This window comes from Veillonella faecalis, assembly GCF_024677885.1.
Taxonomy (GTDB): domain Bacteria; phylum Bacillota; class Negativicutes; order Veillonellales; family Veillonellaceae; genus Veillonella; species Veillonella nakazawae.
The window spans coordinates 57672-288357 of the sequence record NZ_JALBWL010000001.1 but is presented as its reverse complement, the minus strand read 5'-3'; the positions used below and the strand labels follow the sequence as shown (position 1 = coordinate 288357).

At 38.0% G+C, this 230686-nt stretch carries 203 protein-coding genes, 2 tRNA genes, 2 other RNA genes, 1 riboswitch and 1 other annotated feature (2 of these 209 only partly in view); of the genes, 18 read left to right on the top strand and 189 right to left on the bottom strand.

All coding sequences use genetic code 11. The annotated features are described in order from the left end of the window. The 13 genes from MOQ65_RS01310 to MOQ65_RS01250 all read right to left on the bottom strand — a co-directional run. Positions 1-1785 carry the start of an ESPR-type extended signal peptide-containing protein gene (locus MOQ65_RS01310; RefSeq protein ID WP_257846425.1) on the bottom strand. It extends 6255 nt beyond the left edge of the window, so only the first 1785 of its 8040 coding nucleotides appear in the window; the start codon lies at positions 1783-1785; its stop codon lies beyond the left edge, outside the window. A gap of 378 nt (positions 1786-2163) precedes the next feature. Continuing rightward, the gene (trxA, locus tag MOQ65_RS01305; RefSeq protein WP_005386226.1) at positions 2164-2484 is read right to left on the bottom strand and encodes a thioredoxin; all 321 of its coding nucleotides are present in this window, start codon (positions 2482-2484) and stop codon (positions 2164-2166) included. A 9-nt stretch (positions 2485-2493) separates the two neighbouring features. Continuing rightward, positions 2494-2868 carry a CoA-binding protein gene (locus MOQ65_RS01300; RefSeq protein ID WP_024064350.1) on the bottom strand — a complete coding sequence of 125 codons (375 nt, stop codon included), beginning with the start codon at positions 2866-2868 and terminating at the stop codon, positions 2494-2496. Positions 2869-2996: 128 nt separating this feature from the next. After that, a complete protein-coding gene (gluQRS, locus tag MOQ65_RS01295) occupies positions 2997-3962 on the bottom strand; it encodes a tRNA glutamyl-Q(34) synthetase GluQRS (RefSeq protein WP_257846424.1) in 966 nt (321 codons plus the stop codon). 117 nt (positions 3963-4079) lie between these two features. Further along, positions 4080-6989 (bottom strand): insulinase family protein, encoded by a 2910-nt coding sequence (locus tag MOQ65_RS01290; RefSeq protein WP_257846423.1) that lies wholly within the window; start codon positions 6987-6989, stop codon positions 4080-4082. 139 nt (positions 6990-7128) lie between these two features. Next, on the bottom strand, positions 7129-7446 hold the full coding sequence (locus MOQ65_RS01285) for a hypothetical protein (protein WP_005386222.1): 318 nt from the start codon (positions 7444-7446) through the stop codon (positions 7129-7131). Positions 7447-7453: 7 nt separating this feature from the next. After that, on the bottom strand, positions 7454-8683 hold the full coding sequence (locus MOQ65_RS01280) for an aspartate kinase (RefSeq protein ID WP_060924195.1): 1230 nt from the start codon (positions 8681-8683) through the stop codon (positions 7454-7456). A 220-nt stretch (positions 8684-8903) separates the two neighbouring features. Further along, the gene (locus MOQ65_RS01275) at positions 8904-9293 is read right to left on the bottom strand and encodes a class II SORL domain-containing protein (protein WP_005386220.1); all 390 of its coding nucleotides are present in this window, start codon (positions 9291-9293) and stop codon (positions 8904-8906) included. A 148-nt stretch (positions 9294-9441) separates the two neighbouring features. After that, on the bottom strand, positions 9442-9984 hold the full coding sequence (cobO, locus tag MOQ65_RS01270; protein ID WP_119207117.1) for a cob(I)yrinic acid a,c-diamide adenosyltransferase: 543 nt from the start codon (positions 9982-9984) through the stop codon (positions 9442-9444). Positions 9985-9986: 2 nt separating this feature from the next. Continuing rightward, positions 9987-11366, bottom strand: coding sequence for a cobyrinic acid a,c-diamide synthase CobB (locus tag MOQ65_RS01265; protein ID WP_257846422.1), 1380 nt, complete (start codon positions 11364-11366; stop codon positions 9987-9989). 29 nt (positions 11367-11395) lie between these two features. After that, positions 11396-12103, bottom strand: coding sequence for a precorrin-2 C(20)-methyltransferase (gene cobI, locus MOQ65_RS01260; protein WP_105085826.1), 708 nt, complete (start codon positions 12101-12103; stop codon positions 11396-11398). Positions 12104-12189: 86 nt separating this feature from the next. Continuing rightward, the gene (locus MOQ65_RS01255) at positions 12190-13044 is read right to left on the bottom strand and encodes a sirohydrochlorin cobaltochelatase (protein ID WP_257846421.1); all 855 of its coding nucleotides are present in this window, start codon (positions 13042-13044) and stop codon (positions 12190-12192) included. 207 nt (positions 13045-13251) lie between these two features. Beyond that, positions 13252-14133 carry a sirohydrochlorin cobaltochelatase gene (locus MOQ65_RS01250; RefSeq protein ID WP_257846420.1) on the bottom strand — a complete coding sequence of 294 codons (882 nt, stop codon included), beginning with the start codon at positions 14131-14133 and terminating at the stop codon, positions 13252-13254. Positions 14134-14550: 417 nt separating this feature from the next. Between MOQ65_RS01250 and MOQ65_RS01245 the strand changes: the two genes are divergently transcribed. Together MOQ65_RS01245 and MOQ65_RS01240 are read left to right on the top strand one after the other, a co-directional pair. After that, positions 14551-15540: a sirohydrochlorin cobaltochelatase gene (locus MOQ65_RS01245; protein WP_156719005.1), complete on the top strand. Its 990-nt coding sequence runs from the start codon at positions 14551-14553 to the stop codon at positions 15538-15540. 51 nt (positions 15541-15591) lie between these two features. Next, positions 15592-16533 carry an ABC transporter substrate-binding protein gene (locus MOQ65_RS01240; protein WP_005386213.1) on the top strand — a complete coding sequence of 314 codons (942 nt, stop codon included), beginning with the start codon at positions 15592-15594 and terminating at the stop codon, positions 16531-16533. A gap of 70 nt (positions 16534-16603) precedes the next feature. On the opposite strand, the gene MOQ65_RS01235 is transcribed toward MOQ65_RS01240, so the two are convergent. The 12 genes from MOQ65_RS01235 to MOQ65_RS01180 form a co-directional block, all read right to left on the bottom strand. Then, positions 16604-17386 (bottom strand): ABC transporter ATP-binding protein, encoded by a 783-nt coding sequence (locus MOQ65_RS01235; RefSeq protein WP_119207130.1) that lies wholly within the window; start codon positions 17384-17386, stop codon positions 16604-16606. Next, a complete protein-coding gene (locus MOQ65_RS01230; protein WP_257846419.1) occupies positions 17386-18381 on the bottom strand; it encodes a FecCD family ABC transporter permease in 996 nt (331 codons plus the stop codon). The genes MOQ65_RS01235 and MOQ65_RS01230 overlap by 1 nt, the downstream gene beginning before the upstream one ends. 238 nt (positions 18382-18619) lie before the next feature. Then, complete coding sequence (locus tag MOQ65_RS01225; protein WP_156719007.1) at positions 18620-19285, bottom strand: precorrin-8X methylmutase; 666 nt, start codon at positions 19283-19285, stop codon at positions 18620-18622. Next, entirely contained in the window at positions 19272-20060 is a 789-nt protein-coding gene (cobK, locus tag MOQ65_RS01220) for a precorrin-6A reductase (RefSeq protein ID WP_257846418.1), read from the bottom strand. The genes MOQ65_RS01225 and cobK overlap by 14 nt, the downstream gene beginning before the upstream one ends. Further along, the gene (gene cobJ / locus MOQ65_RS01215; protein WP_004696265.1) at positions 20057-20746 is read right to left on the bottom strand and encodes a precorrin-3B C(17)-methyltransferase; all 690 of its coding nucleotides are present in this window, start codon (positions 20744-20746) and stop codon (positions 20057-20059) included. Before cobJ ends, cobK begins: the two co-directional genes overlap by 4 nt. A 29-nt stretch (positions 20747-20775) precedes the next feature. After that, a complete protein-coding gene (locus MOQ65_RS01210; RefSeq protein ID WP_257846701.1) occupies positions 20776-21921 on the bottom strand; it encodes a cobalt-precorrin 5A hydrolase in 1146 nt (381 codons plus the stop codon). A 4-nt stretch (positions 21922-21925) separates the two neighbouring features. After that, positions 21926-22687, bottom strand: coding sequence for a precorrin-4 C(11)-methyltransferase (gene cobM / locus MOQ65_RS01205; protein WP_024064141.1), 762 nt, complete (start codon positions 22685-22687; stop codon positions 21926-21928). A gap of 1 nt (position 22688) precedes the next feature. Further along, positions 22689-23276 carry a precorrin-6Y C5,15-methyltransferase (decarboxylating) subunit CbiT gene (gene cbiT, locus MOQ65_RS01200; RefSeq protein WP_054748358.1) on the bottom strand — a complete coding sequence of 196 codons (588 nt, stop codon included), beginning with the start codon at positions 23274-23276 and terminating at the stop codon, positions 22689-22691. Further along, entirely contained in the window at positions 23273-23899 is a 627-nt protein-coding gene (gene cbiE, locus MOQ65_RS01195; RefSeq protein ID WP_009351756.1) for a precorrin-6y C5,15-methyltransferase (decarboxylating) subunit CbiE, read from the bottom strand. The genes cbiT and cbiE overlap by 4 nt, the downstream gene beginning before the upstream one ends. After that, positions 23875-24993: a cobalt-precorrin-5B (C(1))-methyltransferase CbiD gene (cbiD, locus tag MOQ65_RS01190; protein WP_257846417.1), complete on the bottom strand. Its 1119-nt coding sequence runs from the start codon at positions 24991-24993 to the stop codon at positions 23875-23877. Before cbiD ends, cbiE begins: the two co-directional genes overlap by 25 nt. A gap of 71 nt (positions 24994-25064) precedes the next feature. Beyond that, entirely contained in the window at positions 25065-25559 is a 495-nt protein-coding gene (locus MOQ65_RS01185; RefSeq protein WP_004696277.1) for a YajQ family cyclic di-GMP-binding protein, read from the bottom strand. Positions 25560-25870: 311 nt separating this feature from the next. After that, positions 25871-27487 carry a WG repeat-containing protein gene (locus tag MOQ65_RS01180; protein WP_257846416.1) on the bottom strand — a complete coding sequence of 539 codons (1617 nt, stop codon included), beginning with the start codon at positions 27485-27487 and terminating at the stop codon, positions 25871-25873. A gap of 173 nt (positions 27488-27660) precedes the next feature. On the opposite strand from MOQ65_RS01180, the gene MOQ65_RS01175 reads away from it, so the two are divergent. The 3 genes from MOQ65_RS01175 to MOQ65_RS01165 all read left to right on the top strand — a co-directional run bounded on the left by MOQ65_RS01175 (position 27661) and on the right by MOQ65_RS01165 (position 31302). After that, entirely contained in the window at positions 27661-28560 is a 900-nt protein-coding gene (locus tag MOQ65_RS01175; protein WP_257846415.1) for an RluA family pseudouridine synthase, read from the top strand. Positions 28561-28812: 252 nt separating this feature from the next. After that, positions 28813-29742, top strand: coding sequence for a class II fructose-1,6-bisphosphate aldolase (fba, locus tag MOQ65_RS01170; RefSeq protein WP_060924176.1), 930 nt, complete (start codon positions 28813-28815; stop codon positions 29740-29742). A 3-nt stretch (positions 29743-29745) separates the two neighbouring features. Then, a complete protein-coding gene (locus MOQ65_RS01165) occupies positions 29746-31302 on the top strand; it encodes a putative polysaccharide biosynthesis protein (protein WP_257846414.1) in 1557 nt (518 codons plus the stop codon). 78 nt (positions 31303-31380) lie between these two features. On the opposite strand, the gene MOQ65_RS01160 is transcribed toward MOQ65_RS01165, so the two are convergent. Further along, positions 31381-32766 carry a hypothetical protein gene (locus MOQ65_RS01160; protein ID WP_257846413.1) on the bottom strand — a complete coding sequence of 462 codons (1386 nt, stop codon included), beginning with the start codon at positions 32764-32766 and terminating at the stop codon, positions 31381-31383. Between the two features lie 123 nt (positions 32767-32889). Then, complete coding sequence (locus MOQ65_RS01155) at positions 32890-33927, bottom strand: AEC family transporter (RefSeq protein ID WP_257846412.1); 1038 nt, start codon at positions 33925-33927, stop codon at positions 32890-32892. Between the two features lie 262 nt (positions 33928-34189). Here MOQ65_RS01155 and MOQ65_RS01150 point away from each other — a divergent pair, with 262 nt between their 5' ends. Both MOQ65_RS01150 and MOQ65_RS01145 read left to right on the top strand, forming a co-directional pair. Next, positions 34190-34930, top strand: a complete 741-nt coding sequence (locus MOQ65_RS01150) for a gamma-glutamyl-gamma-aminobutyrate hydrolase family protein (RefSeq protein WP_257846411.1) — start codon at positions 34190-34192, stop codon at positions 34928-34930. 15 nt (positions 34931-34945) lie between these two features. Then, on the top strand, positions 34946-36253 hold the full coding sequence (locus MOQ65_RS01145) for an APC family permease (protein WP_257846410.1): 1308 nt from the start codon (positions 34946-34948) through the stop codon (positions 36251-36253). A gap of 417 nt (positions 36254-36670) precedes the next feature. Here MOQ65_RS01145 and MOQ65_RS01140 read toward each other — a convergent pair whose 3' ends face one another. Next, positions 36671-37510 carry a hypothetical protein gene (locus MOQ65_RS01140; protein ID WP_257846409.1) on the bottom strand — a complete coding sequence of 280 codons (840 nt, stop codon included), beginning with the start codon at positions 37508-37510 and terminating at the stop codon, positions 36671-36673. 139 nt (positions 37511-37649) lie between these two features. Between MOQ65_RS01140 and MOQ65_RS01135 the strand changes: the two genes are divergently transcribed. From MOQ65_RS01135 to MOQ65_RS01120, 4 genes are all read left to right on the top strand, one after another. Further along, positions 37650-38309, top strand: coding sequence for an HAD family hydrolase (locus MOQ65_RS01135; RefSeq protein WP_257846408.1), 660 nt, complete (start codon positions 37650-37652; stop codon positions 38307-38309). A 355-nt stretch (positions 38310-38664) separates the two neighbouring features. Further along, positions 38665-39276: an acetate uptake transporter gene (locus MOQ65_RS01130; protein ID WP_195185873.1), complete on the top strand. Its 612-nt coding sequence runs from the start codon at positions 38665-38667 to the stop codon at positions 39274-39276. A 251-nt stretch (positions 39277-39527) separates the two neighbouring features. Further along, positions 39528-40931 (top strand): YkvI family membrane protein, encoded by a 1404-nt coding sequence (locus tag MOQ65_RS01125; RefSeq protein WP_257846407.1) that lies wholly within the window; start codon positions 39528-39530, stop codon positions 40929-40931. Between the two features lie 14 nt (positions 40932-40945). Then, positions 40946-42172 (top strand): threonine/serine exporter family protein, encoded by a 1227-nt coding sequence (locus MOQ65_RS01120; protein WP_257846406.1) that lies wholly within the window; start codon positions 40946-40948, stop codon positions 42170-42172. A 124-nt stretch (positions 42173-42296) separates the two neighbouring features. On the opposite strand, the gene MOQ65_RS01115 is transcribed toward MOQ65_RS01120, so the two are convergent. Continuing rightward, positions 42297-42893, bottom strand: a complete 597-nt coding sequence (locus MOQ65_RS01115) for a hypothetical protein (RefSeq protein ID WP_257846405.1) — start codon at positions 42891-42893, stop codon at positions 42297-42299. Positions 42894-43329: 436 nt separating this feature from the next. Continuing rightward, the gene (locus MOQ65_RS01110) at positions 43330-44625 is read right to left on the bottom strand and encodes a hypothetical protein (protein WP_257846404.1); all 1296 of its coding nucleotides are present in this window, start codon (positions 44623-44625) and stop codon (positions 43330-43332) included. A 452-nt stretch (positions 44626-45077) separates the two neighbouring features. Continuing rightward, positions 45078-45165, top strand: a riboswitch (ZMP/ZTP riboswitch). 86 nt (positions 45166-45251) lie between these two features. On the opposite strand from MOQ65_RS01110, the gene MOQ65_RS01105 reads away from it, so the two are divergent. Together MOQ65_RS01105 and MOQ65_RS09685 are read left to right on the top strand one after the other, a co-directional pair. Beyond that, positions 45252-46472, top strand: a complete 1221-nt coding sequence (locus tag MOQ65_RS01105) for an L-lactate MFS transporter (protein WP_257846403.1) — start codon at positions 45252-45254, stop codon at positions 46470-46472. Between the two features lie 119 nt (positions 46473-46591). After that, on the top strand, positions 46592-46726 hold the full coding sequence (locus MOQ65_RS09685; RefSeq protein WP_257846402.1) for a hypothetical protein: 135 nt from the start codon (positions 46592-46594) through the stop codon (positions 46724-46726). Between the two features lie 252 nt (positions 46727-46978). On the opposite strand, the gene MOQ65_RS01095 is transcribed toward MOQ65_RS09685, so the two are convergent. After that, entirely contained in the window at positions 46979-48241 is a 1263-nt protein-coding gene (locus MOQ65_RS01095; protein ID WP_257846401.1) for a hypothetical protein, read from the bottom strand. A 174-nt stretch (positions 48242-48415) separates the two neighbouring features. Between MOQ65_RS01095 and MOQ65_RS09680 the strand changes: the two genes are divergently transcribed. Next, positions 48416-48550, top strand: coding sequence for a hypothetical protein (locus MOQ65_RS09680; RefSeq protein WP_257846400.1), 135 nt, complete (start codon positions 48416-48418; stop codon positions 48548-48550). 237 nt (positions 48551-48787) lie between these two features. Here MOQ65_RS09680 and MOQ65_RS01085 read toward each other — a convergent pair whose 3' ends face one another. The 8 genes from MOQ65_RS01085 to MOQ65_RS01050 all read right to left on the bottom strand — a co-directional run bounded on the left by MOQ65_RS01085 (position 48788) and on the right by MOQ65_RS01050 (position 65612). After that, complete coding sequence (locus MOQ65_RS01085) at positions 48788-52120, bottom strand: DEAD/DEAH box helicase (protein ID WP_257846399.1); 3333 nt, start codon at positions 52118-52120, stop codon at positions 48788-48790. A 994-nt stretch (positions 52121-53114) separates the two neighbouring features. Then, positions 53115-55082, bottom strand: a complete 1968-nt coding sequence (locus MOQ65_RS01080) for an ATP-binding protein (RefSeq protein WP_257846398.1) — start codon at positions 55080-55082, stop codon at positions 53115-53117. A gap of 19 nt (positions 55083-55101) precedes the next feature. Beyond that, entirely contained in the window at positions 55102-58230 is a 3129-nt protein-coding gene (locus tag MOQ65_RS01075) for a type III restriction-modification system endonuclease (protein WP_257846397.1), read from the bottom strand. A gap of 2 nt (positions 58231-58232) precedes the next feature. Next, a complete protein-coding gene (locus MOQ65_RS01070) occupies positions 58233-60119 on the bottom strand; it encodes a site-specific DNA-methyltransferase (RefSeq protein WP_257846396.1) in 1887 nt (628 codons plus the stop codon). Then, positions 60112-60732, bottom strand: a complete 621-nt coding sequence (locus tag MOQ65_RS01065) for a DUF4391 domain-containing protein (RefSeq protein WP_257846395.1) — start codon at positions 60730-60732, stop codon at positions 60112-60114. Before MOQ65_RS01065 ends, MOQ65_RS01070 begins: the two co-directional genes overlap by 8 nt. Beyond that, the gene (locus MOQ65_RS01060; RefSeq protein ID WP_257846394.1) at positions 60729-63962 is read right to left on the bottom strand and encodes a helicase-related protein; all 3234 of its coding nucleotides are present in this window, start codon (positions 63960-63962) and stop codon (positions 60729-60731) included. Before MOQ65_RS01060 ends, MOQ65_RS01065 begins: the two co-directional genes overlap by 4 nt. A 199-nt stretch (positions 63963-64161) precedes the next feature. After that, positions 64162-64347 carry an MmcQ/YjbR family DNA-binding protein gene (locus tag MOQ65_RS01055; RefSeq protein ID WP_257846393.1) on the bottom strand — a complete coding sequence of 62 codons (186 nt, stop codon included), beginning with the start codon at positions 64345-64347 and terminating at the stop codon, positions 64162-64164. 35 nt (positions 64348-64382) lie between these two features. After that, positions 64383-65612, bottom strand: coding sequence for a hypothetical protein (locus tag MOQ65_RS01050; protein WP_257846392.1), 1230 nt, complete (start codon positions 65610-65612; stop codon positions 64383-64385). A 109-nt stretch (positions 65613-65721) separates the two neighbouring features. Between MOQ65_RS01050 and MOQ65_RS01045 the strand changes: the two genes are divergently transcribed. Next, complete coding sequence (locus MOQ65_RS01045) at positions 65722-65958, top strand: hypothetical protein (protein WP_257846391.1); 237 nt, start codon at positions 65722-65724, stop codon at positions 65956-65958. A 122-nt stretch (positions 65959-66080) separates the two neighbouring features. Here the strand turns inward: MOQ65_RS01045 and MOQ65_RS01040 are convergent, their stop codons facing one another. From MOQ65_RS01040 to infC, 5 genes are all read right to left on the bottom strand, one after another. After that, positions 66081-66722 (bottom strand): PdaC/SigV domain-containing protein, encoded by a 642-nt coding sequence (locus MOQ65_RS01040; protein ID WP_257846390.1) that lies wholly within the window; start codon positions 66720-66722, stop codon positions 66081-66083. A 140-nt stretch (positions 66723-66862) separates the two neighbouring features. Beyond that, positions 66863-67414: a hypothetical protein gene (locus tag MOQ65_RS01035; RefSeq protein ID WP_257846389.1), complete on the bottom strand. Its 552-nt coding sequence runs from the start codon at positions 67412-67414 to the stop codon at positions 66863-66865. A gap of 121 nt (positions 67415-67535) precedes the next feature. Then, positions 67536-67886, bottom strand: a complete 351-nt coding sequence (gene rplT, locus MOQ65_RS01030; RefSeq protein WP_005376311.1) for a 50S ribosomal protein L20 — start codon at positions 67884-67886, stop codon at positions 67536-67538. Positions 67887-67932: 46 nt separating this feature from the next. Beyond that, on the bottom strand, positions 67933-68130 hold the full coding sequence (gene rpmI, locus MOQ65_RS01025; protein WP_004696338.1) for a 50S ribosomal protein L35: 198 nt from the start codon (positions 68128-68130) through the stop codon (positions 67933-67935). Between the two features lie 21 nt (positions 68131-68151). Continuing rightward, positions 68152-68670 carry a translation initiation factor IF-3 gene (infC, locus tag MOQ65_RS01020; RefSeq protein WP_005386139.1) on the bottom strand — a complete coding sequence of 173 codons (519 nt, stop codon included), beginning with the start codon at positions 68668-68670 and terminating at the stop codon, positions 68152-68154. A 486-nt stretch (positions 68671-69156) separates the two neighbouring features. On the opposite strand from infC, the gene MOQ65_RS01015 reads away from it, so the two are divergent. Continuing rightward, entirely contained in the window at positions 69157-70650 is a 1494-nt protein-coding gene (locus MOQ65_RS01015) for a DASS family sodium-coupled anion symporter (protein WP_257846388.1), read from the top strand. 149 nt (positions 70651-70799) lie between these two features. On the opposite strand, the gene MOQ65_RS01010 is transcribed toward MOQ65_RS01015, so the two are convergent. The 65 genes from MOQ65_RS01010 to MOQ65_RS00685 all read right to left on the bottom strand — a co-directional run bounded on the left by MOQ65_RS01010 (position 70800) and on the right by MOQ65_RS00685 (position 142769). Continuing rightward, complete coding sequence (locus MOQ65_RS01010; protein ID WP_257846387.1) at positions 70800-71357, bottom strand: MarR family winged helix-turn-helix transcriptional regulator; 558 nt, start codon at positions 71355-71357, stop codon at positions 70800-70802. A 784-nt stretch (positions 71358-72141) separates the two neighbouring features. Then, positions 72142-73347 carry an MFS transporter gene (locus tag MOQ65_RS01005; RefSeq protein WP_257846386.1) on the bottom strand — a complete coding sequence of 402 codons (1206 nt, stop codon included), beginning with the start codon at positions 73345-73347 and terminating at the stop codon, positions 72142-72144. Positions 73348-73462: 115 nt separating this feature from the next. Next, entirely contained in the window at positions 73463-75373 is a 1911-nt protein-coding gene (thrS, locus tag MOQ65_RS01000; RefSeq protein WP_105089385.1) for a threonine--tRNA ligase, read from the bottom strand. Between the two features lie 74 nt (positions 75374-75447). Beyond that, positions 75448-75680 (bottom strand) — a binding site (T-box leader). Positions 75681-75928: 248 nt separating this feature from the next. Continuing rightward, positions 75929-76918, bottom strand: coding sequence for a hypothetical protein (locus MOQ65_RS00995; RefSeq protein ID WP_257846385.1), 990 nt, complete (start codon positions 76916-76918; stop codon positions 75929-75931). Positions 76919-77034: 116 nt separating this feature from the next. Further along, on the bottom strand, positions 77035-77310 hold the full coding sequence (locus MOQ65_RS00990; RefSeq protein ID WP_257846384.1) for a DUF4911 domain-containing protein: 276 nt from the start codon (positions 77308-77310) through the stop codon (positions 77035-77037). Positions 77311-77406: 96 nt separating this feature from the next. After that, complete coding sequence (locus tag MOQ65_RS00985) at positions 77407-78648, bottom strand: peptidase U32 family protein (RefSeq protein WP_257846383.1); 1242 nt, start codon at positions 78646-78648, stop codon at positions 77407-77409. After that, positions 78648-79256 carry an O-methyltransferase gene (locus MOQ65_RS00980; protein ID WP_105094496.1) on the bottom strand — a complete coding sequence of 203 codons (609 nt, stop codon included), beginning with the start codon at positions 79254-79256 and terminating at the stop codon, positions 78648-78650. Before MOQ65_RS00980 ends, MOQ65_RS00985 begins: the two co-directional genes overlap by 1 nt. Before the next feature lie 23 nt (positions 79257-79279). Further along, the gene (gene mltG / locus MOQ65_RS00975) at positions 79280-80686 is read right to left on the bottom strand and encodes an endolytic transglycosylase MltG (RefSeq protein ID WP_257846382.1); all 1407 of its coding nucleotides are present in this window, start codon (positions 80684-80686) and stop codon (positions 79280-79282) included. A gap of 170 nt (positions 80687-80856) precedes the next feature. Further along, positions 80857-81153, bottom strand: coding sequence for a DUF1292 domain-containing protein (locus MOQ65_RS00970; RefSeq protein ID WP_005386121.1), 297 nt, complete (start codon positions 81151-81153; stop codon positions 80857-80859). A 28-nt stretch (positions 81154-81181) separates the two neighbouring features. Then, the gene (ruvX, locus tag MOQ65_RS00965; RefSeq protein ID WP_005386119.1) at positions 81182-81601 is read right to left on the bottom strand and encodes a Holliday junction resolvase RuvX; all 420 of its coding nucleotides are present in this window, start codon (positions 81599-81601) and stop codon (positions 81182-81184) included. Further along, a complete protein-coding gene (locus MOQ65_RS00960) occupies positions 81601-81861 on the bottom strand; it encodes an IreB family regulatory phosphoprotein (protein WP_009351224.1) in 261 nt (86 codons plus the stop codon). The genes ruvX and MOQ65_RS00960 overlap by 1 nt, the downstream gene beginning before the upstream one ends. 154 nt (positions 81862-82015) lie before the next feature. Beyond that, positions 82016-84631 (bottom strand): alanine--tRNA ligase, encoded by a 2616-nt coding sequence (gene alaS, locus MOQ65_RS00955; RefSeq protein WP_257846381.1) that lies wholly within the window; start codon positions 84629-84631, stop codon positions 82016-82018. A 216-nt stretch (positions 84632-84847) separates the two neighbouring features. Beyond that, a complete protein-coding gene (locus MOQ65_RS00950) occupies positions 84848-85657 on the bottom strand; it encodes a C40 family peptidase (protein ID WP_105094499.1) in 810 nt (269 codons plus the stop codon). An 83-nt stretch (positions 85658-85740) separates the two neighbouring features. After that, complete coding sequence (locus MOQ65_RS00940; RefSeq protein ID WP_257846380.1) at positions 85741-86751, bottom strand: glycosyltransferase family 2 protein; 1011 nt, start codon at positions 86749-86751, stop codon at positions 85741-85743. A 521-nt stretch (positions 86752-87272) separates the two neighbouring features. After that, a complete protein-coding gene (locus tag MOQ65_RS00935; protein WP_060923948.1) occupies positions 87273-87650 on the bottom strand; it encodes a hydrogenase expression/formation C-terminal domain-containing protein in 378 nt (125 codons plus the stop codon). Positions 87651-87697: 47 nt separating this feature from the next. Continuing rightward, entirely contained in the window at positions 87698-88276 is a 579-nt protein-coding gene (locus MOQ65_RS00930; protein ID WP_257846379.1) for a HyaD/HybD family hydrogenase maturation endopeptidase, read from the bottom strand. After that, positions 88269-89078 (bottom strand): Ni/Fe-hydrogenase, b-type cytochrome subunit, encoded by an 810-nt coding sequence (gene cybH / locus MOQ65_RS00925; RefSeq protein ID WP_119206473.1) that lies wholly within the window; start codon positions 89076-89078, stop codon positions 88269-88271. The genes MOQ65_RS00930 and cybH overlap by 8 nt, the downstream gene beginning before the upstream one ends. Positions 89079-89092: 14 nt before the next feature. Further along, positions 89093-90994: a nickel-dependent hydrogenase large subunit gene (locus MOQ65_RS00920; RefSeq protein WP_257846378.1), complete on the bottom strand. Its 1902-nt coding sequence runs from the start codon at positions 90992-90994 to the stop codon at positions 89093-89095. Next, a complete protein-coding gene (locus MOQ65_RS00915; protein WP_060923952.1) occupies positions 90994-92133 on the bottom strand; it encodes a hydrogenase small subunit in 1140 nt (379 codons plus the stop codon). The genes MOQ65_RS00920 and MOQ65_RS00915 overlap by 1 nt, the downstream gene beginning before the upstream one ends. Positions 92134-92410: 277 nt before the next feature. After that, positions 92411-92740, bottom strand: a complete 330-nt coding sequence (locus MOQ65_RS00910; protein ID WP_119206471.1) for a thioredoxin family protein — start codon at positions 92738-92740, stop codon at positions 92411-92413. A gap of 57 nt (positions 92741-92797) precedes the next feature. Then, positions 92798-93148: RNase P RNA component class A (gene rnpB, locus MOQ65_RS00905), an RNA gene on the bottom strand. A 50-nt stretch (positions 93149-93198) separates the two neighbouring features. Continuing rightward, positions 93199-94302, bottom strand: coding sequence for a Nif3-like dinuclear metal center hexameric protein (locus MOQ65_RS00900; protein ID WP_257846377.1), 1104 nt, complete (start codon positions 94300-94302; stop codon positions 93199-93201). Between the two features lie 5 nt (positions 94303-94307). Then, positions 94308-95045 carry a tRNA (adenine(22)-N(1))-methyltransferase gene (locus tag MOQ65_RS00895; RefSeq protein WP_213466875.1) on the bottom strand — a complete coding sequence of 246 codons (738 nt, stop codon included), beginning with the start codon at positions 95043-95045 and terminating at the stop codon, positions 94308-94310. A 69-nt stretch (positions 95046-95114) separates the two neighbouring features. Continuing rightward, positions 95115-95189, bottom strand: a tRNA-Ile gene (locus tag MOQ65_RS00890). A 201-nt stretch (positions 95190-95390) separates the two neighbouring features. Next, positions 95391-96554, bottom strand: a complete 1164-nt coding sequence (rpoD, locus tag MOQ65_RS00885; protein ID WP_105094509.1) for an RNA polymerase sigma factor RpoD — start codon at positions 96552-96554, stop codon at positions 95391-95393. A 23-nt stretch (positions 96555-96577) separates the two neighbouring features. After that, a complete protein-coding gene (gene dnaG / locus MOQ65_RS00880; RefSeq protein ID WP_257846376.1) occupies positions 96578-98350 on the bottom strand; it encodes a DNA primase in 1773 nt (590 codons plus the stop codon). A gap of 251 nt (positions 98351-98601) precedes the next feature. Further along, the gene (rny, locus tag MOQ65_RS00875) at positions 98602-100146 is read right to left on the bottom strand and encodes a ribonuclease Y (RefSeq protein WP_105094511.1); all 1545 of its coding nucleotides are present in this window, start codon (positions 100144-100146) and stop codon (positions 98602-98604) included. Positions 100147-100342: 196 nt separating this feature from the next. After that, positions 100343-100786 (bottom strand): regulatory protein RecX, encoded by a 444-nt coding sequence (locus MOQ65_RS00870; RefSeq protein ID WP_257846375.1) that lies wholly within the window; start codon positions 100784-100786, stop codon positions 100343-100345. 2 nt (positions 100787-100788) lie between these two features. Further along, the gene (gene recA / locus MOQ65_RS00865; RefSeq protein ID WP_105094512.1) at positions 100789-101829 is read right to left on the bottom strand and encodes a recombinase RecA; all 1041 of its coding nucleotides are present in this window, start codon (positions 101827-101829) and stop codon (positions 100789-100791) included. Between the two features lie 4 nt (positions 101830-101833). Then, positions 101834-103081, bottom strand: a complete 1248-nt coding sequence (locus MOQ65_RS00860) for a competence/damage-inducible protein A (RefSeq protein WP_257846374.1) — start codon at positions 103079-103081, stop codon at positions 101834-101836. Between the two features lie 37 nt (positions 103082-103118). After that, positions 103119-104465 carry a 30S ribosomal protein S12 methylthiotransferase RimO gene (gene rimO, locus MOQ65_RS00855; RefSeq protein WP_257846373.1) on the bottom strand — a complete coding sequence of 449 codons (1347 nt, stop codon included), beginning with the start codon at positions 104463-104465 and terminating at the stop codon, positions 103119-103121. Positions 104466-104531: 66 nt separating this feature from the next. Continuing rightward, a complete protein-coding gene (locus MOQ65_RS00850) occupies positions 104532-105569 on the bottom strand; it encodes an ABC transporter substrate-binding protein (RefSeq protein ID WP_257846372.1) in 1038 nt (345 codons plus the stop codon). A 62-nt stretch (positions 105570-105631) separates the two neighbouring features. After that, complete coding sequence (locus MOQ65_RS00845; protein WP_257846371.1) at positions 105632-107593, bottom strand: YgiQ family radical SAM protein; 1962 nt, start codon at positions 107591-107593, stop codon at positions 105632-105634. 39 nt (positions 107594-107632) lie between these two features. Next, on the bottom strand, positions 107633-108085 hold the full coding sequence (locus tag MOQ65_RS00840; RefSeq protein ID WP_005386075.1) for a helix-turn-helix domain-containing protein: 453 nt from the start codon (positions 108083-108085) through the stop codon (positions 107633-107635). Positions 108086-108133: 48 nt separating this feature from the next. Beyond that, positions 108134-110878: an FtsK/SpoIIIE family DNA translocase gene (locus MOQ65_RS00835; RefSeq protein ID WP_257846370.1), complete on the bottom strand. Its 2745-nt coding sequence runs from the start codon at positions 110876-110878 to the stop codon at positions 108134-108136. An 82-nt stretch (positions 110879-110960) separates the two neighbouring features. Further along, entirely contained in the window at positions 110961-112262 is a 1302-nt protein-coding gene (locus MOQ65_RS00830) for a replication-associated recombination protein A (protein WP_257846369.1), read from the bottom strand. Positions 112263-112351: 89 nt separating this feature from the next. After that, positions 112352-112524, bottom strand: a non-coding RNA gene (gene ssrS / locus MOQ65_RS00825) — 6S RNA. Positions 112525-112604: 80 nt separating this feature from the next. Beyond that, entirely contained in the window at positions 112605-114410 is a 1806-nt protein-coding gene (gene aspS, locus MOQ65_RS00820; RefSeq protein WP_257846368.1) for an aspartate--tRNA ligase, read from the bottom strand. A gap of 8 nt (positions 114411-114418) precedes the next feature. Next, positions 114419-115690, bottom strand: a complete 1272-nt coding sequence (gene hisS / locus MOQ65_RS00815) for a histidine--tRNA ligase (RefSeq protein WP_257846367.1) — start codon at positions 115688-115690, stop codon at positions 114419-114421. Next, complete coding sequence (gene hemZ, locus MOQ65_RS00810) at positions 115690-117117, bottom strand: coproporphyrinogen dehydrogenase HemZ (protein WP_257846366.1); 1428 nt, start codon at positions 117115-117117, stop codon at positions 115690-115692. The genes hisS and hemZ overlap by 1 nt, the downstream gene beginning before the upstream one ends. After that, the gene (locus MOQ65_RS00805; protein WP_105085886.1) at positions 117110-117601 is read right to left on the bottom strand and encodes a Fur family transcriptional regulator; all 492 of its coding nucleotides are present in this window, start codon (positions 117599-117601) and stop codon (positions 117110-117112) included. The genes hemZ and MOQ65_RS00805 overlap by 8 nt, the downstream gene beginning before the upstream one ends. Positions 117602-117641: 40 nt before the next feature. Next, a complete protein-coding gene (locus MOQ65_RS00800) occupies positions 117642-118277 on the bottom strand; it encodes an MBL fold metallo-hydrolase (protein ID WP_060923966.1) in 636 nt (211 codons plus the stop codon). Next, positions 118277-120517, bottom strand: coding sequence for a RelA/SpoT family protein (locus MOQ65_RS00795; protein ID WP_257846365.1), 2241 nt, complete (start codon positions 120515-120517; stop codon positions 118277-118279). Before MOQ65_RS00795 ends, MOQ65_RS00800 begins: the two co-directional genes overlap by 1 nt. A gap of 11 nt (positions 120518-120528) precedes the next feature. Continuing rightward, positions 120529-122511, bottom strand: coding sequence for a single-stranded-DNA-specific exonuclease RecJ (gene recJ / locus MOQ65_RS00790; protein ID WP_257846364.1), 1983 nt, complete (start codon positions 122509-122511; stop codon positions 120529-120531). A 195-nt stretch (positions 122512-122706) separates the two neighbouring features. Then, the gene (gene hydG, locus MOQ65_RS00785; RefSeq protein ID WP_060923969.1) at positions 122707-124125 is read right to left on the bottom strand and encodes a [FeFe] hydrogenase H-cluster radical SAM maturase HydG; all 1419 of its coding nucleotides are present in this window, start codon (positions 124123-124125) and stop codon (positions 122707-122709) included. A 289-nt stretch (positions 124126-124414) separates the two neighbouring features. Then, a complete protein-coding gene (locus MOQ65_RS00780; RefSeq protein ID WP_257846363.1) occupies positions 124415-125179 on the bottom strand; it encodes an ABC transporter permease in 765 nt (254 codons plus the stop codon). Further along, positions 125176-125832: an ABC transporter ATP-binding protein gene (locus MOQ65_RS00775; RefSeq protein WP_257846362.1), complete on the bottom strand. Its 657-nt coding sequence runs from the start codon at positions 125830-125832 to the stop codon at positions 125176-125178. Before MOQ65_RS00775 ends, MOQ65_RS00780 begins: the two co-directional genes overlap by 4 nt. 213 nt (positions 125833-126045) lie before the next feature. Then, entirely contained in the window at positions 126046-126330 is a 285-nt protein-coding gene (rpmA, locus tag MOQ65_RS00770; protein WP_004696430.1) for a 50S ribosomal protein L27, read from the bottom strand. 12 nt (positions 126331-126342) lie between these two features. Then, a complete protein-coding gene (locus MOQ65_RS00765) occupies positions 126343-126657 on the bottom strand; it encodes a ribosomal-processing cysteine protease Prp (RefSeq protein WP_119206461.1) in 315 nt (104 codons plus the stop codon). A 2-nt stretch (positions 126658-126659) separates the two neighbouring features. Then, positions 126660-126971, bottom strand: a complete 312-nt coding sequence (rplU, locus tag MOQ65_RS00760; protein WP_004698652.1) for a 50S ribosomal protein L21 — start codon at positions 126969-126971, stop codon at positions 126660-126662. Positions 126972-127175: 204 nt separating this feature from the next. Then, positions 127176-127751, bottom strand: coding sequence for a manganese efflux pump MntP (locus tag MOQ65_RS00755; protein WP_257846361.1), 576 nt, complete (start codon positions 127749-127751; stop codon positions 127176-127178). A 26-nt stretch (positions 127752-127777) separates the two neighbouring features. Continuing rightward, on the bottom strand, positions 127778-129205 hold the full coding sequence (locus MOQ65_RS00750; RefSeq protein ID WP_195185905.1) for an Rne/Rng family ribonuclease: 1428 nt from the start codon (positions 129203-129205) through the stop codon (positions 127778-127780). A 116-nt stretch (positions 129206-129321) separates the two neighbouring features. Beyond that, positions 129322-130017, bottom strand: a complete 696-nt coding sequence (locus MOQ65_RS00745; protein WP_060923975.1) for a TIGR03936 family radical SAM-associated protein — start codon at positions 130015-130017, stop codon at positions 129322-129324. Then, positions 129989-131872, bottom strand: coding sequence for a TIGR03960 family B12-binding radical SAM protein (locus MOQ65_RS00740; protein ID WP_257846360.1), 1884 nt, complete (start codon positions 131870-131872; stop codon positions 129989-129991). Before MOQ65_RS00740 ends, MOQ65_RS00745 begins: the two co-directional genes overlap by 29 nt. Before the next feature lie 57 nt (positions 131873-131929). Then, positions 131930-133033, bottom strand: coding sequence for a rod shape-determining protein RodA (gene rodA, locus MOQ65_RS00735; RefSeq protein ID WP_257846359.1), 1104 nt, complete (start codon positions 133031-133033; stop codon positions 131930-131932). 8 nt (positions 133034-133041) lie between these two features. Beyond that, positions 133042-133965, bottom strand: a complete 924-nt coding sequence (locus tag MOQ65_RS00730) for a P-loop NTPase (RefSeq protein ID WP_257846358.1) — start codon at positions 133963-133965, stop codon at positions 133042-133044. Position 133966: 1 nt separating this feature from the next. Then, entirely contained in the window at positions 133967-135889 is a 1923-nt protein-coding gene (gene mrdA, locus MOQ65_RS00725; RefSeq protein ID WP_257846357.1) for a penicillin-binding protein 2, read from the bottom strand. Positions 135890-135910: 21 nt separating this feature from the next. Continuing rightward, entirely contained in the window at positions 135911-136402 is a 492-nt protein-coding gene (gene mreD, locus MOQ65_RS00720; RefSeq protein ID WP_009351172.1) for a rod shape-determining protein MreD, read from the bottom strand. Next, a complete protein-coding gene (mreC, locus tag MOQ65_RS00715; protein ID WP_257846356.1) occupies positions 136399-137316 on the bottom strand; it encodes a rod shape-determining protein MreC in 918 nt (305 codons plus the stop codon). Before mreC ends, mreD begins: the two co-directional genes overlap by 4 nt. 1 nt (position 137317) lies before the next feature. Then, positions 137318-138355 (bottom strand): rod shape-determining protein, encoded by a 1038-nt coding sequence (locus MOQ65_RS00710; RefSeq protein WP_257846355.1) that lies wholly within the window; start codon positions 138353-138355, stop codon positions 137318-137320. A 286-nt stretch (positions 138356-138641) separates the two neighbouring features. Beyond that, positions 138642-139340 (bottom strand): RadC family protein, encoded by a 699-nt coding sequence (gene radC, locus MOQ65_RS00705; protein ID WP_257846354.1) that lies wholly within the window; start codon positions 139338-139340, stop codon positions 138642-138644. A 212-nt stretch (positions 139341-139552) separates the two neighbouring features. Then, positions 139553-140119 (bottom strand): Maf family protein, encoded by a 567-nt coding sequence (locus MOQ65_RS00700; RefSeq protein WP_105085903.1) that lies wholly within the window; start codon positions 140117-140119, stop codon positions 139553-139555. 102 nt (positions 140120-140221) lie between these two features. Continuing rightward, positions 140222-140845, bottom strand: coding sequence for a hypothetical protein (locus tag MOQ65_RS00695; protein WP_129823183.1), 624 nt, complete (start codon positions 140843-140845; stop codon positions 140222-140224). A 151-nt stretch (positions 140846-140996) separates the two neighbouring features. Then, positions 140997-142202 (bottom strand): acetate/propionate family kinase, encoded by a 1206-nt coding sequence (locus tag MOQ65_RS00690; RefSeq protein WP_105089434.1) that lies wholly within the window; start codon positions 142200-142202, stop codon positions 140997-140999. Between the two features lie 3 nt (positions 142203-142205). Beyond that, positions 142206-142769 (bottom strand): hypothetical protein, encoded by a 564-nt coding sequence (locus tag MOQ65_RS00685; protein ID WP_039969076.1) that lies wholly within the window; start codon positions 142767-142769, stop codon positions 142206-142208. 187 nt (positions 142770-142956) lie between these two features. Here MOQ65_RS00685 and MOQ65_RS00680 point away from each other — a divergent pair, with 187 nt between their 5' ends. Further along, a complete protein-coding gene (locus MOQ65_RS00680; RefSeq protein ID WP_257846353.1) occupies positions 142957-144150 on the top strand; it encodes a tRNA(Met) cytidine acetate ligase in 1194 nt (397 codons plus the stop codon). Positions 144151-144262: 112 nt separating this feature from the next. On the opposite strand, the gene pyrR is transcribed toward MOQ65_RS00680, so the two are convergent. The 67 genes from pyrR to thiT form a co-directional block, all read right to left on the bottom strand. Further along, a complete protein-coding gene (pyrR, locus tag MOQ65_RS00675; protein ID WP_156720047.1) occupies positions 144263-144784 on the bottom strand; it encodes a bifunctional pyr operon transcriptional regulator/uracil phosphoribosyltransferase PyrR in 522 nt (173 codons plus the stop codon). Positions 144785-144952: 168 nt separating this feature from the next. Further along, a complete protein-coding gene (locus MOQ65_RS00670) occupies positions 144953-145876 on the bottom strand; it encodes an RluA family pseudouridine synthase (protein ID WP_213466896.1) in 924 nt (307 codons plus the stop codon). Positions 145877-145939: 63 nt separating this feature from the next. Next, positions 145940-146380 (bottom strand): signal peptidase II, encoded by a 441-nt coding sequence (gene lspA / locus MOQ65_RS00665; RefSeq protein WP_213466897.1) that lies wholly within the window; start codon positions 146378-146380, stop codon positions 145940-145942. 107 nt (positions 146381-146487) lie between these two features. Continuing rightward, on the bottom strand, positions 146488-146652 hold the full coding sequence (gene fdxA / locus MOQ65_RS00660) for a 4Fe-4S ferredoxin (RefSeq protein WP_005386021.1): 165 nt from the start codon (positions 146650-146652) through the stop codon (positions 146488-146490). A gap of 490 nt (positions 146653-147142) precedes the next feature. Further along, the gene (locus MOQ65_RS00655; RefSeq protein WP_004696474.1) at positions 147143-147406 is read right to left on the bottom strand and encodes a SemiSWEET family transporter; all 264 of its coding nucleotides are present in this window, start codon (positions 147404-147406) and stop codon (positions 147143-147145) included. A 240-nt stretch (positions 147407-147646) separates the two neighbouring features. After that, entirely contained in the window at positions 147647-148945 is a 1299-nt protein-coding gene (locus MOQ65_RS00650) for an SLC13 family permease (RefSeq protein ID WP_156719028.1), read from the bottom strand. Positions 148946-148983: 38 nt separating this feature from the next. Beyond that, entirely contained in the window at positions 148984-149241 is a 258-nt protein-coding gene (locus tag MOQ65_RS00645; RefSeq protein ID WP_005377387.1) for a hypothetical protein, read from the bottom strand. A gap of 192 nt (positions 149242-149433) precedes the next feature. Next, entirely contained in the window at positions 149434-150555 is a 1122-nt protein-coding gene (gene mmdB, locus MOQ65_RS00640; RefSeq protein ID WP_105094080.1) for a methylmalonyl-CoA decarboxylase subunit beta, read from the bottom strand. 70 nt (positions 150556-150625) lie between these two features. After that, positions 150626-151021: a methylmalonyl-CoA decarboxylase subunit gamma gene (gene mmdC, locus MOQ65_RS00635; protein WP_257846352.1), complete on the bottom strand. Its 396-nt coding sequence runs from the start codon at positions 151019-151021 to the stop codon at positions 150626-150628. Between the two features lie 101 nt (positions 151022-151122). Further along, on the bottom strand, positions 151123-151290 hold the full coding sequence (gene mmdE / locus MOQ65_RS00630) for a methylmalonyl-CoA decarboxylase subunit epsilon (protein ID WP_004696483.1): 168 nt from the start codon (positions 151288-151290) through the stop codon (positions 151123-151125). 23 nt (positions 151291-151313) lie between these two features. After that, positions 151314-151658 (bottom strand): methylmalonyl-CoA decarboxylase subunit delta, encoded by a 345-nt coding sequence (gene mmdD, locus MOQ65_RS00625; RefSeq protein WP_105085913.1) that lies wholly within the window; start codon positions 151656-151658, stop codon positions 151314-151316. 73 nt (positions 151659-151731) lie between these two features. Beyond that, positions 151732-153261 carry a methylmalonyl-CoA decarboxylase subunit alpha gene (gene mmdA / locus MOQ65_RS00620; protein WP_105085914.1) on the bottom strand — a complete coding sequence of 510 codons (1530 nt, stop codon included), beginning with the start codon at positions 153259-153261 and terminating at the stop codon, positions 151732-151734. Positions 153262-153412: 151 nt separating this feature from the next. Next, a complete protein-coding gene (gene mce, locus MOQ65_RS00615) occupies positions 153413-153835 on the bottom strand; it encodes a methylmalonyl-CoA epimerase (protein WP_060923997.1) in 423 nt (140 codons plus the stop codon). Between the two features lie 51 nt (positions 153836-153886). Continuing rightward, positions 153887-154825 (bottom strand): methylmalonyl Co-A mutase-associated GTPase MeaB, encoded by a 939-nt coding sequence (gene meaB, locus MOQ65_RS00610; RefSeq protein ID WP_060923998.1) that lies wholly within the window; start codon positions 154823-154825, stop codon positions 153887-153889. 78 nt (positions 154826-154903) lie between these two features. Then, a complete protein-coding gene (locus MOQ65_RS00605) occupies positions 154904-155299 on the bottom strand; it encodes a cobalamin B12-binding domain-containing protein (RefSeq protein WP_060923999.1) in 396 nt (131 codons plus the stop codon). Positions 155300-155327: 28 nt separating this feature from the next. Next, positions 155328-156974 (bottom strand): acyl-CoA mutase large subunit family protein, encoded by a 1647-nt coding sequence (locus MOQ65_RS00600; RefSeq protein WP_005386006.1) that lies wholly within the window; start codon positions 156972-156974, stop codon positions 155328-155330. A 28-nt stretch (positions 156975-157002) separates the two neighbouring features. Continuing rightward, positions 157003-158508 (bottom strand): succinyl-CoA:acetate CoA-transferase ScpC, encoded by a 1506-nt coding sequence (gene scpC / locus MOQ65_RS00595; protein ID WP_039969068.1) that lies wholly within the window; start codon positions 158506-158508, stop codon positions 157003-157005. Between the two features lie 519 nt (positions 158509-159027). Then, on the bottom strand, positions 159028-160266 hold the full coding sequence (locus tag MOQ65_RS00590) for an O-antigen ligase family protein (protein ID WP_257846350.1): 1239 nt from the start codon (positions 160264-160266) through the stop codon (positions 159028-159030). 9 nt (positions 160267-160275) lie between these two features. Then, a complete protein-coding gene (locus MOQ65_RS00585) occupies positions 160276-161583 on the bottom strand; it encodes a bifunctional folylpolyglutamate synthase/dihydrofolate synthase (RefSeq protein ID WP_257846349.1) in 1308 nt (435 codons plus the stop codon). A 12-nt stretch (positions 161584-161595) separates the two neighbouring features. After that, positions 161596-164253, bottom strand: coding sequence for a valine--tRNA ligase (locus tag MOQ65_RS00580; RefSeq protein ID WP_257846348.1), 2658 nt, complete (start codon positions 164251-164253; stop codon positions 161596-161598). A gap of 21 nt (positions 164254-164274) precedes the next feature. Continuing rightward, positions 164275-165165, bottom strand: a complete 891-nt coding sequence (gene tatC / locus MOQ65_RS00575; RefSeq protein WP_257846347.1) for a twin-arginine translocase subunit TatC — start codon at positions 165163-165165, stop codon at positions 164275-164277. Between the two features lies 1 nt (position 165166). After that, a complete protein-coding gene (locus tag MOQ65_RS00570; protein WP_119206540.1) occupies positions 165167-166138 on the bottom strand; it encodes a polyprenyl synthetase family protein in 972 nt (323 codons plus the stop codon). Then, positions 166135-166833, bottom strand: coding sequence for a ribosome biogenesis GTP-binding protein YihA/YsxC (yihA, locus tag MOQ65_RS00565; RefSeq protein ID WP_105085920.1), 699 nt, complete (start codon positions 166831-166833; stop codon positions 166135-166137). Before yihA ends, MOQ65_RS00570 begins: the two co-directional genes overlap by 4 nt. Continuing rightward, positions 166833-169142 (bottom strand): endopeptidase La, encoded by a 2310-nt coding sequence (gene lon / locus MOQ65_RS00560; protein ID WP_105085921.1) that lies wholly within the window; start codon positions 169140-169142, stop codon positions 166833-166835. Before lon ends, yihA begins: the two co-directional genes overlap by 1 nt. Before the next feature lie 65 nt (positions 169143-169207). After that, positions 169208-170461 (bottom strand): ATP-dependent protease ATP-binding subunit ClpX, encoded by a 1254-nt coding sequence (clpX, locus tag MOQ65_RS00555; protein WP_105085922.1) that lies wholly within the window; start codon positions 170459-170461, stop codon positions 169208-169210. Positions 170462-170473: 12 nt separating this feature from the next. Next, positions 170474-171067 carry an ATP-dependent Clp endopeptidase proteolytic subunit ClpP gene (gene clpP, locus MOQ65_RS00550; RefSeq protein WP_005385987.1) on the bottom strand — a complete coding sequence of 198 codons (594 nt, stop codon included), beginning with the start codon at positions 171065-171067 and terminating at the stop codon, positions 170474-170476. 36 nt (positions 171068-171103) lie between these two features. Then, positions 171104-172408 (bottom strand): trigger factor, encoded by a 1305-nt coding sequence (gene tig, locus MOQ65_RS00545; RefSeq protein ID WP_105085923.1) that lies wholly within the window; start codon positions 172406-172408, stop codon positions 171104-171106. A 163-nt stretch (positions 172409-172571) separates the two neighbouring features. Beyond that, positions 172572-173027, bottom strand: a complete 456-nt coding sequence (locus tag MOQ65_RS00540) for a CBS domain-containing protein (RefSeq protein WP_024065467.1) — start codon at positions 173025-173027, stop codon at positions 172572-172574. Positions 173028-173132: 105 nt separating this feature from the next. Continuing rightward, positions 173133-173612, bottom strand: a complete 480-nt coding sequence (rlmH, locus tag MOQ65_RS00535) for a 23S rRNA (pseudouridine(1915)-N(3))-methyltransferase RlmH (RefSeq protein ID WP_257846346.1) — start codon at positions 173610-173612, stop codon at positions 173133-173135. Positions 173613-173615: 3 nt separating this feature from the next. Next, the gene (locus MOQ65_RS00530) at positions 173616-174422 is read right to left on the bottom strand and encodes an MBL fold metallo-hydrolase (RefSeq protein ID WP_257846345.1); all 807 of its coding nucleotides are present in this window, start codon (positions 174420-174422) and stop codon (positions 173616-173618) included. 106 nt (positions 174423-174528) lie between these two features. Then, positions 174529-175719, bottom strand: coding sequence for a RuBisCO large subunit C-terminal-like domain-containing protein (locus tag MOQ65_RS00525; RefSeq protein ID WP_156719034.1), 1191 nt, complete (start codon positions 175717-175719; stop codon positions 174529-174531). Between the two features lie 204 nt (positions 175720-175923). Next, positions 175924-177309, bottom strand: a complete 1386-nt coding sequence (locus tag MOQ65_RS00520; RefSeq protein WP_060924007.1) for a nucleobase:cation symporter-2 family protein — start codon at positions 177307-177309, stop codon at positions 175924-175926. Positions 177310-177458: 149 nt separating this feature from the next. After that, positions 177459-180008: a selenium-dependent xanthine dehydrogenase gene (gene xdh, locus MOQ65_RS00515; protein ID WP_257846344.1), complete on the bottom strand. Its 2550-nt coding sequence runs from the start codon at positions 180006-180008 to the stop codon at positions 177459-177461. 17 nt (positions 180009-180025) lie between these two features. Next, positions 180026-181375, bottom strand: a complete 1350-nt coding sequence (hydA, locus tag MOQ65_RS00510) for a dihydropyrimidinase (RefSeq protein WP_156719036.1) — start codon at positions 181373-181375, stop codon at positions 180026-180028. After that, the gene (locus tag MOQ65_RS00505) at positions 181372-183063 is read right to left on the bottom strand and encodes a selenate reductase (RefSeq protein ID WP_156719037.1); all 1692 of its coding nucleotides are present in this window, start codon (positions 183061-183063) and stop codon (positions 181372-181374) included. The genes hydA and MOQ65_RS00505 overlap by 4 nt, the downstream gene beginning before the upstream one ends. A 28-nt stretch (positions 183064-183091) precedes the next feature. Continuing rightward, entirely contained in the window at positions 183092-184420 is a 1329-nt protein-coding gene (gene ssnA, locus MOQ65_RS00500; protein WP_156719038.1) for a putative aminohydrolase SsnA, read from the bottom strand. Positions 184421-184472: 52 nt separating this feature from the next. Continuing rightward, on the bottom strand, positions 184473-185408 hold the full coding sequence (gene arcC / locus MOQ65_RS00495; RefSeq protein WP_156719039.1) for a carbamate kinase: 936 nt from the start codon (positions 185406-185408) through the stop codon (positions 184473-184475). 69 nt (positions 185409-185477) lie between these two features. After that, positions 185478-186671 (bottom strand): knotted carbamoyltransferase YgeW, encoded by a 1194-nt coding sequence (gene ygeW / locus MOQ65_RS00490; protein ID WP_024065750.1) that lies wholly within the window; start codon positions 186669-186671, stop codon positions 185478-185480. A gap of 155 nt (positions 186672-186826) precedes the next feature. Further along, entirely contained in the window at positions 186827-188137 is a 1311-nt protein-coding gene (locus MOQ65_RS00485) for a YgeY family selenium metabolism-linked hydrolase (protein ID WP_060924011.1), read from the bottom strand. Positions 188138-188149: 12 nt separating this feature from the next. Then, the gene (dpaL, locus tag MOQ65_RS00480) at positions 188150-189361 is read right to left on the bottom strand and encodes a diaminopropionate ammonia-lyase (protein ID WP_257846343.1); all 1212 of its coding nucleotides are present in this window, start codon (positions 189359-189361) and stop codon (positions 188150-188152) included. A 9-nt stretch (positions 189362-189370) separates the two neighbouring features. Beyond that, positions 189371-190003 carry a helix-turn-helix transcriptional regulator gene (locus tag MOQ65_RS00475; RefSeq protein ID WP_105085934.1) on the bottom strand — a complete coding sequence of 211 codons (633 nt, stop codon included), beginning with the start codon at positions 190001-190003 and terminating at the stop codon, positions 189371-189373. Between the two features lie 570 nt (positions 190004-190573). Then, positions 190574-190993: a flavodoxin gene (locus MOQ65_RS00470; protein ID WP_105089459.1), complete on the bottom strand. Its 420-nt coding sequence runs from the start codon at positions 190991-190993 to the stop codon at positions 190574-190576. Between the two features lie 10 nt (positions 190994-191003). After that, positions 191004-191591 (bottom strand): DUF3793 family protein, encoded by a 588-nt coding sequence (locus MOQ65_RS00465; RefSeq protein WP_308221068.1) that lies wholly within the window; start codon positions 191589-191591, stop codon positions 191004-191006. A gap of 101 nt (positions 191592-191692) precedes the next feature. After that, complete coding sequence (locus MOQ65_RS00460) at positions 191693-192328, bottom strand: hypothetical protein (protein ID WP_257846341.1); 636 nt, start codon at positions 192326-192328, stop codon at positions 191693-191695. Positions 192329-192456: 128 nt separating this feature from the next. Beyond that, complete coding sequence (locus MOQ65_RS00455; protein WP_257846340.1) at positions 192457-194145, bottom strand: glutamine--tRNA ligase/YqeY domain fusion protein; 1689 nt, start codon at positions 194143-194145, stop codon at positions 192457-192459. An 82-nt stretch (positions 194146-194227) separates the two neighbouring features. Further along, entirely contained in the window at positions 194228-195277 is a 1050-nt protein-coding gene (locus tag MOQ65_RS00450) for a 2-hydroxyacid dehydrogenase (protein WP_105089462.1), read from the bottom strand. Positions 195278-195448: 171 nt separating this feature from the next. Further along, positions 195449-195916, bottom strand: a complete 468-nt coding sequence (gene mscL / locus MOQ65_RS00445) for a large conductance mechanosensitive channel protein MscL (protein WP_105089463.1) — start codon at positions 195914-195916, stop codon at positions 195449-195451. A gap of 257 nt (positions 195917-196173) precedes the next feature. Beyond that, positions 196174-197061, bottom strand: coding sequence for a DMT family transporter (locus MOQ65_RS00440; RefSeq protein WP_257846339.1), 888 nt, complete (start codon positions 197059-197061; stop codon positions 196174-196176). A gap of 143 nt (positions 197062-197204) precedes the next feature. Beyond that, positions 197205-198704, bottom strand: a complete 1500-nt coding sequence (gene thrC, locus MOQ65_RS00435; protein ID WP_257846338.1) for a threonine synthase — start codon at positions 198702-198704, stop codon at positions 197205-197207. A gap of 181 nt (positions 198705-198885) precedes the next feature. Continuing rightward, positions 198886-199827, bottom strand: coding sequence for a Dyp-type peroxidase (locus MOQ65_RS00430; protein WP_257846337.1), 942 nt, complete (start codon positions 199825-199827; stop codon positions 198886-198888). A 174-nt stretch (positions 199828-200001) separates the two neighbouring features. After that, positions 200002-200077, bottom strand: a tRNA-Lys gene (locus tag MOQ65_RS00425). Between the two features lie 74 nt (positions 200078-200151). Beyond that, on the bottom strand, positions 200152-200454 hold the full coding sequence (locus tag MOQ65_RS00420; protein ID WP_105089469.1) for a hypothetical protein: 303 nt from the start codon (positions 200452-200454) through the stop codon (positions 200152-200154). A gap of 1 nt (position 200455) precedes the next feature. Further along, on the bottom strand, positions 200456-201421 hold the full coding sequence (gene moaA / locus MOQ65_RS00415) for a GTP 3',8-cyclase MoaA (protein WP_105089470.1): 966 nt from the start codon (positions 201419-201421) through the stop codon (positions 200456-200458). 25 nt (positions 201422-201446) lie between these two features. Next, positions 201447-201887 carry an MOSC domain-containing protein gene (locus tag MOQ65_RS00410; RefSeq protein WP_257846336.1) on the bottom strand — a complete coding sequence of 147 codons (441 nt, stop codon included), beginning with the start codon at positions 201885-201887 and terminating at the stop codon, positions 201447-201449. A gap of 217 nt (positions 201888-202104) precedes the next feature. Next, the gene (locus MOQ65_RS00405; RefSeq protein WP_257846335.1) at positions 202105-203433 is read right to left on the bottom strand and encodes a nucleobase:cation symporter-2 family protein; all 1329 of its coding nucleotides are present in this window, start codon (positions 203431-203433) and stop codon (positions 202105-202107) included. Positions 203434-203681: 248 nt separating this feature from the next. Beyond that, on the bottom strand, positions 203682-204299 hold the full coding sequence (locus MOQ65_RS00400) for a cyclodeaminase/cyclohydrolase family protein (protein WP_257846334.1): 618 nt from the start codon (positions 204297-204299) through the stop codon (positions 203682-203684). 150 nt (positions 204300-204449) lie between these two features. Next, positions 204450-206120 carry a formate--tetrahydrofolate ligase gene (locus MOQ65_RS00395; RefSeq protein WP_257846333.1) on the bottom strand — a complete coding sequence of 557 codons (1671 nt, stop codon included), beginning with the start codon at positions 206118-206120 and terminating at the stop codon, positions 204450-204452. Between the two features lie 368 nt (positions 206121-206488). Next, positions 206489-207757, bottom strand: a complete 1269-nt coding sequence (locus MOQ65_RS00390; RefSeq protein ID WP_155086774.1) for an SLC13 family permease — start codon at positions 207755-207757, stop codon at positions 206489-206491. A gap of 103 nt (positions 207758-207860) precedes the next feature. After that, entirely contained in the window at positions 207861-208472 is a 612-nt protein-coding gene (ttdB, locus tag MOQ65_RS00385) for a L(+)-tartrate dehydratase subunit beta (RefSeq protein ID WP_060924030.1), read from the bottom strand. Continuing rightward, a complete protein-coding gene (gene ttdA / locus MOQ65_RS00380; RefSeq protein ID WP_060924031.1) occupies positions 208472-209374 on the bottom strand; it encodes a L(+)-tartrate dehydratase subunit alpha in 903 nt (300 codons plus the stop codon). The genes ttdB and ttdA overlap by 1 nt, the downstream gene beginning before the upstream one ends. Before the next feature lie 382 nt (positions 209375-209756). Further along, positions 209757-210785 carry an AraC family transcriptional regulator gene (locus tag MOQ65_RS00375; RefSeq protein ID WP_257846332.1) on the bottom strand — a complete coding sequence of 343 codons (1029 nt, stop codon included), beginning with the start codon at positions 210783-210785 and terminating at the stop codon, positions 209757-209759. A gap of 150 nt (positions 210786-210935) precedes the next feature. Beyond that, the gene (locus MOQ65_RS00370; RefSeq protein WP_257846331.1) at positions 210936-211202 is read right to left on the bottom strand and encodes a SemiSWEET family transporter; all 267 of its coding nucleotides are present in this window, start codon (positions 211200-211202) and stop codon (positions 210936-210938) included. Between the two features lie 365 nt (positions 211203-211567). Beyond that, entirely contained in the window at positions 211568-212590 is a 1023-nt protein-coding gene (locus MOQ65_RS00365) for a helix-turn-helix transcriptional regulator (protein ID WP_257846330.1), read from the bottom strand. A gap of 70 nt (positions 212591-212660) precedes the next feature. Next, positions 212661-212996, bottom strand: coding sequence for a cupin domain-containing protein (locus MOQ65_RS00360; protein WP_105086291.1), 336 nt, complete (start codon positions 212994-212996; stop codon positions 212661-212663). A gap of 307 nt (positions 212997-213303) precedes the next feature. Continuing rightward, positions 213304-214539 (bottom strand): molybdopterin molybdotransferase MoeA, encoded by a 1236-nt coding sequence (locus MOQ65_RS00355; RefSeq protein ID WP_257846329.1) that lies wholly within the window; start codon positions 214537-214539, stop codon positions 213304-213306. Beyond that, positions 214520-215644, bottom strand: coding sequence for a molybdopterin-guanine dinucleotide biosynthesis protein B (mobB, locus tag MOQ65_RS00350; RefSeq protein ID WP_257846328.1), 1125 nt, complete (start codon positions 215642-215644; stop codon positions 214520-214522). The genes MOQ65_RS00355 and mobB overlap by 20 nt, the downstream gene beginning before the upstream one ends. Continuing rightward, positions 215637-216167, bottom strand: a complete 531-nt coding sequence (gene thiT / locus MOQ65_RS00345) for an energy-coupled thiamine transporter ThiT (RefSeq protein WP_024066595.1) — start codon at positions 216165-216167, stop codon at positions 215637-215639. The genes mobB and thiT overlap by 8 nt, the downstream gene beginning before the upstream one ends. Before the next feature lie 179 nt (positions 216168-216346). Between thiT and MOQ65_RS00340 the strand changes: the two genes are divergently transcribed. Beyond that, positions 216347-217333 (top strand): GMP reductase, encoded by a 987-nt coding sequence (locus MOQ65_RS00340; RefSeq protein ID WP_039969037.1) that lies wholly within the window; start codon positions 216347-216349, stop codon positions 217331-217333. Between the two features lie 141 nt (positions 217334-217474). On the opposite strand, the gene MOQ65_RS00335 is transcribed toward MOQ65_RS00340, so the two are convergent. The 13 genes from MOQ65_RS00335 to ilvN form a co-directional block, all read right to left on the bottom strand. Next, complete coding sequence (locus MOQ65_RS00335) at positions 217475-218659, bottom strand: MFS transporter (protein ID WP_195186559.1); 1185 nt, start codon at positions 218657-218659, stop codon at positions 217475-217477. Positions 218660-218894: 235 nt separating this feature from the next. Next, entirely contained in the window at positions 218895-220250 is a 1356-nt protein-coding gene (dcuC, locus tag MOQ65_RS00330) for a C4-dicarboxylate transporter DcuC (protein ID WP_257846327.1), read from the bottom strand. 180 nt (positions 220251-220430) lie between these two features. Then, entirely contained in the window at positions 220431-221609 is a 1179-nt protein-coding gene (locus MOQ65_RS00325) for a M20 metallopeptidase family protein (RefSeq protein ID WP_257846326.1), read from the bottom strand. A 95-nt stretch (positions 221610-221704) separates the two neighbouring features. Further along, on the bottom strand, positions 221705-221887 hold the full coding sequence (locus MOQ65_RS00320; protein ID WP_005385822.1) for a hypothetical protein: 183 nt from the start codon (positions 221885-221887) through the stop codon (positions 221705-221707). 138 nt (positions 221888-222025) lie between these two features. Continuing rightward, positions 222026-223213: an aspartate aminotransferase family protein gene (locus tag MOQ65_RS00315; RefSeq protein ID WP_257846325.1), complete on the bottom strand. Its 1188-nt coding sequence runs from the start codon at positions 223211-223213 to the stop codon at positions 222026-222028. A gap of 90 nt (positions 223214-223303) precedes the next feature. Beyond that, positions 223304-224161 carry an acetylglutamate kinase gene (argB, locus tag MOQ65_RS00310; RefSeq protein ID WP_257846324.1) on the bottom strand — a complete coding sequence of 286 codons (858 nt, stop codon included), beginning with the start codon at positions 224159-224161 and terminating at the stop codon, positions 223304-223306. A 10-nt stretch (positions 224162-224171) separates the two neighbouring features. Further along, positions 224172-225122: an N-acetyl-gamma-glutamyl-phosphate reductase gene (argC, locus tag MOQ65_RS00305; protein ID WP_257846323.1), complete on the bottom strand. Its 951-nt coding sequence runs from the start codon at positions 225120-225122 to the stop codon at positions 224172-224174. A gap of 122 nt (positions 225123-225244) precedes the next feature. Next, positions 225245-226255, bottom strand: coding sequence for an ornithine carbamoyltransferase (gene argF / locus MOQ65_RS00300; RefSeq protein WP_155086785.1), 1011 nt, complete (start codon positions 226253-226255; stop codon positions 225245-225247). Positions 226256-226286: 31 nt separating this feature from the next. Further along, a complete protein-coding gene (locus MOQ65_RS00295) occupies positions 226287-227471 on the bottom strand; it encodes a M20 metallopeptidase family protein (RefSeq protein ID WP_257846322.1) in 1185 nt (394 codons plus the stop codon). A 344-nt stretch (positions 227472-227815) separates the two neighbouring features. Then, complete coding sequence (locus tag MOQ65_RS00290; protein ID WP_257846321.1) at positions 227816-229138, bottom strand: fibronectin type III domain-containing protein; 1323 nt, start codon at positions 229136-229138, stop codon at positions 227816-227818. Between the two features lie 91 nt (positions 229139-229229). After that, a complete protein-coding gene (locus MOQ65_RS00285; protein WP_257846320.1) occupies positions 229230-229694 on the bottom strand; it encodes a hypothetical protein in 465 nt (154 codons plus the stop codon). Between the two features lie 31 nt (positions 229695-229725). Next, positions 229726-230313, bottom strand: a complete 588-nt coding sequence (locus MOQ65_RS00280) for a beta-class carbonic anhydrase (RefSeq protein WP_119207259.1) — start codon at positions 230311-230313, stop codon at positions 229726-229728. Between the two features lie 161 nt (positions 230314-230474). Next, positions 230475-230686 carry the final stretch of an acetolactate synthase small subunit gene (ilvN, locus tag MOQ65_RS00275; protein ID WP_257846319.1) on the bottom strand. It continues 301 nt past the right edge of the window, so the window shows 212 of its 513 coding nt (coding positions 302-513); its start codon lies beyond the right edge, outside the window; its stop codon occupies positions 230475-230477.

The following is a 230686-nucleotide window of genomic DNA, read 5'->3' as shown; positions in this document are numbered from 1 at the left end:
CTCCTGGATGCGACCTTCATGATTAACTAAAACTTTACCTTGATTATCAACTTTAGTGTTTAATTCAGTAATTGCAGTCGCATTTTTGTTGATATTTGTAGTGTTATTAGTAATGTTAGTAGTATTAGAATCAACTTTTGCACTTACATTATTAACTGTATTGTTGATATTTGTGATATCAGTTTTAACAGCATTGATCTTAGTATCAACATCATTATTTACTTTATTAATAATAGTTGTGTTGTTAGCTTCAATTTTAGAATTAATTGTTTTGTTAACTTCACTAATAATGTTAGTTTTGCTATCGTTGATTTTAACATCTACATTGTGATTAACTTCGTTGATAATCTTAGTGTTATTTTCATTAATCTTATTATCAATTGTAGTGTTAATATTATTGATTGTTGTGCCAACTTTACCTTTCAATTCATCGATGGCTTTTTTGTTCTCGTTGATAGCTTTTTTGTTATCACCGATAAATTTACGGTTTTCCATGATGAAAGTATTATTAGCATCAATATTTTGGGTGTTATTTTCAACTTTAGCCGTTAAATCAGCAATAGATTTACTATTATTGTTAACATTAACAGTTAAATTATCAATTGCTTTTTTATTGTTGTTAACTTTAATATCAACGTTGTTGATATTTTGATTGAGTTCATTTTTAACATTAGAAATGTTAGTGTTCAACTCATTTTTCGTATTATTGATATTTGTTTTAATATCATTAATCTTAACATCTACATCTTTATTAACATTATTAATAATAGTAGTATTGTTATTTTCAATCTTCTCATCAACTTTGTTCAAAATTGTAGTGTTATTATTTTGAACTGCAGTATTAATGTTTTGATTTACTTGATTAATAATGTTGGTATTATTAGCTTCAATATGTTTTTTTACACTAGCATCAATGTTAGTATTTACATTATTAACAACATTATTTGTGATTTTTGTAATTTTATTATCGATTTTTACATCAATATCATTGTTAATTTTAGTAAATTTAGCATCAATATTATTGTTAATATTTGTGATGTCTTGTTTAATGTTAGTGATTGTAGTGCCAATTTGACCTTTTAATCCTTCAATATCTTTGCTATTTTTATCAACTTTAGCGTTGATATTAGTAATATTAGCATTGATTTTATTAATGTCAGTTTTTACACTCTCAACCTTATTATTAACAGTATTAATATTAGTAGTATTGATATCTACCTTTTTATTTACAACGTTAATGTTATGTGTATTTTTCTTAACATTTTCAACATCAGTAGTTACAACTGTATAGTAGTTATTAATTACGGTATTACCATTGGAACCGCCTTTTTTAGGGATTTGTTGTTGCTGCTGTTGTTGTGGCACTTGTTGTTGCCATTGTTGCTGTTGTTGTGGCACTTGAGGATGTTGACGTCGCTGTTGTTGTTGCGGCACTTGTTGTTGCCATTGTTGTTGCTGTTGTTGCTGTTGTTGTTGCTGTTGTTGTTGCTGTTGTTGTTGCTGTTGTTGCTGTTGATCTAATTGTTGTGGATCAACTTGATGTTGATCTTGCATATGACCCCAAGCATTTTGATCAGGTGTTAACCATCTTTGGCTACCAATAAGATCAGCTCTAGCCCAATCCTCAGGGCTGGATGCATTAGCAACACCTCCAGAAAAGCTAGCCGCCAAAATAACAGCTGCTACAATTGTAGTAGCAGATTTTTGGTGAGACTTAGCTAACTCAGACGTTACGACATAAGCGTGCTTCGTTGCACTCCATACAACTTTGAATACCTTATTCATATTAAGTTCCCTCCCAACATTTGTGGCTCTCACCCCACAATGAAGAAATAAATCAAATATTGCACTCTTTTCACTAAACATTCACAATATTTAACATAATACTACCATATATTATTTTAAATTTCCATAAAAAAATTAATAAGTTAAACTTATGCTTCATTTTTTACTCATTCAAAAATAAGTAATTATCCGCATAAATACTGTGTTATTAATAATATTGAATTATGTAAAATGAAAATTTATATTTTAATTTAATTTTATATTTATACGATACTTTTTATTTACCTCTATAAAAATTATGAAAAAAACCTCATCAATGTATGCTTTATACATTGATGAGGTTTTTTTGCCTCTATTTATATAGTTTTATACCGATTATTAGAATTTAGATTCAATAGCACCTTGAAGATCGCCTTTTGGCAAGAAGCCAATTTTACGGTCTACTACTTCGCCATCTTTTAAGATAACAAATGTAGGTAATACTTCAACTTGTAAATTACGTGCTAATTCTGGTTCTTCATCAGCATTTACTTTTACAAAGTTAGCTTTACCTTCAAGCTCACCTGCAATTTCTTCGATAATTGGCATCATACGTACGCAATAACCGCACCATGGAGCCCAGAAATCAATAACAGTTACGCCACCTTGATTTACTAAATCTTGATATTCAGCAGTTTTTAATTCTTTTAATTCGCTCATTATACCCTCCTACGGTAATTGAACTAATACACAATCTTGAATGACATGCAAGTTTAAAGCATGTGCTTTTTCAACAACAGATGGTTTATCCGCTCCTGGTTGTAACCACACAGTTGGAATGCCAAGTTCTTTGCATTCATCAAGTGCAGCCAATCCCGCTGATTCTGGTACAACAAAATCCACAACAGCTGGTACAACAGGAAGTGCAGAAAGACTAGAGTAACATTTGTCTCCATCTATTTCTGCAACATTAGGATTAACGGGATATACTTCATATCCATGATCTTTAAGACATTTATAAATCTTGTAGCCGAACTTTTCGGTTTTATGGGTGGCGCCAATAACGGCCCACACTTTTTGATCTAAAGCTTGTTGAATTGTCATTTCAACCACCTCTTATATACTATTATAAATAAATATCGAATTTTGTCAATGTGATGTATCGAATTTTATAGTTAAAGAATTATACGCTTTTAGCAAACATTTCAGAACTAAAATCAATGTATCTAGTATCATTCAATGACAATTATTTTTTGCCTCAAACTAGGAACTGATAGGTCTAAATGAATTAAATCAGAAAGGCTTATTTGTGGATGAGTATGCCTAGCACTATCTATAAGCCCCCCTGCAACAGCTAACTCTCCTAAAATTCTAGATGCTGACCATTGCTGTTCTCGTAATTCGCGGATTGTAATACTCTTTTGCCGTTTAGAAAGTCTATGTCCATCTGTATCTACCAAAAGTGGGGCATGACCATACTTGGGAACTACTATATTCTTATGGGGATAGCATTGTTGTAATGTGTTATACAAATATATTTGCTGTCCTGTTGTATCAAGTAAATCATCGCCGCGAATCACTTCAGTTATTCCCATAGCTATATCATCTAATACGACTGCCAAATTATATGCGTACATACCATCACCACGACGTAATACATAATCATCTAGTTCACTTTCCAAATGAATATGTTGCTTGCCTTGCCATCGATCATCAAATTCTAGATTACATGAATCTATAGCTAAACGTAAAGATGGTTCTTTTATAGAGGATAATTCTTCTACTGCACTCTTGCTTAAATAGCGACATTTACCATCATAACGATGAACTACTTCTCCTGCATGAGGCGCTGATGCTATAGATTGTAGCCGTGCTCTATTACAAAAACAAGGATAAATTAGTTTTTCTAATGCTAGAGATTCTAGTATGTCTGCATAATATGTTTGTCTTTCACTTTGCCAATAAGATACCTCAGGTCCACCTACACGAGGCCCTTCATCCCATTCAAAGCCAAGCCATTCTAAATCATCTAGTAAAGCTTCACCTAATTCTCGTTTTGACCGTTGCAGGTCTATATCCTCCATCCGTACAACATATTTTCCTTTTTGTTGGCGTGTGGAGATATATGATAAAAGTGCTATCCACACATTACCAAGATGAATATATCCTGTTGGACTAGGCGCAAATCTACCTTTCATGAGAACACTCCTATAGCAGAAAACAAGTGGCATATTCATTATGAATATGCCACTTATCCATCTAAAGATATGTCAAACTAAAAATTAAAGCAATATCATTTATAGATATAAAATTATTTAGCCTAAAGACACAATGTTATCAAAAACATTACCAGCATCTTTAATTTTTTGTTCGTTACCCATTGTGCAAATATGATTATCATTCAATACAGGTTCTACTACATCTGCTAGTGCAACAATATCTTCTGGCTTACATGCAATCACTTGTTTACGGAACTCTACTTTGACCTCTAATTTAGCACCACTGAAGTACATACCCATTGCACGTGGTCCACGCAACGCTGGTGTCATTGGCAAGTCCAAAGAGCTCATAGTACCAATAATATATTTACGCATTTCACGATCAGTCAATGTGAAGTCACGAAGGTATTGAGGCAACTCTTTATATACATCTAAAGTTTCTAACAAGTTAGGATCACGATAACTACAGAAAATCATATTGCCATCATCATAGAAATTAGCAAAAGCTCCGTAAGCGCCACCTTGAACACGAATACGAATCCAAAGGTATTCATAACGTAATATCGTTTCTAATACGCTCATGGGACCAACATGTTTGAAACCATGATCGATGAAATTACCACCTTGAGCTACGTATTGAACCTTACCAGCTGTAACGATACCATCATTGCCGGAAAGACGAGTGATTTGTAATACATCATTACTCAATTCGGTAGTATCCCAAGTGTCAACCAATGGTTTCATTAGGTTTTTAAAAGCTTCTAATTCGCCTTCTTCACCGACAAACATAATATCTACATTATTAGCACGGAAAATTTTTCGAGCTACTTCAGCTAATTTTTCTGGTAATAATGGCAAAGCTGCTGGATTAGATGCTAGCTCGCTGATTTTTTGATAGTACCCTAAATTGCCATTGTCTCTAAACTTGCCAACTGCAGATACTTGAGCCATAACACGTTGACTCACGATAGAATTACCGCGGCGGAATGCCTCATTATCCCAAATAGCTTTGCTTTCTTGAACAAGCTCAGTTAAACGGCGATCATCACTGTAATCTGCCTTTTGTACCACTTCATTAATCAAGCGGCATAAATCAGGTAGTTTAGCATGTAATGCTTTTGCACGCACAATCATAAGAGGTGTAAACTCATCGCGCTTACCATCTTTACTGATGGCCGTAATGTCAGAACTCAATCCACCTAAATTCATATTGATATCTTTAGCCAATGCTTCATAACCGCGTTCGGATGTATCAACACGACCTAGGATGTCACTTAAAATATCAGCGTAGAATAAGTCATCTTCTGTGAGGCAGTTCAATTTAAAGTACAAGCCTACATAATTGATACCCTTTGTGAAAGTAGGTACAAAATGTACTGTAGTATTACCGATTTTACTTTCACGGCGTTCTACAGCTTCCATATTAGGATTTAAATCAGATAACTCGAGCAATGGAATAGATGCTAGAGCTTCATCGCTATCTGGTGTTTCTTGACGAATTTTAAGGCGTTTTGTTTGTTCTACAATCGCGTCAATCTCCTCTTTTGTCATATTCGCTTTTACAGCAGCTAAATGTTCTTTAACCTCTGCATCTTTGCGCTCTTGAAGACCACGTTCAGGATAGATAGATACAAGAACTTTATGGTTGTTATTCAAGATAGAATGACGAATTAAATCTTCGAAATATGTACCAGCTAAGCCGTTTCGAATATTCGTTAACGCCTCTTCATAGTGTAATAGTTCCAACGGGTCATTATCGTATAGCCAATTATCCATCATACGAATAATATACGCCAAACCGATAGGACGTCCACCGAAATCACTTTCACGAAGAGCAAATTCAATGCTATTCAAAGAAGCCTCTAATAATTCTTTATCTAAGCCTTTGTCACAAAGATCTTGTAAGGTAGATTCTACGATGCGTTGCAAGTCAGCTTGTTTATCTAAATTAGAACCTGTAGCTTGTACTGTCCACATAGGTTGACGAATGCTATCTAAATAATAGCCGCTTACGTCAGAGCCGATACCAGCTTTTACCAAAGCCTGTTTAAGAGGCGCCGCTGGAGATGTCAACAAAGCATGTGTCAACACTTCAAAAGCCAAGCTATGTTCAGGCGTTACATCAGGTAATACATAAGCGAAGGAATGCAATGTGCGATTATCTGTTGGTTCTTCAGAACCTACGCTATATGGATAGCTCACTACTTTTCCTTCTGTAAATGGAGCTTGTAGAGCTACCTCAGTATGAACTGCAATAGCATCAAAATGACTTAAATACTCATCATTCAAGAATGCTAATTGCTCTTCAATATTCATATCACCATACAAGAAGATATAGCTATTAGATGGATGATAGTGAACACGATAGAATTCTTGGAATTCTTCATATGTTAAATCTGTAATATAATCAGGATCCCCACCAGAGTCAACACCATAGGTCGTATCTGGGAAAAGCTCGCGCATCATTTGTCGTTCCAATACAGAGTCAGGAGATGAGTAAACACCTTTCATCTCATTGAACACAACACCTTTATAGGTAAGTTCATCATCTGCATTTTCGAGCTCATAATGCCAACCCTCTTGCATTACGATTTCTGCATCTTCACGAACACGTGGGTAGAATACTGCATCAAGATATACATCCATCAAATTATGGAAGTCTTTATCGTTCTTGCTGGCTACAGGATACATCGTTTTATCCGGATATGTCATAGCATTTAGGAACGTATTTAAAGAACCTTTTACAAGTTCAACAAATGGCTCTTTTAATGGGAATTTGCGAGAACCACATAGAACAGAGTGCTCCATAATATGTGCTACACCTGTGCTATTATGAGGTGTTGTTCTAAAAGCAATATTGAATACTTTATTAGAATCTGGTGAATCGATATAAATTAATCGTGCACCAGACTTTTCGTGCTTCATTTCATAAGCGGTACCATTGATCTCATCAATGCGCTCAATGCGGTCAAGGCGAAAGCCAGAATAAACCTTATTTATTTCCATGCTGTCCCTTCTTTCTATATAAATATAATTAATTTCATGCTAACAATTTATTATAACATATCGACGACCCTATATATAGATGTTAAGAATAATTATCGAAACGCAAAACCCCACAGGCACAGCGCCCATGGGGTTCAGTTTATTTATTATGTTGCATTTGCCACTTTTGATTGCGGCGCAAGGTTAACAAGCCTTCTAACACTGCTTGGAATTGTACAAAGCTTAACGTATACGGTGGGTACATATCAGGTACCACCTTATAAGAAATAGTAACTTCGGCCTTATCATAATCGTAGAAAATGCCATGTAAATTACTTACCGTAGTATAACCAGTTTGAGCTTGCTCCAATGTTGGAATAGGCTGATTTTTTAGATTTCCTAGTAGATCGCTAATGAAACCTTCCTTACGACCTTGGTCATTGAGCATTTCATCCATAAAACTACGTAGACTATCCATAAATAGCTTAACCTCTTTGGTCTAACAATAAGCCATTGTGAATTACACGAACAGCATCTTTAACGCGGTCTTCAGCAACAAGGCAAGAAATACTAATTTCAGAAGTAGAAATGATTTCAATATTGATGCCTTCTTGACTCAAAATATCAAACATTTGAGCTGCCACGCCTGGTTGACCTAACATACCTGCACCAATGATAGATACTTTTGCCATTCTTTCGTCAATATTTACAGCTTCAATATCAACAGTTTTTTGTAATTCTGCTAATACTTCACGAGCTAGTACAACATCATCCATAGCTACAGTGAAGATGAGGTCAGTTTTAGGTTCACCTACGGCGCGGATAGATTGAACAATCATATCAACATCCACGTTTTTTGCAGCCAATGCTTTGAACACAGTTGCTGCCACACCTGGTTTATTTTCAACGCCTACAAGGGCTACTTTTGCTGTATTAGTATCATCAGCTACGCCAGTAATTACGTGTTTATTTGCTTCCACAGTATAATCCTCCCGAATAATAGTACCTGTATTGTCACTAAATGTTGAACGTACGTGAATAGGTACACCATAACGGAAACCCATTTCTACGGCGCGAGGTTGCATTACACCTGCACCAAGACGTGCCATCTCAAGCATTTCGCCATATGTTACTTCTTCTAATTTGAAAGCCTCTTTTGCAACGCGAGGGTCTGTAGAGTAAACGCCTTCAACATCTGTGAAGATTTCGCAAACATCAGCTTTCATAGCACCTGCCAACGCAACAGCAGTTGTATCGGAGCCACCACGGCCTAAAGTAACCATATCACCATATTCAGTAATACCTTGGAAACCTGCCACAACTACGATATTGCCTTCATCCAAAGCTTCAAACACGCGATTTGGATCAACACCCAAAATACGGCCTTTATTAAATGTATCACTACTTGTAATACCTGCTTGGTCACCTGTTAAGGACATCGCTTTATGACCACGTTCGTTGAACGCCATCGCCATCAATGCAATCGTTACTTGCTCACCTGTAGATAACAAGCGGTCCATTTCACGACCATAAGGCTTAGATGTTACTTCTTTAGCCAATGCTACCAAGTCATCTGTTGTATCACCCATAGCGGATACAACGATAACGATTTTATCGTCTTCTTTCTTCTCACGAAGGACGCGATCAACAATATTAAATATTTTTTCTGGTGTAGCTACGGAACTACCACCAAATTTTTTAACGATTAAGGCCACAATAATCCCTCATTTAACTTATCTACTAAAAATCAATATGCATATACTTTACCACAAACAAATAGCACTGTAAAGGGATATAACGCAATTTATCCACTGCGCAAAAACAAAACTCCTTCGAGTGCGGACACAACTTTAGTATGATTATTTCAGTTATTATTAACATTTACAGACAAAAAGACCAGCCTTATGGCTGGTCTTTATAAGTTGATTAAGTTAATTAAGCAACTGTGATTTCTTTTTCGGATTCCCACAAACCGTGGATGTTGCAGTAGGATACAGCAATTAATTTACCAGATTTGTTCAAGGAAACTGCCAAAGAACCTTCAGAAATTGCATGTACAGGGCCTTCGTTTGCAGTTGCGCCATCACCATGTACGTTGAAGGAAATTTCACCAACTTCGAATGGCAATTGAGTACCTTCAGCTACGAAGTACAATTTGATCCATTCAATGTGATGTTCTACAGTGTTAGGATGTGCGATATCTTTACCAACGGACAATGTTACGTGGAAAGTTTCACCTGCTTTTACAGTGTCAACAGTCTCGATAACAGGAACGTGTTTTTCAGTAGCGAAATCGCCGGATTTAATGTAATCATGTACAGCCATAGTTAACCTCCTGGTTAGTGTTATATACATACTTAATGTCAAGAATATTCAGCACCTTGTGCTTATGACTATATTATACATTTTCGATATAGTTTTAGCAAGGACTTTTTCGAAAATTTTAGATTTAATTATATTCAAGCTCTCCGTATTAGAACTCAATCCCTTTAGCAGCCTTAATTCCTTTTTCATAGGCATGCTTAACTACCTTCATCTCTGTTACCGTATCAGCTATATCAATGATTTCAGGTTTAGCATAACGGCCCGTTAAAACAACGTGTAAACGCTTAGGTTTATGTTTAAGCATATCTACTACAGAATTTACATCAATCAGTTCATAATTAATGGCATTATTGATTTCATCCATAATGATAAGATCCCATCGGTCGGAATTTACCTCTTCAACCAGTGTACGCCAAGCCTCTTGGGCTGCCTCTTTGTGACGTGCCAATTCAGCGTCGCTAACCTCATCCCGTTTATAGTAAATAAAGCCCTTACCCATGGAGCGAATTTCTACTTGGTCACCTAATTTGGCAAGCCCCGCTAGTTCACCATAGCCATTACCACTTTTAATGAATTGTAAGATTAAAACCTTAAAACCTTGGCCAACAGCACGTAATGCCACGCCTAATGCAGCCGTTGTTTTTCCTTTGCCATTGCCAGTATTAACTAAAATTAAGCCTCGTTCACTCATATTTAGCTCCTTTTAGCTTTATAGTTAGCACATATATCAACAAAATGTTGTGCACCTTCATCAGAACCAGCAAAGTTCAAATGTAAATACGATGCTAATACATTATCAGTTGCATAGCCGCCATCATAAGATTGAGGTCTTCGACCTCCTTCTAAGTGAAAGGCCCAAGGGAAATTCTCTACAGTTGGTTCCATCGTAGAGAAATGGAACTCATGCCCACGAAGAGATGTATCTGCGGCACCTAATAAGGTATCTCGCTTAGCTGTAGCCGTAACATACCCTACTTTTTGTAGCTTTTGTTGCATAATGCAATTAGCAGGTACAATACCTACTGTATCATATACGGCGCCCTCAAAATCGTGGATACTTTCACATAAATACATGAGGCCACCACATTCTGCATAAATAGGCATACCTTTTTCATTAGCTTCACGGATAGATTCCTTCATTGACTCGTTACTAGAGAGTTGGAACAAGAACATTTCAGGAAAACCACCACCAAATACTAGGCCATCTACATCTGGAACTTCAAAGTCATTAAGAGGGCTAAAGTATACGATTTCTGCACCCTTCTCCTCCAAGGCGGCTAAACTTGCTGGATAATAGAAGGAGAACGCCTCATCATAGGCTACACCAATTTTAACTCGTTTTTCTACGGATTTAGGATCTACTGCATCTGGTAATTCAATACTTGGCGCACTAGATGCAATGTCCAACAATTGATCTAGATTTACCATTTTCTCAACAGCTTCGCGAATCGTGTTGATTGCCTCTGTTGGATCAATCTCAGTAACAGGTGTGAGTCCTAAATGGCGCTCCGGAGAGTGCATACGATCATCTCGATAAATAGCACCAATAACAGGTACACCTATCTTATCCATGCCTTCACGAACCATACGCTCATGGTTAGCAGAACCTAAACGGTTCAAGATGACGCCGCCAAAGTTTACCTCTGGATCATAATCACGGAAACCTTTAGCAATAGCTGCCGCACTTTCACCCATGGCCTTGCAATCGATAACAAGCACTACCGGTGCATTCAATTGCTTAGCAATTTGAGCAGTGGAGCTAACGCCTTCTCGACCACCATCATATAAACCCATAACACCTTCAATAATAGCAAGGTCTACGCCATGCGCCATAGTAGCAAAGAAAGGATTTAATTTGTGAGGTGGCACGAGCCACGTATCTAAATTATAGCTGTCACGGCCGGATGCAATTTTATGAAAGCCCGGATCAATATAATCCGGGCCCACTTTAAAGGATTGCACCGTACGTCCACCATTTGCATAAGCAGCTAATAAGCCCGCTACGATTGTTGTTTTACCTACACCAGAGTTTGTGCCTGCAATGACAACACGTGGAATCTGTACTGTGTTCATAGATATTACCTCGTAATACGACGTGTTTGTTAACGATCCTTACGTTTTGCAAGGATTGTAGATAAGTAGTTGAGTTTAGTATCTTTTGGCATATTATCTAAACCTACATATACTTGCTCATCAGGCAAACCTACACGGCTAATCATAACCGCATCATCTGCCATGTTGTGTTTAAGCAATGTTTCTTGTACTTCATCAAAGTTTTTATATACTTTCATGATTACCGCATCATCAGCTACAGCCAATACTGCATCGATTTTTTCTTTAGGTGCTGTAGCAGGAACGATAGCTAATACTTCTTCCTTTTCTACGATTGGGTAACCAAGATGAGAACCAATAGCACAGAAAGCAGTAACGCCAGGAATTGTTTCGATTTCATGGCCTGTATTTTCGATCAAGCGATATACATACATGTATGTGCTGTAGAACATAGGATCGCCCAATGTTAAGAATACAACGCTTTTACCTTGATCTAAGTAGGACAAGATAATGCGTTTTGCTTCTTGCCAACCTTCCTCTTGTGTAGCATCATCCAATACCATTGGGAATACTACAGGAACGATTTCTGTATGTTCTTGAATATATGGGGATGCAATATTAAGTGCTACAGAACCATCTTTCTTTTCTGTTTTAGGTGTGATGATAATATCTGCTTCACCTACGATGCGAGCAGCTTTCACAGTCATTAATTCAGAATCGCCAGGGCCTACGCCAATGCCATATAATTTACCTTTCATGGGGTTCTCCTATTCTTATAGTTACATTCTATTTATAAATTTCATTTCTTTTATTATAACTAATTTATGCAAGATATACAAAACTACTATTTAATATTTGGAATTGTTGGACGATGTGAACTACGTTTGCCATACAAATCATCAATACAATCTTGCACATGTTGACGGAAGATATCTTGTATTGCTTCATATTCACCAAGTGCGCTATGGATTGGTTTAACTTCATAACCATAATCGGCAAGTTCATTAATAACGCTATCTTCTTCGTCACCAAAGAGATCGTTTTGTGCATGATCTCCAAGAACTAATAATAATGGGTGCACATAAATTGTATTTGGACGCTTCCCATCAAGCCATTCCCATGGCATAGCTACGTCTGCTACATATGGCGCATTTTCTAGCACCGCAATACGTACATTCGTAAGCCCCTCACGAATTAGTTTAAATTGTAAATTACCATATGAGGAATTACCAGAACCAAGGCCACCATGACCAACTAGTAATAAACCATCGTCCTTAGAAATGTTAAGAGATTTAATGAATCGTTCAATTAAGATTTGGTAATCATCTGGATGCTCTTCTTGCCCTATGTAATATACGAGTGGTCGACCTACACGCAACACTTCTAGTTGCCCCTCCCCTTCATGAGCAAGGATATTATTTTTCAATTTATCAAACTCTTCACCGCCAGTGAAGTGAAGTGGTTGTACATAAATATGTGTATACCCTTCTTGGATGAGTTTTTCTAATGCCCCTTGTTCAGTAGGCACCTCAATACCACGTTCGCGTAAACGCTTAACGATAATACGAGAGGAAAAAGCTAGTTCCACAGTATAGTCCGGATAAGCTTTACGGATATGTTCTACTACGGAATCAATATTATGTTCACGAGCACTGTCAACAGTGGACCCAAAAGCAACAACTAAAATAGCTTGTTTCATGGAAGTCTCCTTATCTAATTAATACTGTATCTTAATCATACCATAGACGACACCTTAGGGGCATACCATAGGACGTATAAAATGGATATTATAAATATTTTTCATAGTAAAAGTAAAAATCCTCCTCATTGGATTTCCAACAAGGAGGACTTTCACGTATATAAAGGAGTGTGGAGAGATGTATGTCTAATTATATGAGAGATCAAACTAAGAAATCATACCTTGTGCTTCCATACGAGAGTTTGTCATAACAGGTTTTACAGACTCGCGAGGCATGGGACGTTTACGATCAGACATGCGGATAGCTTGACCTAAATGCTTCAAGAATAAATCTTGTACATAAGGATTTTCACCAAGGCCTTCATTCCAAATATCTACATTATATCCTTCTTCAGCAAGCAATGCATAAATGGAATCAGACCGATCACCGCCAAGATAGTCCATCAAATGAGTAGAACCGATGAGTGCCAATGGAACTACGAGCAAATCTTTATGTCCCATACGATCAAGCAATGTAAGCGCTTGTTTAAATGTAGGGAAACCATTTGTCGTAAATACTACTACATTTGGTGCAGCTCCATACATAGCTTTTAATTGCAATGTACTAAACTCTAATTGATTTTGACCATTCGCCATAAGCACTACAGATTTATTTAGCGCTTTTGTATTAACATGACGTACGATGCTTTCTAATGTTGCTTCATAATCATCAGCATAATTTTTTACACCTAACGACGTAAGCAATGGTTTACCAATGTTCACTTGTGTGAAACCATATTCATTACTATGTAAAAACTTCAATGCTTGTTTACGCATTTGTTGGTAACACTGATCTGCTACCAATGTTATAGGTTGAATGTATACCTCATCGACACCCATACGAGCAAAATCCTGCATAGCCTCTGTGAAAGAAGAAATCTTATCATCGTACTTCTCATTCCACTTCTCTACTAATGCATCAGATAAAAATACACGACGTACCTCCATATCGCTATACATGGAACGTACTTTTTTCTCTATACTGCCGATGGATTTCTCCACAGCATCTTGATAAATTGATCCAAAGGATGCAATAATTATGCCTTTCATATGTGACCTCCATATCGCTCATACATGATACAATCTCCATAACTGAAAATTGTTATCAACTACTATGTAATAATAGTACAAGATTCACGAATATAAGTCAATGAGAAATAATATCAAAATTTATCTAGATGACAAGAAAATAAAATTACTTATATATTCACATATTCATATCCATATAACCAAAAAGAATATAATTATAAAAGCTAATACTATACTATATTCATCACATTAATTTCTTAAAAACTCCTTAATTTTCCTATACTTCTAGGGGTATGGGGTTTATTGACACCCCTATTTCCCTTTGTTACGATTGGCGTAAGGTTATATATATGCAATAAATCTACATTTTTCAATATATTAAAATTATGTAAATAATTGCATATCCCTGTAGTTTTAGTTTTGGATAGGAGTATAGAAATGAAAAAACAATTAGCTTTAGCATCCGCTATTCTAGGTCTTGCAGTATCCTTTGGTGCACCTGTTGTATCTAATGCTGCATATCAATTAAATGAAGAAGTAAAAGATCCTACACCTGCATTAAAAGAGGCATCTACTATTGGTGTTCGCACACATGAAACTAAAGAACTTCAAAATCTTCAAAACAAAGATGCTATCGTAGTTATGAGCTTTGGTACAACTTATAAAGAAACTCGTGCTAAAACAATTGATGCTACTGTAGCAGCTATTCAAGCAGCTCACCCTAATACTAAAGTAGTAACAGCTTTCACAAGCCACATTATCCGTGACCGTATCCAACAAAAAGAAGGTATTACATACCCAACTCCTGAAGAAGCATTAGCCCAATTGAAATCTGAAGGTTACTCTCGCGTAGCTTTGACATCCTTGGATGTTATCCCTGGCATGGAATACAACTATGATGTAGCTGTTTATAACCTTTACAAAAATAACTTCAAAAAAATGACACTTGGCACTCCACTTATGTACTGGATGGGTCAAGAAGGCCAAACTGATGAAGTTATTCAAACAATTAAGGCTGTACAATCTCAATTCCCTAAAGTAGGCAAAGAAGATGCTGTTCTTATCATGGCTCATGGTACTCCAGATCCTGCAAATGCTTACTATTCTGTAATTCAAGACCGTATCCATACTCTTGGTATGAAAAATGTATTTATCTACACAGTAGAAGGTACTCCAAATCTTGAACAAGTTATCCCTCAATTGAAATTACATGGTATTAAACATGTTACATTGATGCCATTCATGATGGTAGCAGGCGACCATGCAAACAACGACATGGCTGGTAAAGAACCAGATTCCCATAAATCCATCCTTGAAAAAGAAGGCTTCAAAGTAGATACTTACCTTCATGGTTTAGGTGAAAACCAAAATATCCGTAACTTATTTGTTGAACGTGCTAACGAATCTTGGGACGCTTTACAAAAATAATCAATCTACAATTTAACTAGTATCGTTATATAACGTACATAGGAGTACATCATGAAAAAATTACTACTTTGTAGTCTAGCTTTGGTCATGATCGTACTAGCAATAGCTGGGTGTGGTAAATCCACATCCAGCTCTTCTGCTACTACGAAGGAACTTACCTTTAATGGTGAAACCTACACTGTACCAAAGGATCCACAACGCATCGCTGTTCTTTCAAACTCCGTATTGTCCATGCTATACGCAGTGGATGGCAAGGCTATCTCCCGTGCTAGCACAACAGATAAGTTAGCTCCAGATTTAGAGGCATTACCTGCATTGGGTCAAACGGCTAACATCAACATGGAACAATTGTTAGGTTTAAAACCGGATGTGGTATTGGGTTTGGAAAATCAACATAAAAAATATGAATCCCAATTACAATCTAACAATATTCCAGCCGTACTTTTCAATTACGATGGCATTAAGGATAATGTGCCAATGCTAACATTCCTTGGAGAGTTAACCAACCATCAAGATAAGGCTAAATCCGTTATTGCCACCTATGAAAGCAACATTCAAAAGGTAAAGGATGCTATTAAAAACCAACAACCTGCACGTGTTGCTGTATTACGTGCTACCGGTAAAGGTGTGACAGCCGAAACCGACGAAGCAGTAACTGCATCTATGGTCAAAGAATTAGGTATGACAAATGTTGTAACATCTCACCTAGATGGTACAACTAAGGATAAAACGGTACCTTATTCTCTTGAAACATTAACCGCAGATAACCCTGATATTATCTTCGTCGTTACCATGGGTAAAGAAGAAGAAATTACAAAGGCCATGAAGAAAGCTATGACAGATAATCCTGCATGGGCAAATCTTAAGGCTGTACAAAACAACCGTGTCATTTACTTACCATCTAAACTATTCCTACTTAACCCAGGTCTACAAACACCTGAAGCTATGGCTCGTTTAGTGAAAGAAGCATATGGCGTCGATGTGACATTTTAACATATCCTAACATACTAAAGAGGGCATTCCCCATTTCGGGAATGCCCTCTTTCACTTATAGTCTAGCTATCTACTCAACTAAACCTTTTACGCGTACATATTGTTTATCATCAAAGGTATCGATTTGTACATCTACGGAAAATACATCTCTAAATAGTTCATCCGATACGATTTCTTTCGTTTCTCCAGCTGTCACTAAATGACCATCTTTTATAATGGCCATATGATGCGAGTATTGTACGGCTTGCGTCAATTCATGAAGTACCATCAATACGGTTAACCCTTGTTCATCATTTAATCGTTTTAACAATTCCATAATTTCCAGTTGATGATTAATATCTAAATATGTCGTTGGTTCGTCTAACACTAATAATTTTGGTTGTTGTGCTAACGCCATAGCAATCCATACTCGTTGCCGTTCACCACCAGATAAGGATGGAATTAATTGATTCCGTAAATGATTCGTTTTTGTAATTCCTAATGCATAGTCAACGATTTCTCGGTCTTCTTTGGCCGTATTCTTCCACCACATTTGGTATGGATAGCGTCCACAATATACCAATTCTTCTACGGTCATATCCTTTGGCATATTAGGCACCTGTGGCAGAAACGCCATTTGACGTGCCAATTCATTTTGTGAATACGACTGTAATGGTTTACCTAAAATAGTCACACAGTCACGAGGACTATGAATATATCCAATCATAGACCGTAAGAGTGTACTTTTACCACAACCATTAGGCCCGATTAAAGTCGTTATTTTACCAACAGGGACAGATACATTAATGTCATGTAAAATATGACGATCACCGAGAGTGACGGATAACTGGTTTACATCAATAGCCGTATTCATTAGTTATCCCTCCTCAATAGATATAAGAAGAATGGCGCCCCAAAGAATGCCATGATAATACCAACCGGTACCTCAATTGGGCTCCACATAACACGCCCTACCGTATCACTAACAACGAGGACGAGTGCCCCTAATAATGCAGAGCCGGGGAGTAAATACGCATAATCATTACCGATGATAAGTCGTAACATATGCGGTATAACGAGGCCTACGAAACCGATTAAGCCCGCAATACTAACGGCACCTGCTGCTAATAGAGCCGCAACAGCAGTCATAATAAACCGCGTTTGTTCTACCTTAAGACCTAACCCCTTTGCTGTTTCATCACCTAAACTTAAAATCGTAAGACGTTTAGCACCTAAACAGGCAAAAATGAGACCGACTAACGCGTATGGGAACAGAACCTCTACTTGAGGCCAACTGCGTGCAGCCAAGCCCCCTACCATCCAAAGTAAGGCTCCTTGCACACGATCTCCATAGAATACAAGTAGTGCAGAAATACCAGAGCCTAAAAAAGCAGCCACCGCAACACCAGCCAAGATGATACGGCTTGGACGTACACCATTCTTCCAAGCAAGAGCATATACCATCAACGCCGCAGCCATAGCACCTATAAAGGCGACGAGAGGCACAATATGATCATAGCCAGGGAATAGAATAAATATAATAACACCGGCAAGTCCAGCACCGGACGAAACGCCAACGATTTGAGGATCTGCTAAAGGATTCTTCATTACGGCCTGTAAAATGGCACCCGATACGGCTAAACAAGCACCAACTAGTGCAGCTACAATATTACGAGGCAACCGAATATTCCAAATAATTTGTGATGATGTATCTGTTAGCTCACTAGCCCACAATGTATGCCAAATCTCCGTTAATGACACCGGTGTAGACCCCCAAATAAGGGATATAATCATGCTAGCTACAACAGCAACTATTAAAAAAATAATAACTGATAATCGAAATAATTTTCGTTCATTAATAGATGCCATACGAACCCCCTCTCCAGATTTTCATATAACAAATACGTTATTTTGAAAATCCTAAATTTTTAGACTTAGTACTACCTATTATAGAGATACTACCAGTTAAAAATATTTATTTTTAACTGGTAGTATCTAAAAAAGATAATATTATAGGCCTAAACATTTACTTTTAACTGGTAGTATTAAAAATATACAGTAAAACCCGAATCGCAAAAAACTACTAACATACGATTCGGGTTTTGTATTATTTAGACTCTTTGCCTTCTACGAAGAGCATGTCATTGCGTTTTACATCTGTGTAAAGCAATGCATTACATACGGAAGCAGCGATTGGGCTACCACCTTTGTTACCTTTTACAGTGATGTAAGGAACTGGGGATACTTCCATCAAATAGTCTTTGGATTCTGCAGCGCCTACGAAGCCTACAGGGATACCAATGATAAGAGCAGGTTTAACGCCTTCTTCGAGGGCTAAACGCAATACTTCGTACAATGCTGTTGGAGCATTACCGATAGCAACGATTTGACCTTCTAATTGTTTGCCAAATGTACGCATAGCGGCGATAGAGCGAGTTACCCCCAACTCTTTAGCCATTTTAGCTACATTTTCATCTTTGATTAAGCAATGTACTTCATTACCACGAAGTTTAAGAGCCGGTTTAGAAATACCTGTGCGAACCATTTCTACGTCAGTGTAAATATCTGCACCATTGTCTAATGCTTCTATACCTTTTTGAACAGCGTCAGGGCTCATTTTTACGAGTTGAGCATATTCAACGTCACCAGATGCGTGAACTGTACGAGATACAACGCGTACTTCATCATCGGTTAAACCTAAATCCTTTACATAATCGTAAATGATTTCCATACTTTTATCTTCAATGGCTTTAGGATTTTTAACGTAATCCATTAGTGTCCTCCCATAATTTGAAAAATTCATCATTAGATGATACCACATGTCCTTCAATCTTAACACGTGGACGATCGATAACAATAACATGGATACCAAGATCCATAGCTGCTTGTAATTTCGTATCTGCCCCACCTACAAGACCAGAGTTTTTCATAACTACAACGCTAGCCTTTGTATCGTGGAACATGATGCGGTTCATATCGTAAGAAAATGGACCTTGCACTGCAACGATGCGTTTCGGACTCACATTGAGGTCTTCCATCATCTGTAATACCTCTGCTGTAGGCAAAATACGGGTCCATACTTCGCAATCTTGTAAGGCTTCAGATTTGGCAAAGATGTGCATTGTCTTACTACCAGTCGTCAAATACACATGGCTGTTATTTTCCTTAGCTAATTTGCCTGCTAAATTGGCTGCTTCCACTTCGTCTACTACGATATGTAATTTATCATAGTCTGGCAATGGCACCTCTTTACGTTCAAACCGAACAAAAGGTATACCTTCGGCCTTTGCTGCATCTTGAGCCGTAGCTGTAACAATAGCAGCATACGGATGACTTGCATCAATTAAGAGTCGTACATTGTGCTCTTTAATCAAGTTTTGCATCGCCTCTTGGTCAAGACGGCCCGTATGTACGGTAATGCCTTTATGGGCAGCAAGCTCTGCACCATACTGACTAACAACCGTAACAAGTACATCTTCACCAGTCCGTTTTTGGATTTCTACCGCTAAGGTGCGACCATCCAAAGTACCGGCAATAACCCAAATCATAATTTGTAGCCTCGAGGTGTAATCATGCGACCGTTTTCAACATAAGTTTGGCTGTTGCCAATGATAACAAGTGTTTGCATATCTACTTCTTCATTTGTGAAGTTTTCAAGATCAGAGATTACCATATGTTGACCTGGGCGACCGGCTTTTTGCACGATGCCAACAGGTGTTTTAGGGTCGCGGTATTTAAGAACGATTTCGCGAACTTCATCTAAGTGAGTAACGCGTTTTTTACTACGTGGGTTGTATAAGGAGATAACCATGTCGCCTTGTGCGCAAAGGTCAGCACGTTTTTTAATAAGATCCCATGGAGTCATCAAATCACTCAAAGAAATGACTGCAAAATCATGCATCAATGGTGCACCCAATACGGATGCTGCAACGTTTACAGCACTAAGGCCAGGTACGATATCTACGGAAGGACGTTTTTCTGCTGGCACTTTATTAGCAAGTTCTAACACAAGACCTGCCATGCCATATACGCCAGAGTCACCAGAGGATACTACAACTACTTGATGACCTTCTACCGCTAAATCAACGGCTTGTTGGCAACGATCTACTTCTTGCATCATTGCAGTACCTACAGTTTCTTTACCTTCGATAAGGTCTTTGATCAAGTCGAGGTATGTCAAATAACCTACAACGCGGTCAGCAGCTAAGATAGCTTCGCGCGCTTGAGGCGTCATAAACTCTTCATCGCCAGGGCCGATACCGATTACTTTGATGTTACCTGTGCAATGGCTACCGTTGTTTTGGGATAAATTGTTTTGTGCTGTATTAATGTTCGGCTCTTGGCCGCTAGTAATGCCGTTGTCTCGCATACGTTTCCTACTCCTATAGTTCCTTTTACAAAATTAGATTCTTTTAATTCTTCTTCTTCAATGAGTGGTGCCATCTCGTCCTGTGTATAGAACACGATAGGCCACCCCATAATTTGCATAGCCTCTAATAGGCCTACTTCGTCTTGTTTAACGATGACCGATGCTGCCGTTACAAGGCTCTTTGGTGAAAGCTTATGGGCTGCCAGAGATTGTTGAATAGCATCAAGAATCAATTCCTTCGGCGTGTCTCGACGACAGCCAATGCCCATCGTATAGGTACGAGGGCGCAAAATCAATTGATGACCATACTCGGCAATTACTTTGTCCGTAATGACCACCCGAGAAGTCCCCTCTTCAGAGCTTTCATGTTTACATGGAATAGAATCTAGTTGATTCAAAGAAACAACATGAACCATACCATGCTCACCAATATGAGCTTTCGCAGCTCGTTCTAAATGCTCTGCATTCGGTAAGCTAGCATCGATATAATAATCAACTCTCTCTCCTCCAACAATGGCAGAGTTTACATTGATTAAAGTTTGAAAATCATCGACCAACAGATGCTCGTGGCGCGCCAACACGTCAGGCGCTGGCAATCCGTTTACATCCGTTGCGGTTGTAATGACGGGGTCCGCATCGATGGCCAGCGAAATGGACTGCGTCCATTCGTTGGCGCCCCCAAGGTGCCCAGACAATAAGCTAATCACATGGTGACCCACTTCGTCCATTACGACTACCGCAGGATCCTTGGATTTATGCTCAATATACGGTGCAATCATGCGCACTACGATACCGAGTGCCATAATACAAAGTACTTGGTCGTAATCCTTGAAAATCTGTCCTATATGGTTTTTGAGGGAGTCAAAATAAATAGCCTCACCACCAGAGGGACGATTTTCCTTTTCAAAGCAATCCGCATGGGGTGCCACCAAAGACTTGATGCGTTGACCTAGCTTTGCACCTCGTTCAGATACAGAGAGAATAGCCGTTCTATTCTTCTTAACTCCAGTCGTAGATGCAGCAATTTCTGGTGCTTTCATCATATTAGTCCTTAGCACTGCGGTACATGTGAGCAAAGCCTTTGTCGTAAAGTTTAGATAATTCGTATTCGCTATCTAATACATGGCTTACTACGATCATAGCTTGGCGCAATACGCCTTCTTTCGCTACGATGTCCGCAATGGTTTCCAATGTGCCGCGGATAATGCGTTGGTCTGGCCAAGACGCTTTTACCACGATTGCCACTGGAGTTGTTTTGTCATAACCGCCCTCGATGAGTTCAGCTACAACCTTATCTAACATTTGAACGCTAAGGAAAATACACATTGTTGCTTCATGAGCTGCTAACATGCGCAATTTTTCCTTTGGAGGCATCGGTGTACGGCCTTCCATGCGTGTAATGATAACTGTTTGGGACACATTAGGTAATGTGTATTCTTGTTTTAATGCCGCTGCTGTAGCAAGGAAAGAGCTTACACCTGGCACGACTTCATAAGATATACCCATCCCAGCCAATGCATCCATTTGCTCTTGAATCGCACCGTAAATAGCAGGGTCACCTGTGTGAAGGCGAACTACGCTTTTACCAGCCTCAACGGAAGCTTTCATAACAGCCAACACCTCATCAAGGTTCATAGTAGCACTGTTATGAATTTCACAGCTTGGTTTACAAGCCTCTAAAATGGCAGGGTTTACCAAGGAGCCAGCGTAAATAACAACGTCTGCCTCTTGCACTAAACGATACCCTTTGCGAGTGATTAACTCAGGATCCCCAGGGCCTGCGCCTACGATATGTACATCAACCATATTACTCTCCTTCTGCGATACGCGTTGCAGATACAATGAAAATTGGGCTCAATGGATCTAACAAATGATATGGACCAGCCTTGCGGTAACGGCTGATAGACATTTGGTAACCTTCATAGGTGAAAGGACGACCTTTCAACTCTTTAAGAATTGTGTAGCCAGTTTCCATTGTTACAGCAGTTACAACTAGACGGCCACCAATTTTTAATAGACGTTGCGCCTCATCCATGATGCCTGTCATACCACCAGCACTACCGCCGATAATAACCGCATCAAGCTCAGGCAATTCTTCCATGCCTTCAGGAGCTTTAGATTTGATAACCGTCATATTATTTACATTGAATTTCTTCATATTTTCATTGATAAGGTCGATGCCTTTATCAAAGCGCTCAATCGCATATACATGCCCTTTAGGAGCTGCCAAGGCTGCTTCAATGGAGATAGAGCCCGTACCAGCACCTACGTCAAGAACGATGCTATCTTCCTCGATGCGTGCCTCGTTCATAACGGCTTTGCGAATCTCGCATTTCGTCATCGGCACGTCACCGCGGATAAATTCCTCATCAGGAATTCCGAAAAAATGTCTCATCCTAGTACCACCATTACAGAATGACCAAAGCCTTCAAGCTCAGTTAATACCTCTAACGTGGAGTCTACAATTTTTTCATCATCATAGCTCAAACGCTCAAGGGCTGCTGCTCTCGTTTCTTTTGGCCAACCTGCATCTATTAAAATACGCGCAATATGCGCTGGATTATATTCAGGATCCGTCAAGAACCCCATCTTTTTACCTGCTTCATATACGAGCTTCTCTGGTGCCGGTTGGCGACCGTGAAAGCTCATTAAATCCGCATCATGCCACACCTCATTAAGTCGTGCGAAGGCAAAGGTCATAGAACTAATGCCGGGCACAACCTCAATAGGGTTAGCAGTAAATTTCTTTTTCAAATACGGTAACAAGCTGTAGTAGCCTGTATCACCGCTTACCATAACTACAACATCATGGTCGTTGAGCTCACGCTCAATTTGCTCAGCCAGTAAGCTAAGCTTACCTGTCACAGGATATGTAATTTGACCAGGCTCTTGAAAGTCCTCTAAAGAACGTTCACTACCTACCAATACTGTGGCATGTTTAATTAAATTAAGGCCTCTAGGCACCACATAATCAGGATTACCCGGACCAATGCCTACGATATACAAGGTATGTGCCATTGTTCAAGCTCTCCTATCTCTTTAGCATGTTTATCCATTGCCAAAATCTCACCTTTTAAGGTGGTAATAATGATACCTACCTCTGCTTCATTAGCAATGTATCGCTCACTACGTAACGATGCACGATCTACAACACGTTGGTACACACCAGTCAGTCCTTCACGCTCTAATATTGGGAACGTAGACTCTGTAGTTTGGCAATTGAATAGCTCTTCACACACCGCTTGGGATGCCCCTTCTAAAGCGGCATAGGCTACGATGCTTTCCATACGACCATCACTCATGCGATTGTGTGTATGGAAACTACCACTAGCAAGTTTTATTAGCTTACCAATATGACCGATGATCAAAATACGCTTGAAGCCAATTTGTACTGCCTTTTCCAGCATAAAGCCGATAAAGTTACTGGTTTCTGCCATTTGGTTCTTATGTATACCAAGTACTTGTTCCGCCAGATCCTGACCGATACGGCCCGGCACGAGAACAGCCGTTTCACAACCATTGGCTTTCATAACCTTTAGCTGAGGCACTAACGAGTTTTTGAACCCTTCTTCACTCATAGGCTTAACGATACCCGTAGTACCGATAATGGAAATACCACCTTCGATACCTAGGGTATGGTTTAAGGTTTTCTTGGCTAATACCATACCATTTGGTACGCTCACCGTTACCGTTACACCTTGGCCATGTACACAATGCTCGTCAAAGACGATGTTCATCATCGCCCTAGGCCCTGGATTGATAGCCGGTTCTCCTGGCGGCATCGCAAGTCCCGGTTTTGTTACCGTCCCTACACCAAAGCCTGCCCGGAATCGTAGTTCACCAGTATCATCAAGAGTCACCGTCGTTTCCACATCATTGCCATGGGTTACATCAGGATCGTCGCCGCCGTCTTTCATAACGGTCACCTTAGCCTCTGTATCGGATATGACCTCTACCTGTTTGATAGGTACCTCAATATACTGACCTTGAGGATTTTCAATGACCACTTGATCCACGATGTTCTTATCTAAGAGAGCCAATAAACCAGCTTTCATACCTGCCGTAGCACATGAACCTGTGGTATAGCCACCCTTCATGTCCTCTACTTTCATAAGGCCTCCTACACCGATAGGGTTAGCAACTCCAATGATTCAAACTAACCCTATCTTATGGACATATGTTATTAGGAACGGAAGTTAACGAATTGCAATTCTACAGGGATATCCAATTGTTTTAACATTTGGATTACTGCTTGCAAATCATCTTTATCCTTACCAGATACACGCACTTGATCCTCTTGGATAGATGCTTGTACCTTAATTTTCATGTTTTTAATTGCTTTTACTACTTCTTTAGCATTTTCTTTTGTAATGCCTTTTTTAATAGTAATGATTTGGCGAACTGTAGCACCAGCAGCTGGTTCAACTTTGCCATAGTCAAGATTTTTAATCGCTACGTTACGTTTAACCATTTTGCCTTTTAAAACATCGATAATGGCATTCAATTTATATTCATCATCACCGATGATTTTGATAGTGTCGCCTTCAAGACTGATTTCCGCTTTGGAGCCACGGAAATCATAGCGTGTACCAATCTCTTTTTTCGCTTGGTTTACCGCATTATCTACTTCCTGCATATCCACTTCAGACACAACGTCAAAGGAACAATCTTTAGCCATTTTATACCTCCTACACCTGAACCCGTTGGGCATGGGGTTCATAGCATTACTTTCATCATCCTCATATTCCAAGTGAAAGTGTAAAACTACACCAAATCGGAATATATCTCTATAATTATACCTTATAACAGGCTTATTTTCTAGGTAAATCGACTTTTTTAATTATAACTATTATTAATCATAGAAGAATTATCCATTGAATATCTATCGAATAAATATATAGATAAATATAAAAAATTTATACATATAATCAATATAGTCAAGAAATAGAAAAAGACTGCACTCTTTCAAATGCAGTCTTAACATTATCATTATAAAATTGTGATTTCATCGTAAGTAGGTTGAACTACTAACTCGCCTTTAGAGTTGATAATCCCCCATTTGCCTTTAATTTTTACAGGGCTGTAACCATGAGAGAAGCTACCAGTACCAGAAATATCTTTCATAACTGAAGTTTCTGTCACTGTACCATCAAGGGATAGAATCTTATAATTACCATCTTTATTATATACCCATGTATACGTATCACCAAGGAATGTTTTTACGTTCATAGATCTATCGCCTTTATAGATAACGCGACCAGTAGCCATATCTACTACATAACGATTTGTATCGTTAGTAACAGACATTTCATGTTCACCTACAAACTCAATAGTATCGTATTTAAATGGCACCTCTTGTTTGCCCGTTTCCATATCAAAAATACCGTATTTATTAGTATCTTTGTTTTTCAATGTCAACAATACATTATTCATATCGATTGTACCTGCTTCATAGTTGCCAGGTTGAATTACATATTGGCCTTGACGATTCATAAAGCCTAATTTACCTTCATTACGAACCAAGGTACCATGTTCTTCCATAGGATATACATAATCGTTTTTGCTATCGATTACAACCGCACCATTACGATCAATATAACCACGTTTCATACCATCATCTACAAGACCGCCAAGGCCATCAAGATATACCCCTCCGTGATTATAGAAATATCCCATACCTACAAGGCCTAGAATACCACCAAGGCCAAAGTGACTAACCTTACGGCGGAATTCAGCTAAGCCATTTTTATATGGATATACTTCATTAGATGGAGCATTAAACAATACAATACCTTTACCATCGATAGCAACCACTTTGCCATTAGCTTTTACAAAGGCACGGTCCTCACTAAATTTAGTTTCTACATCGGATAACGCTTTAAATTGAGGCTGAATCACTACATTGCCATTTGCATCTTTAAATCCTAGTTTACCTTTTTCCGTGAAAGCTACATAAGAATCACTTGGATAGTTTTGACTAGCAGTTTTAGGATCAAAATCATTTAACTCTTTAACAGCCGTATTCTTCTCATTAAGGCTGCTATATAAAGCTTCTTGCGCTTCTTTGCCGGATTCTAATACAGTACCATCGCCTTTAATGTGAGAAATTTTATTTTTACCTTCCTCAACAAAGAACGTACCATCCTTTTTACTAGATGCGTCTAAAGATTTATAGGCTGGCGCAAGTACGACTTGACCATTAGTACCTACGATTCCCCATTTTCCCTTTTCTTTAACAAGGCCTAAATAGCCTTGTTGTAATAAAGAGTCATCTTTTAATACCTTCATAGCTTTTTTAACAGCTACTGGTGGCTCTTTAACAGCCCCAGAAATAGGTACAAAAGTATCAAGTCGACCAATACCAACACCTACGCCCACAGAGGTACTGCTAGAATGGTTTGAAGATTTTTCTGTAGTTGTTGTTGTAGATGTAGATAGAGTCGAAGTATGTTGTTCACGTGTAACTTTTGTACTAGTAGATGTTGGTGTATCTTGATTCATCACTGTTGTACTAGTAGTAGATGTTGTAGTAGATGCTGCGAAAGCACTTGTAGACATAGCCGCCAACACACAAGCGACTAATAAGGATTTCTTGTTAAGATTCATAAACCTCTCCTTTTACAAATTAAACTTAGGTACAAAACAATTATATATATACTAAACCTATATATTAAAAATATATAAAATTTATTAACATAAATTATACTATATAGACCTTTAGAAAAACAACAAAGGATGAAAAATTCTTCATTTACTTTTTATTTGATATAATAAAAGTTATGAAAACAGCAACCATAATCGACTTGATTGTAGATTCTGATGTACATACACAGTCTATGAATCATATTATAAAACAACAGCATATTTCCCAACGTATGCGGCGGCGATTGCGAAATGACGGTATTATAACAGTCAATGGCAAACCAGCCTCTTGGAATACTCTTGTCCACGGTGGAGACCATCTCGTTATGAAGTTAACCCCTGAACAAGAGTTTAGTTTAAGTCCTATAGACCTGGATATCGTATACGAAGATGAGCATATTCTAGTCATCAATAAAGAAGCAGGTATTCTAATGCATCCTACCTCAACGGTACGAGATCATACCTTAGCAAACGGCATTCTACATTACTACCAACAGACAAATCAGCATTATGATTTTCATCCGGTTCATCGATTGGATAAGGATACCTCTGGCATTGTTATCATCGCAAAAACATCTGTTGTACAACATGCGTTTGATAAAAAGCGTACTCATTTCCATAAAAACTACGACGCTATTGTAGAAGGTCAATTACCTACTAATCACATAAGCATTCAGTGGCCTATCGGACGCAAACCAGGCAGTATTATTGAGCGTTGTTGTACAATCGAAGGTAAACCAGCGCACACAGATATAACGGTTCTTAGTAGTAATGCCATTAGTCAAAATATGGTAGACCAATACTTCACTCATGTTCAATGTTTGTTACATACAGGGCGAACCCATCAAATTCGTGTCCATCTATCTCAACTGGGATATCCCTTGGCGGGAGATGATTTATATGGTGGTCATTTAAATTATATTGGACGCCAAGCACTCCATGCATCACGGGTTAGCTTTTACCATCCCATGACAGATGAATGGTTAGAACTACAGGCACCAATACCATCGGATATGAAGGCATTAATGACCTACTAAGGTAATCAATATTTACTAAATAAACACCAATACATAAAAATTAACCCACATGGGCCATAAAATTTGACGAATTTTATGCATAAGTTATACAAAAAATATTGGCCCTTTATAGTGTTTCTTGATATACTTAACTTGAATTGATATATGATTGCAATAACACTAGTTTTTTATCTAGCTCATATGCGCTAGAAAGACTAGCAGTCACAGTATTAATAACATGATATGACAGGCCCTATGGCCAAGGAGGACAACATGCCATTAGTTACTACTACAGAAATGTTCAAAAAAGCCTATGAAGGCGGCTATGCTGTTGGCGCTTTCAATGTAAACAACATGGAAATCGTACAAGGTATCGTAGACGCTGCAAAAGAGGAACAATCTCCTCTTATCTTGCAAGTATCTGCAGGTGCTCGTAAATATGCTAAACATATTTACCTTGTAAAACTCGTAGAAGCAGCTCTTGAAGACAGCAATTTACCTATCGCTCTTCACCTTGATCATGGCGATTCCTTCGAAATCTGTAAAGACTGTGTAGATGGTGGTTTCACATCCGTTATGATCGACGCATCTCACCATGACTTTGATGAAAACGTAAAAATTACTAAACAAGTTGTTGAATATGCTCACGCTCATGGCGTTGTAGTAGAAGCAGAACTAGGCCGTTTGGCTGGCGTTGAAGATGATGTAAACGTATCTGATGCAGATGCTCGCTTCACTGACCCAGAACAAGCTGCTGAATTCGTACATCTTACAGGCGTAGACTCCTTAGCAATTGCTATTGGTACTAGCCATGGCGCTTACAAATTCAAAGGCGACCCTTACCTCGACTTCGATCGTTTGAAAAAAGTTGGCGAATTGTTGCCTGACTTCCCTATCGTATTGCATGGTGCATCCTCCGTATTGCCTGAATTCGTAGCTAAATGTAACGAATTCGGTGGCAACATTCCTGGTGCACAAGGCGTACCTGAAGAAATGCTTCGCAAAGCAGCTCAAATGGCAGTTTGCAAAATCAACATCGATACAGACCTTCGTCTTGCTATGACTGCATCCGTACGTGAATACTTGGCTCAAAATCCATCCGAATTTGACCCTCGTAAATACTTAGGACCTGCTCGTGATGCTATTAAAGGCATGGTAGCTCACAAAATTAAAAATGTATTGGGTTCTTCCAACAAACTATAATCAATGGCTAGTGGATTTTTAAAAGGAACCTTAATTTTAACCATTGCCGGTTTCGTAGTGAAAGCCATCGGTAGTATTAACTGGATTCTTCTATCCCGCATCTTGGGTGGTGAAGGCATCGGTATCTACCAGATGGCCTTTCCTATCTATTTGTTACTATTACAAATTTCGAGCGCAGGTGTGCCGATTGCCATCTCTATTTTGACGGCAGAACGATTAGCCTTACACGACTTTGGTGGTGCTAAGAGAGTATTTAATATATCTTTTACAATGTTAACCATTACAGGCTTTATCGCCAGTCTTGCCATGTACTTTGGTGCAGATTGGCTAATCTCTAGTGGACTCATTGCTGAAAGCCGTGCCTACTACTCTATCATCGCGCTCGCTCCGGCAGTATTCTTTGTAACGTGGATTTCCTGCTTCCGCGGGTATATCCAAGGCTATGAAATGATGACGCCAACAGCGGTCAGCCAAATCGTAGAACAACTGTTACGTGTTATCGTCATGCTCGGTGCTGCAGCAATCTTATTGCCTTACGGTTTACCAGCTGCTGCAGGCGGTGCTAGCTTAGGTGCTGGCGTAGGTGCCTTTGGTGCCTTCCTAGTCCTCTTGTACTACTACTATAAATTACCTAAGGCTAGTAGCACTGGTGAAAGCTATGATGGTCCTCGTGAATCAGCTAAAGAAATTTTGTCACGACTCTTAACATTGTCTATTCCAATTTCCTTAGCAAGTATCATGTTGCCACTGACGGCTAACCTCGATTTGCTCATCGTACCACGTCGACTCTTAGATGCGGGATTCCAGATGAACGAGGTAACAGAGTTGTTCGGTTACCTTACAGGTATGGCGGTACCGCTCATCAACTTGGCAACCATCATTACAGCGGCCCTTGCAACAAGCATTGTACCAGCTATCTCTCATGCCTTTGCCAAACGCGATCACCAAGGTATTTATGAACGTACCTCTGGCTCCATGAGATTGACATTTATGGCTACTGTACCATTTACAGTGCTATTGTATGTACTTGCTGCCCCAACAGTTACCTTGATTTATAATGCACCTAAGGCAGAATTAGCTACACAAATTACAGCGTTCTCTATCTTCTTCCTTGGTGTACACCAAGTAACAACAGGTATCTTACAAGGTCTTAACAAACCGCGTATTCCTGTAATTAATATGGGTATTGCGTTAGTAATCAAAGTCATCCTGAACTGGACATTAACGGCCATCCCATGGCTTGGTATCGGCGGTGCCGCTTGGGCAACCGTTGCTGATATTGGCTTTGCTGCGTTACTCAACTTGATTTATATCAAAAAATACACAGGCTACTTCCTTGATATTTCCCTTCTATGGAAAAATGTGGTCAGTGCCGGTGTCATGGGTATACTCATCTTTATGAGTTACCACTACTTAACAGATATCTTACCAATGTGGGTTAACTTCATACTCACAGGTATCGAAGGCTTATTGCTCTATGTTATTATCATGGTTCTTCTAAAAGGACTTAATAAAAATGATGGTGCAAGCATGCCACTCATCGGAAGATTCTTTAGATAAGCATAAAAAAAGAGGTTTAACACTCAAGTGTTAAACCTCTTTTTTATGCTACTCACTTTACGCTATCTTTTTATAGTATTACTTCTTATCATTATGTGCTTTTTTATCTTTCACAATATCCCTAATAGTAGGACTTGTTTGTAATACGTCTAACATTTCAGGTGAAATACCGATTCCCACAAAAGCCTTATCATTCCACGCTTTACTATGTTTAGCATCTACATATTGAATTACGTCTCTCAATTTATAGTTACTTACGTGAACATCATCAGGTTTGTATAAATAATACGTATAAACATACTGATTATCATACAAAACCATGCCAAATAGTGTTGCATTTTCCTTGTTAGCTTCAAAGTATAAAGCTGGAACACCATTGTTCCAAACTGTGGCATATTGTAATCGCTTATGACCTTTCAAAGCATATTTTTTAACAACAGTTCTTAAGTAACTATATAAAATATTTTGTTTTTCAACACTAGCACCTTCTATAAATGGTTGCTTACCAAATACAGCTTTAATACGTCCAGACATATAAACATCATATTCAGCAGGGCCTATAACCTCATGTTTCTTGAATTTGCTATTTTTTAATACCCTAAATGTATAAGGTCCCAAATGAACAGAATCAGTATATGCTAACACATCACTAGCAGGCTTAATAGAAGGTAAAACAAAATTAGCCAAAGGTCCCATTGTATCTGAGATAGAACGTTTAGTATCATCTTTAATATAATTTTTTATAATATCTTTATTAAGAGATTGACCAATATGATAAGAAAGAGTCGGTGTTTTCGGTAACGTAAAATTAATTGTCCCCTCTACATGATGATTATCTAAGCCTATTACATCCCACGTTGCTTTTTCAAGTCCAGGATAAGTAAATACATCACCATCTACAAATCGAACTGAGTCTTTTCGCTTTTCTAATCTCTCATTCAAAGTATTCTGTAAAAGAGATTTATTTAAATCAGTATACTCTATATTTGTATCTTCCCATTTAGAACCTTTAGGCTGTTGTCTTGTTTCATATCTAAAATCAGATACGGCATTAATAGTTCCTCCCACACTCTTAATGGAAGACTTAGACATATGTTTAGGATCAATAGACCAACCTACTATACTTTCTTTTGAGCCTGTAAATTTAATATCAGCCCCATTTTCTGTAATAATATATACACTCCTAGAATGATGTATTGCTCTAGTCAATTCTTGTACTACATAAATATCATCACCTAATTTTTCATTATCATAATTTGGCTCATGTTGTGCCCATTTTTTAACCTCAGACTCTTGGAAGTCATCAACCTTCTTAGCAACTTCTCCTTGAATACGATATTCTTGATACGCTTCTTTCCCAATATCTGGGCGAGCCCCAGGAATATTAACATCAATGGCCTGAGATACGCCTATAGTCCCTATAAACCCAATACAGCTTAACAATAACAAACGTCTTAGCATCATATCTCTCTCCTTAAACACATACATTTATTTATAATTTTAACACTTAGTTTATATTTTATCAATTTCACTTGTATAGAAAATATAGGAAAAAAAGGTCTGACTATATTAGTCAGACCTTTTAGTTTATGCTGTTATGCCTATCATAGTTAAGATTTCCATAATAATTGGTATGGCTACCACAAATAATATAGTACTAATCATGACAAGTCCTGTAGCAAATGGCAAGTCAGATTTCGATTCATTGGCTACAATTGGTAATACTGCAATAACGGGACCCGCCGATTGTACAACAAAGGTAATGATTGCTATTGGTTCTAGGACGATACCTGCGCCATATTGCAAGCCCAGAATGACACAGAACATAATAATCGGTGAAATTACAAAACGACCGATAATACCACCAATAGAATCTTTATTAAGACTCATACTTTTTAGCCCCGCATCATGAAGTACAATACCAATATAAATCAAGGATAATGGGGTTACCATATCTCCTAAGTAATTTAATGTAGTATGTAAAATTGGTGCTAAAGGAATTTCAAAGAATAAGAATATTAATGCTACAAAGAACCCTAACAATGGTGGAGGTAATAACTTCTTCAAATCAAATTTAAACTTCTTATGATTTGTTTCTGTAGCTATTGTGCTATTACTTATACCATCAGTTTTACTATTATCAAAACCTAATTCAGCATTAGGCAGTGGATCTAATTCTAAAAGGAATACCCCTACCATCCATACTGAAATAGTGTTACCGATATAATATAACAAGAAATATGGTAGCGCATCTTGACCAAAGAGGGCGATTTGCACTGGCAATCCTATAAATAAGCAGTTATCATTAACTACCATATTTATAAAAATACCACGCCTACCTCGAGGTACTTTTAGTACTTTCATCATGATAAAAGCAACGATATACGCAATTACATAGGTTAATGTAACGGCTAGCATCCCATATCGTAAGTCCCATAAATCCGATGTATGTAGATGATGCAATACAGATACGAATACACCGGCTGGTAACGCAACAGACATGATAAATCTAGATAGATTACCACTAAATATGGGATGAAACATCCCTCGCCCTTTTAATATATATCCTAGCGAGATCAGCAATACAATAGGTATGATGCTCTGTAAGGATGTAAGAAAAACCATAGTAAACCTCCCGTACAGTTTATTCGTAATCTATCATACCATGTTTTTAACAAAACATATACGAATATAATTATCCCTATAAAACCGAATATAATTATCCCTATAAAACTAATATGAATTTTAGAAAATGTAACAATGTTAACATATTTTAGAATGTATAAGTTTTATAATTAATTGCAATAGTAGTATTATTTATTCACGAATATTTGATATACTTAAACTATACTAATTGTACAAATTTTTACACATACGAGGTGATATTATGACAAAACCATTCATTGGTGTATCTGGCAATATCTTACGAGATAACGGCGGTGCCTACGTAGATTTGTTACGTTCTTATGTAAACCATGATTATCCACGCTCTATCGAAGAGGCTGGTGGTATTCCAGTTATCATTCCATTTACAAAAAATCTCGATGTAGCCCGTGAAACAGTGGCAAAACTTGATGCCTTATTATTATCTGGCGGACATGATGTATCTCCCCTAAATTACGGTGAGGAACCATTGCAAGGTCTAGGCGATGTATTCCCTGAACGAGATCAATTCGATTTCGCATTATTGAAAGCAGCGGAAGAAAAACAAATTCCTATCTTTTGTATTTGCCGAGGCATTCAAATTTTAAATGTATATCGTGGAGGTTCTCTATACCAAGATTTACAGTATGATGAAAGCTGTACGATTAAACATTCACAAAATCAAACGCCTGCATTAGGTACACATACAGTAGATATCGAGTTTGAATCTAAGCTTGCTAGTGCTATTGGTCGTTCCACATGGATTACTAACTCTCACCATCATCAAACAGTAAAACATGTTGGTAAAGGTTTACAAGTAGTAGCAAGAGCTAAGGACGGTACTGTAGAAGGTTTAGAAGACTCCTCCTATCCTTGGTTAGTAGCTTGCCAATTCCATCCAGAAATGATGTCTGAAACAGATGAAAATGCAAAACGTTTATTTGCTGCCTTTGTAACAGCAGCTCGAGAAAATATAACTAAATAGTAGGAAGGTTTTAGTATGAAAGAAACAGGAAAATTTGGCTTCTGGAGTATTGTACTCCTAGGCATCAATGGTATTGTAGGGACAGGTATTTTCCTACTACCAAACAAAGCATATTCTATCATTGGTTCCGCTAGTTTAGGCGTCCTATTATTTGATGCCGTTATTGCAGGATGTATCGCCCTTTGCTTTGCTGAAGCGGCAAGCTTATTTACACGTAATGGCGGACCTTACCTATATGCAAAACATGCATTAGGTGACTTTTGGGCCTTTGAAGTAGGCGTTTTAAAATGGATTGTAACCGTTATTGCTTGGGCGGCCATGGCCGTTGGCTTTGCTACCGCATTAGGTGCTGCAGTACCGGCGTTAAGTGGTGATCTTGCAAAAGATGTTATTTCATTTATCTTGATTATAGGTCTTACCATTGTAAATATCTTTGGTGTTAACGTATCAAAATTCGTTAACAACTTAATCACTATTTCTAAGTTAGTTCCTCTTGCCCTATTCATTGCAATTGGCATTTTCTTTATAAATGGAGCTAACTTTACGCCAGTCTTCCCGCAAGATACTTATGTAGATGGATCATTTGCACAAGCTGCCGTTCTTCTATTCTTTGCCTATACAGGATTTGAAGTTATTGCCATTGCTGCAGAGGATATGAAAAACCCTAAGAAGAATTTACCACGTGCTATTATCATGTGTATGCTTCTCGTGTCCGTTCTATATATGGCAATCCTCGCCGTATCTATCGGTGTACTCGGCTCTGACTTGGCTAATACAAAAGCACCAGTCCAAGATGCTTTTAACGTAATTGTAGGTCCTATCGGTATGTACGTTGTATTAGTAGGAACACTAATTTCTATGGGTGGTATCAACTTTGCGGAGGCTTACTATGCACCTCGTGTGGCTACCTCTATGGCTGAAGACGGTATGTTACCAAGTGCTCTAGCTAAACGTAATCGTTACAATGCACCATATGTTGCAGCTATCGTTACAGCCATTGCCAGTGTACTACTTGCATGGTCTGGTTCCTTTACTACACTAGCAGCCATCAGTGCAGTATCTCGTTTTACACAATACCTACCAACATGTTTAGCGGTTATTATCTTCCGTCGTAAATGGGCAGACAAAACTCGATCTTATACAATCCCTGGTGGCTATTTAATCCCAGTCATCGCTATTGGCACATCCCTATGGATGCTCGCCCAAGCACAAACTAACCAATTACTATGGGGTCTAGGCGGCTGTATTGTAATCTTGCCATTCTACTACTCCTATTGGAAAAAGAAAAAAGCTGGTCTCATTAAAGACCATGACGAAATGTAGAAAAGCTTTTAGTTCGCTTACATATATCTATTTAGAGATACTACCAGTTAAAAATAATTTCACGCATCTCATATATACTCTTTTTTGAGATATTACCAGTTAAAAATAATTATTTCTAATTAAATTTAAAACTACCAGTTAGTCATGTTGTTTTGTAAACCGATCTTCAATAATAGGAGGTCGATCTACTACAACGTGAAATTAACTGGTAGTTTTTTACATTTCTAGACTAAATATAATACTTTTAACTGGTAGTATCTCATTAATCATATATAGTTAGACTAAACATAATTCTTTTAACTGGTAGTATCTCATTAATCATATGTAGTTAGACTAAACATAATACTTTTAACTGGTAGTATCTCGCTAACCATATATATTTAGACTAAGTATAGTACATTTTACTGATAGAGTTAATTAAAATAAATCTTCTTCAAGAGTTGTCGTTTTGCTTAGTTCTTCTTCAATATAGCCAACTTCATCAGTGGCTTCATCTTCGTCACGTGTGTCAATATAGATACTAATAAGCGCTAGTGCGCCTTCTTCATTGAGGGTTGCAATGGCACTCATAGGACCATAGGTTAAAATAAGGCCATCTTCTTCATCGCGAATGATATGAGGTACCGCATCAAAGTGTTGGTTCATGAGCTGATCAAAGTAATCTTCTACATCAAGGCCGCTTTCAAGGGTGATGGATTCAGCATCACCTTTTTGGAATACAACACGTGTGTCTTCATCGATGTACTGATAAAAATCATCCACATCGACATTCGCTGTTTCAAGCCACATGCTGAGGGCTGTAATCCAATCTTTCACAGTAGTTGGTGCAGAAATAAATGCATACTCGCTTTCATCCTCGCCAAAGCGAAGGTCATAATACTCAATACTATAGTTTTCCTGACTAGATACGATACGGTCTACAAGGCCCTCATCATTTACATCAACAAAAATCATGTACACATAGTTATCGCCGCTTTCATAAGAAACAGTCAAACCATGACGACCCTCATGGAAAAGCGCATCCTCCTCGTACACATCGGTAATATGCATCACCTTGCACGTAACAGGCACATTATCAGCCTTAATAGACTCCGTCATAGAGGATAAAAACTCAATACTTTCATTACGATTGCGGCCAATAATACCACGCCCTGTGGACATGTACTCACAATCCTCAGCCAAAATGTTTTCAATACCATGAATATCTGCAGATTCAAGAATAGATTTTATCAATAAAAGAGCTTGTATTTCAGTCATACTACGCCTCCTATACGCTGTAATTAATACTGCTATTATTGTAACACAATTATAGTAACAAATATGGCTATTCTCTTGATTTTCTCCATATTTATCATATACTTATAAAGTACATATTGATTTCGTATTGGAGGTCCCCATGAAATATACAACCATCGTCTTTGATTGCGACGGCACATTGCTCGATACGGCTACAGATTTAGCGAATGCTGTAAATCATGTACTACGTACACATAACTTCCCTGAAAAGTCTCTAGCAGAGGTAAAGGCAGCGCTTGGTAATGCAGTAACGTACTTGATGCGTCAATGTTTACCAAGTTCTGTGGCAGATAACGAATTAGAGCCATACATCAATGAATTCAAAGCATACTATGGTGAGCATCTGAAAGATACGACAGCTCCCTACCCAGGCATCCTAGACATGCTTGATGTATTACGTGAGCAAGGCTATAAATTGGCTATCGTATCTAACAAAATCCAAGAAGGTGTAACACCTCTCAACAAAGAATACTTCGGTGATCGCTTACCTGTTGCTATTGGTGAAAGACCAGGATTACAACGTAAACCAGCACCAGACATGGTACTCCAAGCCTTAAAAGAACTAGATTCTACACCAGAAGAATCTATTTATGTAGGTGACTCTGAAGTTGACGTAGCTACTGCGAAAAACTCTGGTCTACTCTGTATCGGTGTTACCTGGGGCTTTAGAGAAGAATCTCTCCACCAAGAATTAGGCGTAACACATATTGCCCGTAAAGCAGAGGATATTCTTGGCATTGTAGAAAACTTAAATAAATAACATCCTAAATTACAATCATTAATCTATAACAAATTCATATAAAATAAACGATTTATATCTTAAAACCGCACAAAAATGGGAATTAAAATATTAGACTTCTCATTTTTCGCGGTTTTTCTTTTATTTTCTCTAATTTATTTGAACTTTCACATTATACTTTTTACGCATAGATAGTATTTCCAATCTATTGCCTTAAAAATGTGATATATGTTACATTTATGAGGCAGTGCTTTCACATAGATATGCCGTCAATTCAATAGCTAGTGTATTGAATAGGAGATGACAGCATAAAATCATGTGACTATTTTACTGTATGGTTGTAGTTAGTTGTCCCCCACGGAGAAATGAGGAACAAATGGAAAATGAAGTAAGAAAAGTTGAAATGAGTGAAAATGTAGCAGATCCTACAGGTCTTGGTCTACTTGGTCTAGCTATTGTATGTTTTGTGGTATCCACGTCCCGCGTAGGCTGGTCTGGTCCAACAACATCCGTTATTATTCCTTGGGCTGTTTTATTAGGTTCTTTGGCCCAATTAATGGCAAGCTATTTTGATTTCAAGAAAAATAATCCATTCGGATCCGTTGTATTCGGTGCATACGGTTTATTCTGGTCCGCAATGGCTGGCGTTTGGTTAACTCAAATGGGATCCTTCGGTCCTGAAATCCAAAAAGGTTTCGATGTAACACAATTGGCATTCGCTTTTGTGGGCTTCTTAATCTTCTCTATCTTTGGTACAATTGCATCTTTGAAAACAAACAAAGTTGTATTCGCTATCATGGTCTTAATCTGCTTCCTATTCTTCGGTCTTGCAACAGACCTATTCTTAGGTGGCAAAACAGGCTTCTTCGCTCTTGCAGCATGGTCTGAATTATTCATCTCCCTATTGGGCTTCTACGGTTCTGGTGCTGTACTTGTAAATAAAGTATTCGGCAAAACTGTATTCCCAATGGGTAAAAGCATTCTATAATAATTTAATAGCCATATAAATTACTTACACGATAAAAGAGGTTCCTATTGGTCACCTAGGTGACTATTAGGGACCTCTAATTTATTTACTTTTACGTTTGACATCGCTATATTGAACTTAAGGTCTATAAATGGGTCCATTCTTAGCTAATCTTATAGAGATTGGCAGTAAGATTTCCATCAATTGAATCATTAGTATGATATAATATTATTTTATATACTAAGTTATGTATTTGAAAGGAGGAAAATATAATGCAACAATCATGGAAAATTGCATTTGCCTACATAGGTGTTATTGTAGGTGCAGGACTCTCGAGTGGACAAGATCTTCTACAATATTTTATAAGTTTTGGCCAAATAGGTCTTATTGGTGTTCTATTACTAGGTCTATTAAATGCCGCATTTGGTAAAATCATGCTTTCTTTGGGGAGCTACTATCGTGCAGACAATCATGAAGAAGTTTTTACACAGATTTCCCATCCGATCATTACAAAAATCCTTGATTTTGTTCTAATCGCTGGTAGTTTTATTATGGGCTTCGTTATGATAGCCGGTGCAGGATCAAACTTAGAACAACAGTTTGGACTTCCTTTTTGGATTGGCGGATTAATTTGCTCACTTTTAATCATAACCGTATCATTTATGGACTTTGATAAAATTACCAGTGTTCTAGGTGTTTTTACACCTATTATGATTGTAATGATATTCATCATTACAGGTTACTCTTTTATTGGTAAAAGTCATGATTGGGCTGCGTTAGATACTATAGCCCACACAATCAAACCAGCCACAAGCAATGTATGGTTTTCTGTCATTAATTATTATTCTCTATGTGCTATGACAGCTGTTTCTATGGCCTTTATTTTAGGTGGCTCTGTTGTTCGTATTGGTATTGCTGAAAAAGGTGGCACTCGTGGCGGCCTATTAGTCGGATTAGTTGTTTTTATAGCTGCTATCTCTATTTTTGCAAATCTAGATACAGTAAAAGATGCAGATTTGCCGATTCTTGCTATCGCCAATCAAATTCATCCTTGGCTAGCATATATATATGCAATCACAGTCTTTTCACTTATTTTTAATACAGCATTCTCTCTTTTTTATTCTATTGCTAGACGTTTTGCCAACGGCAGTACAAAAAGAATGAGAATTGTTATTATTTCTGTAGTAATCATAGGATATATATGTAGTTTCTTTGGTTTTAAAGATTTGATTAGTATCCTCTACCCAATTCTCGGTTATATGGGACTATTACTCCTAATTATTCTTATTTATGGCTGGCTCCGTGATCGTAAGGATATCATTATGGAAAAACTCTTCCGAAGAAAGATGCTCCGTTTATCATTAAAAAAACATAGTCCTCACAAAAATCTTTCAGAAAAAGAACGTGAACTATTCCATACATTAGGTGATATTAGTCAAGCAGATACAAAATCTCTTAAAGAAGATATTCATAATGAAGCAAAAGAAATACTTTCAAATACGGAAACAGTTCAAGAACTAAAAGACTATGTAGAAGTGCATCTCTCAATAGACGAAGAAGTTATACATCAAAATATCAATATCCTACAAGAACAACAGGAAGAATCAAAATCAACTGAATCTTCTAAAGATAGACCTATCAAAAAGTCCAATATAAATAACAATGAAGTAAAATGAATAACGAGGAAATAATGACAGGTGTGGAATTAGAAATTATACTAAAAGCTGGAAAAATATTACTTAGCAGTGGCGCCGAAATCAGTCGTACAGAGGATACTATGAACTACATAGCACGAGCTATGAATTTTAAATATTTAGAAGCCTACGTATCCAATAGAGGTATTTTTGCAACTGCTAAGAAAGCTGATGGAACTGAAATTACTCGTATTTATAACGTTCCTGAAGTCGATATTAACCTCAGTAAAATTGAATCTGTTAATGCTCTCTCCCGACGTATCACACAAAAAAATATTACTATTGAGGAGATTGAAAGTGAACTTAATCAAATTGATACCATGTCAGACTATTCTTTTTTTTGGAGATTAGCAGCTTATACGTTAGGAGCTTCGGGCTTTAGCTATGCAATTGGTAGTTCTATAACAGACTCTATAATTGCAGGTATTATAGGCTTAATATTAGGCGTCTATATGTGTACGATTAAACGCATACTTAGCTCTGATGTATTGATTACCATTTTAGGTAGTATTCTAATAGCCTTATTGGGTAATCTCTTTATCCACTTTGAATTAGGCTCCAACCTATCAGTTATATTACTAGGAGCCATGATTGACATTGTTCCCGGAGTTCCTTTCGTCAATGCTATTAGAGAGTATAGCCAGAATAACTATAATACAGGAATAACCCTTATGATGGGCGCGTTACTTACCTGTATTTCAATGGCTGTAGGGGTCGCAGTAGTACAATCACTACTCTTCAACACACAAATGATTCCTCTTTATACCTCTAATTTAGATACTAATTCCTTAACCTCTATGTTTATGCGTAGTATAATGGCTGGTATTGGTACTACAGCATTTGCAATCTTATTCCGTGTAGCTAAACAACATTTTATCGATTGTACAATATTAGGATTCATCTCATGGTTCTTGTTCTTAACATTATCTTCACTACAGTCTAATGTTATGCTCTCCATATTCATCAGTGGTTTTATCATCGCCATAGCATCAAGAATATTGGCTGTTAAACGGAAATGCCCTGCTATAGTTTTCCTAATGACTAGCTTATTCCCTTTACTACCAGGGCTCAGCTTTTATCGATCCATTTATTATATGCTAATGGGACAAGAAACTATTGCCATTAGCTTCGCAAAAGAATCCTTTTTGATAGCTTTTACAATTGCTATATCTATCGCAATTGTAAAACATATAAAACCACCACGAATCAAAAAACACTTATAAATAATATAACCTTATAACAAATTCATGTAAATTAAAGCATTATAAAAGAGGTTCCTATAAGTCACTACTGTGAACATTAGGAACCTCTTTTATTTATAACTATATTGTGCTAATTAGATATCACTTATTTATAACTGAACTGCGCATCCATAATCATTTGGCGCAACTGCTCAATGCGAATACCTTCAGGTAGCTTGTCTCTATAAAACTGCAACTTATAATAGTAACGAGTATCTTCATAATCTGTAACTAATACCATATCCGTCCTATTATGTAATGGCCAGCCATACATAAATTCGGCTAGCAAACTACGCACACCATCATTATTGACCTCTATTACATCATGCTTAACAGGCAATACCATCTTTACGGTAGGTTCAGGAACCGTTCTATCTTTAATGAGCTGATTAACCTCAGCATCAAGAGTAGGGCTAGTACTATCGATAGATCTAGCCTTTACATGCATAAATACCCCATCAGAGGTTCTAAACGCCCTACCATCAATGTCCTTTGTTTCACCCTGCGTTTCAATAGCATTCTTTAATACTCGGAATTGATACGGTCCATAAAACTTGATATCTGTAATAGCATCTAATGCCGCATCATATTGACCATTATGTACATTCGTAACATGCATAAGAGGTTTAATATCATTAGCTTGTGAAAGCATAGGTACGGCTAAACACAAACCTAAGCTTATTAATGTAATACAACGTTTCATATGAGTCTCCCTCTCCCTAAAAACTATTATCTTATTTGTATTGTAACATAATTAATCTATTCCATTATAATAGTTACAAAACGAAAGAGGTTCCTATTGGTCACCAAGGTGATTATTAGGAACCTCTAATCTATTTACTTTTATTATGGACAGCACTATATTGAACTTGAGGCCTCTAAATGGGTCCAGCCTTTGCTAATCTTCTAGAGATTGGCGGTGAAGGAAGGTATGAAAAAAGGCCCGACATAGAAGTCAGACCGTTTCTTCAATTTTAAAACTTTAGAAGCGAAGTCTGGCGACCAAACCATTTATGCCTCACTTTGATATAAATTATATCATATCTAAATAAAGAAAGGAATCAAAGGATTCCTTTCCTTATTTTCATTTTAATATATAACATCAAATATGATTTTACTTAACAGATAAGTATCGCACTTTATAGAAAATCAACTTCACCTTTATAAGTATCACCTAAATTTGAAATTGTCGCATCAGAGACCATTTCACCTAGTGGAGGCAACTTATTACGATTCAAATCGTAGTTATAACGAATCGTATGTATATAAAGGTTATGTGCATCTTGCGTGCTAAATCTCAATTCTGAAGTACCATCTTCATATGTAAAATACACACGTACTCCTGGAACACCATCATTCCATACATACGTATGTCCACCATGGCGCATATTATGTCTAGCTTTTAACTGTGCTTCATTAATAGTAACAATATCAACAAGATTTGCCCAGATTAAGCCCTTGTGTTCAACGGGATATACCTCTATCGTCTGCGTAATACCTATAGGATTCTTATATATTTTTATATACTCATTTCCAGATGATTCCTCTATGGCATCATTTAACACTCGATAATTAAAATTATTAAAACTTTCAAAATGACTAGACTCATTTAACCAAGCTAATGAAGTTATATTAGGCACAATATAATTAGCGATAACGTCCTCGACACCTCGTTTACCAATACCTTGTTCTCCATCCTCTCGAACCATCAATGTAAGTACATATTGTGTGTCTGGTTCATTCGGTAAAGCAAATGAAATATCATTTGCTAGAAATCTAGGATCACTCTTAGTTTTCATTGTGCTCCACCGGCTATTAATTATATTTTCTCTTTTAAAAGTACTACCCTCAATACTAGATATATCAAACTTGTCTTGTTTCAACTGTGACCATTTATTTTGCAATGCAGCTGTCACAGAATCTTGATTCAATTCTTTATAAGGTTTACCTAAATACTGAGCACTCTGCTCATACGGCTGATTCTCCACAGATAAACTAGTATAAATAAACGGATGGTTAAATGTATACATAAGTGCATTAGTACCTGCCATACCTGAAATAGGGCTAGATTGTGTACCACCTCTGAAAGCCGGAAATGGCAGTGAATAGGAAAGTCCTCCTTTAGCAGTATGTATATGTATTTCTGTTACAGCATTGTATTGAGCTCGCCACATAGAGTAATTTAAATTTCTACGTGCCTCATCATTCATATCTTCAACACGAAATAGTATCTTAGCTGCGTCACTAACTTCTGTATTCTCTGTAGCCTTGTAGATTTTTTCATTAAGAATTTTATCCATTAAATCATTCTTATACATACTAGAACTAGAATAATGGATTTTTGCATTATATCCAGGTAACTCAGATCCGTTACTACAACCGCTTAAACAAAGTACAGCAATCAGACTCCCCAATAGCAAATATTTCCTCAACATAAGCTCTCCTCAACAAACACTATTTATATTCTGTACATTGTAACGTACTTATATAGTAATAAAATGATAATAATAAAGAGGTTCCTATTGCTCACCTAAGTGACTATTAGGAACCTCTCATCTATTTACTTTTATAATTTACAGAACTATAGTGAACTTGAGGCCTCTAAATGGGTCCAGCCTTTGCTAATCAACTCGAAGATTGGCGGTGAAAGAACATATGAAAAAAGGCCCGACATAGAAGTCAGACCGTTTCTTCAATTTTACTTACTAGAAGCGAAGTCTGGCGTCCAAACCATTTATGCCTCACTTTGATATAAATTATATCATATCTAAATAGGGAAGGGAATTAGACAATTTCCTTCTCTATTTAGTTTATAAACCTTACAGTTGTTATAACAGAGTGACTTATATCATCGACAATATATAGTATCAATTGATATACTTATACTATATTACTACTGGGCTGACGGATTCGTAGAATTGACTACATGCACAGTAGCACACATCGTGTGATAGCCGACCGTCTGGGCAAGCTTTTGTTCAGATGGTCTTTTTTTGTTCTCTCATAGCAAATATGCTATATAAATTTTTAATCATTTCACCTATATGAAAGGAGTTTTCTTATGAGAAATCGTTGGCTTATTGCACTAGCTGCCATTGGTCTACATATATCCATCGGTAGTGTATACGCATGGAGCGTTCTCACACGACCTATTATGGCAGATATGGGATTTACTATGTCTCAAACAACATGGACCTTCTCCCTAGCTATCCTGATGCTTGGACTGTCTGCAGGCTTTTTAGGATCCTTTGCAGAAAAAATAGGTCCTAAAAAAAGCGGCCTTCTTGCTATGTTATTCTGGGTGGCAGGCCTATTAGGCACTGCTTATGCACTTAGTATCCATAATCTTACCTTACTCTATCTATTCTATGGTATCATTGGTGGTATCGGATTAGGTATTGGTTATATAACACCAGTTTCTACACTAGTAAAATACTTTCCAAATCGTCCAGGATTTGCCACCGGGTTAGCCATTATGGGTTTTGGGTTTGCTTCACTCATTGCAGGCCCGCTTATGCAATTCCTCGTAGCTCAAGTTGGATTAGTAAATAACTTCATTATCCTCGGCGTAATCTATCTAGTGGTTATGGGCGCCTCTTCTCTCTATTTGAAAGCACCTCAACCAAAACAACCACCTCGAACTACGAAAGATAAATCCACTATGTACGTTCACAACCATGGTATGCTAGCTAATGATGCTATGAAAACTTGGCAATTTGGTGCCCTTTGGTGGATTTTCTTTATTAATATTACCTGTGGTATAGGTCTTCTATCCTTAGCATCCCCTATGGCACAAGAAACCATTGGTATGACACCTGCAGCAGCTGCATCACTAGTTGGTATCATCGGTATCTTCAATGGTGGAGGTCGCATTGCATGGTCCACTATCTCCGACTACTTTGGCCGTGCACAAACTTACATACTATTCTTTTTTATACAAATCATCGCATTCTACGTACTTGCCGAAACCAATAATGCTCTAACATTCCAAGTTTTAATTCTTCTCATTATCACCTGCTATGGTGGCGGATTCGCCTGTATGCCAGCATATCTTGCAGACCTCTATGGCATACGCCAACTCTCCACTATTCATGGCCGCATTCTAACCGCTTGGGGATTAGCTGGTATAGTTGGTCCTATGCTCGTGTCATACTTTCACGAAGCAGGATATGGCTATACTACAGCCTTAGTATGCTTTGCTCTTCTATTTGTATTAAATACAATTATTGCTATAATCTTAAAAATATACGGCAAACGAGGTCTGCATAAAAGATACTGTTAAATCCCCGAACTAATTACAAAACGAAAGAGGTTCCTATTGGTCACCTAGGTGACTATTAGGAACCTCTAATCTATTTACTTTTATTATTCACAACATTATATTGAACTTGAGGCCTCTAAATGGGTCCAGCCTTTGCTAATCTTCTAGAGATTGGCGGTGATCAATATGAGTACATTCAAAGTGTTATCGTTAATGATTTCCTTTGGCATACTTGTAGCGACCATTATCATGGCAGCAAAGTGATTGACCTCTAGCAAAAGCTAGCTTTCTAATCGTGGTATGAAAAAAGGCCCGACATAGAAGTCAGACCGTTTCTTCAACATTAAATTCTAGAAGCGAAGTCTGGCGACCAAACCATTTATGCCTCACTTTGATATAAATTATATCATATCTAAACAGGGAAAGAAATCGTATTATTTCTTTCCCTGTTATCATTGTGCGCCAAATAGACATATATATGTTTATTAGGCTCTACTATTTTATTACTTATTGCAATTCAAGATAAGCTAAGACTTTAATCTTAGATTAAATAAGTCAATATCTCTATTATACATATCTCCAGTATTTAACAACTTTACATCTAACAACATATTTTTTAGTTGCTCCAAAGTATAATAGCCATTTACTCGATATGAAACAATATGACGATATTCATAGTCTTTATCGCGTGTAATAAATTCTAATCTCCCCGCTCCATTAGATAATTCATAATCCAATAATAACCCCGGAATCCCATCAAACCAGACAAAACTTTTACTAATCCGAGACAATCTAATCTCTTTATTTAAGGTATGACCATATAAAGAATTAATATACTCAATATGTGTCTCAAAGTTATATGGATCATCTGGTTTGGCATTCAATAAAAAATGCTGTTGCTTATCATGTAGTGGAATCATCTGAAGAACTTGATTTACTCCATGTGGTCCTTTATGCGTTACAGTATAAGATTTAGATCCATATATACTGTCCTTATCTGTCGATTCTGTACGAGTTGAACCATTTAGTACCCGATACTGTAAATTCTTCGACATCGTAATAGTAGAAAATTCGTTAAGTCTATTCAACGAACGTACCGAAGGCAACACATAATTGGCAAGAATTCTATTCGCTTTTATATTACGTTCTGACTCTGATTCAGATCCTGCAACATACGTACCAATACTATGACTAGTATTAGGATTATCTTTGCTTGTAAAAGTAATGCCTACAATAGTACCTTTATTTGATTTATCCAAATTAGTAACGTTTAGATTCCAATATTTTGTATTATCTAATTTTTTATAAATAAATGTTCTTTCAGAACCACCTTTTTCAACAACATTATAATCTCTAGCGACATATGTACTGCCAGTAAGACCTTCTAAGGTATAGTTATGTTCACTATTTTGAATCTTAAATACACTTGAAAATGGAACTGTGAGCTGTATCCCACTATTTTCTGTATGTTCTATTATTTCTGTTTGTCCATCTATTGGCGTCATAAACTGCTTAAAATCATGGCGTAACGTTTTCTCCAATTCAGCATCATCAGATATCTTACGCCATTCTTTTAATTTTTCAAAAGTACCATCAGCTTTGATTTGATTAATCATAGCCTGTGTACTAGCAATTTGCTCAAATGCGATTTTAGGACTAAGATATACATAATCTTTATACTCATCTTCAGGTATTTTGGAGTTTGCACCAGGTAGGTCTACATCTATAGCATGACAAGATACACAAATTGAACTCAATACAATAGCACTTAATAATAATCGTTTTAACATATACATCTCTCCACAAAAAGTAATTTTAACTGTATTGTAACATAATAAGAACATAATTATGAATACGATTACAAAGCGAAAGAGGTTCCTATTGGTCACCTAGGTGACTATTAGGAACCTCTAATCTATTTACTTTTATAATTAACAGCACTATATTGAACTTGAGGCCTCTAAATGGGTCCAGCCTTTGCTAATCTTCTAGAGATTGGCGGTGATCAATATGAGTCCATACAAAGTATTATCTTTAATGATTTCCTTTGGCATACTTGTGGCGACCATTATCATGGCAGCAAAGTGATTGACCTCTAGTAAAAGCTAGCTTTCTAATCGTGGTATGAAAAAAGGCCCGACATAGAAGTCAGACCGTTTCTTCAATTTCAAATTACTAGAAGCGAAGTCTGGCGTCGAAACCATTTATGCCTCACTTTGATATAAATTATATCATATCTAAACAGGGAAAGAAATCATATGATTTCTTTCCCTGTTTTATTGTTATAACCTTCCATATATGCGTCATTTATAAGTATCGTCTTAAGCTAATATTTTCTAGATATCCTCTAATGTATAAACAGGTAAGTATCTTTGAGCGAATGCAAGGTTTTTATTGAGTTCTGCCCATTTAGTAGCATCACCAATAACATATACATATTCTTTTGCTCTTGTAAAAGCTACATTTACATTATTTGCATTAACCCATTTAATTGCGCCATTAGCAGAGCCATCACTTTGACAGCCTAACATATAAATAACAACTTTAGCTTCTTTACCTTGGAATGTATGAACAGTCCCGATATTATCCTCTAGCCAGGCTTTCTTATTATCATCTTTTGTCCAGTTCACAATATCATCACTAATGGATTCCATATACTTTTTAAACCCGTATGAAACAGTAGTAAATGGTGTAATGATAAAGATATCTTTAAATTTAGTATTTCTAGCTCGTAGCTTTTGAATTAATTCAAAAGCAATTTCACCTTGTACTTGTATATATCTCTCTTTACCTGTACTCGATTCAATATTACTTGCATCATATGTTATCCAACAGCTTTCTTTACATGGATCAATTGGTTCTTTAGGATTCATGGTCTTATTAATCATGAATCCACCATAAGATAACTCATTTGACACCGTAAACATTGGATCTTTACAGCGTCTATGAATAACAAGTGGGCACCCTACCCAAGATTCAGAACCATCAAGGTTTTTGATGATGCCTGCAAATGGATTTTGTGCATCAGCTAAGCTTTGTACAGATAACTCTTTGCTCCGATATTTACCAATACCTTCGCCACCAATTTTTTCGACAAACAAATCCTGCACAGTTTGTACGGGTTCAATCTGTTTTGGATCACCAACTACGATTGCTTTTTGAGAGCGGAATAATGCCCCTACGAGCATATGAGGTGACGCTTGCCCTGCCTCATCAATAATAATGGTCCCTAACGAGCTTTCAACTTTACAGTTAATCAAGAATCTCTCCACAGCAGCAAAAGTAGAGGAAATAACAGGAACTGCAATCATCAAGGAATTAAGTAATGCAGGGAAAATCGTATCAAGATCAAAGTTCTTCTGTAATTTTTTCTTCTCACTAAATGGGCCCCAATACTGACTAAGTAATTGCATATTGTTTCTGAAAGCATCACTCATAACAACAGCCTTTTGTAATTGTAAAGCATCATATAATAAACGCTCTCTACATTCATTCAAATAGTTACACACATATAAAAACGCCGTGTGAGCCTCTGCACGGCCCTCATCAGATGACATTAACTTTGACGCTATATCATCAAAGCAATGTATCGTGTCCTTACTAGTAGTTTTTAATGTACCTAAAATCTCTTGCTGCGTTTTTTCTACTTCTTGAGCAGTATCCTCGATTTCTTTAATATCTGCTAATAAACTATCTTTCGTATTAATTATAGACTTACGCTCATTAACTAACTGATGTAATGCAGTCAATTGGTCTTTAACAGTTTGAAGCTTTGTATTCTCCTCTTCAATTACCGCTAACAATGTAGGGTTACCCATAGCTTTTAAAATAGACCAATTAGTAGCACTCCAAAGCTTATCAAAAATAGAGCGTTGATTGTTATACTCTATTAATTTAGACTCAATACTGTTTTTATGCTCTATTAACTTCAACAAATCATCATCTAATGTGTTATATTTACTTAACTGTTCATTGATTGAAAGAACGTCTTCTTGTAATTGATTCATTTTAAGATTCAACTCTTGAATTAATTGGATATTATCTTCATATACGGTTACATAATCAAATAATGTTTTTACAAGATCATATTGATCCTGAAACTGTTTTTTAGCACTTTCAAAAGCAATTTGAGCATCAGGAATACGCATGATAGAAGACATGTCTGAGGATAATACATCTAATGCAGGCATGAATTTATTGATATTAGATTTTTTACCCAATCTAGCTGAAATTAATCCCCATTGGTCATTACTCTCTGCTAAACAGTCTGCTAAAAATGTAAAATATACCTCATTAGATTTAACAAATTGATACTTCTTATCCTCAGCAAAACAAGATAAATCAACCTGTTGTTCAGAGAAATCAGGATTAAATAATATAGACCCATTAGTCCCCTCTTCCACAGAGGAAATATTTGGCAATTCTAATGTAATATTTTCAACAGCTTTGTTATTTGAGGAAAGTACTAACATACCATATACGGCAATGTCACTAGGTATAGTATAGTAAAAAGATGTTCCATCTCGGCCCATAACCTTTTTGAAGATATCATTTACATGATTACTTTCACAAAACTTAGCCGCACGCTCAACAATATTACTAGCAATTATATCCTTCAATAACGTAGTTTTACCCGTACCAGGAGGTCCATTAACAGAAAAGATATCTTTAGGATTCTCCTTAGCAATATTAACAGCAATTTGCTGCATAAAAGACAAATTAAACTTTGAAGGCCATCTACCAAATGGCAAAACCTTAGGATTATACCATTTGCGCATCTGATCCGTATCCTTTAACAAATCATAATGCTCAATATCCTGATTAAGACTATTGATATACGACAATACCTTATCACTATCTCTTAATATATCAATATGTTGTAACACCATCTGTAAATCATAAAGGAAAAAGCTAGATTTTAAATCATTAATAGGCATTGTCTCAGCCTTAACTAGCTGAATCTCCTCTGCCTTGAAACCACAGTATCCATAGACGTCACCAGGACGAAACATAGTAACTCCCATAGGTCCCAAGATGTGCTCTTGTATATATGTATTGATTACACCTGCAGCCTTATCAAGAGATACCTTTTCCTCAGGAAGATTAAAACTATCTTCGATTGATTTAACAACCTTATCCCAACCATCTAGCTTAATATCTTTAAACACCACATTAGGCTGAGACATCATTTGATAAATCACCCAAATAAAAGGAGCAATTTGAAGGCTCCCTTCTTTATAGTATCCTGCTGCATCAACAGTAAACGATGCACTATACACATTCCCTAAATATGGTTTTTCCGGATATTCAATTTCTAATTTATCAATGAAAGCTTCAAGTACTTCAGACCCTTTGACTACACATAAAAGAACAGCATGTTCATCATCTAACACGTAATCCTTTTCATCCTTAAAACTTTTAATCTCATCAATAATAGAATAATGATAAGAATAATTTGGTAATGGGACTACATACGTAGAAATACGTGAATTTTTCCAATTGCGATTAATTACAGACTGTTGGTAAATAGTGGTTCTATCTTTTTCAGTAGTAAACACGAGCTCTTTTACATATTTCTTAGGAATCGCTTTATACTTAGGAACCTCTTTCGGTTGCAAACATTCAAGTGTATACCAGTAATTTATAATTTGCTTTGCAGTATCTCTCATCTATATCTACCCTCTCATTAGACCAATGAGGGTATTATACAGGTTGAATAAAGAGATTTCATGAAAATAAAGTAAAAAACGGTCTGACTATAAAGTGAGACCGTTTTTTCAATATTAAAACCTAGAAACAAAAGCTGGCAAGCTAACCATTTAATACATTTTATTATAATAGACATATAATATTACAAAAACTGTATTTGAGTTAAATTGATCAAGTAAAACCCTAAGATGACCATAATTAGTTAGCCATTAAAGAGTCATTTATTAAGCCTGATATTATTAAATTAGCAAGCTGTGAATACTAAAAAACATTTTCACATTTTTCTGATTATTGAATTATTTTCCAATAGCATACATTTGTCCAACCTTCTTTATATCACTAATCGTCCAAGCACCTTTATCAATATTAGAATAAAAAATCACCACTTCTATCAGTAGAAACAATTCAGTCTGGTATGCGTAGCTATACCCTATACCATACGAGTTCAGTTTTAGTTGCTATACTTCCTAGTCCGATATAATTTTTATCCTCTTCTAGTTTAAATTCACCATCTAAACTACAATCAGGTATGGTAAATTCAAAGTTATTTTAGCTATCATGAACCGATACAACAGTTACCTCTTCTTGTTAACAACCTTTACTACACATCTCATACGTATTTACAGGAATGCTAGGCTCTGCACCGGGTAAAGATAAATTATTAACTAGAACTTAGTATTTAATTCATCCATATTCATAATAAAAGCTAAGACCATTATGGAAATAAATTCCACTCTCATGGGCTACTTTCCTAAAAATAGCTATGTAATATTTATTTTAACATAATTATTTATAGAAAAAGCCGGTACAATTCAGCTCATTTTCCCCAAGAGAATTTTAAAATCAATATTTTATACCAAAACTCTATCTTAATTTAAATTTCAACGAATTAAAACCGAAGGTTTCAAAATCTATAAATTATTAACTTCATGCAAATTTATGAAATAAAAGTACTTATAACTTATCAAAAGATACCATCCCTCCAAGAGTTTCTATAAAAATACGATTTCTGATTCTCGCATCATTTACTAATTTATCAAATGATAGTACTTCAATTTGTGAATTATATCCACTATGATATTTATAATAACCTAATCGATCTGGAAGCGGTTTATAATCATCTCGATTTAATATTCTTAATAAAGATTTATTAATATCACAAATAGCATATAAATAAAATCTTGTATTAGAGTCAGCATTTATTAGCCGCCCATCATGTGTTTCTGCTTTTCCATCCCGTATTGCGCTAACATAATCTAACATTTGCACCATAGGATTGCTCTCATCATTATAATCATTTCTCATAGGTCGCTTTAACTCTATAATAGTAAGAGAATCATGCGTACCAGAATAATTATCACTTTTGAAAACAGAGGGAGTATCCATACATAAGATATCCGGTCTATTCTTACCATCAATAATTTTCTTATCCGAGGCTATATACGACATATAAGATAATCTATCATCAATTAGCCACAAATTATGTGAACAAGGTCCATATTCTTCATTAGTTGATCTCATAGGAAAAAGAATATTATGTATTACTTCTTCTTTAGTATATCCATCATTGTTTCGTTTCAATGCAGATTCTAACAACTCTATAATAATCTTTCGATATGTAATATACTTAGCTAAATTTGACTTACTACAATCATCAAATTTCGAAAACTCTTCTAAAAAAACCTCCTTATAATTACTACCAAAAATATCTTTCTCATCAATTAGAACTCTAATTTTATCACGACTTTCACGTTCTAAACCTCTATATATCCGATGCAATTCATCATCTAGCTTATCTTCTTTTAAATTAGGTTTAATTAATCGAAGTTTCTCATCACAATAATGTTTTAATACCGAATATTCAGGCTTTTGATTGTCAATATAGTTTACAACTTTATCATATGTTTCTTTTTGTATATTATTTATATCATCCTTTAATACAAACATAATTTCTGAGATAATTTTATCCTTTATATCTTTCATACAAGGATATGGATCTAATTCTCCCGACTCTTCTGAAATATTAAAGCCTAGCCTATTAGCTTGAACATGAGTATTCAAATACTCACCAGAAACTATTCCTGCATAATAACATTCAAAACTATCTACCCATCCAGATAAAATAGGCATTAACTTCTCAACATTATAAGACTCTACTAATCTACTATCAGCAGTTAGCAAAACTTCATTATGATTTATAAACGATTTGTTAATCTTATAATGTTTAATCTCAAAATCATATTTTTTCGTGTTAAATCTACTACTATTTATTTCCTGAATGTTATTAGAAACTAATTCATTCACAAAAACCTCATTCTCATTTTCAGAAATTTTGATTTTAATAGGATTAGAAATTAAATAATATAGAGCATGTTTTGCAATAATTTTTGCTAAAGCTTCAATTGATTTATTTAAAAATGGCTGTAATTCTTGATGTGGATTTACTAATTTTACAATAGTTTTATATTCACTAATATCACTGTCTTGTGGTATTGCATCTATATTATCTTTTGCATTAAAAATAAACTTTCTTTTATAAAAAGCACTATTTTCACAATAGTTACTTACTATCTCAGCTTGAGAAAAAACCTTTAGCCAACTGAATCTGCCAACTCCCTTTCCACCATATTTTATCTTGCGTTGTGACTCAATTGTCAAAAATGAGTCCATATTCTCAGTTGTAAAACCTACACCATTATCCTCAATTGTAACAGAAGAAATCTCTTTACCAAATAAATTATCTTTATTTTTATCTACAATTATATTAATATATCCATCTTGAAAACTATGGTCTTGACTCTGTCGTTCAAGAATAGAGTGAATTGAATTTATTACTGCTTCTAAAATCGACATAACCGCATCTTTAGCAGACAAATCAAAATTTGTAATTTTTCCTACTACATCAACTTTAAAATTTGCCATAAAACTACCACCCTTTTAATTATATAGACTCCATAACAGCCATTAAGTTCTCATATGAATCAACTTCATGATATACCAAATCTTGATTAGATAAGCTATTAAAAAGTTTTTTTGCACAAGATATTTTTGCTTGTTCAATAGGTCTTAAACTTAATGAACTCATATCCCCTTTTGTTTCTGCTATAAAGAAAATATGCTTAACACTATCTTTCTCAAAAGCAATAGCCCAATCAGGTGTATAATTACCAACTGGAGTGGGGATTTTAAATCCTCGAGGTAATTTTGCATATACGACAACTTTACTATCAAGCTCAAGAGATTTAGCAAATCGATTTTCTACAGAATTCTCGGCGAAACCATCTGTAAAAATATAATCTTGAATATGCTTACTTGATTTGATAGCTTTTGTATAATCCTTATATTTTTCTGCTGTGAATATTTCAGATTCATAAACTTTATCTGTCAAGTTGTATGTAATATCTTCAACAATCATAGTTGCTTTCTGTTCATTAATTAATGAACTAACTTTAGATATAAACTCTTCCGGATTAACCTTAAATAAATCAAACTTCTTTGAACTTATAGATTTTAAGATTTTCACAACTGTTTTTCTCGTTAAGTTTGTCGAAGTAGCAACTTTTCCTACCAAATCATATTTTACAGAGCCATTAATAGAACTAGTCAATTGTTGAGATTCCATATTAGACTCTTTAAATGCTTGACCTGACTTCACTACCTCTGCACTTAATACACGCTCTTGAATACCTGTAGTCACAGTATATTGTAAAGTAGTAACAAATAAATGTTTATTTATATAGTTAATAGACTTATTAATTAGCTCCTTACTATCAAAGTCTACTGTATATGTGTATTTATGATTAATACATTTCCATAATTTTTGAAACTCTTGCTTATAAAAGTTGTCATTAAGTGGGTTTTCTTTTATTTTAGTAGTGTCTGCATTTGACACCATATCTTCAAGTATGCGTGGATTGTAAATAGCTTGAATTAATTTATGAATATCCTCTGTATGATTTACTAAATCTGCTTCAAGTGGTTGTAGACAGTCATTATTTTTATCATCATAATACGATTGTAATATAGTTCCTTTAGAATCAATGTATTTATTTTGTACTAGATAAAAATAAATACATGTAGCATCTTCTTTTGTAATAATCTTTTTGTAATCACCAGCACCAATTATCTTACCTTCAAAATACTCAATAGATGCCTTCGTTGGTCGCTCGTAAAGGACATCAGTAATTTCACGTTGCAAAGATGAAACAAAATCTTTATAACCTTCACTTGCGATAACAGTTAATTGATTAATTTCTTCAAACTCATTTCCTAAGAGACTATAATCCATTCGGTTACCAGACTGATCAACACAAATACGTAATCCACGCCCAACCTCTTGCCGCTTATTAGTAGTGCTAGTACCACCTTGTTTTAACGTACAAATTTGAAATATATTTGGATTATCCCAACCTTCACGTAATGCAGAATGTGAAAATATAAATCTTACAGGCTCTTCAAATGATAATAATCGCTCTTTATGTTTCATTATCAAATCATATGCAGATACATCATCTGTAATATCTGAACCTCTAGTAGTCTTACTATTAACCTTCCGTCCATCTTTATCAATACTAAAGTAACCTGTATGAGTTTTACTTGTCTCGATATTCTTTAAGTAATTACTATATGCTGTATTGCCTATTGAAATATACTCTTCCAAAATATGGTTATATTCTTCCTCAAATATATCACCATATTCAGAATTTATTTCTTCTCCTATCTCATTATATTTACGATAGTATTCTACTTTATCAATAAAAAATAAAGATAAGGACTTTATGCCTCTTGAAAACAGTAACTCCTCTTTCTTAAAGTGCGAACGTATAGTCTCCCTAATTTGTACGCGTCGAATATCTTTTTCCGAAATATTACCTTTTACTTCACCCACATAGAGTTTTACACCATTAGTAAAAGATATATAACCCAAATCATTTTCAGATAAACCACCTGGAGAAATCTCGTTGATGTGATATCCCTTATACTGTTCTAACTCCCTAGATAATACATATAAGTTATCATCTATATCAACAATTCTAGTCTCTCTTTTTATAAACTTATTATATTTTATTTCTAACTCAATTCTAGCTCTAGGTGGAACTTTTGGTGAAAGTATTATTTCAGCTAAATATAAATACTGATCAGTACCTTTTAAATTTTCCAAGTCAAAGCCCTTGACTTCAATTTTTTTCACCAACTTATTATTATATGCATCTAATGCATCTAATACATATACTAAATTATGTTTATCCTTATGAGTAGCAGAATAATTCAAAGTAAAAAGAGGGTTAAATTGTCTCAAAGCATCTTGTGTTTTTTCACCTCCCATTTTTTGTGGCTCATCTAATATTATAATCGGTTTATTAGCAGCAATAACATCTATAGGTCTCCGTGAGCCAAAATCATCACGCTCTGAAAAAATAATACGTGCTGCTTCATTCCCACCACGACCATCTTTATTTTTAGAGGCATCAAAACTATTAAAAGCTTGCATATTAATAATCATGACTTGTAAATCTGCACTACGGCTAAATGAATCTAACTCACTAAGATTACTAGAATTATAAATAAATACTCGTGCTTTCTTGTGATAAGTCTCCATAAAATGATTTTCCATCATGGAGAAACTTTTAAATACGCCCTCACGTATAGCTATGGATGGCACAACAATTATAAATTTAGACCACCCATACAGCTTATTTAATTCAAACATAGTTTTAATATAAACATATGTCTTACCTGTACCAGTCTCCATCTCAACATCTAAAGTACATCGACCTAAGGATTTATCTATATCTTGATCAACTATAATATTATTTCTTTGTTGGATTGATTGAATATTCTTAAATATTTGTGCCTCGGATAGTGTAATATCCGCATTCGCATAACCGGCAGCAATATCATCACCTTCAAAATTGGGCATAAATAAGGATGATTGAGAAGGCATGTTCCCTAAATCACGGCGAAATTTATTACTAACTTGAAATGGTTGTGTATCAAAAACTTTAACTACACTATTTACAGCCTGAGACTGATATGGTTGAATTGTAAATCTAAAATTAATATTAGGCATAATTAGATAACCATCCTTTTTGTATCTGGGCTATAAGTATTAAATATTTGTTCAATATTAGATAATAAACTATCATTATCAATGGATTGATTATTAAAAACTACATAAACAGGCTTCAACTTAGCTAAATAGATAACTAAATCCTCTGTCAATGTTTTTCTATCTAAATAAGAAACTAAATAATTATCACCAACAGTATAAATCTCTTCTTGATTATATAAAATCATGTTAATCGGAGTTGATAATTCAATACCTAACTCTAACATTACTTGTATCAATAAATCTAGCGAATCTCGTTCAGGCTTAATATTATCAATTAATTTATCCAATAATGATTGTTCTATATCATGTGAATAATAATACGTATTTTTCATATTAGAAGAATCAACATAAAATAAACGTACACCTATATCTCCATTAAAGGTCTCCCCAGAGGCTTTTACTGATTTTCTTAGTCTCAATAAAGCAACATCACAAATTGATTTACAACCTTCATCAATAGCATTATTCGAAATATCTAATAGCTCTGGTAACTGAATCAAAATAAACTTTAGGTTGCTATTATTTTCTTCATTATATTCCATTACAGCTTGTGCTGTAGTTCCCGATCCAGAAAAGAAATCAAGGACTATTCCATCTTTTGAATTAACACTATGTTCTATAATTTTTTTTATAAAATTAACACTTTTAGGATATGAGAAATAACCAGATAACCCTAATTCATTGACTTCTTTAGTTGCAACTTGATTCATATATTTATTATCGGTGAATTCAAGAGAATTTAGATTTTCACGCGTATTTTTGAGTTCACTTTTATATTTTTTATATATAAATCCACGTTCATTTTCCCCATGACTTTCTTTAAAGGATATTTTTCCTGACTTAATATGTTTTTCTACAGTATTTTTGGAAAAAGCCCAAAATCGACCATTAGGTGGGATATCAATTTTTCCAGTATAAGGATTCTGAATTTCAAAATAATTATTCTTTAAAGTTCCACTTCTAGCACTAGGATCATAAGATGTCCATTCGCCATTAGGATCATTATCTGGATTTTTAAAGCGTTCTAAATTACGTTCACCCCCAAATAATTCTACTTTAGACTTATTTTTAGCATAACAAAGCAAAAATTCATGTTGATAATTAATTCCAATTTTTGAGTCATTCGTTGTTGATTTTGTTTTACGTATAAAATCGGAAATATAATTATGCTCACCAAAAAGCTCATCACAAATTTTTCTTAAATTAACAAATTCATTTTCATCAATACTAATAAATATAAGCCCATCATCAGCAAGTAGGTCTCTTGCTAAATATAATCTAGGATATAACATATTTAACCAATTAGTATGAAATCTCCCTGTTGTAGAAGGATTATGAACTAATAGATTACCTTTACTATCAATAATATCTGTATTATCCAAAAAACTTTCTTTACTTTGACTGTAATTATCAAAATAAACCAAATCACTCCCCGTATTATAAGGTGGATCAATATAAATAAGACTTATTTTAGACAAATATGTTTCTTGCAGTAATTTCAATGCCTCTAAATTATCCCCTTCAATATATAGATTTTCAGAGTCTAATTTACCTTCACATCCATCTTTACCAATTGATTTTTCTATATTTAGTCTTAATGTTTTATTAATAGGTGTATTAGCAAGTGCAATAGCTTTCTTTTTACCTGGCCATGTAAATTGATATCTTTCTTGACGACCCTCAACTACAATACTATTAATTTCTTGAGTCAAAATATCCTTATCAATAGCTCTAACTAAATTTCCCTCTGAGTCAATTGCTTCAGTAGCTATATTAGGAAATAATTCTAGTAAATTTTTTAACTTTTCATCTGCTAAATTAGCCGTTTGCATTTTTAACTTATCCATTAATACATTCCTCCAATGACTGTTTTAACAGTTGTAACTCTTGATAGAGTTTAAATTTCTTCTTAGGTTGAACTTCCTTATAAATTTTACGCTCTAATCTATCTATAGCTTCTTCTAGCTTTTTAATTTTATTGTAACACTCTAATATGGTGGTTATATTTTTATCACTATCGAATCTTTCTTCTATGCCGATCACATGTATAATAATGTAACACCATAAAGCATCAAGAGTCTTAATATTATTGTCATAATCAAGATTAAAAGATTCTTTCCACTCTGATTTGTAGAGTTTATCCTCATAAAACAGATATTGCAATTGATTATTAAATCTTAATTTTATCAATAATTTATGAGGATTTGATTTCAAAATTGTCTCAATTAAACTAATATTATAATCATTTCTTCTTAAATCTATTGTAACTAACAATATTTCCTCAATAATAGTTTCGGTTGTAATCTCCAACGAATTATTAGTTAAACTATGTGTAACTACAATTGATTCTATATCATCAATAAAGGATTTTTTTAATTTACTACTAAGTTTTAGATTCTTATAAAATGCTTCTTTCGGAATCTTCTGATTTACTATTGTTTTCTCAGGTAAATAGTTCATCGCATCACCACCATAAAACAAATGAGTTCAAAATCATCAAGCCCATCTATAAAGGTATCTTTCAATGTGGTAATTCCTGATTTAAAAAAGGAGTCTACATCACCTTGTTTCTTTACATTAATAATAGATTGTATAGTCTTCTGTAGTAAATAAGATGACTTCTCCATATCTGTCCCATCATTAGTCATCTTATTAAATAGTTGTGAAAGTTTAATATCTACACTAGATTTTCCTTTTGCTAGATATCTCAATAGATCTAATGTCTCTTTAGGATGTAAGTGGTCTGAAATTACTTCTCCAGTATCACTAATATACACTAAATAAAAAGGATGTAATCTATTCTGTTTGTCAATATTTACATTTGTATTGATATTTTTAAGAACAAAGATAATTCCTGGATTTTCACCTTGTACTACAGCATTAATACCTTTTGGTAATCGTTCAATATTAGAATGCTCCTTCATATACTGTAGTAAATCAATTCTAAAATCATTTAGACCTAAATCCATTATGGATATTCCTGTATTCATTTCTTCAATATCTAAAACTTCATTCTGTAACCGTTCAAGCTGACTTTTTCTGTATAGTAAATCCCCATCTTCATTTATATTAATAGGATCATCATCCCCAGTAGAAGTCATTACAGAAATTTTCATTCGTGTTTCCACACGTGCTTTTAGATTTATATATTCATCTAATGCAATATCTGGCCAAAAATTGACTAATTGAATAACATCATTAGTGCTTCCAATTCTATCTATACGTCCAAAACGTTGGATTATTCTAACAGGATTCCAATGGATATCATAATTAATACAATAATCACAATCTTGTAAATTTTGACCTTCAGATATACAGTCAGTTGCAATTAATATATCAATATTTTGATTTTCATCCTTATATATTAATTCATACTCTTTTGATTTTGGAGAAAAACAAGCTAAAACATGGTTCATGTCACTTTTAAAATTAGGAATATTAGTCTTTCCATCAACTGACCCGGTTACAAGGGCAACATTTAAATTTAATTCAGTACCTAATATTTTTGTAACATGTTCATACAAATACTCGGCAGTATCTGCAAAAGCAGTGAATATGATAATTTTATGATTACTCTTATTTATAGGATTCTCAATTTTATTTCTTATAATATCCATAAGACTTAAAAGTTTATTATCCGTCTCTGGAGTAATAACCATTACCATATCTAATAGTCGATTTAAAAGATTTATATCTTTATCAATTTCAGACTTCCAGGTAATATAATCCATATCCGATAAATTTATTTGGATTTTTTTTCCAACTGTAAAAAAATCTGTATTTTGATCATCATCATCAAACTCAGATGATAAATCAGTTAAATCCGACAAAAGATTTAAGCCCGATTTCATTCCATCCATAAATAGTTCGATTCTATTGGAAATATCATTATAATATGCTAGGATTCTATTTAACGTAAGCATAAATGAATATACAGAGCTTTCCATTCTTTTAAGCAAGTTAATACTCATTAACTTCTGTATACCAATCTCACGTCCCCTTTGCATATTTTCTATATCTCCTGCAGCAAGATATTTCTTCAATTGTGAAGGTAGAATAAAAGACGACGGAGTGTATATTGCTAAATTTAATTGCCCCAAAATAGAAAAGATAGCTTGATAACTAACCTTATCTGTAGTTTCAGTTAATTTGGGTCTTAAAGAAATTGGCTTTAAACGTTTAGGAAACTGTCCAATTTCCGCAATATCATAGAAGCTTTGGATATGTTTTCTAGATCTTGCAATGGTGACTTGATCAAGGATATTAAAGAAATCATAATCTAATTTAGATAAAAGATTTTCAGTTGTTCTATATTCTTCGTCTGCCTTAGCCCAAATATTATAAACACGTTGTGCTTGTGAAAATATATTATCGATATCATTTTTTAAATTCAAAGATTTACTAAAATCACTAGAATCTGAACCATATGCAAGAGCAAGTTGATTCTTCAAATCACTAAATCTATTATTAACTGGAGTAGCCGATAACATTAATACTTTAGTTTTAACTCCAGGCTTTATAATACGTTCTAGCAATTGCGTATAACGATTTAATTTCCCACTATCCTTACTATCGGTTCCAGGTCCATTTCTAAAATTATGAGACTCATCAATAACCACCAAATCATAATTAGACCAATTAATTCTATCTATAGCTAAACCAATACCAGACATTCCAGATGTACGTGATAAATCAGTATGATATAAAACATCATATCTTAGTTTATCTTCTGATAATGGATTATTAATTAAATTGCCTCTATAGGTCATCCAATTTTCAGCTAGTTTTTTGGGACATAAAACTAGCACATTTTTATTCCGACCTTCATAATACTTAATAACGGACAATGCCGTAAATGTTTTTCCCAAACCAACACTATCAGCTAAGATACACCCATTATATTGTTCAAGCTTGTTAATAATAGCTAGAACAGCATCTCGTTGAAAATCATAAAGCTTATTCCAAATAACACTTTGTTTAAAACCAGTTGCTTCGTTAGGTAAAACATCTTCTGAAATATCCTCTAAAAATTCACTAAATATATTGTATAAAGTCATAAAATATATAAGCTCAGGTGAGTTATCTTCATATACATTCGCTATCATATCTACAACTTCATTAGTAACATCTACTAAATTCTCTTCATTATTCCAAAGTTTGTTAAATGTATCAATCAATTGTAAACTTTCTGGATATTCAATTTTTGTAACGAAATTTGTTAAATTATTTCCTTCCTCACAACCTAAATCAACAGTTGAAAAAGCATTTAGCGGTGTATATGCATATTGCTTTTCATTAGATTCAATAGTTATATAATTACTCATCATTGCATTTGAAGTATTTGATTTAAAAGAAACCTTTTTTTTAATCCATTCACTACACTCCTTTGCAATCTTTTTTTGAGTTAACTCATTACGAAGCCTCACTTCAAATTCAGTACCATATAAATTTTTTTCACGTTCTAATTTTGGAATAAAAAATTCTCTTTTAGCTTTTTGAGTAGATTCTTTAACAAAAGTAGGAGATGAAAAAATAAACCGAATCTCATCACAATTGGTTAATTGATCTTTAAGAGCTTCAAAAGCATAAATAGAAAAGTAGGATGCAGTAATAGAAATCTTATCTCCATTTGAAATTGTTTTTATCAAATCATCTCTTACAACGGAGGTCTTATTATCAAAAATCTTCATGATACACCTATAAATATATTAATAACAAACGTATATCTTCATTATATATTCATATATCAGATATGCCAATGAATAAATGAGTAAAATTAAACACATCTTTTATATAGTATGTAAATAATTATAGCGTCAAAAAAAGCTTATAGAATGTTGCTAAACATACTATAAGCTTTATGAACAATATTTTATAAATTGTATATATTTACTTCTTCCCCACCAACTGATAGCTCATATCCACCAGCATTTTAAATTTTTCAGCATCTTCATATCTTTCAATATCCACCGAGATCCAGTGTTGTTTATTCATATGATACGCAGGGTAAATTCCGCTTTCACGAATTAGGGTAGGAATTAAATCATGTTCACATTTTAGATTAACTATTTCCATAGGTTCAGTCCTAAGGTCATTAGATTCATAATTATTTACTGCTTTCTTGGAAATAAAGTCATATCAAATACACCTTTTGGTACAGCTGACATACCTGCTAAACTTTTTGAGTATTTGTCTTTATCATTTGCATTATCTACGTATTGGACCACATCACGCAAGTCTTTTGACGGTACTTTATAATCTAAATCTGCCATGATAAAGTGCGTATATAAATACTTATCATCATATAAAGATTGAATATACATTTTTGATGTGGATCGTTCTACTTCCATATAAATAGCAGGGGTAGCATCATTCCAAACGGTTGCATATTGAATAGGTCTATACTCAGAGTAAGGCTTATACATAGCAAAGAATTGTATTAATTTAGCATTTATTGTATGTGGTTTAGCTAATTCTTCTGGCTGTAATTCTCGTACCATAATGCCTTCACGATAGCTTTTACCATCATAAATGTAAATAGCATCATTATCAGGACCATTATAAGTTAAATCACTAGACTTCAATGTTTGGAATGTAAATCCATTAATTGTTATAGGTTTAGTTTTTGAAAGTAATTGCTTAGCTGGCTCAATAGACGGCAACACATAATTAACCAACGGAGACATGAGTTGTTTATATACATACTCTTGATTATGTGTTTTCAACAAATCTACTTCTTTCTTTTTAGTCAAATCAAATGCAATTCGATACGATACTGAAGGATCTGCCTTAACTTTAAAATTAATAGCCCCCTCTAATGAACTCGTTTTAGTTGGGCTAATCTCCCATGTTGCATTTTTAACAGTTGAATAGGAGAATGAATTCCCTGTAGACGTGCTTTGATTTTCTTTGCGAATGTTATAATTTAGGTTTCCATCAATCAAAAGAAAGTTTCCACGCTTTATCTCTGTAGTTAACGGGTCCCCCTTAGTAGTTTTACCAAACCGAGTCCCGTCAGGAAGAGTAAATTTTAAATTAGCTCCATTATCTTTAAGAATAAAAACAGAAGATGAGAAGTTAACTGAATGATTTAATTCTTGAGTTAAATAGACTAATTCATCTATCGTCCATTTTTTAGGCATATTATTTGCATATTTTGCCCTCACCCTATCGCCTACATCAGCTTCCATCTTCTTAGCGGTCGCATCTACCTTCCGATAATTTTGATAGGCATCCTTTGATATTGTAGGATCTGCACCTGGTATATTAATATCAATTGCTTGGCTACCTAATGTCACAAAACTAAAACATAGTGCAGCCATTAACGCACGTTTCATCATAAACTCTCATCCTTTCACATAGTGTCTCCCCAATATTATATATAGAATATCATACTTTATTTGACTCATGGTAGTATAATATAAATATAGAAACAAGGAGATGATACATATGAAATTCACAAAACGTATAATTGTCATGACATTCTTAGCCGTAACTGCTGTAGTATCTACAGGATTTGCTTATGATTATGTATGCAATAACTCTCAGTACAATTGCAACACTAACACACAATACAACTCCGATAACAATGCGAGCAATACTAACTATGCACCAGACAACAATAACAACCAAAATTATTGCGGTCCAAACTCTAATACTAGAGGATGCGGTGGATATAGAAGATAATATGGTAAATACGATAAAGGCCTATAGTACTAAACATGTACTATAGGCTTTTGTCGTATATTACAAGAATACTATTTAATTCATCAAAATACAGTTAGGCTCAATATGTTAACATACTTTTATCAGGAGTTCATTCTGTTAAAGTATTCAATAGATTTTGGTGTAAAACCAATATAAGTATTACCAGCTGCGTACGGACCTAATTCATATGGTTGGTAAACTAAATCTATATTCCCCTTACCGCGTAAGCAGTAATTATCTGTCACATATTTGACACTCCATCCACTTGGAATATAGCTCTTTGTATGATTACCTATATAATAATTTAACACGTGGGATCGTAGTCCATTATCCAATTGTCCTGCATTTGCAATTTTCACATAGTTATATAATGGAATACGTTGACCTGTTATTTTATTATATACAAGACCTCTTGTATTATACATACCATGAGCTGCTCCGGCGTAGTAATAATAGGTCGTTAGTAGGATTGAAACAACTTGACTATCCTCATAGGTAACCTTATAGTTTTGAGAAACTTGATAAATATGTTGATTGTAATACATATCCTTTGCTTCGAGTACATAATTTGCAATATCTGTATTAATAACTCTTTGAGCATAAGCATGATCTGTATAAACTAAAGGATACTTTAAATCTAAATTTACATCTGATTGACTGCCTGTAACAACAGTTGCATACGTAGGTACCGCCAACATAACACCTAACATAGAGGTCATACATAGCTTTTTAAAGATTCCCATAATAATGTCTCCTTTTACAAACACCTTTAAATAGGTCATTACTGTGTTAGTTCTACAAGCTATGATAAAACTCCTCTTTTTCTATTACACATTTATGATAATTTATTCATTATATAAAATAGCCAAAACTAACTACTATTTCACACTAAAGTGTTAGGAAGAACTCCGCCTAATACAGCAATAATAAGTCCAATTGCAATCATCCAAATTGATATAAACCTTAAAACAAAGGAAGTATGTGTATAGATTTGTATAGTAAATTGATTATAATCAACCGATCCTTTAATCACCTTATCGCCTACTTTTTTCATTACTGTATCTAGCACAAAAGGATCTTCTGTAATGGACAGTCTATAGGTGCCTGGACCCGCATCAAAGGTATATAGTTCCATTCTTGAGTGAGTTAAACTATTAACCCGGGCACGCATAATAGATAGAAATAAAGGAATTGTCCTTCCCGTTGTTTCATCAACTAAGTTAAAGCCAAATTCGCCAATAGGTGCCCTTGTAAACATTTTTCCACTGAGCCACACCCCATACGTTCCTGCTCGCTCTAACGTAAAAGTGCCTTCTTTATTTACATAAGGCATCTCATAGAGCATCTTAGCTCTACCAAAGCGAATCGTATATTTAATACCTAAATAGAACAAACAAAGTCCTAACGGTATCAACAGATAAAATAACTGTTCCATTACCTACTCCTCCTCTATTCTCCCGCTTTTACACAACACGATTGTATTTTCACTATAGCATACTTTCACAATGCAAAAAAGGACCCTCCAAAGAGAGTCCTTAGTCTGTATTGTTATGCTATTAAGCGTTTTTAGCTACTTCAACAAGTTTAGCGAATGCTGCTGCATCGTTAACTGCCAAGTCAGCCAACATTTTACGGTTCACTTCAACGCCTGCTTTAGTCAAACCAGCGATGAAACGGCTGTAAGTTGTGCCATTGATGCGAGCCGCTGCGTTGATACGAGCGATCCACAATTGACGGAATTCGCGTTTTTTCGCACGACGGTCACGACGAGCGTAGTACAACGCTTTCATTACTGTTTCGTTAGCTTTTTTGAACAAACGAGAACGTGTACCGCGGTAACCTTTAGCTAATTTTAAAATCTTTTTATGACGTGCATGAGCTGTAACGCCCTTTTTCACTCTTGCCATTGTATATTCCTCCTAAATTACGATATATCGATCTAATAGTTAACGATTAAGCGTATGGTAAGCATTTAGCTACGCGTTTGTGGTCAGCTTTTGCAACCAATGTAGCTTTACGCAAATTACGTTTACGAGCTGGAGATTTTTTCTCAAGAATGTGGCTTTTGAAAGCTTTTGCACGCTTGAATTCACCAGTACCAGTTACTGCGAAACGTTTAGCCGCTGCGCGACGAGTTTTAATTTTTGGCATAATTATAATCCTCCCAAAACATTATTTACTTACTAAAATCATGGTCATGTTACGACCTTCTAATTTAGCTGCTTTTTCAATAGACGCTGTTTCTTTGAGTTCTTCAGCGAAACGTGTCAATACTGCCATGCCTAGTTCTGGATGTGAAAGTTCACGACCGCGGAACATGATAGTTACTTTTACTTTGTTACCTTCACCCAAGAATTTGGATGCGTTTTTCATTTTTACGTAAAAGTCATGGTCTTCAATATGTGGACGTAACTTAACTTCTTTTAAAGTTACGATTTTTTGTTTCTTCTTCGCTTCTTTCTCGCGTTTTTGTTGTTCGTAACGATATTTACCGTAGTTCATAATACGAGCTACCGGTGGTTTAGCGTTAGGTGCAATTTCCACAAGATCAAGATGCTTTTCTTCAGCTAATGCCAACGCCTCACGGCCAGACATAATGCCGATTTGTTCGTTTTCAGGACCTACGACACGAAGTTCACGAGCACGAATTTCTTCATTAATGCGTGGTGTATCCTTGCTAATAGCGTTCACCTCCAAGAGAATAAAAAAAACGGACGGCAAACACCATCCGAATAGAGTTCTCTATATTAACCTCATACTTCTTGGTATTAGGTGAGTGGCGGATGGCCTCTGCTTCATAAATTACTTAATTATAATAACAAATTGACTGATGAAAGTCAACAAAAAATATTGAGCTTTTAACAATGAAATTGTTATTACAACTCTTATAGTATAACAGACATTATAAGTTCTGTATATAGGTATACTTACTGACACCGTTCTCTCTTTATGTATACAATATTCTTATAAATTATACAACTAATTCTATAGAAAATACGATACAATAATATTTATAGAATAGTCTAGCTTATATAGTGTACTTTATAGAATCGTGTACATTATAGGATAGTGTACATTATAGGATAGTGTACTTTATAGGATAGTCTAGCTTATATAGTTTACATTATTTATTATTATACAGTAATAGGTATTACACAAATTGAAAGGAGTTTTATTATGAGTGTAACAACCACTGCCCCTCCTCAAAAGGCGCGTACAACTGCTCAAAATATTGGACTTATTTTATCTTTCATTGTTCTAGGTGGCATTTTATTATTACCTACACCAGAAACATTATCTACCGGTGGTCATCGTATGATCGGTGTACTCGCCTTTGCCATTATCTTGTGGATGACATCAGCTGTTTCCTATCCAGTAAGTGCTACCATGATTACTGCACTTACCGCTTTACTATTAGGATTCTCACCAAATCCCGAAGCCCCTGCTAAGGCGATGGGCACAGCCAATGCCTTGAAGCTTATCATTTCTGGTTATTCTTCACCAGCCATGATTCTTGTAGGTGCTGCTATGTTTATCTCTGTAGCTATGCGTAAAACGGGTCTCGATCGTCGTATCGCCATGTTAGTACTATCTAGCGTTGGTACTAAGGTTAGCCGTATTTATTTAGGTGTTATTATTACAGGCCTTATCCTCGCCTTCTTCGTACCAAGTGCAACAGCGCGTATTGCCTGCTTAGCACCGATTATCATCGGTATTGTTGAAAACTTAGGTATTGAACGTAAAAGCCGCGTAGCAGCTCTACTCATGGTAGGTGCCGTACAAGCTGATACGTTCTGGAATATTATGATTCAAACAGCTGCAGCTCAAAATCTTGTAGCAGTAGGTTTTATGCAAACACAGATGAATACATCTATTAGCTGGATAGATTGGCTCACAGCAGCGGCTCCATTCTCCATCATTATGGTTATCATCGCCTATTTCTTAACACAAGCATTAATTAAGCCAGAGTTCAAAGAACTTGTAGGTGGCGATGTACAGCTTGCTAAAATGCGCCAAGAAATCGGTCCTATGAGCATGGATGAAAAGAAACTGTTATGTATCTCTATCGGTCTTCTCGCATTATGGGCTACTGGTGGCAAGCTACATTCTATCGATACAACAACTACAACAATTGTAGCTATCGCATTGTTCTTCTTCCCTAAGATTGGCATTATGGATTGGAAATTTGCACAGCCGAACATCGACTGGGGTTCCATCGTTATGTTTGGTGCTGGTATCGGCCTTGGCTCTGTATTACTGAAAACAAAGGCAGCCACTTGGCTTGCTCAAGTATTCGTAAACGCCTTCTCCCTTGAAAGTGCAAGCGTATTCATCTTAATTGCTGTAATGGCGGCCTTCCTCATTGTTATCCACCTAGGCTTTGCATCTGCTACAGCCCTCTCCTCTGCTATGATTCCTATTGTAATTTCTATTGTAGTAGGACATAACGCAGAAGGACTTAACCCAATCGGTGTAACCATGCTTATGCAATATGCCATCTGCTTTGGTCTAGTATTACCAGTAAACTCACCACAAGGTATGGTAGCTTACGGTACCGACACATTCGACGTAAAAACATTTATGACTACAGGCATTCCATTGACTATTATTGGCTATGTGATGATGCTCGTATTTGCCCTTACATATTGGCACTGGATTGGTATAGCTTAAAACTAACTAACAAAACATCAAAATCCTGCAATTTCTTATTAACAGAAATTGTAGGATTTTTTGTTTTAACTGGTTAACTTACTCCATATCCCCACTTTATCTATTATGCCCACTCACTCTATCGCTTACTTCAATACTTACTCTATTTCTTACTCTATTTTTTCTGGACTGAAATGTCTAAGTATAAATGTTAGATCAGATTTAATGTCACTCTTCTTATTTTTGCGCATAGCTGAAAACATATTACCTAATACTTTATCATGCACAACTTGTACTTCTTCAAATAAAAGCTTTCCTTCATAAGTCAAAGCAAGACTTTTAGATCGTCTATCAGTTGAACACACACTACAAGTCAATAAACCTTTCTTTGTTAAATTTTTTACAACTGCAAATAAATTTCCATACGACACTCGTAACTCATCCACTATAAAGCCTAATGTTGGTTTACACGACGAAACATAGACAAACTCCAACACATTATATTGCATCGGTGTCAACCCAAAACGTCTTAATACAGCTACTTCCTTATCATGAATCACCGTATATATACGCTCAAATAAAAACCATAACTTCTTATCCTCTGGCATAAATACATCTCTAGGAACTCTTTTGGCTAACTTTAACCGTTTACCGTATCGCATAGCTCGCTCTAATCGATTAAAACCTTCTTCACTCTCACTAACCTTACGTAATCGTAATCGCGCCAATAGACTCACTCCTTTACCATTTTACAAATTTTCCATACATAACCTATTTTCCAGATACTACCAGTTAAAAATATTTATTTTTAACTGGTAGTATCTCTAAATCAGCTTATATCTCCGCTTAGCAGAATTACTTTTAACTGATAGTATCTCTAAATCAGCTTATATCTCCACTTAGCAGAATTACTTTTAACTGGTAGTATCTCTAAGTCAGCTTATATCTCTACTTAGCAAAATTACTTTTAACTGGTAGTATCTCTAAGTCAGCTTATATCTCTACTTAGCAAAATTACTTTTAACTGGTAGTATCTCTAAGTCAACTTATATCTCTACTTAGCAAAATTACTTTTAACTGGTAATATCTCTAAATCAGCTTATATCTTCACTTAGCAGAATTACTTTTAACTGGTAGTATCTCTAAGTCAGCTTATATCTCTACTTAGCAAAATTACTTTTAACTGGTAGTATCTCTAAAATGACTTATATCTGTCCTTAAAAATTATTTTTAAATGGTAGTACCAGCAAAATAATATAATTAATTAAAGCTTGCATTGTGTTTTTACATCAAAGTATGAATAACCAAAATAATATTCGACAAAGATTCTAAAACTCCTGCAAAATAACAGTATTATTCCGAATTACTAGAAATATAATTACAAATTAAACTACAAACAAAATTTAAATACAAGCACAAAAAAGCGCCGTCCGAAGACAGCGCTTAATGTAGTTAAATTATTTACTACTCTTATTTACTAGTTTTGTTTATTAATCTTATTTACTCGTTTTCTTATTCTAATTCCTTACCTTTAAGTTCAGGAATCAAGAATAGGGTTGCAAGAATATCAAGTACATAGATAATAGCTAGGAATGCAATTGCCACTTGGTAGGAGTACATGGAGATAATCATACCTACTACCATTGGGCTAAAGCCGCCTACAGCACGACCGATATTAAATAGTACATTTTGAGCCGTTGCACGAGCAGTTGTTGGGTAGGCTTCTGCCATCAAGGCACCATAGCCACCCATCATACCATTTACAGAGGCGCCTAAGATTGCACCAGCAAATAGCATGGCAGTTGGATCAGATAGTTGAGAGTAGATTAAAATAGATGCTACAGCACATACTTGGAATAGGATGAATGTAGGTTTACGACCTATTTTATCGGCTAAGCGGCCAAATAACCAAATACCGACCATCATGCCACAAACAGTAACCGCTGTCCACAAACCAGATTTTGTTAGAGAGAAACCTAATTGCTTACTTAAGAAATTAGGTAACCAAATCATAATACCGTAATATCCAAAGTTTTGAACAGATGTTAAAATAGCAACACCAATAGATGTCTTTGTAGTTCTTACATCTTTTACTAATAACTTGAAAGAGTTTGTATGTGAATGCTCTTTATCTGCTTTACTTTGTACAAAGATTTCTGGTTCATGTAGTTTCGCACGGAATACCCAAGCAATTAACGCTGGAATAATGCCAACCATAAACATACCACGCCATCCAATGATAGGAATGAGTAATGGTGTTAACAAAGCAGCAGCCAACACGCCTAATTGCCAACCTAAGGCAACGTAGCTTGTTGCTTTTGCACGGTGTTGAGCAGGCCAAGCTTCAGCAGCGAGCGCCATACCAATACCAAATTCACCACCTAAACCAATACCTGCTATTGTACGGTAAATTAGAAGATCCCAATACCCTTGAGCAAAGGCACAAAGCCCAGTAAATATAGCAAACAAAACAATCGTCCAAGTTAAAACGCGAACGCGACCAAATTTATCTGACAAGGTACCGAAGATGAAACCACCAAGTACGGCACCAACCAAGGTCCACGTCACAAGAGATCCCGCTTGACCAGTGGTCAAACCTAAATCTCCAGAAATTAGTGTCAGCATAAAGCCAAGAATTAAGAGGTCAAAACCATCCATAGCATAACCAATGGAGGAACCAATAACGGCTTTCCAACCATATGAATTTACTTCTTTCATAGTATTTCCTTTCGCTACTCACAGGTAACAATTAAAGAGATAGCCCCCACTATACAAATGGCCAACGCCTAGACTTAAGTCTAATGAAAGGCTTTAGTATATGGGGGCTAAATATTTAGTTACGTTCTTTGATTTCGATTTTAATAGAATTGAAGAATTCTTCGAATGGTACGGAACCTAATTCGTCACCGCCGTGTTTACGAACGTTAACTGTGCCTTCTTCAACTTCTTTATCGCCTACCACAAGCATGTATGGAACTTTTGCCATTTGTGCTTGGCGGATTTTGTAGCCAATTTTTTCGCTACGATCATCCACTTCTACACGTACATAATCGCGATGCATTTGTTTTGCCAATTCTTTAGCATATTCAACATGTTTTTCAGAGATAGGTAAGATTTTAACTTGTACAGGAGCCATCCATGTTGGGAACGCACCTGCATAGTGTTCAGTTAAGATACCGATGAAACGTTCCATGGAGCCGAAGCATGCACGGTGAATCATGATAGGACGATGTTTTTGACCATCTTCGCCAACATATTCGATTTGGAAACGTTCAGGCAAGTTCATATCCAATTGGATAGTACCACATTGCCATGTACGGCCTAAGGAATCTTCGATATGGTAGTCAAGTTTAGGGCCGTAGAATGCGCCGTCGCCAGGGTTGATTACATAAGGAATACCTTTTGCTTCAATAGCATTGCGCAATGCTTCTGTAGCAGCTTCCCAAATGGCATCGTCACCCATTGCATTGTCTGGTTTAGTGGACAATTCCACATGGTATTTCAAACCAAATTGGCTATAAATGCGGTCGAACAATTCGATAACTTTCATCAATTCAGATTGCATTTGATCTGGCAACATGAATACGTGAGCATCGTCTTGTGTGAATGCACGTACACGGAATAAGCCGTGTAAAGCACCGGACAATTCATGACGGTGAACTAAACCAAGTTCAGCATAACGTAATGGGAAGTCGCGATAGGAATGCATTTCGTTTTGGTAAACCAAGATACCACCTGGGCAGTTCATTGGTTTAATTGCATATTCTTCATCATCGATAATTGTAGTGTACATATTTTCACGGTAATGGAACCAGTGACCAGATGTTTCCCACAATTGTTTATTTAAGATAATTGGTGTACGAATTTCTTCGTAATCAAATTCATGGTGAACTTCACGCCAGAAGTTTTCTAATTCGTTGCGAAGGGCCATACCTTTTGGTAAGAAGAATGGGAAGCCAGGACCTTCTTCTTTGATAACAAACAAACCAAGTTCTTTACCAAGTTTACGGTGGTCGCGTTTAGCTGCTTCTTCAAGCAAGTGAAGGTATGCATCAAGTTCTTCTTTCTTTTCAAATGCTGTACCGTAAATACGTTGCAACATTTTGTTCTTTTCATCGCCGCGCCAGTATGCACCTGCAATGCTTTGTAATTTGAAAGCTTTTACCTTACCAGTGGATGCCACGTGAGGACCTGCACAAAGATCGATAAAGTCACCTTGCGCATAGCAAGAGATAACAGCATCTTCAGGAAGATCTTCAATTAATTCTACCTTGTAGTCTTCGTTTTTAGATTTGAAGAACTCGATAGCTTCTTGACGAGACATTACAGATTTAGTGATAGGCAAGTTTTCTTTCACAATACGGCTCATTTCCTTTTCGATTTTGCCTAAATCTTCAGGAGTCAAAGTATGTTCCATATCGATATCATAGTAGAAACCTTTATCGATAGCAGGACCGATAGCCAATTTAGCTTCAGGCCATAAGCGTTTTACCGCTTGAGCCAAGATATGAGAAGCTGTATGACGCAAAGTATGTTTACCACCATCTTCTTCGAATGTTAAGAACGCTACTTCAGAACCGTCGACTAATTCTTCGCGAAGGTCTGTTAATTCGCCATTTACATTAGCAGCTAGTACTTTTTTAGCCAAGCTGTTAGATAGTTGTTTTACTGCTTCCCCAAGAGTAGTGCCAGCAGCGTATTCCTTTGCACTACCATCAGGTAAAATGATTTTTACATCTGCCATTTTTCTTTCCTCCAATTTATTATCTAGGATAGACTGGATTTTTGTAATAAAAAAAGACCCTCTATCCCTACAAAACAAGGGACGAAGATCATTCGCGGTTCCACCCTAGTTAACTACCTATACAAATATATGTGTATAGTTAATTCACTTCATTAAGCCCGATAACGGTGGCGGCCGTATTTGCCTACTTAGGTTCGACAAATCAGTTTAAAGGGGGTAACTCTAATATATGTGTAAGGCATTTCCAGCATCAGCCTCTCTCTGGTACACAGGGATATGAGAATCATGTCCTTTGCATAACTTTTACTAGATTATAGTATCATAGAGAATCAAATAATTCAATACAGTTTAACTGTAAATTTCACAAAATCTATAAATTAAAGAAACGCCTTCAAACACATCATAAAAAAACGGCCCGATATAACTGATATGTACCCCATTTACGGGTTGTCCATTAAAAGGGGGACATATCAAACTCGAGCCGTTTATTAAGATTATCATATATACGCTAACCAATGTAGCTCTACTACAGCTCACTGTACATTAGCTAGATTATTAGCGTTTGAAGTTTGTAGATAACATAGCACCAATTACTTTTTCCAATTTGCTATTGGAAAGATCTGGGCCTTTGTAAAGTGTTAAGAGCACATCATTGGAGTTATCTTGTTTAGAAACCATCATAACACCGCTGCCACGAGCACCGTTATCGTCGTAATCTTTTGCTACGATAACGAGGTTCAAGTAATGATCCTTCATATATGTGTACACTTTACTTGTACGTGCAGAGGAACCAATCATTTTTGCCATGCTCATACCACGGTTGAATACGATTGTATTTGCATTATGTGGGTTTGCCGCTAATTGTTGTTTTTCCTCTTCATTTAAAGGCATGAGATTCACCATGAGGGAATCACCCATTTTACCACGGAACATAGCTGGCATTGTTTCACGCACGTCTTCAGGAATACCTGTGTCAGCAGTCAATTTTAATTCCTTAGGAACAGTCATATATAGAACGCCCTTGCTGTTTCGGCCTACCTCTGTTGTACTGAGGTCTACGGCGCTAAGCATAATGGAATCTTTAATAGTTGCTACTTGATTTGCCAATGGCTTTTCAGGAATGCCACGGCTTGCCAATTGTACGTCACCAGATTTAGTTTTTTTCAAGGTTTCTACATTCCAGTTAGCACCTTTTTTGTCAGCATCGCTAGCCTCTGTGAAAGCATTCGCCCCATCTTTTGCGCCTACATACACGTAAGTTTGAGCTGGGATAATTGTATCTGGCGCACCAGTTTTATTGAACGCTGCACCATATACAACATTAGGAATCACAGTGGAGCCAACTTGTAAATTATTGTTAGTTTGGCTTTCCACATCAAAGTTGATATTACCAGTGAAGGTCATATCAGGACCATGATTGATGACTACTACATCCCCTGCTTGAGGAATAATAACAGGGCCTACAGGACCTGCCATAGCTACGCCTGCCATAGATACACTAAGGCAAGCTGTTAATAATGCACGTTTCAAAATAGATTGTTTCATAGATATACTCTCATTTCTCTACTATATATGTTGACATAAATATAAATGTAGAATGATGTGTTTAATTCACTATCATTTATGGTTACTAATCGTCTATATGCAGCTTCAACATATACTTACTCGTCTATAGTGACATAATCCGATAGACTACTTAATAATTCAATAGCCAAGGGCCGTGTTGAAGGTGTACACCTTAGCATACATCGTCCATTTATATCAATAGATGTCATAACCCCTAAGTATTCATAGCCTTCAATGATGCGATTGATATAGTTCGTATGCTTCGGTTCAAGATGAAAGTACACATACGCCTCTTCCCCAGAGGTTTCTAAATCTGGTACATCAGTAAATGCACCGATAGATTTACTCGGTTCTAAAGATGTACCACTCATAAGTCCTCCTACACATCATTACTATAAAATGTAAATGCTATACATATCGCTAGTATAGGCATCCATTAGATATGTCTGTCGTTAATATACTACCTACTAAGCTTCTTTTGATTTGCACTCACGGCGCATCATAGAATATGGCTCAAGTGGTGTATCCATGTAGATACGCACTTTCATTTGCGCATGAGGCGCTACGTCGATTGGATTACCATCTTCGTCTGTCATTTTTTCAATTACAGTTTCCACAAGGTCCCCTTTAGGCTGGCAGAATTCTACTTTATCGCCGACCTTGAAGTTATTACGTTGTTCAAGATCAACGTATTTTTCTTCTTCGTTATAGCCCATAACTAAACCGATGAAGTCATGGCTTTGTGTATTGGTAGATTTACCATAGTTTTGAGCCGTTTCATCAGGACGACCTTCTGCAAAACCATCTGTATATGGACGGTGAGAAATCTTTTCTAATTCTGCAATCCATTCTGGACGAACATACCAGTCTTTCCCTTCTTTAAGATATGTATCGATAGCTGTACGGTATACCTTTGCTACCGTTGCACAATAGTGAACGGATTTCATACGGCCTTCAATTTTAAGGCTATCAATACCAGCTTCATATAAATCAGGAATGCGGTGAATCAAGCACAAGTCTTTAGAGTTAAAGATATATGTGCCATGTTCATCTTCTTCAATTGGATAATATTCACCAGGTCGGTTGGATTCAACAAGGGAATATTTCCAGCGGCAAGATTGAGAACATTGACCGCGGTTCGCATCACGGTTGCCTGTCATGTAGTTAGACAATAGACAACGACCAGAGTAAGAAATACACATGGAGCCATGTACAAAGGATTCGATTTCGATATCTACATTATCCTTCATTTCTTTAAGATCTGCTAAGGATACTTCGCGAGCCGCTACGACGCGTGTGGCACCCAGTTCTTTCCACATTTGCACTGTATGCCAGTTTGTAGTGGAAGCTTGTGTACTTACGTGAAGTTCAAGGCCTGGAGCCACGCGTTTAGCAAGGCTAAAGATACCCATGTCGGCTACGATGATCGCATCAACGCCGATACTTTCAAGGAATTTCAAATAGTCCTCTAAACCTTCAAAGTCCTCATTGTGAGGGATGATATTACATGTAACATGGAGTTTTTTACCATGAGCATGTACGAATTCTACAGCTTCCTTTAATTCCTCATCGGAGAAATTAGAGTTACCTGCGCGCAAGCCAAAACGTTTGCCTGCACAATATACAGCATCCGCACCATAGCGAATAGCCATTTTAAGCTTGTCCATATTACCGGCTGGACAAAGCAATTCCATAAAATGTTCTGCCATTATTTGTTGTGCCCTTTCCACACACTCACACTCATACCATCACCCATTGGATAGATGGTGGTGTTAAACAATTCTTTATTTTCAACATACGTTAAGTATTCTTTTAACCGTTTTACGATAGTCTTAAACCGTTTTGGCGGCTCCTTATCGCCTCTTACATAGCCTCTAAAAAGTACATTGTCTGCAAGGATAACGCCTCCTTCTTTCACATGAGGCAAAATGAGTTCTAATTGTTTAAGATATTGCCCTTTGGGACCATCTAAAAATACTAGATCATATTCACCGGTGAGTTCCGTTAAGACTTGAGACGCATCGCCTTTCAGCAATGTAATTGTATCGGCATAATCAGATTGGTTAATATAATATTTCGCCATTTCGTGACGCACATCATCTAATTCAATAGATGTAATATGTCCCTCCTCTTCGTCGAGTAGCGGAGCCATCAACAAAGCAGAGTAACCAATGGCGGTGCCCACCTCTAACACAGAGGTGGGCCGGTACAAACCTATTAATTCTTCAAAGAGATGAACCTCAGATTCTCGTAGAATCGGTACATCATTAATCATCGCGTAAATACGCTGTTCATTTAAAATATCATTTAATGTCATGAAAGTAGATTCAATCTCCTACATTATTTATTGCTATTACCACTAGGAACTACCAACGTAGAACGATCCACAGATTCAGCTGGCTTTACTTCAATATGAGGTACTTGTTGTGTACTTGGTACAACATTTTGCATAGATTCTGGAGCAGGTGTTGTAGTTGGCACATAAGAGTTAGAACTAGATGATTGAGTTGCTGGTGCAGATTGAGCTGGTACTTGTGGAGCTGGTGTTGGTGCTGGAATTTCAGCAGCTGGAACCGTTGTTGGTGTATATTTGTACGTAGGTTCCACATTAACATATTGAGAATCTGCTTCCACCGCTTCTTCAGAGCTGTAATTGTAGTTAGGCTCTGTCGTTGCCACAGCCACGTCATAGTTAGGACCAGCTTGTACTGCGGCCTCTGTATTAGAGGATGTAGCCGTATCATTACCATAGATTTTATGAACTTCCGCTAAATGTTCTTCATATGTTTTAGAGAAGTGATTATGTCCATCTTTATCCGCTACAAAGTATAAATAATCTGTATCTTCAGAATGCAAGACTGCATCTAATGCTTTTTTACCAGGGTTCGCAATTGGTCCTGGTGGCAAGCCTTTAGATACGTATGTATTATACGGGCTTTGTAATTGCGTATCACCAATAGTTACATCTTCTTTTGCATAACCTAGTACATAGGAAATTGTCGCATCAGATTGTAATGGAATACCATGGGCTAACCGTTTTTTAAATACCCCTGCAATTGTTGGACGATCTGCATCAAATAAAGATTCACGTTCAACAATGGATGCCAATGTTACAAAGTCATGAATACTCATGTGTTGAGCTTGAATTTGTTTCTTCACAGCCGGTGTGAGGTAACGATTCATTTCGTCAGCCATCATTTGAATCACTTCACGTGGCGTTGCACCTACTGGAATTTCATAAGTACTTGGGAATAAGAAGCCCTCTACCGGATATGTAGCAGGTCTTGTACCCTTCATATATGGATATGGTACAAAGGTCTTTGCTTCTGCTAAGAAATCCTTTGCCTTCATAATTTGATTTTTTTCAAGAACGATAGCAATATCACCAACTGTGTATCCTTCAGGAATTGTAACACGAATAGATTCTACATGACCTTCTTGTAATAAAGAAATGAGTTCGCGCACAGTTACCTTGTTAGGAATTTGGTAGTGACCAGTTTGAAGTTTATCATTGGTGCCGCTCAAATATAACCAAAGCTTAAAGCCTTGTGTGGAACGAATAAGACCTCGTTCATAGAGCATGTCTGCAATTTCAGTGCCAGTCTGCCCCTTTTCGATGACAAGTACTTGTGTACCATCATCTTGAGCAAAGGTGTTTGGCACTAAATAAATCGCTCCCAAACCACCTGCGATGATTAATACGCCTACAATAATAAGGATTAAAATATATCTTAAGGCTTTTCTCACGACGTTGAGTTCCTTTCTGTAACATAACAGTATTTATCATCTTATTATACCATAAAGTCCATATTTCCCCTATATAAAAGGACATTATCATATTATGGGCATCTTAATATATAACAAATAAAAATAGCGTATTGCCCAAAGACAACACGCTAGATTTATAAAGAAAACAACTACTCGCCATCTTCCATTTCTTCATACAATTTTACTAGAGTCTCAAAAACTTCATCTTCTTCATCTAAAGGTACGTATACTTCTACGCCTTCTTCATTTTTTTCGATGCTAGCCAAGATCATGTATGTGTCATCTTGACCTTCGTGGTCTGCCTCTTCGTCTTGTACATGTACAAGAACTGCATACTCACGACCTTCATGGTTTAGAACAACATCTTCTGTGAAGTATTGTTTATTGCCGTTTTCGTCTTCGAATTCTAAATAATACACTTCACCTTCAAAGTTTTGGTCAACCATTGGAAACCCTCCTTGTGGAAAAAAAGATTTATTTATTGAACTGCAAGCGATCTAAGTATCCTTGCAAAATTACAACCGCTGCCATTTTATCAATAACGGATTTACGCTTTTTACGACTTACGTCAGCTGCAATGAGTTGCCGTTCAGCCATAACCGTAGATAACCGCTCATCCCAATATGAAACAGGTAAATCGATGACTTCTTTCATCTTTTCAACGAATTCTTCAGTCTTTTCAGCTCGTTCACCTTTTGTACCATTCATATTCTTCGGCATACCTACTACAAGCTCATGTACTTCATATTCAGCAATGAGTTCTTGTAAGCGATTAAAATCTTTTTCAAGAGATGTTCTACGAATGGTTTCAATACCTTGTGCTGTCATGAGCAGTGCATCACTACAGGCAATACCGATAGTACGGCTGCCCACATCTAATGACATAATTCTCATTATAGTTGTTTTGCCTTTGCGTATTCTTTCAACAATTCCTCAATCAAGTCATCCCGCTCTAAACGACGGATATCAGAACGTGCATTATTATAGCTTGTAATGTACGCTGGATCTCCAGAAATAAGATACCCTAAGATTTGATTGATTGGATTGTAACCTTTTTCTTGAATAGATTGATAAACACGAGTAAGAACCTCTTCAGCTGTCATCGGTTCATCGTCTACTTTACGGAATAACATAGTTTCATCAGAAACCTTCATCGTATCCCTCCTTTTTATTACATTGGCAGGTTTCACTGTAAAAGTGAAACCTCGCCTACTATTATACTTGAATTAAAGCTACAAAGTCAGTAACTTTTTATGCATCATAAAATTTTTCTATAACAGATACAAGTATAATTATAAAATTATATGCCTATTGTAACATAGATGTTAAAGCTTCACCACCAGCTTTTAATGCTTCTGTCAATTTAGCTGGTTCTTTACCACCTGCTTGAGCCATATCTGGACGGCCACCGCCATTACCACCAGCTACTTGAGCTGCTGCTTTTACGATATTACCAGCTTTAGCACCTTTAGCCACTACATCTTTGGATACTTTACATACAAAGTTAACTTTGTCATCGCCCATAGCAGCGCCTACAAGCACTACACCAGAACCAGACAATTTATCAAGGCCCATATCAGCCATATCACGTAACTCATCAATAGAGGAAGCTTTTACAGCAGCTGCTACAAATGCAACGTCACCAATCATTACCTTACCAGCAATGATATCTGCCGCACCAGCTGCAGAAACCTCTTTGCGAATTTGTTCTAATTCTTTAGCAGTTTCTTTTGCTTCTGCCAACACTTGATGTAAACGTTCTTCTACTTGAGGTGCTTTAGTTTTAAGTTCGCCTGCCATGCGTTCGATAGTCAAGCGATCATGTTTTGCTGCATCTAGAGCTGCACGACCTGTAATTGCTTCAATACGACGTACACCAGAGCCGATACCCGCTTCAGATGTTAAACGGAAGGAACTAATGAAAGCTGTATTACCTACATGAGAACCGCCACATAATTCAACGGAGAAACCAGGAACCTCTACAACGCGAACTACATCACCATATTTATCACCAAAGAGTGCCATCGCACCTTTAGCTTTTGCTTCGTCCATAGACATTTCAGCAATAGCTAAATCTGTAGCTTTTAAAATTTCTTCATTTACAAGAGCTTCGATTTGATCAAGTTCCTCTTGTGTTACAGGGGAGAAATGAGTGAAGTCGAAACGCAAGTAATCTGGAGTTACTAAGGAACCAGCTTGGTTAACATGCTCGCCTAGTACCTTTTTCAATGCTGCATGTAACAAATGTGTTGCTGTATGGTTACGAGCCATAGCAGCACGGCGATTTGTATCTACTTCAAGCGTTACATCATCGCCTTCGGAAATGGAACCTTCCACAACAGTACCGATATGGTATACAGTGCCTTCAGGTAAACGTTTTGTATTATGAACCTCTACCTTACCCATTGGGCCAACGATAAAGCCTGTATCACCTAATTGACCGCCCCCTTCAGCATGGAATGGTGTGGTACGTACGATAACAGTAATTTCATCGCCATCAGCAGCTGTTTGTAAACGTTCAGAGCCTTTGCCGATCATTAATACGGAAGAAGCAGTTACAGCTTCATCTTCAAGAAGCTCTTCGTCTTTCAAGAATGTGATGTCAGGTGTTGCTACCTTAGCATCTTCTTTTACACGAGCTTCACGAGCGCGTTCACGTTGTTCCTTCATAGCTGCTTCAAAACCTTCATGGTCGATTGTAAAGCCGCGTTCAGAAGCAATTTCTTCTGTTAATTCCCAAGGGAATCCGTATGTATCATATAGTTTGAATACTTCTGTACCAGGCACAACAGTTGCTTTTTCAGCAGCAAGTGTATCAATCAAAGAATTCAACAATTCAAGACCTTGTTCCAATGTTTGGTTGAATCGTTCTTCTTCATTTTGTACAACCCGTTTAACGAAGTCTTGTTTCTCAGCAATGGATTTAATACCAGGGCCAAGAATATCTACTACTACATCAATAAGTGGTGTTAAGAAGATACCTTCAATACCAAGTAAACGGCCATGACGTACAGCACGACGTAAAATACGACGCAATACGTAACCACGACCTTCGTTAGATGGCAATACGCCATCAGAAATTAATGCAGTGACAGCACGAGCATGGTCAGCGATAACCTTTAAAGAAACATCAGTATTTGGATTTTCGTTATATGTAACACCAGCGCGTTTAGCTGTAGCTTCAATAATTGGGAAAATCAAATCTGTTTCAAAGTTTGTTTTACAACCTTGTAATACGGAAGCCAATCGTTCAAGGCCAGCGCCGGTATCGATGTTTTTATGTTGCAATGGTTCATAAGAACCATCTGGCATTTTATTAAATTGAGTGAATACTAAGTTCCAGATTTCAAGATAGCGATCGCAGTCACAACCTGGTGCACAGTTAGGATCATCACAACCATGTTCAGGACCTTGGTCGAAGAAGATTTCACTATCAGGACCACATGGGCCTTCACCGATTTCCCAGAAGTTATCTTCAAGGCGTGTAATATGACTTTCTTCTACACCACAATCATTGTGCCATGTATCATATGCTTCTTGGTCATCTGGATATACAGTAACATACAATCTATTTTTATCGAGTTTAATAACTTCAGTTAAGAACTCCCACGCCCAGTGAATTGCTTCTTTTTTGAAGTAGTCACCAAAGGAGAAGTTGCCAAGCATTTCAAAGAATGTATGGTGACGAGCTGTGCGACCTACGTTTTCAAGGTCACCTGTACGCATACATTTTTGGCTTGTTGTAATACGATGACAAGGAGGTACCAATTTACCTGTAAAGAAAGGCTTTAATGGCGCCATACCTGCCCCAATCAATAATAGAGATGGATCGTTTTCTGGTATAAGAGAAAAACTATCTAATTTTAAATGTCCTTTGCTTTCAAAAAACTGCAAGTATGCTTGACGCAGTTCATTACCCTTCATGTGTATATTCCTCCTAAAATTATTTACTCTTCATTATATCGTAAAAACGACATAAAATCTATTAAAAACATTGAGATTATGCGGAATTTACCGACTTTCACAATAGCAAATACAAGGATAAAATTTAATAATTCTAGAAATGAGAAAAAGAGGTTATACAAATCAACAGAACATAATTGATTCGTATAGCCTCTTTTAAAGCTAATATGTATTGGTTTATACAACGCGTTTTGCGCCGATATAGCGTTCACCCCAATAGCCAGTATCAAGATCTGCTACTGCTACACCACGACTGGAAGTGGCGCTGATGAACTTGCCATCACCAATGTAAATACCGGAGTGAGATGGACCTGGTTCATATGTTTCAAAGAATACCAAATCCCCTGCTTTTAAGTTTGCACGAGAAACCTCAACACCTACGTTATATTGTTCATCTGCTAAACGTGGTAAAGAAATACCTTGTTTTGCAAATACATATTTAACGTAACCAGAGCAGTCGAAACCACTTGGTGTAGTACCACCAAATACATATGGTACACCGCGGTATTTGTCTGCTTCAGCCAAGATAGCATGAATACTATTTGGTGTTTCATTTTTCGTAATATTATTTAATTTAATATTTTTGCCAGTAATGGATTGACCAGCAACACGACGAGATGTCGCATTGTTGTTTGTGAAAGCGGATTTTGTTGCTACTGCTTTAGTTGCAGCATTTTGAGTCAATACTGCCTTCGTAGAACGAGGAGCGCTCATCAATGCATTATACGTAGCAGGACCTACAATACCGTCCACTGGTAAGCCACGATCTTGTTGGAACAGACGAACTGCCCATTTCGTTTCTTTACCATATACACCATTTTTATCTGTAGCATTATAACCGTGTTTAATTAGTTGTTGTTGAACCGCTGTAACACTTTTGCCCTTATCACCATATTGTAATGTTGTTGCACCTACCATGGCTGTTGTGGCACACACAAAAGTTAATGTTAATGCCGTTATTTTAACCTTACTATATTTTGACTTCATATGCTTCCTTTCCAAAAACTTTTAAAGTAAGTTATTTATTCAAAATATACTAACCGTCTATTTATTTGCATTCACAAATACAGCTAGTCTTCTTTGCTTTTGTCAGTATAAGTCTTAGGTGCCATAAATACATCAGCACTACTAGGTCCAAGTAATGGAGCCTCTTCATGCTCATCAAAGTTTATAGCTGACTTAACCCAATACAAAGGCCGTTGCTTCACCTCTTCAAAAATACGACCTACATACTCGCCAATAATTCCCAGTCCGACGAGTTGAATTCCACCAATGAACAAAATAGATACGCCCAAGGTAGTCCATCCATTCAAGGCTTGACCCGTAAGATATACATACAAGAGGTGTAAAATAAGCAAGAAGCTTAACCCACCACATAGTACACCGACGTACAAAGCAGCCCGTAAAGGAACTCTTGAAAAGGCTGTTACCCCATCGAGAGCAAATCGTATCATTTTGCGCACGCTGAACTTTGAGACCCCTGCAAAACGAGGTGGCGCTACAAAGTGCAACTCAGCTTGTCTATACCCTAAGGCACCAACAATACCGCGCAAGAAACGACCATGTTCTCTGAACCGTTTCAATGTGCCCAATGCTTTACTATTCATGAGGCGGAAATCAGATCCCCCTTCAACAATAGGAACATCGGCCATTTTGTTCATTAGTTTGTAATAATACTTAGACGTGAAAGATTTAGCCCAACTAGCATCTTCAGTTGAATCGCGTATGGTGCGCACTACATCATACCCCGATTCCCACAAACGAACAAGTTCAGGAATCAAAGCCGGTGGATGCTGCATGTCACCGTCCATTGTAATAACTGCATCTCCATGAGCATAATCAAGACCACAAGTAAGCGCAGTCTGATGCCCAAAATTACGAGCAAGCAATAACACTTTGACATGTTTATCATTGTAAGCAATTTCACGCAATATCATAGATGACGAATCACTAGAACCGTCGTCTACGAAGATTAGTTCATAATCGTACGTGAGTCCTGACATAACATCAGTTACAGCTTTATAAAAATTCGCTATGTTCTCTTCTTCGTTATATACAGGCACTACAATAGAAAGTAACATAAATCCTCCAAAGTATTTTACTCACATATTTTAAGTTAATTAGTAAATTAAGGCAAATCGCCAAGGTTAACAATAGGAAAAATAATATCTATAACCCCAGTAATCATGCGATTTCTACAAACTCTATCGACATTCCTCTTCATTTATCCTATATATAAGTTCTATGAATAAGTCGTTATTTTACTTATCTAAATAACTACTCAATAAATCATATTATAAAATAAATTTATATCACTAAAAATCAATGAATTGCTGTTAATTATGATTTAATCGCCAATTAATCAAAATATCAAATATATTTTCAGCTATAAATATAAGAACCTTAACGCACTTCATCTTAAATTCATGAAAATTGAAATAATTTTACTAATCACGCTGTGCATAAACCAATAATATATGGCCCAAAATATGCATAAAATACTAATAATATAAAAAACTAACATTATGGTATTAACAAAATAGATTTACTAGAATCTTTTCATCAATAGAGAAGAAAGAGACCCTTATTAGGGTCTCTTTTATTATAGGCCAGCAGCATCAATCCAAGATTGTAAATCTTCCTCTGCAAGCTCCATATCCTCTTCATATGCACCAGCCACTACAGGATACTTTGAAACCTCTACGGTGTGCAAAATTGAATCATCTCGACCATTTTTAAAGGTTCCAATCCAAATTCCAGAGAATTGAGATTCATACCACTCTACAGGCTGATCAGTTTCATTGAAGTTAATCGTAATATGACCACGGCCAAGTGTTTCTAATACTTCCACTTGTTCTTCCTCTGTGAGCCCTGTTTTCTCAATATAAATTGAATATGTCTCACCCGTTTCTCGCAAGTTTTTAAGAGCTAAACGCAACTCATTTAAAACAGCGCGAACATTACTATAATTCTCAATCATAAATACTCCTATTAGAGATACTCTTTATATCCTATAAACGCATTATTTTAAGTATTAAGCTCTGCAGTTACGCCCCATTCTTGTAGAACATGTAATACCCGCTCTTTAACCTCTGGTAATGCTCGTTGTACAGGCGCACTAGGTTCAAAGCCAATTTCTAATGATTCTGGTTCTACACCAATAACCACTGCATCCTCTAATGGATCCTCTTGAATAGCACGGATACGTAAAATATCTTGCATCCCTACTTCATGTACAGAAATATGCTCTGTAAAATATTGTTCTAATTCCTTATGAGGAAACTCATATATAGTTCCTGGTGCTTCTCCACCATTGATAGCATCTACAAGAAGAATTTTCTTCATTCCACGCATATACGTAAGTAGCTCCATCCCCATCGTTCCACCATCAATAATAGAAATAGACGGTTTAAATGTGAAAGACTCTTTCAACTCTTTTACTACATGAACCCCTAACCCCTCGTCAGTAAGTAATATATTACCTACACCGAGGAGGACGATTTCATTATTACCATCATCATAAAGGCTATTTAAATCAATACGCGGACCCTCAGAGTCCGCGTATTGTTCCAAGCCACTGATGATATCAGTACTTGTATTAGTCATTATCTTGTAATTCTCTTTCTCTAGGATCGTTAGGATCACTTGGACGATATGTAGTACCAGATGGTTTATCGATACGTTCACCACGACGGCGTTTACCGTTTAGATCTTCAATATCGATTGGATCATGTGCATAATACTTCATACCGGAAACCATAGCAGATACTTCGCCGGATTCCTCCATAACGTCTTCTCGGAATGCCATGTACACGTGAACGATAGTAAAGAACAAGAATCCCCACGCAATATAGTGATGAATAATGTGAACCTTATATTCACCACCAAATAATGTAACAACTGGTGCGAATAGGGTTCCTAGAATACCATTAGGATCCACCATTGAATACATTGTAAAGCCCGTTAAGATTTCAAAGAAAAACATTACATATACCATCATATATGCAGTTCTTGCTAAGGAGTTACGAAGCCAATGATGTTCGTGTTTTTGTGGAATCATCAAATAGTGCAATGTAGTTTCTTTAAGACCATACCAATACCGTTTTTGGCGGAATTTAGGTAATAATCTATCTCCTCGATTCCAAAGAGCTCCTGCAAATCGGAAAATAAAGGAGCATGTTAAGATAACCCCTGCAATGAAATGGATACGACGCATAGTTTCCATAGAGAACCAGCCATCAATAGCAAAGGTTGGCTCTGGATTACCTGTGATAGCCGCAAATCCTGGATCACCAATATATAGACCTGTCCAGAATAATGCAGTTACGCTTAGCACCATAGTCCAGTGGAATATGCGCAGCCATAGACTAAATACGACATACGCCTTTTTGTCAGTATGTATTAACATAAGCCCACCACCCTTTATTTACACAATGCATCTGTATTGACGGAAACAATTTTTTCGCCTTTTTTATTGTATAAATGGGTTGCACATGCGAGACATGGGTCAAAGGAGTGAATTACCTTCAAGATTTCAAGTGGTTTATCTGCAATTTTTACATGTGTATCAATCATGGAGTCTTCGTAGGCACCATGTTCATTTGCTGCAGTCTTAGGACATGCATTCCATGTGGATGGTACGATACATTGATAGTTTGCAGAGCGACCATCTTTAATGTGAATCCAGTGGCCCAAACCACCACGAGGTGCATCTACAAGGCCAACGCCTTTAGCATCTTTATCCCATGTATTTGGCTCAAACTTAGTTGTATCAGCCACTGTAGTATCACCATTTTTAATGTTCGCTACAAGTTTATCGAAGAAGTATTGGCTCATATTTGCTGCTACTTGTGCATCAAGGCCACGACATGCTGTACGACCTACCATAGTTGTCATCCATACATGTGCAGGTACGCCCAATACTTGGGATACTGTATCGATTTGACGAACAATCATAGACTCTGCCCAAGTTGGGTCTTTAATGATACCTTGTTTTACTTTTGTATATACAACGATATATTTTGCTAATGGGCCAACCTCTGCAGTTTTACCTTTGAATGTTGGGGATTTAATCCAAGAGTATTTTTTATCTTCATCAAGGAATTCCCATTTTTCTTTTGTACCAGATTTAGGACCTGTAAACTTAGGATCTGTAACACCTTCGATAGGATGAAGAGAGCTTTTACCATCTGGATATGTGAACCAGGAGTGATCAACCTCTTCACTAAGGTATTGAGGATCCATGAAGTCTTTACCTTCTAATGGAATAAATGTAGCTTTATCTACGCCTAAAGCAAAGTTTTCAACTACACCATTGGAGCGAACCACACATTTCTTATGGTAATCGCCATTAGAAATGCCAGAATATGTATCATCTGGGTAATCACCATAAGACATAACACGTTTTTTCGCTAGGCCACCACCATCGACCATGCCCTTTTCTACATACATTTTGCCAATAGCCAATAAATCTGGAACATAGAAATTATCTACTAGATCTTTAGCCAATGCAATAGATTGTTCTACCGCAGCAAGACGTTGTGTATTAATAGGTGCATTCATATCATTCATTGAAATGGAACATGGCATACCGCCAACAATGTAATGCGGATGAGGGTTTTTACCACCAAATACAACGTGTGGAATAACGATATCACGTTGACGGTCAAGAATATTCAAGTAATGGGATACGGCCATCAAATGAACCTCTGGTGGCAATAAATTATAGTCAGGATGATCCCACCATTGAGCGGAGAAGATGCCTAATTGACCAGATTCTACGATTTTCTTAACCTTTTGTTGTACCGCTGCAAAATAGGCAGTGGTAGCTTTAGGGAACTCTTTAGGATATGCAGAGTCTTTAGACGCAGTTTCAGCTGGCGCCAAACCACTTACATTATAAGTAGCTAATACATCATTTTGTAATTGTGCAGTTTTAGCTGGATCTGCACTAAGAGCTGCTACTGGGCTAACCCAGTCAAGAGCATGTAAGTGATAGAAATGTACGATATGGTCATGTACATCTAAAGAGCTATGCATGATATTACGAATATAGTTTGCATTTTTAGGAATAGTAATACCAAGTGCATCCTCTACAGCACGTAACGCTGCCAACGCATGTGTTGTAGTACATACGCCACAAATACGTTGTACGAAAGCCCAAAGGTCACGAGGATCGCGATCTTTAGCAACAAGTTCGATACCGCGCCAAGCAGTACCAGAAGACAATGCGTCCTCTACCTTACCACTCGCTTCATCAACTTTTATTTCTACCCGTAAATGACCTTCAATACGGGAAATCGGATCTACTACTACGCGTTTCATTAGTGACCTCCTCCATTATTATGTTTCTTTTCATCCCATAAGCCTTCTTCTTTTAAGCGTTTTTCTTCTTTCATATCAAGAATTTTATTACGCGTAAGAGTTGCAGCACCATGAACAATAACAGCTGCAGTGGCACCAACAGCAGCTACGGTACCGATTGTATCAGCAGTTGTGATGGTTTTAGCCAATGGAATATCTGGTAAACGTTTATAGAATACGTCATTATCCCAGAAGCCCTTTTCAGAGCAGCCAATACAACCGTGACCGGATTGAATTGGGTAGGATAACCCATTCCACCAACGTAAGTTACCACAAGAATTATATGTTTGAGGTCCACGACAACCTACTTTGTACAAGCACCAACCAGATTTGGATGCATCATCGTCAAATTTTTCAACGAATAGACCAGAGTCAAAGAAGGCACGACGATAGCATGTATCGTGAATACGATTGCCATAAAATTGTTTAGGACGACCTTGAGAATCAAGAGGTGGGATTTGGCCGAATAATGCATAATGCATAATTACACCAGTCATAACCTCTGGAATTGGAGGACATCCAGGAACTTTGATAATAGGCTTACCAGATACAACAGAAGATACAGATACTGTATTTGTTGGATTTGGTTTAGCCGCTTGAATACCACCCCAAGATGCGCAAGAGCCATATTCAATGATTGCTGCTGCACCTTTAGCCGCTTCTAGTAAGGACTCTTTAAATGTACGTCCACCTACTGTACAGTAAACACCATCTTCATCAAGTGGTACGCCACCTTCAACAGCCAAAATATATTTGCCTGCTTTTTCTTTAATGATTTTCTCTAAATGTTCTTCTAATGGTGCACCAGATGCAGCCGCCAAAGTATCATCATATTCAAGGGAAATCATGTTCAAAATTACATCGGATGTAAACGGAGAAGATGAACGAATGAATGATTCACTACAACCAGTACATTCATGACCATGTAACCAAATTACTGTAGGCAATTCAGTTGTTTCAGCTGCCTTAACAACGGTATCTAACATCGTTGGTGGCAAACCGAGAATAGCGGTGAGTGCTACACAGGATTTCATAAATGTGCGTCGACTCAAACGTCGCTCTTGGAAGAGTGTCCATAAACTGTTTATACGATTCTTCACGGAATATAGCCTCCTTACAACAACTTTGCGCAATATATCAATATTACTTAATAAACTACAACCATTATGATGATAATCATATTATGATAATTAATTTTAACATTCAATATATCATAGCTATTATGATAACAATCATATTCTTACAACTTTATTATATCACTTAATAAATGTTAAAACTACAGATTTTAAACAAAAAAACTGTATACAAGAAAATTTATTTAACTTGTATACAGCCTTGTATTATATGATATTGTTAAAAATTTCAATTATCACTAAATTAGATAACTTCCTTGATTAGAGCCTCAAGCACATCAGCTTTCTTGTAACCTACAAGGGAATCAAGCATTTTGCCATCGCGATAGAATACCATGGATGGAATACCATCGATGTCTTCTTTCAACAAAACGCCACGAAGATTTTTATCTTCTGCATCAACACTAAAGAACGTTACTTGTCCTTTCAAACGTTCTGCTACAGCTTCTACCTCTGGACGCATAACAGTGCAAGGTTCGCACCAGGCAGCCCAGAAATCAACAATAGCTAAACCTTTAGAGCCAAGTACTTTTTCATCAAATTCTTGTACACTAGTAATCGCTGTAATTGCCATGAAGTTCTCCTAACAAAGATCTACAATCTTATATACTATAAATTATATCTTAAATATGGAAGCAAGCAATCAATAAGCCGAGTTCTGTTCCGCTTGCGCGGTGACGATTATCTTTCTAGGCGTACAGTCGCCTGCACGCTCGAGCGACACAACCCGGAAGGTAGGCGGGACCACCCTTAACCCTTCCCTATTCGGTCTTGCTCCGGATGGGGTTTACCGAGCCAGCCTGTTACCAAACTGCTGGTGAGCTCTTACCTCACCTTTCCACCCTTACCACTGACGTGGCGGTTTCCTTTTCTATGGCACTTTCCCTAAGGTTACCCTCGCCAGACGTTATCTGGCATCCTGCCCTATGGAGCTCGGACTTTCCTCGAGTCCTATGGACTCGCAACCGTCTTTCATACTTGCTTCAATTCAGTTTATCATAGCTAGCCTATTTGTTGCAAGAAAATGCAATATTATAAGAAAAAGAAATCATTCTGTTCTGTAAAAGCTTTCACAGGAACAGATATATCTTTACTAAGTAAATAGTCACATAAACCGCTAGCAACAATAGATTCTGTGCCAAAATGACCTGCATCAACTACAAGCAATCCAAGCTCTTTAGCTAATTGTGCATCATGATATTTCACATCGCCTGTAACATATGCGTCTACATGCAAGCGAGCTGCATCCTTAATAAATTCAGCACCGGCACCAGAACATAGTGCTATGGATTGAATTTCTTTAGGCGCTATGCCAGCAAAACGAATATTAGCCTCTGGTAATGCTTCCTGTACCCATTCACGGAATGTATCTAAATCTAAGGCGTTTGGTAATCTACCAATACGACCTAAATATTGAGTCGCCTCTTTCGGCTCAACTAAGGATAGTACCTCATAGGCGGCCTCTTCGTAAGGATGTGCATCTTTCATCGCTTCAATGACGTGTTGCAAATGTATACCATCTACCAACGCATTGATTTGTACTTCTGGTACTACTGTCATAGATCCTGCTTCACCCACAACAGGATGAGAGTCATCATTGCCTACAAAACGACCTTCACCATGAGCACTAAAACTACAGTATTCATAGTTACCAATACGTCCAGCCCCAGCAGCTCCCATTGCCATTCGAACCGCATCAGCTGCATTTTCAGGTACAAAGGTAGTTATCTTATACAATGCGTCTTCCCCAGTTTTGATAAAGCCCTTAACATCTATAAGACCTAATTGTTCTGCCAACATATCATTCAAGCCACCAGGTGCAATATCAAGATTGGTATGTGCACTGTACACGGCAATATTATGTTGGATTAATTGATTAATCATTCGCCCTTGCGCCGTATCACAAGACAATTGTTTTAAGCCCTTAAAAATCAACGGGTGATGACTAACAATTAGATTACAGTCATGTTCAATGGCATATGAAATAGCCTCCTCTGTTACATCTAATGTAGTTAACACGCCTGTAACGATAACATTTCTATCACCCACCATGAGGCCCACATTATCCCAAGATTCTGCATAAGAACGAGGGGCCAATTGTTCCATTAAGGTAATAACTTGTTGAACTGTTGTCATAAAGCTCACTTCTTTCTATCTTCTAAAAGTCCGTACAGAAATTCTACTTCACGCTCTAGATCCTTATATTTATCTGTATGGCTCAATTGCTCAGTCATACCATCTAGTGCACATTGTCGTTGATATATTAAGTACTCAATATATTTCGTCCAAAGTGATGGTCGCTCCTGTTCTAAAAGAGCACCTACAGACCATAATAATGAATCCTCTGGCAATGATTGATAAACATCTACGTATTCAGTCATGCCCGTATACGCTTCTACCTGATCATTACGCACTGCTAAAAATGCAGTGTATAGCTTTCCTGCATCTTCAACGATGATTTCAAGGACGATAACATAGCCCTTTTGTACCATATATTGACGTAATTCTTTTTGTCCATTCTGTGGTTGTAATACGTAGAACTCTAAAGGCTCTGGACCGGCGTCTACAATATCGCGCATAAGGTATCCACCCATACCGCAGCAAATGGCACCATTTAATTCGCCCTTCTCTGTTACCTTTAGACCATCACCTAATCGACAATCTACTTTAGAAGTTAATCCACAAGATTGAACATATTCTTTTGCAGATTCTAAAGGTCCTTTATGCACGTCGCCAGCAATAACAAATTCAGCACGATTACGGTTGATGAGTTCTACTGCTAAATATCCATGATCAGTACCAATATCAGCTATAGCATGAGCTTTTGGTACGATTGAAAACACCGCCTCTAAGCGATCCATCATAGGTCTAGGTTCCATAATTCCTCTATTACTATATATAAAAATAACCGCCCTTGAATTCTCAAGGACGGTAGATATCAACATAATTGGTGGGCCCACCTGGGATCGAACCAGGGACCGACCGGTTATGAGCCGGTTGCTCTACCCCTGAGCTATAGGCCCACAGTTAGTTTCTAGCTCATTAATTATACCGAATAGGCTAGTACTAAGTCAAGGCACACCGTATTTCTATAACTGTTTCATGAGCTATATTTTGCCATATTTTCTGCAGTAGAGAACGGGCATAGACAGTAATATAACACAAAAGGGCTGTAACACAGTGCTAGAGAACACTGCATTACAACCCTTAAAAGATCCAACATCTTATAAGAAGTCTTTAATTTTATCGCGTTTACCACGATTGCGCAATTTAGTAAGCGCTTTGCCTTCTATTTGACGAATGCGTTCACGAGTTACATTGAAATGTTGACCTACTTCTTCCAATGTACGAGGTTTGCCGTCCTTCAAACCAAAGCGCAAAATCAATACTTGTTGCTCACGGTCAGTTAAGCATGTAAATACATCTTCAATTTGTTCTTGTAATAAGATGTAGCTAGCTGCATCGTCTGGAGCAATAGCATCTTGGTCCTCAATAAAGTCTCCCAAGTGAGAGTCTTCCTCTTCACCAATTGGAGTTTCCAATGATACTGGCTCTTGTGCGATTTTTTGAATTTCACGCACGCGCTCTACCGTAATGCCCATACCTTCTGCGATTTCTTCTGGTAATGGTTCACGACCTTTATCTTGCAATAATTGTCTGGAAATACGAATCAATTTATTGATTGTTTCTACCATATGTACAGGAATACGAATCGTACGAGCTTGGTCCGCAATAGCACGAGTAATAGCTTGACGAATCCACCATGTAGCATATGTGGAGAATTTATAACCCTTTGTATAATCGAACTTATCTACAGCTTTAATAAGGCCCAAGTTACCTTCTTGAATCAAATCCAAGAATAACATGCCGCGACCTACATAACGTTTTGCAATACTTACAACTAAGCGCAAGTTAGCATCTACCAATTTTTTCTTAGCCTTTTTGGCAAGTTGAATATCTTTATATGTAGCATCTTCTGCTGCGCCAGCTTCAATTTGCTTTGCTAAAACGATTTCTTCATCTGCAGAAAGCAATGGGACACGACCAATTTCCTTGAGATACATACGTACAGGATCATCAATGTTAACACCAGAGTCTACACTTAAATCGATGGAGATATTCTTTTCACTAGAAGTATCTTCTTCATCCTCTTCTTCTGGTTCTATTGGATTAGCGTCCGCATCCTCACTGTCGATATCAGCCACTACTTCAATATTTAATTTACCAAATGTAGTATAAATATCGTCTAATTGTTCCGCAGTAAGTCCAGTTTGCTCATGAAGAGCATCTGAAATCTCTGATTGTGTCAACACGCCGGTTTTTCGGCCTTTTTCAAGAAGTTGTTCTACAATCTCCTCTATTTGACTTTTTTGTACTTTCTTAGCCACAGCGCTCTCCTTCTTACATTATATTACTTAGACCATTCTCTAATTAAGTTCTGTATTTCCTGACACTTATGTAATTCGCTAATAAATGTCGAATCTCCTGCCCGTTTTAATTGATCCGCCATAATTGAATGCGCTTTATACTGTTCACGCAATGAATGAATCCTGATCTTGCGGATTAATCCAGGCACTTGTACCTTATATTCATCGTCACTCATAACAACCAATCTAGAGTAAATATCATACTCCGATGGGGATAAAACAGATTGAATGGCAGTATCATCTAGACGACCTTCTTGTTTAAATAAGGTGAATATCTTTTCTATTATACCTCGATATTCAATTTTTTCAAAGTCTTCTAATGGCAAATAGCTCATCATATGTTGTAACACTTCACCATCTGTAAAGGCTAAGGACAATAATTTTTCTGCATCACCTTTAGGTAAATCCTGTGTTGGCAACGGTGTAGACGCAGTATCAACCAATTCAATTTGTCCTTTTTTTACATAGTCTCGGAAATATCTAAAAATACTACTATTATCAAGCCATAGTGGTAATGCCAATGTCTTTAGAGCATCATCCCGTTGTGTTTGACTATCTATATTAGCAATATATGGGAATACATCAGCCATAACAGCTTGCTTCCCTTCCGTATTATTTGTGTCGTGTTTGATTAAGGACTCACTTAATAAATAATCAAGAGGCTTAACCGCTTTAGCCACTAAATCTTTAAATGCTTGTCCTCCATGATTACGTACATAATCATCTGGATCCTTACCATCTGGCATAGCTAAAACACGCACCTTAAAGTCCGTATTTTGTAATAGTTCTATAGCCCTAGCTGCTGCTTGACGACCTGCGCCATCCATATCATAAGCCAGCACAATTTCATCAGCCTGCCTCATTAAGATATGACCATGATCTCGTGTATAAGCCGTCCCCAGGGATGCTACTACATTAGTAACACCATGGTTATGAGCAGATATAACGTCCATATATCCTTCCACAAGGATAGCCTGTCGCTCTTGACGAATAGATTTATAAGCCTTATCAAAGGCAAATAATAGTTTTCCCTTTTCAAAGATGGCTGATTCTGGTGAGTTTAAATATTTTGGCGTACTGTCATCCATAACACGACCACCAAAGGCAACTACACGACCTTTACCATCCATAATAGGGAACATAATTCGGTTTCTAAAGAAATCGTAAAACTGTCCCTTTTGGTTTTTACGGACCAAATTCAACTCCAAGAGAATAGAATCATTGATGCCACGTTCGTGAAAGGCGCGATACAACTTGTCCCAACCATCTGGAGCAAAGCCTAATTTGAATTTTTCAATCGTATCTTTTGTAAGGCCCCGTTTTTTTAAGTAATCAAGGCCCACCTTACCAATCGATGTTTGAGTAAGGCAGTTATGGAAAAATGTAGCCGCTAATTCTGACGCTTCATATAGTTTTTTTCGTCGTTCATCTCGAGCTCGTTGTTCTGGTGAAAGTTTTGCCTCCGGCAAGGGAATATTAGCACGATTAGCAAGCCGCTCTAGAACCTCTACAAAGCTTAAATGCTCTAGTTCCATGAGGAATTTAATGACATTCCCCGATGCATGACAGCCAAAACAATAATAAAAGCCCTTTTCAGGGGCAACACTAAAGGACGGCGTCTTTTCATTATGAAATGGACAACAACCCCAATAGTTCTTGCCCCGTTTCTTTAAAGCTACATGCTCGGATATTACAGATACAATATCATTTGCATCTTTGATTTGTTCAATCAATTCATTTTCAAAATATCTGCTCATAGCCAACGCCTCCTTCCCTTATATATATTAATTCGATATACAAATAAAAAATCCTCTATTTGTAAAGTAATTTAATCAATTATCGAGTCAACCGGTTTAATAACCGATACGAATCATAGGAATCATCATCTATTAAAAATCAATACATAAGGATTCCTATACTCCGTATCTTTAAATTATATGCAAATGAAATTTGATAATAATAGGCTGCAATGAAATCATTGCAGCCTATATTTATCTCTTATAGCATATTATTTTGCGTAATCCACAACGCGAGTTTCACGAATAATTACGACCTTAATTTGGCCTGGATATTCGAGTTCAGACTCGATGCGTTTTACGATATTCCGAACAAGTAATGTAGACTCAGCTTCATCAATCTTATCCGGTTTTACTACAACGCGAATCTCACGACCTGCTTGAATAGCAAAGCATTTTTCAACGCCTTCGAAGGATTCAGCGATTTCTTCCAATTTAGATAAACGTTTTAAGTAGTTTTCTAATGTTTCTCGACGTGCTCCTGGACGAGCCGCAGAGATAGCATCAGCAGCTGCTACTAATACAGCTTCTACAGATTGGAACTCTTCATCACCATGATGAGCGCCAATGCAGTTAATTACTGCTGCGCTTTCACGATATTTACGAGCCACATCAACACCGATTTGAACATGAGAACCTTCAAGTTCACGGTCTAATGCTTTACCAATATCATGGATCAAACCACCTCGTTTAGCCAATGTTACATCACAGCCTAGTTCAGCTGCCATCAAACCTGCTAAATGAGATACTTCAATAGAATGTTTCAAAACGTTTTGACCGTAACTAGTACGATATTTCAAACGACCTAAAATCTTAACAATTTCAGGATGTAAGCCATGAACATCAGCTTCAAATGTTGCTTGTTCACCAGCTTCTTTAATAGTTTGGTCAACCTCTTTACGAGCCTTACCAACCATTTCTTCAATACGAGCTGGATGGATACGACCATCTACAATCAATTTTTCTAAAGCAATACGAGCCACTTCACGACGAATTGGGTCGAAGCCAGAAAGAATAACTGCTTCTGGTGTGTCATCGATAATCAAATCAATACCTGTTAATGTTTCGAGTGCGCGAATATTACGGCCCTCACGACCAATAATGCGGCCTTTCATTTCATCATTAGGCAATGCCACTACGGATACGGTAGTCTCCGCCACATGGTCAGCTGCGCAACGTTGGATTGCAGAGGAGATAATTTCTTTTGCTTTTTTCTCCGCATCATCCTTAGCTTGCTGCTCCATTTCCTTAACCATAATTGCCGTTTCATGACGAATTTCTTGTTCTACATTTGTTAACAAGATATTCTTAGCTTCTTCAAATGTCATGCCAGAAATACGTTCTAACTCTGCCATTTGTTTTTCATACAAAGCTTCAATCTTTTCACGGCTTTGGGCTAAGTCAGCTTCTTTGCGATGTAAAGCTTCCTCTTTGTGTTCAATATTGTCTAATTTTTTATCCAAAGATTCTTCTTTTTGAAGAATACGACGTTCCATACGTTGAAGTTCAGAACGGCGATCTTTATTTTCTCGTTCTACATCAGAACGGAGCTTATGAATTTCTTCTTTCGCTTCTAATAAAGCTTCTTTCTTTTTAGACTCAGCTGTGCGCTCACCATTTGCGATGATGCGTGCAGCCTCTTGTTCAGCTTGATTCAGTTTTCCTTCAGCAATATTTTTTCTAAAAAAATAGCCTGCCCCTAGTCCAATCAGTACCATTACCACTGCAATTAGACAATACTCTAAAATATGTCCCACATCTTCTAAAATCTGTCTCACCTCCTCTTAAATTCTCAAAATCGAGCTTTCATGCTCCTTTTTATGCCCTTCATGCATTAAATTATCATTTAGCCATATCATCATATAAATAAATAAGGCTATTATTAATTTTAGACTTGAAAGCCCTTTCTGTCAAGATTTTACAAGCCTGGTAAGGCCTCAGAAAAAGTACTATCTATTCATAAAAATCATTGCACACAACTTGGATAGTACTCGTTGAAAACCCTCTATATTTGAGAAAATTAAAGACTTTTACACGAGGAGTGCAGTCCTCATTGAGAATGGAACCAAATTTTTTCTCCACCACACGATAAGCGGCTTTCACTTCATCATAATCAGAGATTTCCGGAGGCACAGTAAGACCTCTAAGTTTCATCTTTTGCTTAATCATGTAGGCGCCGTATTTTTGTTCTTTCATCAAATAGTCTAATACTTGTCCAGACAGGCGCTCATCATTGATATAATCATAGTCTCTAAGGCGTTCGAGGACCCGCTCAATGATTGGGTCCTCGATTTGTTTACGTCTCATTTTTTGTGTCAGTTCATAGGAACTTAGAAATCGTTGAGCTAGGAAGCGATACGCTTGATCCATAGCAGCTTGCATCGTTTCTTCACTCATGATTATACTTCTTCAGTTACTTCTTCACCGATTACATCGATTTCTTCAGTGCCAACCGCTAATGTATCGCGAATAATACGATCAATCTCATCAGCGATTTGTGGATTGTCGAGCAAGTATTGTTTAGCCGCCTCTTTACCTTGGCCCATACGTTCCCCATTGTAGGAATACCATGCACCAGATTTATTGATGATTTCCATATTTGTACCAATATCGATAAGAGTACCTGCTTTAGAAATACCTTCACCATACATCAAGTCAAATTCTGCTGTTTTAAATGGAGGTGCTACTTTGTTTTTAACTACTTTAACTTTAGTGCGAGCACCAACGTTTTCGTTGTTAGCTTTAATAAGTTCACCCTTACGAACATCAAGGCGTACAGAAGAATAGAATTTCAATGCACGACCACCTGTTGTAGTTTCAGGGTTCCCAAACATGACGCCTACTTTTTCACGCAATTGGTTGATAAAGATAACAACAGTTTTAGACTTGCTGATGATACCAGTCAATTTACGCAATGCTTTACTCATCAAACGAGCTTGAAGACCTACGTGAGCATCGCCCATTTCGCCTTCGATTTCAGCTTTAGGAACTAAAGCAGCAACGGAGTCAACTACGACGATATCTACAGCGCCACTGCGAACAAGAGCTTCTGTAATTTCAAGCGCTTGTTCACCATTGTCTGGTTGAGAAATCAATAGATTATTAATATCTACGCCCAAATTACGAGCATATACTGGATCCATCGCATGCTCCGCATCAATAAAAGCCGCAATGCCACCTTGTTTTTGCGCTTCTGCTACAGCGTGAAGCGCTACTGTTGTTTTACCAGAAGATTCCGGACCGTAAATTTCAATTACACGGCCGCGAGGGAAGCCCCCTACACCAACAGCGATATCGATAGCAAGGGAACCAGAGGAGATAACCTCTACATTCATGCGATCTGCTGCTTCACCAAGGCGCATAATAGCGCCTTTACCAAAGTCTTTTTCAATTTGTTTTAACGCGTTATCCAACGCTGCTTGTCTGCCATCTACAGCCATTATTTTATTTCCCCTTTTCTGTTATATAAGTATACACATAATATAGTGCTAGCTCTGCTGCACTTTGTCGAATATCTTCGCGATTACCAATTAAATTAGCCTTGTGAGCTACTGTCCCATGAGGTCCAGTTACACCGAACCACACAAGACCAACTGGCTTCTCAGGGCTACCACCGCCGGGACCAGCTATGCCAGTCGTAGAAACGGCATATGTTGTTTGACCCACAGTTCGTGCCCCCTCTGCCATAGCCTTAGCGACTTGCTCACTTACGGCACCATATGTATCGAGCATGTTTTGAGGTACACCTAGTACACGATGTTTTACATCATTACTATAGGAAATGACACCACCCATATAGTATTCACTACTACCACTCACATTAGTTAGTAACTTACCAACTAATCCAGAAGTACAGGATTCAGCAGTACTAATAGTGCTATGCTCTTCAAGTAATACATGACCAAGTGTTTCCTCCATAGAAACAGTCAAGTCACGTCCTACACGAGCTCCTAATCGCTCTCGAATGATAGTATCCCAAGGATTGAGAAGCGCTTGTGCTGCCTCTAAGGTGTCAGCCTTAGCGGTGATACGAACCTCGATATAGCCCTTTTTAATGAGCAAGGCAATGGTTGGATTCGATTGGTTCTTAATGAGATCCATTAAGGTATTTTCTAAATCAATTTCACGAATATCATATACGCCATATCGATAGGAGGTAACAACACCTTGTGAACCAAATCGATTCATTAAATAAGGCACCACACTATCGTGGAACATACCCTTCATCTCACCAGGAGGTCCTGGCAAAAGTATGTATGTAGTATCGCCATCTTCCACTACAACACCAGGCGCCACGCCTACCGGATTATGTAATACGTTTGCGCCGTCAGGTAACTCAGCTTCTCGACGACTTGCATCGGGTACAGTTCGTTTTACACTTTCAAAGAAATGTTTAACCTCATCCATAGCCTCTTGATTAAATACAATAGGTCGTCCAATAGAATCGGCTAATACATTTCGTGTAATATCTCCTTGCGTTGGTCCTAATCCGCCAGTACTAATAACGATGTCCGCTCTAGTGCTAGCTAATTGAAAGACCTCTGCCATGCGCTTAGGATTATCCCCCACTACAGATTGATGAGCAATAGTATAGCCTAATTTATTTAATTCTTGTGCTAGCCAAGATACATTTGTATTCACTGTATCGCCTAGCAATAATTCTGAACCTGTAGAAATAAGTTCTACAATCATCAGATCACCTCCACAATCGAAAGAATCGAGCTGTGTTTTATTCTACAACCGTAGCTACTACATCGTACGCAAAGCCTTGCTCTACCTGTACCTTAAGAATATCACCAGGTTGAACCTCTTCACCGCAGTCCTCAATGTACATATTACCGTCTACATCAGGTGCTTGAGATTTCAAGCGTCCTTTAGCTAGTAATGTACCATTCTCGCCGTCCTCGATTTCTTCCACCATTGCATAGTCAATAGTACCTTCTAAATCGCGATTATTCTCTTCAGAGATAGCAGCTTGGATGGACATAAGAATATGATAACGTTCTTCTTTAACCTCTTCTGGGACTTGATCTTCACGGGCACCAGCTGGTGTACCTTCCTCTTGAGAGTAGGTAAACACGCCCATATTATCGAATTTGATTTCTTTTACAAAGTCACAAAGTTCTTCAAATTGTTCATCTGTTTCACCAGGGAACCCAACGATGATAGATGTGCGCAATGTAATATGAGTCGGTGCATTTCTAATCTTCTTAAGCAAACATTCAATATCATTACGATCATCACGACGATTCATTTGTTTTAAAATATCGTTATTCACATGTTGCAATGGAATATCTACATATTTACAAAGTTTTGGCTCATTAACGATAATATCTAACAATTCATCGGAGAAGAAAGTTGGATATAAGTATAACATGCGAATCCATTCGATACCTTCTACAGTAGTTAATTCCTTAAGCAATGTAGTCAACAATGGCTTACCATCGTTGAGGTCAATACCATAGCTAGTCGTATCTTGAGCGATAAGAACGACCTCTTTAACACCGGATGCAGCCAATCGTTCTACTTCGGCCTTAATAGACTCGATAGTACGACTGCGGAATGCACCACGCACCTTTGGAATAATACAGAAGGTACAACCATTATTACAGCCTTCAGCAATTTTTACATATGCACTGTACCGAGGCGTTGTTTGAATACGCGGCATACGCTCATCATAAATATTTGTAATATTTTCCATGATACAACTGCGATTGCCATGTTCAATAGCATCAACGGCTACCATAATCTGGTCCCATGCACCTGTACCGATTAAAGCATCAATTTCAGGAATTTCTTGGAATAATTCATCTTGATATTGTTGGCTTAAGCAACCTGCTACAATAAGGCCTTTACATTTACCATCCTCTTTATATTGAGCCACCTCAAGAATAGTATTAATAGACTCGGCTTTTGCTTTCTCAATAAAGGTACAGGTATTTACAACGATAAGATCTGCTTCGCTTAGGTCCTCTGTAATCGTATAGCCATTATCTTTCAATAAGCCTAACATTACCTCTGTATCTACTAAGTTTTTAGCACAACCTAGGCTAACATACCCTAATTTCTTACCCATTCTATATCCTTTCATAACTAGTTTATTTCTCAATTTACTTCCTGTAATAGGATCTATATAACTGAGTTACTCCTTGCGGAAGCGCACTTGGCTAACCCAGTGATTTAACAATAACTTTTTACCATCTATAGTGTAACCACCATTAACAGGCCATAAAATCAACTCGTGCCCCAATGAGTCTTTTGGCTCATCCATTTCTGGATTCGTAAATATATAGGTGAAATTATTTTCAACCATATATTTTGCAGTCTTTGTGGATAACAACCAATTAATAAATTCAACGCTATCTGCTTTATGTTTTGAATTTTTTAATACAGCAGCGCCAGTTACATAATAAGATGTTCCATCTGTTGGGTATATAACCTTAATCGGATATCCATGACGAGTATATTGGGCCGCATCAGACAAATTACCAATGCCGATATTAGACTCTCCTAACGCAGTTAAGCGAACTGGAGTAGACAAGAACTTGGCATGTTGTATTATATGTGGCTTTATGCTATATAAATAGTTCAGTGCCTCAGGCTCGCCTCTATATTCCACCATGTTATATAACAAATTAGCTGCATTTTGGGATGCTACAAAATCGGTCATCACAATAGACCAATCACCTTGTTTGCCCAATGTATCCCAAGTAGTAATATATTTACCTATCCCATTGTAGAAGGTGTCATTTTGAACAAATACAATAGGATCATACCAAAGACCTACCCAATACCCATTTATATCTTTTAGATTATCACGTACTTCGTCAATTCTCTCATTAACGATAGGTGCATATTTCCCTGCATTTGCCCCTACAACGAGATTATCTTCAGAGGTAAGTACCAGATCACCAGATGTATCAGCTACATTTGAAGCCGACCGTTGGGCCATTTGCTCTTCTGTAAGAGGCATAACTGTAACTTTTACATTTTTCTCCTCTTCATAACGATCGGCAAGCAATGTAGTTATATTGTTCGGCAAGTCTGTATAAACTGTAATCTCACCACGAACAGGTTCTTTTGCATGTTCTAACTGTTCTTGATGGTAAAAGTTTACGCCATAGGTTAACATTCCTATAACAAATAGGGCTAAAACGCCCGGAGCAATCCACCGTTTCATATATGCCTCCTATAAGACATAACGTATTCCCAAACCAGAATAGACAAAACTATTCTCCATTATTAACGACTACCACGTCCTCGATTACTATTAGATGGGCGACTTTTGGTCATGCCATTACGAGAGGGTCTACCCTTACTACTTTTCTCACTAGACTGACGTCCGTTGCGACGATCATTATTCTTCCCACTATTACGAGAACCACTAGATTGACTAGGACGATTAGTCCGACCAATTGGGCGTGGTGGAATCAAATATTCAGGTCCAAACCCTATCAAGTCACGTCGATTAGCTTCAATGAGCGCCTCTTTTACAAGGTCATAATTTTCAATATTTTTATATTGCATTAAGGCCCGCTGCTTAGCTTTATCTCTACCTTTTTTGGCAACATATACAGGTTTTCCATCCAGTGGGTTAATGCCCGTATAGTACATACATGTCGATAAGCTCCCCGGCGTAGGAATAAAGTCTTGCACTTGTTCTGGATACATATGTTGATCACGTAAGAACTCAGCTAATTCAATAGCATCTTCCAAGGCACAACCTGGATGAGAGCTCATAAAATATGGTACTAAATATTGCTTCTTACCAAGCTTTTTATTGGCCTCTTCAAACCAAGATTTAAAGGTGAGGAACTCTTCCTTACCAGCTTTGCCCATCATATTGGTAACGCGTTTAGAAACATGTTCTGGCGCTACTTTTAATTGTCCACTTACATGAAATTCACAAAGCTCGCGGACAAAATCTTTATTGTTATCCGCTAGAACATAGTCATAACGCAAGCCAGAACGAACAAATACCTTTTTTACGCCTTTTAGCTTACGTAATTTACGGAGTAAAGCAATATAGTCATCATGGTTTGTATTTAGATTTTCACAAGGCTCTGGAGCAGCACAAGTACGACCTTTACAAGCACCATATACAGCTTGTTTGTCACAAGCTAAATGACGGAAGTTCGCCGTAGGGCCCCCAACATCATGAATATATCCTTTAAAGTTATCCATATTAATCATAGTTTGAGCTTCATCAAGTAAAGACTCATGACTACGATTTTGGATGATACGACCTTGATGATTGGTTATTGCACAGAATGAACAGCTACCAAAGCACCCCCGTTGACTTACAAGGCTAAACTGTACTTCGCTTAATGCTGGTACGCCACCCTTATCGTCATATTTAGGATGCCACTTGCGAGTATACGGCAAGTTATATACGCCATCCATTTCCTCCTGCGTAAGTGGCAATGCAGGTGTGTTTTGAACAAGATATCTATCGCCATGTTTTTGTACTACTATACGACCATAGAATGGATCTTGTTCATCATACTGCATACGGAATGCATCAGCAAAAGCCATCTTATCCGCTTTAATTTCCTCAAAAGATGGACACTCAACATAGTCTATAGTAGGGATTTCCTTGGCCATATAACAAATACCGCGAATAGATGGCAAGGACTCTTTAAATCTACCTTGATCTAACGCATCAGCTAATTCTACAATTTGAAGTTCACCCATACCATAAATGAGTACATCTGCCTTTGAATCAACTAAAATAGAACGACGCACAGTATCTGACCAATAATCATAATGACCAAATCGGCGTAAGGACGCCTCTATGCCACCGATAATAAGAGGCACATCACTGTAAGCCTCCTTCATACGATTCGCATATACCAAGGTAGCTCGATCTGGGCGATGGCCCGCTTCACCACCTGGAGAATAGTCATCTTGTCGACGAATTTTCTTTGCCGCCGTAAATTTATTGAGCATTGAATCTAGATTCCCTGCCGTAACAAGGGATGCTAGACGCGGTTTACCAAGTTTTTTGAAAGCCTCTACATAATTCCAATCTGGTTGATCTATAATGCCTACACGATACCCTTTGGATTCTAAGTATCTGCCGATAACTGCAGGTGCAAAGGAAGGATGGTCAACATAGGCGTCCCCACTAATGAGGACAAAATCTAATTCGGCCCAACCTCGTTCCTTCATATCCGAAGGTTCTGTTACTAAAAATCTATCCATTGATTGTGTAAATGCCTTTCTATCATTCCTAATCAACTATTAGAAAAGGAATAACCACAGTAAAAATAATGCCATACAGAATAAAATAATGCCTAAAATAATACGTTCCTGAACGATAGAACGTTGGCGTTTTCGTTGTCGCGTTTCTAAAGACATACGCTTCTTAGAGGTTTGGTATTCAACGAATTCGCTTTGTACCAAATTTGGCGCTGCTTGTGCCTTCTGACGCGTCACAGAACGCAAAGAAAACGTATCAATATCTCCTACTTGACTTTGGTAGGCTTTTACCAAGCGATCCCCATCAAGATCTAAATAATTACCGTAATTACGAATAAAGCCTTTTACGTAGACCTGACCAGGAATGATGTCATACTTACCATCTTCGATAGCTTCCAAATAGGTTGTTTTAATGTGCAGTACTTGCTCTACATCTTTAAAGGTTAAATTACGTCTTACTCGTTCACGTCGTAATTCTTCGCCTAATTCAGCCATTTTCGTTCCTCTCTTAATCTACATAATACTCATATCGTAATCATTTAATTATTGCTCATCATTGGAGTCTGAGAAATATCGCGCCTTAGCTTGTTCAGGGCTCATCAAAATTTCTCGAGCCTTACTACCCATACTAGGACCAACAATTTTAAGATCTTCCATCGTATCAACAAGGCGAGCCGCACGAGTATATCCAATGCGGAATCGACGCTGTAACATAGACACAGAAGCTTGACCAGATTCCATAACGAGATTAACAGCACGTTCTAATAATTCATCGCGGTAGATATCATTTTCTTCAGATGATTCTTTTTCGGTTTCCTTTTCAGCCTCTTGTGTAACAGTATCGTCATATTCTGGTTCACGTTGAGCTTTTACAAATTCCACAAGATGTTCGACCTCATCATCAGAGATAAACGCACCTTGTACACGAATTGGTTTATTAGCACCAATTGGAGCAAATAGCATATCCCCTTTACCAAGTAATTTCTCAGCACCCGCCATATCGAGAATAGTACGGGAGTCAATTTGAGAGCCTACGGCAAAGGAAATACGGCTAGGTACATTGGCCTTAATAGAGCCTGTAATAACGTTGACAGAAGGACGTTGCGTAGCAAGTACCATGTGAATACCTGCAGCACGCGCCATTTGTGCTAAGCGACTAATAGATTCTTCAATATCATCAGGAGCAGTCATCATAAGGTCAGCTAACTCATCGATAATTAATACAATCAATGGCATAGCCGCCTTAGGGTGCGCTTCGTTATAGCTCTTAATATCGCGTTTGCCAGATGCTGCAAAAGCTTTATAACGAGCCTCCATCTCACGAACAGCCCAACGCAATACAGCAGCTGCTTTTTTCATATCTGTTACAACTGGCGCCATCAAATGAGGAATGCCATTGTAGATAGACAATTCAACCATCTTAGGGTCGATTAATAAAAGCTTAACCTCTTCTGGTTTACGACTAAATAGAATACTTGAAATCAAAGTATTTACACATACAGATTTACCAGAACCAGTAGTACCTGCTACAAGCAAGTGAGGCATCTTCGCAAGGTCAGTAATAACAGGCTTACCTGCAATATCCTTGCCAAGACCTACCGGAATACCCCCACGAGCATCCTTGAAGTCACTACAATCAAGAACATCACGCAAATGAACGGCCTCTGTCGTCTTATTAGGAACCTCGATACCGATGGCGGATTTACCAGGGATTGGAGCCTCCATCCGAATATGTTGAGCCGCTAAGTTTAAGGCAATATCATCAGTTAAGTTGACGATACGGCTAACCTTTACACCAGGTGCAGGTTCAATTTCGTAGCGTGTAACAGTTGGACCTTGTGTAGCATTAACGACCTTAGCAGTAATACCAAAGTTACTCAATACATTTTCAAGCATCATTGCATTTTGCGCTACTTCTTCACCATTGCTTTGACTCCCCTTCCCTTTCGCCAAAATATCAAGGCTTGGGAAATGATAAGGTCTATCATAGGTACGATGAATTTGACCATCTTTAGATACTGCTACTTGTGCTGTATCTTCTGTAGTACTAATAGTAGATGGTACTTGTAAACTTATACCAGACATACCGGCACCAGCACTTACAGAACTTGCTGCAGCACCTGTTCCAGGTACAGCAGAAGCTATGGCAGCGTGATTAGTTTCCAATGGACTAATCGTTGTATTTTGATATGTAAACTTTGGTTGTTCCTCATGGTTATTCTCTACTGAGTCAGATTCATCTATATATCCTTCGTCTGGAGTATATGTATAATCCTCATCTGGAGTATATATATAGTCATCACCTGTAGATCTACTAGCATCAGAGAATTGATCAAAATCATCTACATCATAAGACTTCGCATCACCAGCATCTTCAGAAATATTCGCCAATTGTTCTGCTGCACGGTTGCGCGCTTCTATTTCAGCTAATTCTTTCCAAGATGTAGGAGCCTTTGGAGCTTCTACAGTCGTTACTGTATCCACCATAGGTTCATTATCTACAACCGCACTCGTTTCAAAGTTATCTCGGTCAGTAGTGATACCTCGTTTTTCAAGTGTATCTAACGCTTGATCTGCAGCATCAGCAAAGCGTGTATCCTTTTCCCTGTTATACGCTTTCCGTTGTTCTGCAGCTTCTTTACGTTGTTCATTCCAATCTTCAAAGACCTCTTTAGCTACAGCTACCTTCTCAGCAGCCACTTCTTTAGCTACATCTAAACCTACTTGTGTTTTATCCGCTGCCTTTTGCAAGCCACTTCGCAAAGATAAACGAGTGATCAGAATACCAAAAGCTAATAATAAGAACACATCTAAAATGATAGCCCCTAGCTCACCTAATAGGGTGCGAAGGAATGTAGCGATGGCACCACCTACTACACCACCTTGGTCAGCCAATTGTGTTGTGATTAATTCCTGCCCCTCAGGAACGCGCCACAATGGAACAAGGGCTAGCAAGAATAGGAAGAACAAAGTCATTACAACGCCCCGTTTAGTAACGGAAATAAATGTTCCTTTATACAATAATCGCCAGCCAATCCAGAACACACCAAGGCAAGGAATAATACCGCCTAGGCCAAAACCATAACGGAATATACCTGTTAAAATCTGTCCTACAAGACCGAGTTCAAACCCAAAGAATCCGAGCAAGGAAATAACTGCAAAGGCAATTACAATTAAGCCTTTAACTTCGCTGCGCAAGGAAAACCCTTGAGACTTAGTTTGCTGTTTTGTACTTGTTCGCTTTCGTCGTGTATTGCGTTTTTTGGTGGAAGTTTTTTCTTCTGCCATAAATCTATACAAACCCCTTACTTATATAACACTACTGTAAATTAACTTATCATTATATTATAGCATATATCGAAGTATTTAGTTAGCTTTTACGCCGTTTCTCCCAGTCACAAAGTAACTGTTCTTCCTTGCCTCTTTTAATACCATTGTAGTACGAAGCATCCATAAGAGGTGTTGGTAAATATTGCTGTTTTACATAGCCATTTGGATAGTTGTGGGCATACTTATAGGTGTTCCCATGACCTAGCTTGCTCGCCCCACTATAATGACTATCTTTTAAATGATCTGGCACCTGTCCACAATCCTTGTGGCGCACATCGGCAATTGCTGCATCGATAGCCAAATAAGCAGAATTACTTTTCGGTGCTAATGCTACATAACAAGCCGCCTCAGACAATATGATGCGAGCCTCCGGAAATCCTACCATATGAGCTGCTTGAGCCGCTGCATTGGCTAGAATTAAAGCTTGCGGATCTGCAAGGCCTACATCCTCAGCTGCACATATTACGATACGACGAGCAATAAAATTAGGATCCTCCCCCGCTTCAATCATACGTGCCAAATAATGCACCGTCGCTTGTACATCAGAGCCACGCATACTTTTAATAAAAGCAGAGATTGTATCGTAGTGGCTGTCACCTTTTTTATCATATGTGTAAATTCGACGTCCCACAACTTTTTCAAGAACCTCTATGGTTATAGTCCCTTCATCCGGTACCATAGCTGCAGCCTGTTCTAAAATATTCAACGCCATACGACCGTCGCCATTAACGAAAATCCCTACATCCTCTAGCACTTCATCGGTTACTTGTAAACAGCGTTTACCAAGACCTACCTCTTCATCTGTAATAGCACGACGCAAAATTTGACCAATCGCCTTTGGTGTTAAAGCCTCCAATGTTATGAGTCGCAAACGGGATAAAAGCGGTCTATTAACCTCAAAAAACGGATTTTCTGTGGTGGCACCAATGAGGATAATCGTACCATCTTCTACACAAGGTAATAACACATCTTGTTGGCTTTTATTGAAACGGTGGATTTCATCGAGGAATAATATAGTTCTTTGTTGTAATGACCGTACGCGCTTACGAGCATCCTCTATGATGTTACGCAACTCACCTATACCAGCATTGGTAGCATTTAAATTTACAAAATGACTGTTACTTACCTTAGCAATGATACCTGCTAGTGTAGTTTTCCCCGTTCCACAAGGCCCATAAAAAAGCATAGATGGAATGGTATCCTTCTCTACCATAGCACGTAAGAAGGTCCCCTTCCCTACGGCCTTCTCTTGACCGTATAAATGATCCAACTTGGTAGGACGCATACGCACAGGAAGTGGCTCATATGCATTTGTAGGCTCTAAATCAAACAAACTATCCATTCTATCACCTCAATTCACAGTATCTAAACTATTAATATCCATATTTCTAAACCATTGATGTTCTCATTATATGCCATTTTTACACGCAAAAAAGCCCCACCATGCCGTAATGTACCGCGTTTTGATCCTGCTTAGGGCAGGTGGGTGTCCTCCTCATCCTGCAGTTGTCCCGTAAGGGCGTAACGTTCAGACGAGAGTTCGGACTCCCGAAGTAAATGTGTTGGCTCAAAACTGCGATATCACACGCACATGGCAGGGATATCTTATACATAAATAGTATCAGAAAGATTGGTAATAAACAAGTCTTGACATTTGAATTTTAATCAATTCTTGCCTATGTTTTTACACCAAAGATTGCTCTTCTTCTTCCTCGATATCTGGTTTAATATGCAACTCTTTTAATTGTTTAGGTTCTACTTCAGATGGCGCTTGGCTCATAACATCAGAAGCAGATTGAGTTTTAGGGAATGCGATTACGTCGCGGATAGATTGACGTTTTGCCATCAACATAACAAGACGATCAAGACCGAATGCACAGCCTGCATGAGGAGGTGCACCATATTGGAATGCATCAAGCATGAAGCCGAATTTGGATTTTGCTTCTTCTTCAGACAAGCCAATAGCTTTGAATACTTTTTCTTGTACATCAGATTGGTAAATACGCAAGGAACCGCCACCGATTTCAACACCGTTCAATACCATATCATAAGCGATTGCTTTTACGCTGCCAGGATCGGATTCCAATTTATCAAGGTCTTCATGACGAGGCATTGTGAACGGATGGTGCATTGCAACATAACGTTTTTCATCTTCGTTATATTCGAACATAGGGAAATCAGTTACCCATGTGAATGCCAATTTATCTGGATCAATCATGTTCATACGACGTGCCATTTCAAGGCGCAATTCGCCCAATGCACGTGCTACAGTTGCTGGTTTATCAGCAATCATCAATACGAGGTCGCCACCTTTAGCGCCCATTTTTTCACCGATGTTGCGGATTGTATCTTCACCTAAGAACTTCATGATTTGAGACTTGATAGAACCATCTTCGTTGAAGCAAGCCCATGCAAGACCTTTTGCACCATAACGGTTTACATATTCAACGAGGTCATCAAGTTCACGACGAGGAATACCTGCATCACCAGGTACTACGATACCTTTAACTACGCCACCATTGTCGATAACAGAACGGAATACTTTAAATTCTGTATCTTTTACAAGATCAGTTACATCAGTAAAGGCCATGTCGAAACGAAGGTCTGGTTTATCAGAACCATATTTATCCATTGCTTCATCCCATGTAATGCGAGGCATAGGCAATGTAATGTCTTTGCCCAATGCATTTTTGAATACATGAGCAATCATTTCTTCAAGCATGGAGTAAATGTCTTCTTCATCTACGAAGGACATTTCCAAGTCGAGCTGAGTGAACTCTGGTTGACGGTCTGCACGCAAATCTTCATCGCGGAAGCAACGAACGATTTGGAAATATTTTTCATAACCAGCTACCATCAAGATTTGTTTGAAAATTTGTGGAGATTGTGGCAATGCATAGAATGTACCAGCATTTACACGAGAAGGTACTAGATAGTCACGAGCGCCTTCTGGTGTAGATTTAGTAAGCATTGGAGTTTCAATTTCCAAGAAATCGCGGCTATCGAAGAAGTCGCGCATTGCTTTTGTTACTTTGTGACGTAAAATCAAGTTACGTTGCATTTCTGGACGACGTAAGTCAAGGTAACGATATTTTAAACGAATATTTTCATCTACATCAATATCATCTTGGATATAGAATGGAGGTGTTTTAGCAGAGTTCAATACGCGCAATTCTTCACAGTACATTTCATATGCACCTGTTGGAAGATTTGGATTGATAGCAGCTTCATCACGTTTTGTAATTTTACCACGTACACAAAGTACATATTCGTTACGAACATCCTCTGCTTTGTGGAAAGATTCCACGTTATGATCTGGAGATGCCACTACTTGTACTACGCCAGAACGATCACGTAAATCCAAGAAAATCAAACCACCATGATCACGACGGCGTTCAACCCAACCACATAATACGACCTCTTTACCTACCTCTTGTTCAGAGATGGTGCCACAACCGTGCGTACGGTGTAAGCCTTGCATTGTTTCCATTCTAATTGTCATCCTTTCACCAAAGAAGTTATACGTTCAGAAACTGTATCGAGTGGTACAGTTTCTTGTTCACTAGTTTCCATGAATCGGATTATGGCTTCCCCACGAGCCAATTCATCATCACCCAATATGATAACATATTTTGCATTAATTTTGTTAGCATATTTTAATTGTGCCTTCATACTCTTACCCTGTCCGTCCATTTCAACGGATACATATGCATCATGTAATGCTTGGCAAATTTTGAAGGCCTCAACCTTAGCCGCATCACCAAGAGCTACTACGAATGCAGATGGCTCTACAGTTTGTTCCGGTAATAAGTTTTGTTTTTCAAGGGCTAATAATAAACGTTCCATGCCCATCGCAAAACCGATGGCTGGTGTATGAGGACCATCGAGTTCCTCTACAAGGCCATCGTAACGACCACCACCGGCTACTGCACTTTGAGCCCCTAATGGAGTATATTGCACCTCAAATGCTGTTTTTGTGTAATAATCAAGGCCACGTACTAAACGAGGATTTAATGCATATTGCACATTAGCAGCCGTTAAATAAGTTTTTAATTCTTCGAAGTAATCATGACATTCTTCACATAAATGTTCGTGAATTTCAGGAGCACCTACGGACAAGGATTTACATGTTTCATTTTTGCAATCCAAGATACGCAAAGGATTTTTATACAAACGTTCTTGGCAGTCACTACATAATTGTTCTTTTTTAGGTTCAAAGAACTCAATTAATTTTTCACGGTATACAGGACGGCATGTTGGACAACCTACAGAGTTAACCTCTACATTGAGGTCTTTAAGGCCAAAGTCTTTCAACAATTGTACGACCATGCAGATAACTTCACTATCCACTACAGGGGATTGAGAACCTAATACCTCTGCCCCGAATTGGTGGAATTGGCGGTAACGGCCAGCTTGTGGTTTATCATGTCGGAACATGGGCCCCATGTAATACCATTTTGTAAGGCCTTCTTTACCATATACTTTATTTTCTAAATAGGCCCGTACTGCAGATGCTGTATTTTCAGGGCGCAAGGTAAAGCTAGAGCCACCATCATCACCTGTAGTAAATGTGTACATTTCCTTTTGTACTACATCTGTAGTTTCACCGATGCCACGCAAAAATAATTTAGTATCTTCAAAGGCAGGTGTGCGAATTTCGTTGAACCCGTATACCTTACAAATTTCACGCATACGCTGTTCAATATAGTGCCAATTTATCATTTGCTCTGGCAAAAAGTCTTGTGTACCTCTTGGTTTTCTAATAGCCATTACACAACCTCCCAAAATTTTTTACAAATTCTATGTCGTTTCTCTAATAGTGCATCTATCGTTGCGTGGTAAACATCTACATCCTTTGGCATATGCTGTTTCAATTGACGATATTCAGGGGCCCGCATCCACTTAGATGAACTACCAGGTCCCATGGATAGAATACTTTGTCGCTCTTCCATAATCTGAATATTATATTCGCACGCTTTGCCAGGCAAGGTATAGCCGATATTCTCTAACTGTCCTCTCATATATTGTTGACGATATAGATAATATGGTACATAGCCAGCCGCTTCTAGATGCTCTTTACCATATTGTACCATGTCTGCTACGAGATGTTCCTCAGGGATATCATCTTGCATATTTAAATCATACAATGGACTACCACGTTTTAATGCTAACGTATGAATTGTAACATTTTCCGGCAAATTTTGACATACATAATCCATATTCTCTATCATGTTTTGCATCGTTTGATTTGGTAAACCGGCAATAAAATCCATATTTACCGCTAACGGCGTATTATGTTTGACATATTGTAACAACTCATCAATATCACGTGCACTATGTCCACGCCCTATGCGACGTAAAATATCATCTTGCATCGTTTGTGGGTTAATACTGATACGATTGACACCTAAATCAAGCATAGATCGTAACTTTGTAGGATTAACAGAATCCGGTCGCCCCGCTTCTACAGTAAACTCATGACCTTCAGGAACAAGTATAGATAGCTGTTTTAGAACTTGGTGAAAGTCTTCGTCCCCTAGCACCGTCGGCGTACCGCCCCCCATATAGATGGTATCTACCGTTAAGCCATAAGATTCAACAATAGTTTTCATATCCTCTATGTCCCGGTCTAAGGCAGTTAAAAATTGGCTTTTACCATCATAGTCCTGATAGAGTCCATACGGAAAGGAGCAGTAAACACAGCGGGTGTCACAAAAAGGAATGCCACAATAGAGACTCACCTTTTTATGGTCTGTATCAGCTAAAAATGGACGTTGGTATTCACCTATAGAGCCTAAAGTGGCAAGTTTTTCCATAGACACAGAAAACTCGTCCCTAATGTGACGAGTTGCTGTGTGGACAGAGCCATATGTATCTATATATTTATGTAGCAGCTTTGTAGGGCGTACACCGACCATAGTCCCCCATGGTGCATCAACTGGCAAGCCTTGATATTCACGCAAATAGCTTAACAAAGCTTGCCCTATTTGACGTCGTCCCATAGAGGAAACAGGGCCTTCAAAAGTCTGAACTGTCTCACCAATGGTAACTGTTAAGGTATACAATCCATCGACTTCATGAGCTTCAAGGATAACATCTGGATGCACCTTGTCAGAAAACAGGCCTGCAGCACCACAATTATGAGCCACTACAGAACCAAGCGGTAATGGTCCCGCATATAGATATCCATTAAGCATGGTGATGAGCCATACGTTCTAATTTTTCAAGTTCTGCTTCAGACATATGATTTTGGCAATCACTGCAATAACCATATACTTTCAATTGATGGTCGATAGTGCGGAAGTTCAATTTTTTAGCAATGATGGATTCTAGTGTTTCAAGCATATCATCTTCAAACTCGGATACTTTGCCACATTTTACGCAGATCAAATGATGATGGAAATGAGCGAACTCTTCATCATTTAATTCGTAACGGTTACGACCATCGCCGAAATCAAGACGTTTCAACAAATCAAGTTCAGTGAAGAGATCAAGTGTTCTGTAAATAGTAGCCAAGCCGATATCAGGAGCCACTTCTTTTACAAGTACATATACGTCTTCTGCACTTAAATGATTTTCATCAGCATCGATGAAGGCTTGTAAAATTGTTTGACGTTGTGTAGTCAATTTGTATTTTTTGTCTTTAATGCGTTCTTTTAATTTTTCTAATGTTGTATTCATGATAACTATCCCCTTTACTTCTTACAAAATTTTATAAAACCTACGCTCCAACGAATGGATTGTATTGTTTTTCATAACCTATATTTGTTTCCGGCCCATGACCAGGATACACCATAGTATTATCAGGCAACTTATAGAGCTGCGTTTTAATGGATTCCATTAACGTCTCATAAGAACCATTTGGAAAATCTGTACGTCCCACAGAATCTCTAAATAGTGTATCGCCTACAAATACAAGGCCTTCCATATAATAACATACCCCACCTGGCGTATGACCTGGCGTTTCAAGTACTTCAAGGTCAATAGCGCCACATGTAATATGGTCACCTTGCTTAACCTCGATGATATCAGCATTTACCTTAATGGGTGTAGGATTGCTATAGGCGCTGAGATTTAACTCAGGATCTGCCAAATATGGTACATCACCCTTTTGAATATATACAGGCACATGATATGTATCTACAATATCTTGAACGCCACCAATATGATCACCATGACCATGGGTTAACAAAATCGCCTTTGGTTTTAAATCATGTTTCTTTAAAGACTCTAATACTTCAGCAGTAGCAGGATCAATAATGAAAGCTTCTCCTACCTCTTTATCTCCGATAACATAACAGTTAGTCCCTAATGGACCTAATGGCATGCGCATAAGCACTAATTGTTGTTCACTCATTAAGCCCCTCCTTTACTACGTTGTACCGTATATACTTCACGAATACGACGCAACTTAGTCATAACAAAATCTAATTGTGAAATATCTCGGATATCAACAACTACATTGATACTTACGGTTTTAGTATCTTCTTGAACCTTTGCATTGATGTTTGTAATGGTGATTTTCAATTCTGAAAGTACAGCCATAACCTCCATCAACAGACCATTTCGATCATAAGCTTGGATATCGATGCCTACGTGGAAAGATTCACCAGAGGAACCATCCCAGGAGACCTCAATCATACGCTCTAAATCTTCTGGCGTATGCCCTAGACTCGTACAATCGGAGCGATGGATGGATACGCCACGACCACGCGTGATATAACCGATGATATCATCACCAGGTACAGGGCTACAGCATTTCGCCATACGCACCATAACACCAGCTTCGCCTTTTACAAGAACGCCTGTACCATTCTTGGTCGTTTTTGGACCTTGAGCTTTTAGTTTCTCAATGATTTGTTCAGTGCTGCGTTTAGACTCTTCTGCTTCTTTAGATTTTTTATACAGTTCAATTAACCGCAAGAGAACCGTGCTAACAGGAATACCGCCATAACCACAAGCAGCAAACATTTCCTCTTCAGTGCCAGCTTTCAGTTGTTTTGTAACCTGTTGGAGACGATTGTCAGCAATCAACTCTTTCCAGCTATAATTTAATCGTTTTGCTTCTTTTTCAAGAGCTTCTAAGCCTTTTTCAATATTTTCAGCTTTATTTTCACGCTTGAACCAGTTGCGTATTTTACTCTTACTTTCAGAAGAACCTACGATATTAAGCCAATCAAGGCTCGGACGGCCTGTTTTAGATGTAATGATATCTACGATATCACCATTTTGTAAGGTGTAATCAAGAGGTACAATTTTACCATTTACCTTGGCACCTACACATCTATGCCCTACATCGGTATGAACACGATATGCAAAATCTAGTGGAACAGAACCTATCGGCAATTTAACAACATCGCCTTTTGGTGTAAATACGAATACTTCACCGGAGAATACGTCTAATTTTAAAGCATTTACAAGCTCTGTTGGATTACTTGTATCTTGCCATTCCAATACTTGGCGCAACCACGCAACCTTTTGGTCGAAATCCTTATCGCCATTTTTATTGCCTTCTTTATAACGCCAATGCGCTGCAACACCGTATTCAGATACGCGGTGCATTTCCCATGTACGGATTTGAATTTCTACAGGTTGCCCCATGGTACCGATAACCGTAGTATGTAACGATTGATACATATTAGATTTCGGCATGGAAATATAATCTTTGAAACGATATGGCAATGGTTTCCACAAACTATGAGCAATGCCTAGTACCGCGTAACAATCAGGAATTGTATCAACGATAACACGAACTGCAAGCAAGTCATAGATTTGAGATAAATCGCGATTGTCCTTTTTCATCTTCTTGTAAATACTGTAGAAATGTTTTGGACGACCTTTGATATCCGCCTTAATATGAGCTTCGCCTAAAGCCTTAGTGAGTTGACTCATCGTATCATTTACAATGTCTTCACGAGCTTGGCGTTTTTGTTTCATTTGATCTACAAGATCATAGTATTTTTCTGGTTCTAAATACCGGAATGATAAATCTTCCAGCTCCCATTTCACATTGAAGATACCAAGGCGATGTGCTAAAGGAGCAAAGATTTCTAATGTTTCCTTTGCAATGCGCTTTTGTTTGTCGCTACGCATATGCTTTAAGGTACGCATATTATGTAGGCGATCACCTAGTTTAATAACAACGACGCGCACATCCTTCGCCATGGCTAAAATCATCTTCCGATAATTTTCCATTTGCCGATCTTCTTTTGTTTCATATTGGAATTGGTTTAATTTCGTTACACCATCAACAAGGAATGCTACTTCAGAGCCAAACATTTCCTCTAAGTCTTCCTTTGAATATGATGTATCCTCAACCACATCATGCATGAGTGCTGCCATAAGTGTGATATGGTCAATTTGTAAGTGTGCCAAAATATCAGCTACTGCTAGTGGATGCATGATATACGGTTCACCAGAAGCTCTAAGCTGACCTTCGTGAGCCTTATCTGCAAGCTCAAAAGCCTTTAATACTTGGTTACACTCATCATCTGTTAAATAGGTATGGATATACTCCATAAATTCAGCTAAAGCTTTTCCTTTATTAAAAGTGCTTTGTTCTACTAAAGCTTTGCCTTCTTCATTTACAGTTGTCATGGTGTCACCTCCTATACACTATAGGTAAGAAATGTTACGGACGTGACAAGATCTAATTTTCCTTCAATGGCATTCCATCTTAGCATTAATTGACCATCATCACTGGTATATTCTTCTATGATGCCCAACTCCTTAAATACATCTAAGGATGTAAGGGCACTGCGATTATTTTGATCTGCCGGCTTACGGCGCAAAATTTCTTGTTCCACATTATACACCGATTGACTACGACCACGCATAGCTTGTTTTACTATGACATACATTTGTCTAAGACCTTCCGTGGAAAGCGTAATCGGCTCTTCAGTGAGCGGTTCAATAGCTTGGATCATAAGCTGTGGAGAAACCATCCCTTGCCATTCATTCTTTTGCAATGAAAATGCTACTTTCACCACAGTTCCAATGAATATAGTTTTAAATAAATCGGGTCGATTCCAAGCAATGGCATCCAATGTGCCACTAGAGGTTTCTAAAATCACCTTGCAATGATTTTTCAATTGTCCCATTAGCATTATATCTTGTACGATTGCTTCCATAACGGCAAAGACCGGCGTACTATTGGCCATACCATATGGCTCAAGGGCTGATACGCGGTCAATAATATCTACATCGATATCATCAACGGGTAGTTCCGCATCAATAGCAACAACGGGAATGTATTCCTCTGTTGTTACATGCTCCTTACAATATGCAGTCAAACGGTCTCGCAATTCATCTATACGATTTGCATCAATACTGAAGCCTGCTGCTGCAGCATGGCCACCGAATTGTAATAACACATCTTCGCAAGACTTCAGTGCATCGTAGATATTAAAACCATCGATACTACGACAGGAGCCTTTGCCAATGCCATCGTGGATACTAATAACCAGGGTCGGCTTATAAAACTCCTCAACTAAGCGAGAAGCCACAATACCGATAACACCAGGGTGCCAGTCTTCACCGGCTACAACGGTTACATAGTCTGCCTTATGGCCTTGGTTAGCCACATCGATACGAGCTAGTTCGTGAATATTTCTCTCTAGTTCTTGACGCTCACGATTTGTTTCATTTAATTCTTCAGCAATCGCTTCAGCCATGTCAGTATTATCAGTAACTAGCAACTCAACAGCACGTGTTGCATGGGTTACGCGACCTGCTGCATTGAGCCGTGGGGCTAAGGTGAAACCAATATGCCCAGATGTTATAGTTCGCTCATGTAGTCCCGCTACATCGATGAGCTTTTTAATGCCTAAATTAGGTTGACTATTCATCTTCTCCAGGCCTGCTTTTACGATGATGCGGTTCTCACCGACTAACGGCACAACGTCCGCCACAGTACCTAATGCAACGATATCTAAATCATCTAAATACCATTCACCAGTCTTTGTAAGCCACAATGCCTGGCATAATTTAAAAGCAACCCCAACACCGGATAAATTCTTATCCTTGTAGTGACAGTCCTTTTGCTTGTGGTTAATAACAGCCTTTGCTCGTGGAATCATATCTGGTGCCGTATGATGATCCGTAATAATCATATCGATACGGTCACGTACAGCCTCAACAATATCGTAAGAGCTAATACCACAATCCACGGTAATTACTAGAGCTGTCCCTTGCTCTATAAGATGCTCTAAAGCCTCTAAATTGAGGCCATACCCTTCACTTTGACGCTCTGGTATGTAATAGGTAACATCAGCACCTAGTTTCTTTAAAAAACGATATAGAACAGATGTTGCAGTAATGCCATCTACATCATAATCACCATAAATAACGATTGGTTTATGTTTTTCAATTGTCTCCTGAACTAGCGAAACAGCCACATCCATATCTTTTAATGCGAATGGATCTAACAAATCAGACAAAGAGCCTTGTAAAAACCGACGCCCTTCATCAACATCTATGTGACGATTAACCATTAATTTTGCCACAATAGGGTTCACACCAAGTTCACGGATTAAGATATTCTCTTGTTCTTTGTCGCTTGTGGAAATGCGCCAACGTTTTTTCTTAATCATCATATCCCTCAGTAGTTTATAATCAATATTAGTATAAAACTTCAACGTATTATCATTATCATTTTTATTTATTATACATCAAAAAGCGAATAAAATAAACCATTTTATATATTTTATTCTCATTTAACTTTTGACATTTTCTCAACAAAAAAGAACCTCCCATTATCAATAGGAGGTTCTCGATCAGTGAATTACTTAGAACCGGAAGTCTCGTTCGCCGTCTTTCATCTGTGCAATATAAGCTTTAGCTTTATCTTTAACTAAATCATTTTTGATATTTTCTAACTGTTGTTCAATAACCTTAGCGCCATGAGCTTTAGTTTTTTCATCACCATAATCCATGATGTATTCGTTCAATGTCATCAATGCATTAGGTTGGCAACAGTTATGGATTTGACCGGATTTAGCGAGGGCCATAAATCTGTCCCCTGTTCTACCTGCTCGATAGCATGCAGTACAGAAGCTAGGCACATATCCAAGATCTAGTAACCAATCTACGATTTCATCTAATGTACGTGTGTCACTGCGATCAAATTGAGCCGAATTATCCTCTGGTTTCTCTTCTTCTTTGTAACCACCTACGCTAGTACGAGAGCCCCCACTAATTTGGGAGATACCTAATGCCAAACCGCGTTCACGCATGGATTGACTTTCACGGGTAGACATAATCATACCTGTATACGGTGTGGATACACGAATAAGAGCAACGATTTTCTCAAATATATCGTCAGGTACAGCATTACTGAAATCATCTACATCGATATCATCAGCTGGACAAATACGAGGTACAGAAATTGTATGTGGACCTACACCAAATACTGCTTCTAAATGCTCTGCATGCATCAACAAACCTACAAAATCATATTTATAATGTTCTAAGCCATAAAGAACACCGATACCTACATCATCAATGCCACCTTGCATAGCGCGGTCCATCGCCTCTGTATGGTAGGCGTAGTCGCTCTTAGGGCCTGTTGGATGAAGTGCTTCATAGTTCTCTTTATTGTACGTTTCTTGGAATAATGTATATGTACCAATACCAGCTTCATGTAATTTCTTGTAATCCTCAACGGAACAAGCTGCAATATTTACGTTTACACGGCGAATTTCTCCATTTTTGTTTTTAATGCCGTAAATAGTCTTGATAGATTCCAAAATATATTCAAGAGGATTATTAAGAGGATCTTCACCAGACTCAATAACAATGCGCTTATGCCCCATTGCTTCTAAGGCAATAACCTCTTCTCTAATTTGATCTTGAGTCAACTTTTTACGTTTAATATCGCGATTTTTAGAATGGTACGGACAGTATACACAACCATTAATACAATAGTTAGACAAATATAATGGTGCAAATAGAACGATACGATCGCCATAAATAGCTTTCTTGATTTCTTTAGCTAACGCATAAAGCTTTTCCTTATATTCAGGCAACGGACATTCTAATAGAACAGCTGCTTCTCTATGGTTTAACCCCTTAAATGTAGCAGCTTTTGCTAAAATAGCATCTAACAACTCCCGATTTTCCTTGTTTTCCTCTGCATAGGCAAGGGTGTCAAGGATTTCCTGATGGGAAATAAATTCCTCCGCCTTTGGAGATTTTACATCATACATAGTACTTACCTCAAATCTTTCTAGTGGCAACGCCACCCCTCTTTAGGTATATGAAAGTATATGACAACCAGTCTTCTGGTATTTCACTGATACTGTACATAGTATACCACTATTCCTACTAAAAAACATAGGAATTTGACACACAATAATAAAAGGTTACTCCCTCATAAGAGGAAGCAACCTTTATAGTATGGGAATTTCTAATTTATATCGATTATCTATATCGAATATGACTAAAATGTATGTAATTAAATTAATTCCTTATTTACTATTAACATTTCAATAGAAATTACTTATATAATTGATTTCTAGTATTAAAAAATGTTCTATATGCCAATTGACACGTAATAAAACAAGCAATCGATATAGTGGATAACGACATAAATGTAACGATCATTTGATATTTTACAGCTTCTAATGGAGGCATGCCTGCTAGGATAAGGCCTGTCATCATCCCCGGCAGCGATACGATACCTAATGTCTTGGCACTATCTACAGTAGGTTGTAGACCCGTCTTTATAACATCACGAACTATTGCTTTCGAAGCTTGTTTAGGTGTACTACCCAAGGCTAATTTAATTTCCACCTCTTGTTTACGCAATTCAAAATTTGATAGCATTTGACGATAACAAAGCCCAATGGCTACCATAGCACCACTAATGACCATACCACCAACAGGAATCAATTGGTACGCAGTAAAACTAAGCACGCCAGTTACCAATAAAATAGATAAGGTTATCCATGCACCAATGGTGATAGCAAACCAGGAAATCCATAACGCATGCGGAATCCCTTGCCCTCGTTTAGCTGAGTTATAAGCGGCATTAAAAGCCATAAATCCAAGTAAGCCAATAATAAATATTGGACTTTCCGTACTAAAAATATAGGATAAAATAAACCCGATGACTAATAGTTGAACTGTAGCACGTATAGCACTGATGAAAATATCCTTTTCTAGCTTCAATTCTTGTCGGTAAGACATAATCATACTAATAATAACTAGCACTGATGCAAGGCACAACGATATAGTAGATATAGTTTGAAACTGACTCATATCAGTACCTCCTCTTTAGCTAATTGACCGTCTACGATAGTGATGCGGCGATTTGCAATACGCAAGCTTTGCTCTTCATTATGAGTAATGGAGATAATGGTGATCCCCTTTTTATGAAGCTCATCAATCACATTTTCTACAATAGATGTATTCGTCGCATCTAAGGCAGACGTAACCTCGTCTAAAAGCAACACTTTAGGCTCGAAAATAAGGCTCCGAATAAGGCATATTCGTTGCATTTCACCACCAGACAACTCATCATTAGGGCGCTCCATATAATTTAGTGGCATATGTAGTAAATCAAAGAGATATTCTATACGACTCATATCCGGTTTTAAACCGCGAATATCATAAGGAAATAGAATATTACGACGTACTGTTTTCGCAAACAAATAAGGTCTTTGAAAGCAGTAGCCCACCTCTCTACGATAAGATTCAGGATCTATAGCCGTTAAAGGACGATCATTATAAGTAATAGTTCCCGATGTAGGACTAATCAGATCACTACATAATTTTAAAAGTGTACTTTTACCACTTCCAGAAGGACCTACAATAGTAATATAATCGCCTTGATTTACCGATAAAGATACATCACTGATAATAGATTTGTCTTTTATAATATAAGATATATTTGATAATTCTAGCAGTGCCATAATGCCCCCTATCTCGTCATATGTGTATTAAAAGCAAAATATCGGCTCACTGTTGCTAGTTATTTAGTATTCTTAAGCATAATGATTCTAATTATGATATCATTGCCAATATGATAATGCTAAACTTAATTATAATATATCTATCAGACACATACTACAGAAAGCAAAAAATCCCTAGTGGAAAACCACTAGGGATTAATAATCTTTGTAAAATTAAGCTTCTACAGGGTATACGCTAACTTTACGGTTGTAACGACCAGCACGTTCGAATGCTACTTTACCAGGCACAAGTGCGAATAAAGTGTCATCTTTACCGATACCTACGTTAGTACCAGGGTGGAAGTGAGTACCACGTTGACGAACGATGATGTTACCGCTCTTTACGATGGAACCATCATGGCATTTAACACCAAGACGTTTAGATTCACTGTCACGACCATTACGAGTACTGGACACACCTTTTTTATGTGCGAACAATTGCAAATCAAAAGTAAACATTAAGTTCACCTCCTATATTTCGTGTATTTGGACAAACTCTGGATATTGACGGCTAATTTCCTCTAGACCGAGAAGCATAGTCCCCAGAATATCCTGTCCACTCTGGTTAATCGTACCAGAGAGAACCATATCACATCGACCTTCGCTATTCGTATATTCCCCTTCTTGTTGAGCAATCTGGGTAAGTCCTAACATTGCCGTTGCCGTTAAAGCAGACACTGCAGCACATACGATATCGAAGCCATGCTCATCATATCCTGCATGACCGGATAGGTGACAACCAATGACTTGACCATCACTATTCCGCTGGATTTCAATAGAAACCATAATTAAGCTTGGATAGATTCAATACGAACTTTTGTGAACGGTTGACGATGGCCTTGACGACGACGGTAGTTGGATTTAGCTTTGTATTTGAATACTAAGATTTTTTTACCTTTACCATGCTCAAGAACTGTACCTGTAACTTTTGCACCGTTTACAAGAGGAGCGCCAACTTTAACGTCGCCGTCATTCACTACAGTCAAAACTTCTTCGAATGTAACGGACTCGTTAGCAGCTGCTTCCAATTTTTCGATAGTAATTACATCGCCTTCAGCAACGCGATATTGTTTACCACCAGTTTTAATAATTGCGTACATGAGAACACCTCCTTGTTATCGAACTCGCTGAATTCGGTATCCCGACCCGAACTTCGGTCGGGCGTTTAAACCTGCTTCACGCGGATTGCAAAGTTCAGTAAACCGAACTAATACTGATATAGTATATCCTATTTACCTATACATGTCAAACAAAACTCAACATAAATAGTTCAGTTTCTGATACTTTCATATATATACAAACCTCTAAAATTCTCCGATAATTCCGAGATGTTGTAAAAGTATTTTAGTACCGATGAGAATTAGTACACCACCGCCGAGAATATCTGCATATTTCCCAACAAACTGGCCCATAAATTTGCCTAAGTATACTCCAATTAAAGAAATACCGAAGGTAATAACACCGATCATAGCAGATGCGTCCCACACATTGATGGGCATGAAGGCAAAGGTAAGACCGACAGCCATAGCATCAAGGCTGGTAGCTACAGAGAGCATCATCATTTCCCAAACGCCTAAAAACTGTTTATCATCATCTTCATCATCTTCATCGCTAAGCCCCTCTCTAATCATAGCGATACCTAAATAGCCGAGAAGGCCAAAGATAATCCAATGATCCCATTCAGATATGACATCTATAAACTGTCGCCCAATAAGCCAGCCCATAACAGGCATGAGAAACTGAAATAACCCAAATAAGAATGCCAATGTAACCTTTCGGCCATTTTCACCTACCGGCATTGATAAACCTTTACCAATCGATACACCAAAGGCATCCATAGCTAGACCAATACTAATTAATATAATTTCAAATACAGACACGAAACTCACCTATAAAAACTACTTACTTATTCTGCTACTGCCATCAAAGAATATCCTTCTCGGCTAATTTGTGAATTCACTACAATCGAAATCTTACGCCCTATAGAATCTCCTAACTCTTCAAGAACAGCCTTAGTTAAGTATTGGGCTACCTCTGGATGTACTTCGATTTCTAGATTAGATTTAATGCGACCTGATTTAAACAGCTCACGTATACGACGGATAATTTGCATGTATACAGTTCTGCCTGACAACATGTATCCAGTTCCCCCACATTGAGGACATGTATCAAACATCAAAGTTTGCAAACCTTGACGGGCACGCTTTCTTGTCATCTCCACAAGACCAAGCGAACTAATACCACATACCACAGTTTTCATCTTGTCTAACTTGGCTTGTGCGCTCAACAATTTTAACAACTCTTGTTGATGGGACTTATCCTTCATATCGATAAAATCGACGACGATAATACCACCAATATCGCGCAATCGCAATTGTCGACAAATTTCCTTTGCCGCCTCTTTATTGACTGTAAAAGCCAGATCTTCTAACTTATTAGACTTACCTGTGTAATGAGCCGAGTTTACATCAAATACGGTGAGAGCCTCCGTATGATCAATACGGATAGAGCCACCGGAAGGTAGATTAATATCACGAGAGATAAGATCTTCTAATTGTGGTTCAATATGATTGGCTTTAAAGATAGGTGTGCTACCTCGGTGACGTGTCACTTTAATTTGCTGTGATGTAGGCCCATGACCTAAGAGATCCAGCAATCGAGACTCACCCATATCAGAATCTACAATAATCTCTCCTACATTGCGATGCGCATAGTCTCGTACAAGACGGAACCAAAAATCCGCATCACTATAGAGATCAGTACCACTCTTAGCAACCTTAAATCGTTTTAACACATGTTGCCATGTACGCCATAGATATTCCATATCACGACCGATTTCGTCAGCACTAGCCTTGGCAGCTGCGGTACGAATAATAAATCCACAGCCTTCCTGTACATAAGGCGCTGCTAATTCTTGTAATTTAGCACGTACTGCTTCATCAGTAATTTTCTTAGAAATATGCATGCCTTCAGAATATGGTAAAAGCACCATAAAACGTCCTGCCAAACTCACATCAGCTGTAACGCGAGCGCCTTTACCAAGCATTTCCTCTTTTACCACTTGTACGAGAATTTGTTGTCCCACAGATAGGCGTGGCAAGATTTTCTGTTCTTTCCCCTGTTGAAGGTTCAAGTACGCATTTTGAGAGCCTCCTATATCAACAAAGGCCGCTTGCATACCATTTAACACGTTCTTAACAGTGCCCTTATACATATGATTTGCCATATGAGACTCATCAGTACGCTCTAAGACAAAGTCTACTAACTGCCCTTCTTCGTCGATAACAGCCATGCGGATTTCTTCTCGCATAACATTGACCAAAATTTTATGCATCCTATCCCTCCCTTCGTTCAATTTAAAATATATAGCTCTTTTAAAGCACTAAAGCGTATATAAATCGCTTAAGATTTATGTAAAGATATTAGTAATTTAGATGTATATAACGAGTATTAGTAGTTAATTTCCAATGGAGTGTAACGACCATCTTCATTTTCCACCATAATCGCTTTACGATGAATTTCATAGCCACTTGTAATAGGCCAATTATATTGGTCTTTACCAAGATTCCACACTTCGCTAGGTTTGATTGTACCTTGCGGATAGATGCCAATGCCCATAGTAAGGGTTACCATACCGTCCTTAACAGATGCTACGATAGGTTCTTTTACAAATTCTTTCACATCAATAGTGCGAGTTTTCTTAGGCGTTACCTTTTCATAAGAAATCTCCGTAGCTTCATTGAAAGGTTTTAGTAATGCATTCCAATCAGCGTTTTCATCTGTTACAGGGCCTGTTACCTCATAAATAGCAAAGTTACAGATAGCCATCATCTTTTTAACCTTTTCAGGCATTTCCTTGCCACCTAGCACCTCAAGACCTGGCGGTGCTACGCGATTCAAACGCTCCATAATAGACTCTAAAGAGTCCTCTTCTAGCACATCCATATCGATATATTCAGCCGCCGCTGTTACACCTAGGGCAAGTGCAGAGGAAAAGCTAATTTTCATATGTGGATTAAAGCCTTCAGAATAAGCCATTTTAATTTCTGCGCGGCGAATCATACGTTCTACTGCTTGTGCATAATCAAGGTGCGACAAGAATCGCAATTTTTCGCCTTTATTTAAGGCCAAACGTAACTTTTTCAACTCTGCCACCCTCCTTATAGTCAATAATTGCAGTATTTAGCTCTGGACATACGTTACAGCCCTTACATGGACCGCGACGGCAATCACTTGTTAAGTTTGCCTCTACCGCTTGTTCCCACTCTCGTTTCAAGAAAGCTTTACTTACAGTGCAATCTAAATGATCCCAAGGTAATGGTTCGTCGAAATCACGAGTACGACGTGCAAAATATGCAGGATCTAAACCACAGTCAGCGAATGCTTGTAACCAAGTTTCATAGTTGAAGAACTCAGTCCAACCATCAAATTTACAACCTGCTTCCCAGGCTTTTACAAGAACTTCAGATAATCTACGGTCCCCACGAGCAAAGGCAGCCTCCATGTAGCCCGTATAGCCATCATGGTAATGATAGGAAATATTGCGATTATTGATGAGAGATTTTAAATACCGTTGCTTACGATGAATTTCCTCTACATCTTGTTGACCATACCATTGGTATGGAGAATGTGTTTTTGGCACAAAGAAGGATACGCTCACAGTTACAGAACCATTGCGTTTACCCGTAATATCACGGTGTAAATCAAGCACCTTGTACGCCAAATCAGCAATACCTGCTAGGTCTTCATCAGTTTCAGTAGGAAGGCCCATCATGAAGTACAGTTTAACTGTATTCCACCCAGATTTAAAGGCATTTGTACACGCTGCCAATAAATCTTCTTCGCTAACGCCTTTGTTGATAACATCGCGCATGCGCTGTGTACCCGCTTCAGGAGCAAAAGTAAGACCACTCTTACGTACTTGTTGCACCTTTTTCGCAATATCGATGGAGAAACTATCGATGCGCAAGGATGGCAAGCTTACGCTCACTTGTTTATCTTTGAACTCTTCCATGAGCATATCTACTAGCTCTGGCAATTTAGAATAATCCGCAGAGCTCAAACTCATCAAAGAGATTTCATTATAACCAGTATTAGCAATCGTATCCTTAGCAATTTGAAGCAAACGCTCTGGCGTCTTTTCACGAACAGGACGGTATAACATACCAGCCTGACAGAAACGACAACCACGTGTACAGCCGCGGAATAATTCTAGTACTGCCCGGTCATGCACAATATCCAAGAAAGGTACTACAGGTTTTGTAGGGTAGAACACATTTTCTACATCTTCTACGATGCGTTTCTCTACAGCTGCCGGTACATCTTCAAAGCGAGGTATAATAGATTTAAAATCGCCTTGTTCTGTGTATTCTACATCGTATAACGCTGGACAATAGGTACCAGGAATTTGAGCCACTTTACGCAAAAACGCCTCTTTACCACCAGGGAAACCTTTTGCTTTTTCAGCTTTATAGAGGTCGATAAATTCATCGCCCCATTCTTCGGATTCACCGAGAGATACAATATCAAAGAAATCTGCAATAGGCTCTACATTAAATGCACATGGGCCACCACATACGAGTAACGGGAAATCCATATCACGATCTTTAGCGTACATAGGAATGCCAGCCAAATCGAGCATATTCAAAATATTAGTAAAGCTCATCTCATATTGAAGCGTAAAGGCTAGTACATCAAAGTCTTTAATAGGCGTACGAGTTTCCAAAGAGAATAAAGGAATGTTGCGCTTGCGCATTTCCTCTTCCATATCATGCCACGGAGCAAACACACGTTCCGCTGCTGCATCTTCACGACGGTTTACAAGACCATATAAAATTTTGATGCCCAAATGGCTCATAGCCACTTCGTATACATCTGGAAAAGCTAATGCCATTGTTACATCAACAGTACTGTGATCTTTTACGATACTGTTATATTCGCCACCAGTATAACGAGCAGGCTTTTGGACATGTTGTAACCATGACGTATCTAATTGAATCATACATCCTCCGTCTTTTCTGAAAGACTTCTTTCACAATCAATCCTATATATAGGTTATTTAAAAAATATATTTTGTCCGTTGCATTGCGATATTTAACAAAATACCAATACTCAACATATTCGTAGTCAACGCACTGACACCATAGCTAAGGAATGGCAATGGAATCCCTGTAACAGGCATAATACCAATAGTCATACCTACATTAACGAGTACCTCAAAGGTAAACATGGTAGCAATACCTGTAGCTAATAACATACCAAAATTATCATTACACATATAGGCTACTTTAATGCTCCGATAAATGAGCATAAAGAGCAAGAACAATACAATGATACAACCTACAAAACCAAATTCTTCACCAATAACGGAGAAAATAAAGTCCGTATGGTTTTCTGGTAAGAAGTTCAACTGACTTTGCGTACCATTAAAGATACCTTTACCAAAAATCAAACCTGAACCAATGGCAGTCTTAGACTGAATAATATGATAGCCAGATCCAAAAGGATCAATATCTGGATTTAAAAATACGAGAATACGTTGTTTTTGGTATTCTTTCAGTACAAACCAACCTAAAGGCATCAATAATAAACCAGTACCGGCAATAATTTTTATAAGTCTTGTTCTAATACCAGAAATAAATAACATGCCCACAAAAATAGCAATATACACAAGAGATGTACCTAGGTCAGGCTGTAAGAATACGAGTGCAATAGGTACCCCAACATATAATATAGGCAATATTAATGATTTAAATGTATCTAACTTGCCAATACGAGGCTCTAGCATTTTAGCCATGCAAATAATCATGAGCAATTTAGAAAACTCTGATGGTTGAATCGTAATAGGTCCCAATTGAATCCAGCGTTGGGCCCCCAATGCAGAGGTACCAACGGCCATAACGGCAATCAACATCAAAAGGGTAATGGCGTAAATGATATTACCCCAATCCTTTAGGCGATGGTAGTTAAGAAACTGCATACCTATCACAACGGCTACATTAGCTAGGAAAAATATAAGTTGTTTTACTACTAAACTACCAAATCCAATAGGCTCTTGATTAACATGGGTTGCACTGCCAATGGCTGCTAAACCAATACAAACAAGTAAGAAAGTACATATGATAATAGCCCAGTCGCTATCGTTCCATAGTTTCCGCCACATCATATCACCTATTTCAATTTACGACGGCGCCATAAGCTTTGCTTACCTTGCACTAATAAGCGCTGAGTAGTCCAACCGCCGCGATTAATATAGAGAACATTATTCGAGTCTTCAAAGATAGACTCACCAGCTGCAGCAAGTGTAGGTGTACCTTGTTTTTCTGTAGCAGCCTTTTTCTTCGCTACATAGGCATCAAATTGCTTTTGTACATCATAATCTTCCCAGCAATCCCCAGTTACAACATAGTCTACAAGAGGTGCTAATACATTGCGGAATTCATGAGAAGCAAGCTCTAACAGATGTCCATCTTGTGTATAGGTTAACACATCTTCATCATAAGGAATCATAGCCCCTACATATTCGGCGCGAAGAACTTCTAGCATATCGTATAAGTCTATGTCTTCCCCATCTGTAGGTACTGCATTAAATACAATAGCAAAATCGCGAATATTATGTTCCTCACACACTTGAATCATGCGCGCTCCATTACGTAAGGATACCCACAACGGATGTGTTACAACAATACAGCGATTTACCAAGTCTAAAATAGACTCTATGCCCTTACCAATACCGGCTGGAGCATCAATCAAAATATAGTCATATACATCACAAAGTCGACGGACTAATTTCTTATACTTCTTACGACCTATATCTTCCCAGCGCGCACTTTGACTAGCCGGTAAGAAATCTAGATTTTCTGCAATTGTTACAATAGCATCGTCTGTATATTCTTTATCTTCACTCGCATCTAGTGCATCATAGATGATTTCATCTGCTACACCTAACACAAGATCCAAATCGCGCAATCCAAAGTCCCCATCACAGAGCAATACGCGGTGCCCTGCATGACTTAAGGCTGCACCTAGGCAAGCGGTAATGGTAGTTTTACCTACACCACCCTTACCAGATACAACACCGATGATTTCGCCCATACTAATCCTTTCTTGGTTGCCCACTCGTTACCGTATTCTGCGGCTTCTGTCCATTAGCAGTATTGGCCCCAGTAGCGGTTTCTTTGTTACTTTTACTATTTGTATCATTAGATTTCTTATTCACTGGTACATTAAAGTACGCAGCCAATACATCACGTACGATAGGACCTGCAGCTCCAGCACCAAATCCACCTTGTTCTACAAGTGCAACCACAACAATTTGTGGCTTATCATATGGTGCATAGGCTACAAACCAGCCATGATCTCGGCCATGTGCATTTTCCGCAGTACCCGTCTTACCAGCTACATTAATTGGGAAACCTTTAAATAAATCCCCTGCTGTACCGCCTTCATTAGTAACATCACGCAAACCTTCTCGAATGAGGTCCATAATATTTTTAGGAACTGGTAGAATACCTAATTTATCAGGTCCAAAGATTTCTTTTGGGGTACCATCCTTATTATCGATACGGCTTACCACATATGGTCGATATTTAATACCACCATTGGCGACTTCACTGAGCATAACTGCCATTTGTAACGGCGTAGTCAAGGTGAAAGACTGACCGATAGCCGCATCAAAGGTTTCCCCTAAATACCAATCCTCATCAAAAACTTTACGCTTATACGCAGGACTTGCCATATTACCAGCAGCCTCGCCCGCCAAATTGATACCCGTTTTTTCACCAATACCAAAATAGCCCGCATATTTTACAAGCTCTTCTATGCCAACGCGATTACCCATTTCATAAAAGTAAACGTTGTCAGACTTGGCAAGGGCTTTATTAAAGTTAAGCCAACCTAATGCTTCACCTTCCGCATTACGCTTATCAATAAGCCAATGTTTACCGCTATCAAAAATCAACTCTTCAGGCGTAACCTTTTTAAGATCTAGCGCAGCCGTCCCCGTAATAATCTTAAACGGAGAACCTGGTGGATACTCACCAGAAATAACCTTATTGTCAAAAGGATGATTCTTATCGTTATTAAGCTGATTCCACTGAGCTGTTGTAATGCCTTTCGCAAACCAGTTTGGGTTGAACTCAGGAGCACTAACCATAGCCAAAATGGCGCCGGTATTAGGGTCCATGGCCACCACAGCAGCCCCTTGGGCCGGAATACCTTGAGCCCGCAGTTGATCGAGCTGGTTTTTAACAGCTTCTTCTGCAGCCTTTTGTAAATTCACATCGATGGTTAGATGAATATTAGAGCCGGGAACCGTATGTTTCCGGTCCACCTCCGCCACAGGGCGACCTGTAGCATCTACCTCTACCTGCTTACCACCATCGGTGCCGCGCAAAATAGAATCATATAATTTTTCGAGACCGGAACGACCTAGAATAGTACCGCCGCTAACAAGGGTATTCGGATCCTTCTGTTTTAGCTCTTCTAATTCTTCCTCGCTCACTTCCCCTACATAGCCAAAGAGCTGAGATGCCATCGTCTCATATGGATAATAACGAAGTGGCTCCACATCAATCGTTACGCCTGGTAATTCATGACGGTGTTCCTCAATAGTCGTTACTACGTCCATTGAAATATCGTTGGCAATACGAATTGGCTCATAACCATACTTGTGGTCATTCACCTTCTTCGTAATATCCTCAGGCTTCATTTTTAGTAATGCTGCTAATTTGGCAACTTCCCCTTCATCTAAGGCCTTGCCTGTTGGCATAATAGAAATAGTATAAGCTGGTCTAGAACCGACTAAGATTTGACCATTTCGATCGTACATAATACCACGAGCAGCTGTCATTGTAACCATGCGCAATCGATTGCCTTCTGCCTTAGCTTGATAATAACCACCAGCCAAGATTTGCAACGTCAACAAACGCAGAGCTAACACTATAAATATGGCCGCTACAATGTAAAAGAGTACATCAAAGCGACTCGTTTTTTTCCGTTTATAGAGGCCTTCTAGCACTCTTTCACCTCCTAACCAAACTTACCAAATATAATCTTGCTGTTCCTCTTTACGCCACAATAAGCCATGCACAATAGCTCCCAATACGCCATTCCAAAATAGAACAGGTACGACCATATGTAATAGATATACACCAAGGTGTAAGTCACCACCACTAGCTAATATCATAAAGCTACGAATCAAGCCATCTAATAATGTACAGATAGCCACTATGGCGCTTGACCAATACCAACGTTCTTCATAAATGCGATGTTTCACTGCAGATAAGAGATACACCACGATTACATAGGGGAATAAATGGAGCCCAAAGAAGTTAGAGATTAGTACATCGTGAACAATACCACCTACAACGGCTACCATGATGCCCATGCGACGCCCTTTAAAAAGCGTTACCATAACAGTAATGGTTAAAATCAAGTTTGGTAACCAGTTTGTATGGAATATAGCAGGCAGCAGTTGAGCCTGAATAAAGTAAATTAAAAATCCACAAAGGACTAAAGCTAGACGCGTCATTGTTTAACGGCCCCCTTTACCCCTTCTACTTGATCTCGTTGCGTTTGAGGCACAAGTTTAGGCTCAAGTTCAGGCTTTTGCGGTGCACTAAGGGAGGATGACGTGAGTACGAACACCTCTTCAATGCGATGGAAGTCAACACTTGGTGTAATTACGGCATTCTTTACAAAACCTTCTGTATCATTTTCGATGGACTGTACATTACCAACAGGCAATCCTTTAGGGTAGATACCACCATACCCAGAGGTGATTAATTTATCCCCTACTAATACATCACCATCACGGGCAATATTTACCATTGATGGCGTACGAGGTGAGTCGCCATCACCTTTTACGACACCAGATAGGCGAGATTCAGGACGTTGTACAATAACACCGATTGCACTACGTGGGTCAAGAATGGTTTGTACTCGAGAAGAGTGAGGGTATACATCGGTAATAAAACCAACTACCCCACTTGGTACAACGACAGCCATATTGACAGCCATTCCTTCTTCACTACCCTTATCGATAGTGAAAGTATTTGTCCATGTGCCGTAATCCTTTGTAATAATACCGGCTAAAGTCATGGAGAATTCCGGATGATTGCTCTTATAGTTGAGCAATTGACGAAGTCGAATATTTTCTGCTACTACTTCATCATAGTTAACAACCTTTTGTTCTAATGCAGCCTTGCGAGATGCTGCCTCATCACTTTCAATAGTTGCAGAAATAGCACTATTGAGTACTGTAAAACCGGTTTGTACACCGTCAAGCAAACGGGCAGATCCATAAGCAAATGGCGTTGTAATACCTTCAAGAGTGACAGTAACAAAAGGAATACTAGTTCGTTGTTTCCATGCAAATCCGAGCAACGCTAATAGGATACAGCTAATAACAACAACGATAATTAACTTTTTATCTGACTGTATCATATTAGTCTTGGCCCTTTCTATTTTTAGAATTCACAATAAAACGTGATAAGCTCACCAAGTCAGATGAAGCCCCGTTAAGGCCCACAACGACTTTTGTCTCTGGTGCATCCGGAACATGTACAGGCACACCTAACTCGCCCCCAATACGCTCAGCCAAACCCGACAGTTGCGCAGTACCACCAGTAAGATATATTCCATATTGCATAATATCAGCTACAATCTCAGGTTCAGCGGAACGAATCATTTGTTTCACTTCATCTAAAAGGCCAGCAATACAGTCATTAACAACTTGATATACCTCTGACTGATGAATAACACAACGTCTGCCTAAACCATTCATCATATCACGGCCTTGAAAGGCATATTCGGCATCTTCTAAAGGTGCCATAGCAGTGCCTACTGTATGTTTAATATCTTCTATAATTTCTTCAGAAACGATAACCCCAAAACACTCACGTACATAGCGTAGCAATGCATTATTGATATCTGAGCCACCGAAGCGAATCGTTTCACTATCTACAATGCCGCCCAATGAAACAATGCCCATATCAACAGTGCCACCACCAATATCAATGACCATAGATCCACGAGCTTCAAAGATAGGTGCACCGCAACCAATGGCTGCAGCGACAGGTCGTTCGATAAGAAATACTTCGCGTGCGCCGGCCTGAATAACAGCATCCATCATCGCTCTTTGCTCAACGTCGGTCATCCCACAAGGAACACCAACAAGAACTCGAGCGCGGCGCAATGCATTAGACACTTTATTCAGAAAATAGTTAAGCATCGTGTGCATAACTCGATAGTCCACAATAAATCCATCTTTTAATGGTGTCAAAGGGCGCCACATATCGGGCATACGCAATACAAGACGTGCCGCTTCATCCCCAACGGCTACTACTTTTTCTTGTTTTGTATCAGTTGCTATAATAGATGGTTCGCTTATAACAGTTCCTCGCGTCCCCCCCATGAGGCGCGTCTGTATGGAACCAATATCTATACTTACATCTTTTCCTAGAGTAGGTAAAATGGAACTCATAGTAAAATCTCCTTCATTACATCATCATTCCATTTTACCACATATAATGCGACTTTTTCTATTGATATCAAGGCTTTTCCCCATGTTAAAAGCACATAAAATGCATAATTCAAGTACCCTTAAGTCATACATAATTTATACACTTACAACTGATACACCTTGCTATGTATAGACCATACCAAATAGAAAAAGCACTCCTATAATGATGTATACATCTCTTCACTGAACAAATCAAAAAGAGTGAACTCATTATTATGAGTGCTTTTACTATTAATATGTGCATTCTCTAACTAAGTTTACCTATTTCACTAAGGCTAGTGAATTCATTATCACCAATAATAATATGATCTAATACTGGTATTCCCATAAACTGACCTGCACTAACAAATAACTTGGTAAGCCGAATATCTTCGTCACTAGGCCGGCTATCGCCAGATGGATGATTATGTATTAAGATAATGGCTGCCGCATTACAAGCTATGGCCTTCTTAAAAACAGCTCGCTGCTCTACGAGGCTAGATACTAAACCTCCATTCGAAATATGTTCTAACTGAATCAACTTATTTCGAGACGTCAACATAGCTGCCCATACATGCTCCACATCTTCGTGTCGCAGGCGCTCCATTACATATTGAGCAATGACAAAAGGTTGAGAAAAATCTTCGTATGTTTCCTTAATTTTTAGTTCCCCTAATCGTCGCCCCATCTCAAGAGCCGCACACAAAGTTACCGCTTTATCTGTGCCAATTCCCTTAATTTTTATAAGCTCTTCAACGGTCATTCTATTAAGACCGTACGCCCCATCATCATAGGACTGTACGATATCACTCGCTAGCGATATGGCAGACTGACCTTTCACCCCAGTACGCAATAAAATAGCTAGCAATTCCTCCATCGCCATATGGGATGGTCCTAAAGCAAGAAATTTTTCACGGGGACGCTGAAATGGTAACATGTCTTTTACACTTACTGTTGGTACTTCCATAGAATCTCTCCATTCAAATAGATAACACCATTTGTAAATCTAACTACACACATCTACTCTCTTACTATATCAATAGCGCACAGCACAGCACAGCACAGCACAGCACAGCACAGCACAGCACAGCACAGCACAGCACAGCACAGCACAGCACAGCACAGCACAGCACAGCACAGCACAGCCGATTATAGCACCATCGCCATCAAATGATAGTATTATTTAGCACCTAATGCTTTACACAATTCATCGTATACATGTTCAACAGGTAATCCTACCACATTGGTATAAGAGCCTTCTATCTTCTCTACCCATAAAGCACCTTTACCTTGTATGCCATAGGCGCCAGCTTTGTCCATAGGTTCGCCACTAGCAATATAGGATTCGATTTCAAAAGGAGCTAATTTTTTAAAATATACCTTTGTTTCATTATGAAAAACTATTTCTTGACCTTTAATAAGCAAGGCTACACCAGTAATTACAGAATGAACTTGGCCTGATAAACGCTCTAGCATATGACGGGCCTCAGATTCATCATGAGGTTTACCTAGCACTTGATTGTCTAATACGACAATCGTATCAGCACCTAGTACGATGCTCCCTTCAGGTACGCCTACAGCCGCACGAGCCTTACCTAAAGCTTGTTCTTTCACCATTTCAATAGGATCATCATAACCCTTATTAGCCTCTTCATAGGTACTTGATACAACAATATGATCAATACCAACTTGTGTTAATAATTCAGTTCTTCGTGGTGATTGGCTCGCCAAATATAATCCAGCCATTTGCACTCCTTTATAGTATATGAATTTTAGTTAATTTCACCGTTTTATAAATAAAACCATTCCAACTAATTTAGATAATATAAATTAGAAAAGATCTGTAAATTAAACAAGAATATCAGGGCCATCCTTTTCAGGTGTTGTTAACTTTTTATAGTACTCTTGTACATCTTCACCATGTTTTACCGCATCAGCACGGACTGCAGCATAAAACACAATGTCCGCTTGAGGCACACGGATACGACCTGGTACATGTTCCTCTAAGATGTCAAAAAATTTATCATCTGCTTTCAATAAAAGGCGACCATTTTGAACCTTATCACCCTTTACAATCGCATATACTAGAGACCAAATAGGACGTGGATCAGAAGTTGAACATTTTCTATATTTATATCGATATTTAATATTTGTCAATAATTCACGTTCAAACTTAAATACGCCATCAATCATATCGTAATCTACCTCAAAATGGCGCTTTCTAAATATAGAAGATTCTTCAATTACTAACTTTGTATCTGTCAAAATATAGGTATATCGACTAACGGCTTGTTTAACAATTACGATGATAGCCATAATTTCAATAAAATATTCTGCTATTAGTATAGTATGCAAGTTAATACTACGATATGTAGTGTAGCCAACACCACATAATAATAGAATAACAAAACATAATACTAGCCACTCTGCACTTTTAGCACGCTGAGATTTTTCTTCATATAATACTGTCATATGTTACCCCTTTAAAAGAACTACTACTTTATAACTATACATTCTATTATAAGGTATTCTAAGTATAAAAACTACAAAAACCCCGCCTATATCTATGATATAGACGGGGTTTTATGACTCTATTAGTCACCTAGTTCAGATACGAACTATATTATTTTTTCAAGGATGCTGTAATACGTTGAGTATCGCGAGCAATCATGATTTCTTCGTTTGTAGGGATTACGAAGATTTTAACTTTGGAGCCTTCAGCACTGATTTCTTGTTCTTTACCGCGGATGTTGTTGCGTTCAGAGTCAATGCGAGTACCCAAGTATTCTAAACCGTTGCAGATTGCATCACGGTTACCGATACCGTTTTCACCGATACCAGCTGTGAATACGATAGCATCAACGCCACCCATAACTGCTGCGAATGCACCAATTACGCGGCGAACTTTGTAATGGAACATGTTCAATGCTAATTGAGCACGTTTGTTACCATTAGATGCTGCTTCTTCGATAACACGGAAGTCATTGGACACACCGGAAATACCAAGTACACCGGATTTTTTATTCATAATAGCGTCTACTTCATCGTAGTTCATGCCAGTTTTGTTCATCAAGAATGGAACGATAGCTGGGTCAATATCACCAGTACGAGTACCCATGATCAAACCAGACAATGGAGTAAAGCCCATTGTAGTATCGATGGAGCGACCACCTTTAATAGCGGATACGGAAGAACCATTACCTAAGTGACATGTGATGATGCGAAGATCAGACATGTGTTTGCCCATCAATTCAGCGCAACGTTGTGCAACATATTTGTGGGATGTACCATGGAAACCGTAACGACGGATGCCATAATCTTCATAGTATTCGTAAGGAAGCGCATACATGTAAGCTTCTTTAGGCATTGTTTGGTGGAATGCAGTATCGAAAACAGCAACTTGTGGTACGTTAGGCATGATAGCTTGGCAAGCTTCGATACCTTGAATGTTTGGTGGGTTATGCAATGGAGCCAATGAGCAGCATTCTTCTAATGCTTCCATAACAGCTGGAGTGATCAATACGGAGTCAGCGAATTTTTCACCGCCATGTACTACACGGTGACCAACAGCGTCGATTTCGTCCATAGACTTAATTACACCATATTCAGCATCAACTAAAATATCAAGTAAAATACGAAGAGCTTCTTTATGATTCAAAATTGGTTCAACGCGTTCTAATTTATCTGCGTTAGGACGTTTATGAGTGAAGATAGCGTCTTGATCACCAATCTTCTCAAAAAGACCTTTTGCCAATTCTGTTTCAGTTGTCATATCAAGTAATTGATATTTCAAGGAAGAACTACCGCAGTTAACTACTAATACGTTCATCGATTAACCCTCTTTCTGTTGTGTAACTTGAATCTTGTTTTGAATTTCTTTGCTGATATCAGCACCTACCTGATCCTTTTCAGGATATTGGTAGACTATATTCCACAATACGCCATGATCTAAGAATACGTATTGAGAAAATCTAAATGTTTGCCCTTGAGTTGTATAAGTCACATCAAGCTTTTTAGCAGACGCGCCTTCTAAAGCTACAGACTCTTCTTTGATGGTGCCGCCAATTTTAGTAAACTCAGATTTGCTGCGGTTAACATACTCATCCACCGTTGGCAATGGTTTATTTTCACCGGCACGCAAAGCCTCAACCTCAATCACCATATGGTCTGTAACAGATCCATAAATATCAATTGGATACCCATCATCAGACATATTTTTTGTGCTTTTACCCATTTCATAAGGCAAAGCAATGGTAATTTCAGATTGACCAGCACGGATAACTTGATGGCCAAAACTATATGTATCCATTACATTTGTAGAGCCACATCCCGCCATTGCTAGTAGCGCAGCACCGAGCAGAGCCCCTTGTAATGTACGTTTCCAATTTTGTTTCATCATATACCTCACATCAATTCAGCATTTACAGTTAATTATAGCCTATAGAACAAATAAAATCTACAAAAAACTTTAGTTTTACACACATTTTTTACATCTATTTCTTTACTATACGGCCTCTTAAGTTCAAAATTTATTTACAGTCTTTCTATGCTTTGTTACACTAACACTAATGAAAGGAGTCACTATGAAAACCATCGGTATTATTTGCGAATACAATCCATTTCACAATGGTCATGCACATCAACTACATACATTAGCTACAAAATACCCTGATGTATTGCGCATCTGCATTATGAGTGGCTCCTTTGTACAACGTGGCGAACCAGCCCTTTTCTCAAAATTCGATCGCGCGCGTTGGGCCATGCTTGGCGGTGCAGATGTTGTTATCGAACTCCCTACACTCTATTCCTTAGGCAGTGCGCAACTTTTTGGGACAGGTGCGGTTCGTTTAATTAAGGCTTTATCCATTGATACGCTTTCTTTTGGTTCTGAAACAACTGATTTAAATCAACTCATTCATACGGCTAAGCGTATGGATTGTGAAAGCACCCAAAATGAATTACGCAATTATTTAAATGAAGGCATGTCCTATGGTACAGCCTTCCGTAAAGCGCTAGGCTCCGAATCACTTAGCACACCTAATGCCTTATTAGGACTTGAATATATCCGTGCTGCAATAAAATATTATCCAAACTTAGAATATATTCCTATTCAGCGTACATCTGATCACCACAATCACAATTTCAATCAAGAGTTACCATCCGGTACGGCATTGCGTCATCTCATCACTACTGCTAATCCCTTAGATATGTGTTCAACGCTTCAAAGTACTATTCCAACACCAATTCTAGCTGATATGACGCATAGAATCACAAATGATGACTATGTCGACTACAATAGATATTACAATATGGTACATATGTTGAGTCGCCGCATGAATATCAATGAATTAGAGCGTTTTGTTGATTTTACTGAAGGTATTGAACACTTGTGGTTAAAAGCAGCACAACAGCCTTCATGGGAATCTGCCATTGAGCAAATAAAATCCAAGCGCTACACCTACGCCCGTTTACAGCGCATGGGTGCATATCTTACATTAGGCATTACGAAAGACTTGATAAATATCGCTATGCAAGACGGTCCTCAATACGCTAGATTACTAGCCTTTAACGACAGAGGACGTCAATGGCTGAGAACTAAACATGACATTCCACTCATTCAAAAATGGGCTAAAGCACCTACTCAGCTCAATAATCTTGGAAAATCTATGCATCATATAGATACGCTAGCGACAGATATACAAGCCTTATGTTTCCATAATGAAGCTAACCGTATAGGCCATACAGACTATACATATACACCACAATATATTAAATAAATAACTTAACTTTGTCATTTATGTTTAGATTTAGATTGAGATAAAAAAACGAGCAGAGCTTAATTTATCTAGATAAATTTAAGCAAACAAAAAGAAGGGGTTACAATACAGGTTATTCCTGTATTGTAACCCCTTCTTCACCATCTAAATCAGCAACGGCAACGCGTACACTTTCAAGATGTGACGTAGGAATATTTTTACCTACATAATCTGCACGAATTGGCAATTCACGGTGGCCACGATCCACGAGAACTGCTAACTGAATTGATTTAGGTCTACCAGATGTCATCAATGCATTTAAAGCTGCACGAATGGTGCGTCCTGTGTAAAGCACATCATCAACGAGGATAATTGTTTTCTCTGTAGTATCAATCGTACATGGTTCGCCTTCTTTTTGGCGAGCATCACGATCATCACGATACATAGCAACATTGAGTGATTCACATTCAATACGAATACCTTCAATGCGTTCGATTTCGGCCTGCAAACGTTTTGCCAAAATAACACCACGTCGTTCAATGCCTACAATAAGAGCATTAGATAAACCTTTATTACGTTCTAGGATTTCGTGACTAATACGACGAATCGCGCGCATAATAGCATCTTGATCCATCAATAAGCGTTTCTTTTCCATATATACGCCCTTATAGCACAGAGTTCTCTATGCCCCTTTACAAATATAGTTAGAAGATTATTTAGTAAACCACAATATAAGGCAGTTATTTCATTTGCATGTATTTACGTTTGTCTACGTTTGTCTACGTTTCTTTACATTTCGTTTGATTTCTTTTCATTTTTTCTCTTATTTACGCTTATCTTCTCGATATGTTTTAGCAAACTCTATACATGCTTTGAAGTCATCTGGAAGAGGCGCCTCAAAATGCATACTTTCACCTGTAATAGGATGTTTTACATCTAGAGATTTAGAATGTAATGCTTGCCCTTCAATAGGGAAATCCATACGACGGTAACCATAGAATGGATCATTAACGACAGGATGTCCAATATGAGCAAAATGAACACGAATTTGATGTGTTCGACCAGTCTCTAAATTACATTCCACCAACGTTTGATGGCCAAAACGTTCAACAACAGTAAAGTGAGTGACTGCATCCTTACTATTTTCAAAGACAACAGCCATTTTCATACGATCCTTAGGATGTCTTCCAATAGGAGCCTTAATTGTGCCCTTCTCTTCTACAATATTACCTTGTACCAAAGCTAAGTACGTCCGTTTAGCCGAATGCTCTTTTACCTGCTCCGCTAGCCCAATATGAGCTGCATCATTCTTGGCAGCCATCATAACACCGGATGTATCCTTATCTAAGCGATGGACAATACCAGGTCTTATTTCACCATTAATACCAGATAAATCTTTGCAATGATATAACAATGCATTCACAAGTGTGCCAGAATAATTGCCCACTGCAGGATGAACAACCATACCACGTGGCTTATTTACAATGATAATATCATGATCTTCGTACAATACATCTAAAGGAATATCTTCCGCCTTTACCTCTACCGATTCAGGCTCTGGTACCTCTACATGAATCACAGTATTTGGTGTAAGTCTAAGATTTGCCTTACCAATCTTATTACCAACAGTAACGTGACCACCTTTTATTAAGCTTTGAATATAGCTACGAGACCCTTCCATTTGTTCAGTTAAAAACACATCTAGTCTCATGCCGTCTTGCTCAGCACTTACAATATATTCGTTCATCCTCTACCTCTCTATGAGTTAAGTATCATATTTAATTAATATTTATCATCATATATTAATTAATCATTTATCATCATCTTTTAATGTAAATAAATAGTAGACTACTAAAGCTACGCCAACACAGATACCAATATCAGCAACATTAAAAATAGGCCATATACGGAAATCAAAAAAATCAACAACGCCATGAAGCATGTAACGATCGATACCATTACCAATGGCGCCAGATACTAATAAAGCAGATCCAATCTGCAACGTCCACGGACCTTTTGACAAGCGCTTCCAATAATACGCACAAGCACCTAGCAAAATAACCGCTACCAATAAGAAGAACCATCGCTGATTAGCTAGCATACCGAACGCAGCACCGCGATTAATAATATATGTTAAATGAAATACATTAGGAATAACTGGTAAAGACTCCCCTAACATAAAATGATTCATTATGTAATATTTAGTCCATTGATCTAATAGTAACCATAGGATTAGTATAATATAAAACAAGATGTACTCCCTTACTATAATATATATCTTAATAGTCCTATTATACTAAGTTAACCAAATTTAGGCAAAATAAAAAGCCCCTCAATGAGGGGCGATTTAATTTGTGATTACTCAGCGGAAATTACAGATACTGGGCAAACGGATTCGCAAGAACCGCAATCGATGCAAGTATCGTTGATTTCATATTTAGTTTCGCCTTCAGAAATAGCAGAAACTGGGCAAACAGATGCGCAAGAACCACATTTAATGCAACCATCAGCAATAACTCTCATAATTAGGACCTCCATAAAAATATAGATCAGAACTTTTTATTATCATTTAGAAAGGCACTTGCCTCAACTTATGTTCTCATTATCACACAGTTCTTTTTGAAAGTCAAATGAAAATGATAAAAAACTGTATATATTTTTGCATATTACTTTTTCATTTTTATCATACAAAGCCTATGTTTATAGGTATTTTGATATTACTTTTCATTTAATTAATTGAATATGATATTCAACAAATGAGAATGTTGTAATTATCAATTTTATAAAATCCTAATCATTATAATAGGAATTTAATTATCAATATTTATTATCATAAAAACTATTTTTTTATTACAACAGATTTAACGCTTATCTATATTTTAATCTAACATATAAACTTCACTCTAAAAAAGGCCGAATCATACGATTCGACCTCATTTATATTTATAAAGTAAAGTAATATCTTTACTATTATTCACTATATAACAATAATACTATTTTTTTCTTATAGCACTTAGAAAGATGTTAAGAATGTTAGTGTACCTAAAATAACGCCTGCAAGGTTTGGTACGATTAAAATATAATCACGTTTAGGTGATTTTGTCCAACCATATAATACCCAGATCAAACAGGATACTGCTGCAAATAATGGTTGCCATGGTTGACTAGGTTGACCATGAAGATTAGCAATTATTTGTGGGATATAGGCTAAAAATACAAATACACCAATAAATGCACCAATAGAACCAACTAACATGTTAAATCTTTCTTTTGTCATAGATGAACTCCTTATTCAACATTACATTATTATATATTACACAATATACTATATCATATTTTTTTCGATGTAGTCAATTGTGTAAAATTAATCATGCAAATTAGTTTAATTCATATTGCTTTTGATTACACTTATATGTAATCTATATTAAAATCATATAGGCTAAAATCATAAAAAACGAGGCCGAATCTTACGATTCGACCTCGTGTGTGCTTGTATAGTAGAGTAACCTATCCCCTATTATTTACCAGGGAAGAATGGCCATACCATTGGAATGATAATTAAGCTTACTACGAAGCAAACTAAAATCAATGGAACGCCGGCTTTTACATAGTCTGTAAATTTGTATTGACCAGGGCCAAGTACTAATGTATTTGGAGGTGTACCTACAGGTGTACCGAATGCACAAGATGCAGCAACGCCGATAGCCATCAATACAGCATGAGGGTCAGCGCCCATACCTTGAGCAATGGAGATACCGATAGGAGCCAATAATGCGCAAGATGCTGTGTTAGACATAAATTGAGTCATAACACAAGACAATGCGAATAATACTGCTGTTGCAAAGTAAGGGCTAGGGTCAGAACCCATAACACCGATTACTGCATTAGCAATCATTTTGCCTGCACCAGATTGATCAAGTGCAGTTGCTACTGGCATCATACCAGCGAATAAGAAGATTGTTACCCAGTCAATAGATGTGTAAGCTTGTTTTTCGTTCAAGCAACCAGTTAATACGCAAAGCATTGCGCCAATAACTGCAACCATGCTCAATGGTAAGTTGATACCATAACCTTTTAGGAAGTCACCTAAAATCATAGCAATGATTACGCCTAAAAGAATAAGACCAGAGTATAATTGTTTCTTAGGATCGTTAGAAATATCTTCAGCAGCTACTTCTTGTTCAACGTCGCCAGCATCTTGAATTTCATGCTTAGGCAATAAATGTTTACCAATAAGCATCATAAATGCGATAGTTGCGACAGTCAAAGGAATACCGATCCAAGCAAATTCAAAGAAACCAAATGGTTGTTCACCAAATTTAGTTAATGTACCACTTACAATAATGTTTGGAGGTGTACCAACCATTGTAATGATACCACCAATACCTGCAGCGAATGCTAAAGGCATCAATTGGCGAGATGCAGGAATCTTAGCAACAGCACAGATACCAACAACTACAGGAAGTAAAGCAGCTGTAGTACCAGTGTTAGATAAGAATGCGGACATAGTTGCTGTAACAACCATGATTGCTAGCATTAAGCCATTTTCGCTAGTACCAGCATGAGATACTACTGTTTCCCCAATTTTTTGAGCCAAACCAGTGTAGAACAATGCTGCACCAACAACGAACATGCCAGCAAACAACACAACTGTACTATCAGATAAACCAGAGAATACAACCTTAGGAGTAATAATACCCATAAGGCCAAGTGTAATAGCGCCGCCTAAAGAAGTAATAGCTAAAGGAATAATTTCCGTAACAAATAAAACAGCCATGACTGCGAGGACGATTAAGGTTTGTTCTGCAGTACCCATACATCATCATCTCCCTTCAGAGAAATGCACTGATATAGTTATAAGAGGTATAAAATATAACCTACGATACCAATGGCGGAAGCCATCAAAAAAGTAATCCCATATCCCTCTCTTGTTTTAGGATACCCAAAGAATAAGGTTTCACCTAAAAATCCTCGGCGATTAAACCAAGTATATTTAGTTCTGCGTTGAAACCATTTAGCTTTGCCTTCAACACCGATAATCAGTGCCGTAATAAAAAATACAATAAATGCCCAGATAAAACAAATCAGTATTTTTAATTCTACAGATAACAAGTGACCACCTCTACTAAATTTAAAGCACTAGAAGGTTATTGTGTGAATGCTTGTATCACCTAATGACCGATCTGAAAAGCATTTATTGCAAATATACCCTATTTATGCATGAATACATAGATTTGAAGGGTTTTTATATTCACCAATAGGTGTACCTAATTAGGCACACCTTGGTGAATAATTATTAAATTACTAGTGGTTGGACAACATAGCAAGCATTGTACCTGCTGCTACTGCTGTACCGATAACGCCAGCTACGTTTGGACCCATAGCATGCATGAGCAAGAAGTTAGCTGGGTTAGCTTTCGCACCTACAACTTGAGATACGCGAGCCGCCATTGGAACCGCGGATACACCAGCAGAACCAATAAGTGGATTTGTTTTACCACCATCTACTAAGCTCATCAATTTACCGAATAATACGCCACCAGCAGTACCACCGATGAATGCAACTAAACCTAAGCAAATGATAAGGAGTGTTTGCACGCTTAAGAAGTGTTCCGCACTCATTGTTAAACCAGTACCAGTTGCTAAGAAGATAGTAACAGTATTGATCAAAGCATTTTGAGATGTATCGGACAAACGATCAGTTACGCCAGATTCACGGAACAAGTTACCTAACATCAACATACCTAAAAGGGATGTAATGGAAGGAAGCAATAAGGAAATGAAGATCGTAGAAATAATTGGGAATACGATTTTTTCAAAACGTGTAACTTCACGCAATTGTTCCATAACAATTTCGCGTTCTTTTTGCGTAGTGAATAATTTCATTACAGGTGGTTGAATCAACGGTACCAAGGACATATAGGAATATGCGGCAACCGCGATTGCACCTAATAAATGAGGAGCTAGCTTAGTAGCTAAATAAATGGATGTAGGACCGTCAGCACCACCGATGATACCGATAGCAGCCGCTTCTTGAGCTGTGAAGCCAAGCATCATTGCGCCACCTAAAGCAACGAATACGCCGATTTGAGCAGCAGCACCTAAAAGCAATGTTTTAGGATTAGCAATGAGTGGACCAAAGTCAGTCATTGCACCTACACCAAGGAAAATTAAAGGTGGGAAGATTTCTTGAGAGATACCTGCACTAATAAGAGCCATAACGCCTTCTTCGAAGCCATTACGAGGAATATTAGCAAGTACACAACCAAACGCAATCGGACCCAACAATAATGGTTCAAACTCTTTAGCAAATGCCAAGTACAATAGGATCAAACCTACAAGAATCATAATAGCATTGCCTGTTGTAAATGCGAGGAACCCGCTATCAGTTATAACGGATTGAATCGCAACAGCAAAAGCCTCCATATGCGTTCCCCTTTCACAAATATAAAATTGTTATACGACGCGGACTAGCCGCGTCATACACAACTTGGTATTAACCAAGAACAACCATGTCATCGCCAGTGGATACAGTTTGGTTAGCAGCTACGCGAACTTCTGCAACTACAGCATCATGAGGAGCTGCGATTTCGTTTTGCATTTTCATAGCTTCAAGAATCAACAAAGTTTCGCCTTTTTTAACTGCTTGACCAGCGGATACTGCTACAGATAAGATTTTACCAGGCATTGGAGCTTTTACAGTTTCAGCACCTGCTGGAACTGGAGCTGCTGCTGCAGCTGGAGCTGGAGCTGGTGCAGGAGCTGCTTTAGGAGCTGCTGCTGGAGCTGCTTTAGGAGCCGCTGCAGGAGCTGCTGCAGGAGCTGCTGCTTTTACTTCATTAACTTCTACATCATATGCTGTGCCATTTACTGTAACGTTGAATTTTTTCATTTTAAATTCCTCCAAAATGTGTATGTCTACACAATACTTATAAATTTCTTTTACACATATAAATTAGATAATCTATTGAATTATCAAATTAGCCTATAATCTTATCGATTACCACGCAAACGGCCTTCCATTTTCCAATTATAGCTTACGATTGGACGGATATGCGCGATTTGATCAGCGGAATAACCCATTGCCGCTAATGCACCAACGATTACTGCTACTACATCTTGAGATGGAGCTTTACCGTTAGTTGTTGTAGCATTGCTCATTACAAATGCCTCCTAAAATTTTATTAACCTCTACCGCTTAAACGACCTTCCAAGCGCCATTTAGCGCTGGTTGCTGTAGGTCGAATAGATGCAATTTGTTCAGATGAATACCCCATCGCCACAATGGCACCTACGATAGCTGCTACTACTTCATCCTCATTTTGAGCAGATGCACTTGGTGCAGCCACTGGAGTAGCTGCTGGAGCCGCAACAGGTGCACTTGCTGGTACTTCTTTTTTCTTCTTAGTAGGGTCAATCAAATGAACAATTGTCATTAAAACACCTAAAAGAATCAACACAACAAATACAACTGTCATATTAATGGCCATGATTAACCAAGGATTGGTAGTAACTGCTTGTCCTTCCATAATCATTCCCCTTTCTAAAAAATTAGTAAAGAAAGGTATCTCCCAAATTCGATGTTCTTGTTATCGAAACGAATTATAATGGAATATTACCATGTTTCTTTGGAGCACGGTTTTCGCGTTTGCTTGCAAGCATTGCCAAAGCGTTGATAACTGCTGGACGAGTTTGTTTTGGTTCGATTACAACGTCTACGAAGCCACGTTCTGCAGCTTTGTATGGAGTTGCGAACTCTTCTACGTATTTAGCTGTTTTAGCATCTTTATCTTCGTCTTTCTTGAAGATAATGTTAGCTGCACCAGCAGGACCCATTACAGCGATTTCGGATGTAGGCCAAGCGTATACTTGGTCAGCGCCCAAATCTTGGGAACACATAGCGAGGTAAGAACCGCCGTATGCTTTACGAGTGATAACAGTAATTTTTGGTACTGTAGCTTCAGAGTAAGCATACAACATTTTAGCACCATGACGAATGATACCGCCCCATTCTTGATTTGTGCCAGGCAAGAAACCAGGAACGTCAACAAAGTTAACGATTGGAATATTGAAAGCATCACAGAAACGGATGAAACGGGAAGATTTGTCGGATGCATTGATGTCCAAGCAACCAGCCATTACTTTTGGTTGGTTAGCAATGATACCAACGGATTGACCGTCAAAACGTGCGAAACAAGTAATAATATTTGTAGCATAGAATGGTTGTACTTCATAGTATTCACCATTATCTACAGTAGCTGCGATAACATCTTTCATGTCGTATGGCATGTTACTGTTATCAGGCAACAAGCTGTTCAAGCCTTCGTCTTCGCGAGTTGGATCATCGCCAGTATCTACTAATGGAGCATCTTCCATATTATTGGATGGCAAGAAGCCTAATAAGTAGCGAATTTGAGCGATGCAATCATCTTCATCTTCAGCTGCAAAGTGAGCAACACCAGACACAGAGTTGTGAGCCATTGCGCCACCAAGGTCTTCAGCTGTTACTTCTTCACCAGTTACAGATTTGATAACTGCAGGACCAGTGATGAACATTTGAGATGTGTTTTTAACCATGTAGATGAAGTCAGTTAATGCTGGAGAATATACAGCACCACCTGCACATGGGCCCATGATTACGGAAATTTGTGGAATAACGCCAGATGCATTTGTATTTTCAAAGAAAATTTTACCGTAACCAGCAAGCGCATCTACTGCTTCTTGAATACGAGCACCGCCGGAATCATTGATACCAACGATAGGAGCACCCATTTTCATTGCTAAACGTTGTACTTTAACAATTTTAGCAGCATGCATTTCACCAAGAGAACCACCTTCTACAGTGAAGTCTTGTGCAAATGCATATACTAAACGACCGTCAATAGTACCATAACCAGTTACTACACCTTCGCCTGGTAATTCTTTCTTTTCTTGACCGAAGTTAACACAACGATGTTTAACAAATTGATCAAGTTCAACGAAAGAGTTATCATCGAATAATTTAGCCAAACGTTCACGAGCAGTCATTTTGCCTTGAGCATGTTGTTTCTCAACGCGTTTTTCACCGCCACCAGCTTTAACTTTAGCTAGTTTTTCGTGCAATAACTCGATTTTTTCTTGCACTGTTGCCATTATAGCACCTCCAAATAAAACTTGTTACAGTATCATTTTATTTCATAAATAATTAAAGTTCAAGCATGCATACATATTTAATATATAACTAGTGATTATATGAATATGTATATCTATTACTCATACATAATGATGTGAATTGGATACTGTATTATTTCATACGTTGACATAATTCAAGCAATACGCCACCTGTTGCTTTTGGATGTAAGAAAGCAATAGAGGAACCGCCTGCACCGTAACGAGGTTTTTCGTCAATCATACGAACGCCTTTAGCCATCAAATCAGCAATAGCATTTTCAATATTATCAACGCGCAATGCAACATGTTGGATACCATCACGACCGCCATTTTTTTCGATGAATTTACCGATAGGGCCATCTGGAGTTGTAGTTTCTAAGAATTCAAGTTCAGCATCGCCACATGGGAAGAAGGATACTTTTACTTTTTGTTCTTCAACCACTTCATCTTCTGGAAGATGTTGAATACCCAATGCATTTTTATAGAATTCTTTAGTTGCTGCTAAATCATTAACACCAATACCGATGTGATCCACTTGTAATACTTTAAAAGCCATTTCGATTATCTCCTTTTCAAGGCTAAATCTCTAATGCTATGTAGTCGCCGTCTACTTTAGCACGCTTGTCATTACGCCGTTAACAACTGTGTATGGATCGCTTTCGCGTTCGTTAACAGCTGCCACTTGGCTATTAAATTCGTCGCTTGTAACAATTTTATCAGCTACATAACGACCAATTTGTTCATTAATCATTGCGATGATTTCATCACGAGTACGTTCTGCCCGACGAGATTCCAATTCACCAGAATCTTCAAGATACTCAAAATGTTCATCTAAAGCGTCGATGAGTTCATCTACGCCTTGGTCCTTGCTAGCAATTGTGCGCTTAATTGGTGGGCGCCATTTTACTTCACGAGAGTCTAGGTCAAGCATCATTTCAATTTCTACATTCAAACGATCACAACCATCTCGGTCAGCTTTATTGATAGCAAATACATCGCCAATTTCAAGAATACCTGCTTTGATAGCTTGGATATCATCACCGAGGCCAGGAACAAGTACAACCAGTGTAGTATCTGCATTTTTAACGATATCTACTTCGGATTGACCTACACCTACTGTTTCAATGATTACTAAATCCATGCCAAAGGCATCCATGAGTTTTACAACGTCCGCAGTCTTTTTGGATAAACCACCAAGACTACCACGCGTGCCCATGCTTCGAATAAATACATTTTCATTTAATGTCAAATCATTCATTCGAATACGGTCCCCCAAGATAGCACCACCAGAGAATGGGCTTGTTGGGTCGATGGCAACGATGCCGATTTTTTTACCTTGATCTAGATAATGTTTAACAACTTTATCAGTCAAAGTACTTTTACCAGCACCAGGGGCCCCTGTAATACCGAGAATACGTGCATTCCCTGTTTTAGGGTAAATTGCCTTCATAATATCAATGGCATTTTCATACTCGTTTTCTACAGCTGTTATGGACCGTGCTAAGGCTAGTCGGGAACCTTCAAAAAGTTCTTTAACTAAATCCACTCGCCTCACCACCTATCTTAAAATATGGGAATAGAGGGGAGACAACTATTCAGTTGAACCCCTCTCTTGCCCAATTAATTATTTAACGTTTTCGTTGATGAATTTAACGATATCGCCAGTTGGTGTACCAGGTGTGAATACTGCTGCTACGCCAGCTTTTTTCAAGCCAGGGATATCAGCGTCAGGAATAACGCCACCACCGATTACTAGTACATCGCCCATGCCTTTTTCTTTCAAAAGTTCAACAATTTTAGGGAACAATGTGTTATGAGCACCAGAAAGAAGGGATAATGCAACTACATTAACGTCTTCAGAAAGAGCTGCTTCTACGATTTGTTCTGGAGTTTGACGAAGACCAGTGTAGATTACTTCGAAACCAGCATCGCGAAGTGCGCGTGCTACTACTTTTGCACCACGGTCATGACCATCAAGACCTGGTTTTGCTACGATTACTCTAATACGTTTTTCTGCCATGATTAATTACCTCCGAAATTAGCCGATATTATAATGTGGAATGAGCTTCGTATTCACCGAATACTTCGCGCAATACATTACAAATTTCACCCAAAGTAGCGTATGTTTTAACTGCATCAAGAATTAATGGCATCAAGTTAACGTTTTCATCAGCTGCACCAGCTTTAAGAGCTGCTAATGCTTTATCAACTGCTGCTTGATCGCGGTTAGCGCGAACTGCTTGAGTTTTCTTGGATTGGTTAACACCAACGGAAGCATCTACGCGAAGTAAGTCTTTTGGAGCTTCTTCTTCAACTTGGAATTTGTTTACGCCAACGATTGTGCGCAAGCCAGATTCAACTTCCATTTGCCATTTGTAAGCGGATTCTTGAATTTCTTTTTGGATGTAGCCTTTTTCGATTGCTACTACAGCGCCGCCCATTTCATCAATTTTCTTGATGTATGCCATAGCTTCGTCATAGATAGCGTTAGTCATAGCTTCTACATAGTAGGAACCGCCCAATGGGTCAACTACGTCAGCCAAACCAGATTCGTAAGCCACGATTTGTTGTGTACGAAGAGCTACTTGTACAGATGCTTCTGTAGGAAGAGCCAACGCTTCGTCACGGGAGTTTGTATGTAAGGATTGAGTACCGCCCATTACAGCAGCTGCAGTTTGAAGAGCAACACGAACGATGTTGTTATCAACTTGTTGTGCAGTCAACATGGAACCAGCTGTTTGAGTATGTACACGAAGCATCATGGATTTTGGTTTTTTTGCACCAAAACGTTCTTTCATGATTGTTGCCCATAAACGGCGGGATGCACGGAATTTAGCAACTTCTTCAAGTACGTTGTTATGAGCATTCCAGAAGAAGGAAAGACGACCAGCGAATGTATCAACATCAAGACCAGCTTTCAAAGCTGCTTCTACGTATGCGATACCATCAGCAATTGTGAATGCGATTTCTTGAGCTGCTGTGGAACCTGCTTCACGGATATGGTAACCGGAGATGGAGATTGTGTTCCATTTTGGAACATTTTGAGAACAATATTCGAAGATATTAGTAATCAAACGCATGGATGGTTTTGGTGGGAAAATGTAAGTACCACGAGCTGCGTATTCTTTCAAAATATCATTTTGAATTGTACCTTTCAATTCTGTGGAAGGTACGCCTTGTTTTTCAGCTACTGCGATGTACATTGCCAACAAAACGGATGCTGGAGCGTTGATTGTCATGGATGTGGATACTTTACCAAGATCGATGCCGTCGAACAAGATTTCCATATCTGCCAAGGAGTCAATCGCTACACCTACTTTACCAACTTCGCCTTCTGCAACTGCATCGTCGGAGTCGTAACCAATTTGTGTAGGTAAGTCGAATGCACAGGAAAGACCAGTTGCACCAGACTCGATTAGGTAGCGGTAACGTTTGTTAGATTCTTCTGCTGTAGCGAAGCCTGCATACATACGCATTGTCCAGAAACGACCACGGTACATAGTAGGTTGTACGCCACGAGTGTAAGGGAATTCGCCAGGCATACCCAAATCACGTTCATAGTCAAAACCTTCGATATCAACTGGTGTATATACACGGTTGTATTTTAAATTTTGACGTTCTGGAGTTTTTGCACTTTTTTCGTCACAAAGTTTGTTGTACTCAGCAATTTGGGCTTTTAAGTTTTCGTAAGCCATGTTTTCATCATCCTCCTAAAAAAACAGGTTATTTTTTCATGCTTCCAGTTTCTGTGAAGCGTTTATGCCAAGAAAGAGCTTCATCAAGCAACATAGGTGTATGGGCATTCTTTGTTGCAGCTAATGCTTTTTCTAGGTATTCAGTTAACATAGGTTTGTAGTCTGGGTGAGCACATTTTTCAATGATTAAACGAGCTCTTTCCACTGGGCTCAAACCACGGCAATCAGCAACACCTTGTTCTGTACAGAAAATCATAGTGTCATGTTCTGGGTGATCCACATGAGATACATATGGAACGATAGAACTGATGTCGCCATTTTTAGCAACGGAGTTAGTGCAGAAAATAGTGAGATATGCACTACGTGCAAAGTCACCAGAACCACCAACACCATTCATCATTTTGCTACCCATAATATGAGTAGAGTTTACATTGCCAAAAATATCAAATTCGATAGCGGTATTCATGGCAATGACACCAATACGGCGAGCAATACCAGGGTTGTTGGAAATTTCTTGCGGACGAAGAATGATTTTTTTACGATATTCATCAATATTCGCATAGAAACGTTTCAACCCATCTGGAGAAGGACTTAATGCAGTACCGGAACATACAGTTACTTTACCAGCATCGATCAAGTCGAACATACCATCTTGGATTACTTCTGTATAGATGGACAAATCTGTGAATGGGCCTTTAGCAAGACCACTGATTACCGCATTCGCTACGGAACCTACACCAGATTGTAATGGAAGCAAGTTTTTAGGTAAACGACCTTCTGCAATTTCTTGTTCGAAGAATTTGATAAGGTGTTGACTCATTGCTTTTGCATCATCATCGATAGGTGCCAAAGGTCTTGTTGTATCAGGAACATCACAAGGTACTACTGCAACAATTTTACTTGGATCACAAGGAATTGCTTCAGTACCAATACGATCACCAGGTGTTTCCAATGGAATTGGTTTACGATGTGGTGGATCGAGTGGTTCATAGATATCATGCATACCTACCAAGGAAAGTGGTTGGGATACGTTTACTTCTACGATAACTTTTTTAGCTTGGCTAACAAATGTTGGAGAGTTACCAACAGATGTTGTAGGTACTAAAGAGCCATCTTCGTTGATTTGACAAACTTCTACGATAGCTACGTCTAAATCGCCAAAGAAACCATAGCGAACATTTTGTGCCATTGTGCTTAAATGCATATCGATGTATTTAACAGCACCGCTATTTAAGGCTTTACGTGTATCCCCATTTGTTTGATATGGGAAACGACGATTGATACCGTTAGCACGAGTTAACGCGCCATCAGCTTCATCACCTACGGAAGCACCTGTCCACAAATCAATTTTGAATGGTTCTTTTTCCATTCTTTCTGCCAATGCCAATGGCACTGCTTTTGCATAACCAGATGGAGTAAAGCCGGAAATACCAACTTTATCGTTAGGGTTAATCAAAAGAGCTGCATCATAAGCAGTGACAATTTTACCTTGGAGGGCCGCACATTTAACGCGGTCTTTGATGTCTATCACCATTACCATCTCCTTTAAGAGTAACATTGTATAAACGACAGTTTGATCTCTTGGTCGTTCCTTAAACCGACTTCATCGTAGTCCACATCCAATGCATTGTCAACTTATATGACTAAAATGTATTTTTTATCACACTTTGATTAGCATTATGATTAAAATGCATAGATTTTCACATTTCCACATAAGTTTTATTCACATCGTTATAACTCACAGGAATCATCGATATATGGCATATATTGATGTTTTTCAATTAAATCGAACTCTCTCTATACAACATATAGACCCTTTTCAATATAAAACAACATCTCATATACAAGAACTAGACCTTACACCTCCCTATAAAGATACAATGATATACAAAAAACCGGCTTTCAAATGCTAACGATAATGTTCAATTATGTCTAACATTAGAAAACCGGTTATACTACTTAATACGTACCTACCCAAGGTATGTATTAATTATACCATATTATGAAATTATATATCTACCATAAAACATGCTAATTATACAAGATATTACAATTATGCAGATTTATCAGCAGATAACTGAACTTTTACAAAAGCTCCTACCCAGCCAAATAGTTGCCAAAATACGATGGTTACTTGATGACTATATAGCTCAAAATCGGATAAGCCACTAAATAAAACACCTATAGCTAACGCACCTACACCAACTTGTGCAGCTTGGCGGAATATATCCCCTTTAAGTCTTATAGATGTAATAACATGACCAATAATAACTGCTAAGAATGATATCAATCCTGGGATACCTGATTCAGCTAATATATTGAGATACAAATTATGAGCATGATACATCAAGACGTGGGGACCTTGAATATAATAATTATAATCTGGATATACTAAGTAAAATGTATTCCACCCAATGCCAAAGATTGGGTTTTCACGTACGATATACATAGTACTATCCCACAAAGCCCATCGAAGATCAGCTGACGTATCATGGCCTTGGAATATGGACCATAGTCTCGAGGCGATTTCACCATCATAAAAGTACAAGATAATTGGCACTACTAATAGGGATAAGAATAATCTTCTTTCTACAAAGATAGCCCAGTAGAGGATCATGGCCGCAAAGCTAATCCAAATACCTCTAGAATAGGTTAATAGCATCGTTAAAAATAATATAATACCTATAACGAGCATCGTAACGACTTCACGAGTACGATTTTCTTTCATATATACCAAGATATAGCTGATACATACGCTGAGTACCATCAATAGATAGGCGCCCAATAAATTAGGGTTTTGTAATGTGGACGACATGCGACGCATCAATTTTGGAAACTGTGCTGCATCTACCCACTCTTTTATATGTATGTTAGGAACAAATACATATTGATAAGCACCTATGATACACACTAGAACAGCAGTACCTAATAAGGCACGAAGAAAATAATTCCACTGTTTAGGTGTTTGAATGTATGTACGAACTAAATAATACATACCTCCACTGGCCACGATTTGATAAAACCAACTTTGAAGTGACCAATCCCAATTTTCTGAAAGCAGCGAAGATATTCCAGTCCATACTACAAATATCATAACAGACCACGATAAATAGCCCGTTGGTAAGCTTAGTGATTTACTAGATATCAAATCATATAAAGCAAGTCCTATCGCTAGCCACAGGAGTACATCCCCCACCATAGGTTGTAATGGCATAGCAACCACCACACCATAAATTAGACGCTCGATATAGAACGTAATTCTCTTCTGATTAGGAATAAGTGAGAGTTCCATAGGCTCACCTTAGTGACTCATCTCATGGTTAAACCACTGACGAGCATCTCCTAAAATATATAAAGAACCACAAACAGCGATAATATCACCATTCTTTGTATGTTTGTAGGCTAAAGCCAATGCGTCTTCAACAGAATCAGCTGTTTGGGCTACAGCTTTTGGAACAATGTGACGTATTTTTTCAACCAAAACCTCTGGTACTTCTGTTCTATCTGTTGGTGCAGGTACTACGAGAACCGTATCCCCTGCCTTAACTACTTCACGAATAATAGCATCTTGATTTTTATCTTTAAGAATTGCCATCACAATCGTTTTTGGGGCGTCCTTAAATAGCTCAGCATAGGTCATACTGAAGGATTCTGCTCCAGCCGCATTATGTGCACCGTCAAAGATAAAGGTGCGATCTAAGCCGCGTTTAACTTCAAAACGTCCTGCCCACGTAGTCCGAGCAAAGCCTTCGCGCATCGTTTCTTCACTGATGCTCTTATCTTCTTTCATCAATAGACGTACAGCCATCAATGCACATGCGAGGTTTACAGATTGATGAATACCGGCCATTGTCGTAAAGAGCATCGCAGGAGCGGCATCATTAGTACTCACAGTAATCATTTGACCACCTGTTACGGCACTACGGCTATCGATACCAAAATCTTTATTGAAAGCATATACTTTAGCATGCTTCTCTTTAGCCACTTCTTCAATAATACGAAGAGGTGCATCCTGTGCAGCCGTTACAACAGGAACTTTGGATTTAATAATCCCTGCCTTGTGACGTGCAATTTCCTCAACAGTATCACCACAATATGCTTGATGATCGATTGTTACATTGGTAATAACAGATACTTTTGGAGTCACGATATTTGTGGAGTCTAGTAGTCCACCTAAGCCAACTTCTACCACTGCATAGTCTACAGCTTGATCTTTGAAGAACAAAAAGGCTGCAGCCGTCAAGATTTCAAATTGCGTTGGTGCTTCTATGCCGTTACTAATGATAGTATCAACTGCCACTTTTACACGGCTAACTAATTCGCCAAAGGCTTCCTCTGTAATATTTCCATCATTGATTTGAATTCGCTCCGTATAGGATTGAAGGTGAGGCGATGTAAATCGCCCCACCCGTAATCCACTTGTAAACAGTGCGTAGGAAATATATGAGGTAACCGAGCCCTTACCATTCGTCCCAGTAACATGAACAATTTTATAGTCCTCTTGTGGATTCCCAAGGGCTTCCATAAGCGCTGTAATTCGTTCAAGGCCAGGCTTAATACCGAATGAAGATGCCTGTTCTAAATAGGCTAAGGCCTCTTGATATGTCATATAAACCTCCTATTATAAGGTTTCAAGGAACGCTTCACGTTCCAATAACGCTTGTTGTTTTTGTTTATATTCTTCTAACTTTTCTTTTTCTTTTGCTACTACAGCTTCTGGAGCTTTTGCGAGGAAGCCTTGGTTAGACAATTTGCCTTCCAAACGGGAAATTTCTTTTTCCATTTGGATTTTTTCCTTTGCAATACGCTCTCTTTCTTTTTCACCGTCGATCAAGTCTTTAAGTAAGAGATATACTTCCATACCATTTACAACTGTTACAGTTGCATTTTCTGGTTTTGGATCATCGGCACCAAGAATTGTTACCTTCTCAGCCCAAGCTAATGTAACAAAGTAATCCCTATGATTTGCTACAGTTTGAGCTAATGCTTCATCTGTTGGCGCTACGATAACCTCAGCTTTTTTACCTAAAGGCACATTCATTTCAGCACGCATGTTACGAATACCTTTGATGGCATCCATCATAACTTCCATTTGACGTGCTGCACCTTCAAGATTATCAAACTTTAATGCTTCAGGCCATTTTGCAACAACGATGCTATCCCCTTCATGAGGTAAATGTTGCCAAATATGTTCTGTTACGAACGGCATAAATGGATGTAACAATTCAAGCATTTGACGCAAGATTGTTACAAGTAAATATTGAACTGTACGACGATCACGTTCATTACCATCGTTGTATAAACGAGGTTTAGCTAACTCAATATACCAGTCACAGTATGTGTTCCAAATGAAATCATATACAGAACTTGCAGCTTCACCCAACTCGAATTTATCGAGATTAGACGTTACACTTTGTACTGTTTCATTGTATTTTTGAACAATCCATTGGTCTGCCAATGTCAAATCATCTGCTGTTGGAACGAAGCTTTCATCATAATTTGTAAGATTCATCAATACAAATTTAGATGCATTCCAAATCTTATTAGCAAAGTTACGGTTAGCCTCAACACGTTCCATATAGAAGCGCATATCGTTACCAGGTGTGTTGCCAGTTACGAGAGTAAAGCGCAATGCATCAGCACCATATTGGTCGATAACCTCAAGAGGGTTAATACCATTGCCTAAGGATTTACTCATTTTGCGGCCTTGGCTATCGCGAACTAGACCATGAATAAATACATGTTTAAATGGAATTTCATGTTCAAACTCAAGAGCCATGAAGATCATACGAGCAACCCAGAAGAAGATAATATCGTAACCAGTTACGAGAACACTTGTTGGATACCATTGTTTAAGTTCTGGTGTTTGTTTAGGCCACCCCATAGTAGCAAATGGCCATAGGCCAGAACTGAACCAGGTATCAAGAACATCTGGATCTTGTGTAACATGACCGTGGCAATGAGGACATTCTGTAATATCTTCACGGCTAACGATTGTTTCACCACAATCATCACAGTACCATGCAGGAATGCGATGGCCCCACCATAATTGACGAGAAATCGTCCAATCGCGGATATTTTCAAGCCAGTTCACATATGTTTTTGTAAAACGTTCAGGAACGAACTCTACTTCGTGGTCTTTAACAACCTTAAGTGCTGGCTCTGCCAATGGTTTCATATCTACGAACCATTGTTTAGATACCATTGGCTCGATAATTGTATTACAACGAGAGCAATGACCTACTGCATGGTCATGATCATCGATTTTTTCAAGTAAGCCTAATTCTTTGAGTTCTGCTACTACTTGTTTACGAGCTTCTTCACGAGTCATGCCATTGAACTTGCCAGCACCTTCATTCATTGTGGCATCATTGTTCATAACAACGATGGATTCCAAATTATGACGTTGGCCCATTTCAAAGTCATTAGGGTCATGAGCCGGCGTAATTTTTACGCAGCCTGTACCGAAGCTAGCATCTACATAGTCATCGGCAATTACAGGAATTTCTCGATTAACAAATGGTAAAATCAATGTTTTGCCGATGAGGTCTTTATAACGATCATCATCAGGATTTACTGCTACTGCCACGTCACCAAACATTGTTTCTGGACGAGTTGTAGCAACAACAACAAAACGATTATCTTCACCCTTTACAGGATATTTAATATGCCATAAGTGGCCATGTTCGTCTTCATGTTCAACTTCAACATCAGATAAAGCAGTAGCACAGCGAGGGCACCAGTTGATAATACGTTCACCACGATAGATTAAACCTTTTTCATAAAGGCTTACGAATACTTCACGCACTGCATGATAGTATCCTTCATCCAATGTAAAGCGTTCGCGAGACCAGTCACAAGATGCGCCTAGGCTACGGATTTGTTTTACGATAGTATCACCGTATTCTTTTTTCCATTCCCATACGCGTTCTACGAATTTTTCACGGCCTAAATCATAGCGAGATTTGCCTTCTTCTTTAGCGAGCATTTCTTCTACTTTAATTTGTGTAGCAATACCAGCATGGTCAGTACCTGGCATCCACAATACATTGTAGCCTTGCATGCGTTTGAAACGAATAAGGATATCTTGCAATGTATTATCTAAAGCATGGCCCATGTGCAACATACCAGTTACATTAGGAGGCGGCAACACGATACTAAATGGCTCTTTATTTGTGTCTACTTCTTCGTGAAAGTATCCTTGGTTTTCCCAATAAGAATACCATTTCCCTTCTATTTCACCGGGGTTATAAGTGGTTAAATTTTCGTAGGTTTTCATCGTTCCTCCTAAATAAACTCCTTAGCGCTTCATAATCTTAGCCAATACAAATAGGCTCGTTTCATATAGCAATATCATAGGCAATGCAATCATCGTTTGAGAGAACATATCCGGTGTTGGTGAAATGACAGCACCTATGATAAAGGATATAAGAATAAATATCTTTCGCTTCGTTTTTAAAAAACGCGATGTAATTAAGTTGAAATATCCCAAGATGATTAAAATCAACGGCAACTCAAAGATAAATCCAAAGGGTAGTACAAAGGATAATACAAAGTCCATGTACTGGCCGATGGAAAATAGCGGTTGTAATTCGTCTGTAGCGAAGCCCATAAAGAACTTAACAGCTGCTGGTAGCACGAGAAAATAAGAAAATACAATACCTATGCCAAATAGACCTATGGCAACCGGTAAGATCCAGTTAGATAACTGCTTTTCTCGTACAGTAAGGGCTGGCTTAACAAATAGCCAAATCTGATGCAATATAATAGGCGCCCCTATAATAAGACCACCTACAATAGACACCTTCATATATGTAAAGAAGGCTTCAGTTGGTTTCATATAATAGAGCTTACCAGCTGGTTTTAGGAGTATTTCCAATAAAAAGTCTACATAATAATAAGAAATACAAGTTCCTATAACAACTGCAACAGCCATTATAATTAGACGCTTTCGCAATTCAGATAGATGTCCCACAAGGGATAGTTCCCTAGCTTCGTCCATCATTTTCTGTTCCATTTCAGTATAAATCGGTTCTTCTTCCGGTTCCTCAGGAACGCGTTGATTTGCCACCTTATACTGTTCTTGCTCAGCCTTTAACTCTGCTTCGCGACGTTTTTGACGAACTACACTATCAAAAGAAGGTTTTTGTATGGGATATTCGAAGTCCGGTTTTGGTTCGAATGGTTCCATATTATACCTTTCTATCAGCTAAATTTTCTACTGCCATCACAAGGAATTCCTTGCCTGGGAAATCACGGACAGCATCGAGTGCTGCCAAAGCATCTTTGCAATATTGATCAGCTACAGCTAATGTATTATCAATACCGCCTTGACCGATAACATAGTCGATAATAGCCTGCTCATCGCCGCCATTATTCAAGGCTTTAATATCCTCAAGTAATTTATCTTTATTGTCATCATTAACGATACTTAACAACGGATATGTCAATAAACCTTCGCGAAGATCATTCCCCACGGGTTTACCAGTCGTCGCTGTTGTTTCACGATAATCCATAATATCATCAGTAATTTGGAATGCCATGCCCAGAGCATGACCATATTTTTTCAACTCAACGATTTCAGATTCGCTCCAGCCCCCTAATAGGCCACCAAGTTCCATACAGCCTTCCATAAAGTCAGCTGTTTTCTTTTGGGTCTTAGTCATATACCGTTCAATCCCTTGATCGATGCGATACACATCTTCCATCTGCATAAACTCGCCTTCCACAAGGCAAGTAATGATATGTGAAAAAATCTGCAAATATTTCATATTAGGCATTTCAGATACAATTTGGAATGCTTTAGCAAACAAGTAATCACCACTAAGAATAGCTACCTTATTTCCTTTATGCATATGTATCGTTTCTTCACCTCGACGAATCTCTGCTTGATCTAACACATCATCGTGAATCAAAGTCGCTAAATGAAGCATCTCTACGGCTTCAGCAATTCTAATACGCTGACGTTCTACAGATGTACCTGCATTAGCAATCAATAAACATAATTGCGCACGCAAGCGCTTGCCACCTGCAGCAGATAATGGTCGAATCAGTGCATTAAAGTCTTCTGCACCTGTATTAAAAGATGATGCAAGAGACTCTTCCACACCCTCTAAATCTAGAGCAATGCGTTCCATAATCTCTAATTCATTGGTTTGACTCATGCTTCATCTCCTACTAGAACTTTATTGATGCGTTGTTGTAAAAGTTCACGTCCCGTGTGTTTTAAGGAGCTATATAAAATAGGCGGTGTATTCGTTGGATACATTTCCTTAATTTTAGCCAAGTTCGCAGACTTCTCTTTAGCCGTTAGTTTGTCAGCTTTAGTAACTACAATTTGTAATGGTACACCAGCTTCAACGAGCCAATCATAGGCCACCTTATCGATAGGCATCTCTGGATGACGGCCATCGATAAGTAAGCACAACAACATCAATCGTTCAGAATGTAAAATATAATCGGCAATAAAGGAAGACCACAAGTTGCGGTTTCCCTTATTTGTCTTTGCAAAACCATAACCAGGAAGGTCTACGAGAAACCAGTTATATCTGCGTTCCTCTGTTTCAGAAATATCCTCTTTTGATTCAATATCAAAGTAGTTAATTGTCTTAGTCTTACCTGGTTGGCCACTAACGAGAGCCAACCCACGATAATTACACAACGAGTTAATCAACGAAGATTTGCCCACATTAGAGCGCCCGATGAAGGCTATTTCCACAGTATCCCCTTCAGGATATTGATCAGCCTTAACACAGGAAGTATTATATTTTGCTGCTATAATACGAGGCCCCTTCGGTTCTTTTCGTGTATATTGTGGTTTTGGGCCCATTTGTTTAGTGGATTTTTTCTTTTTTTGCATTACACAAGTGCCTTTGCTAATACTTCATCCATTGTCTTAACTGGCGTAATAATGAGACCGTCTTTTACAATATCAGGTAATTCTGCAATATCCTTTTCATTACCTTTAGGAATCAATACTTCTTTAATACCATTAGACAAGGCTGCTAATAACTTTTCTTTTAAACCGCCAATTGGTAGTACACGGCCACGCAATGTAATTTCACCAGTCATGGCAATATCAGAACGAACCTTACGGTTTGTTAAAATAGATACCATAGCCAATGTCATCGTAATACCTGCGGAAGGGCCATCCTTAGGTGTTGCACCTTCTGGCAAGTGAACGTGTATATCGAGTTTCTTATAGAAATCATCTTCAATTTTTAAGGCTTTTGCATTGTGGCGAATATAGCTCATTGCAGCTTGACCAGACTCTTGCATAACCTTACCTAAGCTACCCGTTAATGCAAGTTTACCTGTACCGTTCATAGTTGTTGCTTCGCATGGCAATACAACGCCACCTACAGAAGTCCAAGCTAGACCATTTACATAGCCAATTTGCGGTTTCTTTTCGCGCTCTTGGTCAACAAAAATTGGTGCACCCAAGAATTCGGGAAGATTTTTTGTCGTTACTTTCGGTGCATCCCCACCTTCTTCAACGACTTTATAAGCAATCTTACGACAAATCTTAGCAATCGTTTTTTCTAAGGTACGAACACCCGCTTCACGAGTATATTCGGAAACTACCTTTTTCAACACTGCATCAGATAATTTAACCTTGTAATCTTCAAGGCCATTTTTCTTGATTTGTTTAGGTACTAAATAGCGCTTAGCAATTTCTAATTTTTCTTGTTCCATATAGCTAGATAATTCGATAATTTCCATACGATCTAACAATGGACCTGGAATATTGGATGCAACATTAGCCGTTGTAATCCAGAATACTTCGGAGAAATCAAATGGTACTTCAATGAAGTGATCACTAAATGTGCTATTTTGTTCAGGGTCCAATACCTCTAACAATGCAGAGGATGGATCGCCTTTATAATCAGATGCAAGTTTATCAATTTCATCCAATAAGAATACAGGGTTCTTAGTGCCTACATTCTTGAGGCCTTGAATCATACGACCAGGCAATGCACCAATATACGTACGGCGATGGCCACGAATTTCAGCTTCATCACGTACACCACCTAAAGATGCACGGATGAACTTACGGTTCATTGCTTTAGCTATAGACGTAGCCAAGGATGTTTTACCAACACCTGGTGGTCCAACTAAGCAAAGAATGGAACCACTATTCTTACCAGTTAACTTACGAACAGCTAAGAATTCAAGGATGCGTTTCTTAACCTTTTCAAGGCCATAATGATCAGCCTCAAGCATATCATGAGCCTCTTTAATATCTAAGCGATCCTCAGTCAATTCGTTCCAAGGTAACGCTAACACCCAATCTAGGTAATTGCGCAAAATAGTTGCTTCTGGCATCAATTGAGGCATGCGACTATAACGAGAGATTTCTTTATCGATACGTTCATGTACATCTTCGCTAAGGTTGAGTGCTTTCAATTTAACACGTAACTCTTCTGCTTCTTCCTCTGGATCTCCTTTGTCACCCAACTCATCGTGGATAACTCGGATTTTTTCACGCAAGAAATATTCTTTTTGCGCTTTTTCCATAGATTGACGAACTTGATTATTAATAGAATTTTCCAAATCAGAAATTTGTAATTCCATATTCAAGATGCCTACGATCATATTTAAACGACGAGCTACGGATAACTCTTCAAGTAACTCTTGGCGTTTAGTATTATTAATAGGCAACAAGAACGCAACTTGGTCAGCTAATTCACAAGGGTCACGTAATTCCATAACCCGTGTTACGCCTTCATCGGTAACAGATTTGGCCTCTTCAGCCCATTCGCCAAACTTAGATTGCACTAAACGACGATAGGCTTCTAGCTCAACATCGTCTTCAAATTCGGAGGCTACACGCTCGTAGTCCCCTACATAGTACGGATCCATACTTGTTATATTCATTACGCGAATACGTGTAATGCCCTCTACAAGAACACGTACAATACCACCTGGCAAGCGTAACATTTGCTTAATTTTTACTAATGTACCCATTTGGGCTAAGTCATGAACAGTTGGCGAATCAACAGCATCATCCTTTTGGCTGACAACTGCTAAAATGCGATCCTCGTTCATTGCGGCTTCTACCGCTTTAATGGATTTGTCTCGACCGATATCGAGGTGAATCACGATATTCGGGTATACAACCATGCCTCTAAGGGGTACGGTTGGAATCCCAATTTCGAGTAAATTCATACTTCCTCCAGGTATTTATATTATGAAAAGAAACTCATTCCTACACAGAAATGAGTTTCTTCGAATTACGATTTCAACTGGATGTCTTGGTCTGCCTCATTTTTGAGTATAGGTTCACCTGTGCTCAACACGGATTCACGATTAACTATGCACTTAGTTACTTCCGGCATGGAAGGAACTTCAAACATAACGCGTTTCATCACCTTTTCAATGATAGCACGCAAACCACGAGCACCTGTTTTTCGCTGTAATGCTTCATCAGCGATTTCTTCTAATGCATCTTCAGTGAAAGTTAATTCTACACCATCAAGGGATAGAATTTTTTCATATTGTTTTGTTAATGCATTTTTAGGCTTTGTCAAAATTTGGATCAATGCATCTCTATCCAATTGATCTAATGTTACCATTACTGGCAAACGACCAATGAACTCAGGGATTAAGCCAAACTTCAATAAATCTTCAGGTACAACATCCTTCAAGATAGCCGATATATTACGTTCTTCTTTACGTTGTACATCTGCACCAAAACCAAGGGTTTTCTTAGCGGTACGCTTAGTAATAACCTTGTCCATACCATCAAATGCACCACCACAAATAAAGAGAATATTTGTAGTGTCAATTTGAAGCATTTCTTGATTTGGATGCTTTCTACCACCTTGAGGCGGAACAGAAGCTACGGTACCTTCTAAGATTTTAAGTAATGCTTGTTGTACGCCTTCACCAGACACATCACGTGTAATGGAAGGGTTCTCAGACTTACGTGCAATCTTATCAATTTCATCGATATAAATAATGCCACGTTCAGCCCGAGCTATATCATAATCTGCAGCTTGGATAATTTTGAGCAAGATATTTTCCACATCTTCCCCTACATAACCAGCTTCAGTTAAGCTTGTAGCATCTGCAATAGCAAATGGTACTTCTAGCATTTTCGCTAAGGTTTGAGCCAATAGTGTTTTACCACTACCAGTAGGACCAATGAATAAAACATTAGCCTTTTGTAATTCTACATCATCAACTACATTATCTGTTTGTAAACGTTTGTAGTGATTATATACAGCCACAGCTAAAGAGATTTTAGCATCATCTTGACCAATAACATATTCGTCAAGATGAGCTTTAATTTCTCTCGGCGTTGGCAATTCTTTTAAGTTGAAGTCGTCCGTCTCTACGTCACCTAACTCATCAGCAATAATACGTTCACATACTTCAACGCATTCATCACAAATATATACGTTAGGACCCGCTACTAATTTGCGGACTTCTTCGCTTGTGCGTCCACAAAAACTGCAGCGCATAGTGTCTTTATCTTTTGCCAATGGGCGCCTCCATTACTTGCTTTCTACAGGTTCTCTTGTGAGCACCTCATCAATTAAGCCGTATTCAACGGCATCCTGAGCACTCATGAAGTTATCGCGATCTGTATCGCGCGCTACAACCTCAATATCTTGTCCACTGCGAGAAGCTAAGATACCATTTAATTCTTCACGCATACGAAGAATCTCACGGGCATGGATTTCAATTTCAGATGCTTGCCCTTGAACACCACCTAATGGTTGGTGAATCATAACGCGTGCATGAGGCAACGCATAACGTTTGCCCTTGGCACCTGCTGTTAAAAGCACGGCCCCCATGCTTGCTGCAGAGCCTACACAAATGGTAGACACATCTGGTTTAATATATTGCATCGTATCATAAATAGCCATGCCGGCAGTTACAACACCACCGGGGCTATTAATGTACAAATGGATATCCTTATCAGGATCCTCTGCTTCTAGGAATAACATTTGCGCAATAACCGCATTTGCTACATTATCATCAATAGGTCCACCTAGGAAGATAATGCGGTCCTTTAACAAGCGAGAGTAAATATCATAGGAACGCTCACCGCGTTCACTTTGTTCAACTACGATTGGTACATACATATATTCACCTTTTCATGTACCTAGTTGAGCAAACTATTATTTAGCCGCTTCAGCGCCTTTTGCATTATCAATAATGAATCGAGCTGCTTTTTTGCGAGCTACAGAGCCTGCCAACATAGCTACACGACCTTCTTTTGCAATAATATCCCAAACTTCTTTAGGATCTGCCCCAAAGTTTTGAGCCATAATGAAGATTTCACGGTTCATATCATCTGGAGTTACTTCGATACCTTCAGCAGTTGCGATAGCGTCTAATACTAAATCAGCACGTACGTTTTCAGCTGCAGAATCTTTGTATTCAGAACGTAAATCTTCGATAGTTTTATTGGAGAATTTCAAGTAGTCATCAAGTTTCAAGCCACGGCCTTCCATGTTCATAGCCAATTCTTGAATCATTTGTTCTACACGATCTTCGATCATTACTTCTGGAATTTCAACAGTAGCATTTTTAACAGCTGTTTGAATCAAGTCAGCATTGTAAGTATCGATTGCGCGACGGGAAGCTTCTTCTTCCATTTTAGCGCGAAGATCTTTTTTCAATTCTTCAATAGTTTCGTAAGAGCTTGCTTCTTTTGCGAACTCGTCGTTCAATTCAGGCAACTCTTTACGTTTGATATCATGAATATGAGTTTTGAATTCTGCTTCTTTACCAGCAAGTTCTGCTACGAAGTAGTCTTCAGGGAATGTTACTTTTACAGTTACATCATCGCCAGCTTTAGCGCCGATCAATTGATCTTCGAAGCCAGGAATGAAGCTACCAGAACCGATTTGCAATGGGTAGGATTTACCTTCACCACCATCGAATGGTTTGCCATCAACGGAACCAGCGAAGTCGATTACTGCGAAGTCGTCTTTTTGAATTGTAGCGCCTTCTTCAGCAACAACCATTTTTGCTTGTTGTTCACGGATGTTGTTCAATTGTTCTTCGATTTGTTCATCAGTTACTGTAGCATCTTGTTTTTCAGCTTCTAAGCCTTTGTAGTCGCCAAGTTTAACTTCAGGGCGTTTAGTTACAGTAGCTTTGAAAATCAAGTCTTTACCTTCTTCGAATTGTTCGCGTTCGATTTCTGGTTCAGATACAGGAACGATATCGTTTTCACGAAGTGCAGCACTGTAGTTTTGGCTAGCCAATACTTCGAATGCTTCTTCCATGATAGCGTCTTTGCCGAAGTTCATTTCCAAAATACGGCGAGGTGCATGACCTTTACGGAAGCCAGGAATGTTTACTTGACTTGCAATGCGTTTTACAGCTTGCTTAATGCCTTTATCTACTTCTGCTGCAGGTACTTCAATAGTTAACGTTACTACGTGTTGATCAACAGGATTTACAGTTGCTTTCATTTAAAATATGTCCTCCTCGAAGGGCAATACGCCCAAATTTCTGTAGTATATTATGCACTCCTAATAATAACATAAATGCAAAGTCAATGCAATTCTTCTCAATTTACACTAAAAGACCACCCCGAAATGGGTGGTCTTTCTATGTTCTACATAATTATGCGAATTAGTTATCTTTAGCAATCAATTTGATAATGTCACGACGAGACAAGATACCAATCAAATGGTAATCCTTATCTACAACAGGAACATTTTTCAAATGTTGATCAAGCATAACAGATACAATTTCCTCTACATCTTTATCCGGTGTAGTTGTAATGACTTCGTCAGTCATCAACTCATGAACGTGAGATGCTAACAATTTTTTGAATTGTGCATTATATTCGCCAATGCCATTGTAATAAATACTAGCGCCCAACACATTTACATAGTGAGGTACATGAGGGCGAACTTTTTTATAAAGCAAATCACCTTCAGAAATAATACCTAATAATTTATTGTTGTCATCCACTACGGAAACAGCTGTTAAATTATATTTTACCAATAAGTCAGCCACATCAGAAATCGGCGCATCCTTGCCAACAGTAACAGGGTATTTATTCATTACTTCTTGAATTTTCATAGTGAATTCCTCCTTACAAATACATCTTGCTTTATTATACTATTCGACATAGCATAATAAAACTCCTTTTTTATAAGAATATTATATAAATAATTTATTAGTCTATTACCAATGATATGGTTCGTTACGATTAATCTTAGAGGCTCTATAAATTTGTTCTACTAGTAATAAGCGTACCATTTGATGGGTAAAGGTCATTGGGCTAAAGGATAATTTATAATTTACTGACCTACGTAGTTCATCACTTACGCCAAAAGCACCGCCAACGATGAACGCCATATCACTAACGCCATCCACCTCTAATTTTGCCACGGTCTTTGCCAAATCTTCCGAGGACATCGTTTTACCGTACACATCGAGTAGCACTGTATAAGCATTCTTAGGAACATTTTTTAATAATCGTTCCCCCTCTTCTACAACGACTTGTTTACGATCTGCATCACTTGGTTTATCTCCAATTTTACTTTCATTTAGTTCGGTAATGGTAATGCCGCCATATGGTCGCATACGCTTCACGAATTCTGCTACCCCATCACGTAAATAAGCATCCTTTAGTTTGCCAATACAAATTACATAAAATCTCATACTCTACCTCTTTATTGATTGCATAGACACAATTTCATTAGGCTGACCATGTTGTAATTTCATTTCCGGCCCAATACGTACGCCACCATCTACGAGCATTTTTCCAATTGTTTGAGTAACAAGGACGGCATTATTATTATTTTCAGAGCGATGAGCTAAAATAACTTGCATAAAGTCAGGTCTCTTCATCATAAGCAAGGCTTGAGCTGCCATTTCATTACTTAAATGGCCTTCATCACTGGCCACCCGTTGTTTTAAAAATGGTTGATATGGTCCAAAACGCAACATATGAGGATCGTAATTAGCCTCTAGCACTAACAACGTACTATCATCGATTCTATGTAATATATCATCAGAAATAATACCCGTATCGGTCACGACTGTAGCCTTGTCGTTTCCAGAAAATACATTTATTCCAATTGGATCTGCTGCATCATGACTCACTGCAAAAGGTTCTACAATCAGATTCCCTAATGTTAGACTACCTTTGGTCAGTTCAATTAATTGATTCTTTGGTACGACGAGCTTATCTTGTATTTCACGCCACGTTCCCTGTTTCGTATACACAGGAATATCAAATCGTTTCAACAGTTGTTGCAGTCCTGCAATATGATCACTATGCTCATGACTGATAAATATGCCCTCTACCTGTGCCATATCGATATGCAATTCTTTTAATCCATTTACGATGCGCCGACAGCTAATGCCTACATCGTGCAATATGACGGAGTTCCCTTTTTTTATTACTGTACAATTGCCCTTGCTACCACTAGCAAGGACATGGACCTCCAACGGTGAGGATTCACTCATCAAAACACTCCATATACTTAATCATAATTCTTTACATATTTTTGTGAAAGTCAGTAACTTAGTTATTCGATATAACTATTGTATTAAGTTAAATAACCGTAAACTATCATGACTTACTTTCAGATAAGTCAGTCAAACGCTCTACAAAGTAAGCCATATTAGACTCGATATCCGGACCTCTACGGAACATATCGCCCCCAACGAGGAACATTGTATCATTACCGTATAACTTAACTAGTTCATTAAGACGAGCATCTGTTACACCACCACCTGGAGCTGGGCAAGCCGCTTTCATCAATGCCATAGGTTGTTTAATATAATTCGAAATTCTCTTGCATTGCTCCTCTGTGAAAGTAAAACGTCCACCATAGGATACAAAGATTGGCATATCAGCCCCAAAAATACGAGGTAACAAGCCTAATTGTAGATAATCAGCTATACCAGATGTGCCAGGACTTACAAATCCACCTGAATAAGCGGGATGGTGTATAATAGGCAATCGTAATTTTTCATCACTAGCTAGTTTATGTAGCCAACCAAACCCAACGAGCCCTGAGGCCACCATAAGGGCCGTTGCGCCAGCTTCCTTAGCAAAATAAGCACGTTCTATTACGTCTGTACCATCGCCAGACACATTAGCTGCATATAAGGTATGTTTGCCGTGTTTATCATTCATTTCACGCACTATAGCAGCACATCGCTTTACCCGATCTTTAAATTGAGAGAACGACTGGTTAGAGATACCATGGTCATCCTTAATAACATCTGCCCCACCACGTGTATAAGCTCCACACATACGAGCTAACTCTTCATTAGGTGTTCCCATAGGTTTTACAACCGCCTGAATCATAGGTCGTGTCGGTGTGTGCACTAAGTCACGAATGCCTTGTAAACCAAACTGAGGCCCTGTAAACACATCATAAAGGGTTGGACATAACTCTACATCAACCACCCAAATATGAGGTTGTAAGGACGAGTTTCCAAAGACAACATTTAAAAATTGTGTCGCTTCTAATGCCGTAGTATCTACAAGATACGAAATACGAGCCACATAGTAACGAGATACATCAATTACAGCATTTGGCATAACGCCAACATTAACATATGCAGAACCTTGTTCCATAGGCTCAAGGCTCTCTAACCGACCAGTGATATTTTCTTTAATATACGAATCAGTAATAAACTCATAAGGAAACTCTATGGTTTGTTCTACTTGAACAGCCCAAGCAATTGCTTTTGCTTCTTCATATGAACCTGCTTCTATTCGATACGTAACTATAAATCGCTCGTCTTTCATAATGCTTCTCCTTTGTAATAATATTATTTAATTATATACCAAAGTAGTACACGATTCCACACAAAAAAGGGCTCACTCTAAAACTAGAGTGAGCCCTTTTAAAATCGAAAACATGTATATAGATGTTTTACCTATACAAACAAGGTTTCTATTGTGAAAGACAATACATGTAATCGTATGAGAATAAACTCGTCTAACTATATATTATTGATAGAAATGTTTAGGATAGCCTTTGAATCGTGTGAAGTGACGGTATTTACGTATTGCACGATTAGGTTCGTTAACAGTTTTGTAACCAAAGCCATTGAATACAACGTTTAGAAGAACGGCAATGATACTACCAGCTGTGATACCAGATTTCAAAAGAATTTGAGCCCAATCTGGGAAATGTGCATAGAAGTTAGGCGCAGCTAGAGGAATCATGGATACACCAATACTAATCGCTACTAACATCAAGTTGTAGTTACCATCAAAGCTAACTTTACCAAGGGAACGGATACCGCTGGCAATGATCATACCAAACATTGCGATACCTGCACCGCCTAAAACGGCATTTGGAATACAAGCTACGATAGCAGCTAATTTAGGGAAAAGACCTAATAAAATAAGAATAACACCAGATGCTGCTACAACGAAGCGGCTCTTAACGCGTGTTACAGCGATAAGACCAACGTTTTGAGCGAACGCTGTGTAAGGGAAGCTGTTAAGCACACCACCGATTAAAGTAGATAAGCCATCAGCACGAAGTACTGCAGCCAACTCTTTTTGACCGATAGGTTTATCAACGATTTCGCCTACTGCGATACTGTCACCAGTTGTTTCAACCATAACTACGAGCATTACAATAATCATAGAAATCATAGAAGCAAAGTCAAAGGTTGGAAGACCAAAATAGAACGGTGTTACAATGGATACCCATTGAGAACGACCTACTTCGGAGAAGTCAGTAACACCACAAAGCATAGCAAGGGCTGTACCAAGGATAAGACCTACTAAGATTGCTAGATTACCAATAAATCCTTTACCAAATCGATAGGTTATAATAACAATAATAAATGTAGCTACACCAAGAGCAATGTTAAGCAGATCCCCAAAGTTTGGACTGCCTGCACCGCCACCCATCCATTTAACTGCTACTGGCATCAAGTTGATACCAATAATAGTAATGATAGTGCCTGTTACTACAGGTGGGAATAGACGAATCAAACGACTAAAGAATGGAGCCACAAGGAATGTAAAGATACCGGCTACGATAATCGCACCGTAGATAGTTGTAATATCATGCTGCTGACCAATCATAATCATTGGACCTACAGAAGCAAATGTTACACCTTGAATAAGAGGAATACGACCACCGATAGGACCAAAGCCTAATGTTTGAATCAATGTAGCAACACCACATGTGAACAAGTCGGCCGTAATCAAACGAATTAAGTCTTCAATAGGTAAGTTCATCGCTTGTGCGATGATGATTGGTACCGCTACTGCACCTGCGTACATAGCTAGTACGTGCTGTAAGCCATAAGCAAACAATTGCGGGATTGGCAGCATACCATCTACATGGTCGACGCCAGATATAGCTTTACTCATAAGAATCACCTCATATCTTACGTTTTAGTTACTAGTAAAATTATATAGTCATACTATCGTACATGATAGAGTTTAGAGAAATCTCATCGACTTCACGTGGGAACCTTGATGGCTAGGGGCCTTAGGCCCCTACCCATTAAGCAAATATTCTATTTTTTATAACCTGTATGTTGAATCGGCAAAGATCTACGTGGTTCTCCGTCAATACGACGATACGCATTTGCAATAGCTGGTGCAATTGGAATACTGGAAATTTCACCAATACCTTTAGCGCCGTATGCATATTGTTCTGGTGTCCCCTTTTCAATCAAACTTACATGAATTGGTGGACATTGTGTCGCTCGAAGAAGACCTAGAGTGCCGTATTTAGCTGTTACATAGCCATCTTTATAAGGGAAGTCTTCTGTTACAGCAAAGCCCATACCCATGATAGCGCCGCCTTCAGCTTGACCAGCACAAGATTGTGGGTTAACTACACGACCTACGTCGTATGCTACATGTAAATCAGCAATTTTATTATCTTCACCAATTGTTGCTACACAAGCACCGTAACCATAGGCAACGTGATTTTTTGGATGTGGTTTATCAGAGTTGAATGGATCTGTTTCACCAAGGAACTCTTCATAAATTTCTACACCATTCAGTTCTTCTAATGACTTAGTTTCTAACATTTCTTTCAAGCGAAGACTTGCTTTGCGAGTTGCTTCACCAGTGAATACTGTTTGACGAGATGCAGTAGTTGTACCAGAGTCTGGTGTACGTACTGTGTCAGGGCGTTCTACAAATACTTTGTCAGCTGTTAAACCAGTTGTTTCACAAAGAACTTGAGTAGCCATAGTAGCCATACCTTGACCGATACAAGCTGCGCCAGTACGGATGCGAACCACACCGTCACGCACTTCTAAGATAATGCGGCCAGTATCAGGTAACCCTACACCGATACCACTGTTTTTCAAGCATACAGCAAGACCTGTACGGTCAGATGCGTAGTATGCATCTTTTACTGCTTCCAAACATTCTGCTAATGCAGTTTCTTCGGAGCAAATTTGGCCATTTGGTAAGGAGTCACCAGGGCGAACAACGTTTTTATAACGGAACTCCCAAGGATCCATGCCTACCAATGCTGCTAATTCATCAATATTTTGTTCTTGACCAAAGATAGTTTGTGTTACGCCGAACCCGCGGAATGCACCACCAGGAACAGTATTTGTGTAAACACAAACGCCATCAAAGGCAAAGTTATCAAATTTGTAAGGACCACAAGAGTGTGTACCTGCACGTTGAAGTACAGGACCACCTAAGGATGCATATGCACCACAGTTAGATACGATGTTTACCTTACTTGCTACCAAGTTGCCTTCTGCGTCACAAGCAGTAGTAATATCCATTTCCATCGCATGGCGTTTAGGATGAATATTAAGACTTTCTTGACGAGAGAAGAGAACCTTAGTTGGTTTGCCTGTAAGCCAAGCTACAAGAGATGCATGATGCTGTACGCTCATGTCCTCTTTACCACCAAAGCCGCCACCTACGAGCATGCTATGAACTTGTACAGATTCCTCAGGGATGCCAAGCATACGAGACACTTCATGGCGATCATCGTAAACGTTTTGGCTACCAGAATGCAAATGAATTACATCGCCTTCACGATATGCTACAGCACATTCAGGTTCCATGAATGCATGATCTGTTTGAGGTGTGGAATAGTGATTTGTTACTACAAATGCAGCCTCTGCAATAGCCTTATCTACATCACCACGAGATAATGTTTGACGAGTCAATACATTTCCGCTTGGATGTAATTGAGGTGCATCTGGTTTTAATGCTTCTAATGGGTCTACTACAGGCTCTAACTCAGTATAATCAACTTCAACGAGAGCAAGAACTTCATCTAAGTATTTTTTCTCAGTTGTCGCTACTAGTGCAATAGCATCACCGACATAACGAGTGATATCGCCTTCTGCAATGAGCACATCCCAGTCTGGTACCAAGTGACCAGTCTTATTGAATGGAACATCTTTAGCAGTTAAAGCCGTTACACATTTAGGATGTGCAAGTGCTTTAGAAACATCAACGCGATCAACTCTAGCGCGAGGATATTTAGAGCGCAATGCTTTAGCATAAATCATGCCATCCATATGTATATCATCAGCGTATTGTCCAGTACCTAGTGCTTTTTCCTCTGCATCTACACGGTGTAAACGAGCACCTACATTACCAGTTGTATCCTTTTCAGGAACTGGTAAGTTCTCACGGAACATTTTTGCTGCCAGCATAATGCCTTCTTCAATTTTTACATAGCCTGTACAACGACAAATGTTGCCTAAAATAGCTTTTTTTACATCATCAGGTGTAGGGTCATTATTTTCATCAATCAAAACTTTTGCACTAATAATCATACCTGGGATACAGAAACCACACTGCACCGCTCCGCATTCACCAAAAGCATAGGTGTATACTGCTTTTTCCCGTTCTGTTAGGCCCTCAATCGTTACAACTGATTTACCATCCAATTGGGATAATTTGCTTACACAAGCCTTAGCTTTTTTTCCGTCTATAATTACTGTACACGTACCACAAGCACCCGCACTACAACCTTCTTTAGTGCCAGTTAATTTCAAATCAGCTCGCAAGAAATCAATTAAACGCTGATCCTCTTGAACCTCATGTTGGGTGCCATTCACTTGAAAGCGGTACATATATAGCCCTCCTTTCATTAAGGAATACATTCACCAAGATATGATTCTATTAAGGATCCATCTTGTACCACATGGTGACCTCTAAGGATTACATCGCGAACCTTACCGGTTACGGATAACCCCTCATAAGGTATATAGTCAGCCTTTGTATGGGCAGACTCTTTGGAAAGAACGTGTTCTACGCTCTTATCAACAATTGTAATATCCCCATCACTACCTACAGCTAATGTCCCCTTCTTAGGATACATGCCATATAGTTTCGCTGGGTTTTCACTAACTAGTTTCATAAAATCTACGGCACTCATATTGCATTGGTTTACCAATACATCATAAGCGACGATGCCCCGCTCCTCAGCGCCTGGAATACCGCCTGGAATACGGGTAAAGTCATGACGACTTTTTAGTTTTTGATCCTCAAAATTGAAGCTACAGTGATCGGATCCAATAGTTTGGAATGTTCCATTTACTAGGGCTTCCTTTAATGTCATTTGATCTACTTTGGTTCTAAGAGGTGGACTCATCACATATTTAGCGCCTTCATAATTTGGCAAGCTATATCGTGATTCATCAAGTACCAAATATTGTGGACATGTTTCACAAGTCACGGTATGACCTAATGAGCGTTCTCGAAGGATTTCTTCTACCCCTTCTTTAGAACTTACATGCACAATATGGACTGGATACTCTAGAGAAGCGCCGATTGTACTAAATCGTTTAATTGATTCGGATTCAATCATAGCTGGTCTCGTAAGAGGATGATTACTTATATCTAGTTCACCGCGCTTACGCTTACTAGCTACGAGTGCATCGATGAGATCACCAGTTTCACAGTGAGCTCCTACAAGTGCGCCTGTTGGTTTTATAGCTTCAATAGCATCATAAATCTCACGGTCCGTTAAACGGAAGCCATAAGCTAAATATACCTTAAAGGATGATACACCAGCTTCAACCACTTTTGGGATTTCACTGGCCACAATATCATTCATTTCTACAAGCTCCATATGGAATTTGTAGTCACAGGAGCAATGCCCTGCGGCACGCTCCTTATGAACTTCTAAGCCTTTACAAAGGGATCCTTCCTCAGGAGAAGCAAAATTAATGATTGATGTTGTTCCACCAAGAATAGCGGCTTTTGTACCACTATCAAAATCATCCGCAGTAGACGCTAAGGCATTTGTCATCTGAAAGTGTGTGTGTGGATCTATGAATCCAGGGAACACATAGCAACCTTTTGCATCAATTACTTTAGCTCCTTCTGGAACAGGAACGTGTTCATCGATGGCGACAATTTTGTCGCCATCAATTAATAAATCTCCGGTAAGGATTCGATCAGTTAAGACCAAGTCCCCTTGTTGTATGATAATCATGATACATAGTACACATGCTCTTTACAGAAGGCATGTACAACTCCTTTCAATTCTTCAGGTAATGCATCAATGTCACATACGGCTTCTTCACCTTTGAAGCGGTAACCACAGCTAGTGCCTGTGATGTAGAAACCATCATTTGTACTATCTGCTAAAGCTTCAGCATTGTGGAAGAATGTAATGCGATCCTTGTATGGTTGACAAGGTTCTACGCAATGACATGCACAGTTACCACACTCATTACAGCTTTGATCTACATGGACGATCAATTTAGCATCATTTACAGTAACGACTTCATTACATCTATTAGGACATACGCGAACGCAAGCACCACACACTACGCGGCAGTGGTAGTCAGAGCTACGTGTACCAGGGAAGGATGGCATTGCTTCACGTTTTTTCTTCATTGCATCGCTCTTCTTGAAGATTTTATTTTCACTAATATCTTTAGCAAGTTTAGCGATTAGATCTTTATGCACTTTCAAAGCAGCGTTGTAATCGGTAGATTCAACTTCATCTGCTAAGCCTTTGAACGTATTGTAACCTTCGCCTTGTAGAAGAATTGTACATACTGTTACAGGCCAGATACCACAATCAAAGATAGCTTTGATATTTTGTTTTACAGCACCACCACTGTAAGACATTGGTAAACGTTCGCCGAATTGAGCACTTAAAAGCTCAGCTACGCCAATTGTTACAGGTAACAAGGATTTACCAGACATGTACATTTGCTCACCTGGCAATTCATTATTATGAATTTGTACAGGGAATGTATTTGTCAATTTAACGCCAAAGATCTTGTTGTGTTTTTCACCAAGAGCGATAAGACGTTCTAACATTGGAACAGCTTTATCGAATTGAAGATCAACTTCGAATTGATGATCTTCAAAGTCAATATATTCAAAACCAGCATTATCTAATAACTCTCGAATACGTTTTGGACCTAATAATGTAGGGTTGCATTTCAAGTATAGATGAAGACCTTTTTCACTGATTAGGTAAGAACAAATGGATTCGATTTCTTCAGCCGGGCAACCGTGCATTGTGGACAATGTGATTGCTTGGCAAAGTTCATCGCTAATGGAGTTGATGAAATCAGCATCGATATGTTCAAATTCATCTACATGATCAAGACACCATTGTTTGCATTCATCCCACATAGGAGATTGAGATGCGCTACGCATTGTGTTGATGAATTTATCAACCATTGGGCTCTTAATACCAGCTAAATTGTAACCAACACTCATGATAAACAAGAAACCATCTGGATCGCCTAAGCCTAATTCTTTAGAGATCAATTTCAATGCGAACCAAGCTTTGATGTATTCATCAGCAGCTTCATCACAGCTATATTCAGAAGACCATTCTACGTTGTATGCTTCGTCTACAGAGTAGATACAAGGTCTAGGAATACCTAATTCTTCACCGTACATAATTTGTACAGTTTTCAATTCGATGCAACGAGCACCAGCTACATAAGAAGCCACAATATTTTGTGCCAACTGTGTATTAGGGCCAGCTGCAGGACCTACAGGGTTTTCAATGGATTTACCAAAAATAGATAATCGTTGATCATGATTCGTACGATGAATTTTATTTACATTGTAAATACGATTGTACATCTTGTACTCAGTCATAATGTGGTTCATCAAATTTCCGAAACTTACCGGATACATAATGTCACTCATAATGTCACACTCCTTTAAAGCGCTTGCGTTATGGGTTTAGTCGTTTCCATAAACCTTTAGATGTTGCTAAAACTTCGTTCATTACTTCAGCTTTGTCGATGCCTTGTAACTTACGATCGATCATACGTGGTACACCATCACTAATAGTTGTCACCACATACATACCATTAGCACCGAATAATAAGTGACCATTGATGTTATTTTCATCAAGTGGCGTTGGTGCTGCGTAATCAAGAACGATTACGTCAGCTGCGGCACCTTTTTTAAGGATGCCAACTGTAGTATCGAAGAATTCATTCGCCATTTTGCGGTTGTTTTCAAATAGCATATGAGGAACTTCACCCCAGCCTACATATGGTTTATGTTGCTCATGTTTTACAAGGCAGTTTGCTACTTTGTAAGATTCGAGCATGTCATTTGTGTAACCATCTGTACCTAGACCAACTGTGATACCTGCACCTAATAGTTTCAAGATATCTGTTGTGCCTAATGCATTACCCATGTTACTTTCTGGGTTGTGTACAACCTTAGCTTGAGATTCTTTCAATAATTCTACATCTTGGTCTGTTACGTGTACGCAGTGACCAGCGATGCTCTTAGGACCTAAAATTCCAGCTTCAACAAGTCGTCTAACAGGTGTCATGCCATATTTTTCTTTACTATCTGCCACATCTTCAGGGCCTTCTGCAACATGAACATGATAACCTAATTTATCTTCATTTTGAGCTTTCACATAATCTAAAGTCTCAGAACTTAAAGTAAAGGATGCATGCAAGCCCATCATAGCAGCAAGTCTAGATGGATCTTGTTTTGCTTCTTTACCAAAGCGTACGTTTTCTGCAACAGCAGCTTTCATTTGATCTACGCCGTTGCGGTCAGATACTTCATAGCATAAACAAGAACGAACGCCGAACTGTTTAGCTACATCAGCAATAACAGATAAGCTGTTATGAACTTCACCATAAGAAGCGTGGTGGTCAAAAATAGTAGTTACACCATTTTCGATACAGCCTAAATACGTAAGTAATGCGCTTGCTTTTACATCAGGAGCTGTCAATTTATTATCTAAGTAGAACCAAAGTCTTTCCAAGATTTCACCGAAGTTAGTCGGTGCTGGACCTGGTAACGATAAGCCGCGTGCAAGAGCAGAGTAAATATGATGATGTGCATTGATAAAGCCTGGCATAATCAAACCGCCATGAGCATCAATAATTTCTGCATCTTTATATTGTTTACATAATTCATCATATGTACCAATATCTATAATCTGAGTTCCGTCAATAACAACAGCACCATCATAAATGATAGGTCTATCAGTATCGCGCGTAATTACAGTACCTTTTCCTAATATAATCATAGGGCACCTCCCCAACGAAACGTTGGATGCATACTTATAAATCTATATATTATTATAATACGATACGCGTACCTGTTTTTCCTGCTATACCATCCTTAGATTTTTCTAATAATGTGATAATGGAAACACGGCCTTTTTTAGATTCCGCAAAAGCAATAGCTGCTTCTACCTTAGGTTTCATAGAGCCTTCTGCAAATTCGCCTGCTGCTGCATATTTTTTCGCATCTGCCACGGTTATTTCATCTAGCCATTTTTCATTTTCTTTACCAAAATTAATGGCAACCTTTTCAACAGCGGTTAATATAACAAGTACATCTGCATCAATTTCTTGTGCTAATAGGCTACTAGTCCAGTCTTTATCAATAACGGCTGCTGCACCATGAAGTTCATTACCTTCTCTAGTTACAGGGATACCGCCACCACCACAAGCAACGATTAGTTGTTTACCTACTAAGCCTTTAATAGCTTCAATTTCGATAATTTCCTGAGGTGCTGGAGATGCTACTACACGGCGATAGCCGCGACCTGAGTCTTCTTTTACAACGTAATCATAATTTTTTTCTGCGTATTCAGCTTCTTCTTTAGTCATAAAGTGACCGATTGGTTTTGTTGGATTTTGGAATCCAGGGTCATTTTTGTCAACTAATACTTGCGTAACCATTGTCATAGTTGGTAGATGTTCAATACCACGATTCAACAACTCTTCGTGAAGGGCATTTTGTAAGTCATACCCGATATATGCTTGGCTCATGGCCACACATACGGACAATGGTGTATTAGGTTGTCCTTCTACTTCTCGTGTCAATGCAGCCATCGCATTGTTGATCATACCAATTTGAGGGCCATTGCCATGAGTTACTACCACATCACAATCAGCTTCTACTAAATCAATAATCGTTTTAGCTGTACTTTTTACTGCAATTTTTTGTTCCGGAAGGGAATTACCTAATGCATTCCCACCTAACGCTACTACAACTCTTTTTTTCATGTTATGCCTCATAACAAACTATTAAGAATAAAAAGGGGCCATCAACACGGATGGCCCCTAAAGTTTACTTTACGGTTGAACTCGGTCAGTTCCCTTCCGTTCTAATTCTTTTAAGGTTTCTACAGGATTCTTAAATTTGCTTAAGAAGATCATAGCTGCAATAACATATGGTTTGTAGCTTGCTTCTTTATAAAGAGGTACGCGATAGCGATCGAATACTGTTGCGTCTACTTCGCCTTCTTCACAACTTACACCTGTAATATCTGCTGGTAAGCAATGTAAGTAAAGAGCTTTACCGTCTTTAGTGAGACTCATCATCTCTTCAGTACATGCCCAATCTTTATGTTTACCATTTTCTTCAAGAAGAACTTTTTCTAATGCTTTAATGCCTTCATGGTCGTTTTCGCCATACAATTTCGTACGTTTTTCCATCGCACCAAATGGAGCCCAGCTCTTAGGATATACGATGTCTGCATCTTTGAAAGCATCCTTCATGTCGTTAGTTCTACGGAAGGAACCGCCGCTTTCTTCAGCTTGTTTCTTAGCGATTTCTTCAACTTCTGGCATTACTTCATAGCCTTCTGGATGTGCTAATACAACTTCCATACCTAAACGAGTGAATAAACCAATAGCACCTTGAGGTACGGATAAAGGTTTACCATAAGATGGAGAGTAAGCCCAAGTCATAGCAATTTTTTTGCCTTTAAGATTTTCTACACCACCGAATTCTTTGATGATATGAGCCGCATCAGCCATAATTTGTGTTGGATGGTCGATATCACATTGTAAGTTTACAAGTGTAGGACGTTGTTCTAATACGCCATCTTCATGACCTTCTTTAACTGCATCAGATACTTGATGCATGTAAGCATTACCTTTACCGATGTACATATCATCACGGATACCGATAACGTCAGCCATGAAGGAGATCATATTCGCTGTTTCACGAACTGTTTCACCGTGAGCAATTTGGGATTTACCTTCATCCAAATCTTGAACTTCAAGACCTAACAAGTTACAAGCAGAGGCGAAGGAGAAACGAGTTCTTGTAGAATTATCGCGGAATAAAGAAATACCAAGGCCACTGTCGAATACTTTAGTGGAGATATTGCGTTCTCTAAGAGCTCGTAACGCATCTGCTACTGCCCAAACACCTTTTAATTCATCTTCAGATTTTTCCCATGTAAGGAAGAAATCTTCGCCGTACATTTTGCTAACGTCTAAGTCTTTTAAAGTTTCAATACTTTTATTGAAGTCTGTCATCTGTAAGTCCTCTCTTTCAATTCCCTAAAGGGCTACTTAGGATCTAACTTTATACGATACCTCATCCAATGGTGAGGTACCGTATTAAATTTGTAGTTATGAACGATGTTCTAGTGATTTCCGTTTTAAAGAGATCTAATCCAATTTATGTGATATTAGTCTTTACAGTATACGGATGGCAATAATGCATATACAGCCGCACATGTTACAAGGTCTTGTTTCCATGTAATTTCGTTAGGAGCATGTGCTTGTGCTTCTGCGCCAGGACCGAAGCCGATGCAAGGGATACCGTTACGGCCCATGATGGAAACACCATTTGTGGAGAATGTCCATTTATCAGTCAATGGGCGAGCTTTACGCATTTCAACTGTATCTTCAGCGCCGATACGTTCATTACCATACAAGCTAGTGTATGCTTCTTCCAAAGCTTCTGTTACTTTGTGATCTTTAGGAATTACCCAAGTTGGGAAGTAACATTCGATTGGATATGTTAAACCAGTCCAGGATGGACGAGCATATTCATACATGGATACTTTCGCACCATATTCTTTAACATGTGGTAAAGCTTCGATTTCTGCCAAGCAGGATTGCCATGTTTCGCCAGCTGTCATACGACGGTCCAAGGAAACGGCGCAAGAGTCAGCTACTGCACAACGGCTTGGAGAAGTGTAGAAGATTTGGGAAGTAGTTACAGTACCGCGACCTAAGAAGCGAGCTTCTTCGTAGTGGTCAGGGTTGAATTTAGGGTCAAGCATTTTTACAAGACCTTTAATTGCTGTGCTTTCATCAGCAGAGTTAGCATTCAAATCACGGATATCTTGAAGAATGTCTGCCATTTTGTAAATTGCGTTGTCACCGCGTTCAGGAGCGGAGCCATGGCAAGATACGCCTTGTACGTCTACGCGGATTTCCATACGACCACGTTGGCCACGGTAGATACCGCCGTCAGTTGGCTCAGTAGATACTACGAATTCAGGACGAATATTGCGTTCTTTAATCATGTATTCCCAGCAAAGACCATCGCAGTCTTCTTCTTGTACTGTACCTACAACAAGTACGCGATATTTATCACTTAAAAGACCTAAGTCTTTCATGATTTTAGCGCCGTATACAGCGGATACGATACCACCTAATTGGTCGGATACACCACGACCACCGATTTTAGTTTCATCTTCGAAACCTTCATAAGGATCGAAATTCCAGTTATCGCGATTGCCAATACCTACTGTATCGATATGAGCGTCGAAGGCAATAAGTGTTTTACCAGTACCCATGTAACCAAGAATGTTACCCATTGGATCTACTTCAACTTCGTCGAAGCCAAGATCTTTCATTTCTTTTTCAATGCGTTGAACGTGCTCTTTTTCTTCTGCACTTTCACCAGGGAATGCTACGATTTCACGTAAGAACTTGGTCATCGCTGGTCCATAAGTTGCTGCTGCTTGTTTAATTGCTTGTAAATCCATAATTAATGCCTCCTAACGATCTTCACCATACCACATAATGTTTTTATATCTTTCAGGGTCTGTATCACCTTCAGTGGAGAAGCAGAGCACCTTTGAAGACGCATCTAATTCTAATTCCTTGCGTAAGTCTTCATATTCTGGCATTGTCATAATTGCCGTTACAAGACCTAGTGGAACTGCACCAGATTCACCTGTAGTGATTGGTGTATCACCTTTAATCGGTGCACCACCAATGCGCATCCCAAGTCTTGCTACCCAATCAGGAGCAGATACGAATACATCCGCATGGTTTCTCAAAATATCCCATGAAACTGTATTTGGTTCACCACATGCAAGTCCAGCCATGATTGTTTCTAAATCACCCTCAACGATACGAGGATTACCATCATCAGCTACAGCCCCTTTATATAAGCAAGCTGCTGCTTCAGCTTCTACAACCACTAATTTAGGTTTCTTAGTTGCATTGCTGTATAAATTAGTGAAATAACCTACTACAGCACCTGCTAGGGAACCTACACCAGCTTGTACAAATACATGAGTTGGTACCTTACAGTTTTCAGATTCTAACTGATTTGCAGTTTCCATAGCCATTGTGCCATAGCCTTGCATGATCCAGTTTGGAATTTCTTCATAACCTTCCCATGCTGTATCTTGAACTACAACACCATTTGGAACTTCTTTAGATTTTTTAGTTGCTAACCGTACACATTCATCGTAGTTGAATTCTTCGATTGTTACGGTAGCACCTTCATTTTCAATTTGTTTCCTACGATATTCTGTAGAGCCTTTAGGCATGAACACTACTGCTTTTTGACCTAATTTATTAGCAGCCCAGGCTACGCCACGTCCGTGGTTACCATCAGTAGCTGTAAAGAATGTAGCTTGTCCGAATTCTTCTTTTAATTGTGGAGAAGTTAATACATCATATGGTACATCTTCAACATTTTTACCAGTTTGTTGAGCTACATATTTTGCCATTGCATAAGAGCCGCCTAATACCTTAAACGCATTTAAGCCAAAGCGGTAAGATTCATCTTTTACAAAGAGAGAATTAACACCGATATAATCTGCTAATTTTTCTAGCGATACTAGTGGAGTTACACTATACTGTGGAAAACTTTCATGAAACGCTTTTGCTTTCTTAATTTCTCTAACATCCATAACGGACAAAAACTTGTCACTAGATGGTGCCATCGTATTACGTTTCCACTGAATTCGGTCCATATTTGCCTCCTAGGATTCTTCCTTTACAGTATTTAAATCACTATAAAGAGTAAACTTAGAAATATTGAAATACTCCGCAATCTTTTCTGAAGATTTAGAGATAAGAAAAGCCCCTTTTTCATTTAAGTAGCTAATAGCTTTTAGTCGCTCTACTTTATTCATGAGTGGTCCAGGTTTGCCAACTAATCGTTCTGCTTCTAGTAGTAAATCATCTAATAGTTCCGATACACTTGTAGTAATTTTTTCAACAGTGCCATTCTCTGCTTGGCCTATCCCTATAAGACTTTCAAGTGATCGATGCATCATAACAAACTCTGTGATATCCTGATTAATTCCTAATAGGTAATCAATATTGCCATTATCATCACGGATATACATGGTAGAAGATTTTAATATTCGTCCATCCTTAGTTTTTGTTAGATACCCAAATCTACCTTCACTACCATCATCATAGTTGAGTACATCTAAAACCACATGTGATGGACCATCACCAACATGACGATTTGTTATCGTACCATTTTCTATATATACAAGTGATGTATCGAGATCTCCTTGTAAGTCATGTATTAGTACTTCACAAGATGGTCCGAATTGTATGGCCAATCCATGGGCTATTACTTTTAGCCGTTCCAATGTACTCATTGAGATAACCTCCCTCTCATCGGTATCGGTTAACTTTATGGTCTAAATAACTTCAGTCCGCTTACATAGTTAGCATTATGAGAATAATTCTAACTATTTTTGTATCAACCTAATTTTTTGTTAGGTTCCTTACTTAAATTATAGGTCTATGTATACAAAAATGCAACGCTATTATGCATTAAAGTTATTTATAAACATACAGATACATACATCCATTGTTACAAACACATACACCTCCTGTGATTTCCATCACACAAACTGTCTGTTATAAAAATTTTTAATGACCTTTGTACTATCACATCTATATAATTAAATCTATTCAAATTCTATAAAAATCAATGTATATCTATATTTTTATATGTATTAATTCTATCTGCTATGTCATTATGCATATATATATATTATAAATATTCCTACTATTTATAACTATCAAAGAGTTACGTCTATATACATAGTAAGTGTAAATAATCTCCTTATTGCATACAAAAAAGGCTGTAATAACGACATATCGTTATTACAGCCTTTATATACTGTTATCTGTTAGGATTTATGTTAATGGCTAAGAGTAAATTATGCGTTTGCTAATGTTTTACCCAATTCTTCACATTGTGCTTTACCATCATCATCAGGTTCACCCAAGATTGCCACGCCATCAGCTACTAATTCGCCACCAGCGTCTTTAATGCGAGTGCCCCAGTCTTCTAACCAAGTGCCACCCCAACCATAGGAGCCAAAGATTGCTACTTTTTTACCACCCAATTTAGCTTCTAATTCTGTGTAGAATGGTTCAAATTCGCCTTCTTCTAATTGTTCTGCACCCATATCAGCACAGCCAAGAGCTAGTTTTTCGTAAGCTGCTGCGTCATCTACGGATACTTCAGAAACAGATTTCACTTCAACTTCTTGACCTGCAGCTTTGATACCTTCAGCTACTGCTTGAGCCATTTGTTCTGTATTGCCTGTACCAGACCAATAAATTACACCAATCATCTTGTACCTCCTAGGCCGTTCTTGCGACCAATGAACTAAATGTTTTTCCCAACATCAATTGAGTTTGACAAAATTCACGACATGCTTTGTAACATAAGAAAGAGCGCTTTGCATCTACCACATCATGGTAAACTTTCCACTCTCCACACATACGATATCCACTGCCACGACGAGAAATAAAATATTTCACATCATTTAACGGATAACCTAGAAATACGCCGATTTCATGTGGAAAATCAACACTTGCTTCCATACGATATCTTAGGTGCTCAAGCATCTCCATAATGCTCATGCGATCATGATAACCGTAGGCTTTCAAAAATGTCATAACTGCAGGTTGCCGTACATAGTCTCGTAATTGTTTCTCACGGAATACCAATAATAGTCTACGCGCTTTACAGCGACATAATTCAAAGAAGAACAATCCTTTTTCATTGAACTCTTTATTATATTCTGTCAATACAAATTGGATTTGTTCATTCATGTCCCGTGGAATAGAAACCAAGTTCGAAAGCTTAATACCTCGAATTGCCGGTGCACAATGATATCCAATGATATGGTCAATTGAATTCATCATAATAGTACCTGCCTGTTGCACATCGTTAGAACTTTCTCTAATGAGAATAATTCCTATATGCCAATAGTACTCTTGATGAGAAAAATTGTCAAGAATAATTGATATATATTTTCAATAATTATTTATTTTTTTACGGTTAGCAAAGTCTTAACTTTAGGGAATATTACAGCATCATTAGCTTCATCTATAGCTATAAAGCGTGCATTCGGACCAGTATATTTATCATCAAAAAGGCTAATATGTAAAACTTCATTATAAGAATTATTATTAGCTACGCTTTTATATTTTAATATTCCTTCATATACATTACCTTGTTTAGCTAATGGCGTTACAACTGTGAAAGTACCAAGGATTGGACTATCCCCCTTATTAATAGCAGAGGCAAGTGCACCTAGTGAAGATGGATCTGCATTGACATGCTTAGTTTCACTCATGCGACCAGATAATTGCTTTCCTAATACTACATCACCATATACAGCATAGTTCATTTCATTTTCGTTTTTAATATTCAATGTAGATACATTAGCAGAGGTAGCACCCGCTTCTATAAACACAGATTTAATATCTTTTTTTGCCTCGCCTGCAAAAAGTGCTTTAGGATTATTTTGATACATTGTAACACCTTCAGGTAATTTAACACCTTGATATGTTACAGTTTGACTTTTATTCAAAACGGACTTAATGTTTGCTGCAGAACCTATTGCTGGAACAGATACTAATACAGCAGCTGCAGTAGCAAGTAATACTAATTTTTTCATATGTCTCCTCTAGTGAAATGTTAATGTCACAAACTCTCAACATTTATAGTAACAACACAGTAGTAAAGAACCGCCCTTAATGGAGCGGTTCTTTATCATTATCTTAGCAATGTATATGACTGACTAAATTATTTCTTTTGTGCCTTAGCCCAGCTATCGCGTAACCCAACAATACGGTTCATTACGATATGATTTGGTGTGCTATCTTTATCAGTTACAAAGTAACCTTGGCGCAAGAATTGGAAATGGTCTCCTGGTACAGTATTAGCAAGACATGCTTCCCCTTTACTACGGAATACTTGTAAAGAGTCATGGTTGAAATCGCCCAAGAAGTCTTTACCATCGGAATCTTCTTTAAGTAAATAATCATATAAGCGAGATTCAATATCTACTGCAGTAGATGCTTCAACCCAGTGCAATGTCCCTTTTACCTTACGAGTGCAACCGCTGCCGCTCTTAGTTTCTGGATCATATGTACAGTGTATTTCTGTAATATTGCCATTTTCATCTTTGATAACATCAGTACATGTAATGAAGTATGCACCTTTTAAGCGTACTTCTTTACCTGGTGCCAAGCGGAAGAATTTCTTAACTGGCTCTTCCATAAAGTCATTGCGTTCAATGTAGATTTCACGACCGAATACAACTTCACGGTTACCCAACTCTTCATTTTCTGGATTATTTTCAACTGTGCAAAGTTCAGTTTGACCTTCTGGATAGTTCGTAATAACAACTTTCACAGGATCAATAACTACCATAGGGCGTGTCGCTTTGAGTTTCAAATCTTCACGGATACAGAACTCAAGCAAAGCAATATCAACAACGCTATCAGCTTTAGCGACGCCAATGCGATCGCAGAAATCACGAATTGCTTCTGGCGTGTAACCACGACGACGCAAGCCAGAAATAGTAGGCATACGAGGATCATCCCAGCCAGCTACGAGACCAGCTTCCACAAGTGCACGCAATTTACGTTTGGACATAACCATTTTAGTTACATTTAAACGAGCAAACTCAATTTGTTGCGGAATTTCAGTATCATCCCAATCCTCAAGTACCCAATCATACAATGGACGATGAACTTCAAACTCTAAAGTACAGATAGAGTGTGTAATACGTTCGATAGCATCTTCAATAGGATGAGCAAAGTCATACATAGGGTAAATCTTCCACTCATTGCCTGTGTTATGATGTTCTGTATTTACAATACGATAAATAACAGGGTCACGCATAACGATATTAGGATGAGCCATGTCGATTTTTGCACGCAATACCTTTTCACCATCAGCGTATTTACCATCTTTCATTTCTTCGAAGAGTTTCAAGTTTTCTTCTACACTACGATCGCGGTATGGGCTATTAACACCAGGTGTAGAGAAATCGCCACGGGTTTGTTTAATTTCATCAGCCGTTTGATCATCTACATACGCTTTGCCAAGAGCGATTAATTTCTTAGCATATTCGTACATTTGACCAAAATAGTCAGATGCATAACGTGGTTTATCAGCCCAATCAAAGCCGAGCCATTTTACATCTTCCATGATGGAGTTTACGTATTCAACATCTTCTTTTGCAGGATTCGTATCATCAAAACGAAGATTTGTTAAGCCATTGTACTGTTTGCCAATACCAAAGTTAAGACAAATAGATTTAGCATGACCAATATGTAAGTAACCATTTGGTTCTGGCGGGAAGCGAGTTAACACACGACCACCGTATTTGCCAGTTTCGTTATCTTTGTTGATGATAGCTTCGATAAAGTTAACAGACACAACTTCTTCAGGAGCTACAGTTTTTTCAATATCTTTATGTTCCAACGTTCTAACCTCCATAGGATAAATATTCTTTTATTTTACCATATTTTGCATAATACCGCATATCTTTTGAGGTCTTGTGATATTAGTCGAAATCAGCTAAGTCTATACCAGCTTTTTTAAGCTCTTCTAAGGCAGACTCTACATCCATTTCTGGTTTCTTATAGTTAACTTCTTCATTAACACAGGTCTTTAATGGTTTCTTATGAACGCCAGCAATAATATTGTCAGCCGTCAAAATAGACATATCATAACGCGTACGATCAGTATAAGAACCAATATGTGGTACGATAAGACAGTTCTCAACATCCAATAATGGATGATCTGCTGGCAATGGCTCTGGATCAGTTACGTCAAGTGCTGCGTAATCGATTTCACCTGTTTTTAGGGCATTAATCAAAGCATCTGTATCAACGATAGGTCCACGGCCAACATTAACAAACAATGCAGTATTCTTCATTTTTTTGAAGAATGCTTCATCACACATGTGATATGTTTCATCTGTTAGTGGAGCCATCACACAAACTACATCACTAGTAGCTAACAAGTCATCTAATTCCATATACGTAGTTTTATGAATCTTGTCATCAATACGCTGATTACGATTATGGTATACCACAGTCATACCGAATGCACGGGCACGACGAGAAATAGATACACCAATAGCCCCCATCCCAATAATACCAAGGGTACGGCGACTCAAATCAAAACCTTTAATATTAGATGGTCTTTGAGCCCAACGTCCTTCTTTTACGAAATTAGCATTTTCCAGAATACGACGACTAGCAGTGGCAATCAATGTAAAAGCAAGCTCTGCTACGGTTTCATTAAGAACACCTGGCGTATTGCCATAAGGAATACCTGCTGCCGTTAATTCATCAATTTTTACATTATCATAACCCACAGCTGCTTGAGCAATAACCTTTAAATTAGGTGCATTTTTTACAAGATCACCGTCTACATCTAAAGGGCGAACACACCACAAACCATCCGCATCAACGAGCCATTCCTTTAAGGTCTCACGAGGCATTACAGTCTTTTCAGTCCATTGGCGCACATCTACGTGCTCTTTTAAATAAGCAATTGCATCTTTACGGACTAAACCGTTTACAACAACTAGAGGTTTTTTTTCCATATGTATAAGTCCTCCAAAAGCGTCTTATAATACACGCACAAGAATTTCGCGTTAAAGTTAATATTATATATTTCTACTATATACTTATATTTTATACTAGAAAGCTGGCGTAATACAACAAAAAGGAGTAAGGCCTAGGCCTTACTCCCTTTATGTAGCTTTAAATTTGAATTATTTCAAATCTGCTGTACAGTTAGGACATTTAACTGCATCAATGTGAATTTCTGTTTTACAGAATGGACATTCTTTAGTTGTAGGTGCTTCAGCAGCTTCTTCTTCTTTCGCGTTTTTCATCATTTTAGCTAATGCGCGAACCATCAAGAATACAACGAACGCCAAGATTAAGAATTGAATCAAATCAGTAATAAATGTACCGTATGGCAATACAGAACCAACTGCACGAGCTGTATTAATATCAGCACCAGACATAAATGCATCTTTAGATGCAGCATTTAATGGCAAGTACAAGTTACTGAAATCAATACCGCCTGTGAACAAGCTGATAATAGGCATGAACAAGTTGCTTACAACGGAGTTAACCAACGCTGTGAAAGCAGCCCCAATAATCATACCAATAGCAAGGTCCATCATGTTACCTTTGAATGCAAAAGCTTTAAAATCGTTCAAAAAATCTTTCATGTTCTCACTACTCCTAGATACACTTAATTGAGAATGCGTTAATAACTGTACTAATCATAAAGGAAAGATGAAGAGATGTCAATATTTTTCGATGTAGTTTTTCGAATTTATTTAATATAGTTTTTCATAGGTCAATCTAAAATTGTAATAAATCAGTATTTATGCGTACTTTTCGCACCATGTTAAAAGGTGCCAATCACGAATGTGATTAGCACCTCTACTGTCATACAACGTCTATTATTGTATAGATTCGACAATTATTTAATTTTATCCTCTATAACCTTTCCTTCTTGTAAAGGTCCACTTTGTTCTTTGAGGCGAGCCAACATAACAGAAGATACGAACATCGCCACACCAGCGCCTATCGTTTTAATAGATAAGCTTTCACCAAAGAACAAGAAGCCATAGAAGGAACTGATGAATACACCAACATATTGTAAGAATTGTGCCACTACAGCGTTAGTTGTAACAAAGGCACCAGTCAAGAAGAACTGAGCCACTACACTAATACCACCAATCGCCAAGATGATAAGCCAATCTGTGCCTTGAGGCATAACGAGTTTATCAGTTGTAACAAGTCCTGCAATCATACCTGTAATCATAAAATACGCCATAATTTCGAAATTACTATGTTTACCTCGCTTAGATATAAGGCGAATCGTTGTATACGCAGCCGCAGATAAAGCAGCCCCTAAAATAGCTACTAAGGCAAACCAAGTAAAGCCGGTAAAGCTAAATGGATTTACCATAACCATTACAGCTACAAAGATTAAAAGAAGCCATTTCCCAGCCCCTTTAGGTACCCGTTCTTTAAGAAATAAGGCGCTAAATATCAATACAAATATACCTGATGTTTGAAATAGAATCGTTGCATCAGATAACTTTAAATGCACTAAGGCAATAAAGTTACAAACCATACCAAAGCCGCCGTATAAACCGCGCATTAGTAGATGTCCTCTATCTTCTTTAGAGAATCGGATGCCTTGGGTATACATAACGATAAGAACCGCTACCGTACCAAATAAGCCACGGAAAAAGGCAATTTCCCCAGAAGGAATATTAGAGCCTAGCATCTTTACGAATAAATTCATCGTACTCAACAAAAGAGCCGATAACAATGCGTACATAAGGCCTTTTTTAGCCATACTACCTCCCTATACACTTCTACTATAATGTAACTACATAGTTACTGTCCTGTATTATCTATATAAGCACTCCGATATACAGGAGATACAGAATTCACAAAGCCAAAATATATGCCGCCCTTCTAACGAAAGGCGGCATCGTATTATTTAGAGAACGTATCTACAAAATCAAGAATTTCTTGTTTCATATCCTCTTTATCGATTGCTTTTGTGAAACGCAACGGTTTAGATTTCAAAGCTTCCAATTGTTTAGGGAATGCTACACCCGTTACAGCAGAAATATTATCTAAGCTTTCATACGGTGTGTCACCTACTTTGATATCTAAAGCCTCGCAAATGGCTGTAGGGAATTTAAATGGATGTGCAGTAGACGCAATAATTGTATGGCGTGCACCGTCTTCAGGATGTTTTTCTAATTCCTTCATGTATGCACCCATAGCTACCGCCGTATGAGGGTCCATTACATAACCATAGGAGTTGTACACTTGTTCAATGATGGCTTTTGTTTCTTCATCATCAACGTAGGCACCTGCGAAATTAGCTTTAACACGACTGAACTCTTCTTCATTGACAGTCAATTTACCTGTTGCTTTAAGATCTTTCATCCAACCAGCGGTACGTTCACTATCTTCACCAGAAATATAATACAAGAAACGTTCAAAGTTGGAGGATTCAAGAATATCCATAGATGGAGAAATCGTTGTATAGAATGGACGATTCATATCGTATGTGCCAGTTTCAAAGAACTCAGTGAGCACATTGTTTTGGTTGGATGCACAAATCAATTTACCAATAGGAATACCCATTTTTTTAGCATAGTAAGCAGCCAAGATATTACCAAAGTTACCTGTTGGCACTACTACGTTGAAAGCTTCGTCTTCGTGAATAGCACCTTGTGCTACGAGCTCAGCATAGGCATTTACATAGTACACTACTTGCGGTGCCAAGCGGCCGATGTTAATGGAGTTCGCACTGGAGAACATAACACCTTTTTCCGCAACCTCTTCTGCTGTAGCCTTATCAACGAATAAGCGTTTCAAGAATTGTTGAGCATCATCAAAGTTACCATGAATCGCAGTGACATTAACATTCTCCCCTTCTTGCTTTTGCATTTGTTCTGCTTGCATAGGGCTTACACCATCTGTTGGGTAGAATACTTGGATATGTGTACCAGGTACATCTTTAAAGCCTTCCAGTGCGGCTTTACCAGTATCACCAGATGTAGCCGTTAAGATAAGAACCTCTTTTTTCTCACCTTCTGCTTCTTTTGCTGCCACCAATAGATATGGGAATAAGGACAATGCCATATCTTTGAAAGCTTGTGTACGGCCGTGGAATAATTCCAATACAGAAACCTTTTCTAATAAGGAATGTAATGGTGCAATATCACGAGTACTGAAATTAGCATCAGAGTATGCAGAATTGATCATTTCATTTAAATGAGCTTCAGAGAAGCATGGGAACAACTTAGATAATACAATAGCTGCTACCTCTTGATAGTTTTTATCTTTCACATCATTGTAAGTTAAGCAGTTTGTAGGGAATAAAGATGGTACATATAGACCACCATCCTCTGCTAAGCCGTGCAACAATGCATATGTTTCATTTACCGCAACGGTACCGCGGGTGCTAGTATAATTCATGGAATACCTCATTCATAACTACAATGGATTTTACGAGTTTAATAGATTTATTATAGCATAAAAGCGCCCCTAAAAGGAGCGCTTCTATAGAATTTATATGGTATTTTCACTCAAATTATATGCTGCTAACAAAACTGAGCATCACAAACCATATAAATCATGCATAAACTAGCTATGCAGATTATAATTCGCCTTCTGCAATAGCATCCAATGTATCAAGGGATGGAATAAAGAAGAGCATGCCTGTAATAGGTTTGGAATAATCAAGCAATTTATCATTTTGCGTAAACATATTAGTAAGCATTGTTTTAGTTACATCCCAGTAACGAGCATAGCCAATAAAGTATGTACCACGTACACCTTGACCCGGTTGAGCAAAGGCTACATTCATGCGCACGATTTTATGTTCTTTATCATCGCGATTATCTTGAGCCACTACATTATGAGCTGCTGGATCTTTTTCATCATCTTCTAACTCAATATCGCTGAATTTACGACGGCCAATAAACTTTTCTTGCATTTCTGTAGGAAGCGCACGCCACGCATCAAGATCGTGTTCATATTTTTGAGCAAATGCATAAGAGCCATTAATGAATTCAGGATCTTCATCACCAATAACGCCCCACTCTACAGCTTCTTGACCAACAGGGTTTTCAGTACCATCTACGAAATCGATGATGGCGCGACCTTGTTCATAATGGAAGCCATGAGTTTCATCGACTACAGTTGTAATAGGACGTAAGAACTCCATAATTTGATCCACTACAGTATATGTAACGGACTCATCATTAGAACGTACATGTAAGAATAAATCAGCTGCTACAGCTGGTACGTCTTGTTTATCACCTTTAATACCTTGGAAGTCTTCTAACTCTTTTGGTACAGGTGCATTAGGGAATAAATAATCCCATGCTTTCCGGCTGAAACCAAAAGCAATGCCCAAACCTTCACCATTTGCACGAATGCTAACAGAGCGTTTAATAGCTTGAATGCGGTCCGCCATATCTTGAATCACTTCGAGTTCAGCGTCACGATCTTTACGATTTAATAATAATGTTGTAAAATTTACACTTTGTCCAGCATCTTTATACACATCTTGTGTTCTAGAAACATCTACTGCCATAAGAACCTCCTAATGATAAAAACTATTATTATTAATAATAAGCTTTTAATCATTTATTGTCTACAAAATACGTCATATTAAGTAAATGAAGCATATCCGTCCATAAAGTAGTTGCAGATTATACAAATACTTAAAATATAGAAGAAAAACCCGCACAGTAGTGCGGGTTTATTTTGGTGGACCACCAGGGGTTCGAACCCTGGACACCCTGATTAAGAGTCAGGTGCTCTGCCAGCTGAGCTAGTGGTCCATGACACGACTAATTATATGCCTATTTTATAGGAATGTAAAGAATATTTATTACATTCCTATAAAACATATACATCAATATCGTCCTAGCCAATCCTTCATCGTATTACAAGCCTCCGTAGGGAGAATATCACTAGTTCCTACGCAGTCAGTACCACTATATAGTTGAAGAACACTATGCGTACGACTTACCTCTTTAATAATAATATTTGTCACATCAGCCTTTGGCACATTAAATTGCAATCCATAACGTCCCTTGTAAGTAATGACAGCAGATTTTGTATCGTATTCTATATGGACTTGAAGCATCTTGCCACCAGGCCAACATTCTTCAATATGTTCCTTTGATCTTGGTTTTAGAAAATCAAAAAATCCCATATTATCCTCCAATGCGCCACATAGGACGTTCTGGTTGTTCCATACCTACGCCATCATGACGTTCTTGCTTTCGCTGCAATGCACGTTCAATATGCAAAGCTAAATCTTCCTCGGTCGCACCATTGCGCACAAGAGATACAAGATCAGCCTCATCATCACGCAACAAGCATAAACGCATTTGCCCATCTGATGTAAGACGAACGCGATTACATGTATCGCAGTAGCTATGAGACATAGAAAAGATGAATCCTACAGCCTTTCCACTTGGTAGCGCTAAATACGTAGCAGGGCCAAAGCCATAAACGGAATGTACTTCTGTAAGCGGACCTCCACTAACACGTTCTAATTGAGCCTTCCATTCATCAAAGGTTGGACCATGGAACGCATCGCCTTGGAATGGCATATATTCAATAAAACGCCATACAACAGGCCACTTTTCTACATACTGTAATAAAGATTTAACTTCATCATCAGACCAATGGCGAGATAATACGGTATTAATCTTTACTGATTTAAAATTCTCGCTAATAGCACTGCGAATACCATCTAATACGGAATCTAGCTGCCCCTCTTTGCCTACACAAGTGGCAAAGGCATCACTTTCAAGAGAATCTAAACTGATATTCACTCGGTTCAAACCAAGTTTTTTCAATCGTTGTGCTCGAGATGCAAGCAAGCTACCATTAGTAGTCATAGATATATCTTCAAACCAACCAGTATCCTTAATACGAGTTAAAAGCTCTTCAATATGAGGATATAGCAATGGCTCGCCACCAGTTAAACGTACCGCTTTCACGCCGATACGATGGAAGGCACCTAAAATAGTCATCCATTCATCAACTGATAATAATTGGGTTTGACTTTGAGGTGTAATTTCAGCAGGTCGACAATAGGGACAACAAAAATTACACGCATCTGTCAGTGACAGACGTACATATTCAATTGTACGGCCCCATGCGTCTTTCATAACACACCTCGTTTGTACGACTAAGTTATTTGATAATAGATACTTCATCACCTACGTGAATCGTACCATTTTTAAGGACTTTGCCAAAGATGCCTTGTGTAGGCATGATACAAGATCCTACTTGTTTCATGATTTCACAGCCATGATGACATTCCTTACCAATTTGAGTAATTTCAAGAATTACATCACTGCCAATTTGTAATTGTGTACCTACGGCTAATTCGTAAAGTACCATACCTTCAACAGTGATATTTTCTGCAAAATCACCCGGTTTAACATCCGCCCCTTGAGCGCGCATATGATCTATACTTGCAATGCCAAGCAAGCTGATTTGACGATGCCAGTTACCTGCGTGCGCATCACCTTCCATACCGTGATCTACAATAAGATTAGCGGATTCAATATTATGTTTCTTTTGCCCTTTTTTCTCACTAATAGAGATAGCAATAATTTTTTCTTCTGCCATGTAGCCCTTCCCTTCTTATGGGAACATACCATATATACATAACTTTATTTCAACATGTAATTGCAGTCATTTTTATAATTTTCATGTTCCTGAAAGCATCACAAAATTATTCTACAATTATCTATCTATTATAGCATAGTATTCACACAAATTTCCTGTGAATTTAATCACTAAAAAAGAACTCTGCTCCAAGAAACAGAGTTCTTTTTAGTAATTTTTATCGGCGACCCATTTCTTTAATTTCGTCACCATGATTAACACCATTAAATAGTAAGTTAAGCAAAATTGCCATAATACTACCAAAGGTAATACCAGATTTTAAAATAATTTGTGCCCAAGCAGGGAAATTAGCATAAAAGTTTGGTGCTGCGATTGGGATCATAGCTACACCAATACTGATAGCTACGAGCATTAAATTATGGTTGCCTTCAAAGCTAACTTTGCCTAAGGAACGAATACCACTAGCAACGATCATGCCGAACATGGCAATACCAGCACCGCCCAACACGGCATTCGGAATGCTAGCTACAATGGCTGCTAATTTAGGGAATAATCCCAATAAAATTAAGATTACACCCGATGCAGCTACAACAAAACGGCTCTTAACACCTGTTACGGCAATAAGACCAACGTTTTGAGCGAATGCTGTGTAAGGGAAGCTATTAAGAATACCACCAATAATTGTAGATACCCCATCAGCACGAATAATAGAAGCAAGTTCTTTACGACCAATTGGCTTATCTACGATTTCACCAATAGCGATACTATCACCAGTTGTTTCTACCATAACTACGAGCATTACGATAATCATGGAAAGTACAGACGCCCAATCAAAGGTTGGTAACCCGAAATAGAAAGGCTCAATAAACGCAATCCAGTGGGAACGACCAACTTCATCAAAGTTTGTAACGCCCATGGCAAACGCAATCGCTGTACCTGCAATCAAACCAATTAGTACAGAAAGATTACTAAAGAATCCTTTGGCAAATTTATAAACAAATACGACAATTAAGAAGGTAAGGAACCCTAGTCCAATATTAGTAAAACTACCAAATTGAGGATTACCTATACCGCCGCCCATCCAATTAATAGCAACTGGCATCAAGTTAATACCAATAATGGTAATAATTGTACCTGTAACTACAGGTGGGAATAAGCGAATAAGACGACTAAAGAAGGGAGCTATCAAGAAGGTAAATAAACCGGCTATGATAATAGCACCATAAATAGCAGTCATACCATGCTGAGCACCAATCATGGCCATAGGTCCAACAGAAGCAAAGGTAACACCTTGGATCATAGGAATACGTCCACCAATTTTACCAAAACCTAATGTTTGGATTAATGTGGCGATACCGCAGGTAAATAAGTCCGCTGTAATTAATCGAATCAAATCTTCCATAGGTAAATTCATGGCCTGTGCCACAATAATAGGTACAGCAACGGCACCTGCATACATGGCCAGTACGTGTTGTAAACCAAAGGCAAAGAGCTGTGGTATTGGCAACATACTATCGACCGTATTCATTTGTTTTTGATCTGTCATAATGTCTCCTACATCAAACCTCGAAATAACACCCATTTATTTTACACTATCGTTCGGATTTTAACAATAGAAAAAAGAGAACTCATTATTTTTAAAAGAAATAATAAGTTCTCTTTCGATATTTTTCCGAACGTTAGATTTTTAAAAACCTTAATCGTTCGAAATCATCCACAGTATTATTGATTAGTATATACAGTCGTATATCTTGTTATTTTAATCTGCTATTTTAAACTGCTATTTTGAATTGGCTATACATATAACGCTATAATTGCCGCTTCTTTATCATCTAAACCTGTTTCAATAGCCTTCATTTTTGTGGTTATATCAGCTACAAATGCTTCGTCTTTAATACCTGATAAATTAATACGTACGTTTAGGAATGCCGCCTTTACTGCAGCACGAGCATTGATTGCAGCAATAATACCATCAGTAATAAGATTTTGATTACCTTTTTTAGATGCTAACTCTGCTAAATCAAAGATTTGATAGGCTAACTCGCCGATTTCAAAGGGAACCATTGCAGCATCTTTATAAGCTTGTTGAATAGCGGCAGTACGTTTAGCCTTTTCTTCATCTGTATTCTTTGGCAAACCTAAGGCATTCATAAAGATATTAAATACATCTGCATCAGCTTGAGATAATTCGAGCATGCGATTACGAATAGATTCCGCTTTAGCTTGAAGATCTTTCATGTCAGATTGAACATCTTCATATCCCTTTTTACCAAAGGTTAAATTCGCCACCATTTCAGCTAATGCTACACCAGTTGCAGCTGTTAAGGCCGCAATGGCTCCACCACCTGGAGTTGGTTCTTTAGATGCAGTAGCTGCTACAAAATCTACAACACGTTGTTCTACTAAATTCATAACAAGACCTCATGTAAAAGCGATAACAAGCTATCCTTGTTATCGCTTTGTCATTTCTATAAAAATATACAGGTAACACACTATATAAACTAGTGAAAGTAGACACTACCAATCGGCAGTAAAAAAATTGTCTACTACAAGGAATTTATATTAGAATAAACCTTTAATCGTACCATCTGCTTCGATATCCATATTAAGAGCGGCAGGACGTTTAGGAAGACCAGGCATAACCATTACATCACCGGTACGACATACGATAAAGCCTGCTCCATTAGCAACGCGAATATCGGATACGGTAATAGTAAATCCTTTCGGTGCCCCCAATAAAGCTGGATTATCAGATAAGGAGTATTGTGTTTTTGCCATACATACAGGCAAACGATCAAGACCCCAATCAGCTAATTGTTTAATTTGCTTTTTAGCTTTATCTGTAAAGATAACGCCATCGCCACCATAAATGGTTTTAACGATTTTATTTACCTTTTCTTCTAAGCTATCTTCTAAATCATATACGAATTTAGGTGTTGGTTTAGAACCTTCAAGCAATTCTACGACCTTTTTCGCCATATCAATGCCGCCTTCGCCGCCTTTTTCCCAACATTCATTGAGCTCTACAGGTACACCAAAGTCATCACAGAGACGAGTCAATTCAGCAATCTCTGCATCGGTATCGGTAGCAAATTTATTAATTGCTACCAATACAGGCACATTGAAGTAACGCATATTTTCGATGGCTTTTTGCAAATTGCTGAAACCTTTTGTAACAGCTTCAACATTTTCAGTGCTAAGTTCTTGTTTAGGCACACCACCATGCATTTTAAGAGCACGCAATGTAGCTACGATTACAATTGTATCAGGGAAAATATTACCGTAACGACATTTGATATCAAGGAACTTTTCAGCCCCTAAGTCAGCACCGAAACCAGCTTCAGTAACTACGATATCGCCTAATTTAAGACCAAGCTTTGTAGCTACGATGGAGTTACAACCATGAGCGATATTAGCAAATGGACCACCGTGAACGATAGCTGGTGTATGTTCTAATGTTTGTACTAAATTCGGCTTTATAGCATCTTTCATAAGAAGGGCCATCGCACCTTGGCAACCTAGCTGATGAACATAAACAGGCTCACCTGCTAAATTACAGCCGATAACGATACGACCAAAGCGTTCTTTCAAATCTTCTAAATCTTTAGCCAAGCAAAGAATAGCCATGATTTCAGAAGCAACAGTAATCATGAAGTGATCTTCTCGTGGGAAACCACACACTTTACCGCCAAGTGCTACGGTAACATTACGAAGGGCACGGTCATTCATATCTAAAACACGAGTCCAAGATAATTGACGCAAATCGATTTGCAATTCATTGCCTTGATGGATGTGATTGTCGATCATAGCGGACAATAAATTATTAGCTGCTGTAATAGCGTGCATATCACCTGTAAAATGAAGGTTAATATCATCCATTGGTACAACTTGAGCGTAACCACCCCCTGCTGCACCACCCTTAATGCCAAATACAGGACCTAAGGATGGCTCACGCAATGTGGCAATAGCATTTTTGCCAATTTTTTGTAACCCTTGTACAAGACCAATGCTCGTTGTAGACTTCCCTTCACCTGCTGGCGTCGGTGTAATAGCCGTAACTAATACCAATTTACCATCTGTCTTATCTTCTAAGCGACGAATAGCATCAAAAGAAATCTTCGCTTTATAATGACCATATTGTTCAATATCATCAGGGGTTAAACCGCATTTATCGGCAATGACCTGAATTTTTTCCATTTTATTCTGTTGGGCAATCTCAATATCGCTTAACATAAAGCCTCCTTGGCACCATGGCCATCTATCAACTATATAACAACTATTAACATATTATCTAATATTTACTATTTAATATTAATTGTCTACTGTAGATGTATATTTGTACAACTACAGTAATCTATTATATATGAAAGTATTACGTATGTCTAATATTAATCCTTAACAATTTTAGTAATATATCTAATAGATCTAAGATGCCTAAGACGTATAGAAAATCTAATACGTCAAATACGTATAATACATCTAAAACATCTAATAGCTAAATTATATTATCTAATACGTTTATCCCTACCTATTGCACATATGAGAAAGAGCCCTAATGCAATATACATTAGGGCTCTTTCTAAAAAACTTATATTATCTCATTAAAATGGGAATAAAATTGGTAACAATATAAGTGCTACTATACTAGATACAACGATGAGTGGCAAACCAGCTTTCACATAATCCATGAAGCTATAACCAGCAATGTTGTATACCATAGTATTCGCAGGCATACCAATTGGGGTAGCATACGCTAAGGAGCTAGCGATTACAATAGCTGCAAGCACTGCTTTTGGATCGAATCCCAATTGAGATGCTAAGCTAAGACCGATTGGTACCAATAATGCACAGGTAGCAGTATTAGACATAAAGTTCGTCATGAATACACCAAGCACAAAGATTACTACTAGAACAACAATTGGAGATGGACTAGCACCAAGGCTGTTTACGATAAGATCTGCAATTACAGAACCAGTACCTGTTTTAACCATTGCGTCCCCAAGGGCCATAGAGCCAGCGAAGAGCATGATTGTTTTCATATCTATAGATCTAACAGCTGCACTTTCACTAATAACATTAGTAGCAACTAATACAAGAGCACCTATCCAGGCACTCACATAAAGTTTTACACCTAATTGTTTTTCAAAGATCATAGCAACAACTGTCAAAATCAATACAATTGCAGCAGTCCATTTTTTCCAAGACGGTACATGGCTATAATCGTCATTGCCTTCAAAGGCACCATCTGGTTGATGACTTGGAGCATCTGGTAAGAAACGTTTACCAATTGTAGCATAGAAAATAGTACCAACAATTAGAATTGGCAAACCTACTAGACCATAATCAAAGAAACCAAAAGAGCCTAGGCCCGCTTGTTGTAAGCCCGCTTGCGCAATCATATTGCCAGGAGCGCCGATAAGTGAAATATTACCACCCATAGCTGCAGCAAACACAAGAGGCATCAACAATTTAGTTTGTTTAAAACCACTTTTTTTACAAATACCGATAATTACAGGAATCAGTACAGCCGCTGTACCAGTATTAGATAAGAAACCAGATAAAATACCTGTAATCATCATAACTGCAACGAGTAAAGATGTTTCAGTTTTAGCAAACTTATGAACTACATTACCTACGCCTACGGCTACGCCTGTTGCAAAGAAAGCTTCACCAATAACAAACATACCCATAAATAGTAAGACATTTGGATCTACAAAACCGGCGAATGCTTCTTTAGCAGATAAGACTCCACTTAAGTGCAAACCTACTGCTACAACCATAGCAGTAATAGATAATGGAATTTTCTCCCATGCAAACATGACGATGGCAAATACCAAGAAGCCAAGAGTTATCATTACACTCGTATCCATAAATACCTCCCAATACGTGTAATATACCTAAAAAAGGGTACAAAAAAGGAGGATTGTACAAAATCCGTATAATCCTCCTATTAAATTGAAGATCACAATTCGATTATTTAATGAAGCTTACGTGTTTATAAATCTCTTCTAACACTTCATCTTTCTTCGCATTGTATTCTACTTTTTTATTTTCAAAGTAGTTATTCCCTTCCGCATCGATGGATACGATGAGCGGACCAAATTCTTTAACCTTAAAAGTCCATAAAGTTTCACACATACCTAATTCTCTCCAATTAGCAGATTCTACTTTTTCGACTTCTGTAGCAGCAAGTACGGCATTACCTGCAGGGAACACACAGTGTAGTGCACCAAAGTCTTTGCAGGCACGTGCTGTTTCAGGACCCATTCCACCTTTACCTACAATGAGACGTACACCTGTCTTTTTAACAAATTCATATTCAAATTTTTCCATACGCATAGATGTAGTAGGTCCTACAGATACAACTTCAAATTCATTATCGCTTATTGTACGAATAATTGGTCCTGCATGAAGTATAGCCCCATCTTTAACATCAACCGGTAACGTTTTACCTTCTTCTACCACACGACGATGCCCCATATCACGACAGGTTGTAATATGCCCAGTCAAATAAATCACATCGCCTGGCTTAATGCCTGCTAAATCAGATTGTTGAATAGGTGTAGTTAATATTTTCTTAGCCATTATAATGTCACTCCTTTATGAGATTTAACTGTGCAATTACCATCCTTGTCAAATACGAGATTGCCGCGACGATGATTCCAACAACCTACACTAACAGCACAAGAAATAACAGATGGATGACGTGTTCCATGTTCAATGTTCACACCTAAAACAGTTTTATCCCCACCCATACCTTGAGGTCCAATACCAATCTTATTAATTCCATCTTCTAACAATTGTTCCATATAAGCCGCTTTTTCATTAGGTGCTTTTGAAGATACAGGGCGCATTAATGCTTTTTTAGATAATCCAGCAGCGGTATCAATAGTTGTAGCAATCCCTACACCTACCAATAGTGGAGGACACGCATTCAAACCATAGCTTGTCATCAAATCAAGAACAAACTTAGCAACACCTTCATAGCCTTCACCAGGCATCAATGTTTTACCTGACCCTGGCAAGGAACACCCGCCACCAGCCATATAAGGGAAGATTTCTACATCATCACGGCCAGGAATGATATCCCAGTGAATATAAGGTGCAGTGAGGCCAATATTTTTACCAGTATTAAACTCATCAAAAGTTTCTACACAGTTCAATCGTAATGGAGCCTCTTGTGTAGCCTTATAAGTTGCTTCTCTTAGAATATCTTCTAATTCTCCTAGTAAGGGATAATTAGATCCAACCTTTACCCAAAATTGTAATACACCAGTATCTTGACAAGAAGGACGATTAAGCTGAGCTGCTAAATCCATATTATGTTGCATTGTTTCATAAATAGATTTAGCCATAGGATTTTTTTCATCCTGTGCCAATTCATGAATTTTTTCTTGTACATCATCAGGCAATACCTTTGCCATATAAGAAATGAAATTAGCTATCTTATTTGTCATTTCTTGTACTTGTTGTTCCTTCGTACTCATCGCAAACCTCCAAAAAGACTTCATTATTTAAGACGTGATTATTTCTGTTTCGGAACCTTAGCTCCTTTCGATGATTCTATTCTACTCTTTTTTCAGTATATAACTATCCAATTTACAAGTTCATTTTAAATAATTAAATATCGTCAAAACTATATAAAATGCCTATAATCTAAAATTTTTAGCATTATAAAATATACAATTTCACCCATAATAAAACTAAAAAGAGCATTACTTATCTAAAAGTAATGCTCTTTAACCATATATCTACAGAGGATTATCATATATACAAAATCACCTATACCTAATGATTGTATATTTTTCAAATTATGTACATAGTGGAATGCAATTTATGCCATATCATCACCATATTGAAGCTGAAAAATTAAGATGATAGTTTTTTAACAACAATCTCCAGTTGTTCCTTAACATTCTGTAATTTTTGATTAGCACTCTCTAATTCAAGACTATATAGAGAATCCGCTTTATAGGGGCCACAAGCTTCTAAGATCTTCATAATATCTTTTTCTTGAGTAGAAATAATTTCCTTCCAATCATGTAACTTTGTCTTTCGTCCCATCTCTTTTGCTTGCTTTCTATATTCAGATGGAGTTGTATGGAACCGCTTCTTAAATGCCACATTGAATGCCTTAATATCTGCAAATCCACAACTGCTAGCAATATGTGCAACCCCATCATTAGAATTAACAAGACGGACTGTAGCCTCTCGCAATCTCAAGCGCAATACATACTCAAGAAAAGAAACACCTAACTGGCGTTTAAAGAATTGAGATGTGTAGTTCACATTATAGCCGCCTATCTTTGCAATATCTTCTAGCTCAATCTTCTGTTGATAGTTTTCATCGATATAAGCAATCATCTTATCAAAGGTGGCTACGGTCATATCCGCAGGTTTTGTATGTACAGGGATAGACTTAACCGTATCAATTTCACGATATATAGCACTAGTCAAAGCTAAATAATGATGTTCCAGCCATAATTGATAATCAGGACTTTTACCATTCACCATTAACAACATCATTTGTGCTGCATGATGCCGTAATAACGTAAAGAAAGGATTATTCCGATTACTTGCATCTGAACGCAGTACAAATTGATACATTCCAAAGTTAGGCTCAAAGTGTTGGAAAAACTCCTTACTTATATGAATAACAAGAGCCGTTGTATCCTCCTCTAAAGCCAACGTAGCATGTCCTACTTGAGGAGACATAATGATGCTATCAAGAGGTTCCATTGTAAAGACCTCACTGTTACAACTCATGTCTATTCGTCCCTTTAACAAAACTAAGATTTCTACCCCTCTATGCCAGTTGTAATGATAGGTACTAACCTTATATATATCACTATTGAAATCTATATGGTTATGTTTATAGGTATAGTGAAAGTAATCCATAGTTGCAAAACTCTCCCTGAAAAATCAAAAATGCATTCCTTATTAATCAAAGGGATGCATTTATTATGATATATATATTAAACAACGGTCAACCGTAATTTTATATTTATATATCATCAAAATCATAGATTTAACGTTTCTACATGTTAATTACATAACCGCTGTAATCGCTGCTGCCAAACCGAAGAAGATACCTGGTGCATTAGCTAACGCTACTGGAATATCTCTGTGTTCTTTGAACAAACCATAAGCTACCCATAATGTACAGTTAATGGCAGCTACGAGTGGTTGAATCCAATCACCAGTACCAGGATTCGCTAGGTTATGCATGATTTGTGGGAAGTAAGATACATACATAGCTACAGCAGTAACAGTTGCAACTTTACCTACGTTTTCCATAAATTTTACTTGATTCATATATCCTCCAAAATTATAACTTACTAATTTTTTACTCCTGATGAAGTATATTCTACTCAGTTTGGAGAATATAACTATCCAAATTAAAAGGTAGTTTTTCTAGTAAAACTTACATAAAACGATGATTTTCTTTTGATTTATTATATTTTTATTTCCCGACAATCTATAAATCCTCCCCCATAAAAGATATCAAAAAAGCACTACTTATCAATAGTAGTGCTTTTTAGGTAAGTATTTGATGATTTTTTATATAGAAAATCACCCAATTCTAACATTTATATATGTATCAAAAAATATTTGCTAATATTTTGCTAACAATACCTAGGTTATGAAGATATACATTCTATCGAACTATATGGAATTAATTATAAGTTCTTTACAACATCAGCTAATTTTTCTTTCAAATGTTCTAACTTCTTACTCATGAATTCTAACTCATCCTTCGCTCGTGAGTCATCTTCATAGGACAAGAATGAATGAAGTAGATTTATAACATCTTGATTTTCTACAGAAATAATTTCCTTCCAATCTTGCAATGTCGTTTTACGCCCAATATTCTTTACTTGTTTGCGATACTCTGTTGGTGTTATGCGGAAATGCTTTTTAAAAGCCACATTAAAAGCTTTAACATCGGCAAAGCCACAATCACTCGCAATTCGTGCTACAGCCTCATCGGTGTTAATTAAACAAAGAGTAGCCTCTCGAAGTCTCAAACGCAAAACATATTCAACAAAAGAAATGCCCATTTGCTTTTTAAAGAACTGAGATGTATAGGCAACATTATACCCCCCAATTTTCGCAATATCTTCTAGCTCTATTTTCTGCTCATAATGCTCATCAATATAGGCAATCATTTTATCGAACGTTGCTGGTTTCATATCACCAGGTCTAGCATTTTCATGAATCTTTTTAATAGGATCAAACTCTCTAAATACATCCCCAGCCAACGCTAAATAATGATGCTCTATCCACATTCGATGTACCGGACTTTCACCTTTAGTCATCAATAACATCGTCATAGCTGCATGATGCCGTAAGGTTGTAAAGAATTGACTGTGACGATTACTATTATCTGAACGCAATACAAATTGATAGGCGCCAAAATCTGGATCATACTGTTGGTAAAATTCATTTCCTACATGAAGAACAAAGACAATGACATCCTCCTCCAGAGCTAATGTAGCATGTCCCACTTGAGGAGAGATAATGACCACATCAAGTGGTTCCATCGTAAATGTCTCACCATTACAACTCATTTCCATTTGGCCTTTTAATAGAATAAGAATCTCCGTCTCACCATGCCAGTTATAATGATATGTGCCAACTCTATATATGTTACTGCTAAACTCTATGTAATTATGTTTATATGAATAGTCGAAATAATCCATAGATATTCAATCACTCCATATGCCAAAATGCACCCCTTATAATCCAAGGGATGCATTCATTATGATATATTTATTTAACTACGGTCAACAGCATCTTGAAGTTTTCTCGGGCATCGAGGCTATGAGGCACTTCAGAAGGCATAATTAATGTTTCACCAGCTTTCACATTGTGTTCCACATCACCGACGACGATGTGTGCCTCACCATCAAGAATTTGCACAATCGCATCGCCTACAGTTACATGCGTTGAGATTTCTTCGCCCTTTGGTAACGCAAATAAGGTAATACTGAGGCGTTCATTTTGGGCAATCGTAATACTAATCACTTGCCCTTCTTTATACTCTAAACGATCGCCTAGATGTAAAATTTCGTTGACTGGGATATTTTTTGTGAAAGTTTTACTCATAGAAATCACTCCTTATATAACTACATAATGGTAAAAGTAATTAAAAAGTAGATTGAAATAAATTTTGTCAAAACTCAATTGATGTAACTAAAAGGATTATCCTTTTGTTACAATTATTATAAATTAATTGAGATTTAATTTCAGTTCCTACAGCAACAAAATTGAAGTAATTTTATATACTTATATAAATAAATAGACGAGGCCTTCAAAGAGACCTCGTCGTGTTATTTATATCTATTAATCTTACAAATATTTAATATGCTAAATTTTAAATGCTACATATATAAAACTTGTAAGTCCATATATTTTAAACCGCAGGTAGTAATCCTAATAGATACACATCAAAGATATCGCCAGGCCGCACTTCGTGTACACCACGCGGAATACATGCCAATGCATTAACTGTATATAAACCTAGCATACTACTACTGTTAAAGTGACGATTTGCCACAAAACGTGGTGCCCCACCGCCAAAGATTACTTTGCCTTGTACATACCGATCAAAGGCATTACGCTTAAAGATTTCTGAATCCATTACGCAGGCTACTACCGGTGTGGTCCAGTTTTTTAGGCCTTTATATCGTTTCAATGTTGGCGCTACGATTAGATGCCATCCATTGAATGCAGCCCCTGGATTACCAGATAGACCAAAGATGATTTGACCTTTCGGCGTCACTGCACCATAGGATGCAGCACCTGGACGCATTTGAATGCGCTCATAAATGGATTTAGCGCCTAGTTTTTCATAAATAAGAGGCATTGTATCAAACAGCCCTACTGATACACCGCCAGAGCTAATGATGATATCGGCATCTTCACTGAGCTGTAACACATGGTTAATTTCAGAGTCTAATTCCTCTGGAGCATCACTGACATGATAGTGCGTAATCTTATGAAAGCCTAAATCCTCCAAGAGTCCACAAATCATAGCTCTATTAGAGTTATAAATTTTACCAGCTATTAAGCTTTCACCAGGTTCAATTACCTCATGGCCAGAGGTAAGGACTAGCACGCGAGGCATTGCATTGACAGCAATCTCAGTCAACCCCAGACCAGTCAAAACAGTTTGTACCGTAGAGGTTACCTCTGTTCCACAAGGAATCACAATAGTGCCAGCACTACATTCCTCACCTTGAGGGATGATATGATCGCCACATTTGTATTTACCTTGAATTGTGATTGTTGTACCTGGTTCTCCGGAGCCAACTACCTGTTCTTGCATGATAACAGTATCACATGTATCCGGTATAGGTGCGCCCGTCATAATACGTACTGCATGACCTAGTGCAACAGGTTGTTCCCATACAACGCCGGCGCCTATAACACCGTCAACAATATACTCATTACAATCCGCGGAAAAGGCAATGGTATACCCATCCATCGCTGATTTTGAAAAGGCCGGTACATCTGTGGGTGCAACGATATCCTCTGCCAACACATATCCCTTAGCAGACTTAACATCAATCATTTCTACTTTATAAACTTGCGTATCTAAGGCCTTCTCCCATAATTGAAGGGCCTCCTCAACAGTAACGACGGCCATGTAAACACCTCATCATTTCCTGTATGTGACGTACTAATCCAGGTACGTCTTGGTCTAACTTGCTAATTTCGATTATAGCTACTCGATCAATAGAATCTGAGATAAGCTCTTCTGTATGTCCTTCTTGCGTAACCTCTATAATAGGGGCAATGCCTTGGGACCTTGTTTCTAGTATAACTATATCCACAGGCATAAACTGTGATATTTCATACAGATTTGATTGTTCTTTAGTGCGTATACGAATCGCTGTTTCATTAGGACCTGCAATAGCCACCGCATCAGCACCAGCTTTATAAGAAAGGTCTGTATCGGTTCCTTCATGATCTATTTGAAAGCCGTGTTTATCACTCTTTACAACGCCTACAGAAAATCCAGCTCGTTGTAACTCCGCTACAAGACGGGTTACTACCGTAGTCTTACCTGTTTTACGTTTTGATGCTACTACACTTATAACTGGAACTCGACGAAACTCATTTTCTGCTAATGCACGAGCCCATTGATAGTCATCATAATGATTTACATTACTTAGCTCCCAATCATAATCACTGGCATCAATAGATTCAACATGACCAATCGTATCAAGGGCATGCTGCAACGATACGTCTTTACCGGCTAGAATAGATGGAAGTAATGATACAATATGAGGTCTATAAATTCCCGCCATAGGTTCTGGCTTACCTCTAGAACCAGTAGGAACTATGACATTCCAATTATTATGATTCACTTGATATAACCAATCATAATATAAATCCATAGGCATAAATGGCATATCTACAGCCATCACCGCATAGGCAGGACTCATTCCAACAGCTAGAGCACTATAAAGTCCCCCTAGAGGACCACATCGCTCAATAGAATCCCGAACAATAGAAACTTTTTTCTTCTCATCGTTCGATAACGTATCAATGATATGAGTCTGAATGGCATGTCCTAACTGATCATCATCACCAATGGAGATGATGATATCATCCACATCCGCTTCTAATCCCTTACGAAGTGCATGAGATATGAGGCTTTCACCATTAACCCAAGGCAATAATGCCTTAGGTTGCCCCATTCGAGAACTCAAACCACCAGCCAAAATAATTAAACCTAATTTATCCACGACGTCCTAAACCTCGTTTAACACCTTGGTAGATGAATAGTAAAACAACAATATTTAAAATCCCATCTGGCACCATATAAGAGGCATTATAAATCATGGAGTAAATCCATGGATTTTGACCTTGAGGTGCATAGCTAGCGAACACAACGGCACCGCTCACAACAGTGGCGATCCAGCGCAATGCAATACCAACAATAGAACCTGTAATGAGTCCAGAAATAGAATCTTTGAAGTAACCACATACACCTATGGCACCATAAGCAACTAGATAATCCAATATAATACTTAAATAGTGTACAGATGATTTAAAGCCTAAAATAAAATGTAAAATACCATATACGACGCCAGCAAAAATTCCCCGTGCACCACCCCAACGATAGGCATAAATCATGAGCGGCACCAAAGCTGCAGCCTTAATAGAGCCTCCTTGAGGCATATGAAAAATCGTAATAAAGGATAATACTTGAGCAATTGCAATCGCCACACCTGCTTCTGCAAGCATGCGAGTTTTGGACTGATCCATGTCAATCAACCTCCTTTTACCATATATATTAATGTATATAACTTGCATAATCTACTTGTATTGTACTACAGTTCGTTTCTGAGTCCAAACAAAATATTCGGAACGTATTGAAAATTTTACGCGTCTCTTGTATAATGGTACAGGTTCAATTTGTAATACTCGAAGGAGATATAGAAAATATGATTAATACAACGAACATCTTTGATTATGAAGACGTGCAATTAATTCCTAATAAATGTATCGTAACTAGCCGTAGCGAATGTGATACACATGTAAAATTAGGTAATCGCACATTCCGCTTGCCAGTAGTTCCTGCAAATATGCAAACTATTATCGACGAAGAATTGGCAGAAAAATTAGCTCGTGAAGGTTATTTCTATATCATGCATCGTTTCCAACCAGAACGTCGTATGGACTTTGTAAAGCGCATGCACGACCTTAATTTATATTCTTCTATTTCCATTGGTGTAAAACCAGAAGAATTTGCTTTAGTTGATGAATTCAAAAAAGCAAACTTAACACCTGAATACATTACAATCGATATTGCACATGGTCACTCCAACGCTGTAATCGATATGATTCAATACATCAAAAAGAACTTGCCTGGAACTTTCGTTATCGCTGGTAACGTAGGTACACCAGAAGCAGTTCGTGAACTTGAAAATGCTGGTGCAGATGCAACTAAAGTTGGTATCGGTCCTGGTAAAGTTTGTATCACTAAATTAAAAACTGGCTTTGGTACTGGTGGTTGGCAATTGGCTGCTGTTCGCTGGTGCGCAAAAGCAGCTACTAAACCTATCATTGCTGACGGCGGTATCCGCGATCATGGCGACATCGCTAAATCTATCCGCTTTGGTGCGACTATGGTTATGATTGGTTCCCTATTCGCTGGTCATGAAGAATCTCCAGGGGAAGAAAAAATCGTTGACGGCAAAGCAGTAAAAGAATACTTTGGTTCTGCTTCTGAGTTCCAAAAAGGTGAACGCAAAAACGTGGAAGGCAAAAAAATCTTCATCGATTCCAAAGGTTCTATCTTTGATACATTAGTTGAAATGGAACAAGATTTACAATCCGCTATTTCTTACGCTGGTGGTACTACTCTACAAGCAATTCGCAAAGTAGACTATGTACTTGTTAAAAACTCCATCTTCAACGGTGACCGTTAATACAATATTACATGTAAAAGCCACAGGATTTATCCTGTGGCTTTTTTGTATGTAATCAATGTGATCTACAACATATTCGTAATAATATTGCCATATTTCATAAAAATAGCCCCAAAGACATATCGTCTTTGGGGCTATTATTTAAGCTTCAGCTTCTTTTGATTTTTCCATTAACATATAAGCGTATTTACCAGTACCTGCACTTACTACAAGTAATGCAGTCAATACGATAAATGCTACTGTAAGACTTGTGCCATGAGCAATAAAACCAATCAATGCTGGTCCCATCAAAATCCCCATATAACCAAGCATGGTGGATGTTGCCACAGCTTGTGTCATAGGAATTACATTTTGTTCCCCCATGGCAGAGAATAAGTTTGGTACTACCATAGCTAAGGAGATACCAAGTAATAAATACGTATACATAGAGCCATAACCTGGTAAGAATACGATAAGCCCCATTGCAATAGCGCCTAATAAATACCCACCAACAACAACTTGTTTAGAGGTTAAATGTTTACCAATTGTATTCCCCAACAAACGGCCAATACACATAGTACCATTAAAGAGCATAACGCCCATAACGGCCTCTTCAATAACGATACCTTTATCTTCGAACAAGTATAATGCACTCCAATCCCCTACGGCACCTTCAACTAAGTAAGATACAAATGACAATAGGCCAAAGATAATAGCAATAGGATGGAAAGATAATGGGCTTTTAGATTTTTTAGTAACCTTTGCATTTGGATCACTACCAAAGGTCAACATAAATTGGCTAACCACAACCATGGCAATAAATAATACGATGAGAAGGCCCCAAATACTTTCATTAACAGGTAAGGATAATATTTTTAAGAACACTAGCAAAACACCAGCACCGGCAAAACCGCCTAAACTCCATCCACCGTGATAGGCACCCATTAAGTGTTTCTTACTCACCTTTTCTGTCAAGATAGCTTGTAAATTGGCAGACGCACCACTTAAGCCGACGCCAATACCAAAGAAGAATAAAGCAGCTGTGGTCGTAGCAATTGTAGAGCACATGGTAACAACCGCAAGAGATAACATCCCAATAAAGCTAGCTAATAAAACGACTTTCTTGCATCCAAAGTTCTCTACTAGCTTACCAGCTATGGCCATGGACAAACAAGAGCCTACACCGAGCACTAAAATCATAGAGCCCAATACATCTTCACCGATACTAAGCTTTGCTTTTAAATATGGTACAAAGCCAGCCCATAAAGCTGTATACATACCTGGAATAAAGAATCCCCCAAAGGCACCACGAATATTTGCTGTTGAAATAGAAACTTGATTGCTCATTACATCCTTTCTGGCTTCTAGAACCGTCCGGCGAAGAAAGGCCCTTTTTTATCCGCAAAGCGCTAAAACTTGCATTCTTGCAGGAAACCATTTTAATTACATATGATTTATTATTGGAATATAATAACTCTCTTTATGATACATGTAAAGAGGGTTTTCTAATTTTAAACTAAACTTAAAAAGCGATATATAGTATATCTGGTTAAATATAACTAATTAGTCTTTTAGATGACAGTTAGTAAAGGAGACATATCCCCACACAGCTTGTAAGTAATGCTAAAAGAACAGGTACAGCAGTTCGTTTAAGTAAGTCTACTGATTTAATATGGGCCACGCCTGCTACACCGACCATTACGGGGCTGATTGGGCTAAGGAATAAGCCTAGGCTTGCACCGTTTTGCATACCAAGCATAGTAGTAATCGGATCAAGGCCTAGATGAGCTACGATATTAGGTACTAGTGGAACCAAAGTAAATAATGGCGCTACATTGCTACCTGTCACCATGCTAAGGCCTAACATACCACCTCCTAGCACAGAGGTAAGTCCTATGGAGTTAAGAGATAATGTCTGAAGTGCCCCAAGTAAGGATTCAATAAGACCTAAACTCACTAAACCTTGGGCGAAGATTTGTCCCCCTATAATAAGTGTCACTGCATAAGAAAACTGATTCCCCATGCCTTCAAAGAAAATAGTTGTACTTTTAAGAACTGTACGCAGATTACGATGACGAATTAGTTCAGCTAATAGAGCTATACCAAAGGCAAGCATCATAGCCAAGGTTACATTCATCTTCACCCCAGGTAAACCATATTGACTAAAGCCCAAAATAAAACACAATGGCAATAATGGGAATATCATATACGGCTTAGGCCCTATTGGCGCCTCTGGAATACTTTCACAAGCATCTATAGCCTTAGGTTCCTCCACCCGGTCACGATATTTCTGCCAGAAAAAGTGTGCTATAGCCGTCACAACGGCGACTAAGAAATAAAGACGCAACTGATAGCCTACAAAATAGTTTGGCACAGGCATATTTAAGGTCTTTGCAATGAGTAAGGTAGATACCGCACCAGGTCCTACGTCCATAAGATGTCCCGTAGCAATAACCGCTGCAGCCCCCACTGGGCTCACCCCAAGGCGAAGCAATACAGGATACATAGTAACCATCATAAGGAGTGCAAGACTCAACGGATTAGGTACACAAATAGACAGTCCCATATTAAGAAGAAACATTAGGGCCAATACAATATATGGGCGATTTAGACGATATAAAGGACGTATAAATGTATGTGCCAATCTCGTCCCTGCCCCAATATGCTCCATATATTTTGCATAACCAGCACAGGTCATAATCATGAGGCCTAAATTTACTATATTCTCGGACGTAGCAATTCGCACAATATCCATGGCATCAAATACCAAGACACCTGTAGATTGAGACTCAACGAGTATAGCATCAATCCAATTTGCTTCATAAGCAATAAACATCATGAGAATCCCCATACCAATTAAAACTGGCTGTGGTTGATAGCGCTTCATTAACAATATACCTGTAATAGCAATAATGGTGATACATATAACTATATTCATAAATAAGCACCTCTCAACTAGAGAATATATATTAGACCTATATAAGATGTATACTACACTTGTATTAAACCCATGTTATACCTATATTATAGCTATATCATGCACAAAAGATAAATAAAGATACAATGAAAAAGCACCATTACCCTTAAGATAACAGTGCTTTTATTCCTTCTTATACTTTTATTTATGCTCTTTCAACCATGCAATGGCATATTCAGCATATACGGCAGATGCGGCAGATAGTACAGTATCATCCATATTGAATCTATTATTATGATGATCGTAGGTAGCCTCTAATTCAGGATTTTGAATACCAATAAAGGCAAAGCATCCTGGTTTATCTTGTAAATACCATGCAAAATCTTCCCCTGGCATTACTTTACGCATTTTAGAAAGCTTGTCTATACCTAATGTATCAATAACGACACGTTCCGCCAATTCACTGGATGCAGGATCATTAATAGTAGGCGGTACTTTTTTTACATATTCTAATGTAGCAGTTGCTCCATAAGCCTCAGCAGTATGTTCTACTACGCGTCGTATGGATTCAACATAGTACTCTTCTTGGTCTGGGTCAAAGAATCGAATGGTCCCCCCCATTTTAGCTTCACCAGGGATAACATTCCATTCAGATCCAGAGTGAATATTACCAATAGTGAGTACAAGAGAATCTAAGGCACTCACATTACGAGATACTACGGTTTGCAAGTTCATAACGATAGCACTAGCTACTACAATGGCATCAATCGCTTGATGTGGCTGTGCACCATGGCCTTGTTTACCTTTTACATTAATAGTAATCTGGCTACTTGCAGCCATACGAGGACCTTCTTCTACAGATATGAGTCCTGCTGGCAAATCAATCCACACGTGGCCGCCAAAGATGGCATCCACCTTATCGTACCAGTCTCCAAATTTGATGAAATCTGGTGCACCCGCTCCTGTCTCTTCAGCAGGTTGAAAGGCTAAATATACGTCGCCTTCGATGCGATCTTTCATAGACATTAACATCTTTGCAGCACCTAACAAAATAGCCATATGACCATCGTGACCACAGGCGTGCATTTTGCCTTCAGTTTCTGATTTATAGTCTACTGTATTATGTTCGTGAACAGGCAATGCATCAATATCAGCGCGCAAAGCAATGGCTTTACCAGGTTTATCACCATGGATGATACCAATTAAGCCGATGCCACGCTCTGTATCTACATGAACCTCTACGCCCATAGATTCTAATTCTTTAGCCAGTGTCTTAGTTGTTTCAAACTCTTCATTGCTCAACTCTGGATGTTTATGAAAATATCTACGCCACTCTTGAACGTAGCCTTTATATTGTTCGATTAAATCGCGACTATGCATGGTATCGCCTCCTTATAAAATCCCATAATCAAGGGGAATAACAGGGTAAAAGTAAAAGAAAACGACAGGCATCGCCATGTCGTTTTCTTTATGTCTTATCGGTTGCGTAATACTGCTTGTACCGCCAAGGATACAACAGCTGTTGCAACTGCCACAGCAGCCGTAATTTTTGCTGTTGTGAAAAGTTCTTCTTTTGTAGGTTTTGCTTTTGTAGCAATATCTAATGTTTTTGCTACAGCAGGAACCAACACTTCGTTACGTAAGGATTCTGTATTCATATTTACTCCTCCAATATAGACTGTTTCTTCTAGGGTAACACGAATGAGAACTAAAGTCTATATATTCATCGATTTATCTCAATAATTATACGGTTACGCAACTATTTTAAATAATCATTATGAAAGTTATCCGAAATATTATTTTGCAGCTAACTCTGCAATAGCTTCAGCTACAATAGTAATCGCCTTTTCCAATTGGTCTTGAGGAATATTAAGAGCTGGTAAAAGACGTACTTTATTTTTTGCAGACAAGCATACAACGCCCTTTTCAAGACATTTCGGAATGACTGCTTTTGGATCTACTGTAGTTTCAATACCAAGCATAAGGCCCATACCGCTCACACCTAGAATACCAGGTTTGCCTGCTAAAGTAGCTTTTACATAGTCCCCTTTTGCTTTTACAGAATCTAAGAATTCTGGCGTTAAACGATTAATGATAGTATTGCCTGCTGCCGCACAGATTGGATTGCCACCAAAGGTTGTAGCATGTGCACCAGCATTTAACACATATTGCATCTTTTCATTGAATAATGTAGCCCCCATAGGAAGACCACCTGCTAAACCTTTTGCAGTAGATACTACATCTGGCTCGATACCAAATTGTTGATATGCGTATAGGCTACCAGTACGGCCATTGCCAGTTTGTACTTCATCGATTAACACGAGTTGATCCTGTTCATGAGCATATTTTGTAACGGCTTGTACAAACTCTTTATCTAGTGGCATAACGCCACCTTCACCTTGAATAGGTTCCATCATGATGGCACAAACTGCTGGATTATCAAGAGCTTTTAAAGCCGCATCAATATCATTAGCAGGTGTATGAATAAAGCCTTCTGTAAATGGGAAGAAATGTTGATGGAATACATCTTGGCCTGTAGCAGACAAGGTAGTAATAGTACGACCATGGAAGCTATTAATCAAGGTGACGATGACATGACGACCTTCACCGTATTTGTCATGGCTATATTTACGAGCTGCTTTGATAGCACATTCATTAGACTCTGCACCAGAGTTAGAGAAGAATACCTTCTTCATACCTGTTTTAGCGCACAGTTGTTTTGCCAATTCAATTTGTGGCAAAGAATAGTATAAATTTGAAATGTGGTTCAACGCATGAGATTGTTTTGTCACGGCCTCTGTCCATTCATCGTCATCGACACCAAAGGCTGTTACGCCGATACCAGATCCAAGATCAATGTATTCTTTACCATTTACATCCCATAAAATGGACCCTTTCCCCTTTTCAAAACATACGTTAAACCGGCCATACGTATTGGCTATATATTCTTTATCTTGTTGTTCAAAATCGATTGTATTACTCATTACATCCTCCAAACATACGGTCGTGCCGTCGTCTATCTATATGAAAGGTAACGATAGTAATAAACAATTACCATCATTATACCTACTATATTACTTTACAAACATAGTGCCAAGACCTTCATCAGTCAATAGCTCAATAAGAATAGCATGTGGAATCTCACCATTGATGATAAATACCTTTTGAGCTCCTGATTTGATGGCCTCTAAGCAGCAATCCACTTTTGGGATCATACCACCAGCGATAATCCCCTCTGCTTTTAATTGATCCGCCTCTGCCATAGTGATTTTAGAGATTAGAGAATTAGGATCATGTACATCACGTAGCACACCATCAATGTTAGTCATGGCCACCATTGTTTCCGCCTTAAGGGCACCGGCAATTTTTGCGGCTACCGTATCAGCATTGATATTATATGTCTTGCCATCAGCCCCCATACCAATGGAAGAAATGACAGGAATGTATCCTCTACTGATAACATCATCGATAATACTTGTATCAATCGTATCGATAGAGCCTACATAACCAAGCTCATCATTTTGTTTATGAACTTGAATCATATTACCATCCACACCACAGAGACCAACAGCCTTACCACCAAGGTCTGTTAAATCTGCTACAAGTCCTTTATTAACCTTACCGGCTAATACCATTTGTACTACATCCATTGTCGCTTCATCAGTGACACGCAAGCCATTTGCAAAACGGGATTCAATTTTCATGGCATCTAGTGTGCTATTAATAGCTGGTCCGCCACCATGAACGAGCACAACTTTTACCCCTACCAATTGAAGTAGCATTAAATCCTTCATAACGGATTTCTTTAATTCTTCATCAATCATAGCATTGCCGCCATATTTAACGACAACATATTGATCTGTATATTGTTTAATATATGGAACGGCCGCAGTTAAGATATGCGCCCGCATTGCATTTGTTACATCCTTCATAGTTCCCTCTCTAACCTAGTGCTAGGCCTGTATCCTCAGGCAAACCTAAAGCAATATTCATACATTGAACAGCAGCACCAGAGGCACCTTTGCCTAAATTATCGAAAATAGCATGAACCATAATGCGTTCATCGTTGCCAGTCACATAGATTTTCATGCTATCTGTGTTGCTCAATTGATTTGCATTTAACATGCCTGTATTACTGTTTTCAGTAAATGGTACGACAGTAATAATCGGGCTACCTTTATAAAAGTTTTCCAATGCCTGTTGCACTTTATCAATGCTTATTGGCTTTTGACATAAACGACTGTGAATACCTACAGTTACTTCCATGCCAGAATAATAATCGTCAACGATAGGAATAAAAATAGGTGTTTCACTAAGTCCACACACATGCTGCACCTCAGGCAAGTGCTTATGTTGTTGACTAAGACCATATTGACGCGGTGCATAGAGGAAATAATCCTTTGGTTCACTTTCATATTGGCCAATCATCTTTTTACCACCACCGCTATAGCCTGTTAAGGATGTGATAGTGAAAGGATAATCTGTTGGCACAAGACCAGCTTTTACAAGAGGTGCAATACAAGCAATCATTCCACTCGCATGACAACCAGGGTTAGCAATATGTTTTTCAGTAGCGATGGCTGTTTTATAATCCGCATCGAGCTCTGGGAAACCATAGGACCAATCAGCAGCCGTTCTAAAGGCAGTCGATGTATCAATTACCTTACATGGTAATTCACCGATAGCAGCCATAATTTCCTTAGATGCCGCATCAGGCAAGCAGAGAAATACAATGTCAGCCTCTTTAGCTACCTCTTTAATGGCCTCCACATTTTTACGATCCTCATCAGCTGTAGCTAATAATTCTATATCTTTTCTATCGGATAACCGTTCATGAATTCTTAAACCTGTTGTGCCTTCATGACCGACAATAAATACTTTATAAGGTGCCATAATAAACCTCATTTCTCACCTATTGGTGACTCACACCTATCTATACAGCTCTCAGTTATTACTTTCAGCGATTATAAATAGGAAACAAACTATACGATTCATCACCTTCTAGGGAGATGAAATTATTTCAAAGGATAGTCACTAAATGTAGCAACCATAACGGCCTTAATCGTATGGAGACGATTTTCTGCTTCTTGGAATGCTAAGGAGTTTGGACCTTCAAATACCTCTTCCGTTACCTCAATACCATTCATGCCGAACCGTTCAAAGATATCTTTACCTACTTGAGTTTCCGTATTGTGGAATGCTGGCAAGCAGTGACAGAATTTTGTATTTGGATTACCAGTTAATGCCATCATTTCTGCATTAACTTGGAATGGTTTAAACGTATTGATACGTTCTTCCCACATATCGTATGTATCCCCCATAGTTACCCATACACCTGTATAGATTACATCTAAGCCTTTAACACCTTCAGCTACGTTATCTGTACATGTGATGGTAGCACCTGTTTCTTTTGCAACTTTCAAACATTCTTCATAGAATGGACCTGCAGGCCAATATTGTTTAGGACCGATAAGTCTGAAGTCCATACCCATTTTAGCGGCGCCACTCATTAAGGCATTACACATATTAGATTGACCATGACCCACATAAGCATAGGAGATTTCATTCAATGGTTTGTCGATATTTTCTTGAAGTGTCAAAAAGTTTGCTAATGTTTGTGTTGGGTGGTCCATATCAGTAAGGCCATTCCAAACAGGTACGCCAGAATAATCAGCGAGTGTATCTACATCGGCTTGATCAAAACCTCTAAACTCGATGGCATCATACATAGATCCTAGAACACGAGCTGTATCTTTTAAGGATTCTTTTTTATTCATTTGGGAACCTGTAGGGCCAAGATATGTGGTATGAGCACCTTGGTCCGCAGCACCTACTTCAAAGGCACAACGTGTCCGTGTAGAGTCTTTTTCAAAAATTAATGCAAAGTTTTTACCTACTAATGTTTTGATTTCTTTGCCAGCTTTTTTATCGGCTTTTAACTTTGCAGCCAAGTCCAAGAAGTATTTAATTTCTTCTGGTGTGTATTGAAGCATTGTTTTAAATGATGTATGTTGTAAACTCTTCATGATAACCTCTTATTTCAAACTACTTATTTAACTACTTTTCTTGTAAAAATTCGGCGGCAATAGCAGCCATCATTGTTATACCAGTTTCCAGGATGCTTTCATCAATGGTGAAAGCCTCATTATGCAAGGCCGGATTACCTTCAAATCCAGTACCTAACCAAAGGAAAGCACCTTTTATTTTATGAAGATACGCGGAGAAGTCCTCTGCAGCCATAGACGGGAATTCAGGATGTACCACAGCTTCTTTACCAAGATATTTCTCTACAATAGATGTGGCATAATCAATGGCGTCTGGATTGTTGATAGTAGCACCATGACCACGTTTATAATCTAAGGTACTCTCTGTTTTTAATAACATATCGAGAGCTTGTAAACTTTCACCAAGACGTCGTTCTATATAATCCCGTTTTGCTGGTTCATAGGTACGGCATGTTCCTTCAAGGTATACATCGCCACAGCCTATATTGTATCTGTCGCCACCCTTGATAACACCGATGGTACACACGAGATTTTCCATTGGATTCGTTTCACGAGCCACAATAGATTCTACGTTTACAATCCAGTTTGCGGCTGCTACGATGGCATCTACCCCATTATGAGGCTCCGCTCCATGGGTCGATTTCCCTTTAATATGGACGAAGAAGTGATCCGATGCAGCCATCAAATTACCTTTTTTTAGACCTACCGTACCAACCGGTAATTGTGGCCATACATGGAGACCATATATCTCATCTACATCATCAAGAATGCCGCTATCTACAATACCTTGTGCACCTGGGAATAATGCTTCCTCTTCGGAAGGCTGGAATACGAGCTTTACTGTGCCATGCAATTGGTCTTTAATAGACTGTAAAATGGCTGCTGCACCAAGCAAAATTGCAATGTGGCTATCATGACCACAAGCATGCATAACGCCGTCATTTTCTGATGCAAATGGCAATCCAGTAGTTTCATGTATAGGTAAGGCATCTATATCAGCACGCAATGCAATGACTGGTCCAGGTTGAGCTCCTTCGATTTTACCGATAACGGCATAATCAGAAACATCATTTACAAAAGGAATGCCTAATTCACCAAGAACCTTTTGAATAAATAAGGATGTATTTTTTTCTTCACCAGATAATTCTGGATGACTATGAATATGTCTACGCCATGCTACAACTTGTTCTTTATATTGTGCGGCATATTTCTTGATCAAATCTTGTAATGTATTCATTACTCTATCTCCTTTATACACTGTATGTATATTTTATACATTATTAGCGTATTTTTATAACCTATGTACGTATTATAATACTATCACTCGTTTTATTCAAGTTTTATACAAATTTCCTGTATTTTTATTTGTTATACTATGGATTAATTTTTATCATAGTCCTTAAAACTGTAATTTACATGAACTTAATTTAGCTTATAAAATATCTAACAAATATATAATTATCATTTATATGTTTACCTATTTAAACTATAAATCAGAGAAAACTATTTGTATAAACACACAAAAAAGACACCTTCCAAGGAAGGTGTCTTGTGCTTATATATTCTTATATTCTTGTGCTTCTATTTCTCTATAACCGACTCATCTAGCTGTGTACCATCTGGTAAGAAAGCTTTTACTATTAATTTATTTGATGTAACAGTCATCGTCATATAGTTATTCTTATCTCGATCTGGTGCCACATATACATCTAAAGGATGTTCTTTCCACTTAGGGCGACGAGCATCTCCGGCAATACCAGTCAGAATATATAATGGTCCCGAAGCATCTCGATCAAAGTTACGTACATGCCCTCTATTACGATAAGAATGTAAATGAGCTGACAACACTAAATCTACATTAAACTCATCAAAGATAGGCATAAACAATACGCCCTCTTCGTTGAATCCTACATCACGACTTGCGCCAGGGCGGTCAAAGGCATATTGGAATGGATCCCGATGCATCAGAACTACGGTCCACTTTTTAGTATTTGCTGCCAAATCTTGGCGTAGCCACTGAACCTGTACATCATATAAATCAGGATGATGCGTATCATGATTATCCTCATGATTGCTTTCATAAAGTTGCGTATCTAATACAACGTAATGAACATCACCGAAGTCATAGGAATAATAACGACGATTAAAAGTTTCATTCCCATTAGGCGGTACTGCGAAATAATTTAAATACGCATAAGGCTCGCGCATTTTCCAATCTAATGTATACATCTCGTGATTACCTAATGTCGTTGCTAACGGCACATTAGCACTCAACGGTCTAATGGAATTTAACCAAGTGCGCCATTGATAGTCTTGTTCCCCATTATCTACAAGGTCACCCATGCTAATATACAGGGCTGTCCTTGGATTGCGATGTGCTGAGTCCTTTACAAGCTCTTCCCACTGAGAATAATCCCCCGACTGAGAGTCTGGATAGATAAGAACATCATAGACACTAGCGCCAGCGGTTTCCAACGAATACCAATCACTACGGCGATCACTGCCATACCCAACACGATACTCATACTTTGTTTTAGGTGTTAACCCTGTCAAAGTGCCCTCATGAATATAGGTAGTACTGCCATCATCGGTAAAAGCTTTATCTGTAGCATTTATGGTTTGTATAGTATCGGTCCCATCTTGGCGATATTCTATGATAGCATCAGATTCACTACTATCAGACTGCCACATAATGGTACGGCTTGTGCTATTATCTTGAGCTACAATTTGCCGAATATAACGACTTTCAGAATCGAGTAGTGGTTTTATTTCTTGACCACTCACCACAGCCGCAGTCCGTGCAATTCGACTGTATATAGTATCCCTATATACATAGCTACCTACAGTAGCAGCAACCACGGTAATAATAGCTAGTAAGGATATAATTAATCTTTTTTTGTTCATATAATTCCTTTATTAACTAAACTGTTTGACTAATATTTAATATGAACACATTATAAAACTTACACTTAACTTTAAGTCAAATAAGATTTTGCTATACTTCTTCAACATCTACTTTTCTATATCTAGCAGAAACACAACCCAACATATTTAATTGCGGTATATTCCACTCATTAGGTAAATAGATGTCACAAGTGATCTCATCGCCTATAGAATTATTAGCTATAAATTGATAGCGCCCTAATTCTTCATTACTGCATACTCTTTCAATCTGATTTAAAGTAGTAGCACCCCAAAATCGACTAAATTCTGACCAAATAATTTCCGTATCAACTTGAGATAATTCAACCTGTAGTCTATATGTTATGCCAACTTTGCAGCGTTTTTTTAACCCCTTTTCATCAGCACTACAAACCTTAGTAGAGCCTTTATCAAAAGACCATTCTAGACCATCTAACGATTTAATTTGGGTAGAAATAAGATTTTTAAAATTTGAAAAGTCTCCGAGGAAATGTTTACACGCTACCTCGAATGTATCCAATTTATCTACATTGCTCAATTCACAATACCTCTATCAAAAGATTTATCTATTATTTTTCGTAATATTGCTTCATTTGTGTATAGCCATTAACGATGACTTCAATTTCACCTGTTCTAGGATGGAAGATAAGACCGTGAATAGGTACGTCTTTCGGAATCAAAGGATTCATACGCAATTCGTCTACAGTGTCTTCTACATTTTCAGCAGGGTGTGTAAATCCATCTGCCCAGCGTTCCATTTCTTTACGGACCATATGAATCGCTTCTGGTGCAATACCACGAGCCAACATTTTTTCTGTTAGATCTTTTGCCGTAGTTTTTGCCATACCACATTCGTGATGACCAATGATAAAGATTTCGTTGACGCCTAGCTCATAAATACATACAAGTAAACTACGTACAACGCCATCAAAGGGACCTGTAATACAGTTCCCTGCAGTCTTTACAATTTTCGCTTCACCGCGGCCAATATCCATGGAATCTTCTAAGAAGTTAACAAGACGTGTATCCATGCATGTAACGATTGCCATTTCACGACTAGGCATCTTACTGCATTTTGTATCTGTTTCTACATAACCTGTATTTTGATCTTCTACATATTCTCTATTATGGGCTAAAATATCATTTAATAAACTCATAGTACCTCCTATATAAAAAGACCTTGGCATACAACCAAGGTCTCTATATCAATAATGGTCGATATAAATATTATATCATATTCAGTTGTACCCATTCTAAATCACTACCAGTCTTAGATCATTATCCTCTAGAAATAGATTTAGAATAATTAAGTTAAGACTTATCTATCAGGTGTAGATAATGCTTCGATAGCAACGCTACCACCGCGTACAACTTCAATGCGGTTGACAAACATATCTTTAAACAGTGCAATCATGTCGTTATTTTTAGATACTGTTTTTACACATTGTACGAGAACAGATTTGCGGTTATAATCTACTACCAACAAGTCAAAGGTTTGAGCAATGCGGAAGATTTCTTGTTTATCTGCTT

Bases quoted from the DNA above. Each gene is read 5' to 3' on its own strand.
- MOQ65_RS00775 (WP_257846362.1), bottom strand. From the start codon at position 125,832: ATGGCACTGCTAGAATTATCAAATATATCTTATATTATAAAAGACAAA.
- dpaL (WP_257846343.1), bottom strand. From the start codon at position 189,361: ATGGACCGAATTCAGTGGAAACGTAATACGATGGCACCATCTAGTGAC.
- MOQ65_RS00485 (WP_060924011.1), bottom strand. From the start codon at position 188,137: ATGGATTTACAAGCAATTAAACAAGCAGCAGCAACTTATGGACCAGCG.
- ruvX (WP_005386119.1), bottom strand. From the start codon at position 81,601: ATGAGAATTATGTCATTAGATGTGGGCAGCCGTACTATCGGTATTGCC.
- MOQ65_RS00400 (WP_257846334.1), bottom strand. From the start codon at position 204,299: ATGAATTTAGTAGAACAACGTGTTGTAGATTTTGTAGCAGCTACTGCA.
- MOQ65_RS00830 (WP_257846369.1), bottom strand. From the start codon at position 112,262: ATGGATAGTTTGTTTGATTTAGAGCCTACAAATGCATATGAGCCACTT.
- fba (WP_060924176.1), top strand. From the start codon at position 28,813: ATGCCATTAGTTACTACTACAGAAATGTTCAAAAAAGCCTATGAAGGC.
- MOQ65_RS00795 (WP_257846365.1), bottom strand. From the start codon at position 120,517: ATGACAACTGTAAATGAAGAAGGCAAAGCTTTAGTAGAACAAAGCACT.
- mmdC (WP_257846352.1), bottom strand. From the start codon at position 151,021: ATGAAAAAATTCAACGTTACAGTAAATGGCACAGCATATGATGTAGAA.
- MOQ65_RS00870 (WP_257846375.1), bottom strand. From the start codon at position 100,786: ATGAGTGAAGAAACGATGCAAGCTGCTATGGATCAAGCGTATCGCTTC.
- MOQ65_RS01130 (WP_195185873.1), top strand. From the start codon at position 38,665: ATGGAAAATGAAGTAAGAAAAGTTGAAATGAGTGAAAATGTAGCAGAT.
- MOQ65_RS01040 (WP_257846390.1), bottom strand. From the start codon at position 66,722: ATGGGAATCTTTAAAAAGCTATGTATGACCTCTATGTTAGGTGTTATG.
- trxA (WP_005386226.1), bottom strand. From the start codon at position 2,484: ATGAGCGAATTAAAAGAATTAAAAACTGCTGAATATCAAGATTTAGTA.
- MOQ65_RS00930 (WP_257846379.1), bottom strand. From the start codon at position 88,276: ATGACTAATACAAGTACTGATATCATCAGTGGCTTGGAACAATACGCG.
- MOQ65_RS01055 (WP_257846393.1), bottom strand. From the start codon at position 64,347: ATGGAAATAGTTAATCTAAAATGTGAACATGATTTAATTCCTACCCTA.
- MOQ65_RS00570 (WP_119206540.1), bottom strand. From the start codon at position 166,138: ATGAGTCAAACCAATGAATTAGAGATTATGGAACGCATTGCTCTAGAT.
- MOQ65_RS00690 (WP_105089434.1), bottom strand. From the start codon at position 142,202: ATGAACGTATTAGTAGTTAACTGCGGTAGTTCTTCCTTGAAATATCAA.
- fdxA (WP_005386021.1), bottom strand. From the start codon at position 146,652: ATGAGAGTTATTGCTGATGGTTGCATTAAATGTGGTTCTTGCGCATCT.
- MOQ65_RS00320 (WP_005385822.1), bottom strand. From the start codon at position 221,887: ATGAATACAGAATCCTTACGTAACGAAGTGTTGGTTCCTGCTGTAGCA.
- MOQ65_RS00730 (WP_257846358.1), bottom strand. From the start codon at position 133,965: ATGGGCGAAATCATCGGTGTTGTATCTGGTAAGGGTGGTGTAGGTAAA.
- rodA (WP_257846359.1), bottom strand. From the start codon at position 133,033: ATGTGGCGGAAACTATGGAACGATAGCGACTGGGCTATTATCATATGT.
- MOQ65_RS00685 (WP_039969076.1), bottom strand. From the start codon at position 142,769: ATGAAACAAAATTGGAAACGTACATTACAAGGGGCTCTGCTCGGTGCT.
- MOQ65_RS00650 (WP_156719028.1), bottom strand. From the start codon at position 148,945: ATGGGTACTGCAGAACAAACCTTAATCGTCCTCGCAGTCATGGCTGTT.
- MOQ65_RS00590 (WP_257846350.1), bottom strand. From the start codon at position 160,266: ATGGAACTCTCACTTATTCCTAATCAGAAGAGAATTACGTTCTATATC.
- dcuC (WP_257846327.1), bottom strand. From the start codon at position 220,250: ATGAATATAGTTATATGTATCACCATTATTGCTATTACAGGTATATTG.
- MOQ65_RS00420 (WP_105089469.1), bottom strand. From the start codon at position 200,454: ATGGGATTTTTTGATTTTCTAAAACCAAGATCAAAGGAACATATTGAA.
- MOQ65_RS00475 (WP_105085934.1), bottom strand. From the start codon at position 190,003: ATGAGTACATTGGAACGGCTAAAAGTAATAGCCCATGGATTGGCCATA.
- MOQ65_RS01240 (WP_005386213.1), top strand. From the start codon at position 15,592: ATGAAAAAATTACTACTTTGTAGTCTAGCTTTGGTCATGATCGTACTA.
- MOQ65_RS00360 (WP_105086291.1), bottom strand. From the start codon at position 212,996: ATGAGTAAAACTTTCACAAAAAATATCCCAGTCAACGAAATTTTACAT.
- arcC (WP_156719039.1), bottom strand. From the start codon at position 185,408: ATGAAAAAAAGAGTTGTAGTAGCGTTAGGTGGGAATGCATTAGGTAAT.
- rplU (WP_004698652.1), bottom strand. From the start codon at position 126,971: ATGTACGCAATTATTAAAACTGGTGGTAAACAATATCGCGTTGCTGAA.
- MOQ65_RS00580 (WP_257846348.1), bottom strand. From the start codon at position 164,253: ATGAAAACCTACGAAAATTTAACCACTTATAACCCCGGTGAAATAGAA.
- MOQ65_RS01060 (WP_257846394.1), bottom strand. From the start codon at position 63,962: ATGAAGATTTTTGATAATAAGACCTCCGTTGTAAGAGATGATTTGATA.
- MOQ65_RS00895 (WP_213466875.1), bottom strand. From the start codon at position 95,045: ATGGAACCTAGACCTATGATGGATCGCTTAGAGGCGGTGTTTTCAATC.
- MOQ65_RS00605 (WP_060923999.1), bottom strand. From the start codon at position 155,299: ATGGCAGAAAAACGTATTAGAGTAATCGTAGCAAAACCAGGTCTTGAT.
- ygeW (WP_024065750.1), bottom strand. From the start codon at position 186,671: ATGACAGACTTCAATAAAAGTATTGAAACTTTAAAAGACTTAGACGTT.
- rimO (WP_257846373.1), bottom strand. From the start codon at position 104,465: ATGGGTAAGAAATTAGGGTATGTTAGCCTAGGTTGTGCTAAAAACTTA.
- MOQ65_RS00655 (WP_004696474.1), bottom strand. From the start codon at position 147,406: ATGACAAAAGAAAGATTTAACATGTTAGTTGGTTCTATTGGTGCATTT.
- recJ (WP_257846364.1), bottom strand. From the start codon at position 122,511: ATGATTAAGAAAAAACGTTGGCGCATTTCCACAAGCGACAAAGAACAA.
- MOQ65_RS00440 (WP_257846339.1), bottom strand. From the start codon at position 197,061: ATGGCTAAAAAAGGCCTTATGTACGCATTGTTATCGGCTCTTTTGTTG.
- MOQ65_RS00525 (WP_156719034.1), bottom strand. From the start codon at position 175,719: ATGAAAGACGAGCGATTTATAGTTACGTATCGAATAGAAGCAGGTTCA.
- aspS (WP_257846368.1), bottom strand. From the start codon at position 114,410: ATGGAAACAATGCAAGGCTTACACCGTACGCACGGTTGTGGCACCATC.
- MOQ65_RS00940 (WP_257846380.1), bottom strand. From the start codon at position 86,751: ATGTTACTTTCTATTGTAGTGCCTGTATATAACGAAGAAGAGAACATA.
- MOQ65_RS00780 (WP_257846363.1), bottom strand. From the start codon at position 125,179: ATGAGTCAGTTTCAAACTATATCTACTATATCGTTGTGCCTTGCATCA.
- mscL (WP_105089463.1), bottom strand. From the start codon at position 195,916: ATGAAAGATTTTTTGAACGATTTTAAAGCTTTTGCATTCAAAGGTAAC.
- MOQ65_RS01210 (WP_257846701.1), bottom strand. From the start codon at position 21,921: ATGAAAGCACCAGAAATTGCTGCATCTACGACTGGAGTTAAGAAGAAT.
- MOQ65_RS01110 (WP_257846404.1), bottom strand. From the start codon at position 44,625: ATGTTGAGGAAATATTTGCTATTGGGGAGTCTGATTGCTGTACTTTGT.
- cobM (WP_024064141.1), bottom strand. From the start codon at position 22,687: ATGGTTGATGTACATATCGTAGGCGCAGGCCCTGGGGATCCTGAGTTA.
- MOQ65_RS01165 (WP_257846414.1), top strand. From the start codon at position 29,746: ATGGCTAGTGGATTTTTAAAAGGAACCTTAATTTTAACCATTGCCGGT.
- MOQ65_RS01275 (WP_005386220.1), bottom strand. From the start codon at position 9,293: ATGGCTGTACATGATTACATTAAATCCGGCGATTTCGCTACTGAAAAA.
- MOQ65_RS00460 (WP_257846341.1), bottom strand. From the start codon at position 192,328: ATGAAAAAATTAGTATTACTTGCTACTGCAGCTGCTGTATTAGTATCT.
- MOQ65_RS00600 (WP_005386006.1), bottom strand. From the start codon at position 156,974: ATGGCTTACGAAAACTTAAAAGCCCAAATTGCTGAGTACAACAAACTT.
- mmdB (WP_105094080.1), bottom strand. From the start codon at position 150,555: ATGGAGGCTTTTGCTGTTGCGATTCAATCCGTTATAACTGATAGCGGG.
- MOQ65_RS01115 (WP_257846405.1), bottom strand. From the start codon at position 42,893: ATGAAACGTTGTATTACATTAATAAGCTTAGGTTTGTGTTTAGCCGTA.
- MOQ65_RS01095 (WP_257846401.1), bottom strand. From the start codon at position 48,241: ATGTTAAAACGATTATTATTAAGTGCTATTGTATTGAGTTCAATTTGT.
- MOQ65_RS01245 (WP_156719005.1), top strand. From the start codon at position 14,551: ATGAAAAAACAATTAGCTTTAGCATCCGCTATTCTAGGTCTTGCAGTA.
- MOQ65_RS00295 (WP_257846322.1), bottom strand. From the start codon at position 227,471: ATGAATACATTACAAGATTTGATCAAGAAATATGCCGCACAATATAAA.
- MOQ65_RS09680 (WP_257846400.1), top strand. From the start codon at position 48,416: ATGGGTCCAGCCTTTGCTAATCTTCTAGAGATTGGCGGTGATCAATAT.
- cobK (WP_257846418.1), bottom strand. From the start codon at position 20,060: ATGATTTGGGTTATTGCCGGTACTTTGGATGGTCGCACCTTAGCGGTA.
- clpP (WP_005385987.1), bottom strand. From the start codon at position 171,067: ATGTATGTACCAATCGTAGTTGAACAAAGTGAACGCGGTGAGCGTTCC.
- hydA (WP_156719036.1), bottom strand. From the start codon at position 181,375: ATGATTATCATACAACAAGGGGACTTGGTCTTAACTGATCGAATCCTT.
- hemZ (WP_257846366.1), bottom strand. From the start codon at position 117,117: ATGCTTAATGGATATCTATATGCGGGACCATTACCGCTTGGTTCTGTA.
- MOQ65_RS01135 (WP_257846408.1), top strand. From the start codon at position 37,650: ATGAAATATACAACCATCGTCTTTGATTGCGACGGCACATTGCTCGAT.
- MOQ65_RS00980 (WP_105094496.1), bottom strand. From the start codon at position 79,256: ATGACATTAAATGATATTTTAAATGAACAGCGTATTTACGCGATGATT.
- MOQ65_RS01285 (WP_005386222.1), bottom strand. From the start codon at position 7,446: ATGGATAGTCTACGTAGTTTTATGGATGAAATGCTCAATGACCAAGGT.
- cybH (WP_119206473.1), bottom strand. From the start codon at position 89,078: ATGTTAATACATACTGACAAAAAGGCGTATGTCGTATTTAGTCTATGG.
- MOQ65_RS00450 (WP_105089462.1), bottom strand. From the start codon at position 195,277: ATGGAAAAAAAACCTCTAGTTGTTGTAAACGGTTTAGTCCGTAAAGAT.
- hisS (WP_257846367.1), bottom strand. From the start codon at position 115,690: ATGGCTATTAGAAAACCAAGAGGTACACAAGACTTTTTGCCAGAGCAA.
- MOQ65_RS00805 (WP_105085886.1), bottom strand. From the start codon at position 117,601: ATGAATACAACATTAGAAAAATTAAAAGAACGCATTAAAGACAAAAAA.
- thrS (WP_105089385.1), bottom strand. From the start codon at position 75,373: ATGGCAGATGTAAAAATCATTTTACCTGATGGTAGTGCAAAGGAATAC.
- MOQ65_RS00900 (WP_257846377.1), bottom strand. From the start codon at position 94,302: ATGACAACAGTTCAACAAGTTATTACCTTAATGGAACAATTGGCCCCT.
- yihA (WP_105085920.1), bottom strand. From the start codon at position 166,833: ATGCAAAAAAAGAAAAAATCCACTAAACAAATGGGCCCAAAACCACAA.
- mreD (WP_009351172.1), bottom strand. From the start codon at position 136,402: ATGACGCGTCTAGCTTTAGTCCTTTGTGGATTTTTAATTTACTTTATT.
- MOQ65_RS00910 (WP_119206471.1), bottom strand. From the start codon at position 92,740: ATGGCAATTACAGCGATTACTAGTGTACAAGAATTTGATGAAAAAGTA.
- MOQ65_RS01035 (WP_257846389.1), bottom strand. From the start codon at position 67,414: ATGGAACAGTTATTTTATCTGTTGATACCGTTAGGACTTTGTTTGTTC.
- MOQ65_RS01235 (WP_119207130.1), bottom strand. From the start codon at position 17,386: ATGAATACGGCTATTGATGTAAACCAGTTATCCGTCACTCTCGGTGAT.
- MOQ65_RS01080 (WP_257846398.1), bottom strand. From the start codon at position 55,082: ATGGCAAATTTTAAAGTTGATGTAGTAGGAAAAATTACAAATTTTGAT.
- moaA (WP_105089470.1), bottom strand. From the start codon at position 201,421: ATGAAAGACGCATGGGGCCGTACAATTGAATATGTACGTCTGTCACTG.
- MOQ65_RS01185 (WP_004696277.1), bottom strand. From the start codon at position 25,559: ATGGCTAAAGATTGTTCCTTTGACGTTGTGTCTGAAGTGGATATGCAG.
- MOQ65_RS01075 (WP_257846397.1), bottom strand. From the start codon at position 58,230: ATGCCTAATATTAATTTTAGATTTACAATTCAACCATATCAGTCTCAG.
- MOQ65_RS00960 (WP_009351224.1), bottom strand. From the start codon at position 81,861: ATGAAGGTTTCTGATGAAACTATGTTATTCCGTAAAGTAGACGATGAA.
- mreC (WP_257846356.1), bottom strand. From the start codon at position 137,316: ATGATACAGTCAGATAAAAAGTTAATTATCGTTGTTGTTATTAGCTGT.
- MOQ65_RS00990 (WP_257846384.1), bottom strand. From the start codon at position 77,310: ATGAGTGGTACATCTTTAGAACCGAGTAAATCTATCGGTGCATTTACT.
- ssnA (WP_156719038.1), bottom strand. From the start codon at position 184,420: ATGATTATATTAGGAAAAGGTACTGTAATTACGCGCGATACTGATAGA.
- MOQ65_RS00860 (WP_257846374.1), bottom strand. From the start codon at position 103,081: ATGATTGTAGAACTTATTTCTACAGGTTCAGAATTATTGCTAGGCGAT.
- MOQ65_RS01005 (WP_257846386.1), bottom strand. From the start codon at position 73,347: ATGAAAGAAGTAAATTCATATGGTTGGAAAGCCGTTATTGGTTCCTCC.
- MOQ65_RS00355 (WP_257846329.1), bottom strand. From the start codon at position 214,539: ATGGCCGTCGTTACTGTTGAGGAGGCCCTTCAATTATGGGAGAAGGCC.
- MOQ65_RS00470 (WP_105089459.1), bottom strand. From the start codon at position 190,993: ATGATTGGTGTAATTTATTGGTCTGGTACAGGCAATACAGAACAAATG.
- scpC (WP_039969068.1), bottom strand. From the start codon at position 158,508: ATGGTGATAGACATCAAAGACCGCGTTAAATGTGCGGCCCTCCAAGGT.
- MOQ65_RS00920 (WP_257846378.1), bottom strand. From the start codon at position 90,994: ATGAAACGCGTAGTAGTAGATCCGATTTCCCGTATTGAAGGTCATTTA.
- MOQ65_RS01180 (WP_257846416.1), bottom strand. From the start codon at position 27,487: ATGAATCTTAACAAGAAATCCTTATTAGTCGCTTGTGTGTTGGCGGCT.
- alaS (WP_257846381.1), bottom strand. From the start codon at position 84,631: ATGAAGGGTAATGAACTGCGTCAAGCATACTTGCAGTTTTTTGAAAGC.
- MOQ65_RS01290 (WP_257846423.1), bottom strand. From the start codon at position 6,989: ATGGAAATAAATAAGGTTTATTCTGGCTTTCGCCTTGACCGCATTGAG.
- radC (WP_257846354.1), bottom strand. From the start codon at position 139,340: ATGGAAGTACCAACAGTAAGTGTAAAAGACATGTTACCATTTCAGCGT.
- gluQRS (WP_257846424.1), bottom strand. From the start codon at position 3,962: ATGAAAGGTAGATTTGCGCCTAGTCCAACAGGATATATTCATCTTGGT.
- MOQ65_RS00410 (WP_257846336.1), bottom strand. From the start codon at position 201,887: ATGGCAGAAGAAAAAATTATTGCTATCTCTATTAGTGAGAAAAAAGGG.
- MOQ65_RS00390 (WP_155086774.1), bottom strand. From the start codon at position 207,757: ATGGATACGAGTGTAATGATAACTCTTGGCTTCTTGGTATTTGCCATC.
- MOQ65_RS01145 (WP_257846410.1), top strand. From the start codon at position 34,946: ATGAAAGAAACAGGAAAATTTGGCTTCTGGAGTATTGTACTCCTAGGC.
- cbiT (WP_054748358.1), bottom strand. From the start codon at position 23,276: ATGAGACATTTTTTCGGAATTCCTGATGAGGAATTTATCCGCGGTGAC.
- MOQ65_RS01015 (WP_257846388.1), top strand. From the start codon at position 69,157: ATGAGTGTAACAACCACTGCCCCTCCTCAAAAGGCGCGTACAACTGCT.
- MOQ65_RS01250 (WP_257846420.1), bottom strand. From the start codon at position 14,133: ATGAAAGGCATAATTATTGCATCCTTTGGATCAATTTATCAAGATGCT.
- argF (WP_155086785.1), bottom strand. From the start codon at position 226,255: ATGAAGAGTTTACAACATACATCATTTAAAACAATGCTTCAATACACA.
- MOQ65_RS00405 (WP_257846335.1), bottom strand. From the start codon at position 203,433: ATGACAGATCAAAAACAAATGAATACGGTCGATAGTATGTTGCCAATA.
- rplT (WP_005376311.1), bottom strand. From the start codon at position 67,886: ATGGCAAGAGTGAAAAAGGGCGTTACAGCTCATGCACGTCATAAAAAG.
- thiT (WP_024066595.1), bottom strand. From the start codon at position 216,167: ATGGATCAGTCCAAAACTCGCATGCTTGCAGAAGCAGGTGTGGCGATT.
- rpmI (WP_004696338.1), bottom strand. From the start codon at position 68,130: ATGCCAAAAATTAAAACTCGTCGCGCAGCGGCTAAACGTTTCGCAGTA.
- cobJ (WP_004696265.1), bottom strand. From the start codon at position 20,746: ATGACGCCTCAAGCGCGCGAAGCTATCTTAGCTGCTGACCGCGTTGTA.
- MOQ65_RS00700 (WP_105085903.1), bottom strand. From the start codon at position 140,119: ATGGCTGGATTATATTTGGCGAGCCAATCACCACGAAGAACTGAATTA.
- MOQ65_RS00430 (WP_257846337.1), bottom strand. From the start codon at position 199,827: ATGGCAGTAGATGTTTCTAGAACACAAGATGTGTATAAAGATGCTGGA.
- MOQ65_RS01155 (WP_257846412.1), bottom strand. From the start codon at position 33,927: ATGGTTTTTCTTACATCCTTACAGAGCATCATACCTATTGTATTGCTG.
- mmdE (WP_004696483.1), bottom strand. From the start codon at position 151,290: ATGAGCAATGCTACAACAACTAACGGTAAAGCTCCATCTCAAGATGTA.
- MOQ65_RS01175 (WP_257846415.1), top strand. From the start codon at position 27,661: ATGAAAACAGCAACCATAATCGACTTGATTGTAGATTCTGATGTACAT.
- rpmA (WP_004696430.1), bottom strand. From the start codon at position 126,330: ATGTTTACTTTTGATTTGCAATTGTTCGCACATAAAAAAGGTGTGTCC.
- ttdA (WP_060924031.1), bottom strand. From the start codon at position 209,374: ATGAGTACGAAGGAACAACAAGTACAAGAAATGACAAATAAGATAGCT.
- MOQ65_RS00370 (WP_257846331.1), bottom strand. From the start codon at position 211,202: ATGAATCAAGTAAAATTTATGGAAAACGTAGGTAAAGTTGCAACTGTT.
- MOQ65_RS00530 (WP_257846345.1), bottom strand. From the start codon at position 174,422: ATGAGTGAATCCTCACCGTTGGAGGTCCATGTCCTTGCTAGTGGTAGC.
- MOQ65_RS01140 (WP_257846409.1), bottom strand. From the start codon at position 37,510: ATGACTGAAATACAAGCTCTTTTATTGATAAAATCTATTCTTGAATCT.
- MOQ65_RS00315 (WP_257846325.1), bottom strand. From the start codon at position 223,213: ATGAGTAATACAATCGATTTTGAACAACAAGATAAAGAATATATAGCC.
- MOQ65_RS00340 (WP_039969037.1), top strand. From the start codon at position 216,347: ATGATTAATACAACGAACATCTTTGATTATGAAGACGTGCAATTAATT.
- MOQ65_RS01300 (WP_024064350.1), bottom strand. From the start codon at position 2,868: ATGACAATTCAACAAGCTTTAGATCAAAAAGTGTGGGCCGTTATTGGC.
- MOQ65_RS00800 (WP_060923966.1), bottom strand. From the start codon at position 118,277: ATGAGTGAACAACAATTAGTGCTTATGCGCATGCCATTAGGTCCATTA.
- MOQ65_RS00970 (WP_005386121.1), bottom strand. From the start codon at position 81,153: ATGGTTGACCAAAACTTTGAAGGTGAAGTGTATTATTTAGAATTCGAA.
- MOQ65_RS00520 (WP_060924007.1), bottom strand. From the start codon at position 177,309: ATGAGTAAAGCTATATCTGGCGTCGACCATGTAGATGGTATGCTGCCA.
- xdh (WP_257846344.1), bottom strand. From the start codon at position 180,008: ATGTACCGCTTTCAAGTGAATGGCACCCAACATGAGGTTCAAGAGGAT.
- rlmH (WP_257846346.1), bottom strand. From the start codon at position 173,612: ATGAGATTTTATGTAATTTGTATTGGCAAACTAAAGGATGCTTATTTA.
- ttdB (WP_060924030.1), bottom strand. From the start codon at position 208,472: ATGGCTAAGAAAATATTAACTACACCTATTCAACAATCTGATTTAGCA.
- thrC (WP_257846338.1), bottom strand. From the start codon at position 198,704: ATGAATTATACTAGCACCCGCGGTACCGTTGCGGTAAATGAAACATAT.
- tatC (WP_257846347.1), bottom strand. From the start codon at position 165,165: ATGGAACCATTCGAACCAAAACCGGACTTCGAATATCCCATACAAAAA.
- MOQ65_RS00995 (WP_257846385.1), bottom strand. From the start codon at position 76,918: ATGAAACAATCTATTTTGAAACGTGCATTATTAACAGCTTGCCTTAGT.
- recA (WP_105094512.1), bottom strand. From the start codon at position 101,829: ATGGCTGTAGATGGCAGACAAGCAGCGTTGGATAACGCGTTAAAACAA.
- MOQ65_RS01255 (WP_257846421.1), bottom strand. From the start codon at position 13,044: ATGAAACAAGCTATTTTAGTTGTTGCTTTTGGGTCCACTGTTGACAGT.
- MOQ65_RS00835 (WP_257846370.1), bottom strand. From the start codon at position 110,878: ATGGCAGAAGAAAAAACTTCCACCAAAAAACGCAATACACGACGAAAG.
- MOQ65_RS00325 (WP_257846326.1), bottom strand. From the start codon at position 221,609: ATGCATAGTCGCGATTTAATCGAACAATATAAAGGCTACGTTCAAGAG.
- MOQ65_RS00375 (WP_257846332.1), bottom strand. From the start codon at position 210,785: ATGGATTACTTTCACTATACCTATAAACATAACCATATAGATTTCAAT.
- MOQ65_RS00695 (WP_129823183.1), bottom strand. From the start codon at position 140,845: ATGACAGTATTATATGAAGAAAAATCTCAGCGTGCTAAAAGTGCAGAG.
- argB (WP_257846324.1), bottom strand. From the start codon at position 224,161: ATGAAGGATGTAACAAATGCAATGCGGGCGCATATCTTAACTGCGGCC.
- mmdD (WP_105085913.1), bottom strand. From the start codon at position 151,658: ATGGAAGGACAAGCAGTTACTACCAATCCTTGGTTAATCATGGCCATT.
- mmdA (WP_105085914.1), bottom strand. From the start codon at position 153,261: ATGGCAACAGTGCAAGAAAAAATCGAGTTATTGCACGAAAAACTAGCT.
- MOQ65_RS00290 (WP_257846321.1), bottom strand. From the start codon at position 229,138: ATGAACAAAAAAAGATTAATTATATCCTTACTAGCTATTATTACCGTG.
- cobO (WP_119207117.1), bottom strand. From the start codon at position 9,984: ATGAGTGAACGAGGCTTAATTTTAGTTAATACTGGCAATGGCAAAGGA.
- MOQ65_RS00950 (WP_105094499.1), bottom strand. From the start codon at position 85,657: ATGAAGTCAAAATATAGTAAGGTTAAAATAACGGCATTAACATTAACT.
- dnaG (WP_257846376.1), bottom strand. From the start codon at position 98,350: ATGAGCAGATATTTTGAAAATGAATTGATTGAACAAATCAAAGATGCA.
- MOQ65_RS01120 (WP_257846406.1), top strand. From the start codon at position 40,946: ATGACAGGTGTGGAATTAGAAATTATACTAAAAGCTGGAAAAATATTA.
- MOQ65_RS00710 (WP_257846355.1), bottom strand. From the start codon at position 138,355: ATGAGTTCCATTTTACCTACTCTAGGAAAAGATGTAAGTATAGATATT.
- MOQ65_RS01045 (WP_257846391.1), top strand. From the start codon at position 65,722: ATGAAATTCACAAAACGTATAATTGTCATGACATTCTTAGCCGTAACT.
- MOQ65_RS01230 (WP_257846419.1), bottom strand. From the start codon at position 18,381: ATGGCATCTATTAATGAACGAAAATTATTTCGATTATCAGTTATTATT.
- hydG (WP_060923969.1), bottom strand. From the start codon at position 124,125: ATGTATGATGTAAAATCTCCAAAGGCGGAGGAATTTATTTCCCATCAG.
- MOQ65_RS01265 (WP_257846422.1), bottom strand. From the start codon at position 11,366: ATGAACACAGTACAGATTCCACGTGTTGTCATTGCAGGCACAAACTCT.
- MOQ65_RS00750 (WP_195185905.1), bottom strand. From the start codon at position 129,205: ATGCATAAAATTTTGGTCAATGTTATGCGAGAAGAAATCCGCATGGCT.
- MOQ65_RS00670 (WP_213466896.1), bottom strand. From the start codon at position 145,876: ATGAACGAATATATTGTAAGTGCTGAGCAAGACGGCATGAGACTAGAT.
- mce (WP_060923997.1), bottom strand. From the start codon at position 153,835: ATGGCTTTTAAAGTATTACAAGTGGATCACATCGGTATTGGTGTTAAT.
- MOQ65_RS00395 (WP_257846333.1), bottom strand. From the start codon at position 206,120: ATGTTAAGCGATATTGAGATTGCCCAACAGAATAAAATGGAAAAAATT.
- MOQ65_RS01085 (WP_257846399.1), bottom strand. From the start codon at position 52,120: ATGAGAGATACTGCAAAGCAAATTATAAATTACTGGTATACACTTGAA.
- MOQ65_RS00985 (WP_257846383.1), bottom strand. From the start codon at position 78,648: ATGGCAGAACATTTTATGGAATTGCTTTGTCCAGCCGGTAATATGGAC.
- MOQ65_RS00680 (WP_257846353.1), top strand. From the start codon at position 142,957: ATGAAAACCATCGGTATTATTTGCGAATACAATCCATTTCACAATGGT.
- MOQ65_RS01070 (WP_257846396.1), bottom strand. From the start codon at position 60,119: ATGGATAAGTTAAAAATGCAAACGGCTAATTTAGCAGATGAAAAGTTA.
- MOQ65_RS09685 (WP_257846402.1), top strand. From the start codon at position 46,592: ATGGGTCCAGCCTTTGCTAATCTTCTAGAGATTGGCGGTGATCAATAT.
- argC (WP_257846323.1), bottom strand. From the start codon at position 225,122: ATGGCACCTTATAAAGTATTTATTGTCGGTCATGAAGGCACAACAGGT.
- cobI (WP_105085826.1), bottom strand. From the start codon at position 12,103: ATGAAAGGTAAATTATATGGCATTGGCGTAGGCCCTGGCGATTCTGAA.
- MOQ65_RS01065 (WP_257846395.1), bottom strand. From the start codon at position 60,732: ATGAACTATTTACCTGAGAAAACAATAGTAAATCAGAAGATTCCGAAA.
- MOQ65_RS00585 (WP_257846349.1), bottom strand. From the start codon at position 161,583: ATGACATATCAAGAGGCCTTAGCCTATTTAGAACAGGCATCTTCATTC.
- MOQ65_RS01125 (WP_257846407.1), top strand. From the start codon at position 39,528: ATGCAACAATCATGGAAAATTGCATTTGCCTACATAGGTGTTATTGTA.
- MOQ65_RS01050 (WP_257846392.1), bottom strand. From the start codon at position 65,612: ATGATGAAACGTGCGTTAATGGCTGCACTATGTTTTAGTTTTGTGACA.
- MOQ65_RS00850 (WP_257846372.1), bottom strand. From the start codon at position 105,569: ATGAAACGGTGGATTGCTCCGGGCGTTTTAGCCCTATTTGTTATAGGA.
- MOQ65_RS01150 (WP_257846411.1), top strand. From the start codon at position 34,190: ATGACAAAACCATTCATTGGTGTATCTGGCAATATCTTACGAGATAAC.
- MOQ65_RS01160 (WP_257846413.1), bottom strand. From the start codon at position 32,766: ATGATGCTAAGACGTTTGTTATTGTTAAGCTGTATTGGGTTTATAGGG.
- MOQ65_RS00280 (WP_119207259.1), bottom strand. From the start codon at position 230,313: ATGAGTTTATTAAATGATATTTTAGCCCATAATAGAGAATATGTAGAA.
- MOQ65_RS00765 (WP_119206461.1), bottom strand. From the start codon at position 126,657: ATGGTTTCTATTGAAATCCAGCGGAATAGTGATGGTCAAGTCATTGGT.
- MOQ65_RS00845 (WP_257846371.1), bottom strand. From the start codon at position 107,593: ATGGATAGATTTTTAGTAACAGAACCTTCGGATATGAAGGAACGAGGT.
- MOQ65_RS00740 (WP_257846360.1), bottom strand. From the start codon at position 131,872: ATGATTCAATTAGATACGTCATGGTTACAACATGTCCAAAAGCCTGCT.
- MOQ65_RS01225 (WP_156719007.1), bottom strand. From the start codon at position 19,285: ATGGATTACGTTAAAAATCCTAAAGCCATTGAAGATAAAAGTATGGAA.
- pyrR (WP_156720047.1), bottom strand. From the start codon at position 144,784: ATGGAAAAGAAACGCTTATTGATGGATCAAGATGCTATTATGCGCGCG.
- lon (WP_105085921.1), bottom strand. From the start codon at position 169,142: ATGAATTTACTCGAAATTGGGATTCCAACCGTACCCCTTAGAGGCATG.
- MOQ65_RS00840 (WP_005386075.1), bottom strand. From the start codon at position 108,085: ATGGCTGAATTAGGCGAAGAATTACGACGTGAACGAGTAAGACGTAAT.
- MOQ65_RS00935 (WP_060923948.1), bottom strand. From the start codon at position 87,650: ATGATTGAGAATTATAGTAATGTTCGCGCTGTTTTAAATGAGTTGCGT.
- MOQ65_RS00505 (WP_156719037.1), bottom strand. From the start codon at position 183,063: ATGAGTGACATTATGTATCCGGTAAGTTTCGGAAATTTGATGAACCAC.
- cbiD (WP_257846417.1), bottom strand. From the start codon at position 24,993: ATGAAAGTAGAGGACATGAAGGGTGGCTATACCACAGGTTCATGTGCT.
- MOQ65_RS00540 (WP_024065467.1), bottom strand. From the start codon at position 173,027: ATGAAAATTCAAGAAGTAATGAATAAATACCCTGTTACTGTTGGCAAG.
- tig (WP_105085923.1), bottom strand. From the start codon at position 172,408: ATGAAAGCAACTGTAAATCCTGTTGATCAACACGTAGTAACGTTAACT.
- MOQ65_RS00335 (WP_195186559.1), bottom strand. From the start codon at position 218,659: ATGAGCAATCAAGTTTCTATTTCAACAGCAAATATTCGTGGTGCCTTT.
- MOQ65_RS01105 (WP_257846403.1), top strand. From the start codon at position 45,252: ATGAGAAATCGTTGGCTTATTGCACTAGCTGCCATTGGTCTACATATA.
- MOQ65_RS00365 (WP_257846330.1), bottom strand. From the start codon at position 212,590: ATGGATTATTTCGACTATTCATATAAACATAATTACATAGAGTTTAGC.
- cbiE (WP_009351756.1), bottom strand. From the start codon at position 23,899: ATGGCACATACCTTGTATATCGTAGGCATTGGTCCGGGTAATCCTGAT.